Here is a 230686-nt window from a genome sequence, read left to right as displayed (position 1 = left end):
TGCGAAAAAGTTTTTATGAGTATTTGATGACAGAACGGAATCCAGCCAGTCATACGACGCTTGCTGAGTTTGCAAATAATGCTTTCTTTGACCAAAGTTTTCCAAAGCACACCGATAATTTTGATGAAATTTCAAAGTACCTAGAGGAAAATGCGGGGTATTTGCCAACCTTAACGATTTTTGATGATGCCTGGCAGCAGTATTTAGCTTACCTAGATTAAGGAGTCGGTCATGCAAAGTAACATTCAATGGTTTCCAGGACACATGGCCAAGGCCATTCGCCAGTTTGAAGCGAACATTAAACTAGTTGATGTGGTGTTTGAGTTGGTCGACGCCCGGATTCCGTTTACCTCCATTAACCCAGAAGTTAGTCGAATTAGTCAGGGGGAACCCCGCCTAATGATCTTAACCAAGGCAGATTTAGCTGACCCGAAGCTAACTCAACAGTGGTTACGTTTCTTTCGGACGCAGGGTCTGGTCGCGCTGGCAGTTGATGCCAAATTGACCGGCGTGCAGAAAAAAATTGAAAACGCCGCGCGGACCCTCCTGACGACTAAATTAGCGGCACAAAGTGAGCGTGGCATGGAACGACAAACCATCAAAGCGATTTGCGTGGGCGTTCCAAACGTCGGGAAATCAACGCTTCTCAATCAATTAGTTCAGAGACGATCTGCCCCAGTTGGGAATCGACCGGGGGTGACGAAGGGGCAACAGTGGTTGACCGGAAACGGGCACCTGGAGTTGTTAGACACCCCAGGAATTTTATGGCCGAAGTTTCAGAACCAAACGGTGGCTGAAGAATTGGCTCTTACGGGCGCCATTCGGGATAGTGCCTACCATAGCGATGACGTAGCCCTGTTTGCACTCCAGTTTTTTCGGACGACCAATCCAACGGTCCTGCAGGAACGTTATCGCCTGCAAGCGAGCGCTTTAGAATTACCCGCTCCGGAATTATTGTTGCTGATTACGGCTAATTTAGGCATGCGGGATGATTACGAACGAGCATCGGACCGCATAATTACCGATGTTCGGAAGGGTAAATTAGGTCGGTTTACCTTAGATGAGCCCCAGGACGTTGTGACTGATGAACATTAAAGAACTAACCGCTCAATTGGCGCAGGTAACTAGTCTGACTGATCCGCTACTAACGGCCTACCAAACGGACCCGCGTAAGGGGGTACAACGCCTGTTACAACAAACAACCAAGCGTCTGGAACGGGACCGCCAGCGCTTTGAAGCTTTTGAACGGCGCTTGCAACAAGAACGTGCGCTCTGGCATCAGGGAATTGCACACGTAGCTGGAGTCGATGAAGTGGGACGGGGCCCGCTTGCCGGACCGGTGGTGGTGGGGGCGGTGATTTTACCGCCGACCTTTAATCTGCCAACCGTGAATGATTCCAAGCAGCTATCAGATCACGAGCGCCGGCGTCTCGTGCCCCTCATTAAACAAGCCGCGGTTGCATATAGTCTCGTGACCGTCAGTCCCACCATCATTGACCGAATTAACATCTATGAGGCGAGTCGATTGGGGATGAAACAGGCGGTTGAACGCTTAACCTGTCAGCCAGACCATCTGCTAGTTGATGCGATGGTAATTGAGACGGAGATCCCCCAGACTAAGTTAATTAAGGGAGATGCCAAATCGGCTAGTATTGCCGCGGCCAGCATCTTGGCCAAGGTCTATCGGGATGATTTAATGATTCAATATGACCAGCAATATCCAGAATATGGCTTTGCTCATAATGATGGGTATGGGACTAAGGAACATCTCCAAGCTTTACGCCAGTATGGAGCAACGCCCCTTCACCGGCAAAGTTTTGCGCCCGTCCGTGATTTAGGCCATTAATTTCGTATCTCTTAAAAAAGGGAGAATACGATGGATAAACGAGAATTTTTACTGCGGATCAAACTGTGTCCCGGGATTGGGCTTAAAGGTGAAAGTGTAATCTACACGTGGCTACAGCAAGAACCCCATTTTGAACGCTATTCTTTAGCTGGTTTATTACAAACACTGGCTGCTTTGTTGCGCGAGCACCGGTTGAAGGTGACGCCGTTCGTTCAAAACTTTTTAACGGCAGCATTAACCAAACAAGTGCAGCGGAATCAGGCGGGTGGTTGGATTACCATTTTAGACGCCGCCTATCCCCAGCAGTTACGAGAGATTTTTCTACCACCCCTGGTGCTTTTTTATGCGGGGAACCTTGATCTACTCCGACAAACCCCAGTATTAGGGATTGTCGGGTCCAGAAATTGTTCTGTCTATGCGATTAAGTCGTTAAAACGGACGGTAACGGCTCCGGTAGTGCAGCGCTATGTGATTGTTTCCGGACTAGCAACCGGGGTTGATACGTTAGGCCATCAGTTGGCCCTGGCTCATCGTGGCCGAACCATCGCAGTATTAGGCACGGGGCTAGATCATTTTTATCCAGCGCCCAACCGTGAGCTACAGCACACCCTGGCGCACACCCAGTTAGTGGTTACCGAGTATCCATTAGGCGTGGGACCGCGCCGGTACCAATTTGTTGAACGCAATCGCATTATTGCCGGACTTTGCCAGAAGTTACTGGTGGTCGAAGCCCGGCAGAAATCGGGTAGTTTGATTACAGCCAGCCTCGCCTTGCAGGCCAATCGGGATGTTCTGGCCATCCCCGGCAACATCAACAGTCAGCTTTCGTTATGAGCGAATGAATTGATTGCAGCGGGAGCCCAACCATGTCTTGATACACAGGATTTACTGGGACGGGTCGTTATTTAACTGAAGTAATTAAAAAATCGGATTTCTGCCGTAGGTGGTCGGAATCCGATTTTTATGTGCGTGATGACGTGGTTAGTCGTACGACTTCCAGCTGCCCGGTTTTAAAGTTTTTGATGTAGGGACGCAAAAAGTGGATGCGAATTTGGAAGTAGAGAACCCGGGTTGCGGTGACTTGAAGGCGATCTAATTGTTTTGGTGTAATGAATTAGGCGCACATCTGCAACCAAATCTTGCAACGAAATTAGAAAAGACGTGTATAATAAAAGGTAGTATGGACTAATAGATAAAGGAGCAGTGAGTATGTTTAACTTTCTTAGTAGCGTTAACTCATTAGAGTTCTTCGCAGTTGCCAACGTCATTTTATGGATTATTACCGCCCTCTTGTGGGGGATCGATCGGTTAATGAAAAAACCAGCCTATAAAATTGCTTGGGCCGATTGTGGTCAGATTGTTTGTTTTATTGACGCTGTGATTTTAGTTTTCAGTATCTTATTCTATGGAATCGTGGTAACCCTTGGGATGTACATTCCAGATGTAATGTTACTATTGATTTTCATCTTCGTGCTGGTCGCCGCCTTCCTTGGAGGCGTGATTTGGAAATTTTTGGATAAATAAGCCCAGTCGGGTTTAGACTTTGGTTACAGTGAGGCTCTTCCACTACTGGAAGAGCCTTTTTAGTGGGTTTAATTTGACACCTAGAAAAAATTGCAATATGCTTTGTTAGAAATTCATCGCGCTGTACCTGCGATGATTACGTACATAATATATGTAGAAAAGTGACGAGGGATAGAATTTAATGGCCACCAAAACAACAACGAAAAAGCAACCAACTAAGCGCAAACGTAGTACACCAAAAAAGAAGTTAGTGATTGTCGAATCACCAGCCAAGGCGAAAACGATTGGGAAGTATCTCGGGCGGACCTATAACGTAATTGCCAGCAAGGGTCATATTCGTGATTTACCGAAAAGTCGAATGGGAATTGAGATTGAAAATGAATTTACCCCGGAATACATTTCGATTCGAGGCAAGGGCGAGACAATCAAAAGCCTCAAGTCCGAAGCGAAAAAAGCAAAGGAAGTTTTTCTGGCTTCTGACCCGGACCGGGAAGGAGAAGCGATTGCCTGGCACGTTGCTCACATTCTAAATTTAGATGTGAATGACTATAACCGGGTGACCTTTAACGAAATTACTAAAGAAACGGTCAAGGATGCTTTTAAGCACCCGCGGACCATTGATATGAACCTCATTAACGCCCAACAAGCCCGGCGAATCATCGACCGGTTGGTGGGTTATTCAATCTCACCAATTTTGTGGAAAAAAGTGAAGAAGGGTTTGAGTGCCGGTCGAGTTCAATCAGTGGCACTCTGGATTATCATTCAGCGCGAACGCGCCATCCAAAAATTCCAACCAGAAGAATACTGGACGATTGATTCGGTCTTTAAGAAGGGGCGTTCTAAGTTTAAGGCTAGTTTTTACGGATTAGACGGCAAGAAAACGAACTTAAAGGATAACGCAGCTGTCCAGTCCGTTGTAAAGCGACTGGATCCAAAGGCTGATTTTACCATTGCGGACGTTAAAAAGCGGGAAAAGAAACGGCAACCTCCACGGCCGTTTACGACGAGTACGCTGCAACAAGATGCAAATAAAAAACTCCGGTTTCGAACGGGGCGTACGATGATGGCTGCCCAGCAACTTTATGAAGGGATTAACATTGGTAAGGAAGGAAGCCAGGGGTTAATTACCTACATGCGAACCGATTCAACGCGAATTTCTTCTGGAGCTAAGCACGAAGCCGCAGCCTTTTTGCATGAACATTATGGCGCGAAATATGCTGCAAATCACCCGCAAAAGGGAAAATTACCTGAAGGAGCACAGGATGCCCATGAGGCGGTTCGACCGACTTCGGTCTTACGGACGCCGCAGAGCATTGAAAAGTATTTAACTAAAGATCAGTATAAGTTATATAATCTGATTTGGTGTCGCTTTGTAGCGAGTCAGATGACGCCGGCCGTTGTGGATACCCAAACGGTCACGATTGACCAAAATGGGGTTAGTTATCGGGCAAACGGCTCGAAGCTGAAGTTTGAAGGGTACTTAAAGGTTTACGCCGCGGGGAAGGAAAAGGATAACATCCTCCCAAGCTTAGAAACTGGTGATGCGGTTCAGATGGTTAGCAACCAACCGGATCAACACTTCACGCAACCACCCGCACGGTACACTGAAGCAGCGCTCATTAAAACGTTGGAAGAAAACGGAGTGGGCCGTCCATCTACGTACGCTCCAACGTTGATGACGATTCAAAAGCGGTACTACGTGAAGCTTGAAGCCCGTCGATTCGTGCCAACGGAACTGGGTGAGATTGTCAATAAACTGATTGAAGAGTACTTCCCAGACATCGTGAACGTTGACTTTACAGCGGACATTGAAGGGCAACTGGATGAGATTGAAGAAGCCAAACGGAAATGGGTAGCGGTCGTAAATGATTTCTACCAACCATTTTCTAAAGAGGTGACCCATGCCGAAAAAGAAATGGAAGCCGTTCAGATTAAAGAACCCTTAGCGGGCTTTAACTGTGATATTTGTGGCGCTCCGATGGTCGAAAAGATGGGTAAATACGGGAAGTTCTTTGCTTGCTCCCGGTTCCCGGACTGTCGCAATACGCAAACAATCGTTAAAGAGATTGGGGTTACCTGTCCGAAGTGTCACAAGGGCCAAGTGATTGAACGAAAAACCAAGAAAAAACGGACGTTTTATGGTTGTTCCCGCTATCCAGAGTGTGACTTTGTCTCCTGGGACAAGCCAATTGGTCGTGATTGTCCGAAATGTCACCACTTCTTGGTTAACAAGAAGGTGCGCGCGGGCTGGCAGGTGCTCTGTCCGCAGGGTGATTACGAAGAAACTATCATTAAGTAACCAAAAGACCGTTCGCAAGCGAACGGTCTTTTTCGAAAATGAGGAGAATGACGATGGCAACGAAACAAACCGATCAACAATTGCTAACCCTATTTGAACGGTATTTAGTAAATGAACGACAGTATTCACCGTTAACGGTCCGTGCCTACCACGATGATTTATTGCAATTTCAGCACTTTTTACAGGCAACGGGGCCGCAAGTGACGCTGACCAAGGTCGAACCGTTTGACGTGGAGGTCTTTTTAAGTGAACTCCATGACCATGGGGACGCTACGAATACGATTGCTCGCAAGGTTTCGGCCCTGAGTTCGTTTTATAATTTTCTCGTCAACAACCAACTTGCCAGTGAAAATCCGTTTCGGTACGTGCAAATCAAGCATCAGTACCAACATTTACCACGCTTTTTTTACGATCGGGAACTGGAACAGCTATTTAAAACGGCCCAAGCTAATCCGAAGCCGGAACTAGCTGAACGGGACCTCGTGATTTTGGAAGTGCTGTATGGAACCGGAATTCGGGTGAGTGAGTGTGCTAATTTACAGTTACAGCAACTGGACTTAGAAAATCAGATGATGCTAGTTCACGGAAAGGGCGACAAGGATCGGTACCTCCCGTTTGGCCGGTACGCACATGACGCCATTAGTACGTATCTGGACCAGGGGCGCCGCACGTTAATGGAAAAGCATCACCAGCACCATGAAACCCTGTTAGTGGACTACCAGGGGCGGCCGTTAACGGCGCGGGGAATTGAATATGCACTGACCCAAATCATGCAAAGAAGTGGCCTAAATAGTAGCATTCACCCCCACATGTTGCGCCATTCTTTTGCAACCCAACTTTTAAATAACGGGGCAGATTTACGGACGGTCCAGGAATTGCTCGGCCACAGTAACCTGGCAACCACCCAAATTTATACCCACGTAACGAAGGAAAAGCTCCTGCAGAATTACCAGCAGTTTTTTAAGCGCGATTAATTCATGAAAGATAATCCTTTTTAATTCGCCCCAGTTATTATAAAATTGAACTAACTATCTCCAAAATGGGAACGACTTGGTCACAAGTGAACCAATTAATGACACGGGAGCGATAATCATGACTGTTGTATTACAAAATGACCAATTGACGATCAAGATTAATGAGCTCGGTGCCGAGCTCGTGTCGGTTACTCGCGCTGGACATGAATACATGTGGAACGCCGATCCGAAGCACTGGAAGCGCCACGCTCCCATTTTATTTCCAATCGTTGGGAAGTTAAACCAGGACCAGTACCGCTATCAAGGACAAACTCACCATATGCCCCAGCATGGTTTTGCCCGCGACCAACCCTTTCAAGTGGTTAGTCAGGTTCCAGACCAAGCGGTTTTCTTGCTGGAAGCAAATGATGAAACGTTACAAATGTACCCGTTTAACTTCTCCTTGTTTGTGAGTTACACCTTACGACACGAGCGAGTTGAAGTGCAGCTGACGGTAATGAATACAAGTGCAGCTGACGAGCAACTGCGCTTTGCAATTGGCGCTCATCCGGGCTTTCAAGTTCCATTAACCACTGCTAAGCAGCCCGCAACTTTAACCGTTACTCCGGCGGAACCATATCGCGAAATTCAATTAGGGACAGACGGATTAACCACGGCGGAACACGAAACCACGGAATTTGAAAAGCCGGTGGCGGTGACTCATGCCCTGTTTCAGGGAGACGCTAAAATCATTGACGTTCGACTAAACCCTAAAACGGAGCTAACGCTCCAAGCCGCGGATCAAACATGGGGGGTATCCGTGACCGGGGAATTAAACGATTATTTTGGGATTTGGTCGACATATCCCACTGTTTCTAACTTTGTTTGTTTAGAACCGTGGTGGGGGATTGCCGATTCTGAAACGGTCACCGGGGACTTAGAAACCAAGCCCGGGATGCGGACGTTAGCCGCGGGGGCAAAAAAAACGTTTGAATACCAACTGAAATTTTTCTAACTAAAAAAGGACCTTTGTAATCACGTTCGTTGTCTAAAAGCAACGTTGATTAGAAAAGTCCTTTTTAGTCTGTAATTAATGCGGATGGTGGGTACTCCGATATTTGCGGTACCAGTAGTAAAGCCCAAAGGGGAGAATGTTTTCGGTTCCATTCCAAATTTTTTTGATATTATTGCGATGCCGGTATAAAGTAAAGATGGTCAACACACCCGCAACGACTTGCAGTGCGATATCGTTCGTCGTAAAGGAAACCAAGAAGATGATGATAAAGCCTAGGATACTGCCCAGGCTCATCATGCTGGTGATAAAGACACAGGTGAAGGCGGTGGCAGCGGCCAAGAGAAAGAAACTGAAGTTGTAGGCCATCAACATTCCCGCACTGGTGGCAACCGCTTTGCCTCCCCGAAAGTGATCGAAAATGGAAAAGGTATGACCAAGGACGGCCATAATTCCAAAGATGAGTGGGTACCAGGAGTGGATGCCTAGTTGCATTGGTAACCAGGTGGCAAGCCAGCCCTTGCCAATGTCTAAAAGCATGACAATTGTGCCGGCCACTGGACCTAAGACGCGTAAGGTATTCGTGGCCCCGATATTTTTGGAGCCATGCCGTCGAATGTCAACGTGAAAAAAGAGTTTTCCAATCCAAATGCCGTTGGGAATGGACCCAAGCAGATAGGCAAATATTAAAAGAAGTACAATCTTAACCATTTTTCCTCCTACTTTGTAAAAACTAACATTCGTTATTTTAGCATTTATTTTCAAAATAAAACAGGTCGGCAGCGCTTCTGCTAAAGCACCTAGTTGCAATTGGTATTAAATCGGTTATGATTAATATGGAAAAAAGGAGTAATTGACGATGACGAATAAGAAGGACAACCAAACTTATGATGCGGATTCCATCCAAGTTTTACATGGATTGGAAGCCGTCCGCAAGCGCCCGGGGATGTACATCGGCTCCACTGATAGTCGGGGTCTTCATCACTTGGTTTATGAAATTGTTGACAACGCGGTTGATGAGGCCATTGCCGGTTACGGAGATGCGATTAATGTCACAATTAACGCGGATAATAGTATTACCGTACAAGACTATGGACGGGGAATGCCAGTTGACATGCATGCTTCTGGTAAACCAACTCCAGAAGTAATCTTAACGGTCCTACACGCCGGGGGGAAATTTGGTCAGGGTGGTTATAAAACCTCCGGTGGACTACACGGGGTGGGGTCTAGCGTTGTTAACGCCCTTTCAACCAGTTTGACGGTCCGCATTGTCCGTGATCACACGTTGTACCAGGAAGAGTTTGCAGATGGTGGTAATCCGGTCGGGACGCTAACCAAGCTGGGCAAAACCAAGGAACCCAACGGTACCACGATTACCTTTCAGCCTGATCCGACCATTTTTACGACGGTAGTCTATAACTTTGATACCTTAGCTACGCGCCTGCGAGAAGCAGCCTTTTTACTGAAAGGCGTGAAAATTACCCTAACCGATCAGCGGGATGGCCAGGAACGGCAAGAAATTTACCAATTTGACGAAGGCATTAAAGAGTTTGTGACGTATTTAAATGAAAGTAAGAGTACGCTTGGTCCGGTTATGGACTTTGATGCCAGCAAGGATGGCATCGAAGTAGAGGTCGCCGTTCAGTATAACGATGGGTATACGGAAACCATGATTTCCTTTGTTAATAACGTCCGCACGAACGATGGGGGAACCCATGAAGCTGGATTTCGGAGTGGTTGGACCAAGGCTATGAACGAATACGCGCGCAAGGTTTCGTTGTTAAAGGATAAGGATAAAAACCTAGACGGGAGCGACGTTCGGGAGGGACTAACCGCCGTCATTTCTCTCCGCGTTCCCGAAGCAGAACTGCAGTTTGAAGGCCAAACTAAGGGTAAATTAGGGACCCCGGCTGCCCGCTCAATCGTTGATAGTGTAATTGCGGAACAGTTACTGTACTTCCTAATGGAAAACGGCGATTTTGCCAATACGTTAATTCAAAAAGCACTCCGGGCCCGTAAAGCCCGTGAGGCTGCTAAAAAAGCCCGGGATGAAAGTCGCAAGGGGAAGAAAAAGAAGAAGAGTGAACGGCTTCTCTCAGGAAAGTTAACGCCGGCGCAGTCGAAAGATGCCAGTAAAAACGAACTCTTCCTGGTCGAAGGGGATTCCGCTGGGGGTTCAGCTAAACAAGGCCGCGATCGCAAACACCAGGCCATTCTCCCGTTACGGGGGAAGGTCTTAAATACCGAAAAAGCCAGTGTAACTGATATTTTGAAAAACGAAGAAATTAGTACGATTATGTATACTGTTGGTGCCGGAATGGGACCGGATTTTTCCCTCGCCGATGCCAACTACGATAAGATTATCATCATGACGGATGCCGATGATGATGGCGCCCACATTCAAATTCTCCTGCTCACGTTCTTCTATAAGTATATGCGGCCAATGATTGAAGCCGGTCGGGTTTACGTGGCCTTACCACCCCTGTATAAATTGCAGTCTGGCAAGGGGGAGCACCAAAAGGTAGAATACGCCTGGACAAATGAGGAGTTGGAACGGCAGCGACCGGATTTTCCCCAGGGAATGACGTTGCAACGGTTTAAAGGACTAGGGGAAATGAATGCTGACCAACTTTGGGAAACCACGATGGATCCTGAGCACCGCACCTTGATTCGGGTTGAGATTGACGATGCGGCGCTTGCCGAAAAACAGGTTTCGACGCTCATGGGAACCAAGGTGGAACCCCGGCGCAATTGGATTGAAAATAACGTACAGTTTACCCTTGAAGACGAGGGTAGTATCTTAGATAAGACGCTAGAGTAGGAGGAAAGCCAGTGGCAAAACACGCAGAAATTAAGAACCTGTCCTTAGCTGCCGTGATGGACGAACGCTTCAGCCGGTACTCCAAAGCCATCATCCAAGAACGAGCCCTGCCCGATGTTCGTGATGGGTTAAAGCCCGTGCAACGTCGGATTTTGTATTCGATGAATAAGGACGGGAATACATACGATAAGGGGTTTCGAAAGTCGGCCAAATCAGTTGGGAACGTCATGGGGAACTTTCATCCCCACGGGGATAGTTCGATCTACGATGCAATGGTCCGGATGAGTCAAGCTTGGAAACTCCGGGCCCCGTTGATTGACATGCATGGGAATAACGGATCAATGGACGGAGATCCACCGGCAGCCATGCGGTATACGGAGGCGCGGTTGAGTAAAATTGCGGGTGAAATGCTTCGCGATATCGATAAAGAGACCGTGGACTGGGTGTTGAACTTTGATGACACTGAATCAGAACCGACCGTCTTACCGGCCCGGATTCCAAACTTATTGGTAAACGGAGCAACCGGGATTTCCGCGGGATACGCAACGGAGATTCCCCCGCACAATTTAAGTGAAGTAATTGACGCTTTAATTTATTTGCAAGCTCATCCGACCGCGACCCTGGACCAACTGATGCAGTTTATCCAAGGACCAGATTTCCCAACCGGCGGAATTATTCAAGGCTTGGACGGAATTAAGCAGGCCTATGCAACGGGCCATGGTCGCATTGTCATCCGGTCACGGAGTACGGTCATTGAAATGCGTGGGGGTAAGCAGTTAGTCCAAATTACGGAGATTCCGTATGAGGTTAATAAGGCCCAACTGGTTAAACAAATTGATGAGATTCGCTTGAATAAAAAAATCGAGGGAATTGCTGAGGTGCGGGATGATTCGGACCGTTCCGGACTCCTAATTTCACTGGAATTAAAGCGGAACGCGGACCAGCGGGGGATCTTGAATTATTTGTATAAAAATACAGATTTACAGATTTCCTATAACTTTAACATGGTGGCCATTAAGGACATGCGGCCGGAACGGTTGTCGCTAAAGACGATTTTAACGACCTACTTGGCTTATCAGCGAGAAGTGTTGACTAACCGAACCCAGTTTGACCTGCAAAAGGCTCAAGCGCGCCAACACATTGTTTTAGGTTTAATTAAGGCCCTGTCGATTTTAGACCAGGTCATTAAAACGATTCGCGCCAGTGAGAACCGCAAGGCAGCGCGGGATAACTTAGTGGCAACTTATGCTTTTACAATCAAACAGGCGGATGCGATTGTCGCGTTACAACTTTACCGGTTGACGAATACCGACGTGACCAAGTTGAAATGCGAAAATGCTGATTTGGCAGCCAAAATTGCAGAATTTCAAACTATTCTGGCGAATCCGCAGGAATTGGATCGGGTGCTAAAGCAGGAGTTATTGGCAATTGCTCAGGAATATCAAACGCCACGCCGCTCGACAATCCAATCAGAAATTGAAAGTTTGAACATCAGCAAGCAGGTAACCGTTCCGGACGAACAGGTGATGGTCATGGTTTCCAAGGATGGCTACCTGAAGCGCACGAGTTTGCGTTCCTATAATGCCACGGAATTAACTGACAACGGTCTCAAAGAAGCAGATCATCCCGTCTTTATTCAACAGTTAAGCACGCGGGCTTCCATCTACATTTTTACCGACGGGGGAAACTGGATCTACCGCCCGGTTCATGAAATCATGGAGGCCAAGTGGAAAGATACTGGAGAACACATTTCTCAGTTAACGGGGTTAACTTCCACGGAAAAAGTAATTCAGGTCCAGGCTTTTAATTCATTAGAACAGCCCGGTCACTTTGTGATTGCAACCCGGGCGGGACACATTAAGCAGGTGGAAGTTAGGAAGTTACAGCCCAGTCGGACGTACCGGAGTCGGGCGATGACGTACGTTAACCTTAAGGATGAGCTGGACGAAGTTGTAAACGTAACCTACCGAAAAGCTGATGATTACCGACACGTCTTGATTATGACCGAACAGGGCCTTGGGGTGCGCTACGCCATTACGGAAGTAGCAGTTAACGGTCCCCGGACGGTGGGAGTCCAGGCGATTAAGCTCGCAGAGCTCGATCGGGTTATCAACATGCAACTAGTGGATGAAACTGATCAAGTGGCGATGGTGTTTCAAAACGGAAACTTCAAAAAAATGGCCGTTGCAGAAATTCCATTAACTGCTCGGTCCCGCAAGGGCATCAAAGTTTTACGGGATTTAAAGACGAAGCCCAACAAATTAGCTAGTTTCCTTCGGATCAATCCAGAAGAAACGGTCCTGCGGGTTTATACGAACACCCGTCAGGCAGAGGAGATTCTCTTGGCTGATTATCATAGTGCACCTCGGACTTCGAATGGTTCCAACCAGGTTAACGTTAAAACAACGGGAACACCCGTGCAGTTGGAACATCTGTTGTTGAATCCTCCGGCAGCAGAGTAACTTCAGCTTGAAACTACAAAATATGGTAAAGTAAAGGTATTAAATGAAGTAAAGGAGATTTTTTCATGACAAAGGAATTAGTTTTTGGTCACCAAAATCCAGATACAGATGCAATTGCAGCTGCAATTGCGTTGGCGTACCTCGAAAAACAAGATGGCTATGAAACAGAAGCTGTGGCACTTGGACCGGTGAACCCGGAAACCCAATTTGTCTTAGACTACTTTGGCGTTCAAGCTCCACGGGTGGTTAATCATGCCCAACCCGAAACTGATCAGGTAATGTTGGTTGACCACAATGAGCCCCAACAAAGTATTGCTGACATTGCCGAGTTAAAGGTCACGCACGTGGTTGATCATCACCGGATTAGTGGCTTTAATACCGCGCAACCCCTCTATTACCGGGCTGCTCCTTATGGTTGTTGTTCCACCATCATCACCCAAATGTACTCTGAAGAAGGGGTTACGATTCCAAAGGAAATTGCCGGCTTGATGATGTCAGCCATTATTTCGGATACCTTATTGTTAAAATCACCGACGACGACGGATGTTGATCGGGATGCCTTACAAGCTCTGGCAGAGATTGCCGACGTCGATAACTACGAAGACTACGGGATCCAAATGCTCAAAGCGGGAACAAACGTCGCAGCCAAATCAGCCCAGGAACTGATTGATAGCGACGCTAAATCCTTTGTTTTGGGTGGCAAGAATGTCCGGATTGACCAAATCAATGTGGTTGATCTAGCAGATGTCAATGCTCGCCTTACGGAAATCAAAACGGCGATGAAAACGGAAGCTGACGCAGAAAACTATGATTTGTTCTTAGTGTTAGTAACGAACGTGTTAACTAGCAATTCAGAATTAATCGGCGTAGGAGAACCTCAGGACGTGGTTGCAGCGGCGTTTGGCAATCAGTTTGATGAAAACGATGTTATGCAACTTCCGGGCGTAGTTTCGCGGAAGAAGCAAGTTGTCCCACCACTTACGGAACAATTACAACCAACTAAATAAACCTAAAAATTAGTCAGTCCCACTCATCAGGACTGACTAATTTTTAGTTGTGAGCAATATATTTGCATTTAAATTTCATATCATTAGAATAAAGAACAGTAATAAACAAGGAGGAATTTGTAATGAATAAAGATGAATTGAAACAGAAGTTAACCCCAGAAGAATATGCGGTTACCCAAGAAGCAGCTACAGAACCCGCCTTTACTGGTAAGTATGACCAGTTCTTCAAAAAAGGGATCTACGTGGACATCGTCAGTGGTGAACCATTGTTTAGTTCCGCAGATAAGTATGACTCTGGTTGTGGGTGGCCAGCCTTCACTAAGCCCATCAAAAAGGAAAACATCAAGAGTAAAACGGATACTTCCTTTGGGATGATTCGTGAAGAAGTTAAAAGTTCTGATGCTGGTTCACACCTCGGACACGTGTTCCCAGATGGGCCAGCGGACAAGGGGGGACTCCGGTACTGCATTAACTCAGCTTCCCTCAAGTTCATTCCTTATGACGAAATGGATGCTGCTGGATACGGAGAATACAAGCAACAAGTTGACGAAAATGGAGGTCCAAACGCATGAAAAAAGAAGATACGGCAATTTTTGCCGGTGGGTGTTTCTGGTGCATGGTACGTCCGTTTGAAGAAACTCCCGGGATTATTTCAGTAGTATCAGGATACACAGGCGGACACGTTCCGAACCCAACCTATGAACAGGTTTGCAGTCACACAACGGGACACACGGAAGCCGTTAAAATCACCTTTGATCCAAGTGTGATTTCATACAAAGAGCTGGTTGAGATTTACTGGCGGCAAACGGATCCTACCGATGCCATGGGCCAATTTCAAGATCGTGGTGACAGTTACCGGCCGGTGATTTTCGTGAATAGTCCGGAACAACGGAAGGTTGCGGAAGCTTCGAAAAAAGCATTGGAAGAGTCTGGCCAATTTGATGCTCCAATTGTGACTAAAATTGAACCAGCTCAACCATTTTATCCTGCCGAAGATTACCACCAGGATTTCTACAAAAAGAATCCACTGCGGGCTCAAATTGAAGAAATGGGTGGCCGAGAACAATTTATTAAAGAACACTGGTCTAAATAGTTAGGTTACAAAGGATTGCTCTAGGAGCAATCCTTTTTTGTTACTTTGGTTTTTAGATTTGAATCGTTGGTAACCAAGAACTATACTGAAAGCGGACTTAGAATTTAAAAATGAGGCGATGATAATGTTAAGTACCAAAGGGTTAAATTTAACGATGTTGAGCATTCCGTGTGTCAAAAGTCAGCAGTTGCATGATCCACAGTCCACAAAGTTGATTGCAAAGTTTGAAAATCCCACGCAATTTCAAGAAGATTGTGACGCCGGTTACGATCAATTTTTGAGTCGCAATGTAGTCGTAAGGCACCGGTACTTTAGCCATTTTTTGGAGCAAAAGCAGGATCTCTATGAGCAGCTTTTAATTCTGGGAGTCGGACTCGATACCAAACCCGACACGCTCCCATGCTTAAAAAATAAGGCGGTGTATGGCTGTGATCTAGCGGTTGCTGACATTCAAAACATTTATCAGGCAACGGGGGTCCACACCCAGACGAAGTTGGTGGCGTGTGATCTCGAAAACGGAATGGACCAGCAGTTTTTAACTAGGTTACAAGCGCAGGGATTCTCGCTCACGAAACCAACCCTAGTGCTGTGGGAAGGAGGGACCTTTTACCTGTCACCAGAGGCAGTGGTTCATGACCTCAGTTTTTTAAACCAGCAGCTTAACCTAGTTGGCTTATTAGTTGATTACATGAGTAGCGCGGTCTTTAATCCACCCCGTCACGAAAAAGCCCGTCGGCAACTAGACCTGGTTGCTAAAATCGGGTGTCCCTGGAAGTCATTTTTCACGCCGGTGGAGATTAAACAATTGGATCACAAGCTGGGATTCACCGAGATTAACGTGACCGCGCATGGTAAAATTGAGCAACGGGTCTTTGGCAAGGTTCAACTTGATGAAGACATCATGTACTTAAGTGCGGCCTTCAAATCCGTGGCTGGCACTAAATAATTAACATTAAGTTCAATCAAACGTCCCAAATCGATAAAAATCCGAATTAAAATCCCAAAAAGGGTTGCATTATTTTTAATCCATGCTATCATAAATAAAAATTATAAAAACAAAGCGTTAGTTAGGAAGTAGTAAGCTAAGTTGAACCACCTCAGTGAGATGTTGGTTGGTGCAAAACATCACGGAACCGCTTAGCTGAACGTCACCTAATTGCTGTATGCGATTACAAACCATACTGGGTGCTCCCATTATCGAGCCAACGATTCGAAGCTGGATTGGGAGAGATGTTGACGGGTTAGTCAGCATAATAAAGGTGGTACCGCGTACAAGGCGTCCTTTAGTCAAGTTAATTGACTAAGGGGCGCCTTTTTTGTTGGCGTAATGTAAAGTTTAGAAATTGGAGGAATGGTGATGCAGAAACAGTGGCGTAGATGGTTCTTAGTGGGAATGCTGGTGCTTGTCGGGGCTAGCATCTGGGTCCGCTCCGTGTACGCGGACGACTCGCTACAACGAGTGAAGGAGAAGGGAGGCTTCATCAATATTACTGCGTTACCCGCTGGGATCATTGCCGTGACCCTGAACAGTGCGGCCTACGTTAGTGAAATCATCCGGGGTGGAATTAATTCGGTGGCAAAGGGGCAAAGAGAGACCACCCGAAGTTTAGGACTAACGAAAGCCGAGGCCCTTCGCTTTGTTAGCTTACTCAGGCCTTTAAAAACAGTTGGCCAGCGCTTGGTAACGAATTTATCTCGGTCATCAAGGAAAGTTCAATCGTGTCAATTATCGGGGTTCCTGATCTAGTTTAGGAACTAAACGTGGTCCGGGCCGATACCTACCGGAAAGTGGCTCCGATTGTGGTCGTAATGGTGATTTACTTCATCCAGACCGTTACCCTCACACGGGTACTAAATTATTGGGAAAAGAAAATGAAGCATACTTAAATCAACCAGCAGGGAGGAACAAATGATGCAGAAACAGTGGCTTAAATGGAGCTTAGTCGTCGTCACCTTTTTTCTCGGAAGTACGTTCATCCAGAAAAATGTGCACGCCGATGACTCACTACAAAAGGTAAAACAGCAGGGCGTCTTAAAGGTGGCGGTGGCCCCAGATTATCCGCCGTTTGCGTTTCAGGTCAATGAACACGGTCGTTCCAAAGACGTGGGGATGGATATCGAAGTCGCCAAGCAAATTGCGAAAGATTTGCACGTTAAGCTCGAATTAAAAAACATGGACTTTTCGTCGGTCTTAGTGGCGGTTCAAACGGGAAAGGTTGACCTGGCCTTAGGAGGTATTAATCCAACGCCAGAGCGGGCGCAAAATGCCGACTTTTCCAAAATTTATTACTACGGGGGCCAGAGTTTCCTGATTAATAAGACGGACGAGCATAAACTTAAGCATCAACATAGTTTAGCCGGGCAAAAGGTGGGAACCCAAACTGGTTCCATGCAACAAACCCTCGCCAAAAAGGATTTAACTAAAAGTAAACTGGTCAGCATGGATAAGACCACGGACCTGGTGTTAGCCGTGAAGACCCATAAGGTTGATGCGGTTGGAGTAGAAAAGCCGGTGGCCCAAGCATACGTTGAAAATGATCCGGACTTAAAAATGATTCCCGCTAATTACAAATTGAATAAAAAGGAAACAGGCTTTGCGGTTGCCATGCCGAAGGGGGCAACCTCCTTACAGACAGCCGTGAACCAGTCGATGGATCGGATTCAACACCACCACTTGATGCCACAGTATTTAAAAACCTCGGCAAAGTACATGCAGGTTAACACCGCAAACACCTCGATGTGGCACTACTGGAAATACTTCTTTGATGGCTTAAAGTACACCCTCTTAATTTCCGTGTGTGCGGTCGCCGGAGGTATCATGCTTGGGGTCTTACTCGCACTCATGCGGTTGAGTAACCTTAAATGGTTAAGCTGGCCGGCGCTTAGTTACGTCGAAGTGGTACGGGGAACGCCCATGATGGTGCAAGTTCTACTGGTTTACTTTGGGTTAGGGATGCTCATCAACATTCCCGCTTTACCCGCCGGAATAATTGCTGTCACGCTGAATAGCGCTGCCTACGTTAGTGAAATCATTAGAGGAGGAATTAACTCGGTTGCTCTCGGGCAGAAAGAAGCTGCGAAGAGCCTTGGACTATCTAAATCAGATGCCCTGCGGTTCGTGGTGTTACCGCAAGCATTTAAAAACATTTGGCCGGCCCTTGGTAATGAATTTATTTCCGTCATTAAGGAAAGCTCGATTGTTTCCATCATTGGGGTTACCGATCTCGTTTATGAATTAAACGTAGTCCGGGCGGATACGTATCGGGGGGTTGCCCCAATCGTTGTGGTAATGGCGATTTACTTCTTAATTACCTTTACACTTACAAGACTCTTAAACCACTGGGAAGGGAAGATGAAGCATGACTAACGCATTAATTACAATTGACCATGTCCAAAAGCAATTTGGTAAAAATGAGGTCTTAAAGGACATTAACGGTACGGTACAAAAGGGAGAGGTGATTTGCATCATCGGTCCCTCTGGTTCAGGAAAAAGTACCTTGTTGCGGTGCATTAATCAACTGGAGCAACCAACGGCTGGCGCGGTGTGGTTTGCAGGTTCAGATTTAACCAAGGCCAATCAACAAGCACTGGCCAAGCTCGGCGAGTCAATTGGAATGGTCTTTCAAAATTTCAACCTGTTTCCCAATTTGACCGTGCTCGACAATTTAACCCTCGCTCCCATGCGGGTGAAGCATCTCAGTGCAGCAGATGCCAAGCAAGTTGGGATGAAGTATCTAACTAGAGTCGGGCTCGCCGAAAAGGCTAACGCTTATCCGGCTAGTTTATCCGGGGGGCAGCAACAACGGGTCGCAATTGCCCGGGCGTTATCCATGAATCCGGAAGTGATGCTGTTCGATGAACCGACGAGTGCGTTAGATCCAGAAATGGTTGGAGAAGTTTTGCAAGTGATGCAGGAATTAGCTGACGAAGACATGACGATGATTGTGGTAACCCATGAGATGGGCTTTGCCAAGCGCGTCGCCGATGAAGTCTGGTTTATGGATGGCGGTTATCTTTTGGAAAAGAACCCGCCCCAAGCATTGTTTGAACATCCGCAAGCGGAACGAACCCAAGCGTTTATTAATAAAATTATCGTAGACTAAGGAGGACTTAAAAATGACAAAACCAAAAGTAGTATTAGCATATTCTGGCGGATTAGATACCTCGGTGGCCATTGCCTGGTTGACTGACCAGGGCTATGACGTGGTTGCTACCTGTGTAAACGTGGGTGAGGAAAAAGATGCCACCGCTTTAAAGGCCAAGGCACTCCAAACCGGGGCCGTTTCCGCGTACGTTATTGATGCTAAGCAGGAGTTTGCCGACCGCTATTTAGCGGTTGCTTTACAGGGAAACACCCTATACGAAGGCGTTTATCCCCTAGTATCGGCCCTATCACGGCCCCTGATTGTGCAAAAATTGGTCGAAATTGCGCACCAAACTGGAGCCAGTGCGATTGCACACGGGTGCACCGGGAAGGGGAATGATCAGGTTCGGTTTGAGGTTGCCATTCACGCCCTAGCTCCGGAGCTGGAAGTGCTCAGTCCGGTGCGGGACTGGCACTGGTCTCGTGAAGAAGAAATTGCATACGCAAAGGACCACGGCATTGCGATTCCAATCGACCTGGATTCACCATACTCGATCGATGCCAACATCTGGGGCCGGGCCAACGAAGCGGGGGTGCTGGAGGATCCCTGGGTGAGTGCCCCTGCAGACGCCTTTGCGCTAACCAATTCAATTGCTGAAGCCCCGGACGAACCGACCGAGTTAGTAATCAGTTTTCAGCAGGGAAAACCAGTAGCCATTAATGGGGAAGCGCTCGCATTTGCTCCGTTAATCGAGCAGTTAAATCAGATTTCCGGAACGAATGGGGTTGGTCGGATTGACCACATTGAAAACCGGCTGGTGGGGATTAAGTCGCGTGAAATTTATGAAGCCCCGGCTGCAATGGTGTTAATTAAAGCTCACCAAGCCTTAGAAAATCTGACCTTGGAACGGGACTTAGCCCACTATAAGCTCACCGTTGAACAACAATTAAGCGAATTAATTTATAACGGATTATGGTTCTCTCCACTGATGCAGGCGCTTCGAGCCTTTTTGACCAGCAGTCAACAAGTTGTAACTGGTGAAGTACGGTTGAGCTTGTGGAAGGGGAATATCACAATTTTGGGGCGGCAATCACAATGGAGTTTGTACGATCAGGACCTCGCAACTTACACAGCTGCCGATTCCTTTGATCAAGAAGCAGCCAAGGGCTTTATTAAACTCTGGGGCTTACCAACCGAAGTTGCTGCCCAAGTAGCTCACCGGGAGGAACATCATGAGTAAAAAGTTATGGGGTGGTCGGTTTCAAGCAGAACTGGATCAACTCGGCTCCGACTTTGGAGCTTCCATTCATTTTGATCAACTGATGGCTGAAGAGGATCTCATCGGGTCGTTAGCGCACGTCAAGATGCTCGGGCACACGGGGATTTTAACTGCAGATGAAGTCCACGCCATTACGACGGGACTAGAAGCGCTACAAACGGATTTAGCCGCGGGCAAGCTCCAATTTTCAACCGCTAACGAAGACATTCATATGAACCTGGAAGCGTTATTAACTAAGAAAATTGGACCAGTCGCCGGCAAGCTCCACACGGCTCGATCCCGAAATGATCAAGTTGCAACGGACTTTCATTTATACGTAAAGCGCCGGTTACCCAAGGTTTTAGCGCAAATTCGACACTTCCAGGCTGTTTTAGTGAAGCTGGCGGAGGAAAACGTGACGACCGTCATGCCCGGTTATACCCACTTACAACATGCACAACCAATTTCGTTAGCCCAGTCATTTTTAGCGTACTTCAACATGCTACAAAGGGACTACGAACGGTTTGAATTTAACCAACAACACACGGATTTATTACCCTTGGGTGCCGCTGCTTTGGCAGGCACGACCTTTCCAATTGACCGAGAATTTACGGCGGACGAACTTGGCTTTCAGAAACTGTACACGAATTCTCTTGATGCTGTTTCAGACCGGGACTTTGCCCTCGAATTTTTAAGTAATAGTGCAATCTTAATGATGCACCTCTCCCGGTTAAGTGAAGAATTAAGTCTCTGGGTCAGCCAGGAATTTAAGTTTGTGGAATTAAGTGATTCATATACCACAGGAAGTTCCATCATGCCCCAAAAGAAAAACCCGGATATGGTCGAATTAATTCGGGGAAAAACGGGGCGAATTTATGGGCACCTCATGGGCCTGCTGACCACCATGAAGGGGTTACCGTTAGCCTATAATAAGGATCTCCAAGAAGATAAGGAAGGCGTCTTTGACACCGTTAAAACAATTTTGCCGACCCTGAAAATTTATACTGGAATGCTGCAGACCATGAAAATTAATCAAGCGCAAATGGAAGCCAGTACCAAAAATGATTATTCGAATGCAACGGAATTAGCTGATTACCTTGCCAATCAGGGGGTTCCGTTTCGAGAAGCACATGCAATTGTGGGGCAGCTCGTCTTTAAGGGCCTCCAGGAACACCGCAACTTACAGGACATGGATCTTACTGAATTGCAAGCCGCGTCGCCATTAATCACGGCGGATGTGTACCACGTTTTGCAACCAGAAGTTGCCATAGAACGGAGAAATTCGCTTGGAGGAACCGGGTTTAAAGCGATTAAAACTCAAATTAAGCAGGCCCAGGCGACGTTAGCGAACGAGGATTAGCGTAGATTAATGTGGAAAAACTTCTAACTGATTAATCAGTTAGAAGTTTTTTGTTGTTGAAACTGTCCAACCGCCGATATATTCCGAAAGGCTTCATTGAGGATGAAAGTGAGGGGGCTTTCTAAAATTGCTTAACTGGATTCTAGTGACGGTTAGAAAATGAACTCGCAAACCGGCTCCAACTTTAGACTGCTAGGAACCGGTTTATAAGTACGAATGCTTTGAACGGTCATTTTTAATTCCAGCGTTGACACAAAGACCAATTCTAACTTAACATGAAGTTTAGTTTTATCTTTAAATATATAATGAAATGGAGTTTAACCATGGCATTAGATGCACATAAAAAGGCCCTTGTTTGGAACACCCTAAATAAAACCAGGGGAAAAATTGAACCGGCAGAATATAAAAATTATGTATTCGGGATCATGTTTTATAAGTATTTATCCAGTAAAGCGCAAACTTGGTGGCAAACTCATTTTCATGACAGCGACGATCAGACTGAGCAACTGGCCCGCATGCAAACCGAGTTGGGCTACGTGATTCAACCCGGAGATTTATTTACAGATTGGCAGGATGCAATTAAACGACGAGAATTTACCCTAACCCAGCTCGCGGATGCTTTGGAAAGATTTGACCAACACATTGCTCCGCAAGCACAGACGGCGCTCGCGGGCATCTTTGCAGACATTGATTTAAATTCCAGCCGGCTTGGGAATAACCAACAAGCGCGCACCCAAACTACCATTAATATGATCGATTTAATGGGGCAGATTGAGTTGGACGAAGAATCGGACGTCTTAGGTGATTTGTATGAATATCTAATCGGGATGTTTTCCATTAATTCAGGAACTAAATCCGGTGAATTTTACACCCCCCACCAGGTTTCGGAAATTACGGCCCAAATTCTTACCGCTGGCAGAGAAGAATTAAGTAACTATAGCCTGTATGATCCTGCAATTGGATCGGGATCACTGTTGTTAACGACTGCTTCTCACATGAATAATGCGGAGAAAAAAAGTTCCATTAAATATTATGGTCAAGAATTAATTACCACTACATATAATTTGGCAAGAATGAACTTATTGATGCACGGTATTGCATATCAAAACATTGTCATACGGAATGCAGATACCTTAACTGATGATTGGCCAGATGGGATGGTTGACGGGATTGATTCCCCCCGGCTTTTTGATGCGGTCACCGCTAATCCACCGTATTCGTTACGATGGGATAATACCAATCGGGAACACGACCCCCGCTTCAAACAAGGCATTGCGCCTAAATCAAAGGCCGACTACGCCTTTTTATTGCATTGCCTGTATCATTTGAAACCAGACGGACGGATGGTAATTGTCTTGTCACACGGGGTTTTGTTTCGGGGTGGGGCCGAATACCAAATTCGCAAAAACCTTTTAAAAGATCATAACATCAGTGCGGTAATTGGGTTACCCAAAAAGATTTTTACCAACACCAGCATTCCAACGGTGATTTTAGTTTTAGAAAAGCAACGGCAAGCAGACGACGTGCTTTTCATTGATGCCTCTCAGGGATTTGAAAAGGTTAAGAACAACAATAAGCTCCGGCAACAAGACATCGAAAAAATTGTCAGCACCTATCTGAACCGGATGGATGTGGCTAAGTATGCCCACGTGGCCTCAATGGAAGAAATCATTAACAATGACTACAACTTAAACATCCCACGGTACGTCGATTCGTTGGAAGAGACCCCGCCAATTGATGTCAAACAACTATCCCGTGACATTCACCAGTTGGATGAAGAACAGCGGCAACTAACCAAGCGCATGAACCACCTTCTGGGAGAATTAGTTGGAACGGATGCAGAAGCTCAAGAAACGCTTGATTTATTGAAAGATGTATTTAAATAATGATAGAAAAGCAAGATAAACCTAGAATTCGGTTTAAGAATTTTACTGATGCATGGCAGGAACAAAAATTAGCCGACATGACCGTTAATTTGGATAGCAATCGCGTCCCGGTCACTAAAAATAAACGAATTGCTGGTTCAACTCCGTACTATGGGGCGAATGGAATCCAAGATTATGTCGCGGGTGCGACGCATACCGGCAACCTAATTTTAATTGCTGAGGATGGCGCAAACAGTGTGCGTGACTATCCCGTTAACACCATCACTGGCAAAGCCTGGGTGAACAATCATTCTCACGTTTTAACGGCTAAACCAGGCCTTTCCAATTATTTATTTCTCGGCAAACGCTTAAAAACCATTAACATTAATCCGTATCTAACTGGTTCTGATCGGCTAAAACTAACCAATCACGAACTAAACAAAATTATGCTAAAGGTACCTCAATTTGCCGAACAGGAGAAACTGGGGGACCTCTTTGAAACGCTTGATTCACTGATTGTTAATCGTCAACGTAAATACCAAAAGATTCAAACGTTGAAACGCCAATTATTGCAACGCCTGTTTCCCGAAACTCCAACGACGCCGTCGCTGCGTTTTACCGCTTTTTCGCATAACTGGGTAACGAAAAAATTAAGTGAAGTTGCCACAATTAAAAGTGGGGGAACGCCCCGGATAACCGAAGCACAATTTTGGAATGGTAAAATTGATTGGTTTACCCCAACGGAGGTCCAAAATCAGGGTTATCTCCACCATAGTTTAAAAACCATCACGCGGGCTGGCTTGGAGAATAGCCGGGCGGTTTTGCTTCCGAAGGACACGATTTTAATGACGTCGCGGGCTGGGATTGGGAAAATGGGAATTCTAAGTTATCCAGCGACCACAAATCAAGGATTTCAATCATTAATTCCCAGTAACCAGATTAATCCTTATTTTTTGTATTCAATGCACGATTACATTGCGAGAATGGCCAATAAACTTGCCTCTGGGATTACCTTTACAGAAATTTCAGCTCGAGAGACTGCCAACATTAAGCTGGTTATCCCTGAAACCACTGCAGAACAAGCTAAAATCGGGGACATGTTAGAGCAATACGACCAGTTTTTAAGTGAATTTGAAAGAGAATTAACTCAGCTTAAGCAGGTCCGCACTGCTTTTATGCAATTGTTATTTAGTTAATCTTTAACAGTCCAAGTTACCCCAATCACGGGAACTTGGATTTTTTTGTGGTAGAAACTTATTTGCAGACGGGACTAATTCGCTAGTAGGCCTAATTTAACCCTCGCTGAGCATCCTAGCAGCGGGGCGCAGAACCTGTACTAGCGGCGATGCAACCATCGGTTGCGAGCTTGTCAGTCAACGAGAGCACGAAAACCACTATTATTTGTCCGTGTCTTCGCTATACTGAGAACCGTTAGAAATTAATCATCGGGAGAAAGGAACGTGAGCATGCAAAATAATTCATTGGGAACACAGATCGTACGGTTACGGCAACGACAACAATTATCTCAAGTGCAGTTAGCGGAGCGGTTGTTTGTCTCACGCCAAGCAATTTCAAAGTGGGAAAAGGGAGCAGCGACTGGTGGGCAAGCCTGGGACTGTTAGTAGTGGTTAGTTTTGGAAGTGGACTACCGGCGTTATACTGGATCCAGCGCTTGTTAAGCAAAGACCTTGCGTAAATAATCGAGAAGCCCATTTTGATTAGTCCGGAATTATTTTAGATTAAAACAGGTAGCCAGTACTTTTTTTAAGTAGTGGTTATTTATTTTAAAGTTTTTGAAAAGCAACCAAAAAGTAGCCATGGTTAATAGACTAACCATGGCTACTGCTCTAATTAAAGCTCCTACAGTGATAAAACTACAATAAATGAATGCATAAGGGAAATGAATGCATAAGGGTACTACAGACGGGTAATTATTTAGTTATATACGTAATACTAGAGAAAAGGTAATAAACAAAACTGAAATTAGTTAACATAAAAAATGAAATAAGCTAAATCTGATTCAATCAGAGTTAGTCGTGAGCTGAATATTCACGAATTTCAGAAGCATGATTGAGATAAAATTGAATTACTAGCAATGATGTCCATAGCCAAAAAGTTACGGACCTCATGAAAGTAGCCATCGGACTATTTCAAGACATTAAAAATAGGCCGACGATTTGAAAGTTAATCGTAGCAACAAGCCAGCATGAATTTACAACTAAAAACAAAGGGCTATTGATTCAGTACAGAGCGCATAAAAGTGGTTTAACTAGGCCGACAAAATTAAGAATGGATGCCTGCGGTAATTAAAACGAAAAAAAGGGCCGTTTCACGTACTGGTGAAATGAATTCATTGCTTACAACTTAAAACAGCTGAGAGCGGCTTAAAATTAGTTGGATTGCTTATTTAAATGCTTACTTCGTATAATATATATTATGTAAACTAAAATAGCAATTAAGGCCCAGTGAGCTGGTTACGATACTATCCCCCAAACTAATTCCTAAAATGACCGAATAAAAAGGACGAATTTTAAATTCGTCCTCCAAACGGTTTAAAGTTTAGTAATGTCACGTTCCCAACCTAAAGCCAACGTTCCAGCCCCTAAGTGGGTGCCAATCACCGGACCAATCTCAGCCATTACAAAGTGCACCGTTGGAAATTTACGTTCCAGCTGCTCTAACCACTGCTGACTAGCTTGCGTGGCATTTGCATCAAAAACAAAGGCTTTTAACGGATAATTCAAAGTTGGTTGGCGTTCACTAAATAATTTTTCCACTCGTTTTAACGCCCGTTTCGTCGTCCGGGTTTTATCAAAAGCCACGATTTCGTCGGTCTGGTTGTCAAACGTTAAAATTGGCTTAATGTTTAATAAACCGCCAATAAATGAAGACGCGTTTGACAAACGACCACCTTTAACGAGATTTTGTAAGTCGTCGACTACGAATAATTCATCAATGGTAGCCCGTTGCTCCTTTAATCTAGCGACAATCTCATCGGGATCAGTGTCGGCAGCAGCCAGTTTGGCGGCGTAAATTGCTAAATCGCCCATTAGGCCCAATGTAATTTGGGAGTCAAAGGGAATAATTCGAAGGCGGGTGATTTGCTGCGCTAAGTTACAAATTTGGTTATAGAAGCCCGAAATGGTACCTGCTAGCGTGATGGTAATCACATTTTCATAACCAGCGTCCGCCAACCGATTGTATAGGTCAATTAGTTGACCGGTAGCTGGCTGCGACGTGGTTGGTAACTCAGCCATGGCGGCTAATTTCGGATAGAATTCCTGACTGGTAATCGTTACGTTTTCTAAGTATTCATCAGTTCCAAAAATAATTTCTAACGGAATAATCTGAATGTTATATTTTTGAATGTCTGTTTGAGACAAATAGCACGTACTATCCGTCACAATTGCGGTTTTCAATCTATGCACCCCGTTTATCTAATCTTTTCATACTAGTTTCTAATCGATTCAAGAGAATTTTGAGTAGCTGGGATTCGTCTGCGGTCCACTGCGCAAAAATTCGTTGTTGGAACTGGTCATAATCCTGATTAACTTGCGTTAAAGCTGTTTGCCCAGCGTCTGTGAGACTGTAAACCAGTTGACGCCGATCCTGACCGACTGCCCGCTTAGCCAGCATTTCCTTGGTTAGTAACCGTTTTAATTGGCGCGAAAGCGTTGATGTATCAAGCTTTAGGGCTTGCGCTAACTTTTCTTGAGTATCAACGGTCTGCTGAATGGCCATTAACAGTTGCCATTCAGAAATAGTTACATTATAAGCTTTTGTAATTACTTGTAAATTATGTTGGTGAAGCTTACTAACGTCACGTAATGCGCTTAAACTATTTTTCATCATCAGATCCTCCGCTAACCATTATAGCATTAATTGCCTGATACAAGATTGCGATTTTTCTTCCTGCTGTTTGCTGTTCGTTCCCTAAGTTATCAGTTATACTTAAAATAACGTTAAATTGCAAAGGAGACAAGTTATGTCATTTGATGGTTCCTTTACCCATGCCATGGTTAACGAATTACAAACTAAACTAACGGGCGGCCGGATTACTAAGATTAGTGAACCATACCCACATGAAATCATCATGACGGTCCGCGCCCAGCAACAGAATCAACAAGTTCTGTTCTCGGCCAATCCTACGTACGCGCGAATTCAAATCACGGAAGTTCCCTTTCAGAATCCGAAAGTTCCGAACAATTTTACCATGACGTTACGCAAACACTTACAAGGTAGTTTCATCAAGGAGATTCATCAGGTTGATAATGACCGAGTGGTCCACCTGCACATCAATACGCGTAATGAAATTGGTGACTTGGAAGAATTAGTGGTCGTTGTCGAAATTATGGCCCGCCACAGTAACATCATTTTGGTGGAAGCTCACGATCGTAACATCATTGATGCCATCAAGCGCGTCGGTCCCGATAAAAATCGATATCGGACCCTGCTCCCTGGTTCTAAATACGTAAATCCACCCCACCAGGACCTGCTCAATCCGTTTCAACTTCACGATTTTAGCATCATTGAACAATTAGAGCATGATTTTCCGAACGTGGAAAGTCTAGCAACAGAACTGCGCAAAACCCTACAAGGACTGGGTTCGGATACTTCATTAGCACTAGCTGAAGCACTCCACCAAGCAGGTAACTCGTTGGCCACTAACTACACTGGTTTTTGGAAGCGGTTTGCAACCCCGGATCCGGTCACCACCCTCTCGGACCAGGGAACATTAGGGTTTGCCCCCTTCCCCTACCCACCCCTAGAAACAGACCAGCATTTCCCTTCTTTAAGCGTGCTGTTGGATCATTTTTTTCAAACGAAGGTCCAGCGTGAACGAGTTCGCGAACAAGGAGCCCAATTAATTCAAGTCACCCGAACGGAGTTAAAAAAGAATCGGAAAAAACTTAAACGGCTAGCGCAGGATGCTATGGAAGCAACCAATGCCGATCAGTATCGGATTAAGGGTGAGGTCCTTATGACCTATCTGCAACAAGTTCACCCGGGGATGACCAGCATCGAACTGCCGAATTTCTATGATAATAACCGGCCCCTCCAAATTAACCTGAAACCAGAGCTTTCCCCCGTTGCAAATGCCCAGTGGTACTTTAAACAGTTTCAGAAGAAAAAGAATGCTGGCCAATACATTACTGAACAAATGCACCGGACCCAAGCAGAACTCGATTATTTTGAAGCAATTGAAAGTCAAATTGAGTTGGCCAGTCCCGAAAATCTGGCAGACATTAAAACGGAACTTCAACAGGCCGGTTACTTAAAACGTCAGACCAACAAGCGACCCAAAAAGGTGCCTGTGAGCCAACCGGAACGCTTCGTTGCTTCCGATGGAACCGTCATTTTGGTGGGAAAAAATAACTTACAAAATGATCAACTTACGTTAAAAACTGCAGATAAACGGGAAACCTGGTTGCATACCCAAAAGATCCACGGTTCCCATGTGATTATTCGCAGTTTTAACCCTAGCGACCAAACCATTTTAGAAGCAGCCAACCTAGCCGCCTACTTTTCCAAAGCACGTGATTCCGCGAACGTTCCGGTTGACTATGCGCCTGTCAAACGGGTTAAAAAGCCCAACGGGGGCAAACCGGGACTCGTTCATTATACGGGGCAAAAAACGGTCTACGTTACTCCCGATCCCCAGTTAGTTGAACAATTGCGTCGCAACGCGCTCCACCAGTAACAGTGCTTAATAATAAAAAAAACGGATTTGTGTCATACAAATCCGTTTTTTTTATTATTTTAAGAGGTGATCAGTAGAATCAGTCAGACTATTTCCAAACGAAATTTTAGCGCCAATCTCATACCGCCGGCGTTTCAAAACGTTGTTAATCCCTAAGTGCTTGAACGGAAATGTAATCTGCATGATGGCAAAGCGCCCCGCTGCATTGATTTGGGGAAGCCGTTTTTGTAACGGTTCCGGGTCAAAATGACCAGTGTACATTTGCATTAACACCCGAATCCAATTAATTTCTGTCACTTGATTTAGGAAAATTGTCTCCGTAATTCGTAACGGGGTTATCCCAGTAACCACGTAGTTACCGTCGGAGTCAATTGCAAAAAGAACTTGAATTAGTCCGGTTAACGGATGCCGTTTAATTTCAGCAGTTGCCAACTGTTCCAACCGCGGCACGTCAAGTTGCTGCTCTGCATCCGGCACGTAATAGCTCGTTTGTTCCTCCAGGTGGTTCCCGGCCCCCTCCATTTGGGCACGAAACCCAACCGTCGAGATGGGAATGATGGCCTGGGGACTTACTAAAACGTCCAGCGCAAAATCAGCTCGGTCTTGGTAAATCGTCCCGGTTTCTTGATCCGGTGGTAATACGATTAACTTAAAGGTCCCCTGCAACTTTTGTAGTTCACGAATTAAAAAATGACGATTCCCAGGTAAAAATACGTACTTGGGTTTTTCAAGGTCAATCACGTTTAAAATCTCACCGAGTTGAACCGGTTCAATGTACTGCTTATCACTAATTGCAGGAATCAGGGAGACCGAGTTCGGATTATTATTGAGAATAATCGTTTTGTACCCTAATTTATGCAGTTGAATCAACATTTCAGCCGTATACGTGTCAGCAGCCGTATTCGGACCGAGGTGATTCCGCCCCTTCCCGATTACCAGCGCACTTTGGTTACTTAACTGATTCGTATCACTTTCAAACTCATAACTGCCATAAAACGAATTAATGGCTTCAGGGAATTCACCGGCCGTGGGATCAATCATTTTATAGGTTTTGGATTGAGACAATTCCTGTTGCATGGCCACAATTGTGGCATTATCAACGTTCCAAAAATGACAAAACATCCCATTACCAAAGCCATACCGATTTCCCATTAATAACGCTTGCGAATCACAGGGATGCGATTGTACCTGGTTAATCACCGCTAACAGGTTACTCATGATGACGAAAAAGAATTCGTCAATCTTGGTGAGCTCACTCAAATCGCTGGCAGAATAACCCCGCCGCACGGCTTCAAACAAAATCAAAATTTGTTGATCGGTCGGATGAATTAGTTGCTCAACCAGGTCATCTTCGCTAAGGTCGGAATACTCTGGTAAAACATCTTGCGGACTGGGTTGCGAGCTTCGTAAGCCAATCATTAAGGCCGCCTCGGCACTCCGACCCACTCCAATAGCCGCGCCGGTCGCCTTCGCGTGCGGGCCAAGGTGATTATCAGCCATATCAAGGTAGTCAAACGACCAAATTGGCATTTTGACGACGATGTGATCACTTAACGGTTGTAAGATCGTGGTTAACGGATTAAAGCGCGGTGGGAGTTCCACCGCGGTTAGCGGGATATCAAGCAATAATGAGGCCACGACCTTTGCTAACGGGTACCCGGTTGCTTTGGCAGCTAAGGCTGTTTCGGAGTTAAAAACCGGGTTCACCTTCAAAACATAGACCTCATCATTTGCAGCATTCACCGCAAATTGGAGATGACAAATTCCCTTAATTCCTAAACAATCGAGTACTTCGAAGGTAAGCGAACGGAGCCATTTTAGATAGTAATCATTGAGAGTTTGGGCCGGGGCAAAAATCACGGAATCGGTTGCGTTAATCTTCACCGGATTCATATCCTCTAATGAAGAAATCAACATCTTATTCCCTTCCACGTCCCGAATCGCGACAATGCCGATTTCTTGATAATTTCCAACTTCACGTTCTAAGGACAGTTTCTGGTCCGGGGACTCCTGAAACAGGTCATCAATCTCATTATTAAGGCTCTCCATGTTTTGAAAGATTCGGCGTTGCCGCTTTTTGTTGGTACTTAGGGGTTTGACTGAAATTGGAAACTGAATTTTTTCCAGGTTGTTCCGCAATTCCGAAAAATCGCTAATAATCCGCGACGCTACGATTGGAATGTTATTTTCAGCTAGTCGATTAGCCAGCGCGGTATTTTGTTCGGACGCTTCGGCTTCTGTTCCAAATAAATTGAGATTCGTCGCATTCAATCCGAGTAATTGGACCTGTAACGTCTGGAGAACCTGGTTTTTCATCAACCGTTGGACGACTGTTAGGGCCGCCTTGGTTCCAAAGATCGGTGTAATGCCATCGATGTGGTGCGCTTTTAAAATCTGAGCGACGTTTTTGGCCGTTAGACTCTGTACAAAGGTATGGTCATTATTTATCTCCTGCAACAATAAGGAATACGGGTTATTGTCAATTACAAATGTTTCAATTCCCAACCGTTGCCAGGCTGAAATTGCCTGAAAAGCAGCCGAATCTTGTTCACTTTCATGATCAATATCAGATGGTCCACCACCGATAATCAAGATTTTCTTAATGTGCTTCATGTGCCATCCTCCTGTGTGCGAGAATGCTTTCAACAAATTCTTCAAATAGGTCAAACCCATCAACCATGCCACCCGATCCGTCCGGGGAAAACTGGACGGAGAACGTCGGATAATCACGACTTCTAATCCCCTGAATCGTCCCGTTAATTAAATCCTTGTAGGTAACAATTAACTTATCGGAAGCGATAGAGTCGGTCACAATGGCATAGTCCTGGGACTGGTTGGGATAAATCAATTCGTTGGTAATGATTTTGCGAACGGGATGATTGCTCCCGTAGTTCCCAATGGACATCCGGGCCACTTTAGCTCCATTGGCAATGGCAATTAATTCGTGACCCAGGCCAATCCCAAACAACGGTAAATTCCGTTGGATGGTTTGAATGTTTTCAATCACTTCAGCATCAATTTCTGCTGGCGAGCCCGGACCAGACGATAATACGACGCCCTCGGGATCTAAGTTTTTCATTTCCGCAAAGCTCGTGTTCCACGGCACGACAATCATATTACAGTTAAGTTTGGCCAACTGCCGGATGATTGATTCACGAAGCCCGAAATCAATTACGACAATCGTGACCCCGCTTCCGGGAACTAAGTACGGTTTGGGAGTAGCAACCGCTTGGATTTGTTGGTTACTAAGCACGGCCGCCTGCAACTGGTCAAACGCGTGGTCATCGTTCGTATTCACGATGCTAGCTTTTTTAATATCGTGCTCGCGGACGTGTTTTTGTAACTGGCGGGTATCAATTTGACAAATTCCCGGAATGTGGCGTTCTTTTAAAAATGAATCTAACGATAAGTCCTTTAGTTGGGAAAAAGAAATGTTTTCACTTTGATGAACCACGATTCCTTTGGCAGAAGTTAAAATGGATTCATAGTTTTTGGGGTTAATCCCAATGTTGCCAATCGAAGGCTGTAAAAAGGTCACAATCTGGTTGTGATAAGTTGGATCAGTTAGTGCTTCTTGATAATAGTTCAAGTTCGTATTGACGGCTAATTCACCCGTGGTACTGGTTAAGTCTCCGAATGCCTCACCGGCAAAGGACGTCCCATCGTCGAGCAATAAATAGCGTTTTACCATGGAAGTACCTCCTCACCTGGAGTAATCACTACTTTTGTTTGATTTCCACTCCGTCGCGATCATCAATTTCAGAAACTAATACTTTAATGGTTTCGTGCTTAGAACTCGGAATGTTTTTGCCCACAAAATCAGCTCGAATTGGAAGTTCCCGGTGCCCCCGATCCACTAAGACCGCCAGATTAATTCGTTTTGGTCGACCAATTTCGTTAATGGCCCCGAGCGCTGCCCGCACGGTCCGGCCGGTAAAGAGGACGTCATCAATGAGCACTACGTTTTGATTGTCAATTGGTACCACGTTTTCGGCCACCGTCTGATCGGTCAGTTTTGTAGTTTGATCGTCCCGATACTTGGTAATGTCTAGAGAAATCACCGGAACATCGGTATTTTCGAGTTTCTTAAGCCGATTAGCAATTCGGTTCGCGAGATAGACCCCTCTCGTTTTAATGCCGATCAACACCAGGTTCTGAACCCCCTTGTTTTTTTCGATAATTTCATACGTGATCCGGGTCAAAGCGCGTTGCATTGACATACTATCTAAGACAACTTTTTCATTGTTCATGCGAAATGTCCTCCTCTGAATGCGAAGTACCATACTTCTTTTTTAATGTGATTAGGGTCGCTTGAAAAATCGGCGGAACGGGACTGGTAAAATCTAGTTCCATCCCCGTCGTCGGATGCTGAAAGCCTAATTCGGCAGCGTGCAAAAACTGACCGTGCCCCTTGATGGTTTTCTTGGGTCCGTACAACGGATCCCCGACAAGTGGATGGTTGATGTATTGCATGTGAACCCGAATTTGATGGGTTCGTCCCGTTTCTAATTGACACTCAACGAGAGTGTAGTCATTTCCAAAGCGTTCAAGCACTTTAAAGTGGGTCACCGCGGACCGACCATTTGCAATGACCGCTTGTTTCTTGCGGTCCTTAGGGGAACGACCAACTGGAGCAGAGATTGTCCCCGCTGGCTCCTTAATCTGCCCGTGCACCAGGGCGAGGTACTTACGCCGACTGCTCTTTTCCTTTAGTTGCTGGGTCAATGACTGTTGGGCGACGTCCGTTTTGGCTACCATCAAAAGCCCCGAAGTGTCTTTATCAATTCGATGCACAATTCCTGGACGAATGGTGCCATTAATGGTGGCCAAGTTAGTATGGGCCAAAAGTGCATTCACCAGCGTATGGTTCGGATGCCCCGGAGCAGGATGGACCACCATGCCCTGCGGTTTGTTGACAACCAGCACCTGGTCATCTTCATAAACGACATCTAGGGGAAGCGCTTCTGGTTCCAAGTTCAACTTCTGCGGTGTCGGGATCGTAACGGTAATCTCATCGTGCATGTGGGGCTGATACTTTGGTTTTTCCACCCGATGGTTCACTACAACAGCTCCGTTTTTAATGAGCTTGGCCACTCGTGATCGACTTAAATCCGGAAAGTGAGCTGCAATTAGTTTATCCAAACGCTCCGTAGGCTGTTCGACGGTAAACTGCCGTGTTTCCATTAGTTCTCCTTTACGAGTAAATGTAGTAACAGTAAAATAACGCCAACGGTTAAATAACAATCTGCTAGGTTAAAAATGGGAAATTGCATAAAATCTAACTGAATAAAATCAGTGACTGCGCCCCACTGTAACCGGTCGAGTAAATTGCCAGCCGTTCCAGCGAACATTAACCCCACTGCCACTAACAAGCCGGGTTCCGACCGACTTTGAAAGAGCAACCATCCAAACCCGCCAATTGCTCCGACCGCAATGATTACAAATATCCAGGAATTCCCCGCTAAAAAACTCCAGGCTGCTCCAGAATTAGTTAGATTGGTGAGGGAAAGTAGACCGGAAATTACGGTTCGGTGTCCGCCCACGGCAATGTGACCACGGACCCAGTGCTTAACCAACTGATCAAGTAAAATGAGTCCCAAAATGCCCGCAAGCATTACGAGCAGGTTGCGCCCCCTCGGTTTAGTTCGCATGGTCGTCCTCCTGCTTTTCGGATTGAACTAATAATTCTTGGAGTTCAATTACTGAGTTCGCCGGCAAGAGGAATTTATACCGCCGACCTCCGGCATTAAAGGCAATGCTATTGCGATGAGCTTGGACCCGTGAAATCGATTGTAAACTCAGTTGCTTACCAAAGGGATTTAAAACCTGACGGATCTCAATTGTATCTGACCAAACCAACAACTTACGAAAGTAAATTTGAATCCAAGTTAAACCCGCAAAAGCAAGGAAAAACGCCAACGTAATGTTTTGAAATTGGGTAATTTCTAGCCAGATAATGACTCCCACCAACAAAACAATGACGGTCCAACTCCAACAAATGACACTGGTTGTCGGTTGCGGTTGATATAAAAATTTTCTTTTCTGCGTTATCATAAAGCACACCCCTTACGAATGGAGATTGTCATGTACATAAAACTATATTCTGATGCCGCGGAACGGCCCCAAACACAGACCAGTAGTGCCGGCATTTTAATGATTGTAAATCACAAACAATATCAGATAAAAAGCTTGCTAGCTGCAACTGATAATCATGAAGCCGAATTTCAAGCTTGTCTCCTCGCGTTTACCACTTTAACCGCTAAACTAACGCGGGCTGAATTAGCCACAACGGTCGTTAATTACTATACGGACAGTAAAATCGTTTCCGACAGTCTGCACAAAAATTATGCAAAACACTATCAACGCTATGTTGATCAGATTCACCAGTTACAAGCACCATTTTCCCTAGTGTTTGTGAATTGGATCCCAGAACAGCAAAACAAAGGAGCCCACCAATTAGCCTTGCAAGCCCTGCATCACTCGGAACGTAAATAATTAGTGACTGGTTTGCTGTAATAAGCAAGGTTGACTGGTTGATTTAGTGCCAGCTTTGCAATCAGCTTCCCGACCAACGGCCCGGTCGTTAACCCCGATGAACCCAAGCCTGTGCCCACTAAGACATCGGGGTGTGCAGGAACGGGACCCACAAACGGGCCATAATCTGGTGTGTACGCCCGGGTTCCAACCCGTTCTAGCATAACATTTTTCCGACTAATGCCACTCATGAACCGTTGCGCCGTGGCAAGTAGCTCGGTGGTCGCTTGCGTGGTGGTCGTTAGGTCAAACCCGGCCTCATCATCATGAGTTGCGCCTACGATTAACCGATCTGGTGCAACTGGAATCAAATCCGCTTCTGCTTCCGGCATTAAAACGGGCCGCTTTGGTGAAGTTGGTTGTGCTAGTTTTATTTCAATTAATTGGCCCTTTTGAGGCCGAACGTCGGCTTGCACGTGCAAAGTAGCTAAGACTGGTTTCGTCCACGCTCCCGTTGCCACAATGATTTTATCAAAAGCTTGCGTGGTCGTGCCACGCTTTAAGTGGTGTTCATCTAGTAACTGGACCGCTTGGAAATTAAGTAGCTGCAATTGTGAATTACAACTGGCCAACAGGTGCTGGCAAAAGCGTTGCCCATCCATCCAACTGCCGCCTCCCACGAATAAACCAGGAGTAGTAAGCTTCGTTAACATGGGGAGCGCTTGCCGGACTTGGGCGGGACTAAGCGGCACTAGTTCACCCATTTGCGGAGCATCAACCTTACGGGCTTGCGCAAGTTCCACTAATTCTGCTAGTTGGTCAGGATTTTTTCTAGTAATGATGGTGCCATTGTGAGCGTAAGTTAACTGATCCATTTTTGTGGTCCTTGCCAACTCAGCAACCACTTCAGCGCCCGCCCGCGCAAGGTGGTACCACTTCTGATTGCGCCGTTTGGATAGCCAGGGTGAAATGATCCCAGCTGCAGCCCGGGTAGCCTGCCCGGTCCCTGCATCAAAAACAGTTACTTGAACCTCGGATTGATTAGTCCAGTGGTTTAAAAAATACGCCGCACTGGTTCCAACGATGCCACTCCCAATAATTGCAATTCGTTTCGTAGGTGATCCCTCCTTAACGGTGATTACTCCAATACTGGAAGTAGTCCGTTCTGATCTGGCCGTTATACAACTTGCGCCGTTTGGTTGCGATTTCTCCGTAGGCAACTTCAAAGTTCAAATCACTGGTAAGGAAATACTTTGACCAACTGGTTAAGGGCCGAAAAACAGCCCCCAACGCTTGATAAAGTTTCGTAGCAGCCGCTTGATCCCCTAATCGTTGTCCGTAGGGCGGGTTTGTAACGACCACGCCATCACGTTCGTCCGTATGAAAATCCTGAACGGCGAGTTGTTTAAATTGAATGTCGTGTAACAGCCCCATGGCTTCGGCATTAACCTTGGCATGATTAATCATTTCACCATTCACATCGGAAGCTTGAATCTGGAGCGCCCCCGGCTCCGTAACGGCAGCTTGGGCTTCGACACGGGCTGTGGCTACGAGGTCTGGACTAATCCAATCCCAGGCCTCAAATGCAAAGGACCGTTTGCTACCGGGAGCGATGTTACGGGCAATCATCGCGGCTTCGATCGGAATTGTTCCGGAACCACACATCGGATCCAGAAACGGCATCGTCTCCGGATGCCAGTTTGTCAACAACACTAACGCTGCCGCCATGTTTTCCTTTAACGGGGCTTCCCCCTTTGCAACCCGGTACCCCCGCTTAAACAAACTTGGTCCCGTGGTATCTAAGAGTTCAACGACGTGGTTTTTCACAATCCGCACTTCTAGTGGATATAGTCCACCGGTTTCTGGTAAGCGCGTGCGCCGGTGATAAAAAGTAGCCAGTTTAGTGGCAATCGCTTTCTTCGTAATGGCTTGCACGTCGGGAACGCTATGCAGCAACGATTTTTTCGATCGACCGGCCACCGGAAATTGGCCATCCATCGGAATTAACCGCTCCCAGGATAATGCTTTCGTTCCTTCGAATAAATCATCAAACGTTTGCGCCTCAAATTCACCGACGATGATTTTAATCCGATCGGCGGTGCGTAACCATAGGTTTGTTTTAATGATGTCTGCAACCGTACCGGTAAATAGGACCATCCCATTGCGCACCTCGACTTGATACCCTAATTGCTTTAATTCTGTGGCAGTTACGGCCTCAATTCCTGCCGCACAGGTGGCCATCAGTTTAAATGTTTGCATGCGCTGTCCTTTCTAATTCTATAAAAAAAGAGTGGGAAAAAACCCACTCATCCTGATTGGTGTAGGCTCCTGTAAGCCATGTTTTGTGCTCAATTGAAAGATCAGGACTAACAATCGAGTAGTAATCATCTATCTCAAGAATCAAATGATTCTTGCCCTACACTTAGTTCAGTTTCCGTGTGTAAAGCTCCCCTACCAAAGTTTGGGTTTCCCGCTCGCGGGGTTTACTGCGTTCCAGTAATTCAATTTCTTGAATTAATCGTCTCTATAGCACCTTAGGAAGTACTAAGGCATAGCCAAAGCCGTAGCCAATTCCTTCGCCGTAATTGCATCTGCAATCCCTCGGCTTATTTTTTCACCGGGCACGAACACTACAAGCATCTCAGCTTGTGCGAGAGTGGACTTTCCTCAGCCAGCGATTGCTGACCGCGATTACTCAGAACCTACACCAATTAACACCTATCCGTGATATCCGTCACCAAACACCCGTTGTTCCAAGTTCGATAACCGGCGTAAAATATCTAGCGTTGTACTGTCGGTTGCTTGACGCTCAGAAGTAGTTGGTTGCGACTGAACGTTCGAGCGCGGTTGGGGCTGTGCTGGAGTAGCCTGGGGCGTTGGCGCTACTTGTTGCGCTTTCAATTGGTTGTTTTCAGCAACCAACTGAGCAATGCGTTGGTCCTTGTCGTCGAGTTCCTTTTGAAAGGTCTCATAGTCCTTGATAATCTCATCTAGGAATGAATCAACGTCAGTTGGGTCATAACCCCGCATCTTTTGCCGAAATTCTTTTTGCAAAATGTCTTTAGGAGTAAAGTTAATGCTATCCATAATCTGCACCTCTTATCGTTTGGTAACTATCACATTATAACACAATCATTCCGAAAATTCAGCATTTCTTTCGGCTTCGTACTGATCGGCGACCTCCTGTAAATCGTCAAACTCAATCAATTGACACACATAGGGATGGTTAGCCTGAAACTGATGAATTGCGTCTAAGTCATAGTGCGGCTTCCCTTCATTTTCAGAATCATAGAGTAAGAGTGCCCCATCAGTGTGGGTTAACATGAACCGCTGGTAATTCTTTAGTTGTTGGGGATGATGGTACTCTGCCCGACTCACCGTGGTGGAAAAGTCAGCTAATGCCAGGACGTGTTGCAGTCGTATTTGGTTATTCTCATTCCACTGGGAACCAAACTCCGCAAACGGTAGCATGACAGCAATCTGAAACTGGGCTGGAAATGTGGTTTTTAAGTCGGCGGCAATTTCTACCGCCCACTGTTCCGTACCAAGTTGGGCCCCAGTTATGATCCAGTCGCAGCCATTCTCAATTAAATTGACCATTTGCTCGCGGAGTGCTTGTTTAATGATTTGCACCTTGGGACTTTGCTCGTCAAAGGCCCCTAATTCATAACTACGATATCCTGTTATCCATTGTCTACTCATAAAGTCACCTGAATTAGTATAATTTTATTCATCGGTTGAAATTGCTATAATGGAATCATCATCTGTAATATACCACGCTTCAAATTAATTGCTCAATATTATAAGGAGGTTAATTTGACAATCAATTATCCGAATGGACGTCCTTTCCAAACTTTCACGACCAAGCATAGAGCACAATCCCACTCCACCGCGGGCCATGGGGATCGGGGAATGTCGCTTGAAGCCGAGATTAATCAAAGCAATCAATTTTATCAAGCGCAACAAATCGCAGTAGTCCATAAAAAGCCGACCCCGATTCAGATTGTGAACGTTGATTATCCCAAACGGAGTGCAGCGGTCATCAAAGAAGCCTACTTTAAGCAAGCATCAACCACCGATTATAATGGGATTTATGCCGGTTACTACCTTGATTTTGATGCCAAGGAAACGACCAACCTTCAGTCCTTTCCGTTAGCCAACTTCCACCCCCACCAAATTCACCACATGCAAAGTTGCGCTGATTTGGGGGGCATTTGTTTTGCTTTAATTCGCTTTGTGCGGAAAAATGAAATATACTTGTTAAACGGCCCAGACTTATTCCGATTTTGGGAACGGCAATTTAACGGGGGAAGAAAATCGATTACAAGAACAGAATTAGCCACTTCGGCGTACCTGATTAAACCTAAAATTAACCCGTTAATTCCCTATCTCGATGCGGTCCAAGCAATTATTGATAAGAATAAAGGAGAATAAGCATGAGTTCCGATGAAGTTTATAGTCGTTTAAAGAAAAATCGCAAGAAGAAACGGGGCCCCGTTTTTCAAATCACCATGTGGGTGCTGTTTTTCCTCGTTGTGCTTTTTCTAGTGGGATGTGGGGTTTTTACTTATTATGCCTCAACTGCCCCCAACATTTCGTATAAAACCCTCTCTAGTGATAACTCTACGACGATCTATGATCGCAATGGAAAGGTCATCTCACGGTTAGGAATGCAAAATCGCGATTATGTTAAACAAAAGGATATTCCTGAAAACATGAAGAACGCGATCATCTCGGTTGAAGATCGGCATTTTTACACCGATAAGGGGGTTGACCCCGTCCGAATCGTCGGGGCGGCTGTTAATAACCTCTTTGGTGGGGGCGGGTTACAGGGAGGAAGTACCCTAACCCAGCAACTGGTTAAACTATCCGTCTTTTCTACCAAAGCGTCTGATCAAACCCTAAAACGGAAGGCGCAAGAAGCCTGGTTAGCCACTAAGGTAAACCGTGAATACAGCAAGCAACAAATTTTAGAGTTCTACATTAATAAGGTTTATATGGGTAACAATGCGTACGGGATGCAAACGGCTTCCGAAGTAATGTACCACAAACCCTTGAGTGAACTGGATTTGGCCCAAACGGCCCTGTTAGCTGGTCTCCCCCAAGCTCCTGTAGCTTACAACCCGGTGCATAATCCGAAATACGCTACGGCCCGGAGAAACCAAGTCCTAGAAGCAATGGTCAAAAACAAAGCCATTACCAGAAAGCAAGCTAATCAGGCCGAACAAGAAGACGTCCAGGCAGGAATTGATAAACAAAATGTTGATAAAACGCCAACGCAAAAGGATGAGAAGTACGCAGATGCTTACATCGGTCAAGTCCTGCAAGAAATGAATCAAAAAGGTTACAAACTAAACGCCGGCAACAAAGTTTATACAAACATTGATATGGATACCCAGAAACAGATGTATCAACTAGCAAACGATGATAATTCAGACTTAAACTTTCCTAATAATGACTTTCAAATCGGGGCCACGATGACAAACCCGAATAACGGGAAAATCGTTGCAATGCTTGGTAGTCGGAAGCAAAACATTCAGTTCGGGTTAAATCGAGCCGTTCAAACTGACCATTCCAGTGGTTCTACCATGAAACCGCTCATGGATTATGGTCCCGCCATTGAGTACCTAAATTATCCAACCTACCAACCCATTAAAGATACGCCATATACCTACCCTGGCACTAATCGGCAACTGCATGATTTCGATAATAAATACGAAGGAACCATGACGATGCGGCAGGCGCTCGTTGAATCGCGGAACATTCCCGCCATTCGCACCCTTGAAGCAGTTGGGGTTCCTCGGGCAACCGAATTCTTGAACGGCTTAGGGATGAGCTTTAAAGAACCGCTGAACCTGCAAAACGGGATTGGAGCTTACATTTCAACGAAGCAAGAGGCCGCTGCTTACGCCGCTTTTGCGAACGGCGGAACTTATTACAAACCCTATGCCATTTCAAAAGTCGAAACTCCGACGGGTGAAACAAAGACCTACTCGCCAAGCGGAAAAGAAGCGATGTCTGAATCCACTGCCTTTATGATCACAGACATGCTGAAAGGCGTGATGACTGATCCGAAGGGTTCTGGAACGGCAGCTAACATCCCGGGCTTAAACCAGGCTGGAAAGACCGGGACCACGCAGTATCCTGATGATTGGCTCAGTTCGGTGCCAGAAAACTCTAGCATGGATTCCTGGTTTACTGGTTACACCAAGAACCTCTCGCTCTCAGTCTGGACTGGGTACGATAAACCGTTAGAACCGGGCCACTACATTTCGCAATCACAGTCCAAAATTGCGCAGTTGTTCTATAAGGAAGTCATGCAAAATGCCTCCCAGGACTTACCAAACGACAACTGGACGAAACCAGCCAACGTAGTTAAAACTAGGGTTGATAACCAAACTCAGTACTACATTGCTGGTCATGCGGGCGATCTGAAGGAAAACGTAATTAAGAACAATACGCAAGCGGGTCAAACTGCGGATAATAAAGCCGTCGTTAACCTGCCGAATAATCAACCAAATAAACAGGAAGAACAAACTACGGATAAAAACACCAATAGTGGTACCACGGCTAATAACGAGCAAAAACCAGCCACCACCACGCAAACGACCAACAATGATAACCAAACCAATCCAGAACCAGTTCCTAATAACGGTGGGAACAATCAGCAACAAAATAATTCCCAACCAACGACTGGGACTAATAACCAAACCGCCCCAGCGAATAACCAAAGTGGGAATAATCAAGCTGTAAACCAGCCTCAACCTGCGGCTGGGACTAAATAAGCGGTAAGTAAAAGCGTCGACAAAGGAAAGCTTTGTCGACGCTTTTTTAGTTAATTGGAGTTATTGATCCTTCTTAATTTTAAAGAGTGGCACCTGAGGTAGTGGTTGTTTCGTCCCCGTTGCTTGTTTTTCCTGGCGTTGGGTTCGATGGGCTTCTACCTGCGCAGCGGTTTGTAAGTGCTGCTTGTCCCAGTTTAGCAGAATGCGGTCCATGTACTTGAGATTATAAACCTGATTTAAGACGGCTTCGCGCAGGGCTAGCTGAATCAACTCCGCGGAATAATGATCCTGGTCAAACCAGGCCGTGACGGTTTCTAACTCAATTGGCGATAACATTCGGCCAAATTCATGATTAATCATTTTAAAGGTCTGCTCACGGTCACTAATACTCGTTTTCGGTGTGCCCGTATCACTAGTTGTTGGTGTTGACCCCGGTTGCTGATCATCCGGAACTTGTTGCAGTAATTCGTTTAGCTTGGCCACTAACGGCGCAAAACTATACTCATCCTTTTCGTCGGCGCTGGTGGTAATACTAATCAATTTCTTGCTCACCAACTGGTGCAATAAATCGTACACCGCCGGTTCGGTGAGCCCCATGGCGCTTGCTAATGCCTCGGCTGCCGGAAACCGGTCCCCCTGACTGCGAAAGTACTGTAGTTCTAACAACATCGTTAGTTCTGTGCCACTAATGTTGAGGTTAGCTAAATTCGTTAATAAAAAACCGGATACGTTAATTGATCCGGAATTTAAGTATTTAGCTAGTGCAGATGTGGTGCTCATGTTGAATCGCTCCCCTATAAATTAAGCGTTTTAATGACCTTGCCGGTCTTAAAGTTCACTAGCACGTAGTGAACTTGGTGTTTGCTTTGCAAGGTTACTACCCACGTCGGTTGCTTCCGGTAGATCAATAACCCAGCGTTGGTAACGTCCCCAGCGACCCGCCGTTGCGCAATTGCACTGGCATTTTCAGCCGTAATCCCATCGGTTTGTTTCATAACGCGAATGTGTTTGAAATCACTACTAACGATGGCATAGGCAGGTTGGTTCGCTTGGTTCTTCCCAACCACCGTATAGTAAGGTCGTTTGAGGTTGGCTTTGTAAGTCTTTTGGACGTCGTGAAAATGGGCGTGTTGTTCAGCCAGACTCGTAGCGCTCCTTAACGTTTGTTTTTGCGGTAATTTAGCGATCAACATAATAATTAATAGCGCGAGGACCACCACGACGAGGAACGCCCCCACCCAGCTTAATAGGCGTTGTAGTTTAAATTTTCGTTGTCTTCGTTCTCGCATGTCTAAATCCCTTTCGTAACCATTCTGCGTTTATTATAGCAAATCAATGCTCCTGCTGGTGCTTTGCTAAAAATTCTTTTTGCTGCTGTTGAATTGCTTTAATTGCTCCCGTGTGGACTTGGAGATTTTCCTCAATAGCCGTTAAAATTTGGGTTCCATACCGCTTGGTTAAAATCCGATTATCCAAGATGGTAATAATTCCACTGTCATTACTGCGGCGAAGTAACCGTCCCATCCCCTGTTTCATGGTGATGATGGCGTGCGGGAGCGAATAACTGGTAAACGGATTCTTTTGTTGTTGTTTAAGATAAGCAGACCGCGCTTGCATCACCGGACTATCCGGAGCGGCGAACGGAATTCGCGGAATTATGATTGATTTTAGGTAGTGTGGCGGAAAGTCAACGCCCTCCCAGAAGCCAGCTGCACCTAAGATAATCGGAGCGTGGTGCAGAACAGCGCGCCGCATGATTTTACTCTGACTCCCAGAAATCCCTGAGGCTAAGAGCATCCCCAGTCCGGGTTGTCCCTTTAATTTAGCGTGGACCGCTTGAATTAACTCTAAGGAATTAAACAGGACTAAGGTCGGGACGGGCGCGGCTCGATAAATCTTTTGAATGGAATTGGCCAGAAACGCCACGTATTCCTCATTTTCTGTTGCGGGTGGCAGTGGCATTTGGTCCGCAATCATCAGTTGAACCTGCTTTTGGTAATCAAAGTCCGTGGGTAACCGCTTCATCCGTGTTGTGCCCCGCCGTAAATCGAGCTGATCATAAATGTACTGCGACTTTTTGGAGGTAAATAAGACGGCCCCCGTGAAAATTGCTGGTTGAAAGTATTGATAAATTTGTTTTTGTAACCGGGTACTGGTATCAAACTGGGCCCATTCTAACCGCATGTTATTCGGGTCATGATCGGCTCCATACCGCAACCAAAACCCATCGGCAACTGACTGGGTTTTTACCTCATGCACGAGCTGCTGGAGCTCACTAACCCCCTGCAAGACGGCATGCACGTGTTCGTTAAACCGTAAAAACGTTTCGTATTCAGAGGCCACCCACTGCGCCTCCCTCTGTCCCAAAGCTTGGTTGAGGGACGTTAAGCGCTGGGTCAGTTGTGTTGCTAATTGGTCCTGTTTTTGCAACCGCAGTTGTGCCTGAGTGGTAAATTTAACCAGCCAATCGACTGGAATTCGAACAACATCCGCCTGTGGTTGTAAGCGCACGTGTAAATTTGTCAGCAGTATTTGAATTAGTTCCTGATTAACCGTTTCTAATTGCGTCAGCTGATGCATCAGCCGTTTCAGGAGTCCGCGCAGGTCCGGATGGGTGCTAATGATATCTTCCAGGTTGCGTTCGTGGGTCTGAAAAACATCATTTTTAACCCGACCAACGTTGGTTTTAACTCCACCCAGCCACCAGTGCTTCCGTTGCGCTGCAAAGGCCACCTCTGGTAAATGCTGAGCTTCATCCACGATTAAGTACGGTTGCCCACCTAAAGTGGCAGCCACTTCCGCCGCATTTTGATTCAGGTAGTGATGATTCACAATCACAACGTCAGCCGTGGCGACTTGCTGCATTTTCCAGTGCCAAAAGTCGTACTCGCCAAATTCACTCTCCGCTAACTGCGGCTCTCGTTGGTAGTTCACCTGCTGTAAAATGGCCGCATTTTGTGGGATATGCAATTCATCTAAATCCCCAGTTGTCGTTTGCGTCAACCAGACTAGAATTTGCGCCTTACTAAACTGGGAGAGCTGGTTCGAATCATCGGCGACGAGGGCCGTGGCAAACCGGGACAAGTCTAGATAGTGTCGGCGACTTTTTAACACGACGGCCTGGACGTGAAACCCAAAGCCCGCGTTCAAATCCCGCTCTACTACATTTTGCAACTGTTCTTGCAGGTTAATCGTTGCAGTACTAATCACCGCTGCCTGCCCAGACTGCAACAGAAACGCGAGTGGAAATAAGTACCCTAGGGTTTTCCCGCTCCCAGTGGGCGCCTCAATTAACAAATTCCGCGCCGGTTGTTTGGTAGTGGCAAAATTACGATACACTAAATTCATCATTTTACTTTGCGACGGACGGCATTCAAAGTGGCCCTGAAAAATCCGTTCTTTCTGCTTCTTGGCTAACGGAAACTTGGTTAACCGGTCGTGATTTTCAACTGGGTTTCGGTGATGCCGTTTTAACACTAAGCCCTCTAGTTCCACCTGATCAGCCGGTAACTGCTGTCTCGGTTGGTCCATGGCTTCAAAATTGACCCGAATGAACTGGGTCGTCTGCTGGGGCAGATTAAGCTCTAAATCGAGCACGGCCTGAACCGTTTGCACGGGGAGCTTGGAGATTTGCTGGCTAATTTTTAACAGGAGCTGCGCCGTCGCCGCCGCATCACTCGCCGATGAGTGCGGATGGTGATGATGGATTTGAAAATGCCGACTAAGGTCACTGAGCCGGTAGCTACCCAAGGTCGGGAAAAAGAGTTGACTTAACGTCACCGTATCCACTGCTTCAAGCTCTAACGCTGGATACCCCACTCGTTCTAAGTGATGATTTAAAAAGGGAAAATCAAAGTTGACATTATGCGCCACAAAGACCGTGCCTTGTAACATTTGATAAACCTTAGGGGCCAATTGATCAAAACTCGGGGCGGTTTCAATGGTTGCCTGGTCAATCCCAGTCAAGGCCGTGATTTCACTAGGAATGGAAACGCCATCGTTGACGTAGGTGGAAAAAGCGCCCGTTTGTCGGCCGTTTTGCACAAAACTGACACTAAACTGGATGATGCGGTCGCCACGCTGTAAATCAGTTCCCGTGGTTTCCATATCAACCACAGCATATTTTGAATTTGCTTTCATGTCAGTATCGGCCTACTTTCGTTTCTAACTATGCATATTTTACTACAAATCAGGCGATAACGGGGCATTGACTCCCAAGTTCAAGGACGAAGTTTAGAAACGACTATGGTAAAATAACATTGATAAGAAAGTGAGCGATTGAAATGAAAACAACAGCAACTGGTCAGAGTCATGCTAAGGTCATCTTTTTAGGCGAACATAGTGCCGTTTACCAGCAACCGGCCATTGTCTTCCCGGTTCCCCAAGCGACCGTTACTGCAACAATCAGAATGACTGCCGCTCCAGTTTCTTCAATTACCAGTGAGTACTATACCGGGACATTCACCGAGTTACCCCCACGCATGGCAGGTGTGGCAACCCTGCTCCAACACCTCCAGCACCGGCTAAATCCGCAAGCCATCCCGGTCCACTTGACACTGCACAGCACCATTCCATTGGGACGAGGGATGGGGTCTTCAGCCGCCATTGCCAGCGCAATTACACAGGCTTACTTCGCGTTGTTTGAAACACCCCTCCCGAGGGAAACACTGACCGCCTATACTGATATTGAAGAACACATTACCCATGGCAATCCGAGTGGCATCGACGCCCAAACGGTGAACGTTGCCCACCCCATTTTGTTTGAAAAGCAACAATTTATTGACTTTCAGCCCCCGTTAACGGGGTTTTTGGTCATTGCAGATACCGGTTTAGCTAGTAATACCAAAACGGCAGTTCAGCAGGTGCACCAGTTTTTAACCGCAGATCAGCAACGCCAGGATCTGATTTTACAGTTGGGAACCCTAACCGAACGCGTCAAACAGGCACTGCAGCACCAAGATTTACCGGCCACTGGTCAAAGTTTAACCGCGGCGCAGACCATTTTACGTGCGTTAGGCGTAAGCACCCCCCAGATTGATCAACTGGTCACAACTGCCCACGCAGCTGGAGCGCTGGGAGCTAAACTAACCGGGAGTGGTCTAGGCGGCTGTATCATTGCCCTTACGCAGACTCGGACCGCAGCGCAGACCGTCGCAAAGGCCCTCACGGACCACGGTGCCACCCAAACTTGGATTCAAAGTCTATACGAGTTAAACCCACAGGAGGATTTATCATGAAGAACCATGCTAAGGCCCGGGCACATACCAACATTGCCCTTGTCAAATACTGGGGAAAAGCCAACGAAGCGTTAAAATTACCGACTACCAACAGTCTCTCGCTCACCTTAGATCGCTTTTATACAGACACTAGCGTTACCTTTGATGAGCAACTATCTGCAGACCAGATTAGTTTAAACGGGACTGCCCTGGAAGGCCCGGCCGCCCGCCGGATTGCAACTTTTTTAGACCTCGTTCGCTCCCAGGCTGGAATTAGTAGCAAAGCTCAGGTCACCACGGTTAACAACGTTCCCACCGCCGCCGGACTAGCTTCCTCGGCCTCTGGCTTTGCCGCTCTCGCTGCCGCTGCCAGTCGGGCCAGTGGCTTACAGTTAGATCACAAACAACTCTCCCGATTAGCGCGCCGGGGCTCTGGCTCTGCCACGCGGTCCATCGATGGCGGGTTTGTCGAATGGCACAAGGGCTTTGGCGACCGAACGTCCTTTGCTACCCAGGTTGCTCCTGCCGACTACTGGAACCTCAACGTGATTGCGATTTTGGTAAACCAACAGCAAAAACAAATCAGTAGTTCCGTGGGGATGCAGCGTTCGCAAACGACCTCGCCCTACTACCGTGAATGGGAAAAGCTTTGCAAACACGACTTAAAAAAGCTTAAAATGGCAATTAGTAACCGAGATTTCAGTTGCTTAGGCACGATTGCCGAGGAAAATGCGATGCGGATGCACGCATTAACCCTGAGTGCAGCGCCTGATTTTTCTTACTTTGACGCCGATTCTTTAAAGGCTATGCAGTTGATTCACCAACTGCGAGCTACTGGAATTCCCTGCTACTTTACAATGGATGCCGGACCGAACGTTAAGGTCTTAGTGGAACCGGAACACCTCAACGCGGTCTTAGCAGCGCTAACCCCCGCTTTTGGAGCCAATCAACTGGTCGTCGCTGCTCCCGGACCTGGCATCCAATACCTTACTTAGAAAGAAGACTAACATTGATTACAACAAGCACCCCGGGAAAACTTTATTTAGCAGGTGAATACGCCGTCGTCGAGAACGGGAACCCGGCCATCATTGCCGCCGTTAATCGGTTTGTAACGGTCACGATTGCAAAAAATCAAGAGCGGTGCTCAATTACTTCTAAACAATACGAAAACCATCGCGTGCACTGGGAACGGGTTAATTCACGCATGATTGTAGATGATCGTGATAACCCCTTTCAATACATTATTGCAGCCATCCAGGTAACCGAAGATTACGTCCAGGCGTTGGGAAAACCAATTCAAAAGTACCACCTCAGCGTCAACAGTGAGCTAGACAGTGGAACCGGAAAAAAGTATGGACTGGGTTCATCCGCAGCCGTGACGGTGGCGACCATTAAGGCGCTCTGCGAGCTCTACCAGCTCAAGTTGAGCAAAGTCCAACTCTTTAAATTGGCCGCGATTGCCCACTTTAACGTTCAGGGGAACGGTTCGCTCGGTGACGTTGCATCGAGTGTCTTTGGGGGCTTAATTACATACAGTTCCTTTGACCGCCAGTGGTTAGCTGAATTCCGGGATAAGATTGCCCTCCCGGAGCTGTTGAAATTGGAGTGGCCCCGTTTAGAGATCACTCCCTTACAGATCCCGAGCGTGCTCCGCTTTTTAGTGGGATGGACTGGTTCTCCGGCTTCCACGTCCCGCTTAATCGATAAAGTAGAACTAAAAAAGGGGAAACATGGCTCTCAGTACGAACGCTTTTTGCACGAAAGTAATAAATGCGTCCGCGAGATTACCAACGGGTTTCGGCAGAATAACAGCAAGTTGATCATGCAAAATATCAACCGGAATCGCGAGCTCCTCCAATCATTGAGTACCCTAGCGGGCGTCACAATTGAAACGCCCCAACTAACGAAGTTGATTGAGATTGCCGACCACTTTGGCGGTGCTGCCAAAACTTCCGGTGCTGGTGGTGGAGACTGTGGGATTGTGTTAATCGAAGCCAACTGCGATATTACTGGTCTGCAAGCTGCTTGGCAACGGGCGGGAATCGAACCATTAAACCTCGCGATTTACAACTACGAAGGAGAATCCAGTGACTAATCGTCAATCACACCGAAAAGATGAACACGTATCGCTAGCCAAGAAGTTCCATCAGGCTTCGACAGCCGGCTTTGCGGACCTCCATTTCGTTCCCAACGGCTTGCCAGAGGTGGCGGTTTCAGAGGTTGAGCTCAGCACGACCTTCGTTGGACATCAGTTTGCCCTCCCCTTTTACATTGAAGCCATGACGGGGGGCAGTAAGTACACGCAGAAGCTCAACCACCAACTGGCCGAAGTGGCTAAAGCAACTGGGGTTGCCTTGGCGTTAGGCAGCGCTAGTGTGGCGCTGCGCGATAAAACCACCCTTCCCAGCTTTACGGTCGCGCGGGAAGTTAATCCCACGGGATTTTTACTTGCCAATGTCGGGGCTGGGGCTACCCCTACCCAGGCGCAGACCGTGGTCGACTTACTGCAGGCGGATGCCTTAGAAGTCCACCTTAACGTGGTCCAGGAACTGGTCATGCCAGAGGGCGATCGTGATTTTCACTGGCTCACTAATTTGCAACAAATTGTGGGCCAGGTCAAGGTGCCCGTGATTGTTAAAGAAGTCGGTTTTGGCTTGGACCAAGCCACGCTCCACCGGCTTGAGGCCATCGGCGTGCAAACCGTCAACGTAGGTGGACACGGGGGAACTAATTTTGCACAAATTGAAAACTTCCGGCGCCCCCATAAGGATTTAGCTGACTTCAATGATTGGGGCTTAACGACCGTGCAATCATTATATGAGGCCCAGGCGGTGCCTGATTTGCAAATTGTCGCAGCCGGCGGCATTACTAGTCCCCTAGAAATTGCTAAGGCGCTTTATCTCGGCGCTGACGCCGTGGGGATTGCGGGAGCAATCTTAACCACGTTAATCGACGATGGCGTGGGGGCCACGATTACCAAGTTGCAGGAGTGGAGCTTTGGCCTACGCGCCATTTTCACCGCGCTCGGGGTCAAAAACATTGCCGAACTGCGAGAGCGCCCGGTGGTCCTGAGTTCAGAACTAGAAAATTACTTACAACAACGACATTTACGACCATAGAAAAAGGATGAGCTAAACTGCTCATCCTTTTTCTACTTGAAAGCGTAATCCTTTCGGAAAGAAGTTCTTGACGGTTCCGTTGACCACCTTCCCAAAGCCAACTGGCATCTGCTGATACAGCAATAAATACCAACCCTTGGGTAGCTCAGCATCCGTGTTAAAGATATCCCCGTGCACATACCGCTGCCACTGCTCATAACTAATCGGTAGCGTCCGTTGCACCTGCTCAGGCCGCAGAACCATGGCCAACCCATAGCTGGGTTCAATTCGGTGTTTTTTCAAGGTTCCCAAAGGCGTTCCCGGCAGCATAACCCGCAATCCCTGTAAATCCGGAATCTCGGGGTTAAAAGAATATAATTGTTCGCCAAATTGCAATAACGAGCCCGCCTTAAAGTCTGTCAGGTTTTGGGCCACAAATTGCTGCCATTCTTTACGATCAGCTCCGCCAACGTTACTGCGCTGGCCCCGGATTTTAACTGGTTTCCCCGTCGCGGTGCTCTGCAGTTTAGCGATGAAATGCCCGTCGCCCGCAAAGGACTGCGGAAATAACCGGAGCGTGCGTTGAAGCTCTGGATTCCCATCGGCCCACTCGGGACGACCATCGCTCATTCCCGCACTTTTATCCAAAGCAACGAGTTCTAGCGGATACTGGTCTAGCAGCCACGCAATGATTTGTTCGTCTTCTTCAGGTGCAAACGTACAGGTTGAATACACGAGTTGTCCGCCGGGCTTTAACATTTTAACGGCTGCTTGCAGGATTTCGCGCTGGCGAACCGCACAAGCTGCCGGATAATCAGCATCCCAGTACGTTGTCGCACTCGGATTTTTTCGAAACATTCCCTCCCCAGAACAGGGCGCATCCACTAAAATTTTGTCAAAGTAGGCGGGAAATGCTGGGCTTAACCGGTCGGGGCGTTCATTTAAAATCAACGGATTCCAGACCCCGAAGCGTTCAAGGTTTTCCACTAAAACCTTGGCCCGGCCCCGATCAATTTCATTGGCTACCAGTAAGCCTTGATTCTGCATTAACGCGGCCAGTTGGGTGGATTTCCCTCCGGGTGCAGCACACAAGTCTAGCACCCGCTCCCCCGGTGCCGGGGCAACCGCCTCCGCAACCAACATGGCAGATGGTTCTTGACTATAGACATACCCACTTTGGTGGGCCGGTGATTTCCCATCCACCTTGCCATAATAACCGTTAGGCACGTTAGAAATGGGCCGACTTTGATCAATCGCCGGGTGAGCTGGTGGTTTCAAAGGATTCAGGCGAAAGCCGTGCTGGGGTGCTTCTGCAAAACTTTGTAAAAAGGCCGGAAATTGGGCTCCTAATAACCGTTGGTATTTAGCTTTAAATTGGGTTGGTAGTTCCATCATGAGGTTCCTCCGCAAATAATCGGGTCGCTACGACTGCTTGTTGCCAGTTCGCATACCGCCACTCCCGCATGGAGGCGGCTAACCGGGGTTGATAACTAGTCGTGGTCCGTGGTAAGGCCTTTAACGTCGCAAGATTTGGCCAGTATTTGACCTGCAAACCGGCCAGATACGCCACTCCTAAAGCGGTCGTTTCTGCTAAGGGCGCGCGCGTAATGGGGCTGCCCAAAATGTCAGCCTGAAACTGCAACAAATATTCGTTTTTAGACACGCCCCCATCGACCATCAGCGATTTGAGGGGCAATCCCGTTTCGTGGGTCATGGTCTGTAAGACATCCCGCGTTTGAAATGCCAAAGACTCTAAAGTGGCGCGAATGAGCTGCTTGTCATCAGTTTGTGGGGTCAGACCTAGAATTGCCCCCCGAGCGTTTTGATCCCAGTACGGAGCGCCTAGCCCACTAAACGCAGGAACAACGTATAACTGGTCAGTTGCGGTGGCTTGCTCCGCTTGGGTTGCCGTTGTGGTGACATCCTGGACGAGAGCAACCTGGTCTTTTAACCATTCAACCGCGGCCCCTGCCGTAAACACACTTCCTTCAAAGGCGTACGTAACTTGACCGTTTAACCCATAGGCAATCGTGGTCAGTAACCCGTGCTCGGAAAGTTGCGGCTCATGTCCCAGATTCATCATGATAAAGGCCCCTGTTCCATAGGTATTTTTCGTCTGACCGGGATCTAAAGCTAACTCGCCAAATAGCGAGGCCTGCTGGTCTCCAGCAATCCCCGTAATGGGAATTTGGACGCCCATGAGGGTGAATTCCTGCGTATACCCATAAAAATGACTGGAATCATGAACCGCTGGTAACATGGTCCGCGGAATCTTAAACAAATCCAGCAATTTTTGATCCCAATCCAGCGTGTGAATATTATACAGCATGGTCCGGCTGGCGTTGGTTACGTCGGTTGCGTGCACGTGGCCATTGGTCAGCTTCCAGAGCAACCAGGTATCAATCGTACCAAACAGTAAATCCCCGGCCTCAGCCTGCTCCCGGGCGTGTGGCACCTCGTCTAATAACCACTGTAACTTGGTCGCGGAAAAATAAGAATCAATCAGTAATCCGGTCTTTTGCTGAATGAAAGTTTGATAGCCAGCTTGTTGGAGGTGTTTTGCAATTTCGGTAGTTTGCTTTGATTGCCACACAATCGCATGGTGAATCGGTTGCCCGGTTTTCCGATTCCAGACCACCGTTGTTTCACGTTGATTGCTAATCCCAATCGCACGAACCTTGTACGGCGGGGTTTCCGTTTGAAAGAGCACTTCTGAAATAACCGTTTCCGTTCCGTTCCAAATCTCTAACGGATCCTGCTCCACCCACCCTGGTTGGGGGAAAAACTGGTGAATGGGACGTTGCGCCTGGCCCACAATGCTTCCTTGTTGGTCAAAAAGAATGGCGCGCACGGAGGTCGTTCCTTCATCAATTGCTAAAATGTATTGTTCGTTTTTCATCGTCTACTCCATCTTTAAAATTCAGTCCTTATTATAACCTTTTCCCCTAGTTCTGCCTAACGACGACCGTCTCTGATTTCGTGTTGTCGCTGAGAAGTGTAGAATGGATACGAAACTAAAATTATGAAGGAGCATCCGCACATGACAGAACCGAATTATTCCGCCTGCACTAGTATGTTAGTCGGTAAAAAGGCAACCGTCGATGGAAGTACGTTAATTGGTCGTAATGAGGACGCGAAGGCCGCGTGGCCCAAACGGTTTGTCGTTCATGATCACCAAGTTGCTAAACACCCGGTTGTCTTTCAATCCACTGCCAATGGATTTCAATTAGACCTACCCAATGAGGCCGCAAAGTACACTGCAACTCCCGAGTGGACCACCAGCGAGGGGCTCTTTGAAGAGGATGGGATTAACGAACATGGCGTGGCAATGAGTGCCACCGAGAGTACCTATGCCAACGATGCCGTTTTAGGTTGTGATCCGCTGGTCTCCGATGGAATCGGCGAAGAAGCCATGGTCACCGTTGTCCTTCCCTACGTGCAGTCCGCGCGGGAAGGCGTTCAACGCTTGGGTGAAATTGTTAGTACCAAGGGGGCCAGCGAAACCAATGGAGTCCTCTTTTCAGATGCCCAAGAAGTTTGGTACTTTGAGATTGGTTCCGGACACCAGTGGGTTGCACAACGCATCCCGGATGATTGTTATGCTGTCGTTGCCAACCAAATGGCCATCGAAAAGGTGGACTTTAACGATCAAGTCAACTTTCAGTGGTCGTCGCAGTTACCAGAATTTGTGACTACCAACCACCTCAATCCGGATCGCCACGGCTTTAACTTTCGCCACATCTTTGGGACGCGTAATCAAATGGATACCTATTACAACACTCCTCGCGTGTGGTACGGGCAAAAAATGTTTACTCCCGATGTAGACCAGGAACCAACTTCGCAGAACCTGCCCTTTTTACGCAAGAGTGACCGCTTGTTATCCGCCACTGACGTGCAAAACCTCCTGAATTCTCACTACCAGGGAACCGAGTTTGATCCAGTGGGAACGGGCAGTGAATTTGACAAGCATCGGTTCCGTCCGATGAGTTTTGCCAAAACGCAGGAAGCCCATGTCTTACAACTCCAAGCAGACTTGCCCGTTGAAATTGGGGGCATCCACTGGCTGTCAATGGGCGTGGGGGCCGAAAGTACCTTTGCCCCCTTTTTCGCGGGGATTAGTGAAACGCCAGCTGCCTATCAATACCCAGTTGGCCACGACTATGATCCTCAGTCCGCTTACTGGAACTTCAAACTAGTTGGAATTCTGGTTGATGCCCACTACCATCGCTTTATCGGTCAAGTTAACGACGTGCAAGCTGAACTACGTCAGCGTTATCGGCAAATTATTAATCAAACGCAAGCCCAAGTTGCCACCAGCAATGATTTAGTTGCATTAGCCAATCAAGCTAGTCAACAGGCAGCTGAGCTGGCTTTAACCCGGTTCCAAACGTTAGCAACCCAGTTAATTACAGAGTCTGCTGATCTATCGCCACTAAACTACCACCAAGATTTGAATTTATAGGGAGGATCAACACGACCTGTCGAAACAAAAAATTAAGACTAGGGGACCTGGTCTTAATGATCTTCTCCGCCATTTTTGGGCTTGTGGTTCCGTGTCAATTTGGTCTATTTTCATAATTTCATCTTTAGAGCTATTATTCATTGCTATGTGATTCTCTGTTTCTTTTACAAAAAAACGACTGGAAAAATTTCCAGCCGTTTTTCTTTTAGCGTTTTTTGAATGATTGCTTGATCCGAGCAGCCTTTCCTTGACGATCGCGCAAGTAGTAAAGTTTTGAACGACGAACCTTACCACGACGAACTACTTCAAGTTTAGCAACCCGTGGTGAATTGAGTGGGAAAATTCTTTCCACACCAATTCCGTTACTGATTTTACGAACAGTGTAAGTAGCTTGAATCCCAGCACCGCGGCGCTTGATAACTACCCCCGTAAAATCTTGGACACGTTCTGTGTCACCTTCAACAACCTTAACTGATACCGTTACAGTATCACCAGCCCGAAAATCGGGAATATCAGAACGTAATTGTTCCTGATTGATCTTTTCGATCAGCTTGTTTTGACGCATGTCACTTCTCCTAACTAGCACTCATATCTTTCCGACAGCGGAATACTGTTGTATTTTAGTCTCACGACTAACTAATAATATACCACATTCGCTTAGCTAAAGAAAGCCTAATTTTGCTCCAATTCGATCTTAATTTCGGCCAGTAATTCCTTGGCACGTGGCGAAAGTCGGTGATAATCAATTAGATCGGAACGATGCACGTAGGTTTTGCGTAATGATTCCTTTAAGCGCCAGTCCGCAATCTTTTGGTGGTCGCCGTTCATTAAGACCGCCGGTACCTGAACACCCCGAAAATCAGCTGGACGCGTGTACTGGGGCGCCTCTAATAAGCCGGTGGAAAAGGAATCGTCCACCGCTGATTCATCGTTTCCAAGCACGCCGGGAATTAACCGCGACAACGCATCAATCATAACCAGGGTGGGCAATTCACCCCCGGTTAACACATAATCACCGATGGAGTATTCATCGGTGACCACTTGTTTGACCCGTTCGTCAAACCCTTCATAGTGGCCACAAATAAAAGTTAGATGATCGGATTGAGCTAACTCGGCTGCGACCTGCTCATCGAACCGCTTTCCCGCTGGATCAGTTAAAATCACCCGGCCAGCTGACAACCCTTCTGCTTGCGCTTGTTTTTGGGTGGCTGCCACCGCATCAACAATTGGTTGTGCCTGTAACAGCATTCCCGCCCCACCGCCATACGGAGTGTCATCGACGTTATGGTGTTTGTTGGTCGAAAAATCCCGGAAATTAGTCACGTTAACCGATAGGAGCTGTTTTTCGACCGCTTTTCCTAAAATAGAGTCATGTAAGGGTCCGTTAATCGTATCTGGGAATAAACTCAAGACATCAATTTTCATCTACTCTAGCCCCGCTAATAATTCGACCGTAACCTGTCCCTGTTCCAGATCAACCTGTTTAATCACCTCATCGATTTTGGGTAGAAGTAAATCTGGTTGTCCGGTGCGTTCAACCACCCACACGTCATTTGGACCAAGGTCCATGATGTCCTTAATCGTGCCGAGAGCCCGGCCTTGTTCGTCAACTACGGCTAAGCCAATGATTTGGCTGTAATAGTATTCGCCGGGCTGCAGGGGTGCCTCTGACTGCTCAGCCGCATCAATCTTTAAGGTGGCGGGCTTGAGATGTTCTACGTCATTAATCGTGGGATGATCCTTAAAGTGCAACAAAATAAAGTTTTTGTGCTTGCGGACCTGATCAATTTCTAAGCGTTCCATGTCTCCCATTTTGGGAAAGGCGTACAGAATGGCTCCCGGGCGAAACCGGACCTCTGGAAAATCCGTCTCAGAAACCACGCGGACTTCTCCCTTAATCCCCTGGGTATTAACTAACTTTCCGACTTCTAAGTAGTCCATAATTACATCGTTCCTTTAACTTTAAATTATGCTAAAAAAACTCCTAAATAAAACAACGTTTTATCTAAGAGTTTTCTGCTATTTACCGTCATCAATAATTAACTTAACCCGTTTGTTGTCAGGCACGTGAATACTGTAAACAATGGCGCGAATGGTTTGCGCCACTCGTCCCCGTTTCCCAATCACCCGTCCCACGTCTTGGGGATTAGGGGTTAAAATATACTCGTGAAACTCATTCGTTTCCTGGTGACGAATCTGAACGTCATCGGGAAACTTTACTAACGGTTTAATGATGGTTGTAATTAAGTTGTCAAAATTCACCATAACTAATCAGCCTTATTTTTGCTTGTTAGCTAATTTAGCTTCATGAAGTTTCTTCATGATCCCGGCTCTTGACAAAATGTTACGAACTGTATCAGAAGGTTTGGCACCCTTTTCTAACCAGTCTAAAATAGTTTCTTCTTCTAAAGTTACTTGGTTTTCTTGAATCAATGGGTTGTAAGTCCCCACGTTTTCAATGTAACGACCATCACGAGGACTTCGTGAATCAGCAACTACGATTCGATAAAATGGATTTTTCTTAGAACCCATTCGTTTCAAACGAATTTTAACAGACATAATGACACCTCCTCATGTTTTCTTAACGGTTTCTATCTTACCAAGAATAAAAAGTAATGTAAAGTGTTTTTTCTTTACACTCCTTATTTTTTCCTTTTTTTCAACCGCTTCCGTTTATTTTTCTTCATTTTCCGACTCATTCGCTTCATGGCAAGGTTGGAGAGTTTTCCCCCCATGCCACCGCCGCCCATACCGGCGGCTTGCATCATGTTTTCCATCCCGGCCATGTTCCCGTTGGAAACCTGATTCATCATCTTTTTCATCTGATCAAATTGTTTAATCATCCGGTTCACGCTTTGAATGGGTTGCGCCGAACCCCGGGCAATTCGCCGCCGGCGGGAAGGATTTAACACATCGGGATTTTCACGTTCTTCATTGGTCATCGAATAGATCATCGCTTTGATCCGCTCTAAGTCCTTAGGATCCATCTCAACGTTCTTGAGCGCTGGATTATTGGCCATTCCTGGAATCATCGCCATGATGTCTTTTAACGGTCCCATGTTTTGAATTTGCTGGAGTTGGTCCAAGAAATCGTCAAAGTTAAAGGAATTTTCCCGCATCTTTTCGGCTAGTTCTTGTGCCTTTTGCTCGTCCACGTTTTTCTGAGTCTTTTCAACCAGGGACAGCACGTCTCCCATGCCCAGAATTCGGGAAGCCATTCGATCTGGATGAAAAACATCCAGATCCGTCATTTTTTCCCCTTGCCCGGTAAACAGAATTGGTTTGCCAGTCACTGCCTTGATCGATAAGGCGGCTCCACCCCGGGTATCCCCATCTAACTTAGTCAGAATAACTCCGGTAAGATTGAGGTCCTCATTAAAGCCCTGCGCCGTTTCAACCGCGTTTTGCCCGGTCATCGCATCCACAACTAAGAGAATATCGTTGGGGTGGGAAACGGTTTTGATTTCTTCCAACTCGTGCATGAGTTTTTCATCAATTTGTAACCGTCCGGCCGTATCAATAAAGACATAATCATTGTGATTTTCACGGGCCTGGGCCAGTCCATCCTGAACAATCTGAACTGGATCCACATCCGTCCCCTCGGAAAAGACGGGCACGTCAATTTGCTTTCCAACCTGCTCTAACTGATCAATGGCGGCTGGTCGGTAAACGTCGGCTGCGATTAACAGCGGCCGCGCGTGCTCATCCTGTTTGAGCCGCTTAGCTAACTTTCCAACCGTCGTCGTCTTACCAGCCCCTTGCAGCCCGACCATCATGATCACCGTTGGAATTTTAGGTGCCTTAGTAAGCTCCGTTGCTGAACCACCCATCATGGCGGTTAGTTCATCGTCCACAATTTTAACGATTTGCTGACCAGGGTTGAGCCCCTCCAGCACCTTTTCACCCTTGGCCTGGTTCTGGACCTTTTTAACAAAGTCCCGAACCACGGTAAAGTTTACGTCGGCATCTAGTAAAGCCAGCCGGATTTCGCGCATGGTAATCCGTAAATCCGCTTCACTAATTTGCCCTTTCCCACGTAAATTTTTAAACGCATTTTGTAACTTTTCTGATAACCCTTCGAATGCCATCGTTACTCCTTTTAGTTTTCCTCTAGTTTTTCTAGGCGCTCAATTAACCCATTCAAGGTTTGATCATGGGGATGTTTTGTTTGAATCGTCTGCGCCAGTTCATCAATCAGGTGATTTCTGGTGACAAACTTCTGGTACAAGCCCATCCGTTCTTCATACTTTTCTAAGGTCATTTCCGTCCGTCGGAGGTTATCATAGACCGCCTGGCGACTGACCTGAAAATTTTCAGAAATCTCACCCAAGGACAGATCATCGGCGTAATACTGCCGAATGTAATCAGCCTGTTTGGGGGTTAGTAAACTTCCATAAAAATCAAATAACGCATTAATGCGATTATCTTTTTCTAGTTTAGCATTAAAATTCGTTTCCATGGTCATTCCTTAATTAAGCCCTTAAACAGGCCATAGACAAAGTCCTCTGGATTAAAGGTTTGCAGGTCATCGACCCCTTCACCGAGGCCCACGTACTTAACGGGAATGCCCAACTCTTGCTTAATCGCCAGCACTATGCCCCCTTTGGCAGTCCCATCTAACTTAGTCAAAACGATCCCAGTGATCTCAGCGACATCGCGGAACAGCTTCGCTTGAACGAGCGCATTCTGCCCAACGGTCGCATCAATTACCAGTAAAACCTCTTGCGGGGCACCCGGAATTTCACGCTGAATGATCTTGTTCATCTTTTCGAGCTCTTTCATGAGGTTAACTTTGTTTTGCAACCGCCCCGCTGTATCAACCAGCAAAAGATCGTAATGGTCGTCCTTAGCTTGCTTAACCGCATCAAAAACCACGGAAGCAGGATCGCTGCCCTCAGGTTTCTTCACGATTGCAACCTGATCACGGCTGGCCCACTCGGCGAGCTGTTCAATGGCTCCGGCCCGGAACGTATCCGCAGCAGCCACTAGGACCTGCTTACCAGCCTGACGGTACTGATTAGCGAGTTTTCCAATCGTGGTGGTTTTTCCGGCTCCGTTCACGCCAATCATCAAAATGACGGTCGGTCCATCGGGATTTTCATGCAGTTCGGTGTCCAGTGGTTCGGACCCATCATAAATTTCCACTAACTTTTGAACAATGAAGTTCTGCACTTCATCACGGCCCTTGATGTTATTGAGCCGGACCGCTTCTCGTAGTTGGTCACTAATGGAAGTGGCGGTGTTGACCCCCACATCGGCCTGAATCAACGTGTCTTCTAGGTCGTCAAAAAACTCCTCATCAACCGACCGGAAGTTTGCAAATAACCGGTTCAAACTTTGTCCAAAGGAAAACCGGGACTTCGATAGTCCATGTTCATATTTTTGCTCTGGCTTTGGTACTGCATCACTGGTGGACGTTGCGGCCGAAGCTGACTCCGTGGTCGATTGGACGTCCGATTCCTCCCGTGTAGTCGATGCAATCGACTCTGAAGCGACCGTCGAAGTTTCCGAACGGTTAGGTTCAGTGGTTGCTGTCGATGCCATTGCTTCTACCACCGAAGTAGCAGTACTAGTGGACGCCGCTGAAACCGATTCTGCCGTACTTGCGCTACTCTCTGAGGCGCTGATTGACCCTGACTCGGACTGGGATTCGTCTGGCGCTTGCTGATTTTTCCGTTTAAAAATATCAAATAAACCCATTCTTATTTCTCCTTTTTCTGCGTTGCTTCGAGGTTAACGGAGACGAGCTTGGAGACTCCGGAATCCTGCATGGTAATTCCCACTAACTGGTCAGCATATATCATCGTTTCCTTACGGTGCGTAATCACAATAAACTGGGTGTGCTGTTTAAGTTTTTGCATGTAACGCGCAAATCGATCAACGTTGGCTGGATCAAGCGCGGATTCTGCCTCATCCAAAATCACGAAGGGAACCGGCTTAACCTGTAAAATCGCAAACAAGAGGGCCAAGGCGGTGAGCGCCTTCTCGCCCCCGGATAACAAGCTCAGATCCCGGTACCGTTTCCCCGGCGGCTTCACCAGAATGTCAATTCCAGTTGTCAATAAATGGTGCGGATCCGCCAGTTTGAGCTTCGCTTCCCCACCCCCAAAGATATGCCGAAAAACGGCAGTAAAAGCCGTGGCCACTTGGTCAAAGGTTTGTTGAAAGCGTTGTTTAACCGTTTGATCCATTTGATTCATGATTTCTAACAGTTGTTGTTTGGCCGCCAATAAATCATCGAGTTGCCCGTTCACAAAATCAGCTCGGTTTTTTAATTCTTCGTAGGCTGTGATTGCTCCCACGTTAACGGGGCCTAATTCCGTGATTGTGGCCTGAACCGTTTGTAATTCTTGTTCTAATGCCTCGGGATCTAGGTCAACCACCTGGAGCGATTGCTGTGACTGTGTTTGTAGGTCGCCTAGCTCCCGTTGTAGCTTCGCAGTCTCTTGCGCCTGCAGTGACGCCTGTAATTGCGCTTGTTGCAGGTCCTGTTGCACCGTGGTCAGCGCTTGTTGGGTCGCAGTTAAATCCCGTTCATTAGCTTCATCGGCTGCTTGTAACTCAAGCGCCTGCTGTTTACTCTCGGCGAGGGCGCGTTGTTGTCGTTTAATGCGAGCTTGTAATTGCTCTGGATCGACCTCAGTCACCGTTTGGAGTTGCTTCAGTTCCTGCTGAAGCTGGGTTACCTGTTTTGCAAGCTGGGTGCCCGCGGTGGTAGCTTTGTCTCGTTGCGCAGTCTCAGTTTGAACCTGTTGGCGCGCCTGCTTTAGCCGTTCTCGAATCTGGCTGAGTCGCTGTTGTTGTGCCATCAAAGTAGCTTGACTACGTTGCTGATCGGCTTTATGTTGTTGAATTGCTTGTTTTAACTCGCGAACGCGGGCTTGGTTCTCCGCAATCTCAGCCTCCGTTGCTTGAATCTGCTGAGGAGTCGTGGCTGCTGGATGGTCCGCCTCGTCATCAGCGTGTTTCAACTGGAGTTCGAGGGCAGCGACTTCGCGTTTTTGCTTTGTCAGAGCCGCTGATAAACTGGAGACCCGTTCTGCCTGTGCCTTCAGTTCAGCGGTGTGACTAGATTCCTGTTGATAGGCTTCGTCCCGCTTCGCTTGGGCTGCTTGCCCGGTTTCTTTAACCACAGCAAGTTGTGCTTCTTGCTGCTTTAATTTAGTTTGTAACGTTTGGGCCTGGCTCGTTAACGTGGCAAGTTGATGCTTTTGGCGGAGAATCCCGTTTGGTTCGTGTTGATTCTTACCCCCGGTGATTGAGCCCCCCGCGTTCACCACTTCACCATTAAGGGTCACAATTTTCACCCGCCGCCGGAGTTTCTGGCTCAGTTGCGTAGCTTGTTGCAGATTAGTGGTAACTAACACGTTTCCCAGCAAGTAGTTTTTTACCCGCGTTAGGTTTTGAGGCATCGTCACTAAGTCCGCGGCCACCCCGACTAATCCTGGTTGTTCGCGGGCTACTTGTAACAAACTGGGGCTAACAAACCGCTCGTTAATGGCATCAAGGGGCAGGAAGGTCACCCGGCCTAACTGATGTTGGCTTAAATAGTGAATTGCCTGGCGGGTAGCGGCAACGGTCTGCATCACTACCTGCTGAAGGGCCCCGCCTAACGTCGTTTCAATCGCAACCAGATATTGATCATCGACCTGCATTAAGTCTGCAACTGGGCCTAAAACTCCGGTTAAATCCTGCTGGTGCTTGAGGAGGTTTCTCGTGCCTCGGTACAGGTTATTGTGCCCGGCGACCATGTTTTGTAAACTATCTCGTTCGGTTTTAACCGTCTGAAAATCACGAAGTTGCTGATACCAAGCTTGTTGAAGCTGGTCTTGCTGATTCGCTAACTCATCAACTTGGGCTTGCAACCGTTGTTGACGAGCCTGAGCCGCGTTTGCTTGGTGCTTCAGCGCAGTAAGCTGCTCCTGCGCTGCTTGTAATGCTTGTTCCAGGCGCTGCTGTTCGGTCGCTAACTGCCGTTGTTGGCGCAGCTTTTCCTGATAGGCCTGACGCTGCTGTTCTGACATCCGGGAGGCCATCCGGACCTCATTCTTTTGGTTCGTCAGTTGTTGCATTAACGTTACATATTGACTGCGAGCCGCTTCTAACGCTGCTTCTTCACTTTCCACCTGCTTTAGTTTGGCGGTGGCATCGCTGTCAGCAATTTCTTGTTCCAGCTGGTTCAGCTGATCGGTCGTGGTCTGCACGGTCGCCTGGGCCGTTTGTACCCGCTGTTCGAGCTGTTGCAGCTGAGTTTGGTTGTCCGTACGCTGGCGTTCTAATTCCTGGAGTTGGGTTCGTTTAAAATCCAGCTGTTGCTGGCGTAACTTGGCTTCTCCCGTGGCACTTTCGAGCGTTTTGGTATCGGTTAGTAGTTGTTGCTGTTGTTGTTCGCGAGCTTGTTGGGTCGTCGTTAGTTGCCGGTGGAGCGTCTGCTTTTGCTCCCGCAACTGCGCCAGTTGCTCCGTGAGTTGTCGATGCTTGGTCGTTTGTTCAGTTACCTGGGTTTGAGTCGCTTGGTGTGTCTGTTGCAGGTGAGCGGCCCGGCGGGTTAACTGGGTGAAGCGCAACTGCTCTAACCGTTGCTGCTGACGCAAATAGCGCGAAGCGGTCTCGCTTTGCGCTTGTAAGGGGGCTAACTGTTTCCCTAGTTCATGGGCAATGTCTGATACCCGATCCACGTTCGCCTGGGTTTCCGTGAGCTTTTTTTCGGACTCCGCCTTCTGCTTTTTATACCGGTAGACGCCGGCGGCCGTTTCGATGACGGCCCGACGCTTCTCTACATCTCCTGCTAAAATATCATCCACGTTTCCCTGGGAAATAATGGAGAGTGAACCTTCCCCCAACCCAGTATCTAGAAACAGTTGTTGAATTTCGCGTAATAAACATTCCTGATCATTAAGCAGATACGTACTATCGCCGTTGCGGTAGTATCGCCTGGTGATTTTGACCTCACTATAATCGGTGGGTAAATAATGATCAGCGTTATCAAAAACCAAGCTTACCTCAGCCCGGTTTAGGGGGCGCCGGTCATTAGAACCAGAAAAGATGACATCCTTCATCTTGTGCCCCCGCAGCTGCTTCGCGGACTGTTCTCCAAGCGCCCACCGAATCGCCTCGATGACGTTACTTTTTCCGCTCCCGTTAGGACCGACGATTCCCGTTAATCCATCCTGGCATTCGATAACCGTCCGGTCGGCAAATGACTTAAAGCCGGAAATCTGAATCGACTGTAACTTCACGAATGCTCCCTCACTTTACTGCAATTTCTGGTCTTTAATCCCTAACTTGTTTAGGGCTGCCTTGGCGGCTGCTTGTTCGGCACTCTTTTTCGAGTGGCCTTCCCCGATGCCTAGTTCCTTTTGATCGATGAATACGGCAACTTTAAACTGACGGTCGTTATCCGGACCGTTTTCATCAAGCAGTTGGTAGTCAATGGCAACGGGCCCGTTGACTTGAATTGCCTCTTGTAATTCCGTTTTGTGATCAAAAAATTCGTCAAACCAACCCTCGTCGAGCTTCGGGAAAATCACGAGGCGACAAAAATTCTTCACGGTTTCAATTCCTTGATCTAGGTAAACGGCCCCGATAAACGATTCAAAAATATCACACAATAAGGAATCTCGTTTTCGGGCGCCCGCCTTTTCTTCCCCTTTTCCCAGCCGAATGTACTTATCAAAGTGACACTCCCGGGCAAAACGACTAAAGCTGTGCCGATTAACCATGGCGGCCCGGAGCCGGGTTAAGCGTCCCTGTGGCATCTCTGGATGCCGTTTAAAGATGTAGTCAGAAACCACTAACTGGTAAACGGCGTCCCCGAGAAATTCCAAGCGTTCGTAAAACTTTAAATGTTGATCTGGATGTTCGTTAACGTAGGAAGCTTGCGTAAAGGCTTCATCAAGCAAGGCTTCGTTGTTAAATTTAATGTTATAATCATGTGCTAATTTATGATCAAATTCTTTCTGCAAGTGAATTTCCTCCCGAGTATTTAATGGTCTTATTATAGCATTAAACGAAAAACCCCATCAGGACGTGATGGGGTTACTTTCATTTCTTGTTAGGCGTATTTTGAATGATGACTTTCACCAAATCCTGGACCGTTTCGATTTGCTCGGCAGCGTCATCTGGAATCACATCACCAAATTCATCCTCAATTTCAACGATAAAGTGGGCTAAATCTACAAAGTCCGCCCCCAAATCGCGTTGAAAGTTAGTTGCCTCGGTTACGTCCGCCGCTTGGACTTGAAATTGTGCTCCAATTGTGTGTGCCACCGTGTTAAATACCGTTTTTTTATCCATTAGTCAGTACCTCCACCACTAATCTTGTTGTTGCTTGGCATGAAACTGCGTTGCAATGCCCGCAACTAAATCGGAAGTTGCCACTTCTTTGGCATTCTGTAACGCATACAAAATCGTTTTGGCGTCGCTATTGCCGTGCGTTTTGATTACTGGTGCCTTCAAGCCCAATAGCACTGAACCTCCATACCGGGTGTAGTCCATTTTTTTCGCGATCCGTTTTAAGGCGGGTTTTAACAGCAGTCCTCCGAGTTTTTCGCGTAGGCCACCCTGCTTAATACTGGCCTTAATCATGTTAACCACGGCGAGGGCACTGCCTTCGATTCCCTTTAAAGCAGCATTGCCGGTGAAGCCATCGGTGACGGCGACATCCGTCACGTTGGTTAAAAGGTCTCTGGCTTCAACGTTGCCAATGAAGTTCAGTTCCCCCGCTTCCCCTAGGGCAGATAATGCTTCGTACATCTTCCGGTGGGCAACGTCCCCCTTGTCCGCCTCAGTTCCGTTATTAATTAACCCAATCCGCGGATTAGCCTGATTGCGAACCTGCTGACTATAAATTTTACCCAGGCGCGCATACTGAATGACGTTTTCGACCTTAGCATCCGCATTCGCGCCCGCGTCAATCATGGTGAAGCCCTGATCGTTCTGAATCACCGGTAGGGTAACAACCAGACCGGGGCGTTCAATCCCCTTCATCCGGCCGATAATCAACAGTCCGGCTACCATTAAGGCCCCAGTATTGCCTGCGGAAAGCAATAAATCAGCTTCACCAGCTTGGACAGCTCGTGCTGCTAACACTAAGCTAGCCTGTTTTTTCTTTTTAACTGCCCGGACTGGTTCATCATCCATTGCAATCACTTCAGGCGCATGGACAATCCGCAGGTTTTGCATACTTTTTACTAAAGGTTCGATTTTGCGTTGATCCCCAAATAAGATGTACTCCACATCGTTATGACTGGCATCGCGAGCTAACTCTACTCCTTCTACAATTGCTTGTGGGGCGTAGTCGCCCCCCATGGCATCAATTGCAATCTTAATCATGAAGCAACTCCTTAATCGAATGAGGTTTGATTATTTAGTGCGTGTAACTGACGCACTAGGTTCTGGTTTTCTGGTTTTTGCATCCATTCGGCGTCATCAGTTACCATTTTAGCGACTTCTTGGGCGGCACTCAAGACATTCACGTCCGCAACCGGGTCCCCCACGTTAAAGCTCGGAATCCCCGATTGTTGCTTCCCTAAGATATCGCCAGGTCCCCTTAATTCTAAATCTTTTTGGGAAATAAAGAAACCATCGGTTGAACTACTCATGACATTCATCCGTTTAATGCCCACCTTGTTTTTAGGATCGGCAATTAAAATACAGTAGGACTGCTGCGTACCGCGCCCCACCCGTCCGCGTAACTGGTGCAGCTGGGCCAGGCCGAAGTGATCCGCATCAAAAATAACCATGATGCTGGCGTTGGAAACATCAACCCCCACCTCAATGACGGTGGTTGACACCAAGACTTGCGTCCGATTGGCTTTAAAATCATCCATGACCTGATTTTTATCGGCTTCATTCATTTGCCCGTGTAGTAAGCCGACGTGAAACGACGAACCCAAGTGTTCTTGAAGGTCCGTATAGGTCATCATGACGTTTCGCATCTCGACAGCATCGGATTCATCAATCAATGGCACCACCACGTAGGCTTGTTCTCCCTGTTGAAGGTGCTTTTTCACAAACTTCAGCATCGTTGCTTCTTGACTACTTTTAATCCAGGTCGTTTTAATCGGCTTTCGACCGCCAGGGAGTTCATCAATCACCGAAACGTCCATTTCACCGTAGGCCGTAATCGAGAGGGTCCGCGGAATCGGGGTGGCCGTCATTGATAAAACGTTGGTGGCGGTTCCCTTTTCACGCATCTGTTTGCGTTGGTTCACCCCAAACCGGTGTTGTTCGTCAATCACCGCTAATCCCAGGTGGTGGTAGCGGACGTTCTTTTGAAAGAGGGCATGAGTCCCTACCACTAGATCAATCTGCCCGGCTTTAATCCGGGGCAGTAACTGCCGACGGGCTTTCGCCGGCGTATCCCCAGTTAATAACGCGATGCTAACGTTCGTTTTCGTAAATAACTGGGCCAAGCTGTTGGCGTGTTGCTCCGCTAAAATTTCGGTCGGAGCTAAGAGCACGGCCTGCTGCCCGGCTAACACGGTGGCTAAAATTGCGAGGGCTGCTACCACCGTTTTCCCACTCCCCACGTCTCCTTGGAGCAGACGATTCATTGGAACTGGTCGTTGTAAGTCCGTCAAAATTTCTCCAACCACCCGGTGCTGGGCGTCGGTAAGCTGATACGGCAGGTCGTTAAGAAACGGTTGCAAGGTTAATTTATCGGTCTTAATGCTCGCGGCTTGGTCCTCTCGTTGATGCCGGTGTTTCAGAGTCTGCAAACGCATTTGAAACAAGAAGAATTCGTTAAACTTAGCAGTCCGACGTGCCGCTCGAACCGCCTGAGGAGTGCTCGGAAAGTGCATTTCACGAATCACCGTTTTAAGTGGTTCTAAGCGGAATTTCGTGCGAATCCATGTGGGCACGAAGTCTTCTAAAGTAGCCTGATATTCAGCGTAAGCAGTTTTAATCAGGTCGTGCATGGTTTTCTGGGTAATTTGATGGTTAACCGAATAAATGGATTGCACCGTTTGTTCTGAGGATTGCAAGAGCTTAATCCCCGTCAAACTCTGTTTTTGAGCGTTAAATTTTCCGTGCACCAAAATCGTTTGTCCAACTTCAACCTGTTTTTTTAACCAGGGTTGATTAAAAAACGTCACGCCCACAACGTCATGACCAACCATCAACCGTACCAGTAACCGGTTTTTACGACGCCCAAAATAATTAACGACGGGTTCCGCGGCAACGGTGCCCTTTAATGTGACGGTTTGTTGATCATGTAAGTCTGTGAGGGCTTGGCTTCGAAAGTCCTCATAGCGAAACGGGAAATAGGTTAGGAGATCAAATACCGTCTGGATGTTTAAATCGGCCAGCGCCGCCTGCTTTTTCGGACCGACCCCCTGCAGGGTTCCCACTGGATCTAAGCTGCTTTTCACGAACTTCACCCCCTACCTGTTGCAAAAGGCTGCCAATTCTCCTGTGAATTAACAGCCTTCCGTGCTCGTGTTATTCAACTGAGATGAGCAACGGATAAACCGGTTGATCACCTTCATGAACTTCAATCTCTAACTCATCATCGCGGTCTGCGGCAGCCGTGGCAACCGCTTGCGCATCAGCTTGCGTTGCCCCTTCTCCGTAAATAATCGTCACGTTTTCACTGTCGGCATCTAACATCGTTGCCATCATTTTCACAGCGGCTTCATCGAGGCTGTCAGCAGTGACTTGGATGTGACCATCCACGATTCCCATGAAACTACCCTTTTTAATGGTCAAACCGTCTAGTTCCGTGTCCCGGATGGCAGTCGTTACCTGCCCACTCTTAACCGTTGCTAAGGAGGCTTCCATGGCTGCTTGGTTATCAGTTAAACTAGCTTCCGGATTGTAAGCAAACAGCGCTGTTAATCCTTGCGGAATGGTTTGGGTGTGGACGACTTTCATCGGCACGGCCGTTAGATCAGTGGCCTGTTCCGCTGCCAAAAAGATGTTTTTATTGTTTGGCAGTACGAGTACGTGCTTAGCATTGGTGGCATCAACGGCCTTCACAATGTCTTCCGTACTAGGATTCATGGTTTGACCACCACTGATAATGGAGGTTACCCCAAGACTCTTAAACAGTTTTTCCAAACCAGCCCCTGCCACCACGGCAATTACAGCCATTTCGGTCGGTTCAGCTGGTGTTTCCGCTACTGGAGCAGGAGCCTCAGTTTCATCATTTTCCATGATTGCTTCTTGTTGTTCTCGCATGTTATCAATCTTAACGTTGATTAAATCCCCAAACTTTTGGCCCCAGGCTAAGACCTTTCCTGGTTGTTCGGTATGGACATGAACCTTTGCTACTTCATCATCGTTAATTACCAATAAGGAGTCGCCGAGAGGCGCCAAATAATTGTAGAAGCGGTCGTAGTCAAACGGCTGATCTACTTCCTTACCCTTACCAAACCGAACGGTCATTTGGGTACAATAACCGTACACAATATCATCCGGATTAAGTTGCCCCTGAGCACTAGCATGATCGGACTTTTTCACCATCTCATCCATTTTATTAGCTTCGACGTTAAACTTCGCGTGAACGTCATCAGACGGTTCCCGATTGTTCAAAATGTCAGCAAACGCCTCTAACACAAAGGTTAGCCCTTGGCCTCCTGAATCAACAACGCCAACTTGTTTTAGGACCGGCAGTAACTCTGGGGTTTTTGCTAACGCCGTTTGGGCTCCCTGTTTAATGGCATCACTGACGATGCCAAGATCATCAGTTTGTTCGGCGGCTTTACGGCCGGCGTTTGCGGCAAACCGAATGACGGTTAAGATCGTCCCTTCCGTTGGTTTCATCACGGAACTGTACGCTGTTTTGGCACCGGCCGTCATAGCAGCAGCAAATTCAGTCGCTGACAAGCTTTCCTTGCCTTCCACGTCCTTTGCAAAGCCCCGAAAAATTTGGGACAAAATAACCCCCGAGTTACCCCGGGCGCCCATTAATAAGCCCTTTGCTAACGCGGCTGCTTGCGCACCAACGCTCGCCGCTGATTCCTCCGCAACGTACTTTGCTCCACTCGCAAAGGATAAACTCATGTTCATCCCCGTATCCCCATCCGGAACGGGAAAAACATTTAAAGAATTAATAAATTCTGCATTATTTTGAAGGACGACCGCTGCAGCTTGAACCATTTGGTCGAACTCTTTAGTAGTAATCTTCGTTACTGACACTATTATCCAATCTCCCTCTTAATTCAAACTTGTTAGTCGTTAATGACCTTAACTCCCTGTACAAATACATTAACGGAGTCAGCGGTTACCCCTAACATCGTTTCTAAGTTGTACTTAACTTTGGCCTGAACCGTTCGGGAAACTTCCGAAATCTTGGTTCCATAACTGACGATGATATTAACATCAACCTGAATTTCATCATCGACCTGGCGGACAATGATTCCGCGGGAGTAAGCATCCCGACGTAAAATTTCATTCATTCCGTCTTTAATTTGGTTACGGCTTGCCATGCCGACGACCCCGTAGTTATCAGTGGCGGCTCCACCAACCACCGTAGCAATTACATCATTGTCAATGTCGATAGATCCATACTTCGTGTTCATTTTTACAGCCATCGGATGCATCTCCCTTTTTAACGAGTTTCTCACGGTACTATATATTACCATACTGGTTTTAAAAACCCAAAACATTCCCTTTTTTACTGTCAAGTAAGATTACTTGAAAGAAAGATTGCAATTTGGGCCTCGTTATGCTAGATTAATCATATAGCTAATTACGCTTTATTTTATGATAAAGGAGGGATTTTCATGGCTAAAGATGCTTTAACGGGAAAAAGAACCCACTTTGGTAACCGTCGTTCACACGCCTTGAACGCTTCTAGACGTAGTTGGAAGCCAAATTTACAAAAAGTCCGGATTTTAGTTGATGGTAAACCAAAGAAAGTTTGGTTAAGTGCCAGAACCTTAAGATCAGGTAAGTTCAAACGAGTATAGGTTTTAGTCTAAATTTTAATTAATTAAAACAAAAGCGCAACCACTAAAAGTGGTTGCGCTTTTGTTTTAGTCGTGGCTTTGAATGACCATCAACAAACCATGGTCAAAGTTGAAGTGAGCAATCTGCCCCATAAATTCATTACTGGAAAAGGACGTCGGCCGGGTAACCGCAAAGCGGTCTAGTTGGTACTTCTCATCTGGTAACGTTAACGTGGTTGGTTCTAACGCGACAAAATCCAGATACTTCATCCCAACTTGACGGGTTACCTGATGCGTTCCGGGGCGGAAAAACCGAACCCAATTTTGGGCGTCCTGTAGGGTCAAGCGTTCGACCACTCCCTGTAAAAATGGTCGATACACCATCATGAGATTGGTAAGCAATTGATCCAACCGGCCGCCGGAAAAACCATACAGGTATAATTGTGCGGCTGGGAAATGTTCCCCAGCAAACTGCAGTGCAAGTTCCGTGTCCGTTTGATCCTTAATCGGACTCGATTGGTGCACCACGGCAACCCGTGCTCGCACGGTCGCCAGCTCAGTGGCTGTGATGGAGTCAAAATCACCAATCGCTGCGACTGGGGTAATGCCTAAATCTAATAAATGTAATGTGCCCCGGTCAATCCCCACACAGGGTGCCTGACTGAGTTCCGCCTGCAAAGCTGTTGGCCACTCAGTTGCGGGCCCCCCCGCCAACAGATTAACCCGGGGAATTGGTTGTGTCGTCATCGTTAAAAGTCAGTAGCGTGCTTTAACGCTTGCACCCGGTCGGCTGGATTGGGAGCTGCGAACACGTACGAACCCGCCACGGCAACGTCTGCACCTGCTTCATACGGTTTAACTACCGTTTGGTCGTTCACGCCACCATCAATTTCAATGGTGAAATCATAATCATCGTGTTCGTTGCGTAGCCGGTTTAAGGCTTTAATCTTGTTAATTGTTTCGGGAAGGAACTGTTGGCCTCCAAATCCGGGGTTAACTGTCATTACTAAGACTTGGTCGACCATGTATAAGACTGGTTCAATGGCACTAACCGGCGTTCCTGGGTTTATAACCACTTCCGCCTTCACGCCCTGGTGCTTAATCATTTGTAGCGCCCGGTGAATGTGGGGTGTTGCTTCGACATGCACTCCGATTAAATCAGCACCGTTCTTGGCAAAGGTGTCAACGTACCGCTCAGGATTTTCAATCATCAAATGACAATCTAACTCCATGTTCGTGATGGGCCGAATGGCTTTGACCCAGCCCGGACCATAAGAAATGGCAGGCACAAAGAGTCCGTCCATTACGTCAATGTGGAGCACCTCGGCGCCAGCCTGATCAACTTTCTCAATACTACTTTGTAAGTTCACGTAATCTGCGCTTAGAATTGATGGTGCCACTTTAATCATGTTAATTTCCCCTTTTTCGTCGGTAGACCGGTTTTTGGGCCTTGATGGTCTGGTATTGGTCTACGTAATCTTCATATCGGCTCGTTAAAATTGTACCATTTTTTACCGCCTGCTTCACAGCGCAACCGGGTTCATTAATGTGTAAGCATTCCCGAAATTTACAATCAACGGCCACCCGCACCAAATCAGGATAATAATTTTTTAAGGTGGTCGCCGTAATGTTCATCGGATCAAAAGACGAGAAGCCCGGTGTATCGGCCACTAACCCGTGATTAATGGTAACCAAGGAAACCTTTCTCGTAGTATGTTTCCCCCGGCTAAGGGCTTGTGAGATTGCTCCGGTCGCTAGGTTTAACGTAGGGTCCAAATGATTTAACAACGTGGACTTTCCGGCCCCCGTTTGACCGAGGACCACCGTTTGGCGCTCTGGCAGTACCGCTCGGAGTTGATTGTCCGCGTTTGCAGCCGTTGCAATGATTGTGGGATAACCAACCTGCTCATGATAGCGCTGCACCACCTCCGTTAAAAAGTGGTCCCGAGCGTCTCCTTTGAGTAGATCAACTTTCGTAAACACCAAAATGGGCCGAATGTGTTCTCGTTCTAAGGCAACCAGTTCTTTGTCCAATAGACTGGCGGAAAAGTCCGGTTCGATGGCAGAAGTAACCACAAATGCCTGGTCAGTATTGGCAATCGGGGGCCGCACCAATTCGTTTTCGCGGGGTTGAATCTTTAAGATGTACCCCTCCTGCTGATTGGGAGCGCTAAATTCGACCCAGTCACCGACCAGTGGTTTAATTTGCTGTTTGCGAAAATTACCCCGGGCGCGGGTCCGATAGGTTTTTCCGTCGACCTCAATGTCATAAAAGCCGCTTAAGGATTGATAAATCTTTCCGGTTTGCAGATCTGTCATGCGCTTCCCTTTCTAAATCCAGCAATGAAAAAGCCATCAGAGGCGTAGTCGTCTGGATAAATCGCTAGTTCTGGTGTTGCACGGTCAGGTTTTAACTGGTGTGCCGTCGGCACTACCACTGGTTCAAAATTGGGATGGGTAGCAAGAAAGGCACTAACGTTCTCCTGATTTTCCTGATTCAAGATGGTACAGGTACTATACATCAGGGTGCCACCGACCTTCACCTTAGGTGCCACCGCCGTCAAAATTGCCTGTTGGATGGTTGCTAGGTGCCTAACATCCGCCATTGATTTTTCGTACCGAATCTCTGGTTTGCGACGGACTAAGCCTAGTCCCGAGCACGGTGCATCAACTAAGATGTGATCAAAGGTCCGATCGGCAAAGACCTCATCAACCCGGCGAGCATCCAAGGCCTGGGTTTCAATCCGGTCAGAAACGCCTAAGCGCTCCGCGTTTTCGTGAATCTTGCGTAATTTCTTGGCATGTAAGTCCAATGCAATTACCCGCCCGGTCGGTAGTTGTTCCGCAAGTTGCGTTGTTTTCCCACCGGGGGCCGCACAGGCATCAAGGACCAACTCACTGCCCGTCAGTGGGAGCGCTTGTACTGGTAACATCGCACTTTCATCCTGAATGGTATAGAACCCCGCTTGAAATAAATCTGACTGCGCAGCAACGCCATGACTGACCACCAAGGCATCCGCTGCAACCGTACTGGGACGGACCGTAAAGCCAGCCGCTACCAGTTTTTCCTGTAGTTCACTTGGCGTTGTTTTATGCCGGTTAACCCGAATTGACCGGTGCGCTGGTTGGTTAATGGTGGCTAATAAATGGTTCGTCCGAACGTTCCCCAGTTGGGCTTGTAATGCTTCCACTAACCACTTGGGGGTGCTGGTTTCAATCACTAAGCGTTGCTCGGGATCCTGAATCTGGTTTAAGTCTGGGAGACCCCGGCGGCCAACCGTATGTAGCACCCCAGTTATTAACCGTCGAATCCCATCGTGTCCCCAGTGCTTCGCAATTTTGATTGATTCATCAAAAATCGCGCGGTTGGGAACCTTATCGAGGTAAATCATCTGGTACAGAGCACTATCTAGCAGGGCGAGCACCCACGGCTGTAACTTGTCCGCATGGCGGACGAGCTGATCCACATAATAGTTTAGCGTCAACTTATGCTGAATTACGCCGTACACAATATTTGTAAACAAGCGCACGTCCTTTTCCGACATGTTACTAGTGGTAATCACGTTGTTAATTTGCAGGTTGGAATACGCTCCGTTTTGAACGCGCTCTAGCGTTTCGACTGCTAAGGCCCGGGGGTTACTTTTATTCGTGGTCATCAATAAATTGGTCTCCTGTTTGTAATTGTTGGTTCCCGTTTAAAAACGCTTGAATGGTCGTTCGGGGTTTGCCCGCCGGTTGAATTTCATTGACCTGTAAAACGGTCCCTGCGCCCGCAGCCAACTGCAGCTCTCGCTTAGTACGCTTAACGACCTGTCCGGGCGCAAGGTCCGTGGTTTGATCTAGGACCATAACATCCCACAACTTATAGCGTTGCCCGTGAACCATTGCATACGCGCCGGGATTGGGACGTAACGCCCGCACCTTACAATCCACGAGCCGCGCGGGCTGGTGAAAATCCAGTTGTTCCTCGCCCCGTTTAATCGTGGGCGAAAAAACCACCTGCGCTTCGTCCTGTTTTCGGGGGGTAATTTGTTGGTTGGCGAGTTTTGGTAACGTTGCTAACAGTAAATCACGACCCGCCAGGCTTAACTTGGCAAACATCGAAGCGGTGTCATCTTGATCCGTAATCGGAACGGTCTCCTGCGCCAAAATATCTCCGGCATCCATCGCCTTCACCATGTACATAATCGTAACTCCAGTTGCTTGATCTCCATTCATAATCGCGTACTGAACGGGCGCCCCTCCCCGGTACTTCGGTAATAATGATCCGTGGACGTTGACCGCTGCAATTTGGGCCGCGTTCAACAACTTGGTGGGTAAAAACTGGCCGTAAGCCGCGGTAATAATAAAGTCGGGGTGTTGGTCAACAATTTGGTCTAGTTCAGTACTGCCCGCGAGTTTTTCTGGCTGCAAAACGGGTAAGCCTAATTCCAACGCCGTTTGCTTGACTGGCGAAGCCGTTAACGTGCGTTTCCGACCGACGGGGCGATCTGGTTGGGTTACAACCGCAATCACATCATAATGATCATGTAATGCCTTTAAAATGGGAACACTAAACTCAGGGGTTCCCATAAATACTACTCGTTCCATGTGGTCCTCCTACATAAAATTAACGGGGTCAGAATCAATGGCAATCCGTAGCCCCTTGCGCACTTCTTTTTGCGAGATTGCTTGGACCCGCGTCAAAGTCGGCGCTAACTGCTCATCGTGCTTGTACTTAATGATAATTTGATAGTAATACCGGTTCTTAATTCTTGCAATTGGGTTTGGGGTCGGTCCGAGCACTTCCGTCGTTTGGGCGAGATTCTGTTGCAGTAACTGCAAAATTCGGTAAGATTCCTGAGCCGCGTCCTTCTCCACCAGCGCACTAACCGTAATCTGAGCTGTGAAGTAGTACGGACTGTAACCCGCTAAATGGCGTATTTGCATTTCCTTGCGGAAAAACGCCTCATAGTCCTGCTGTTGGGCTAGCTGAATCGCATAATGCTGCGGATTAAAGGTTTGAATGATGACTTGCCCCGCCTTCTCGGCGCGACCAGCCCGTCCAGCTACCTGGGTCAAGAGGTCAAAAGTCCGTTCGCTGGCGCGAAAATCCGGTAGATCTAAGCCCGTATCGGCATTCAACACCCCCACAAGGGTGACGTTGGGAAAATCAAGTCCCTTGGCAATCATCTGGGTTCCCAGCAAAATATCCGCCTGTTGGTCACCAAATTGGCTCAGAATTCGTTGGTGGGCACCCTTCTTGCGGGTGGTATCTACATCCATGCGTAGGATGCGGGCTTTCGGAATTAAGCGCTGTAACTGCTGTTCTGCTTTCTCCGTCCCCGTCCCAAAGTACCGAATGTGCCGACTATGACACTGGGGGCATTCGTTCGGAATCGCCGTTTCAAAGCCACAGTAATGGCACTTCATCGTCTGCGAATCTAAATGCATCGTTAACGAAATATCACAGTGTGGGCACTTTAAAACGTACCCACAATCCCGACACAGCATAAACGACGAGAAGCCCCGCCGGTTCAATAGCAACACCACCTGTTCCTTTCGCGTCAGCGTGCTTTGAATCGCCGTCACCAACTCCTGGGAAACCAAATCCCCATAGCGTTCAGAAGAAGCGGTCATATCAACAATCTGAATCGCTGGAAGCTGTTGCTGGTTAATCCGGTGCGGCAACCGCAACAGTTGGTACCGGCCCTTTTCCGCCCGAGCTCGAGATTCTAACGAGGGGGTAGCACTTCCCAAAACAACCGGACAGTGATGATACTGGGCTCGCCAAATGGCCACGTCACGGGTGTGATAACGGGGGTTGTCGCTTTGCTTGTAACTTGGATCATGCTCCTCATCTAAAATGATGAGTCCTACCTTGGGTAAGGGAGCGAAGACAGCGGACCGCGCCCCCACCACTACCTGCGCAGCGCCAGCGTTAATTCTGCGCCACTCATCATATTTTTCTCCATTTGACAGTCCACTGTGTAAAATTGCGACTTGATCGCCAAACCGATTTTTAACGCGGGTCACCATTTGCGGAGTCAGCGCAATTTCTGGCACTAACATTAACGCCTGCTCATCCTGATCTAACGCCTGTTGGATTGTTTGTAAATAAACTTCCGTTTTTCCTGATCCAGTAACCCCTTCCAGTAAGAAAACCGTGCTCTGTTGGTCACGAATGGCCTTGTTAATGGGTGTCACGGCGCGTTGCTGATCGGGAGTTAATGGTTGCGGCTGATCTGGGTGGCGCGGTTGGTCGTAAGGGTTACGATACTGCTCCACGGTCACCTTTCGGACCCAGCCCCGGTCCGCAAACGTTTTAATGACGGCTGCAGAAATCCCGGGAACTTTGGTTAGTTCTCGCTGGCGGAGCGGGGTCTTTGGCTGTTGCTCTAATTGGCGGAGCAGAGCTTGTTGGCCCGTCGCATTTTTCCGAATTTCTGCAGCGCAGCGTGAAAAATCCGTAATCTGGTTCACCACTGCTACTTCCGTTTTCCGTTTAGCCTGGTTTTTAACGTGATAATGAACCTGAACCTGCCCCTGGTTTCGGAGTTCGGTTAACCGCGCTACCTCACGGTTCGTAAAGTGGGCTTGATCAAGCGGGAGTTCCTGCTGGTCGGCAAACACCTTGGCCAGCCACTGGTTCTGCACCGGCGGAACCGGGGCAACGGTGGTTTGATACTTAGCCTTCATGACGTTTGGTAGCATTGTCAAAAGGCAACTAATACGGAAGGAGTAAGTTCGTTGGGATAACCAATCAGATAGCGCAAGGAGCTCCTGGTTCACCACTGGGGTTAGGTCCATGAGCCGTGTAATCGGTTTGAGGTCGTCTGCCTGATGCTTTGAATCATCATCCTGTAAACCCACGACAAAGCCTTCCACCTGCCGATTTCCCGATCCAAAGGGAACTACCACCCGCATGCCAGGTTGCAACTGCGCTTGGAGTTCTGGTGGAATTGCATACGAATACGGAAAATTGGTTTGCATGGTTGGAACATCTACAATTACGGCTGCGCTCGGCATTACCACTTCCTCCTTTCTTAAAGGTGTTCAGTCACTAACGATCTTTCGGGTTAATCACCGTTAAAATGTGGTCGGCGATGGCAGCCTTAGTTTCAATGGGAGTCTGTTCTTGAAAGCCATCGGCTCCAAAGATGGTCACCTGATTATCGTCACTATTAAACCCAATGGCGGGATTACTGACGTCGTTCAAAACGATGTAATCCGCCTGCTTGGCCGCTAACTTGTGCAAGGCATTTTGGCGCCAATCGTGGGTCTCCGCTGCAAATCCGACCACCACTTGATCGGGGCGTTTGTGCGCCGCAACTAATTTGAGGAGGTCCGGATTTTGCTGGAACCGGAGGGTCATTTCCTCCCCAGCTGCCGTTTTTTTAAGCTTGTGCTCGGCAACTTGAACCGGGCGAAAATCACTTACAGCGGCAGCCATCAACAGTCCATCCATCGTCGGAAATAACTGCTGGAGTTGGTCCTTCAGGTCAGCCGCGGTTCGAACTGGAATCACCTTCACGCCGGTGGGAATTGGTAAATTCACGTTGGCACTTAGCAACGTAACTTGCGCGCCCCGCTGGCTAGCGGCGTTGGCCAAGGCGTACCCCATTTTTCCCGACGAGCGATTCGACAAATAGCGAACCGGGTCCAAATCTTCTTGGGTGCCCCCGGCCGTTACCAACAAATGTTTACCAGCCCAGTCCTGCGGTTTACCCTGTAACTGCTGGAGGGCCGTCATAATCACTTCTGGATCAGCCATCCGCCCCTTGGCCGCGTAACCTTCCGCCAATAACCCGATCACGGGCTCTAGCACCTGTTGCCCGTCTTGGCGTAACTGGGTAATGTTTCTGCGGGTGGCCGGATTATCCCACATCCCATCGTTCATGGCTGGCACCACGAGTTTGGGGCCTCGGGCGGCCAGATAGGTCGTTAACGCCACCGAATCCGCAATTCCAACGGCGGCCTTCGCGATAAAATCAGCCGACGCAGGCGCCACGACGTGACACGTGCCCCACTGCGCTAATTCAACGTGCGCAATTGTCTCTTGGTGAGTCGCTGCATCCGTTAGGACAGAATGACCGGACAGGGCCGCAAACGTTTGGGGAGTAACAAAGCGGGTCGCCGCTGCGGTCATGACCACGCGCACGTCTGCCCCCGCTTTTTGACATAACCGTAGCAAAGAAACCGCCTTATAGGCGGCAATACTTCCGGTAACGTATAACGTGATTTTTTCCCCGTTCATCGCTCATTCTCCTTCATAAACTACCCTAATTATACCGTATCGAATTCTTTAAGAATAAAAAAGACCACTACGTTGCTCGGGGTCCCCCGCACGCATGGTCTGCTTTAGTTCAAATTAGCCTTCTGTTTCAATCTTTAAAACGCCAGCGGCAATTTCTTCGAGGGCTTTGCCAACGGACTTGGAATTTTTATAGTGATCCAAAAGCGGTGCTGCCCCCTGGTCTAATTCTTCGGCCCGTTTACTGGCAAGCATTACCAATGAATAACGGGAGTCCACAATTTCTAATAATTCGTCAATTGATGGATATAACATTAGATTTCATCTCCTAAACTAGCCAAATAATCTGGCATCACTCGTTTAACTTTTAAGCGTTCACTGCGAACAATATCTTTAATCTGATTAACCGCGTTGTCAATTTTATCATTTACCACCGCATAATCATAGTTTTGCATCATATGAATTTCCTTCGTCGCCGTTTGAATCCGCTTGTTAATGACTTCCAGCGCATCGGTTCCACGGCCAACTAACCGACTACGGAGCTCCTTAATGTCTGGTGGGGTTAGGAAAATAAAGATGCCATCGGGACAGTTCGCCCGAACTTGCAACGCTCCGTTTACTTCGATTTCCAAGAAGACGTCGTGCCCAGCATCTAATTGTTCGTTCACATAGTTTAACGGCGTTCCATAGTAGTTATCAACGTACTTCGCGTACTCTAACATTTCCCCGTTTTTAATGTGATCCTCAAATTCCGCTTTGGAAACAAAATAGTAGTCTACCCCATTTTGTTCTCCGTCCCGGGGACTTCTCGTTGTCATTGAAATCGAATAGTTGAAATCAACGTTTGAATCTTCAAACAAGGCCTTGCGAACCGTTCCCTTTCCAACCCCGGATGGGCCAGAAAGAACAATTAACATCCCTCTTTTTGTCAATTAAACCGCTCCTTCATCAAAATACTTATTATTGGTATTATGGCGGTTTTGGGGGAAATAATCAATAGGCTAAGTTTGGGCCGCTTGTTTAGCTTTATCCGCCAACTTCAAAAGCTCCTGGGCGTGCTCCAGCGTTAGTTTAGTTACGGTTGTCCCGGCAAGCATACGTGCTAGTTCATTAACCCGTTTTTGCCCCGTAATTGGTTCAATGCTGGTTTCCGTCCGACCGTGCTGATCAACGTGCTTGGCGATGTAATCTTGATGGTCCGCCATGGCAGCCACTTGAGGTAGATGGGTAATACAAAGCGCTTGGGATTTCAAACTAATGCCATGAATCTTATTGGCAATGGCCTGCGCCACGCGTCCCGAAACCCCCGTGTCCACCTCATCAAAGATAATGGAAGTGACTCCCTGAACCTTTGAGAAAATGGTTTTTAACGCCAACATAATCCGGGAAAGTTCTCCCCCGGAAGCAATTTTATTGAGTGGCAGCATTGCCTCGCCAGGATTAGTCCGCAGGTAAAATTCAGCCGTTTCAATTCCACGGGAGTTAAACTGGCCCGCTGGTAAACTGTTAAATCGAACTTCAAACTCGGTTTTATCCATGTACAGGTCGGCTAACTGGTCGTGAATTGCTTGGGTTAGCTCTTTGGCACCCTGATGGCGCATCGTCCGTAACTTTTCCCCTAAATCGTTTAACGTGGCCTGCGTGGTTTTTAACCGGGTCGCTAAAGCGTTACCACTCTGATCTTCAGCCTGCATATCCGCCAGTTCTGCCGAAATTTGATTGTAGTACGCTAAAATTTGCTCAATGGAATCCCCGTATTTTCGTTTCAGTTCAAAAATCGTGTTTAACCGGGCCTCGACCTCATCTAAGCGACCCTGATCAAACTCCAACGAATCCAGTTGATTGGTGATTTCGCCCGCGGCATCCTGCAGCATGTAGTAGGCCCCTTTTACGTTCTCAGCAATTTGCTTAAACTCGTCTCCCAGGCGTTCAACTGCTTCAATCGCACTCATCGACTCTCCAATCATATCTAGGGGGCTAATGGTTTCATCCCCCTCAATGTCAGCGAGACTCTGGTTCAAACTGTTACTAATCGTCTGAAAATTGGTCAACCGATCCCGTTCCCGCAGTAGTTCTTCCTCTTCTCCAGTAGTTAAACCCGCTTTTTCAATTTCGTTAACTTGGTACTGTAGCATGTCAAAGCGTTGGGCGCGGGCCTTTTCATTTTGACTCTGATTGCGTAACTGTTGCTGCAGTTGCTGATAGGTCCGAAAGTTCGTTTGATAGTCGGTCAGGGTCGGTTGCAACCGCTTGCCGATAAATTCATCTAACAGGTGCAGGTGTTGGTCACTCTGCATGAGGGCCTGGTGTTCATTTTGCCCGTAAATATCAACGAGGGTTTCCCCAATCTGTTTCAACGTAGTTGTATTAACGAGCATTCCGTTTACCCGACAAAGATTGCGTCCATTTCGGTATAACTCGCGCTGCAAAATCACGTTATCATCACTATGATCAATGCCAAATTCATCTAATTTTTGTTCCGCAATTCCATTCCGCGGGACCTGAAACAATCCCTGTAAGACAGCTTTGTTGGCACCCGTTCGAATGAAATGTTGTGACCCTCGGCCTCCCGCTAACAGGCCAACGGCATCAATAATAATTGATTTCCCAGCTCCGGTTTCTCCGGTCAGCACCGTCATTCCCGTGGCAAAGTTAACTGCCAACTGGTCGATAATGGCGAAATCCTTAATGGAAATTTCCTTTAGCACACGCTCACCTTCTCTTACTATTCTAACTAAGTTTAATTTTGGAGGATTTGGTACGCCCGGTCCTGCACCGCACTGATTGAAATTTGGGGGTTAATCGTCGGGTGCGCCGTGGATTGTAACTGCACCAGAAATTCAACGTTACCTTCGCCACCCGTAATGGGCGAAAAATCCAGGTTGAGCACCGAAAAACCAGCCGTCGTAGCATACGAAAAGACCTTTTCGATTACCGCCCGGTGCACCGCCGGATCCCGGACAATTCCATGTTTCCCAACGTGTTCCCGGCCGGCTTCAAACTGGGGTTTGATGAGCGCCACCACTTCTCCGTGGGGCTGTAAAATTTGTTTCAGAGGGGTTAAGATTAGCCGCAACGAGATAAAGGAGACGTCAATGGAGGCAAAGGTTGGCAACCCAGCGGTGAAATCCGCTGGTTGGCTATACCGAAAGTTGGTATTTTCCATCACAATTACCCGGGGATCGGTCCGTAATTTCCACACCAACTGGTTGGTTCCCACGTCAAGCGCGTAACTTAAGCGGGCTCCCTGTTGTAACATCACGTCGGTAAAGCCACCGGTGGAAGACCCGATGTCTAAGACAATTTGGTCACTCACGTCAATTTTAAACTGATCCAATGCCTTGGCTAACTTTAAGCCGCCCCGACTGACGTAGGGCATCACGTTTCCTTTGAGGTGCAATTCGGTTTCAACCGGAATCTTCACCCCTGGTTTATCGAGGCGCTGCTCATTTTTACCGAGTACTTCCCCTGCCATCACCGCCCGCTTGGCCTGTTCGCGGCTTGCAAATAACCCCTGTTGTACCAAGAGCACGTCAATTCGTTCTTTTTCTTTTGCCATTCCTTGTTCCTTATCCTTTAAAATACGTTAAAAACGCACGTAATAACTCTGGATGCTCCAACTCCGCCACGGCGGCTGCACCCGCAGCTACCGTTTCTGCCAAAACCTGAGTTGCGGCCGGCCGCCCTAGCAACTGCACGTAACTATTTTTGCCAGCATCTTCATTAGTTCCGGATTGTTCATCCTGTAAATCATCATAAATTTGAAAGGCCACGCCAAAATTCCACGCAAATTGAGCTAATGAGCGTTGCTGTGGTGCCGTTGCTTGGCCCATGATGGCTCCGGCCGTGACACTGTAATAAAAGAGCGCCCCCGTCTTTTGCCGGTCTAGTTTGCGAAGGTCAGCGAGCGCTAACGACGTGCCCGTAGCTTCAATGTCCAGCATTTGCCCGGCCACCATTCCGGTCGAGCCCGCTGCCGTCGCCAGCTGTCCAACTAGGGCCGTCGTCTGGTCCGCTGGTAATCCACACTTACTTAACACGGCAAAGGCATCCGTCAGGAGTCCATCTCCAGCCAAAATGGCCTGGGCTTCCCCAAACCGTTTGTGACTCGCAGCCTTGCCGCGACGCAGATCACTATCATCCATGGCCGGTAAATCGTCATGGATCAGTGAGTACGTGTGTACCAATTCCACAGCGGTACTGGCCACAAGTTGGGCATGCATAATCGGTTGACCTAAACTCCGGAGCGTCGCTAACGTTAACAACGGACGTAACCGCTTCCCTCCGGCTAATAACGAATAAGCTTCCGCCTGCTGCAACGTCGGTTGACTAGCTTCTTGTTGCACGATTGTCGCCAGGGTCTGTTCAATTTGTGGCCGATACTGTTCCGTAAAGTTTGTTAGGGTGTTCGCGTCAGCATTCATTAGAAGGGCAGATCCTGATCTGCTTGTTGATCTGGTTGCTCTGCTTGGGCTTCATAGCCCTTATCCCGTTTAAACGGAACTTCTTCTCCGTCCGGAGTCATCATCTTGGTCAACGTATCTTCTGCGTTTTGGAGCGTTTTTTGCATCGTTTGACTTAATTTAACGCCCGTTTGAAATTCGCTCAGGGCCTTTTCGAGCGGGACGTTCCCGGCCTGTAATTCTTGGACAATTTGTTCTAAATGTTGCATGTTCTCTTCAAAAGTAGGTTTAGTGTTTGCCATCGTGAACTCCTTTGTTCTTAGTAACTTCAGTTACGTCTGCCGTCGCCGTCCCATCGTTGAAATCAATGATGACCTGCTCACCGGGGTGGACCTGGTCAATCGTCGTTACCAACTGATCTTGGTGGTTGTGCACCAGACTGTAACCCCGACTCATAATCTTTAGAGGACTTAAATGATCGAGAGCGGCCGCCTGGTTGGCTAACCGGTCTCGGCACTCTGTGACCAGTTGGGTAATCGCCTGGTGTAAATTTTGGGTTTGGTAATCTAATTCCCGCTGGTTACTTTGAATCACATTTTGCGGTGAATGGGACCGGAGATTACTCGTGGCTAAGTTTAGCCGGTTCTGTTCCTGCGTCAAGCGTTGCTGCATGGTCGCTTGCAAGCGTTCCGTCAGTTGATCACACTGCTGAACGTACGTCTCGTATAAGCGCTGTGGCTGTTGGAAGACGTACGTTTGTTGCAACTGGTCTAAACGCTGCTGTTGCAGGCGGAGAATGTGATTCATGTTGCTTGCTAACGCCGCCTGTTCCGTGCGCAGCTGTGCAATTACCTCACTCAACACGGGCGAGGCTAACACCCCTGCTTGAGTTGGGGTCGACGCACGAATATCCGCCACAAAATCAGCAATGGTATTGTCAGTTTGATGGCCGACCGAAGAAATAATTGGGACCTGACTCGCATAGATGGCTCGCGCCACTGATTCCTCGTTAAAGGGCCACAAATCTTCGATTGAACCCCCACCCCGACCAATAATCAGCGTATCAAAGCCCCCAATCTGATTAACCCGCTCAATTTGTTGCACAATTTCTGCGGCCGCTTTGTCTCCCTGCACGGCCGCTGGGAAGAGGACAATTTGAATTTTCGGATCGCGTTTGCGGACGGCGTCAATAATGTCACGAATTACCGCCCCACTCTGCGAGGTAATGACCGCAATGCGTTGCGGATACCGGGGAATGACCTGCTTATGTTCTGGATCAAACAAGCCGGCTTGATATAATTTTTGCTTTAATTGTTCGTAGGCAATGTAAAGATTCCCAACTCCATCCGGCTCCATGCCCTCCACGTAGATTTGATACTGTCCACTCCGGGGAAAGGTTGAAATCCGCCCGGTAATCAAGACTTTCATCCCCTCTTTTGGGGTAAATTTAATCTTGGCAAACTGCCCCTTCCACATCACGGCACTAATTACGGACTGCTCATCTTTCACGCTAAAATATTGATGGCCCGGTCGCTTGCGCCAGTTCGAGATTTCCCCCGTCAGGTAGACCCGCTTTAAATAAGGATCGCGTTCAAATTTTTGGTTAATGTATTGGTTTAATGCCGTTACCGTTAAATATTCATGTTGCATTTACTTGCTCCATTCACTCATCTCAACCGTTTGTTGCATTAACGTGGCAATCGTCATGGGTCCCACCCCCCCGGGAACCGGGGTGATCTGCTCAATGTTAACGGCCGCCTCGGAATAGTCCACGTCTCCAACTAGCCGCCCATTTTCATCTAAATTTTGACCGACGTCAATCACAATTGTGTGGGGTTGAAAATCAGCATCAGTTAACAGATGGGCCTGTCCCACCGCTGAAATCACCACGTCGGCAGCGCTTAAAAAGGACCGGCGTTCCTTGGTCTGACTGTGTAAGACTGCTACCGTTGCCCCCGCATTCAGTAATAGGGCTGCCAGCGGTTTTCCCACGATGGCGCTTTTCCCCAGCACAACGACGTTTGCCCCCTGCAAGGGAACCTGATTAGCTGCTAACAACGTCATAATGCCACGGGGCGTGCAGGCCACCGGATAGTGCCCAGGCAGGTTCAAGTACAACTTTCCCACGTTTTCTGGATGAAAACCGTCGACATCTTTAGCTGGATCAATCGCGCCAAACACCTGGGTTGCATCAAGCTGGGGTGGGAGCGGCGCTTGCACCAAAATAGCGGTGATGCGAGGATCTTGATTCAATGCTGTAACGGTTTGGAGCACGTCTTCCTGCGTACTATCGGCTGGTAATTGCTTTAACACCGAATAAATTCCCAGTGATTGCGCCTTTTTTTCTTTCATGCGGACGTATCGTTCGCTAGCCTGGTCGTGACCCACTAGGACCACCGCTAAGCCGGGCACAATTGCCTGCTTCCGTAACCTGGCCACCCGGACCTGGGTTTGCGCATTCAGTGTTCGTGCCACTTGCCATCCGTCAATTAGTTTTACCATTCGTGGGCCCTCCCTTTTCAAGTTAGTTTAAGTTTAGCATAAACTAACGCAAAAAAAATAGAACCACAGGGGGTTCTATTCGGTAATTTGATCTAGCACAGCGTTCACAAAGTTAGTTGCTTGATCATCACTAAACTGTTTCGTTAGTTCTAAGGCTTCATTAATGGCAACGTTCCGGGGAACTTGGTCGCTAAATTTAATCTCATATACCGCTAATTGTAAAATGATTAAATCAGCTTTATTCAACCGATCCACCGTCCATTTAGCCGCTAAATGGGTCTGAATTAGTTCATTTAGCTCCGCAACGTGCTGCTGCACGCCAGTTACTAGGGTGGTAAAGTACGGTGGAAGCTCGTCCCCTGGCCTAGCCGTTAGTTGGTCAAACAACGCCTGAGGCTGAGTTTCCGGATTACTTTTCAAAGCAAACAGCGTTTGAAACGCTAACTCCCGCGTTTGGTGTCGATTAATTTTCACGGTCTTCTCCATCACTATTGAACAAAAGGTCAGTATCAACCTTGGGGGTGCGCTCTGGCACAACACCTTCAACGTGAACATTGACAGCGAGTACGTGTAAGTCAGTCATCACAAGGAGTTGTTGCCGGACCTGTTCTTGAATCTGCAAGGCGACTTGGGGAACAGAAACGCCATAATCAAAGTAGACATACACATCAATGTTAAGTTGACCCTGATCATCAAGGAGCAACTTCACACCCTGCGTTCGTTCTTTTCTACCAAACAGGCCTTTCACACTCGTCGAGAAGTTACCCTGCATCCGGTTAACTCCATCCACTTGAATGGCCGCGATTCCGGCAACCACTTCAATTACTTGGGGTGCAATTTTGATCTGACCTAAATCATCTTTTCGTGTTGCTAACGTAATAAACTGTTCCTCAGCTGCCATGATTGGTACCCCCAATTTAATTAATTATTTACCACGTGAGATGTAAGTGCCATCGGTAGTATTGATTACCAGTTTATCTCCCTGGTTCACAAAGAATGGAACTTGGAGCGTTAAGCCCGTCGTCATCGTAGCCGGTTTGGAACCACCAGAAGCGGTGTCCCCTTTAATGCCTGGTTCCGTTTCAGCGACCTCAAGGGTCACCGTTTTAGGAACTTCAATTCCGATTGTTTCTCCCTGGTACTGCACAATTTGAACTTCCATGTTCGGTTGTAAGTACGGCATTGCCGATTCGGCTGCTTCCCGAGGAATCGTAATTTGGTCGTAGGTGTCAACGTCCATGAAAACGAGTCCCGTCCCATCATCGTACAGGTACTGCATTTTCTTGGTTTCAATTTCAGCCTTTTCCACCTTTGCTCCAGAACGGAACGTTTTTTCTTGGACAGCTCCCGTCCGTAAGTTCTTTAGCTTCGTCCGAACAAAGGCGCCCCCTTTTCCTGGTTTAACGTGTTGGAAATCAATGATCTTCCAAATTGCGTTATCGACTTCAATTGTTAATCCCGTTTTAAACTTTGCTGTTGAAATAGCCATAAGCACCCTCCATTTAATTCATCATTATCATATCAATACTAACCAGTGTGGTGCAAGTAAAACAGCCAACTGGTAATAAAAAAGACCCGCCGTAAGCGGGCCTCGAATCTTTATTTACTTATTAACAGCTTCGGCTGCTGGGTAAACAGAAACTTGACGTTTGCTTCTGCCCAACCGTTCAAACCGAACGATTCCATCAACTAATGCGAATAAAGTATCATCTGAACCACGTTTGACGTTTTTACCTGGGTAAATCCGAGTTCCACGTTGTCTGTAAATGATTGATCCGGTAGTAACCGTTGCGCCATCGGCAGCTTTAGTTCCTAACCGACGACCAGCAGAATCCCGACCATTAGATGAAGAACCACCAGTTTTATGGTGAGAGAAGAATTGTAGATCCATTTTAAGCATGTGTCATCCACCTCCAAATTAAGAGATTATTTAATTGTCACGAAGTCACGATATTGCATCGCAATCTCAGTCATTCCATTTTTAAAGCTTTGCAGTAATGCTTGTCCACGCTGATCAGTAGCTGCCGCACCCACTTGAACCTGAAGATAACCACCGTTCGTAGCGTCTTGATCCACGACTGGCTGCAACTGCGCCACAGTTTCTAACCCATTCACGGTCGTAATCGCCAGCGCTGAGACCGCTGCGCAAACAAGATCATGCCCATATGCACCTGAATCAGCGTGACCAGCTAAGGTAAAACCGGTAATCACACCCTGTTCAGTTGTAAAATGCGCTTTAATCATAATTAAGCGTTAATCTTTTCAATCTTAACTTTCGTGTAAGGTTGACGGTGACCCTTCTTGGATTGGGCCCCCTTCTTTGGTTTGTAACGGAAAATCGTGATCTTTTTGTTTTTGCCTTGCTTTTCAACTGATCCTTCAACTGAAGCACCGTCAACAAGGGGTGTTCCCACCTTCGGGTTATCTCCGCCAACAAAAACAACTTGGTCAAAGGTCACTTGGTCACCTTGTTGAGCATCTAACTTTTCAATAAAGATGGTTTCCCCTTCGGCAACCTTATATTGTTTCCCGCCAGTAACGATAATTGCGTACATATCAATGCACCTCCTCTATAATTGCTTAGACTCGCCAGAGATAAGCGTCGAAATCGAACTTAAAACTTACACTGTGCGGTTGTAGCTGTGGAAGTCCACAAGTACAACAAACTGAGTATAGCTAACTTTGGCTAATCTGTCAAACTAAAAAATCACCTCACCAAGTGAAGTGATTAGCATGTCGCAGGAGCGACTCGAACGCTCGACCTACGGTTTAGAAGACCGTTGCTCTATCCAACTGGGCTACTGCGACGTCATTACCAGTAACCATTATATTGATTAATAGCGAGTAAGTCAACGCCCATTTTCCGGAGCTCGTGGGGTCTGTAACGCAGCTACCTGTTGTTGCAAGGTCGTCGTAAGCTGGGAGATGGAAAAACCACTATCAACCAGTCCCCACTTTAAAAACAAACTCCATGCGTGCTGAAACGCGGTGGCCTGCTTTTCATAGTAGGCCGTCAAGACCAGGCGATTGACCATTAGGTACAACGTTGCCCGCGTGTTGGGTTCATCTGGAGTTAAGTTAGATAACCGGGTTAACTGCTCATCCGTTGGCCGGCATAATTCATTCCAGTTCAAGAGATTGGCGAACAAAAAGAACGTCCGGAGGCACTTAGTAAACTGCTCTAACTGGGTGGCTCGCGGTGCCAACTGTGGATTGTCCACAACCCCCGTTTCTAAACCCGTCGCTTGGGCAAAGTTTGCCAGTTGAACCTCTAGACTAACTAAAGCAGCGGTTTGATGTCGCGGCTGTTGCCACAGCGTATGGTTTTTAACATCAAGTTGTTGGTAATAATTTAAGCTGAGCATTTGTAAATCCTTAAACGTCATGTGCCTGCCTCCATTTGGTAACTGCCACTTCGAGCGGTGCCTGCTGCTCAGGATGTTCCACTAAGTTATACCACTGAACGTCCATCTGATTTCGAAACCACGTTAACTGCCGCTTGGCATAATGACGCGAATCGGTTTGAATCTTCGTAACGGTCGTGGCTAGCTCCTGAGTCCCCGCGAAGTACGGGATAAACTCACGGTACCCAATTCCCTTTAACGCTGGCACATCCGGTCCTTGATCTCGGAGCCACTCATTTTCGGCCACCAAACCGTTAGCAACCATCGCATCAACCCGCTGATTGATCCGCTGATATAATAACTGGCGCTCACAATTAAGCCCAATTACCAAGGAATCAAAGGGTGCTGGTGCTTTTGGCTGCTGCGACGGCTTGTGACCCGTCACTCGGTAGATTTCTAAAGCGCGAAGCACCCGGCGCTCGTTGTGCGGATCGATGTTTGCAGCCGCAGTCGGATCCACGCGCTGTAACTGGGACCACATTGCCTGGGCCCCGAAGCGTTCCCGCTCCGCTGCGAGCTCCGCCTGAACCGCAGGGTCGGAACTCGCTTGACCGCCAAGTTGTAATCCCTGGAATAATGCTTGCAGATAATATCCGGTTCCCCCAACAATTATCGGGAGCTTTTTGCGGGTTCGAATCTCTGTAATGGCCCGGTTACAGTCAACCACAAAGCGCTGCACTCCATACTGCTCCTGAACATCTAAAATATCAATTAAATGGTGCGGAACGACCGCTTGTTCCGCAGCCGTCACCTTGGCTGTCCCCACGTCTAAGTGGCGGTAAACCTGCATGGAGTCCCCCGAAATAATTTCACCGTTAAATCGTTGGGCTAACGTAATTGCCAGCGCACTTTTCCCCACAGCCGTGGGACCAACGACGGCTAAAACTTTTGGTTTCATAATCTTCTCACTTTATTAGGTTTTGATACTGGATATCTTACCGCAATTCGAGCATAATAAACAAGGAAAGAACAGTGATTAAAAAGGAGGGCATTCCTAATGAATAAATTTGGTAAAGGATTTGCAGCTGGAGTTGCGACCGTGCTTGGTTTGGCAGCGGGGGCATTATTCTCATTCAAAAAGACCGTCGTTGAACCCATCGAAAACCAAGAAGAAAAGGCCGATGAAAACCGGAAAAAAGTGATGCGGAAAGCCGGATCTTCCCACTTGGGCTAGTTTTCACCAGGTTAATTTTTTGACCACAATCACGAAAGCAGCACCAAGGTGCATTAATTGCGGTCTCCAGTATAAAAACCCGGAGTTAGAGATTATTATCTAACTCCGGTTTTTTTTTCACTTACTTGACGCTAGGCCGTGTCTTCACCTAGTAGCCAAATCGGGCGCCCCCTTCCGGTTCAGTACCAGAAGAGAGGCTGTTCACATCCATTGATGCTACGGCGTAAACCGCACACTCACATCTATGTCTATCCTTTTTTAACCTTCCCGTCCCACTTCTGGTACCCCTCATCCAAAAGGGCTAATTTTTGAAACCCCTTTTGGTGCAAGAACTTAGCGGCTTGGACACTTAAAACTTTGGTTTGGTCATACAGATACACGGGTAAATCGGGGCGTAAATCCTGATACATCAACTTTAGCGACGCATACGGAAGGTTCCGAGCTCCCAAAATATGACCATTGGTAAAACTCTGCGCTTCGCGTAGGTCAACCACCTGTGCCGTCCGAATTCCCTGCTGAAACTCAGCTTCCGAAAGAAACTGGGTGTACTTTTTCACCTGCCACATTCGCCAGTAACGAAGACCGGCGATAATTACGATTAACAGTAAGAACGCAATTAACACCATTAGCAGTGAGCTGGTGAAACCACTTGCAGCGATCATTAACATTCACTCCAGTTTATCTAAATTGTAATGCCATTGAAGCAGCTCCAATGACTCCCGCATCGTTTCCTAGTTCAGCTAACTTGAGCTTCGTTGTATCCCGAATGGATGGAAAAGCATTTTCCTGGAAGTACTTAGTCGTTGGTTGTAACAAAGTGTTTCCCGCGTTGGAAACTCCCCCACCAATTACGATACTAGCAGGATTCAACGTGTTCCCGATGGCTGACAGCGCCAAGCCAAGGTAGAAACAAATCCGATCAACCACTTGGTTAGCCAAGATATCACCGTTATCGGCCAAGTAGAAAATTAACTTCGAGGTAATTTTTTCATCAGTTTGTTCTAATTCTGCTAACCGTGAAGTTCCGTTGAAGGTCTTAGCCATATCAGCAGCGACGCGTACAATTCCAGTAGCAGACGCATAGGTTTCTAAGCACCCGCGTTTACCGCAGGTACACAGGTAGCCATCAGGTTGGACCGCAATGTGACCGATTTCACCGGCCCCACCGTTCACCCCATGGAGGAGCTTGCCGTTGGCGATTACACCGCCCCCAACTCCAGTCCCAAGGGTCACAAAGACCACGTCTTCTTCGAGGCTTCCGGCCCCCTTCCAGTATTCACCGAGGGAGGCAACGTTCGCATCGTTATCTAAATCAAAGGGTAGCCCGAGACCCTCTTGAATTTGTTTTCGAACCGGCTGGCTCGCCGCCCAGTTCAAGTTATAGGCTTCCGAAACCGTTCCGTTTTCCCGATCAACCGTTCCGGGAGTTCCCATGCCAATTCCAATGAAATCAGCGGGAGTTTTGCCGGAATCTTCGATGTGTTGCCGAATTGATTTAACGATATTTGCAACAATGTGACTTCCGTTATCGCTCACATCCGTTAAAATGCGCCATTTTTCTAGGACTTCACCTTGTTGGTTTAAGAACGCCATTTTCGTGGTAGTTCCACCTAAATCAATTCCAATTAAGTTTTTTGCCATCTTCTAATCCTCCAGTTATTTGCTGTGCTTTGGTAGCTTCAAGGTGATGTTCGTGCTTTAAAACCAACTTCGCAGCGGTAAACTCCGTTTGGGAAATCACGTGTGCCTCATACAAATGATCTAACTCGAGGGCCATCACTTCAATGTCCCAAATCCGCTTCCCCACGTAGACATAAATTCCAAACCGTTTTAATAGCTGTTGAACATCATACAAATTCTTCATCACTGGTCACCTCGTGGGTTTGTAGCTCGAATCATTACCGCTTAAATCCAATGATCCACAAAGCTATTATAACAATAATTAAAACGTTTGCATAAAAAAATTGTACTTTTTTCGGTAATAAATGTGGGTGTGGTAAGCCCAGGCCAAATGCCAAGCAAAAGCCACCCACTAGCCCACCTAAGTGCCCCCAAATGTTGACAAAGGGCAAGAAGACATCTGAGACCAAATTCAGGACCACTAACACCAAAAAGGAACGCGCTGTTTGGCGAATCCATTCGTTATGTGGTCTTGCCAGGGCCAGCATCAAAAAGGCTCCAAACAAACCAAAGAGCGAGGTACTACACCCAGCGGAAACGCTGGTATTGCTACCAAAGGCAAAACTAAATAAGTTTCCAATGATCCCCGCTCCCAAAAACAGAAGCAAAAAGCGAACGTGCCCAAACACGTTCTCTAAAATGCGACCCACAAAGTAGAGCGTCAACAAATTAAGGGTGAGGTGCTGCCAGCCAATGTGAATAAAAATTGGGGTGATGAGCCGCCACCACTGCCCCGCTTGTACTAGCTGATTTACCTCGGCCCCAAATTGAACCAGGACCGTGAGGTCGTTAGTTCCGCCAGCCAGCGTCATCAAGCCAAACACGACCACCATGATCCCAATTAAACTCCACGTCACGACCGGTTGTTTTTCCAGTTTATCCATGTTCATCCTCCACCAGTAATTGTTGGACGGGGACATCAAATGGATCCGGCGTCCACGACTGCTCTACCACCTGATCTTGTTGCGCCAAGGCAATAGTCTGCCCCGGAAATGACGCTAAAAATCGGTCGTAAAAGCCCCCACCATAACCAATGCGGTGGTGATTGCATCTACAAAAAGCTACCCCCGGCACCAGCACGAGGTCAATCTGGTCATTGGTAAGTGCGGTTCCGTTTCGAGGTTCCCACACCCCAAACTTCGTCTTGGCTAAGCGGGTCTTCGGGGTGAACGGATAAAAGCGCAGTTCGCGGTGCGGAAACGTACGGGGAATTACCACCAGTTTCCCCTGTCGTTGGGCCTGGCTAATCATTGGCTGCGTCGGTAATTCATGCGGGAGACTAATGGTCACTGCCACCACCTGCGCCTCCTGCCAAACTGACGTTGCAAACAACCGCTGATAGAGCTCTGTAAACCGGCTAGCCGGTTGTGCTTGTTGCGCTAACTTGTGTAAAACCGTGGTCCGAATTGCTGTCTTCATCTTATTAGTCCCATTAATAAAAAAGATTTTGGGCAACTGCCCAAAATCTTATTTTGTTTCACGATGTAAAGTAACTTTTCTCTCACGAGGGCAATACTTTTCTAATTCTAACCGATCGGGATTATTACGACGATTTTTAGAAGTTAAGTAATTGCGTTCGTGGCATTCAGTACATTCTAAAGTAATGTGTACACGCATGTTAAATACCTCCAACCAATGCTTTTTTGCTTTATCAAATATAACAAATATTAGTCTACCATTTTTGAACCATAATTTCTACTAATTAACCAAATAAATGTTAAGTATTTCTACTTGACGCTACTTATCGGTATGCTGGACGTCTTTCCAGTAAGCCCGGTAAATGTTTTTAGCCAGGTCTGTATTATTACTTTCGGCATTATCAGGGAGGTTCGTCATTGCTAAGGCAACCACAACCTGCGGATGATCAGACGGTGCATACGAAGCTAAACTCAACGTAGTCGTCGCCTGTCCATTATAGAAGGTTTGCGCTGTTCCCGTTTTAGCAGATACTTCTGGGTTTAATTCAGCCAACGCGCCCCCCGTCTTGTACTTGCTGTGCCCGTGGACCACTTGGTAGAATCCTTGCTTTAAGACCCGCAATTCGTCCGTACTCATCGGCACCGTGTTAAGGGCTTGTGGCATGATTGTTTCCCGGATTGCTCCCAGCTTACCGGTTTTCGCATTCGTACTCCGGACGTTTTGAACTACGTGCGGACGTAAGCGGTAGCCACCGTTTGCAATGGTCGACATGTATTGGGCAACTTGTAAGGTAGTATAGCCATCGTAGTTCCCAAAGGATTCATCGAGCGACTTCCCAATGTTGGCATAGCCCCCTGGTCCCTTAATCCCGGTCGTTTCGTTTGGTAAGTCAACTCCAGTCTTCACCCCTAACCCGAACTGATTAAAGTAGCCACGTTCGATGTTAAAGATGTTCGGACTCAAGTTTAACGGAGCCCCTGGAACGTAGTGGAAGCCGCCTTCTTTCATGGCCAACTGCATCATGTAGGAGTTTGAAGATACTTCTAGCGCGTCAGCCGCCGTTAACGGAAGGTTCGCCGAGCCGTTTTTATTAAACCACGAACTCTTAATACTGCCCCCATTTTTAATCGGCATATCAGTTAACGTACTACTTTCAGGGGTAATTACCTTGCTCTTGAAGGCCCCATAAATGGTTGCGCCCTTCACCACGGATCCCATTGTGATCGAGTTATTCATAACCCCAAGATCATTTTGACTTACTTTTCCGGTCTTTGGATCCCGGTTTACTCCGGCCATCCCAATGATGGCCCCGTTGTTCGGATTCATGACAACGGCATAGGTTCCCGTTGCATTTCCTCCGGGTTGGGCGTTTTTAACCATCTCCTGCAGTTCCTTTTGGAACTTCGCGTTAATCGAAAGTTGAAGATTGTCTCCCCGCCGGCCCGGATATTGCTTCACAGCTTTAATGATTTGGTTATCACTGTTAAGCTTAATCGCTGTTTGGGATTTTGAGCCCCGTAAAACCGGTTCGTACTGTTCTTCCAAGCTGTTATTTCCAGCCGCTTCATTTTGTGAGTAGCCCTGCGACAGAAGCTGGTTCATCCGGCTTTCTGGTAAGCCAGCCTGATTAGACGTCACCGTCCCGGTAATCGGCTGAATTTCTTTTCCATCCGGATATTCCCGAGTCCAGTTTGTCCCTACTTGGACGCCGGGCAGTTGCTTAGCATGCTCACCCACCTTGGCAATTTCCTGGTTAGTGACGTGATCATACTTAACGTACGTCGTGGTCAAGCGGTAGGCCCCACTCATCGACGTATAAATGGCAGCGGCGTTCTTAAATTGATCCGTTGCTTGGTATGGTGGTTTCTTTTGTGCGAGTTTTAATTCCGCTTCAACCAGTTGATCGGGATTTAAAGCTTGATGGTTGGAAACCTTCGTAGCCATTTGCTTTTGGTGCTCGCTACTTGCCAAATAGAACTGTGCCATTTGCTTTTTCGTCAACTTCTTCGTTGGCACCTGAATAATTTTACTTAACCGGTTCGCCACCTGATACATATCGTTCACCGTTACTTTCGGTCCCCGCGTATAGGTAATCGCCCGTTCGGTTTTATTGCCCGCCAAAAGCTTTCCGGTCGAGTCATAAATCATTCCCCGTTGCACGTTTCCATAAACCGTTGAACTGTTGTTTTTATTCACGATCGACTTAAAGTAGTTTCCCTGAATTAGTTGGAGGTCCGCTAGTTTCCAGATTAACACCGCAAACAAAATACCTACTAAAGCAAAGATTAAGTTTAAGCGAAAGGGAATTCGCTTATTTCCATTTTCATGTCGACTAGTTCGTGTTTTTTTCTTAAAAAATCGACTAAAGAAATTACCCACGATGTTGCTCCTCTTCATTTAATTATTTAACATCCCATGCCAATCAAGGCAGCTTTTTCCATTATTACATTATCCGCGAGCAACCGCAATCAGGGCCCCTCCCAAAAGTAGCGCAGTGGTAATTTGATAAGAAAAAACTCGCGAAAGGTAATCCTTTGCGAGTCTCTTACTCAATCACTATTTAACCGAAATGATTTGCACGTGCATCACACCGTCGGGAATCTCAATGTCAACTTCTTCGCCCACTTTGTGACCTAATAAGCCCTTGGCAATTGGGGAGTCGTTGGAAACCTTACCTGACAACGGATCAGCTTCTGCTGCCCCGACGATTTGGTACGTTTCCGGATCCTCATCCGGTAGTTCCTTAAACTCAACCGTTTTTCCAACGCTTACTTCGTCGCTAGCAGTTTGTTCTTCGTCCACGACCTCAGCAAACTGGAGCATGTGTTCCACGGTATTAATCCGACTTTCTAGTAGTGCTTGTTCGTTTTTTGCTGATTTGTATTCTGAATTTTCGGATAAATCACCATAACTTCTGGCAATCTTAATTTGTTCAATCACGTGGGGGCGCTGATTAGTCTTTAAATCTTCTAATTCGGCTTCAAGCTTAACTTTCCCCTCTTTGGTCATTGGATATACTTTATCTTCAGCCATGATTCCACCTCAATTATTTTAGTCAACTTAGAATTTATCACGAACCGCGGCGATTATCAAATAAAAAGTTAGTCGGCAATTACCGGGTCTTCATCATTCGTCCCCAAAATTGCCTTAATTTTGGTGGCCAACAAATCAATGGCAACGTTATTTTTACCACCCCGTGGAATGATAATGTCGGCATAGCGTTTCGATGGCTCTACGAACTGCTGGTACATGGGTCGGACGGTCCCTAAATACTGTTGAATCACCGAATCAAGCGAGCGCCCGCGTTCCTTGGTATCTCGTTGGATTCTTCGAATTAACCGGATGTCATCGGCCGTATCCACAAAGACCTTGATATCCATCAGATCCCGGAGACGGGGATCATTCAGGGTTAAAATGCCCTCCAAAATAATCACATCCGTCGGCACTTGCCGTTCCGTTTTCGTGCTGCGCGTAAACTCGGTGTAATCATAAACTGGTTTTTCAATCGTCTCGTAGTTTAACAACCGGCGTAACTGATCAACCAACAAATCATTATCAAAGGCATCGGGATGGTCATAATTAACCTTTTTGCGTTCCGCCATGCTTAAATCAGTTTGATCTTTGTAATATGAATCCTGTTGAATAATTGAAATCGAGTGTCCCAATAACCGTTGTAAGATTGCGCGACTAACCGTTGTCTTGCCACTACTAGATCCGCCCGTTACACCAATAATGACCGGACGCGTTTGTTTTGTTTCCATGCGTGCTCTGTCCCTCTCTTTTTCTATCGGATTTCTGCTTGTAACTCGGATTTCAAGTATTGTTCCACCTTTGCCAGGGCCTGGTTAACCACGTCATCTTGAAGGGTGGCCGCTGGATTTTCAAAGCTCAGGGTATATGCTAGTGACTTTTGCCCCGCTGGTACGTGTTCACCAACGTAAACATCAAAGAGGTTAACATCGTGGAGATAGGCCCCCCCACGTTGCCAAATTAGCTGAGTTACTTCCGCGTTAGTCACGCTTTCAGCCACTAACATGGCCACGTCCCGTTTAATTCCGGGTAACGAACTAACCACTTGATATTGGGCTTCGCGTTTCGGTGCCTGAATTAACTGATCCAAATCTAAATCAAAGACGTAGGTTGGTTTAATTTTAAATTGTTTTGCGACCTGCGGATGAACCTGCCCGATAAAGCCTAGCACGGCTCCATCCAATTTCACGAGCGCCGTCCGCCCGGGATGCATCTCTGCCATTTGGTCAGTTGCTTCGTACGTAATGGTTCCTTGGAGCGACAAGGTTTGCAGGTACTGAGCCAGAATTCCCTTCAACGCAAAGAAGTCCACCGGTTGTGGGTGCTGGTTCCACGTAGGGGTAGGTAAGGTCCCCGAAATAGCGGCCGCAACGTGCTCAATTTCTAATGGGCGGACCTGGTCAACGGACTGTTTGGCAAAGACCCGTCCCTGTTCGTACAACGGCACGTTTTCCACGCCCCGGGCCTGGTTGTAAGCAATGTCATCTAATAACCCACTGACCAAGTTCATCCGTAAGACCGAGTGATCCTTAGTCATGGGCCACTGCAGTGTCGTAGCAAAGTTCGGCTGCAGCAGAAACATTGCCGCCTTTTCGGGAGTTGTCAGTGAGTAAGAAATTGCGTGGTTTAATCCTGACCCTTGTAGGGTTTGTCGCGAGTGGCGCATTAAGCGTTGCGCCGGGGTTAACCCGCCCGCCGTTGTTTGGGTGACTGGGAGGGTTTGTGGGAGCTGGTCATACCCATAAATCCGGGCCACTTCTTCAATCAAATCGGCATCAATGTGAATATCCCAACACCGGGTCGGAACGGTGACCTCCATGGTCTGATCCGTTTCTGTGACCGCAAATCCGAGGCGGGTGAAGATGGACTGAATGGTGTTGGCACTCAAATCGGTCCCTAGCACGTGATTAATTCGGGCGGGCGTAATCTTAATTACCTGCGGAGTAACGGTGGCTTGACTCCCAGTTACCGCTCCCTGGCTGGCAGTGCCCCCAGCAATGGTTTGCAGTAATCCTGCTGCATAGTGTAAGGCATTGACTACGTTTCCCTGATCAACGCCCCGTTCAAAGCGCTGGGAAGCGTCTGTATGCAGGTTTTCCGCTTGCGCCATTTTTCTCGTCCGCACGGGATCAAAGACCGCTGCTTCCAACACAACATCCGTAGTGTCCGTGGTTACCCGAGTGGCAATACCACCCATCAGGCCGGCCAAGGCCACCGGTTGGTTGCCACTGGCAATGACAACGTCTTGATCCGTCAGCTCCCGAGCTTGTTCATCCAACGTCGTAATGGTTTCGCCCGGTTGGGCCGCCCGAACGCTTAAAGCTGTACTTGGCAGTTGGTTTAAATCATACGCATGTAACGGTTGTCCCAGCATTAACATCACGTAGTTCGTAACATCAACTACGTTGTTAATGGGTTTAATGCCTGCGTTCCAGAGGCGAATTTGTAACCACAACGGGCTCGGATGAACCTGCACGTTTTTAACCACTTGCACATGGTATTGGGATGCCAGTTGCGCATCAGCTGTGGCAGCAATCGCGGTGGAACTCGGTTCGGCACCAGTAGCCGTCGCTGGAGTCACCTCAAACTGGGCGGGCTCGTTTAAAACGGCCGCTAAGTCATACACTACCCCCCGCATACTGAGCATGTCCCCGCGGTTAGGGGTCACGTCCAAATCTAACATGGCGTCATCCATCCCTAAGTAAGGATACACCGGTGCTCCTAACTCGGCATCATCCGGGAGAAAGTAGATGCCATCCTTCCATTCGTCTGGAACGACGTCCTTGGGAAAGCCAATTTCATCTAACGCACATAACATCCCATCCGATTTCACGCCCCGCATTTTGGCCTTTTTGATTTTTACGTTACCAGCCACACGGGCGCCAGGCATCGCAACAATCACCTTTTTGCCAACGGCCACGTTAGGAGCCCCACACACAATTTGTTGAATTGCATCCGGACCAACCTGGACTTGACAAATGTTCAAATGGCCAGCATCAGGATGCTTTTCAATGCTGACAATTTCTCCAACAATTAACTTTTTTAAGCCGTCCTGGCGCCGTTTAACTGAGTTAACCTCCACTGAGGTTCGTTCAATTTTTTCGCCGAGGGCAACGGGATCCAGCTCAAGGTTTAGATACTTACTGAGCCAATCATACGAAAGTAACATGGACAATCCTCCTGTTAATCAAACTGCGTTAAGAATTTCAGGTTATTCAAATAGAAATCACGAATGTCGTTAACCCCATACTTCAACATAGCAAAGCGATCCGGGCCAACGCCAAAGGCAAAACCGCCGTAAGTTTCAGGGTCAACTCCGGCCATCTGCAAAACGTTTGGGTGCACCATGCCGGCTCCTAAGACTTCGATCCAGCCGGAACCCTTACAAACTGAACAGCCCTTGCCACCACAATTCATGCAGGTAATGTCGGCTTCGACCGATGGTTCTGTAAATGGGAAATAACTCGGGCGAAGCCGGACCGCAAACTTGGATCCAAATAACGCGTGCGTCATGGCTGCCAAGGTCCCCTTGAGATCGGCCATCGTAATGTGTTTGTCAATGACAATTCCTTCAACTTGATGGAACTGGTGCGAATGAGTCGGATCATCAGTATCCCGCCGAAAAACCACTCCTGGAGAAATCATTTTCAAAGGTCCCGTAGAAAAATCGTGGGTTTCTAACGCCCGAGCTTGCATGGGCGAAGTATGCGTCCGCATTAAAATTTCCTTCGTGATGTAGAACGTGTCCTGCATATCACGAGCGGGATGATCCTTTGGCAGGTTCATCATCTCAAAGTTATAGTATTCTTCTTCCACCTCTGGACCGCTTAAAACCTGGTAGCCCATTCCAATGAAAATATCCTCAATTTCATCGATAATTTTTTGAATGACGTGGGGGTGTCCAAACGGAATCTGGTCCCCGGGTAAAGTAACGTCAATTTTTTCAGCCGCTAGTTGCTGGTTCATGGCCACCGTTTCTAAGTCGGTTAACTTAGTTTGTAGCGCTTGCGTGAGCTGATCTCGCACCTGGTTAGCTAAACTACCCACGACGGGCCGTTCAGCTACCGGTAAGTCGGCAATACCGCGAAGGGTGGTTGTAATCGACCCCTTTTTCCCGAGTAACTTCACTTTAATTTGATTAAGGGTTTGCTGATCCGGCGCAGCTGCAATTTGTTGCAACCCCGTCTCCTTAATTGTTTCTAATTCTGTTTGCAAACTCATAGAAATCCTCCTTCAATTTGGTCCAGAAAAAAAGCTCCGCCCCCATTGACCGGGACGAAGCTTCGCGTTACCACCCACATTCGTAAGTTTCCTTACGCACTCATGTAATGTGGTAACGACCATCAGCCGGGCATTGTTTGCACATGCCTACAGTTTAAAGCGAATTCAGTTTCAATGACTACTTTCAGCCTGCATAGCCTCTCTGTTCGAATGTGAAACCTACTACCTCTTTAACTATCGTAGTTACTAAAAATATAAAACATTCCCGCTGGTTGGTCAAGCCTCATCATGCTGATTACACCACTTATCCGCCCAGGCGTGGGTGGCTTCCATCACCGGACGTAAATCCTGCCCCTTGGGGGTTAAATCGTACAAAATCAGAGCCGAGTCAGCACTGGTCTTGCGGGTTACGATCCCACACGCTTGCAGTTCTTTCAACCGTGCCGTCAAGACCCGGTCGCTACAATCAGCAACCTTTAAGGCTAGTTCTCCAAACCGCAGTGGACCACTTACCAATAGTGACTGAATGATCATTCCGTTCCACTTTCGTCCCAAAATTCGAAACGCTTCCTGAAAACTAGCACATAAACAAGCTTCAGCCCGCATTCGTTTCTTTCCCATTTTAAAGGGACTCCTCTGCTTTATTTTTTAAATACTTGTTTCATCTTTGTTTCAATTGGATGTATAAATTCATGAACGGCTGCATAGTCGTCCACCAAGGAAACAATTACACTCTCCTTATACTTCGGCCGGGCCAACGTTAATCCCCACATGTGCTTCAAGATAATATCCTCTTCCTTCGGGGTTAGTTCGGTAAGCTGATGGGCATTACGAAGGGCCACCCGGGGGTGAATAAAGGCATGACTCCCGACCGCAAACTTGGTGGTGCGCCAGTCATAGTAAAATAAATCGTGCAACAAGCCCCCCCGGGCGGCTGCCCGGTAATCTAAATGGCACTTCTTCGCAATTCGATAACTTTCGTAGGAAACATATAAACAATGTTTGAGCCGCGTCGAATGGTGATGTTGTGTATAGTTGGCCAGTTTCTGGACCGCCGGCGTTTGTAACAGGTCCTGCACACAGGCCACGTACTCCGGATCCGTCTGCCAAGCTGGTTTTGTCATATGATCACCTCGTTTTAATGTGCCGTAATACGAAACATAATCACCGCCGCTGCAATCGCAACGTTCAATGATTCTGCGTGGCCTTGAATGGGAATATACAAGTTGTTCGTGGTCTGTTGCAATAACGCCTGGTCCATCCCATTCCCCTCGTTCCCCATGATCAGAGCAAAATCAGTTTGGGGCGAAATCGTGCGGTAGTTAACCGCCGCCGGATTTAGCTCCGTTCCATAGATGGGAACCTGGTGCTCTTGAAACTGCTTGATGACGGTGGGTAATGCCTGTTGAACGACCTGTAAATGAAACTGACTCCCCTGCATGGCCCGCAAAACTTTACTATGGTAAGGATTGGCAGTCCCAGTTCCAAACACCACTCCGCGAAAGCCGGCTGCATCAGCGGTCCGCACCATCGTCCCAATGTTACCGGGATCCTGGACGTGGTCTAACAGTAACCACGCTCCTTTGGGGACAATGGTGCTCACCGCACCCGGTAGCTTGCACACGAGAAAGATTCCCTGGGGGGTTTGCGTGTCACCGAGTTCCTGGGCAACGGCTTCAGAAATCAACGTCACCGGTTGGTCGGTGAGCGCCGCTCCGTGCTCCAAATACTGGTCATCGGTCGCATATATCATCACGATGTCTGTGGCTGGTAATGCCACCAAGGCCGCCTGCACTAAATGCCAGCTTTCCAATAAATATTGGTGTTGCTGCTTGCGCCCCTTAGCCGTGGTTAATTTTTTTACAATTTTAATTCGTTGGTTTTGTTTCGAATTAATTCGTTCCATCTTAATCCCCACTTGTTTCCTAATTAAGCTAATTTTATCACATCCCCACCAAAAGGTGGCATTTAACTTCGAAGCCCCGACTAAGCAGGCATAAAATTGCAGTTCGGTGGGGTTTAGGTTAAGATTAGAGCTATGATTGAAAGTTAAAGGAGTAAATAATATGAAAATCGGCAAAAAACTGGCCTTATTAGGTCTGACTGGGCTCGCTGGGTTGACGCTGTCTGGCTGTGTGCAAACGGACGCCCACGGCAAACCCTATGGATTAGTTTATGACTACCTAGCCGTTCCCGGTCAACACGTAATGGATTGGCTCGCAAAGTTCGTTGGAGGCTACGGCTGGTCTCTCATCGTGATTACCGTCGTCGTTCGCTTACTGTTACTTCCGATGATGGTCAACCAGGTGAAAAAATCCACCGTCCAGCAGGAAAAAATGGCCCTCGTCAAACCACAGTTAACGAAGCTGCAACAGTTGATGAAAAATGCCAAAACCCAACAGGAACAGATGGCCCTTAATCAACAAATGATGCGGCTCTATAAAGACAATAATATCAGTATGACCGGAGGGATTGGTTGCTTACCCCTCCTCATTCAATTGCCCGTCTTTGCCGCCCTCTACGCGGCCATTCGGTATTCACCAGAACTTTCCCACACGGTATTCATGGGCATTCAACTGGGGCAACGAAGCCTCTTGTTAGCCGTCCTCTCTCTAATTGTATATGGAATCCAGGGTTATCTGTCTGTAATTGGCATGCCAAAGGAGCAACGGAAACAAATGGGCTTTATGATGTTAATTAGTCCGATTATGATTTTCTTTGTAACCTTGTCTTCTCCGGCTGGCCTAGGGATCTACTTCTTCATTGGCGGCCTCTTTGCAATCTTGCAACAACTAATTGTTAACGCCTACCGGCCTAAAATTGTGGCCCAGGTTAATGCAGAAGCCAAGCGGAATCCGCCCAAGGTAGTGGTCTCAGAAGAAGTGGTCCAGACCGAAGATCAAATTGCCAAAGAAGAACAGAACCAATCTACGACTAAGCAACCCCAACACCACCGCAATCAAAATAAACAACGCCATCATCACGATGACTAACTAGTAAAAAGGCATTGTTCCCTGCGAACAATGCTTTTTTTGTGCAATTACCTAAGTAACCTTAGTTTAACTTACCGGGGCTGACTTGCAATTTCAACACGGTGTAAACAAAAAACACCTCCCAAACGAAAGGTGTTTTTTGGAATCTAATTATTATTACTTTGACCAGCTCCGAAGAGTTCGACCAAAATTTCAAACAGGTTCAAGACATCAATGTAGATGTTTAAGGCGCCAATGGTACTATACTTTTCTAACTGACTTTCTGACGTTACTTGGTTAGCGTATTGCTTAACGCTCTGCGTATCAACGATAATGTAGAACGAAAAGATTACCAACAAGACCACATCTAGGAGCAGGTAGAAGCCTGGGATGCGAATGAAAATTGCCACAATCGATAACACTACTGCTGCTAATAAGGCCCAGAATAAATAGATTCCCATTGGAATATAATTCTTCTTGGTGTGGTTAGCATAGTAAGTTAGGCCTCCAAACATGAGCGCCGTGGCTAACATTGCTAACCCAACAGTATTCATGTTGTAGTAAACCAACAGCGGACTCGTCGAAACCCCAAACAAAACTGTCAAGGCGTAATAAATTCCATTGGCCGTCGATGGACTGGAGTTTTCATTGCTAACCGAGCGGGATAGCATGAACATGAGTCCAATCATAATTACCAAAAAGATTAATGAAGTTCCTAATCCCATTGACATGATAAAGCCACGCATAAACGTCGCCATAAAGGCCATCACAAGCCCCGTAATGATTAACCCAATCGTCACCTTTTGGTACGTTTTGGCAATTAACCGTTGGGCGAGATCCTGCGTGTTTCCTAAAATTTCACCATTCATAATGTAACCCCCTTTATTAAGTTATCAAATATCATTATACCATGTTTCTGGCGCTAATCGTTAGCCGCAACTACTGAAAATACGCTTGCCACAGTGCTTGAAGCTCCGCTAGTTGCGCGGGATTGGTCACCGTGATAGGGGCGTGATCAGCAATGGTTACCACCAGTTTAGTTGGGGTCGCCACTCTAAATGGAATGCCAGTCTGCGCAAGGTAGCGATACACCGGGACCAACGCTGGAACAACGTCCGGAAATTGTGCGGTCAGCGTCGCTCCTTGGCGAGCCCGTTTGGTTGCAAGCCCCCGTTGAAAGCCAAACTCACTTAGAGAATCCTGGCGGACATAGGAAACTAACCGTCCTGCGGTGGTCTGCTGTGGATTCTGGAGTCGGTCGTGCACCATTGCTAAGCTGGCCTGCCAATCTGCGGGATTTGGTAATTGCTTCACAACGAGTTGTAACTGCTCCACCAACTGCTTAGCACTAGCCTGCAAATCGGCCGGTAATGGAGCCGTCGGAGCGGCAAGGGCAACCTGATCATTGGCAGTGGCAGCATCCGCCAGGCGCTTAGCATCCCAAGGTTCGGGAAACAGGATCCCTGCTAGAATTAGTAAGCGAACCACCCGGAGGGTCGTTGGAGCAATACCATCCGCAGCAAAGGGATCGTTATCGAGCGTCCGTAATTCCAAATAATCAATTCCCTGCTGCGGAATCGAGGCTAACCCCTTTTTTGCCTTTAAGCGCACTGGTCCGTAAAACTCACTAGGGGCAAATAATTTGTTCATACGAATCGCGTCAAGTTGTTGGTTAACAAAATCCGCCAGCCGCTGATAGCTAACGTGAACATCCGCCCGGTTTCCAAAGCCCCGATGACTGGCACGCAGCGAGCGGACTAAGGGGCGCGGCGCTGGTTGATTTTCATCCAGCGGACTAGCTCCAAATAAATACGTTAATAACCACCGAAATCCCACTAATTCCTGGGTGATCTGAAACATTAACTGGTTTTTGGCTGTTACCTGGTCTGCAATTTGATGTCGTGCTTGATACCAGTTCACGATTGCGGGCGTTGGCGAGTAACTAACGTGCACCCCACACATAATGTGCTGCAACGGGCCGTACTTCGCCAGCAATAAATCCCGATAGCCCTGATACCAATCCCGTTTGAAGGTCTTTTCTAAAAAGGTCACGTCAGTTGGTTGCAACTTTGGGGGCATTGACAGGGGCCAAATCACTTCATCTGGGTGTAATTGTTCCATTAATAACTGTTGCAAACTGTGCAACTGGCTACTGACCGCTCGGACGGCTTGGTGTGGAGCCGTAATTAACTCCTCCATGCTTTCCGAAAAATCAGTTTGAAAGTAGGGCTGGTAGTGCCGGTCCCCCAGTTGGGCCGGATGATCAAACCGCGAGAGCCGGCGGGGATGTTGTTCCACCCGGTGCTCTTCAATTTCGACCCCAGTCCAACCGGATAGTAACGTTTCAACTGTTACAGCTGCGTTCTGCTTTTTTTGCCCCATCGTGGTCCCTCTTTCTCATTTGCGCTAATCACTCATCAACTGCTAAGTAACGTCCGGACGGGTTGGCGATCTCCCTGCTTTTTACCATCATGCACGCCGGCAAAGCAAAAATCACGAACATGTTCCCATCGAGTGCCGTAACCGCTCGTTAAATCAGCATTTTGAACCGTTACTTACTTTTAGTTATGCGTATTTTACCAGAGCGCAGCCTAATGTCAATTGGGGATAAAAAAAGAACGGCGAAAACCCATGGTGTTTTCGCCGTTCTTTATAAATATTAGTTGTTCTTTTGAGCAACAACTTCCTTGCCGTTGTAGTAACCACAACTTGGGCAAACATAGTGAGACTTCCGCAGTTCACCACAGTTAGGGCATGGACTCATGCCCGGTACCGTCAACTTAATGTGACCACGACGCATATCTCTTCTTGCTTTCGAAGTTTTTCGCTTTGGTACAGCCATTAATAACAACCTCCCCTTAATTAATTTCCACTAGTGAATTTTTAAGTCTTGTCGGTATCATCCGCATAAAACTGCTTCAGACTAGCAAGACGTGGATCAACTTGTTTAGCTCCCGCGTGCTGCTCGTTAAAGTCAGCCTCGGAAATCACTTCCCAGTCCTCACCGACCGGCATTTTAGCTCCGTCCCGTTCGGCTGGAGAAAGGACTTGCATTGGAATCTGCACAATCACATTATCTGCCACTGCTTTGTCAAAATCAACCTTTCCAGCGTCATCAACCTTGATAACGACAACCTCATTCTCATAGCGATTAAAGGCGGCCTTGGTGTTGACATACACTTCGGAAAAATGAAATTTCAGTGGCAATGAAAACGGTGTTAACGAACGCGACGATGGCACTGTCACCGCTCCTTCGACGTCGGCATCAATGATTACATCCCCGTTATCAGCTACCGCAGAAACTTGGACCGTAAATGGCGTTGCATCTAAAATCTCCTGCGGATACCGCTCCAGAAGGTCTGCCTTCAAATCAAGCGTGCCCTGTTCTGTGAACGGCTCCGTTTGATAACCTTGTAACTTTTCAAAGGACCACTTCATATAAATACCTCCAATGCAACAATTGTAATTATACTGACAATAAAAATCGATGTCAAGGTCTACTCCTTGATAGCTGGTTTCCGGATTACCGATCGGCCCCGATCTTGAACCCGACCATTCACCAGCTCCGTTACTAAGCCCGCTCGCGCCTCTAAGGCAAGCCCCTGGTTCAGCGCAGTTTTACTAGCCGTCGTAATCAACGGTAGCTCCAGGTGTTTTTTGACTGTATGCAGGTACTGCTGTCCCCGGGTTGTCATCCCTAAGACTCGCAGCACCGGTTGATAAGCACGAACAGCCGGATCCTGAAAGTTAAGTAAAATATACGTACACAATCGTTGTAACCGCGGATAGGTATACCGTTTGGTTTTTACAGCCGCTAAAAAATTCGCAAACGAAGGTGCCGATGGTGCCAACCGTTGTAACCGGTACTCTAAGCCCTCTGTCATCTGGTAAATCTGCCGTAATTCAGCCGGCGTCTGTTGGGTAATCGCATACTTCAAATACGGCCAAAATTGTTCCCAATCTAAGGGGGTTAAGCCGGCCCACGCCTGTTTAGTGGCATCGGGAACACTGGTGCGGTAATCCAAATCTCCGGCCAGTAATGCCCGGCGAATCGCGGTTCCACTCGAAATCGTTTGTCCAAGGTGCTGGTCACGATGACCGCTGCCCTGGCGTTTTACGGGAACCAGGTGCACAGGATGCGGGAACTGCCCCGCCGCCTGGGCGTACCAAAATCCCAGTGTATCGTTGGGTTCCTGCAATGCCAGTCCATACTCCCGTAGCAACGCCTGGCGAAAAGCCGTGGGAAAATTCAAGTGGTGATCCTGGAATTCTTGTCCGGTAGCCTGGACGTCGAGCTGCGCCAGCTGGTTAAAATCCCAGTCTGGGTGTTCACTGCCAAACGATAAATCGTCACATTGTAAAGCTTGCACCAGCTCCACGGCTCGCTGTGCAAACAAATGGGCCGGCTGAACCGCAGAAACCGCTGGCAATTCAATTACTAAATCGACCCCATTGGCTAATGCCATCTTCGTTCTGGTCCACTTATCAAAGACGGCCGGTTCCCCCCGCTGGGTCCAATTGCCACTCATGATGGCCACCGTCACGTTGGCCTGGGTTAGTCGCTGGGCCTGACGTAATTGCCACAGGTGACCGTTATGAAACGGAACATACTCAGCAATCACCGCGACGGCCCGGAGCGCTGTCATTGCTTCACACCCCGCAAAAACCACCGGGTAGTGGTATCGGTGACCGGTGCGTTTCCAAAGTCACTGGTCACGCTAATCGCTCCAAACCCCGCACTGTGAAGTGCTTGTTCGTAATCACCTAGTGGGTAGGTCCGCTCACGGTGCGTTTCCGCATAGGCTGCATACGCACCTAAATCCGGCTGGTAGTGAAAAAAGGTTAAATCATGCTCAACTGCATGGGAAACACGGCCCGCATAGGTCGTCCACATGAAAGCCTGGTCGTCGTCTTGATAGTTATACATGTAACCAGGATACTTTACATCAGTTTGGTAGGGCGTGATCACATCAAATAAAAATTGCCCGCCAACGGGCAACCGGTCAGCCACCGTTTGCAAAACTTGCGTGACTTCGGTTAGATCCTGTAAGTAACACAAAGAGTCATCAAAACACGTGACCACGTCAAACTCACCTAGCTCCTGTAAATCCAGCATGTTTAGTTGTAATAAGGGGACGGTGGTCTCCGCCTCTGCCAGGTGTTGGTTGGCAAGCGCCAGCATCTCGGCAGACAAATCCACCCCGGTTACCTGGTAACCAGCTTGAGCTAACAACACCAGTAGCCGGCCAGTGCCACAGGCGAGGTCTAACACCCGGGCTGGGGGTTGAACCCACCGCCTCACGTAATCGGCCCATTTTGGATACAACTCATTATCAAACAGTTGATCGTAAAACGTGGCAAACTGACTATAAATCATGCCTAATCCTCGTCAATCCAAGCCGAAATGTCTTCTACTTGTGCATCGGCCCACAGTTTTTCTAGGTTATAAAATTCCCGGGTTTCCTGTTTAAAGACGTGGATAATCACTTCGCCCGCCTCAATTAAAATCCAATTAGCCTGATCTTTTCCCTCAACATGATCAACCTTGACGTGCTGTTCTTCTAACTTATCAATGATGTTATTGGCAATCGCCTTAACCTGACGATCAGAATCAGCATCCATGATGACAAAGTACCGCCCCATCACACTCAGGCGTTCAATGTTTAAAACAACAATGTCGTGAGCGCGGCGTTCGTCAGCCGCTTTTACGACCGTCTCTAAAATTGCTTGGTTATCCATACATCCTCCTATTGTTGTCCAGCCACAATCACGTTATAGGCCGCAATTGCTGCTGGATAGACTGCTTGTTCATGCGTAACTAACCGCTTCATCGTTTGGGCATTTTGATAAACAACCCCATCCCATAACCGGGCGTGGGTGAGCTTGCGTGCATCCGTGACACCAGCAAAATCGCGCCCCGGCTCAATGTAATCGGCCATGTACACAATCTGGGCGTAAACATCCATGACCGGAGCGCCAATCGTGTGGTACTTCACGGCCCGTAAAATCCGATTATCATTAATCCCGAGTTCGCGTTGCACCAACAGATAGCCCACGTAGCCGTGCCAAATGGCGCTGCCGTAGTTTAAAAGCTCAGGATCTAGGTGGTCTGTTTGAATCACCGCCTCAAAATCAGCTTTGGGCCGTTGCTTGGCATAATCATGCACGAGGCCAGCTAAGCCAGCGACCGTGGGATCCGCCTGCTGTTCCGTTGCCAATTCAATGGCGGTTTGTTCGACCCGCAGACAGTGGTCCAGCCGGTTGGGCTTTAACATGGTTCGCATTTTCGCAATGATTTGGTCACGATCAAAATCGGCATATCGGTGATAATCTAATTTACTCTGTTTCATAAAGTCCGTGCTCCTTAATGTATTTTAAAACGGGATCGGGCAACAGGTAGCGGACGTCTTCGTGCCGTTGCAATTTGGTTCGAATCAATGACGAAGAAACCGCAAAGGTTGGCACGTTAATCCAATGCACGGGATACGGCGCCTCGGTCGTAGTTCCCACGCGCTTAACCCCGACAAAGGTTACCAACTTTACCAAATCGGCAATCCGATACCAGGTGGGCAAATCGGCCACCATGTCCCCACCAATAATGAAATAGTACTCGATATCAGGATGAGTGGTCCGTAAGGTTTGCAGTGTCGTATAGGTATAGCTCTTGCCCTGGCGTTGAATTTCCGTTAGATCAATCCCGAAGTGGGCATTATCCGCAAGGGCGAGCCGTAACATTTCCACCCGGTGCTGCGCCGCAATCGCTTCCTTATGGTCCACGTGGGGCGGCTCAAAATCGGGCAAAAAATCGACTCGATCAAGTTGCAGTTGTGCATATGCCTGCTCCGCAATTAACAAGTGGCCCTGGTGGACCGGATTAAAGGTTCCCCCAAGTAGTCCAATTCGTTGTCTACGCATGACTAAAACCTATAACTGGAACACGCCGTGGGAAATATCACGGTGGTTCGGTTGACTGGCTTCTTGAAACAGTAAGACCGTTTTCCCAATCGTCTGCACAACTTGAATTTCACTGTTAGCTTCAATAAACTGTTTGACTTCCGCGGGACTGACATCCGCACTTTGTTGGATGCTTACCTTTACAAGTTCCCGTTTTGCGACGGCCCGGGCAACCTCTTGTAACCACATTGCATTCAGTCCGTTTTTCCCCACGGAAAAAATCGGCCGGAGTTGGTTCGCATTGGCCCGTAAAAACCGTTTTTGTTTCCCAGTTAATTTCATTGTTACTCCTTTATTAAAACATTGATTTTCTGATCAGAACGGCCACCCCTTTGGGAGCCCAACCGGCAACGACACTCCCCGTTGGCACCGTTACCCAGCCTAAGCCTTCAATCACTAAATCAGAGGTGTCCGTAACCTTAAATTCGTGGCGTTGTAGCGGGATCACATTTTCAGGTCCCTCCGGTGGCGTCAACAGCTCGCCGGCGTGGTTAGCAAAGAATTCATCGGCGTTTTCCAGTTTAGTTCGGTGTACCATTAAATTATTATCAACGTAAACCGTAAAGCCCGCCTTCGGTCCCTGGAGGTAATCAAACCGTCCCACAGCACCCCAAAATAAGGTTTGTCCTGAATTTAACTGATGAACCCGGGGTTTAATTCGTTTTTGGGGTGAAACGTACTTAAGATCCTGACTACTTAAGTAGTGCGCCATTTGACTGGAATGAATAATTCCCGGAGTGTCAATTAATAAGTGACCATTATCCAACGGAATTTTAATCAAATCAAGCGTGGTCCCCGGGAATTTCGAGGTGGTAATCACCTGCCGTTCTCCCGAACTTTGATGAATGATCTGATTAATCAACGTTGATTTTCCAACGTTTGTCACTCCAACCACGTAGACGTCGCGCTCATGGGCATACCGGTCAATCACCGTTAGCAGGTCATCAACCGCTTGATTGGTCTTCGCCGATACCAATTCCACCCCGATGGGGCGCAAGCCGGCCCGGTTAACCGTCTGGCGTAACCAGTCCTTAACCTTGGTCGGTTTAAACGACGATGGCAATAAATCCACCTTATTGCCAACCACCAGAACCGGATTCTTCCCGACGAAGCGTTGTAACCCTGGAATCAAGCTCCCATTCACGTCAAAAATATCGACCACGTACACAACCAACGAATCGGTGGTGCCAATCTGACTCAACAGGTTTAAAAACTCATCGTCAGAAACGCTGACCGGTTGAATCTCGTTGTAATGCCGGAGTCGAAAACAGCGTTGACAGTAAAGTTCCCCCGTCTTCAGGCCCTTTTCCAGTGCTCCACTTGGAGTATAGCCCGCGGCCATTTTATCCGTCGTTTGAATTTGGGCGCCACAACCGATACAAAATAGCGGTTCCGTCGCTGCGACCTCTTCATCCAATCGTTTTTCGTCCATTAATCAATATCTTCCTTCCACTGTAGCTTATATTTTTTTTGCAGTAACCGGTACACTAGTTTTTCTAACTGGCGGTTCAGTTTAGTGGGTAATAAGTCGGTTTGCACGAGGGGCTTCACCCAGATGCTTTTAATTTTACAGCTATTGGCTGCCAGCACATCAGTTAATAACTGATCGCCGACCATCACCACTTCTTGTTTGTGCAAGTGGCCCTGCTTTAAGGCCCGTTTAATCCCGACCGGAAGCGGTTTTAAGGCATGCGCCACAAATGGTAACTGCAAATCACCTACGGCTCGTTTAACCCGTTTGGGATTATTGTTCGAAACGACCACCAGTTTGATTCCGGACCCTTGTAAGCTCTCCATCCAGTGCTTTAACTTCGTGGTACTGTTTTTATTATTCCAAGGAATGAGGGTGTTGTCTAAATCAGCCAAAACGGTTGTAATTCCGTGTTGTCGCAATTTTTGGGGCGAAATTTGAAAGACGTTCTCCACCATCCAGGTTGGTTTAAATGCTTTTAACATTGGCACGCTCTTTTCTTGATTGTTTATCCTTTATTTTAAAGCATCTGCAACGGAAATAGTAGCGGTTTAAAAGCAAAAAAACTTCTACCAGGTGTTCCTAGTAGAAGTTTTAACGCTCTGCTTATAAAGCTTTTTTGGCTTCAGCAACTAAAGCTGCAAATGCATCTGCATCATTCACTGCTAAGTCCGCTAACATCTTACGGTTAACGTCAATGTTAGCCACCTTAAGCCCATGCATTAATTTACTGTAACTAATGTCATTAATCCGGGCTGCCGCGTTAATCCGCGTAATCCACAGTTTTCTAAAGTTCCCTTTGTTGTTACGACGATCACGAAAGGCATATTCCCGTGACTTCATTACTTGATCTTTAGCAGTTTTAAAGAGCCGGTGCTTTCCACCGCGGTATCCCTTAGCTAATTTCAGTACGCGTTTCCGCCGGTTCCGTGTAGCAGTTCCACCTTTTACTCGTGGCATATTAAAATCCCCCTAGATTAAAAATTTAACTTAGTTTATTTTTTTAATAATTCAGTATATGACTTAACCCAAATGCTGTTTAACATGTGAGTCCCACGTAAGTGACGACGTTGCTTCTTCGTCTTCCCGTGGAAACGGTGACTAGTAAAGGCATGGGCACTCTTTAACCCACCCTTAGCAGTCTTTTTAAACCGTTTTGCAACGGCCCGGTTTGATTTCATTTTTGGCATAACAATTTCCTCCTCTTTGGTTTACTCTCGTAACCTACTTTTTTGTTTTATTACTTGGTGCAAGCATTAAGAACATACTCCGGCCATCCATCTTTGCTCGTTGCGTAACGGTTGCAATGTCAGCCGTGGCATCAGCCATCCGGTTCAACACGTCCCGACCGATCTCTTTATGCGTGATGGCCCGTCCCTTAAAACGAATGGAAACCCGCACTTTTTCGCCCTTTGTGAGGAACTTTTGTGCGTTTTTCAACTTCGTATTGAAGTCATTCGTATCAATCGTTGGACTTAACCGAATTTCCTTAACGCTAACCGTTTTTTGCTTCTTGCGGGATTCCCGTTCCTTCTTTTGTTGGTTAAAACGGTACTTCCCGTAATCAAGAATTTTAGCAACTGCCGGTTTAGCGTTTGGTGCAACCAGCACTAAATCCAAGTTCGCGTCCTCGGCAATTTGCATTGCTTCAGCCTTTGATTTCAAACCAAGTTTGTTACCTTGATCATCAATAACCATCATTTCACGAGCTCTGATTCCATCGTTGACCATTTGATCTCTTTTTGCTATGGTGATTCACCTCCAAGTAAATTTCAAAGCAGAAAAAGGCGGAAACTCAATCGAGTTCCCGCCTTGGCTACTGGGAAAACCCAGTAACTTGCATCCGAATAGCCCAGCAACAAAACGTCACTCAGGCGAGAAGCGGGAAGCCTCTGCTTTTAACTATTTTAGCATATCAAGGTTCCGCTTATTTGTCAACCTTGGGTTGGGCATCGTTGCGAGAATAAGTCGAAATATCGTGCATAATTTCCACTTGGAAGTCATCCATTGGTAACTCGCGACTATCCTCTTCCCCATACTTACGCACTGAAACCGTGTGGTTCTGGACTTCGTCATCACCAACAACGATGGTGTAAGGAATTTTGTGCGTTTGGGCGTCCCGAATCAGGTAGCCCATCTTTTCTGAGCGTTCGTCAACGGCTGAACGAACGTGCAGCGCCCGCAACTGTTCGTTAATCTGGTGGGCGTACGGACCGTGCTTAGCTTCACTAACCGGAATGATTTGCACTTGTTTAGGCGCTAACCAGGTTGGGAAAGCTCCCTTGTAAATTTCAATGAGGTAGGCCGTAAACCGTTCCATCGTTGAAACCAAGCCCCGGTGAATCATTACGGGCCGGTGTTCCTGACCGTCTTCACCAACGTAGTGCAGATCAAAGCGAGCTGGTAACATGAAGTCCAGTTGAATCGTAGAGAGGGTTTCCTCGTTTCCAAGGGCCGTCTTCGTTTGCACGTCCAACTTTGGACCATAAAAGGCTGCTTCGCCTTCGGCTTCAACGTAGTCCAAGCCTAATTCATCCATGGCACCCTTCAACATGCTCTGGGCCTTGTTCCACATCTCATCATCATCAAAGTACTTTTCCGTATTCTTCGGATCCCGATAACTTAACCGGAACGTGTAATTATCAATGTCAAAGTCATGATAAACGTCCATCATGAGGTTCAAAATCCGCTTGAATTCTTCCTGGATTTGTTCCGGAGCAACGAACGTGTGCCCATCATTGAGAGTCATTTCCCGGACCCGTTGTAATCCACTTAAGGCCCCCGATTTTTCGTACCGGTGCATCATTCCCAATTCAGCAATCCGTAATGGTAGTTCTCGGTAGGACCGAATGTGATGGTTATAAATTTGGATGTGGGAAGGACAGTTCATGGGTCGTAATTCCAGCATCTCATCATCATCCATTTCCATTGGCGGGAACATGTCTTCTCGGTAGTGTTCCCAGTGTCCGGATTGCTTGTAAAGGTCAAGGTTTGCTAAGACTGGTGTGTAAACATGTTCATACCCGTTCGCTAATTCCTTGTCAACGATGTAGCGTTCAATCGTCCGCCGAATCGTTGCTCCGTTTGGCATCCAGTATGGTAACCCAGCGCCAACTTTAGGATCAACGAAGAACAGGTCGAGGTTGTTCCCAATCACCCGGTGATCGCGTTCCCGAGCTTCCTGTCGCTTTTGTAAATCGGCTTCTAAATCGGTAGCTTTGTAAAAGGACGTTCCATATAACCGTTGGAGCATGGGATTAGAGGACTTGCCTTCCCAGTATGCCCCGGCAACCGATAAGAGTTTAAAGTGCTTGAGAGCTTTCAAACTAGGCGCAGCAACCACTTGAGCAAGAACCAATTGCCCCCCAATTTCGTAAAAGGGAATTTCATCAGCCGCTTCAGCTTCGACTAGTTCCGTTTGGTAGCGATCCCCGCTAACTTCGGTTAAGGCGTCTGCTTTATTCAACATTACGCGGTTTACAACCGCATTATCCCTAATCACCCGTTGCATTTGTGCTGCGAGTCCATCTAATTCGTCCGCACTAATCTGGCGTTCGTCTTTTTCCGTATCAACGTAAAAGCCATCTTCATCAGCTGCTAATCGACCTAAGCGCACCCCAGCAAATTCCCGTTTAACGACCGCAGCTAGTAACTGTGCGGCACTCTGCCGGAGCACCATCAACCCATCGTTTGAATCAGCCGTTACAATTTCTAGCTTTCCGTCCGTCAGCAATGGTTCCCGAACATCTACTAACTTTTCGTCCAGTTTTCCAGCCACTGCTTTTTTAGCTAGACTAACTGAGATTGATTTGGCTACCTCAGCCACTGTAATGCCACTATTAAATGCTTGCGTGCGACCATCTGGAAATTCGAGCGTAATTTGTGCCATTTCCTCTTCCTCCTATCAAAAAAGCCCCTTGGTAATCAATCCCAAGGGGCGTCATTAGACGCGGTTCCACCCAATTTATCCGTTCTCCGGATATCTCTGTCAACCACTTTAATTTACATTAAGAAACAGGTGGTAGGTGCAACTCGCCAACAAGTAGTTTCCAGAATCATGCTACTCTCTCTGTGAATTAAAGTTGTACCCGTGTCCTTATTTAGTAGTCTAATCACATCGCCTATGGGTGTCAAGCGCGAACCCTTTAATTTCTTAAATTGTTTCCATTTAAAAATACCGGGCGTGCGAGAAACTTAATCCGTTCCATTAACCGTTGGGCTTTTAACGGATCAACGACATCCTTCCCCGTCACAGCGAGGTGTTCTGTCGCCAACTTATCCATTGAGAAGTTAGAAGTAAAGAACGTGGCCAACTGATGCTGCATTCGATACTCTAAAATCACGCCCAACACGTCATCCCGAATCCACGCTGACATTGAATCTGCCCCCAGATCATCAATGATCAGTACGGGGGTCTGTTTCACCTGGTCAACTTTATCCTGAAGGGTGTGATCTCCGATGGCATTCTTCAAAGCAACCGCAAAGGATGGGAAGTGAACTAACGTGGTTTGAATTCCGTGATCGGATAACCGATGGGCCATGGCGGCCATCAAAAAGGTCTTTCCCACCCCAAAGGGCCCGTACAGATATAAGGCTTGGTAGTTTGCTTTCGAATCCGCTTCATACTGCTCAATAAAGTCTAGGATTTTAATGATGACTTCTTCTTGGTCCGGGGTCGGCTCATAGTCTTCAAAGTTAACCTGCTTAATGGCGGTCGTCATCCCCACCGTTCTAAAGTTACTTTGCAAGCGGTGTTGCCGTTCCTGTTCCAAAAACTCCGGGGTCGGCTGGTATGCCACTTCAATCAAGTGATCACTAACCACTAACTGGGGAGCATACCCCTTCGCAAAGTTCCCGTTGCCGGCCTGTAACTTCTGTTTTTCGGTGACAAACTCGTATAATTTCGAAGTCGATTTTTCCTTTGCCTGCGGATCAAGTTCAGCCTGGTGCTCCTGCAAAAATTGTTGCACGTCTGGGTCAGCGTAGACCCGTTGCAACAACTCCTGGTAGTGTGCTTCTAAGTGATGCTGTTGTAGGGATGTTTTCAGTCCCGCACCAACGTTTTTCATTGCTTATCCCTCCCTTCCGACTGGTTTTTGTTTAACTTAGCTAACCGTTCCTTGATTAGCTTCCGATTGGCAGCGGAAGCTTGTTTTTGCGAACGCTGATTGCCAGCCTGGTGCGCCCAGTCTGGAAGCGTTTCGCGAACGGTCTGGCGGCGTTGTTTAGTTTTGCTAGCTTTTTTAGTGGCCAAGCGCTGGTCTCGTTGCTTAATTTCCAGTAACGCTTGGGTCGCCGTTTGAAGCTTTCGTTGGGCCCAGTCATTGGCAATCGTATCTAATAAATTTTTGTTCAACGTGGGGGCTTCTCGCTCAACCAGCAATAGGTAGGTCAACATGTTTACCACCGACCGTGGCAAGACGTTGCGTTCAACTAACTGGCGTAACGAGCGTTCCTCCGCGCTCGTCGCGTAGCCTCCCTTTTCTCGTTTAATCGCCCCTAAAAAGGGAATCGGCGCCGCGGTTTCTGCGACCTGCACTAATTGCTGTTCTTGTTGACTCAACTGGGCGTTCGTAGTGTCCATTTCCAAGTGCTCTGCTGGCGCTGACGGCTGGGGAGCGGCTGGCGTATGGCGCCGCGCCATTAATAACTGAAATTTCTGCTTATCAAACCGGTTAGTGGTTAGATTGGTCGCCTGCTCAATGACTCGGCACATCTCGGGCTCATCCACCCCATACAGTTGCTTGGTTACGGCAAACAGCGCTTGATTTTTTTTGATTTCTGCAAGGTTCACAAAGGAACTCTGCAAAATCTGCAACATCAGTTGCAAATCAACCTCCGGTAACTCCGGATCCGGAGCCTGCGGTGGCGTTTGTTGGGCAGCTTGTTTGGTTTGCCTAACTAGCAGTGGTACTGAACCAGCTGGTTGGGCAAACACCTGCCAAAAGCTATGGGTCTGATCGTCTAAATTCGAGACATCCAACGGGCGGGGTAGCAACTGCTGGGCGAGGGTCATAAATTGATGCTCCCCAATCATTTCCAGTAGAAACTGACTGAGAAGTTCCTGTTGAAAAAATTGCGCTGGTAGCAGGGGATCAAGCAACTGATAGAGCGTCTGTTCCCCCTGCCGGTAAACCCGCATTAACCCACTACCTTCGAGCTTTAACCGGGCTTGATAGAGCTGCTCGGCATCAATTTGGAGCGTACTCATTAAATAAAAGTGTCCCTGAGCTTGTTCTGACTGGTGCCACAAAAGATTCTCCAAGGCATAAGCATCATTCCCAATCATTGGCAAATACAGCTGGTCAAGGCTAAGCCGCTGTTCCGTAGTTAAATTGTGACCCCGACGGACTTGAAATTTCGTCTGGGGGTTAATTAATTGATTATCATTTTCCATCATGTTTACTTTCAGTTTTAACGGTGGGGTTGTTACCCATTAACTCCTGCATTTTCGCGTAAAACTCATTCATATCCTTGAACTGGCGGTAGACACTCGCAAAGCGAATGTAAGCAATCTCATCAACATCCTTGAGGCCGTTCATGACGTACTCCCCAATGGCCTTACTCGAAACTTCATGGCTACCGGCATCCCGGTTTTCAATGCTTTGCTTGGTTTGATCCACGATTTGATTCATTTGCGCCCGCGAAACGGGGCGTTTTTCACAAGAGCGAATAATCCCCCGGAGTAACTTATCCGAACTAAACTCTTCACGATCACCATTCTTCTTTACTACTAGTAACGGCGACGCTTCCAGAGTTTCAAACGTTGTAAACCGAAAACCACAGTGTTCACACTCACGGCGGCGACGAATCTCACTGCCACCAGATAAGGGACGACTATCAACGACCCGTGACGCCGCTTGTTGACATTTTGGGCATTTCATAACTTTACCTCATCTTCTCTAACCAGGTTTGTAATTGATGCGTTAACTGGGTTGCTCCCGCGGTGCTATCGACCACCCAATCGGCTAACGCTGCCTTCGTCGCTTGTGACCACTGGGCTCCCATCAACTGACTCGCCCGACTGATGCTGACTTGATTACGAGCGATTAACCGTTGCATCTGTACAAGCGGTTCGCACGTCACCATGAGAATCTGATCCACATAGCTGGTAAAGCCGTTTTCAAACAATGTCGGTGCATCCAAAACCAGCAGATCCAATTCGGCCATCGCGGCCGTCACCCGCTGCAACAAGGCCGGATTAATGATGCGGACTAAGCGCTTCAACTGCGTGGGATCTGCAAAGACCAGTTGCCCTAACCGGTGGCGATCAATTTGCCCGTCCACTTGAACCTCTGGACCAAACGTCGCGGTAATCTGCTGAATGATTGCTGAATCATGCGCTTCCAATTCATGCGTTTCCGCATCTAAATCTAACACCGCGACTCCTTGACTTACCAAATACCGAGCAGCAGTCGATTTTCCGGTGGCAATTCCTCCCGTTAATCCAATTACCTTAGTCACTTAAATCACCATGAACCACTTGGCACTTAGGACAGAAAGTCGTTCCCCGTTGGGCAACCTTAATCTTCTCCATCAACGTTTTACACCGACGACAAGGCTCGCCCTTGCGCCCATAAGCTTGCAGTTGGTTTTGAAACTGACCAGCTTCCCCAAAGGCGTTCGAATACGAATGCACCGTGGTTCCATGACCTTTGATTGCCGCTGCAATCTCCGTGATGATGTTGTCGCGGAGCTTTTCAATTTCTGCATCGCTAACGTAGTTCGTGGGTTGTTCGGGATGAAGCTTGGACATCCACAGCACTTCATCACAGTAAATGTTACCCAAGCCAGCCACCTGTGATTGGTCGAGTAAAAAGGCCTTAAGTTTGCGATGGGACTTGTGCAACCGTTCTTTAAGGTACGTAAAACTGAGATCATCAGCCGTTGGTTCCGGACCAATTTTATTGAGACCCGACAGCTCCATTACTGCGTCGTTGGCAACCAGCGCCATTTTCCCAAACATCCGGGTATCTTTGTACCAGAGTTCCCGGCCGTCATCTAAATGAAAGACCACGTTCGTATGCTTCGGCCGGGTGGAACCAGCTGGTTCGACCTCGTACTTTCCTTCCATCCGCAAATGCGATACAAGGGTTAAATCATTGGTTAAGCGAAACAACAGGTACTTGCCCCGCCGGTCAATGCGCTCAATGGTTTGTCCTGCCAGTTGGCTCGCAAACTCATCTGCGGGCATGTTTATCATCTTGGGATAGAGCACTTCTACGGAATCAATCTTCGCGCCACCCACTAATTTAGTGAGACCCTGGCGGACGGTTTCTACTTCTGGTAATTCTGGCATCATTCCACCTACTTATTTTTTATTTTTTGATATTATACCAATTATTGCCATAGCGGCTTTCAACTTTTAACGGCACATCGAAGTTAACGGCGGCCGCTTGTAACAAAGAATCCGTTTGGACAATCGAATCCATGACCTTGGGCACCACCGTCTCTAAGGTTTCTAGTTCAAAAACGGGAGCTTCAAAAATTAGTTCATCATGGATCTGTAACAGCATGCGGGCTTGCAGGCCCCGGTCAGCCAGCACCTGGTTCATCTTAATCATGGCCGCCTTAATAATATCCGCTGCACTCCCTTGAATGGGAGAATTCATCGCAATCCGTTCGGCAAATTGGCGCCGTTGGAAACTCCGGGATTTGATTTCTGGAATATACCGGCGCCGTTTCGCAATCGTTTCCACGTACCCGTGGTCCTTCGCAAAGGCGACGCTTTCATCCATATACTGCTTTACCCCAGGGTATTCATGAAAGTACTTCTCAATGAAGCGCTTGGCTTCTTGATTAGAAATACCCGTATTTTGCGATAAACCGTAGGAACTAATCCCATAGACAATCCCAAAGTTAACTGCTTTGGCCTGACGTCGTAAATTGGCGTCAACATCCGCATCCGGATCTAATTCAAAAATCCGCCGGGCAGTAACCGCATGAATATCCTCGTCGTTGGCAAAGGCCGCTTTCATGTTCGGATCACCCGAAATGGCCGCTAACACCCGCAGTTCAATCTGGGAGTAATCCGAGGAGAATAAAACCCAATCTGGCTCGGATGGAACAAAGGCTTCACGAATCTTGCGCCCCTCCTCCGTTCGCACCGGAATGTTTTGCAGATTCGGGTCAACCGACGATAACCGTCCGGTCTGAGTCAGAGTCTGTAAGTACCGGGTATGCACCTTTTGATCAGGTTGGATGTCACTTTCGATTCCATCGATGTAGGTTGAAATTAGCTTGGTCAACTGGCGGTACGCTAAAATTTTAGCAATAATCGGATGGTCTGGAGCTAATTTCTCCAAGACATCAACGGAAGTTGAATAACCAGTTTTGGTCTTTTTAATCACCGGAAGCTGTAACTTTTCAAACAGCACCTCTCCGAGTTGTTTTGGAGAACCCACGTTAAACTCGGTCCCGGCATCCTGATAAATCCCCTGTTCTAGTTCAGCTACTCGTTCAATAAACTTACTTTTTAAAGCTTCTAACCGGTCGCGGTCAACCTTAATGCCAGTAATCTCCATTTGACCGAGGACCTGCGACAAGGGCAATTCCATTTCCCGGTAAAGTGCAGCTTGCTGGTGCGCATCTAAATCGGCTAACATTTGCTGCTTCAGTCGACTAATGGCGAGGGCCTTGCGGGTGAGATGCCGATAAAATTCATCATCAGCGGGCAACTTAATGCTTTTCCCTTTCCCGTAGACATCCTGATCGGGCAGCACCCCGTTATAGTGGTGTTGCCGCGCAACTTCGCCAACATCATCGGCGTTGTTAAGCGTGTTTAGTAAATATGAAACTAGCAACATGTCAAAATCAACGGCTTGCAAGGCAATCCCATCCCGGTGCAAGGCCACTCGTTGGGCTTTATTATCGAAAACATCTTTTTTGATTGCTGGATTTTCTAACAACCCTTGCACGTGTGGATTCTGCAGGAGAGCAACATCTTTGGTAACGTACCAGTGCTTTGGCGTGCCAATTACCAAACCAACCTGGTCGGCCACGTGATAATTAGGGGTCAACATTTCCACGTTGACGACCACTTCCGTAGTTAGTTGATCTAACTCCGCAGCGTTCTCAGCGGTTAACACCGTGTACTGCACCTCTGGTAGTTCCGAAGCGGCGGTTGCTTCTGAATCCGAATCCGTAAGAAAGGAACGGAAATTAAGCTTTTGATACAGTTCCTGTAAGTCCGGCTCTTGGTCCCCACGGTACTTCATGTCCCCCAAGCCAACCGTAAGCGGGGCATCTCGTTTGATAGTGGCTAGTTGCTTGGATAAAAACGCTTGCTCCCGGTCATTTACCAGATGTTCCTTGAGTTTTTTCCCGGACACCTCATCAATGTGTTGATAAAGATTTTCAATGGTTCCAAACTGATGCACGAGCTTCAACGCCGTCTTCGGTCCCACTTTTTCTACTCCGGGATAGTTATCGGAAGTGTCCCCTTGCAACCCCTTCACGTCCACGATTTGCTCCGGGGTAATCCCCATAGTTTCTTCCACGTAGGTCGGGGTAAAGGCCTCAATGTCACTGACCCCTTTTTTAGAAACCTTCACCGTGGTTTGTGGCGAACATAGTTGGGTTAAATCACGATCGCCGGTAACAACTGTAACTTTGTACCCGGCCTGTTCTGCTTGCCGCGCCGTAGTGCCAATGATGTCATCAGCTTCATAGTCCGCCAGTTCATAGGTTTTAATCCCCCGCTTTTGCAAGAGCTCCATCACATACGGAAACTGTTCACGCAACTCCTCGGGCATCCTATCCCGACCACTTTTATAACCGTGGTACATGTTCGTTCGAAAGGTCGTTTCTCCCGCATCAAACGCTGCCAGGACCGCATCCGGTTGCCCCTGGGCTAACATATCATTCAGCATTCGATTAAACCCGTACAGGGCATTCGTGTGTAAGCCGGCCTCATTGGTAAAACGATCTAAAGACTGGTACAAAGCGAAAAATGCCTTGTAAAATAATGAATTACCGTCAATTAATAATATTTTTTGTGCCGCCATTCCAACTGCCTCCGTTACTTTAGTTTCATTTTACCTGATTAATTATGTGAAAAAAAGCATGACTACCCGTCATGCTTTTTGTTAATTAACTTTTTTGCTCAAATGACTCAGCAAATCTTCATAGGTCCGTTCGTATTTTTGAATATCACCCGCTCCCATAAAAATAACTACGTCATCATGGAAGTTTAACAACGGTGACATGTTATCTTCGGTAATAAGCTCACTATTCGGAATCTTATCCACTAAATCTTGGCTAGACACGTCTCCCGATTTTTCCCGGGGGGATCCGTAGATTTTAGTTACATAGACCTTATCGGCTTTGCCGAGCGTTTCTGCAAAATCATCTAAATAGGCAATCGTGCGACTAAAGGTGTGCGGTTGAAAAACCACCACAATCTGCTTGTTGGGATATTCCTGACGGGCGGCATCTAAGGTGGCCTTAATCTCTGACGGGTGGTGCGCGTAGTCATCAATGATGATCATATCGTTCACCTTAACTTGGGCAAACCGACGTTTTACTCCCTTGAAGGTTAACAACTCCCGACGAATTTCCGCTAAGTCAACCTCTTCAAAGTAGGAAACGGCAATCACTGCTAACGCATTCAAAACGTTGTGTTCTCCAAATAACGGCACTTCAAACCGACCAAGATCCTTGCCCCGGAAAACCACGTTGAAAGTTGATCCCGTCGTGGTACGCTTCACATCAACCGCTTGAAAGTCATCATCTGTCCCGGTTCCGTAGTAATAAATCGGAACATTCACCTTTAACTTGCGCAGGTAAGGATCATCCCCCCACGCAAAAATCCCCTTTTGCACATGAGTCGCAAAGGTTTGAAAGGCATCAAACACGTCATCAATCCCCGTATAGTAATCGGGATGATCAAAGTCGATGTTCGTCATAATCGCATAGTCAGGATAGGTTGGCATAAAGTGGCGCCGGTATTCATCAGCTTCATATACGAAGAACCGGGCATCTGGAACTGCATTCCCAGTTCCATCTCCCACCAGGTAATCCGTCGGGGCAATTCCACTCAAAACGTGAGCTAGGAGTCCGGTGGTACTGGTTTTTCCGTGCGCCCCACAGACCGCAATACTCGTATATCCCTTGATTAATTCCCCTAAGAATTCCGGATAGCGATAAATTGGCAGGCCGAGTTTTCGTGCTTTCACTACCTCCGGCTGATCGTCTTTAAACGCATTCCCGACAATCAAGGTCATGCCCGGTTGGATGTTGTCCGGATCAAACGAATGTACCGGGATGCCAGCATCTTCTAACCCTTTCTGCGTAAAGGTATATTTATCAATGTCTGAACCTTCCACCCGATAGCCCATGTCCTTCACGACCAGTGCCATGGCACTCATTCCGGTTCCTTTAATCCCAACAAAGTAATAGGTAGTTGCTTTCGTTAACTTTGGCTCTGTCATAATTTTTAATTTGATTCCCTTCTCTGTGGTCTGCTTATACATTTAGTTGGGCATACTGGTCCTTCGTCAAATAAACTTCCCGTGGCTTAGAACCATGTTGCCCAGCGATGAAATGATTGCGCTCTAAGTCATCAATGATGCTGGCGGCCCGATTATAACCAACCGAAAAGACCCGTTGCAGTTTCGAAGTTGACACACTTTCTTCTCCCGCAATGTAAGCAAGAACTTGGGTCCAAAGTTCATCGTGAGTGGCAACTTGATCAGCACTTTTTAACAGGCTGGCCGGCTGGAATTCATAGTTCGCAGCGCCCTGGGTGCGGACGAAATTGGTAACTTTTTCAACTTCCTCGTTCGTAACGAACGCACCTTGCAATCGTTCGGGCTTATTGGCACCATTACCAAGATACAACATATCACCCTTCCCTAACAAGCGCTCGGCGCCAGCTTGATCAATAATGGTTCGAGAATCAACTTGACTAGAGACCATGAAGGCCACCCGGGTGGGAATGTTATTTTTAATGGTTCCGGTCACAATGTCAACACTTGGTCGTTGGGTCGCGACCACTAAATGAATTCCCGCTGCCCGCGCTTTTTGCGTAATCCGGACGATGTAATCTTGAACTTCGTTAGCAGCAACCATCATCAGATCCGCTAATTCGTCAATTACCACTAAAATGTACGGCAACTGATCGGCACCGTGTCCCGTCGCTTGGGCGCGTTGATTATACTGTTCAATGTTACGGACCCCGGCCGCCGTGAGGCGCTCATACCGTTGATCCATTGTTTCCGTAACCCATTTTAAGGCGGCGGCGGCTTCCTGCGGTTTAGAAATCACCGGTGCTAATAGATGCGGAATTTCATTGTACGGTGCCAATTCCACGGCCTTCGGATCAATTAAAATCATTCGTAGATCTTTCGGGGTGGCGTGGTAAAGCAACGATAACAATAAGCTATTGATAAACACACTTTTCCCCGATCCGGTTGCCCCGGCGATGAGCGCATGGGGCATCCGTTTCAGATCGGCCGTAACCGCCTGACCTTCGATGTCCATGCCCATCGCAATCGAAGTGTGAGCAGGATCAGCTTGAAAGGCCTGACCTTGCAAAATTTCTTGCAGCACCACTGGATGCGGCTTAGGGTTTGGAATTTCGATTCCAACCGTCGATCGTCCTGGAATCGGCGCTTCAATCCGAATGTCCTTCGCAGCTAACGCCAATTTCAAATCATCATTAAGGTTCGTCACCTTACTAACCTTAACCCCCAGGGCCAGCTTCACCTGAAACTGAGTCACAGTTGGTCCATTGGTCCAGTCCACCACGTGACCATCCACATGAAAGGCTTGCAATGTATCATCAAGCTTCTCCGCCTGATCGGCAATCCACGTATCTAAATCAGCTTCATCAAACTGAACCGGTGGGTTTAAAAGATTAAGGGCTGGAAAATGATAGCCAGCCGTTGTCGCAACCGTCTCCTGAGCAACCTGCTCTACTTGGTCACTATTGGCGCCTGATAAAGCGGCCTTCGTTGATGCTGAGAGCGACGATGCTTTTGCTTCAATCTGCTCAGCATTCCCATCCTGGTGATCACCCGGTTCAGTTGCTGACGCTTCTGGAGCTTGGGACTGCGCCTCAAGGGGCGAAGCCGACGTCGTAACTTCAGTCGTATCCGGGGGTTCAGGTTGCGATTCCGCGACCTTTGCTGGGGGCTGGTCGAAAAAACTCAGGTGGGCAGCTTGACCTTGTTCCGCCTGCATAATGTCAGTCAGAGAATGGCCTAAACCGTGTTGCTGACTAGGTTCAGTGGCCTTTGTTTCCGAGTTATCCACACTGTTTTCATTTTCGTTTTCATTTTGTGGGACGGCAGCTTCTATTGGTTCATCACCCGGAGCTAGCGCAGTGTCAGTTGCCTCTGATTCCGAAGCTGTCCCTGCCTCATCTGCCGCAACCGTTGTGATCAGCTCACTGGAAGTTGTGGCCTCGCCCGGTTCGGCTTCAGGGTCATCTGAAGCCATGACAATTAAAGCAGCTGCCGGAAGCGTCAAGGCCGCTAGTGCCCGATCATAAGCAGGGCTAAATTCCGGAGCCCGCCGTTGATAAAACGGCGTCCGGTCCGCGGTGACCTGGGGTTGAAACGCCCGGGTTTTTTGAACCAAACTCGCGGCTGGCACTTCCGGCTGGGTCACCTTCGGGGAGAAATTTTGTCGTTGTTCCTGCAAGGAAGCCATTTTCTCATCCTTAGAGCGCTCAGAATTAGAGTTTGAAGCAGCCGTTGCTTGAAATGAAGTTGTTGGTTGGCCAGCAAAGTACTTGCGAAAAAAAGCTGGACCATCGTAATGGTTCATTTACATTCACCTTAATCTTTAATTTAAACCACAAAAAAACGAATATTGCTATTCGCTAAAAAGGGTCTGCGCTTTTTTAAAATCAAACGGAGTTCCCACTTGGTAGTCATCCGGTAAAATCAACGCACCCGGTTTGTCAGGTGCATTGGGAATCTGAAGCTCCCGGCCGGAACAAATCATTCCGTCACTTTCAACTTCTTTGAGGGTACTAGGCCAAATTATCAAGCCATTCGGCATCATGGCTCCCACTTTTGCAACTACCACTTTAATGCCCGCCTCCATGTTAGGCGAGCCACTGACAATTTGTAACGTCCGACCATTCTCAACTTCCGTTGTGGTGATCTGTAAATGGGATGATTTAGGATGTTCCCGGGTTTCCTTCACATAACCCACTACAAACTTGGCCGGTTCACTGGTCGGCAGTTTTTGGTCAAAGCCAGCTGCCTCTAATTGAACGTTTAACTGTTCAATCTGACTCGCCGTTAGATGCACTTGCCCCACCTGTTGGTCTAGTTCTGGCAACCGGTCGTGGGCAGCAAAGAAATTGTATCCAATGACCGCTCCCGTTTGATCTTTAATTTCAACGATTTGATCCCGTTGGGTAACCTGTTGCGATCCCTGGTCTGGTCCCAAGACAACCACCAACACATCCCCAATTTGGCACGGATTATAACTTACAATCATCTCTTCATTACTCCTGTTTAGTCTGTTGGTAAACCCTTAATGAAATCTTCCACTTCAGTTTGGGTTTTGCGAGCTTTATTCACTAACCGACCGGTTTCTTTACCGTGATCGTAAGCAATAAAACTCGGGATGCCAAATACATCAAGTTCTTTGCAAAGGTCAATGTTGTCATCGCGATCAACCTTAATGAACGTGTATTCTGGAAATTCACTCTCGATGGCTGGCATTGCTGGCTTGATGAAATTACAGTCGGGACACCAATCCGCGGTGAAAAACAAAATGTACTTTCCATCACTCACTTGTGCTTGTAATTGTGCTTGATTCATAACTGGTAATTCTTCCATTTATAACCACTCCTATTTAATTTATTATAACCCACGTGCATTTAAAATGTTATATAATTGGGGGGATAAAAGCAAAAGAAAGGATTTTTAACCATGGCTAAGCATAAATACCTTGTTCCCACCACCCTGCTTTCACTAGCAGGAACCATTGCGTACGTTTTCACTAAAAAACGCAAGCAAGCCCAGCACATGGCCATTCAGGATGGTTTAACCGAAGCCATTGCCGAAGAATTCGGCAATCAAGACTTCAGTGGTTACTGGATTGACTTTGAAAACCACGCGGGCTTGGAATATGAATGTGGGGTTAGCTTTACTAATCCAGACACGGGACTAAAGGAATCATATTCCTTTCTTTACAACCCTGACGAACAAGAACTGTACCGGATCAAACCACTATCAGATCAACTAGATTAAGCACCGAATCGGGCCACCAGCTTATAGATGGGGCCTTTTTCTTTGAACTTTTGTTCATACTCCGTCTCCACGTTCTCCTGCACAATCGCTGGACCACTGTGATGCAAATCTAAATTAACCGTTTCAAATTGCATCCCAAAGTTATTTAAACTAACCAAGGAATATTCAAATAGACCACGATTATCGGTCTTGAATTCCAATTCTGCCTGGTCCGGAAGCACCTGTTGGTAACTAGCTAAAAAGCGCGGCGAGGTTAACCGGCGTTTGGTATGCCGTTTCTTTGGCCATGGATCGGAAAAATTGAGATAGAGTTTATCCACTTCACCCTTCGTAAAGAAATCATCGACATCACCCCCATCAGTTAAGACGAGTTGTACATTCGGTAACTGAGCGGCCACGGCTTTTTGGACGGCCATGGCCAGGACGGCATCTTGCAAGTCGATTCCGATAAAGTTCAACTCCGGATGCTTTTGAGCCATCCCAATGATAAATTGGCCCTTTCCAGAGCCAATTTCAACGTGAATCGGTGCTGAATGGGAAAAGCGGGTCGCCCACTTTCCCCGGTACTGGTCCGGCTTTAAAATTGCATATTCGGGATGATCCTCTAAATAAGGCATCGCCCACTTCTTTTTTCGAATTCGCATTTATTTCTCCCGTTTTACTTGTTGTTGTAAGAATCGATGGCTTAACCACCAAATGATGAAGCTCCCCCCTACTAAGGTAATTCCTAAGGTAGTTCGGGTTGCCTGCCCAACTACCTGTGCAATTAGGGCTACGACTAATTCAATAATTAATAACCAGTTAAATAGCTGCCGGAAGTTGTGTACCCGCTTTGAAAACCGCACGGGGTATAAATAGGTAAAGACGTTGTTATCAAAACAATCAAAAAATGGCCGTAATTGTGTCCCGGTTAAATACAGCGTGGTTAGTGCCACCACGATGGAAAGGGCTTGATTCGTAATTAACCCAAGGATAACTGCGGCCACCACGAGCAACCGGAAGTACATCGAACTGGTCTCCCCGTCTCTTGCAAAGGTTTTGACATATAGATTCGTATAGAGATGCGCTTGGTCGTGAGGAAGGCGCTGGAATAATCCATCTAGGTATGCACGCCGTTTCGGTTGGGGACCAACCATTGGCACCTCCGTAAAGAGGGCAAAGAACCGGTAAATCCGCCGCATTCGGCGTTGTTCAGTGGCCACAATTGGTTCCCAGTTAAGCGGAGGCTCCTGCTTTGTAAGCCGCCAGCTTAAAACTCCAATCGCAACCATCGTAAGGACGTAGGCAATGACCGTCCGTCCCACTAGGGCTAGCAGAATGATCACTGCTGGAAGCAGTACTAACCACCCCAAGCGATGCCACCACGGATTGGTGGCATGATTGCGCAGTTGCAAAAACTGATAACTAAGCCAGTCCCATTTTAGACCCACCATGAGGACTAGTCCCACCAGTAATTGGCGGACATCCCAGCCTAAACTCACGCTAATAAAGGGCATCAAAATTATCCAAACGAGCATTTGCATCCCAGCTGCCAAACTAAAACTATACAAAAAGGCCTGCTTAAAGTAACCCGTTAACTGCTGCTCCTGGGGAGCTAAAAAAACCCGATCTGGATCAACAATGAGGGTGGCTAACCGCCCAACTTGAAGGCCGAACGTCAACAGCACGAGAAGCACCAGCACTTCCCATTCCGCGTGCGGAGGCACGGTTTTTAAAAAGTTGGCATAGCCAAGCCCAACGGCTCCAATAAAAAACATCAGCGCAATGACAAAGAAATCATTAAATACATACCGCAAGTACCTAGTCAACTGGTTCCAATGGTTAATGAGCCGCTCTTTAAATAAATTATGCATGTTGATCACCCGTGGTCTGAGTGGGGTCTGCTTGCTGGTTTCGAGCCAGGCCCAGATAAATATCAGTTAACGTGTCCCCAAAGGTTTGGTAATGCGCCTTAATCTCTGCCATGGTCCCCTCGTAGTTGACCCGACCATCGTTAATTAAAACAAACCGATCGCAGTGCTTTTCGGCGGTATCAAGGACGTGGGTAGACATTAAGACACTGACGCCAGCTGCTTTTTTAGCATCAATTAACGTGAGGAGATCATCAACGGCCAACGGATCCAAACCAAGGAACGGTTCATCAATAACCAGTAACTTGGCATCCGTCATGAAGGCACATACAATCATGACCTTCTGGCGCATCCCTTTAGAAAAGTTAGCAGGGAACCAATCAAGCTTGTTGGCCAGCCGAAACGTCTGCAATAATTGTTCTGCCCGGTGCCAAGCTTCGGTTTGATCCAAGTTGTAAGCCATCATGGTGGTCTCGATGTGATCTCTGAGGGTCAGTTCGGGATATAATATCGGCATTTCTGGAACATAGGCAATTTGTTGCTTGTATTGCTCAACGTTATCTTGAATTTGTAACCCGTTCAGTTGAATGGTTCCTGAAAACGGCGTCATCAATCCGATAATGTGGTTAATCGTGGTCGACTTCCCCGCCCCATTCAGGCCAATTAGAGAAACTAGTTCGCCATCTTGGACGTCAAAGGTTTCATCTTTTAACACCGGGATTCCGGAATAGCCTCCGGTCAGGTGACTAACTGCTAAAGTCATGCGTATCACTCTCTCATTTTTCATTTTTATTGCTAATTATACCATAGCACCTCCAAGCATTCGGTCAATCTAGTGTATAATTAATTCTATAAAGGAGTGAATAAAATGACAGAACTTAATGATCAATGTGTTTTTTGTAAGATTATCCAAGGCCAGATTCCGAGTTATCCCGTTTACGAAGATGAAGCAGTCCTCGCCTTTCTTGACATTTCGCAAGCAACCCCTGGTCACACGTTAGTAATCCCGAAAAAACACATTCAGGATATCTTCGCGTTTGATGCCGACACTGCCGGTCAAGTCTTTGCGCGAATTCCCCGGATTGCCCGGGCAATTAAAGCCTCTAATCCTAATATTGCAGGGATGAACATTGTAAATGATAACGGGAAGCTGGCTTATCAATCTGTTTTTCACGCCCACTTCCATCTGATTCCCCGGTATTCACAAGCTGACGACTTCTCAATTAACTTTGGTGACCACACGAATGACTACGATGCCGCTCAGTACGAAGCCCTCCAAACTGCCATCAAAAGCCAATTCTAAATCCAGATTAAATTATGTTTAAGTTTCTGGGTAAATGCCGGCAGAAATTAGGAAGTATGTTATATTTATATTAGGATTGGGTAAGACAAATCTGTAAATTTAAAGAAATGGATGTGGATTTTTTGTTTATGAATAAGAAAAAATGGGCCATCGGGGCCGCCGGTCTCCTGCTAAGTTTATCCTTAGCAGCCTGTGGTCAAGGTAAAACTGTTGCCACGACTGACGGGGGTAAGATTACCCAAGAAGAATTTTACGATAAAATGAAGTCAACCCAACAAGGGAAGGCCCAACTTCAACAGATGATTCTAAACAAGTGTTTGGAACATGAATACGGAAGTAAGGTTAAACAATCCGAAGTTGACAAGCAATTTGATAAATACAAGAGTCAGTATGGACCTCAATTCGACACCATTCTGCAACAACAAGGAATGACGGAAAGCCAGCTGAAAGAATCGATTAAGAACAATCTCTTGTTAAAAGAAGCTGTGCTTGATAAGACCGACTTCTCTAACAAACAACTAGAAAAGCAATTCAAGAAGTATCAACCAAAGGTAACGGTTAAGGAACTGGCTACTAAGGATGAAGCTTCGGCTCAAAGCGCTATTTCTGATTTGAACAACGGAACCAGCTGGAAAGATGTTGCTAAGCAATATGGTGCTGATGACAATGCCAAGAAAAATGGTGGTCAAGAAATCAGCTTTGACAATGCAACCTCTGGCGTTGACAACTCCGTTAAAAAAGCTGCTTACAAGTTAAATAATGGTGAATACTCCAAGACCCCCATTAAAACCGAAGGTGGATACGTTGTAATCGAAATGGTTAAACACCCGAAGAAGGGAACTTTGAAGGAGCATAAAGCCGAAATCAAAGACCAATTAGCTAACGAACGCTTGAACGATCGAAACACGGTCCACAAAGTGGTTTCTGAAGTCCTAAAAGACAACCACGTTCAAATTGAAGATTCCAGCATGAAAAACATTCTTTCTGGCTACCTTGATACTTCCAAAAAATAATTAGTTTCCAACAAAAACACCCAGACACTTACTGTGTCTGGGTGTTTTTGTTTCTATTCTAATTTAAGCAGCTTGGCAGTAGTTAACTCGGAGGCAATCCGATCATCGGCCGTCAGGTAAATAATCTGAGTCGTGGCTGCTAATTCCTGTAACAACGCTAACGCGTGCTCGGTCCGAGTTTTATCAAATTCGGTAAAACCATCGTCAATGATAATTGGCAACGGAAACTCATCACTGAAGGACACCGTCAGGGCCAGAATTAGAGCTAAGTAAAGTTGCTGCATCGTACCACGCGACAGCTCTTCCAGGTTAAAGCGTTGCCCATCATTGGTAACTACCTCTAACTTTTTCTGGTACCGAATCTGGCGGTAGTGCTGATCGGTAAGCAGCGCAAAATACTGCTGTGCCAGTTTCTGGACCTTCGGAAACCGGCCATGACTAGCTTCGTTCAACACCCGTTCAATCCACTGGTACGATAACTGAAGGACCAGCCACTGACCGGTCAAATCGTTAATTTCCGTTTCCAGGTTAGCTTGCTCCTGCCGCAACTCGGCCAGCGTTCCATCTCGACTCACCTGCTTTAGCTGGGTTTGTTTCTTAGTTCGGGTTTCAACTAAATCACTAAGTTGCTGTTTAAACTCCTGATCGTTGGTGGTCAGTTGCGTTTCCTGTGCTTGTAATTCCGCTTCTGAACCAAAGGCTTGCAAGTGCTCCTTTAATTCCGGGGTTAGCTTCTGTTGTAACTGCTCTCGCTGACTTCTAGCCTGTTCACGCTTTCGTTCTGCTTCCAACTCCTCCCGAAATTGGTCCATGTTGCTAACCTGACGCTGCTTAAAGGCTGCTTGCAATTGGTGTTGGGCCTGATGCAATTCCGTCGTGCGGCTGCCTAACTGGTGCTCATCATCCTGAAGTCGTTGGCTAACCTGTGACTGCTGTTGCCGTTCATCCTTGAGGGTTGCTAACCACTTTTGCAGCGTTTGTAAAGCTTCGCCAGGCGTTTGGTTCATAACCTGGTCCACAAAGGGACAAAATGCCCACGCTTGAACGTATGCGGTGACCTGCTGCTGTAACTGATCTACTTGCGTCTGTAAGGCTTGCACCCGGGCTCGTTGCTGCTCTCGCTGCTTGAGCCCCGTTTGGAGCGTCGTCAACCACTGTTGTGGTGGAACAGCAGTAATGTGGTACTGGTTTCCGAATTGCGCTAATTCCTGGTCAATTTGTTGCAATTGGTCGTGAACCGGTTCCTTGGCTGGCCGTTGCGATTCCGGCTGTTGTTCCTTAGTCTGGTGGTACTTTTGGTACCCACCGGTCACCAATAATCCAATTCCTAACAACGCTAACACAACTTGCACTAGTCCCGCACTCAGGAGTCCGAGCCCCAGCAAGAGCACTCCCATTACCATTAATCCATAGGCAACTTTGTCCGAGGTGGCTGGAATCGTGCGCGTAGATTGCGCCGACTCCGGCTGTTGCTGCGTTTGCAAGGTGGCACGCTGTTGCATTAAATCTTGCACCCGGGCGTAATCCGAGGCCGAAAATGGTTGCGCATTGGCTCCACCCGTTTCAGCCTCATCATCCCGCAGACGACCCGTTTCAGTCGCAAGCTGGGTCTGTAAGCTTTGCACCTGACGCCATTGCTCCTGATAATTCGGCAACTGCTCCCCGAGCTCATCAATTTGATGTTGATGTTGCAAATAAAACTGATAATCAGCAGGAACTGGTTGGTGCTGATCTGCTTTTAACTGCTCCTGCGCTGCTTTTACATCTTTATTCAAATAATTAACTTTGGTTTCGATGCTTTGGAGTTGTTCCAAATCAGCCGAGGTGAACCCCGCTTTGGTCGTTAAATCCAACTGTTGCAATTGCTGGAATTTCTGATAGTCCGACCAACTTTGCTTGTCCCGGTAAAGTTCTTGGAGCTGTTTTTGGGTTGTTTGTTCCTGCTGTTGCAGTTGCTGAATCTGGGTTTGTAACTCCCCTAATTCCTGCGTTAGCTTTAAATATTCAGGGTACTGTTGTTGGGCATCCGCCACCTTTGTTTGTAAGCGGTCGTACTCCTTCAACTTTTGATTTAATTCAGGCTTTTTCCCAGTTGGTTTATACAAATCCCCCGCCTGGGTTTTAATTTCTTTTTCTAAGTTTAGCCACTGATTAATGCCGACTACGCCAACGCGACGAATCCGATCTTCCAGCTCTTCACTGGTTAGTTTGGTAATTTCACTTAGTGACGGGGCCCCAAAGTAAAATAATTTGTAATATACATCACGATTAATTGGCCCTAGCAATTGTTGTAACCGGGTCGGGGGCAATGGATTGCCCGCCACATCAAACAGTGAAAGTTCACCCCCATTTTTACCTTCGACCCGTTCAATGACCAACTGGTTCGGACCGGTGGAAACCGTTAATTTCCCGCCCATTTTACTGTTGTCCTTTGGTGCATAGGGGTGGGTTTGACTCCGATGTTCAAACCCAAATAGGATATCCAGGATGAAGTTAATGAGCGTTGTTTTCCCCGCCTCATTATTTCCATAAATTAACTGTAATTCATCAAATTGCAAATGGAGCTGGTGGAGCTTTCCATAGTGATAAACTTCAACTGCTTCAATTTTCATCGGTAAACTCCTCCTGGTCCGTTTTTCCCTGTAGGAACGTTTCACTTTGTTGCAATAAATCGACTACCGCACCGGGGTGGCTAAATTCTTGATAAATGAAATCCTGTTTGAACAATTTTTTGGCCAATTGATTCACGTTTGTCTGGTTAAAAACGGCGGCTTTGGTCGTCTGCCAAAAGGCTTCATCTAGATCAGCAAAGTGCATTTGTTCGGATTCAACCACCTTGACTTCATAAACCCAGGCATTGATCTGCTGATAGCGATGTTGCAATTCCTGTTGGACCTGTCCTAATAAAATGCCAGTTTGGGCATTAAGCGCCACTTCCGGATGCACTCCAGCTGCGCCAGCCTTTAAAATTACGTTTACCAACTGTAATTGGGGAAAATTGGCATTGGTTAGCGTGCCCACTAGTTCTGAAACAATCTGGTTCATTCCCATGGAACTAGAAATTTCTAGTTCAATCGGAGTGTAGACCACGGGCGCCGTCGCCACAAAGTCAGTTGTTATCCCCTGGTTATTGGTCGTTACCAATAAATAACCCTTTTCCCCGGGTTCATTCTTATGCCGACCTTGGATGTCGCCTGGATAGTTAATTGGCGGGTTAGCGTTTAACTGCTGGCGTTTGTGGATATGGCCAAGCGCCCAATAATCGTAGCCCTGATTAATCAGCTCTGGAACGGTAAAGGGGGCGTAATGCGAATCCGTGCCCGTTTTAACTGCTCCGTGAACCATTCCAATGGTAAAATCAGCTTGATGACCAGCAGGAAAATCAGCCACTACGTCATCCGTGACGGCCTGTTGATCATAACTAAATCCACTGATAGCAACCGTAGTTCCATCCCGTAAAGTTAAATGTTTGGTACTTACCTCGCGTCCGAAAACCTGGACGTTTTCGGGAAACTGGAACTTCGCCCCCCCATCGGCCTGAAAATCATGGTTCCCAAATGAGAGCAATACCGGAATGTGATGCGCATGCAGCCGTTCCAGTTGTTCCAGTAAAAAATTAAGGGCATATGCACTCTGAGTTTTACTGTCAAATAAGTCCCCTACAATTAACATAAAGTCGACTTGTTGTTCAATTGCATCGGTCACAATCTGTGTAAAAGACGCATAGGGGGCATCATGTAACGTTTTCCATAGTTCGGTTGGCGTCGCCTCATCATCTTTGATACCAGCAAACGGGGTATCGAGGTGCAAGTCCGCTGTATGGATAAATTTCATCCCATTCTCCTTTTTGGTATAAAAAAAGAAGTACCGTCACCAGTACTTCTCTTTCGGCTTAACCTTCGTAAAGTTGACGCAGTGGTTCAGTAATTACCATGTTTGCATCATCAATTAACTTGCCCATGGCCTTTTCACGTTCCATTAAAACCTTGATGGCTGGCATCGTGTTCATCTTGTCGGCTAATGCTTGAGCCGCCTTCATATCATCCTGGGTAATTTCTTGCCCAGCCATTTGTTTTTGCCGTAAGTCATTTTGGTTTTGTTGAAATTCTGTGAAAGCCTTGTAGGATTCCTTTTCGTTTTTCAATGCATCAAAGGCATTCTTTAGGTTCGTAAATTCTTCTGATTTAACGACTGTTTCTTGCATTTTCTTAGCTTGTTCCATAATTTTATGATCTGACATAATAACTCTCCTCTTAGTTTAAGCTACCTTTATTCTAACATACTAAGCGTTAAAAGCCTAACAAACTCCGCGCTTTCTGCACGGCCTTGGCCGTTAATGAACCTCCCTTATCCCAAACCTTACTGTTCAACGTTTCTGCTCGTTGCACCCAGCTGGAGTCACTGGTAGGATCAGTTGCGCGACGTGCTCGCTGTTGCTTAGCAGCTACTAAGGACGCTGAATCCCGCACCTTAAACTGCCGCTGGTCGGTCGTTGGCAAGATTTGTTCCATTTGGTGTTTAAAGAGCGAATTAACTCCAGTTCCACTCAAATTTTCTAGATGGTGATCGGCATTGGTGCTATCGAACCCTTCCCAGGTCGCAACGACCACGTCGGGCGTATATCCCACGATCCATTTATCCCGAGTAGCATCTGCATCGGTACTGCTATCGGCTTCCGTACTTCCCGTCTTCCCGGCCACCTGATATCCAGCTGGTTTTGCCGTGGTTCCCGTTCCATAGTTAAAGACTCCCAGCATCATACTGGTCATCTGACGGGCCGTGTCAGGTGACATAATCTGACTGGGCGTTGCCCCCTCGTTATTAACAACCGTTTTCCCGGTTGAATCCACAATTTTAGTAATGTAGAACGGCTTCGTTAATTTCCCCTGGTTCGCAAAGGCCGTGTAAGCCCCCGCCAACTGTTGCGGAGAAACTCCCGTCGATAAACCTCCTAACGCAAGCGCTAGGTTATCGTCCTTTTTAGTAACTGGAAGGTTGAACTTCTGGACGGATTCGTACCCCTTGTTTACGCCAATTTGATCCAACGTCCACACAGCCGGTGCATTCAAACTTTGAGCCAGTGCCTTATACATTGGCACCTTGCCAGTGTAAACATCGTTAATGTTTTTAGGTGTATACCGATTTTTTCCATAAGACAACTTTTTATTTACGAGTTCGGAATCATATTTAAACCCATTTTCCAAGGCGGGAGTGTACACCGCAAGTGGTTTCATTGTAGAGCCCGGTTGCCGCTTGATGTCCGTCGCCCGGTTAAAGCCCCGAAAGACGTCTTGATTCCGTCCACCAACAACCGCTTGCACCCCACCTGTTTTAGGATCAACGGCCACGGAGGCCGCTTGAACCTCGGTGCCATCCGCCGCATTCTGGGGGAAGAGGTTCGGATTTTTAAAGTTCGTTTGAAAACTCTGCTGTTGCTGTTGGTTCAAATTGGTATAAATTTTATACCCGTTGTTCATAATCGCTTTTTCCGATAGTCCGTACTTATTGATAGCCTCGTTAATGACGGCATCAAAATAGTACGGATACCGGTAATTATTCCCAACGTTAAAGGTATCCTTGGTGCCTAATGGCATCGCCTGGTAGGTCTTGACCTTACTCTGTGGAATTTTATGGTTATCCGCCATGAGCTGTAATACCACGTTCCGCCGCTGCTTGGCGGCCGCCGGACGATCAATCGGATTATTACTAGGATTTTGCAACATGCCGGCTAACACGGCCGCGTCCTGAACGGGTAATTCATCGGCATCCATCCCAAAGTACTTGCGCGAAGCGTCTTGAACCCCATAGACCCCATTTCCAAAGTAGGCATTGTTCATATACATCGTCAGAATCTGGCGCTTGGAATAAATGTTTTCAATCTCAATCGCAATGAAGAGTTCTTTAAACTTTCGTGAAATGGTTTGTTGCTGTGACAAAAAGGTATTCTTGGCTAGCTGTTGGGAAATGGTACTTCCCCCACCACTAATCTGATTGCACCCCATTAACCGGTTCGTAATGGCCAGCATTACGGCCCGTCCGTAACCTTTAACCGAAAAACCGTGTTCTCGATAGAAATTCCGGTCTTCCGTTGACAAAATCGCATCCGCTAGATGGGGCGAGATTTTATCCGCTTTTACATAGGTTCCCTTTTGGGCGTACAGTTTACCAGCGGGGGCCCCTTCCTGATCATAAATTTCAGTTGAGCGGGAAAGGTTCGCCTGTAAATCTCGGACGTGAGCCGTCTTAGCCACAATCGTTAAGTAAGTTACCGAGATGAGCGTCATTACGAGTACCACGATAATTAACCACCGCGTCAAATGAAACCGGCGCCAAAACCGCCACCAATAATGCCAAATGGTGCTCAGCATGCGCTTAAACCACGGGGTTTGTTTGTCTGCTGTCATTAATCCTTCTCCTCTATAAACTTATCAACAATTGTAACCTATCTAGCGCCAAAAAACAGGCGCAAGCTTCACGAACCCACCAACTCCTAATCAAAAAATAAAGCTCCACGGAAACGTGGAACTTTATCATCAACTCGTTATTTGTCATTAAATTGCTGTTACAAGCGCTGGTTTCGAATCGCCTCAATCATGCCGGGTTCCGGAGCTCGGTCAATTACCGTTTCATCATTAACCCCTCGGAACCGCTTGACAATGATATCTGAAAATTCTGAAACCACCTGTTTCGGATAGGTTGGATAGTGATCACGAGCTTCCTCGACCTGCTGTAAATGCTCGTTTTGGAAGCAAACCGTGACCTCTGGATGTTCATCCACCCACTTCGGGAAAAAAATCACCCCGTGGGTTCGATTTTGGTTCGGCATCAAATCAAGGGAGACATCGGTCCCCGTCGGTTCCGTCCACGCCATTTTGAAAACACCGGGTACTAACTCGACGAGCTCGACTGGTTGGTCTTTGACCCACCGGCCACCGACCATGCCACTGTGAATCCGATAGTCAATCGTCGTTGCATTTTTAACGTACAGTTCATAATCCCAACCATTGGCGTAGGTGTAAATTAGTTGCATCCCTACCAAGTCATCTAAATGATTAATCGTTTCTAGCATCTGCAAACTCCTCTAAACTACTAACATCATTAACGCTTTCATTATAACGCTTTTGGCTTGCGCTGCCAGATAAGTTAAGAAAAATCATTAGCTAGTTTCAGGATAAAGCAAATTCCTTACATTTCATCCGGTGCTTGAACCCCTAAGAGCCGCAGCGATTCCTTTAGAATCAGCGACACACTTTTAACCAGGGCTAACCGGGCATCCAGTTGGTCATCCGGAGTCAAAATTTTGGTGTGAGCATAGTACTTATTAAAGGCCTTGGCAAGGCGCAGGGAGTATTTAGCAATGACCGATGGTTCAAACTCAGCGTTCGCCTTTTTGACAACCGCTGGAAAGGCCTGCAGTAGTTTAATGATTTCCCACGCTTCGGCGCCACTAAGCCGGTGTTGTCCCGCTGCATAATCTCGATCCTGAGCCTTAGCGAGCACACTTTCAGCTCGCGCATGTGCATATTGAACGTAGGGACCAGTTTCTCCTTCAAACTTCAGCTGTTCGTTTAGATTAAAGTCGATGCTGTCAATTCGCGCGTTCTTGAGGTCACCAAAAATAACGGCTCCTACCCCAACTTCTTCAGCAACTTGTTCTTGATTAGCAAGGTTCGGATTCTTTTCACTAATTTGTTGTTGGGCCATCTGCACGGATTCATCCAAAACTTCGTTCAACAGCACAATGTTTCCGTGTCGCGTCGATAGTTTCTTCCCGTTGACCGTAATCAAACCAAACGGAACATGGTGCAAGCCGGCTGCGGACTGTAAGCCCATCTTTTGGAGCACCGCCTTCAGCTGTTTGAAGTAATAAGTTTGTTCTGAACCGACCACGTATAAATTCATAACCGGATGATACGTTTCGTCCCGATAAATGGCCGTCGCAATATCTCGAGTTACGTACAGAGAGGCCCCATCTGATTTCAGAATTAAAGCTGGATTCAAGTCTTGATCACTCAAGTCAACCACGGAGGCACCCTGCGACTTTTCTAACAATCCATCCTGCTTTAGGGTGTCAACTACGGATTGGAGTTTATCGTTATAGAACGATTCCCCGTTGTAAGTATCAAAATCAACGCCGAGTTTGCGGTACGTCTGGTTAAAGGCTTCCAGTGAAACCTCCCGGAACCATTGCCACAACTTAACCGCTTTTGGATCGCCATCCTCTAACTTCTTAAACCATTCACGGGCCTCATCATCTAACTCCGGTTCTTGTTCGTCACGTTCGTGGAATTCCACGTAGTACTTCACAAGGTAGTGAATTGGATCGCGCTTAACGTCCTCCTCATTCCCCCACTTTAAGTAGGCCGTGATTAACTTTCCAAACTGTGTTCCCCAATCACCAAGGTGATTATCTTTGATGGGCCGGTAGCCATTTTTAGTTAGAATCTTTGCGATTGAATTGCCAATCACCGTCGACCGCAAGTGCCCCATGGACATCGGTTTCGCAATGTTTGGAGAGGACATGTCAATGGTAACCACCCCGTTGTTTCCATCGTGATTATCTCCGTAGTGATCTCGCTCGGTTAACACCGTCTCTAGGACTTTGGCACTCACTTGTTCCTGATTCAGGAAAAAGTTTACGTACGGTCCAGTGGCCACTATCTTGGCAAAGACATCCGTCTTAATGCTAGCCGCAATGTGCTTAGCAATTTCCTTCGGGTTTTGGTGTAAATGCTGGGCTAACATGAACGCTGGAAAGGCTAAATCACCGTTTTGGGCGGTTTTGGGAACTTCAACCTTAGCATAAATTTCAGCTGAACTAACTTGGTTATCGATTGCTTCTGCAACTGTATCTGCAACTAATTGTTTATAATCCATTTTTTCACTCCTTAAAATAAAAAAACTCCTACATTAAAACGTAATGTAAGAGACGAGAAGCCCGCGGTACCACTCTAATTGGTTAGAACCCACTTGATTAATTAATGTTAATCCCTCAAAAGCACGCCTTCACATCTCTAACTTGCTTAGCTTACACCATCCTAAGCTCGCTTGTAAGTTTCAAAGTTACTACTCTTTTATCAACGGGACAAAAGCGGGTGACGGGAATCGAACCCGCGACGCAAGCTTGGGAAGCTTGAATTTTACCACTAAACTACACCCGCAATACAAATAAGATTATAACACGTTCTGGAACTAATGTCATCACCGTTTTCTAGGTATGATAAAATTAAAGGATTGAGGAGGTTAATTGATGTTAATTTTATTGCTTTTAATCAGTTGGGGACTCTTACTGATAGCTACAGTTTGGGGCATCCTAATTCACCAGGACAAACAGGTTGTCAAAGCCCTCATTATTTGTCGCTGCTTGTACCTCGTGATTCTTGTGTTAGAAGTCCTGTTGGGCTTCCAACAATTCGCTCACCATCCCGGACTAGTCAGCGCGAGCTTTATCCTGACAGTGGTTGCGGTTTCTCTAATCGACATTACCTTTCAACGCAAATTTATGGGGTTGCTTTCCATCGCGGTGGCTGGAGCCACGCTGATTAGTATTGTCATCGCCATCGGCCTGCTAATCCCGTTCTCGTAATCAGCCGAGTGGCAACCTTCATCGTACCTAAAAAAACTCCATAAATTAGGAAAAACTAATTTACGGAGTTTTTTTAGTTGAGATTATCCTGATTGGTTTCGGTTGCGGGCAGCCAAAGCCAGACGAATTGATTCATCAACAAGTTCTCCCTGAGCATCGATCACCGGAAAGCCAGCGTTACCAGCACGTTGTTCGGCAACCGAAATCTCGGTGCACCCTAAAATCACGACGTCACACCCTAACCCATCCACCATCTGCTGCAAGATATGGTGATACCGGTCTGGATTCACGTGATTCTGCGCCTTCACGTCATCATAAATTAACGTCATCGTTTCCGCCGCAATGGCGGGCGTTGGCATTACAAACTCGTATCCGGCTGCTTTGATGGGGAGTTCATAAACTTGGTCCTTCAAAGTTCCATCCGTAGCGATTAATCCCACCCGGCGTGCCGTCGGAAATTTCGCCGCCACCGCCGCAATGGCTAGGTGCGGCATGTGAAGAATTGGAATGTCGGTTAAGGCCTGCAGTTGCTTGTAAAAATAGTGAGCCGTGTTACATGGCAACGCAAAGAATTCTGGTCCCAGTTGACTTTGCTGGCGGACGTCCTCTGCCAATGGAATTAACGGATTCGGGGCCGTTTCAGGCTCAACAATAAAAGCCGTCCGATCGGGAATTGTGGCGTGATTGACCAAAAGATAGTTTAAATACTCCTGGTCAGAATGCGCCGGGGTTCTTTCATTCAATAAGTGAATGTAGGCTTCCGTTGCCTCGGTCCCCATTCCCCCTAAAATCGTAAAAAAATCTTGCATTGGTCATCATCCTTTTTCTAAGTGAAAGTATTTGGCAAAACTCTGCGCGTACTTATGATCCATCCACTTCCACAGTAACCAGCGGAGGAAGTTCGCATCCTTTCGATACCAAAAGGTTGTCCCGTAGTCTCCGCGTCGAATCAAATCCATGGCGGTCGCTTGATCCTGGTTCTTGCGCGCATACTGTTTAAAGGTCCGTTTAGAAACGCCCAACCAAAGTTGCCACTGAGCGGGGTCTTGATTGCCAAGCACCAGCGGTTGATCACTTAAGGTATCTAGTACATAGTCCTCAACGAGGTACTGGGCTAAATTACAACCATTTAAAGTAACGTAAAAACTACTCCGACCCTGGCGGAGGTTGATTTCAAACACCTTATAGGTGTGGTCGCGTTCGTCCCACTTTAAGTCAAAATCCGCGTAGCCGACGTACTCAATTTGTTCTAAAAATTGTTGCAGTTGTTGGTAAATGGCTTCATTATACTCAGGCAAAATGGCCACGTAGTTCCCAATTGCCCCGGGCGCCGGATCCTCTAACAGCGGGTGTCCCAGATTCATCATTTTAACCTGATGGTGGCGATCAACGTAGGCATTGACGACCCGCATGTTGCTATCATCACCCGGGATAAAGTCTTGAACAATCACATCTGACTGGTAGCCGTTATCAAAAATTTTGCCAATCACCGTCCGGTATTCGGCTTCATTATGAATGATAAACGCCTTCTTGCGCCCTTCAAACCGAATGTCTAACCACTCAACACTATTGGCCGGCTTAACCGCCACTGGGTAGCCAAAGGGTTGGGCAATCTGATGCTTATGATAATCCGCTTTGGAAATGATTTTAGTTCCCGGATAAGGTAACCCATATTGCTCACATAATTGATAAAAGCTTTCTTTATTATTCAGCTGTTTTAAAAGCTGGTAATTAACGTAAGGACAAATGAAAACGTCCGCTAGTTCATCCTTATGTTTCGCAATTAGTTCCGCATACCCATCACTACAACCGATCAAAATAACTGGTTCGCTGTGGCTCGCGTACTCCTGCTTCAATTTTTTCATTTCCGTGATCCACGCGGGATCCTCACTAAACCCAGGGACCAGGGTTAAATCGACGATCTTAGAAAAGCGGGTGGGCGCGAGTTGCTGTTCAGCAATTGCCCGCACCGGCTGCCCATATAACGCATAAAAAGAACGTGCCATTCCATAAACGTTAAAGTCACTCCCTAATAGGATTGGAGTAAAATTTGGTACTGTAGCTTTCATCTCTTTTTCCTTCCCCCCTTGAACGCGGTGCTTTCGGACCACTTAGTCCTGCCCAGCGTCCGCGTCAAGCAATTGTTGCACGATCGTTGAATCAGTTGGATAAGGAAGATCAACGCCGTTAACTTTTTGGTAAGGATCTTGTCCCTTACCTAGAACCACAATTATATCATTTGGGGTCCCCATCTGGATTGCTTTTTGAATCGCCTTTTTACGATCGAGTTCATAATAAACTTGAACCCGGTCGTGCTTAATGTGCTGATCAATGGCTTTAGCAATCATTAGGGGGTCTTCAAAACCCGGATCATCGGTCGTTAAAATTGCCACGTCCGCCTCTTCACTCAAAGCTTTACCAAATCCTTCGCGGCGATCAATCCCCTTATTACCAGGGCTTCCAACTACTGCAATCGTTTTCCCGGTGGGTGCCTGGCTCTTTAAGAATTGCAACAGGGCTTTGGTACTTGCATAGTTATGGGCATAGTCGACGTAAATGGTCCCATGGTCGGCACTAACGTAGCGTTCCATCCGCCCTGGAATCTGAGTGGTTGCCAGTCCCGCTAATAGTTGTTTTCGGGTAAAGCCCGCCAACCCCGCATTAATAATCGCATCGACGGCGTTCGTTTCGTTATAATCACCCGGAATTCCAATTTGATACTTACCATCTAAGTGAAGCGCCTGGGCGTGGTTGGTCAAACTTCGCAGGTAAATTTCGTTGTCCGTTAAGGTGTCCGCTTCACTGTCAAAGGTGAAGTCCAACTGAACCGGTAACTCGGTCTGCGTCCCGTTTCTGGCGTATAAATACAAATTCTCAGGGGCAGTCGTCGCTTTCGCCGCAAAGTAAACGTCCTGGAAATGGTTAGTTGCTGCATTAATCACCACGTGGCGCGAGTTGATCACGAGTTGTTCCTTGCAGTGTAGGTAGTTTGCAAACGTCGGATGTTCGTTTTCACCGACGTGGTCCGGGGAAATATTTAAAAATGACCCGTAGTTAAAGGCTAAATTATAAACCCGATTTTTTAAGTACGCCTGGGAGGACACTTCCATCACTAAAAAGCGCATTCCCCGGTCTACGGCTGTGCGCATGTTCTTAAATAAATCTAAGGATTCCGGGGTCGTTAATGCTGATTTAAACGTATCTTCTGGCTCTGGTCCTAGGATCGTGTTGACCGTTGAAAACAAAGCCGTTTTGCCGTTGGTCGCAGCGTTAATTGCTTCACGCAGAAAGTAGGCCGTGGTGGTTTTCCCCTTGGTCCCCGTAATTGCAAAGAGCTCTAACTCGTTTTGCGGGAAAGCAAAGAAGGCCGCTGCTAACAGGGCCATCGCCTTTTGTACGTCCGTCACCACGAATTCTGTGAGCTCCGGATCCGCGATTTGGGGTTGCTCCGTGACAAGCCCAGTTGCCCCCGCAGCAATTGCCGTGGTTAGGTAAGCGGGTTTGAAGTTTCCCTTACAAAAAAAAAGCGTGTTCGCTTGGACGTCCCGAGAATCATAGCTAACGTATCTAAACGTAGCCTGGTTGTCGGTCCCCCGCACTTCCTGCAATAATTGGTGTTCTTGTAATAAGTTAATAATTTCCACCGTGCTCAACATCAATCTACTTACCCCATTTTACTTTCCGTTTGATCCACCACGAAATTTCGTGGTTCGTTGATTAAGCTGGTCATGAACCCTTTCAATTCTAGCAAAAAAAGCCCCAACTGACAAAAAAGGGAAAGCAGTAACTAACGCTGCTTTCCCTTTCGGAACAAATTTAATTTAACTGGGTAGAGTCTAGCTCATCGAGTTTCTTCGAAATGCTGTAGAGCCCTTCCATTGCTTCGTTCACATCGTCTTTATCCAAACCTAAAACCTTAAAGACGTCGGCAACGTGGTCACGAATCTTATCTCGCATTTCTTCCGCGTATGGAGTTAAAGAAACGTTCACCACTCGTTCGTCTTCTGTAGAACGGTGTTTAGTAATCCAACCTTTTTTGCCCAAGCGTTTCAACAAGGGCGTCAACGTTCCACTATCCAAGTCAATGCTTTGACCCAGTTGATGCACCGTGATTGGTGAGTATTCCCACAACACGATCATTACTAGGTATTGTGGATACGTCAACCCAAAGTTTTTCAAAACTTCTTGGTAAAAATGATTAAACTTTTTATTGGTACTATAAATTGCAAAGCATAGTTGACTCTTGATGTCATCTAATTCTTCGTTAGACAAATAAACGTTATTTTCTTGTTGTTTTTCGTTTTCTGTTTTCATCTTGATCCCTTTTCTTTCCATTTTATTTTGATTTCAATGACTAAACTATGCTGCAGTCATACTTCCGTTAAACCCGAATAGTGTCGCTCATCACTCCCATTGCGTTTAACAACTTGTGATTAATTGGTTTTATGTTACTACACATTCGTATAAAAAAGAAGTATAAATTTCTATTTATTTTATTTTTCCATGTGGTATAATAAAGGTATGCCCTGGTGGCGGAACTGGCAGACGCGCAGCGTTCAGGTCGCTGTTTGATTTTATCAAGTGCGAGTTCGAATCTCGCCCAGGGCACTCATGAAGAAGTAATGCTTAGCATTGCTTCTTTTTTTATGCAAAAAATCCTGCCAGTTTCACGCTATTAAGGGACATCATCACTTTGATTCGTCATCTTGTCACCCTCTAGTTAAATTATAAAATTCAATTACATCCATTCCGATGCAGATTAATTTCCGATTCCCCTAGATTCGTACCCTTTCATAATTAACCACACTCACTGTTTAAATAACCAAACTCACATTATCTCTTATATTATAATAATAAAAAATAGCAACTCAAACTTTTTGTTTTGCCACTAGCTTTTACACCAGTAATTTTTTGCAACAAGCACTGCTTGTTTAATGTTAATGCAAATTGTGTAAAATCATTCAGTTAACTAATGACTTATGTAATAATACCACTAGTTGCTAATCAATGTTTTACTTCTTACTAATCTACAAGTATGCGGGATTAAATTGATTAATTCTAAAAGGAGGTTCCTCATGAAAAATCCTACGTCTAAAAACACCCCACTCTTAGTTGAATCATTGGTGGTTGGTGGTTTGGGGCTTTGCTTGCAAGCCGTGGCCCTCACCGGCTTAACGTATTGGTCCCTTACCCATGCCACTAACAAGCAACCTTCTAAAAAAGTGACAGAAAGGAAGAATTTGTAATGGAAAGTTTACTGGTCTTTATTGGAGGAATCATTGGCGGTGGTCTGCGCATTGGGTTCACCGATCTCCTGCCTGCCATTGGTTTTCCCTATGTAACGCTGCTAATTAACCTCGTCGGGGCCTTTATACTACCAATTTGGAACAATTACTGGGCCATTAAATGGCATTGTCAGCCGACCCTACGCAAGGGAATTGGCGTGGGCGTCATTGGTTCCTTTACGACCTTTTCTGGAATCATGTTGGACAGTAGTCATCTCATCATGAACCACCAGTTTCAGTCATTACTGATTTATCTGGCAATCACCATCGTTGGCGGCTTCTTGTTAGCCGTCCTTGGTTACCAGTGGTCAAATCGATTACGCGAACAGGAGGGAATTTAAATGTTTTTCACACTCATCTTTGGTAGCGGCCTCGGCGCCCTTAGTCGTTCGACAATCACTAACCATCTGAAAACTCACCGGTTAGGTCAATTTGCTACCCTGTGCGTTAATCTCCTTGGTTGTCTTATTGGTGGAATGTTATTGGGTGTTAACCCCACTTCTCTATTCGCAATCCTCTTCCTGGGCTTTATCGGCGGTTTTACGACCTACTCCACCTTTAACGGTGAATTAGCCGGCCTTTACTTTCAACGGCGATACGGGCGTTGTTTGGGCTATTTATTAGTAAGTTATGGTGGAGGCCTGTTAGCTTGCTACCTGGGATACTTGCTGATTTAACTACCAACAACTAGGAACCACACGCTTATTGGCAGGCTCGTTCTTAATTTTATTTGCATTAAGCAAAAATCCTCTAAGTAACTAGATTGCTACTTAGAGGATTTTTTTAGACCATCATTGTCAAAAAAATAAATGGAAATCCTTCTAATTGTTATAATGGTATCAGTAAAAATTTAATGCTTTTACATAAATTTGAGGAATAAAATGAAAAGTTTACCCTGGGAAAAAATAAAAATTATTTATAATGTAGCCATCATTAGCTTAGCCATTATTTCGTTAGTGCTAACGTTATTAAATTTCGCTGATGTAATTAGTTTAGTAAACGAACCATACCAAACGATTGACTTTATCATTTGGATTGCATTTATTTTTGACTACGTTAGTGGTTTATTAATTTCCAAAAATAAATGGACCTTTTTCAAAACTCATTTATTTGATTTGTTAGCAATCATTCCAGTCAATCTATTTTCCACATTCAAGCTCTTCAAAGCTGCTAAATTAACAAAATTTATTAGACTATTTAAATTTATTGGTGTATTTGGCAAATTAAAAACCAGATTAACCAAATTTCTAACGACCAATGGCTTTATTTATTTGCTAGGGACTTGTTTAATTATTCTGGTGATTTCGGCTGTTATCTATTCTTTCTCTGAAAAAATTTCATTCGACAACGCCTTATGGTGGTCGATTACAACCTCAACCACCGTTGGCTATGGAGATATTAGTCCCCACACTAAAATTGGAAAAATTATCGCCATCATCTTAATGTTAGTCGGAGTCGGCTTTGTGGGAATGCTAACTAGCACCCTCACCACTTTCTTTTCAGGAGAACACCACCGCTCTAATGCTGATGAAATCAGAAAATACAAATCCCTCTTAGACGATGGCATCATTACCAAAGCGGAATTTGCAGCAAAGAAAAAACAGTTACTAAAGCTTTAGTGCTCCCTTTGGAAGTTAAGGCTTATCGTACATCATACAAAAAAGACGTTAGTTCATTCTAACGTCTTTTTACTTGCATAATGCTAAGAATGCCGAGAGCGGGCATTTAAAATGCCTTAATTTAGACAATTTTTCCACATTCGTGCAAAATTAGTGCAAATAAATTTAACTTTTTGCAGTGATACATTAGTTAATAATTTATTAACAAAAATGTTACTTATTAAATGGTAGAACACTTTTAAATACAAAGAAAAAAGCCACCAATTTCTTGGTGACTTTTCAATGTAATAAAGGCCTCCGAATCAGGAGACCTTTACATTGTATCATAAATTACCAGCTAGCTTTAAAATTTCTAGTGATTGGCTCATCTGATTGACCCATGATAATCTCCTCGCGTGCATGTTGGATGAGGTATTTAAATTGTTCCTCGGTAAGGTCCGTATCGGCAATCTGGATCCCTTATTCGCGTGAGTGGTATTGGATTCCACGTACAACACCGTTTTTGATATCCACATCACATCCTTGCTTCATCCAATGAGTGATTTCGTCTTCCAATAGTTGCTTTTCCAATTACATCACCTTCTTGCTTTAACCATTAGTTACCTTTTTGATAGCACCATCAGCAAAAAAATATCATCTGTTTTAACCCGATTCCAGTTGCAATTTTGCGTGCCAGATTAGGTCCTGGATTGACTTTGCCATGAATGATTTTACCTAGATAATCCGGGCTAGAATTAATATTTTTTGCAAAGGTACTTAACGTAAAGCCGTTAAGAGCAATTTGCTCTCTCAGTCTTTCTGGATTTTTTAATTTTAATCTGATCATCACTTGACATCCTTTAAATAACTAAATTATAATTCATTTGTTATCTTTTTGAAAGCATTTTATTAAAAAAGTTTACTCATTTGCTAAATATGTACTAATTCATTGATAAAATAGAATTAAAAAAGGTGCAAAAAAGATGGTAAATAGTTGTAATGATAAGTCTTTCGGGCAAAAGCTAAGAGATATACGTAAATCAAAGGGTTTTTCTATTCGACAAGTTGCTATGCAAGCTGGTACTTCCAACCCGTACTTATCACAGGTTGAAAATGGGAAAAGAAGCATTCCGAAACCTTCAACATTGCGTAAAATAGCTAAAGGATTGAGAATTCCTGAAAGTGAAATATTTAAAATGGCTGGCTTAGATACACAAAACAATCCTACTAATCTAACGAGGATTGCTACTTCTGATATGGTTAGCATTCCAATAATTGGAGAAATCGCTTGCGGCAAACCAATTACAGCCGTTGAAAATGTCAGCGGTCACATGTTGCTACCTAAGAATCTAGTTAAAGGTGGTGACTACTTCATCCTCAAGTGCGTTGGAAAAAGCATGCAGCCAACGATTATGAATGGTTCGGAGGTTCTTATCCGAGAGCAACCTGATGTTGAAAGCGGCGAAATAGCTGCTGTTCTTCTTGATGATGACACAACCGCAACTCTCAAACGTGTAAAAAAGACTAAAAATAGTGTCATCCTCATGCCAGATAACCCGGACTTTGAGCCTATTATCCTCAATGAGGATAAACAGGGTCGAATTATTGGATTAGTAAAAATGGAAATGAAAATGTTTTAATTTATAGTCGAACCACGCAAAAAGGATTGAACGATACACCTATGTTTATAAACTTAGAAAACAAAAATAATGGGAAAATAAAACAAGTTAAAATCGGGTATTCGTGGACTACTTTATTTTTTGGACCAATACCTGCTTTAATTCAAAGTTTTTGGACTTGGTTTTGGATAGTTCTTGTTACTGACATTGTTTTATTTTACCCAACAATTATATTGGGAACTATAATCGCTAACGCAATCTTTGCTGCATATATAAATAAAAAGCATGTGATTTATCTGCTTAATAAAGGTTGGCAACCATCTGACAAAAACTCAGAGAATATTATAAAAAATTCCTATTCCCTTCCAATTAGGAAAAATATAAAGACTAAAGAACAAAAAAATAAGCAACATGATGACTTCAATCCTAACAAAGAAAATCCACCAGAAAAAATAGATAGCAATATTAACCGAAATAAAGAAGGAATAGTAAAACCCAGCGAAAATGAAATAAAAGACATTAAGCTAAACTCTAGTTCGCAAAAATCAATTCAACAAGAAGAAACCAAACCTAACAACCATAGTTCTGATCAATCAGAAAAAAATATTAATGAAATTAAAAGAAGCCCCAGCAATGTTAAGATTCATCGCAGATGGAAACCATATTATAATTATATGGTTTTAGATATTGAAACAACCGGGTTAAATCCAGTAGATAATGACATTATTCAAATTAGTGCAATTAGATACATAGATGATAAACCCGTAAAAACGTTTAATCACTACGTTCAACCACAAAATGATGAAATATCACCTAAAATATATTCTTTAACAGGAATATCAAATGATGATGTAAAAAGTGGTCTATCACTTAATGATGCATTAACAGAATTAGAGGTGTTTTATAACAGCAATATGAAACCAGCTATCATTGGTCACAATATAGACTTTGATATAACCTTTTTAACTCAAAAAGGTGTAAATATTTCAGAAATTACAATAGAAGATACTCTTTTAATGGCAAAACAAGCACAAAAGGATTTGAGCTTACCTAACAACAAGCTAGAAACACTTAAAGATTATTTTGGTATAAAAAATGGATCTCATAATTCATTAAACGATGTAAAAACAACAGCAATTGTTTATCAAAAACTAAGAGACAAGGGATATAAACCAAAGAAAATTACAACTAAAAAAAGTAGTGAGAATAAATCTAATCCCTATGGTTACTATATGCGATCTAAAGTGACAAAATCTTCAGCTATAGGCCAGGCCATTTTAGAAAAATCAAATAAAAGTGCAAAAAAATTAAATGATTTAAATTTTGCTATAACTGGTAATTTATTTGAACTAAGTCGTGATGATGCTAAAAAAGCAATTGAAAATAAAGGTGGAATATTTAAATCCGGTATGTCATCAAAAGTAAATTATTTAGTAGTTGGTGTTGAAGATAAAAATGTTGTTGGAGAAGATGGAAAGTCCACAAAAATGAGAAAAGCTGAAGAGTTAATTGCAAAAGGATATCCAATTAAAATGATTAATGAAGATCAATTTTTAGAATTGCTAAAATAAATAACTTACCATAAAACTTTTAGACAATCAGAACAGACATTTAGACGGAGAAGTCTCCATTGATGCTACAAACGATCAGGAATAATCACCCCACTAGGAAGCAAGAAGCCGGTTCGAGTCCGGCTTTGGGGTTTTGGGTATTTTTACCCAAATAAAAAATCATCCGCTGCAACGGATGATTTAAAAGGGGAATGATTATGGGATATAGTATTTTTGTTTCATATAAATATAAAGATTCAAACGTTAGAACTTTAAGTGGTTATGAAAAGGAATTTGATCAAACAACTGCCAGAAGTTATGTTGATTAGGCTCTACAATTTTTGGTACTGATGACATTCACTAAGTGAATGTGGTCAGTACCTTTTTTGTATAATTAGTGAAAATAAAAAAGAACATATCGGTCGACCCCCGATATGTTCCCAACCCCAAAAGGAGTTAATTGTTATGAATGAAATAACAATCAAAGAGATATTAGGCCTCACAGATCCTAATATCATTGTTGATGATACCACGAAATCCAGAACAATTGTTAAAGAAGATGGCATCACTAAAAATTATTGGCGCTTTATTCTAACATATAAATTAAGGTGCAAAAATTGTGAACATTACTTGAATAAGAATGGCTTTAAAACGGTTCAACACTTGGCACCCGCAGGGCTTTGGGGCTTAAATTTTCTTATCATCAAGAAGCAAAAATACATTTGTAAATACTGTCATCATACGGAATTAGCTAAATTGAAAGACATTAATCCTAACGATCATATTCTCAGAAATTTAAAGATTAAAGCAGCACTCCAGTTAAGCTCTAATATCACTATCAAACAAATCGCTGAAAATTTTGGTATCTCGACGAATACCGTGATGAGACAAGCCGAAGGCTTAGCTAAATATCATAAAACTGGTTATCGCTATTTACCCCAACACATTGCCTTTGATGATTTTAAATCAGGGAAAATGTCGCCAAGTGGAATGAGCATCGCACTGATGAACTCAGACACACACCAACTAATGGATATCATTCAAAGCAGAAATGGTAGATTATTGGAGGATTATTTTCTAAGATATTCAGCTTTAGCTAGAGCCGCGGTTAAAACGGTAACCGTAGATTTATTCTCTCCCTATCGAGGTATAATCGAACGAGTATTTCCTCAAGCTCAAATCATAGCGGACCGCTTTCATGTTGTTAACCAAGCCTACACAGCTTTAAATAAAGAACGAATTAAGGTCATGAAAGCATATGGCAGTAATACTCCTGAATAACACCAATTAAAAGGTTTATACAAGTTGCTTTTCAAAAAAGTTGAAGAATTAGATTACACGGTCTTCAAACGGAGAAGAAACTATCAATATGCCTGTTTAACTGATACAGAAGTTGTTGAAAGATTACTCTCCTTATCACCATCACTTCGTGATGCTTATGACTTCTATCAAGATATGACTCAGATCGTAACCAAAACGCATAATCAGCAGGAGTTAGCCGATCTGCTTAATTCAGCTAAGCATAAAGATCAATATCAAAATCTTCCTGAAGCAATGAAAAAGGCCAGACGTACATTAAAACGCCATCAAGAAGAAATTGAAAATAGCTTTACTTATTCCTTCAGTAATGGTCCTTTAGAAGGAATTAATAACAAAATCAAAGTCATCAATAGAACCGCTTATGGTCATCGTAGTTTCAAGAATTTCAGACTTAGAATTCTCATCTCATTTTCAAACAACTATTTCTCAAAAAATTATAAACAAAAGGCGACAGAATCCTTTAAGGATTCCATCGCCTAGGGTCAGACTCATTGATTAAATTATTTACTCATCAGTACCATTTGACAAAGAGCCAGTATCTAGATAGCTACTTAGAGGATTTTTATTAATTATTTTCGCTGGAATCTTCATTAGCATGGGCGTCCTGTACATAAGCTAAGCCGTTATCCGCATTTGGATAATTTGTATTATTATCAGCAGCTTTTGCCCGCTGTTGCCAAAGAACTGGATTAATCAGATTCCCAGATGAATCAACAGCACTGATTGGGGAACTACTATTTTGTTCTCTTTTTAATTCTGCCTGATATTCTGGTGAATTTTCTGGATAATTGTTAGCAATCTCTCTGGGACTTAAATTTGAAGTTCCGGCATTATTTTGCATGGTTTGTTGTTGATTGCTATTTGATTTAGGCTGAGTCTTTGGATTTGCTCTTCCATCTTGCGTCTTAAGATTAAAGCGGTCACTTGAATCTTTTGAGAATTGTTCAGTACCACCTTGATGTTCAAGTAAAATTGAATCACCATAAGTTTTTAAATCATAATTAGATTTTTTGAATGGTGTTTTTTTAGTTAAAGATTTTAAACTATATGTATTTTTATCTTTCTGCTTCAATTTAAATTTATATGTCCCATTATCTTTGCTATCAGCAGTAACTTTCCATACAACTTTATCTTTGTTTACATATAAGCTACCGTTTAATCTCGCTACATTACTGTTATTATCTGATTTTCCACTATAATGCCAGTTTCCTTGCACTTTCTTTGGGAAACACTTAGCAGATTTTGAAGCGATTGCTGGTTGAGCAACGGTTAAATTAGTAATTCCTGAAATAGCAATTATTGATATCCCAATCAAGCTCTTTTTATCCATAATTTTAACTCTCCCTAAGTATTTATAAGTAACTCCTTAATTATACACTTAAACCAATTTATTTAAAACTTAATCAAGTAAAATATTTACAATGTTATTAGTGTGAGTTGATCACTACTCATAATTTAAAAATAGTAAATTTGTTACTAGATAAAAAATAAAAAAGACATTAGAATGAACTAACGTCTTTTTACTTGCATGATGCTAAGAATGCCGAGAGCGGGGGTCGAACCCGCACGATCGCAATGATCACTGGATTTTGAGTCCAGCGCGTCTGCCAATTCCGCCATCTCGGCAAAAGATTGATTGAGCCAAAGGCGGTAGTCGGATTTGAACCGACGATGAAGGTTTTGCAGACCTCTGCCTTACCACTTGGCTATACCGCCAGAAAAACATTTAAGTTTAAATGCCCTCTTCTTGCAGATGCAAGACAATCAAAAGGGCGGTAGGTGGGAATCGAACCCACGCGTGTCGGTACCACAAACCGATGTGTTAACCACTTCACCACTACCGCCATAACATCATAAACAGGGATAGCAGGAATCGAACCCGCATCAGCGGTTTTGGAGACCGACATACTACCGTTGTACTATATCCCTATGGTGGAGGGGAGTGGATTCGAACCACCGAACCCGAAGGAGCGGATTTACAGTCCGCCGCGTTTAGCCAGACTTCGCTACCCCTCCATAAATGGCGCGGGACAGAATCGAACTGCCGACACACGGAGCTTCAATCCGTTGCTCTACCAACTGAGCTACCGAGCCAAACCATTTATGACATTGATAATGCTATTCAATTAACGTTGCATCACTGCAACTACGGTTCGTACGAGACTCGAACTCGTGATCTCCTGCGTGACAGGCAGGCGTCTTAAACCGGACTGGACCAACGAACCAAAAATGGAAGATACAGGGATCGAACCTGTGACCTCCTGCTTGTAAGGCAGATGCTCTCCCAGCTGAGCTAATCTTCCAAAATGAGTGACCCGCACGGGATTCGAACCCATGTTACTGCCGTGAAAGGGCAGTGTCTTAACCACTTGACCAGCGGGTCATTACCGTTTACGGAGAGTGAGGGATTCGAACCCTCGAAACAGGTTGTTACCCGTTTACATCATTTCCAATGATGCTCCTTCGGCCTCTCGGACAACTCTCCATAATACTCCGACAGGCGGGCTCGAACCGTCGACAACCTGATTAACAGTCAGGTGCTCTACCAACTGAGCTATGTCGGAATAATTAAGTTTGAACTCTCAAGGCAACTTCAACAGTATACCATCAAATGAGTTAGGCTGTCAACCACTTCTTTGTTTAGAGCTTTAAACTCAGTGGCGCTTAACAACATAAATTATGTTACCAAGAAAGCCCCACCCCGTCAACACTTTTTTTATATTAAAATATCCTTAATTCGACACTTTTCAGATTTTTATTTGCTAGAATTAAAGTAGTTAAATTTTAAGAACGGAGTTTATCATGCATTTTCTTATTGATTTCATTTTACACATCGACAAACATTTGATTTATCTCGTTAACGTTTTCGGAGACTGGACCTATTTAATCCTGTTCTTGATTATCTTCGTTGAAACGGGAGCTGTCATTCTTCCCTTTCTTCCGGGTGATTCCCTCCTCTTTGCCGCAGCGGCCCTTTCCGCTAACGCCCAATATGGCCTCAACATCTGGATCTTTGTAATCCTTTTTCTGATTGCTTCCATTCTAGGGGATTCGCTCAACTTCATGATTGGGCGCAAGGTGGGGATGAACATCACCAAAAACCATTTTTTCGGCAGATTCATTAAAGAAAAAGACCTCGCCAAAGCCCGATCTTTCTTTGATAAGTATGGTGCCGTAGCGATTTTTATTGCCCGCTTTATCCCAATTGTCAGAACCTTTGCCCCCTTCGTCGCTGCTAGTAGTGACTACAGTTACCGCAAGTTCATTAAATATAACTTAGCAGCCTGCTTTGCCTGGGTAATCCTCTGCTGTGGAGGTGGTTACTTCTTCGGTAACATTCCCTTTGTTCAGGAACACTTTTCGGTGGTAGTCCTTTCCATCATCGGAATTTCCTTAATCCCAGCTGTGCTCGGTCTGTTAAAGGAGCGCTTCTCCGCTAAAAAATAACGTCAAAACTAAAAAAGGCATGTCCTTCTACGGACGTGCCTTTTTTAGTTGATAATGTCCGATTAACAACAACCCCAGTAGTGCCAGGACGAGCGTTCCAAGCATTAAGCCACAGGCTGCAGCAAAATACTGCTCGGGCAAGACATTGATAATTGGATCAACGCGTGGATTGAAAATCCAATCCTGATTACGAAACACCAACCGGTGAAAGTAGATAAACCAGGCTTGAAAATCAATGAGAAGGAGGACCACTAAGATCCCAATGATGATTAAGGTTTTTGTAATGAACGCCTCCAAGCGCCAAATTTGCCGAGATAACCGCTGATAGAGCGTGGCCCAGAGAAGCCACCCGCTAGTTGCTAAGAACACCATTTCCACGCTTAGCACTAACCGTTTCACATCTTGAAAGTGCGTGCGAGCAGCCGGTGACAAACGGTAGCCGGCTAATTGGAGCGTGGACTGCCGCGGAAACTGGAGGTACTGAATCATCTGGTGAAAATTGTGCTGTAACAGCGGCAACGCCACATGGTAGTGCTGTGGCAAGCGGAGTGCCACGACACAAATTCGATACAACCAGCCAGAGTTAATCCCCACTAACCCTGCTCCACTAAGCAACCATAGCAACAACAGCCCGTAGCTAAGGACGAGACGGACCTCAAACTTCCCAATCATCTAGACTCTCGATTTCATGGGTCGGGGCAACCGGCTCCTGCTTGACTTCTGTAGGCGTGGAAACCCCCGTGTACACCAGTAACGTATCAATGCCGGCCTTCATCCCGGCTTTCATGTCCGTTTGGTAGTTATCCCCCACCATCACCACCTGATCGGCCGGGAGGTGCAATAACTCAATGGCGTTTTTGATAATTAGATCATTTGGTTTCCCAATTAAAACCGGTTCCACGTGGGTGGCATAGCACAGCAAGTCAATAATCGAACCGGCTCCCGGAAGCAGCCCCCGTTCGGTTGGAATTAAGGCATCCGCATTTGTCCCAATAAACTGGGCTCCCTGCTGAATTGCAAGCACAGCTTGCGCCAGTTTTTCGTACGTTACATCGTAATCAAGTGCAGCTACCACATAAGCTGGATCAGCTTGAAATAAATCAAACCCGGCCCGACTAATGACGGATTTTAATCCCTTTTCGCCGATTACTAGCGCGGTTTGCTCGCGGTGCTGCCGTTTGGCATCTTGGGCTAAATAGGCAGCCGTTGCCATCCCAGCCGTGTAGACGTGCTGCTCTTGAATGTAAATTTCATGGTTATCAGATAAGTTGGCAACTACGTCTGCAGGCTCCTTCGTTGTGTTATTGGTGACAAATAAAAAGGGAATGTGGTTAGCCTGTAAGCGCCGAATGAAACGTTGGGCGGCTGGAAACCGTTTTTTCCCCTGATAAATGGTTCCATCTAAATCAATTAGATAGCCACGATACTTTTTCATTGGTTAGTCCTCACTTTTTTGCCGAATTGTAAATTGACGCTTGCGTTTCGTCGGACCGGACTTAGCCGCCTTGCCCGGGCGAGGTTGATGCTGGTGTCTACCAGTCCGCTTTCGTTTAGCATGATTTTTCTTTTTGTCAGCGTGCGGCGCTGGAACCGCAAAACTGGCTTTAGTGCCGACCGGTCGAGCAACGGGATCTAAATTCTTCACAATAAAGTAACTAGCACCCAAATTGGCAGTCTCTAATAAATAGTCCTGAATGGACCGGTAGCGTAAATCTTCGGTAACGTTGCGATCATCACGATAAAAGCCCTTGAGGCGGAGCTGACCGTACCCCCAATCTCCCACAATGTAGTCATAATGCGTAAACACTGGATTGAATTGGTTACTAAATTCCCCGAGGTCAAAAGCATCCTGAACGTTGGTATCAATTACGTAGATGTGTCCATTGATGTTTAACGTGTCTGCATCCACCCGTTGAATTTCTGCATACGCCGAGCGTTCCGCCTTGCGTTCGGCAATTAATGCCTCAATCTGACTATGATCCATGTGTTCCTCCTTGAATCGGATAGTGACGAGCTAGATAGTTCGCCAACACCGTTTTTAATGTAAGTTCAAAGTAAATGTGATTTTTCCCCACAATGTCAATTGTTGGAAAAAACGGGATAAATTGATAGTGGTCCAAAAGCCCAATCGTATACTCTTGGTCGGGATTAACGAGGTGATCGTGCCACATTAACTGGTGGTGCTCATTAAAATGAACCCCGGCGGCGACTAACAAACCGAACTGCGAACCCCGAAACCCCATTCCCTTTTGGGGAAATGGAATCAAGAAATTCCGGTTTTTCTGCATTTCTTTCATTAGTCGCCACAAATCATATCCCGAAAATGTGGTCTTCATTACATGAATGTTGTGAGGCAAAATGCTTTGAATTTGTTCCATGTTCACGATTCCCGCCGGCAAAGCATGTAAAAATAATCCGGTATTTAACACTGCCGCGTCAACTCCCATGCTTTCCTGAACCGCCTTTAAGCCCAGTTGAATCAGGGGATTATCATCTGTAAAGGAAGTGGGCACCGGAGCCGGCAACTCCGCAACTTTCTGCTTCGCTAGCAACTCGCGCCCCTGACGTCGCCATTTTCTCACCGTTTGGGTGGCCGGACTATCTGGTTGCAAAGCAGGAATCGGCAGGACCCGCGCCGTCTGGTGTACGACGTGATGGTCGCTGATTTCCAGCTTAATTTCTCCCACATAGTGACCCCACTTCTCTGCCGCGGTTAGTAACGTGTGATTGCGCAGTTCTCCGTGTGGTAGTAAGTGATGGGTGTGCCCACCCACCAAAACATCAATTTCTGGGAACTGATCGGCAACGTGGCGATCCTGATTGATCCCCAAATGCGACAGGAGCACTAACACATCGTATTGACCCTGCCAGTCGTGTAAACACCGTTGAATGCTTGGGACCACCGGTTCAGCTTGCCATCCCATAAAGCGAAAGGTCGGGTATGGAAACGTCAACCCCATGAACCGCACGCGGGTGTGATCCTTGAGTTGGTAGTCTGCATAGGGCTGCGTCCAGTCCGGAGCCCGTCCAGTAGTTTGATCTAAAACGTTGTCTAAAACAATTGGGAAATTAGCTTGTTGATATAACTGACTCAGTTCTTGATGCGACGTGGTTAACGCTTCGTTATTGCCAATCGTAGCGGCATGATAATGAATTTGATTTAATAATTCAATGTTAGCCTGCCCACTCGTAGCATCCGTCAGCGGTTCAAACCGATCAATAGCGTCCCCATCGTCAACCCGAAACACCGTGTATCCATCCTGTTCCAATTCCTGGGTGCGGTCGTGCATCAATTGGATAATTTGAGGAAAATTTTCAAAGTGGGAATGTAAATCATTCGTGTGTAAAATGGCAACTTTTGGTTTCACTTGTTTACCTCTAATCGTTAGTTTTAATCCTAATTTCATTTTACCATTGATGTTGTTCTCATTTGCAGCTAAAAACCCGTCCGTTTCCTCAGAAACAGACGGGTTCAGCATTATTAAGCAGTTTTAGTTCGGTAAAAATCAAATAAATAGAGACCGACTAACCAGACTACTGATCCAACGAGGGCAATCAGCGTTTGCATTTGAAATACTAAGATAATGGCCACAAAGATCATGAAGAAAATGGTAAAGAAGTCCGCGTATGGGAAAAACGGTAGCTTAAACGTCAGCTCACTGGTTTCAACCTGCGTTAGTTGGTTCCGATACCGATAGTGAGCCAGGACAATTAACGACCAGATGAACAGGAAGCAGGTCGTGGCAACACTTGAGATAAAATCAAAAATCCCGCTTGGGACAATGATATCCAAAATTACGGATAAGCCAATCATGACCGTGGAAAAGAAAATCGCGTTTGTCGGTAAGCCGCGTGGGGATAACTTCCCGAGTTGCTTTCCGAGCTTATTTTCAGATTCCTGGGTTAAAGAGTACAGCATCCGTCCGGTTGTAAAAATGGCACTGTTACACGATGACGCAGCCGCGGTTAATACCACAAAGTTAATGATGGCTGCAGCTGGTTTGATACCGAGGCCCTGAAAGACCTGTACAAAGGGACTTGACGATGGTGAAACGTATTGCCATGGGAAGATACACATTAAGGCAATTAACGAACCAACGTAGAAAAGAATGATTCGCACCGGTACATCATTAATACACTTGGGAATGATTGTTTTCGGATCTTTGGTCTCAGAGGCCGTCATCCCAATCATTTCCACCCCGACGAAACTAAAGACCACCATTTGAAAGGATAGGAAGAAGCCCTTTAATCCGTTCGGAAAGAAGCTTCCATTGGTCAGGTTAGAGACAGACGCATAGCCGACTGGTGTTTTGTAGTGAATTGCCACCAGCACAACCCCAGTTAAGATTAAGAGCAGAATTGCCACCACCTTAATGATGGCAAACCAGAACTCGGTCTCCCCAAAGGCAGAAACATTGATGGAATTCATTAAAAATAAAATCACCAGCAGGAACAAACCGGTTACCCAAATCGGTAACTTGGGATACCAGAACTGCATGTATAGCCCCGCCGCGGTAACTTCTGCCATCGCAATCGTAATCCAACAAACCAGGTAGGTCCAGCCGGCCACAAATCCCGTTTTCGGGCCTAAGTACTGTTGAATAAAATCAATAAAGGAAACGCTGTTCGTGTTGGATAATAATAACTCCCCCAACGCCCGCATTAAGAAGAAACAGGCAATTCCGGCAATTAAGTAAGCCAGAATTAACGAGGGGCCAGCGGAATGAATTGATTTTCCAGCCCCAAGGAATAGTCCAGTTCCAATGGTTCCCCCCAGCGCAATTAACTGCACATGTCGACTTTTTAAGCCCCGGTTCATTGCTGGAGCTGCTTGCGAATCTTTACTCACGACTGACACCCCTTCGTCTAGTGAAACTCATCATTAACTCGATTATACACGATTCATGAACATCTGTCTAAATCAAAAAGGAGCAATTCCACATGGAATTGTTCCTTTTTAACAGTCCTCTATTTGTCACTAACCTCTGCTTGCTCGTTAGCTAGTTTCACTACGTCGCGGACAATCATAAGTTCTTCGTTAGTTGGTACTAATAACGTTTTAATCTTAGAATCTGGCGCACTAAGATCTCGTTCTACCCCACGAACGTTATTCTTTTCCGGATCAACCCCAATTCCGAAGTAGTGGAGTTGGTCGGCAACCTCTTGACGAACCGTAATACTGTTTTCTCCGACTCCAGCAGTGAAGACAATCGCGTCTGCACCACCCAGTTCAGCAAGGTAAGCACCGATGTAGCGAACAATCCGATTAATGTAGATTTCACGTGCTACCTTAGCCCGGTGGTTATCGGTTTGCGCCACTTCAACGTCCCGCATATCAGCTGAGACCCCGGAAATCCCTAATAATCCAGACTGCTTGTTTAGAACGTCAATCATCTCTTCAATGTCAGACATCCCTTCTTTTTGCATTACGTAAGCCAGTAAGGATGGATCAACATCCCCAGATCGAGTTGCCATCGTTACCCCAGTAAGCGGCGTGAAGCCCATTGACGTATCGTATGATTGACCACCCTTAATGGCACAAATGGAAGCTCCGGCCCCAAGGTGCATCACGATTAACTTCAAATTTTCGACCGGCTTGCCCAGGATTTCAGCAGCTCGCCGCGAAACATAGCGGTAACTAATGCCGTGGGCCCCGTATTTCCGGGCTCTATACTTTTCATAGTATTCATAGGGCAAGCTGTACAAGTAGTTCTGTTCTGGAAGCGTGGCATGAAAAGCCGTATCAAAGACCGCAACACTAATCACGTTCGGAAGGACCTTCTGAAAGGCTTTAATTCCTAACACGTTAGCAGGTTCATGTAACGGCGCTAATTCACTTAAGCTCTCCATTTTTTTCAAGACATCTGGCGTGATTACCACGGAGTGATCAAAGTATTCACCCCCGGCCACTACTCGATGACCAACTCCGTTAATTTCGTTGTAATCATTGATAATATTGAGGTCGAGAAGTTGCTCTAACAAGATTTGGATGGCCGCCTCGTGATCAGCAACCGTTGTCACTTGCTCGTACTTTTGTCCATCTCCGTACTTAATTTCAACGTGCGCATCTGGTAAGGCAATTCTTTCAATGACCCCTTCTGCTAACATTTGTTCGGCAGGCATCTCAAATAGTTTAAACTTTAACGTAGAACTTCCAGCGTTAACGGCAATAATTTTACTCATCATAATCTCCTTATTTATGCTCAGGTAAGAACTCGTGCTCTTCCCACTCAACCACTTCTGCTAAAAACTTCTGGAATGCATCGGGATCCTTAAAGGATGGGAATTCTCCCAGCATTACTTGACTTGCTTGGTGCGATTCAGCTCCCTGCTTTTGTACAATCATAATCGCCTTTTGCGCAGCTTCATTTTGAAAGAGTTCGCCTGGCAGATTTAAAATTCCCTGCAGGTAAACGTGTTCTTGCATCCACTTTAACAGACCCTTAGTTTCTGGACTTTGAAACAAGCCACTCGGCACTAAAAAGATCCCAAAGCCCCCCGGGTTTAAGTGATTAACCGCCTGTTCCATCAATAAGTGATGAACATATGAATGTCCGGAAGCTGACCTAGTTAAATACTGAGACGCCTGGTCATCAACGGGATAATAACCAATTGGGAGATCGGAAACGACCAAATTAACCGGGGCAATCGGGAGTTCGGAAAGTGCATCCTGATGCACTAACTCAACATCTAACCCCTGCATCTGCGTACTAATACTAGCAACTGAAATCAGCGAGTCATCATTATCAATTCCCACACCGGCTACCTGCTCATGTGCCTCTTCTTGTAGCTGATTCATTACGGCCGTCAATAAATTAGCGGAACCCACTGCTGGATCTAGCAGGCGAACCTGTTGAAGTGGTTTCACCAAACGAATCGCTAGATATCCCATTGTATAGGCAATTGTATCCGGGGTGATTTGGTGAATTGCTTGGATTTGATCAACTTTAGTCGCTTTAATCATCACCATTTGAATCGCTTTTCTAATGGAAGTAGCCTCCATTTGGTGATAATCAACCTGCTGATATAAATTCGTCAGTTTAGTAACAACCAGCGGGGTCGGCACTCCATCCTCAACCCGCACTCGATTACCATCAATCATATTATCAGCCGTTTCAATGAAAGCATCTAGATACGAAGTATCCAAAGCCTGTTGCAACCATTCCGCTGACTGATCAAAGACTTGAAATAACTTTGTAATTTGTTCTTCCGTCACGTAATCAGCTCCTTTAGTGGCTTATACCTATGAACATAGTACCGAATCCCCCTGTTCTTTTCAAGATTAACCCTGGGTAATCTTGATTTGGTGCTGGTAATAAGCGATCCGACTCTGATTACTCTCAATGTACATATTCGTCATTTGCAGTTGGTATAAAACAATCGTTACCACAAACACTAAAAAACAAATGGCAATCAACGTTAAATTACCATGACGCCAACTGGGCATGGGCTTCATACCATTTTCCTCCTAATAAGACCTTCATTACTAACCACTGTTTTTGCAGTGCAAAATCAGTTTGCTGCACGTTCATTAATAACGGCATGTAACCCCCCTGACTAGTTCGTAACTTCACAGTTCCCTGGGCATTGATGAGGTAATAATCCTGGTGTTCGGCCTGGCTCACTAGCTTAATTTCGTTCGGACTACAATGCACTACTTTAAATTTAAAATGATGGGATTCGATCACATCAACAAACCGGTAAAACTGTAACTGCTGATTTTGGATGTTAACCGTGTGGCGCATTCCGTTCGTAGTTAGTAACATTAAACTCAGGCCAAGGGCGATTAAACCGAGTGCCACGACGGTTTCTACCAGCGTAAATCCTGCTCGTCTAGGCATTAATTTTACTTGCCATCTGCTGTTCATAGTCCCTCCGAACTTGCTGTAACTGCATATCGCACTGATGCGTTCGGGTCTGTAGCAACTGGTCAGTTTCAAAGTAAAACAGACTCCCACTACAAATGATAATAAGCCCCACCAGTGCATCAGCGATGGTGAACGCTTTGCGGTTCCATTTTCCGAATTTCATTCACATAACTCCCCCATCCCAGTTGAAATTTCTGCCAAATTTCAGTTTGGCTCGTCGTGGATAGCCACCGTAATGTCTGGGGCTTCACGTAACCTTGATCCGTAATTTTAACTTCATACCAACGGACAGGACTCAGACCCGGTGGTAACTTAATCGTTTTGCGGTACTGACTCCCGTGATTGAAACTGGTAAACACCACTTGATCATGCGGCACAAAAAAGACCGTAGCAGGAACCTGTCGTTGGCGCGCTAGGACAAGCGTTCGATTCCACGTATTAGCAAAATCATGCCAAAAGGCCGTTTCCGTAGTCCGATTTTCGTTAAACCACCGAACCCCAACCGTCAACGTCACCATGGTGAGCGTAGTGAGCATTAAGACAATTAGACTTTCGAACAGGGTAAATCCTGGCCGGCTAGTTTTGATAGGCATGATTTCCCTCGATATAAATGTTTTCGGCGCGTGCTTGTTGCACCTGTTTATTGGTTAAGTAACGGTGCTCGACTAACTTAGCAAACGTCACGTTGTCATCATGTTCCTCGTCGCCATATGAATCAATTTGCGTCTGTACCATGGTCGTCATGGCCGAACCGTGTACCGAACGAGCATGATTTTTTTGGCTCCCCAGGTTCGGAATGATGATTAAAATCAACAGTGAAATAATGAATAACACGATTGTCATTTCGATCAAGGTAAAGCCTTTTCTACGGTTTCTCATCAATAAATTCCCTTCATTGCTCGATACATTGGTAATAACATTTGCAGGTAGGTTAAAAAGATTAACAATCCAATTAATAAAAACGCGCCCGGTTGGACTAACTTGATTAGCATTTCCGAACTCCGCATTAACCGCTGAAAATAGAGTTCACTAAGGGCCAGTAAATTTTGTCCAGCCGTACGCTGTTCACTTCCGTTTTCTAAAAAAGTAATCATTTCAGGTGCCACAAAGTGGTAATGGCGTAAGCTGGCCAGTAAGCCCGTGCCGGTTTGAATGGAGCGTTCGGTTAGAGTTCCCACTTCCTGGAGTAAACTGTGGGGCGCAAACTGGCGAAATACGGTGATAATTTGTTGTAAATCCAGGCCATTTTTTAGCATTAATGCTAAATTACTGGCTAAGTAATACTGATAATAATGCCGAAATAATTTCCCCACCAGTGGCAAGCGAATTAAAAATTCTGCACGCTGAATCCCCCGTTTCGTTTTAATCAGCACACCTAAACCTAGACTGAGGCTAATCACTAATCCAGCACCTAGCAACAGGTACCTGCCCAAATGGGATTGTTGTGGCGGGTCCGGCAGTAAACTCGCCGTTTGAGGCATAATCACGAGTTTAATGACCAGCATCATGGTCCCTAATAACCCCAACAAACACAGTGGATAAACCGCCAGCGCTTTTAATTTTTGCCGTTGTTGAACCGTTAATTGAATGAAACGGCTAATGTCCAGCATCCCCGTGATAACATCGCCATGTTCCTCAGCAATCCGTAATTGCTGGTATAAATCAGCCGCCAGAAAAAACTGCATGGCCTGCGAAAGTGGCCTTCCTGCCTCTAGATTTCGTTGAATCTGGGTCACGACTAATACATTTTCGGGAGCTGTCGTAGCAATAAATTCTAAACTAGTAGCCAAGTAAAACCCGTTGTGAATCAACTCCGATAACGAACCAAAGAACTCTGCCTGCTGGCGAAGTGGCATTGCATCCGTTTTAACCCTGCTTAAACGCTTCATAACATTCATTGGTAATCATCCCCTGTTTGCGGATCCGGTTCAGTTCTAGTTCCCAGCTACTCCCGCTTTTGAGCGCTGGTTGGGTCTGCCAGGCTAATAAGGCCCGGGTTTCTTGGCTACAAGTTGGCAAGAGACGTTGGTAGACCACGGCGGTGAGCGCGGCTTGGTACTGGGCCTCACTCACCTTTAAATCCAACAGGCGCGCTTTAATCCCAGCTAGGTTCTGTGCGTGAATAGTACTTAATACTAAGTGTCCGGATAAGGCCGCACGAACCGCAATCTGGGCGGTTTTTCGATCCCGAATTTCACCGATTATGAAAACATCGGGTCGTTGCCGTAACCCCACCTTCAGAAGCTGACCATAACTCATTCCCGTTGCGTCGTTTACTTCCAACTGCAGAAAACGTTCTTCAAAAATTTCAACTGGATCTTCAATCGCCATCACCATTTTGGTTTCCGGCAGGGAGCGGGCTAACTCGTAGATGGTCGTCGTTTTCCCCGAGCCCGTTGGTCCGGAAAATAAGAATAAGCCCCGGTGGCTGGTCAACTGCTTTAACTGGGGCAGCACTCTCTGGTTAAAGAACTGACAATGGTGTGCTTGACCATCGTAAATAATCCGAAGAACGAGCGCTTCTTGTTGGTTAAAACTCCCGACCGTTGCTAAGCGGAGCCGAATGAGCTGCTTTTCCACCGAAAGGTCTAGTGAACCCAACTGCGGACGCCGACGTTCTGCAATCGACAGCCCACCCCGATATTTACAGTAGGTTAAGAGCCGGCGAGCGGTCTCATTGTCTAAATTTGAAAGTTGCAACGCTCCTTGTAACGTGTGCATCTTAACCTCATAATTATCGCGTTTGGGCAAAAAATAGACATCGGAGGCCTGTTTGGCCAGAGCCAAGGTCATAATTTCGTGAAATAACTGTTTGATTTCCATTCCGGTTCACATCCTTTGCCCCTAAATACGCAAAAAAGTCGCAATCTGCACGCAGATTGCGACTTTTTCTTAAATAATTACTTATTTAACGTCTTCTGGTAAAACGGCTGCTTCATACACGTCTTGAACATCATCGTTGTCAGACAGTTCATCAATTAAACCAGTGTATTGAGAAACCTTATCTTCTGGCACTTCCGTCGTTGTTTGCGGGAACAGCCGAACTTCAGAGTTATCTAGTTGATAACCAGCATCCTGTAAGGCATCCCGAACCACTGCCATGTTACTGGGTTCAGTAAAGATTTGGTACTCATCATCAGTAGCCTTCATGTCATCGGCTCCGGCATCAAGAGCCGCCAATAACATGGTATCTTCATCGTCATCGGTTTGATCCCGCAGAATTACAATGTAACCTTTCCGGTCAAACATGTAGGAAACGGAGCCATTCGTTCCGAGTGACCCACCGTGGTGTGAAAAGGCGGAACGCACTGCGGAAGCCGTCCGGTTTTTGTTATCAGTCAGGGTCGAAACCATGACAGCCGTCCCCCCTGGTCCGTAACCTTCGTACGTAACTTCCTCAAACTTAGCGCCTCCGACTCCAGAAGCTTTATCGAGAGCTCGTTGGACGTTATCCTTTGGCATGTTAGCTGCCCGGGCTTTTTCCAGCTCTAAACGTAACTGGGGATTGCCATCAGGGTCAACACCACCCGCCTTAGCGGCTTGATACAAATTTCTAGAAATTTTTTGGAAAATCTTTCCTCTTTTAGCATCTTGAGCGTTTTTCCGCCCTTGAATGTTATGCCATTTTGAATGTCCTGACATCCTACAGCACTCCTTTCCTGATTCGAAATTAACACTTTTAATTATAGCAACAACTACCGTTACAAGCAAACTAGGAGGCTTTAGTAGAGCCCCGTTGCTTCAATCCAAATGGTAATAAGACTTGTTTTTGCTCAACGACCTGATTGTCCATGAGCTTCGTCAACAAACGCATTGCCACCGCTCCCACGTCATACAATGGCTGGGTAATCGTCGACAACGTAGGCCGGGTCATTTCGGTTAACTTCGTGTTATCACTTGTAGCCACCTCAAACTGCCCCGGTACCGTTATTCCCCGGTCATTCATTCCATTCATAATTCCGGCTGCCGCCTCATCGTTGCTCACCATGGCCGCCGTAACCCGATTTTTAACTAAATCATCACAGAGGGCATAGCCTTCGTCATAATTCCCCGCTTCGAATAACAACTCGGTGGCAACCGGTTGCTGCTGTGCGGACAAAGCCGCTTGGTAGCCAGGAATCCGAAAGTCCCGATTAATCGATCGGTTCAGTTCTCCGGCCACAAAGGCAATCCGCTGGTTTCCACTGGCCAATAAATTATTAACCTGGTTATGAACGGCTGCCTGGTAATCAATGTTAACGTTTGGGAATTCATTGTCAGGATCAACCGATCCCGCTAGCACGACTGGAATGCGTTCGGCTTCCAATTCCACCCGAACCGCTGGACACAATTCATGACCCATGAATATGATTCCATCAACTTGTTTAGAATACAGGGTATTTAATGCTTTGACTTCCTTTTGTTCGTCACCATCGGAATTGGTTAGAATGATGTTGTACTGATACATTTCGGCAATATCATCAATGCCACGCGCGAGCGCCGCAAAGTACGAATTGGTAACGTTCGGAATAATTACTCCCACCGTGGTGGTTTTCTTACTAGCCAACCCCCGTGCCACGTCGTTCGGGCGGTAATTAAGCCGTTTCACGACTTCCATGACCTTTTGCTCGGTGGCCGGCTTAACGTTGTGATTGTGGTTAACCACTCGTGACACCGTGGCCATCGAAACATGGGCTTCACGGGCCACATCATAAATGGTCACCGTTTGTTTCTTTTTCACAGCACTCCCTCATTTCTAAATTGGTTCACGATACCTTAACGATAACAAAGAAACCGGTTTCATTCAAGATTTTAGTCACAAAAAAAGCTCCCTGTCGGAGCTTTCGTAATCTGTTTATTTGCGGTGGTCAGCGTGAGGTGGGACCACGGGATCATCACCATCATTTTGCGGACTAAAAGCATCATCCATATCAACGGTAATATCGTCTGCTTCGTCGTCTTTTCCTTCATCAGCCAACTGTTGTTTGGTTAATGGTAGCACATTTAAGTATTCTTGTAATTGACTCAAATCATCCTTTAAGTCATTCAACTTGTCACTAACTTTGGCAGAGGTATCGTTCAAAGAATCACGATAATCATCCATTTTATCACTTACCATGTCCTTCGCATCGGCTAAAGTATCGGCGGCGTAGTAAGCATAATCAACGGCGCGATCCTTGGCGTCTTCAGCTGATTCTAAGACCCGGTTTCGAAGCGCTTGTTGTTGTTCAGCATCTAAAGTCCGAAAGGCCAGGTAAGCAGCTGCACCACCTAATAAGCCTCCGAGCAATAATCCTTTTTTCATATCCATAACTTTTCTCCTATTTAAGCCTTCGTTTTTGCTGGTTGGATGGTTTGGGTTTGTTTTTTCTGCTTTGCTTTTGAAAAATGTTTGGAAATTTGGTTGGCCGCAATGCTAAACACAGATGTTTTGGTAACTAATTCCACCCGCTTTTTCAAGTTTTCCACGGCTTTTCGCGTCCCGTTGTTCACGTCTGAAACGGTCGTGCCAATGTCAGCAGCCGCCTGAAAAACCGGATCAACTTGGTTGATCTTGGCATTGACAGTGCCTAACAATTCATCCGTTTGGTGGCTAAGGGCGTTAATGTCACCCGTTACTTTTTCTAAGTTCTGTGAAACGCCATCCAATACCTTCACAACATGGACCAAGGTAACGCATAAAAAGATTACTAACAGCAAAAATGCTAAAGCAGCGATTAAAGCTGCAATTCCTCCAATTGTCATAATTTACCTCCTAGATGGTTTCTAACAGGTTAAGAATAGCATTAATCATAATTTAAAACAATCTTAAACCGATTTTAACCATCGCTGGTCTTTAATTTCGGTCCGGCTTTTTGCTAAAATAGAACAATAACCTAAATAGAAATGAGGATCGCTATGCCAATCCCAGTTGTAATGCAACAAAATAACAGTCAGTTGGTACACTACACTAACAATAATTTTATCAACAACTATCTTAATAGTTTTAATTGGAATCAAATTTTAGCAACGTTAACTTCCAAAGTAATCACCATTGTGCTCCTCTCGATCCTCTTTTTGCTCATTGCCAGAGTAGGTCGAAGCATTATTTACCATATCTTTCACCATGCCGACGTCAAAAAAGCCCAGCAACCGGATCCTACCAAGTCAGCCGGACGCAACCGCGGTAAAACTATTTATAGTCTGCTCCAAAATGCCTACAACTACGTGATTATTTTCTTCTGGCTCTACTCGATCTTATCAGTAATGGGAATTCCGGTGGGAACGTTAATTGCCGGCGCGGGGATTTTCAGTTTAGCAATTGGACTCGGGGCCCAGGGATTTGTGAGTGATATCGTCAGTGGCTTCTTTATTTTAGCTGAACGCCAAATTGAGGTTGGTGAACACGTGACCATCAATGCCATTGACGGGATTGTGAGTGCCGTCGGGCTCCGCACTACCCAGATTCGGAGTTCCGATGGAACCCTCAATTTCATTCCTAACCGTAACATTACTAGCATCGCCAACCTCTCCCGGGGGAACCTAACCACCCTGGTTGACATCCGAATCACGCCCGATGCCCCAATTAAAAAGATTGAAACAATCATGGACCAGGTTAACGAAGACCAGGCTGGTAAAGATCACAATGTGATTGGCGATCCCTTAGTCTTTGGAACCGTCTACCTTGCGGATGGTTCCCTCGCTGTCCAAGCTTGCATTGCTTGTAAAAGTGGTAGTGAGGATAACGTCCAAGCTAATTACCTCCAAGCTTACCTCACTGCCCTGCAACAAGCGGGAATCGAACTGCCTTTATCACCGCAAACGGTGCAACCACCGAAGAAACCAACTCCGCCGGCTAGTTCGCAAGCCACTGCCTCGCCTTTCAAAATGAAATAAAAAAGAAGCACAGCCAAAATTCATGGTTGTGCTTCTTTTTTTACCACCAATCCATCAGTACCTGTTGCAACTTTTCCAAGGCCCGACCCCGATGACTAATCTGATTCTTTTCGGCATCCGTTAGTTCTGCAAGCGTCTTGTTTAACGCGGGGACGTAAAATAACGGATCATACCCAAAGCCATTTTGACCCCGCGGCGCGGTTAAGATTTCACCGGATACAATCCCCGTGACGTGCAACTTCTCTCCGGTTGGCTTCATTACCACCAGGGAGGTGTGAAAATACGCATTGCGATCATCTGAGTGCTGTAATCGCTGAAGTAACTTCCGATTATTGGCGTCATCATCATGATCGCCGGCATAACGTGCGGAATAAATCCCCGGTTCGCCGTTAATGGCAGGAACCACCAGACCAGAATCATCGGCCAGCACCGGTACCTGTAACGCTTGGGCAACCGTTTGGGCTTTAATGGTCGCGTTTTCTTCAAAACTGGTTCCGGTTTCGGCAATGGCAGGTAGCTCCGTAAAATCAGCCGTGGACTTGACCTGAAAGCCCAACGGCGCCAACATTTCTGTAAATTCCCGAATCTTATTTTGATTGCCAGAGGCAATTACAATTTCTTTGTCATTAGTCATCTTGAGTTAGTTGGTTTGGCGTTACCAACTGAGCTTCCACCTTTCGTTTTAGCCATTCTGATCCAACCCGTTGAAAGTGGGCGGGATCACGAGAAGTATAGTAATCATGGGACGGGGTTCGGTCTTCAGCCAGCTGATCATGTTCAGTTAACCACTGGGTGGCTTGCTCAATGGTTGCTGCTCCAGGATCAACTAGGGTTACCCCTGGACCAAGTTCCGCTTGGATTAGGTCCCGAATGATTGGAAAGTGCGTACATCCTAACACGAGTGTATCAATCCCGCTTCCCTGGAGCGGTTGCAACCCGGCTGCAATCAGATCCCGAACTGCTTGCCCGCTGTACTGACCTTTTTCTACTAACGGAATAAAGGTCGGACAAGCTACTTCAACTACTTCCGCTGTTGGGTTCAATCGGTGGATAGCATCGCGGTAAGCATGACTGGTCACGGTTGCCCGCGTCGCAATTACCCCAATCTTGTGATTGGAACTTGCTTGCACGGCCGTTTGGCTTCCTGGTTCCACCACCCCAAGCACTGGAAATGGTAACTGAGTTTGTAACGTTGGTAGCGCTAAAGCCGAGGCGGTATTACAGGCGATAATCATCATTTTAGCGTGGCGGGTAGCAAAAAAACGGCCGATGGCTAGTGCATAATCAATCACCTGCTGCGGTTGTTTCTCACCATACGGAAGATGCGCTTCGTCCCCAAAAAATACCGTACTTTCACTTGGTAACCGCAACATCGCTGGTTTTAAAATGGTCAACCCCCCGACGCCGGAATCCATAAAAGCAAGTGGCGCTGAGTTCATTTTAATTTCCCCTTTCGTTAAACCTATTATACTATATCTAAATAATTCTTTTTCACTTGGCCCATGTGATAGAATGAAAGCCGAAGTAATTTTGGATTGGAGCACCTAACTTTATGAGTAAACAGAACCAGAGTGATTTTAATAAGTACCAAGCGCTCGTCCCCAATTTAAGTGGCTGGAATAGCTTTATTTTGCGTGACGAGCTCCTCCCTGATCTCTTGCAGGATGATCTTGGAGATATTTTATACTGGGCCGGGAAAAATCTGGCCCTTAAGTTTCCGGTAACCCCGGCCGATTTGCCCGCCTTTTTTACTGCTAACCAGTGGGGCACTTTAATCCAGCAGACGGCTACGGAGCAAAAAAAGGTCTGGAATCTCAGTGGTCCCGTGGTAACCACGCGCTTAAAAATGAATAAGGATTGCGATTTTATGTTGGAAACCGGGTTCCTCGCCCAAACTCAGGAACAAAGTAGCGGGTGGATTTCTGAGGCCGAGGCCAAAAAGAAACTAAACGGTTCCATCACCATTACCGTGGTGTCTGATCCGAACCAACCTGCCCCTGACCGGTCTTTTCAACCACCAGTTACCTTAAAGCAACCCGAACAAGCGTAACTAAAAAGCGCTTTCTCACCTGTACTGCCCCATAATTTAAAGTAAATATTTATCGCAATTAGGCGACTTGTTCCTGATATTTTATCGGTGACAAGCCGCCTAATTTTTTCTTTCGTGCTGTGCTTAATCATAAAAAATAACCCTATAAAAATTAGCTTTTTGTCTAATTTTTACTTTGTAAGCCATCAATTAAGCTTTGGAAATCTTTTGGCATTTTTATTTTTCTCATTTCCATTTAAATTAATATAAATTATAATTAAAAACAAACTATGTCAATCAGAAAGGACCAAAAAATGCCAAAAATAGACATTAATTGCCCAAAAATCGGTTATCGTTCCGAAACCAAGCCCGTCTTGTCTGACGTACAGCTTAATCTTAGGGGCGGAAACATTTATGCCCTAGTAGGAGCTAATGGAGCAGGAAAATCTACGTTAATTAATACCATGATTGGGGTATTACAACCAATTAGTGGAGCGATTTCACTCGATCTCGATCATTTACAAACGCCGGTCTTTTCTAAAATTGGTTTTTGTCATCAATTCCCTTTAGTGGATTGGTTTACTAGAGTATCTGATAACGTAATTTTAGGTCCCCTCTTATCTGGTAAAGGTTTGAAGGAAAGCAAAGAAAAAACTAACTTCTTCTTAAAATTATTAGGTATCTATGATTTAAGGAATCGAGCAATGGATCATATTTCTGGCGGACAACAACAAAGAGTCCAACTTGCTAGGGAATTATCCAAAGCACCAGACATCTATTTATTGGATGAGCCAACAACGGGCTTAGATGTTGAAACTTCTGAAAAATTATTTCAATTTTTAAAAACAAGAGCAGCTGAGGGCAAATTGGTCTTAATCTCTAGTCATGATTTAACACTCATTGAAGAATATTCCAATAAAATCATCTTTATTGATGAAGGAAAAATAAAATTCAAAGGTGAAATGGATAAATTTGTAAATTCTAACGGTCCACAAAATGATATTAAAATCACTACTAGTGGAAATGGATTTAAAGCAAAAACATTAACAGAACTTGAACATGCTCATCAGCTAAGCAATCATATAATTACAATTCAAAAAAGTGCTTTACTGAATACAATTAACGTATTAGCCAAAAATAATGAAGTCATTGCAAAAATTGAGACGATCCAACCTAGTCTAAGAGAACAATATTTAACAATTATGAAGAAAAATGGGAGAAAAAATGAATCCAAACAACTTTAGAAATCAATCAATTGGATTAAGGGGAATGTTAATCGTCATTTTAAATGAATTTAAGGCATTTAAAAGTAATTTAGGGTCCTTGGTCTATATGACCATCCAACCGTTTTTATATTACGCTTTTCTAGTTATGGGAATATCATATTCAATTGGACCAGTAAAATATAGAGGTTTAGAGCTGCCTTACTCAGCCTATGCAGTTGTTGGTGTAATTGGATTAATTATGACAATGCAAATGTCTAATGCCATTTATCGAAGTACTGTTGATAAACAATTTGGGTTAATGGCAATTAAATTCCTTAGTGGCGTTAAACCAGTTTATTATGTCTTAGGCATGAGTAACTTCCCAATTATGGGGTATTTATATCAGTCCTTAATTTTATATTTTATTTTAATCCTAACCGGGATTAATTCATACGTGCCTAACTTTATAGTCGCTGTACTAGTAGGAACCTTAATGTTAATTTTTTGGAGTTCATTAGGCATTTTTTGTAGCGCCATGTTTAAAAACTATCAGCAAAGAGATATCGTGATTCAATTAGTATTTGCTCCAATTGCATTTACTGCTCCCTCGTTTTATTTAGATGGATTTGGTCCTAAATATTTAATCTTGTTGTCGGACATTAATCCCTTAACATATCAACTAAGAGCTCTTCGCTCAATTGCATATGGAAAATGGGATATAAGTTTAATTATTATTTCTTTAATTCCAACAATTATCATGTTTATAGTTACCTGCGCTACTTTAAAAAGAATCCATTTGACCTTACAGGAAAGATAAATCATGAAATCAATTGAGATGGCAAATTACAAATTTATTTCGAACGATCTTTGAAAACCACAATAGCAGTACGATAATCATGAATTTTTAACGGCTGCTGATGGTCATCGTAGTGGCCAGAATTTTAGAATTAGAATGCTCATCTCATTTTTAAACAACTATTTCTCCCAGAATTATAAACAAAAGGCAACAGAATCTATTAAGGATTTCTGCACCTAGGGTCAGACACATTGATTAAACGATTTCTCCATCAGTACCAGTTGACAAAGAGTCATAAAAATTAGCTTTTTGTCTAACTTTTATGGGGCAGTACAACCTAGAAACCCCTTTTTAATTACGCCGAAATAGCCAGTACTTCGTGGGATTCCCCTGGGATAGCTGGCTATGGGTCGCAACCAAGTGATAGTTCTGGTGCACCGCGCTGATTCCAGCACGTCCACCCCTAGTTTGTAGATTTGGGGCCTGCTCCCAGTGGGCCGTTGGTGGCGTAGCCAGCACCACCCACTCAACTTGTTTCCGGCGCAGCGCCCGAACCCCCGTTGCTAACATGGCGGGTAACTTTTGCTCAGGAATGTTATTTTTCTCAAAAAAATAAACGGTCGGATACGCCCCAGAGGTTAGATAAAAACCGTTTTCTAAAAAATCAAACGTGAGTAGCGTAGGCCGCCCATGACTCTCGTTGCGCATGATTCGGCCAAATTGAATTTGGGCTGGAACCTGTCGCTGGGACGTGGGATGCAACGTTACCGAAGGGTTATTCGGGACCAGCCGCGACATCCACGGATTCTGATTTACCAGCAATAACCCGACAAAGATTCCCCCTAAAGCTACTACCATGGTTCGTTTAAACGGAATCTTACACAATTGCAGGTTGGCAAGGACCTTCCAGTTTCTAATCGCTACTAGGGTCCAAATGGCACAGACGAGGATGCTCGGAAAGTACGCCAAGTCATAATATGGTCCAAACTGGCCCCCGTATAAAGCTAAGACAGCCCCACTCAGCATCATTGTAACTAACAACCACTTTGTGGGGGTTGCAAAGGTGGAAAAACGCGCCAACCAAATTAGACCAACGACGACCAACAGTAGTAATCCAGGTTGCTCAACCACCAAAAAGTGGCCGAGCGCTGCTCCGGAATGCAGGATTTTCACCAGCGGCGTGCCCTGGTTCTTACTATAGAGGGTCAAATTATCCACAAAGTAAACCCGAACAAACGCGGACAAGCCATGCCGGGCCGTAAAATACCACAGCCAGGGCACAACACTGAGCAAAAATCCTGTTCCCGCTCCCTGTACCATCCGCCAGATTCCCAGCCAGTTCCGTTGCCACATCAGCCACACCGTTAGAAAACCAAAGAACGCTACCCAGGTTCCCAACAGGCTGTACTTAGATAAAAACACCACTCCAACTAATACCCCCTGCCCCAACCACATGGAGCGCGATAAATCAGGAAGCTGCTGGGCTGTGACCACCACTAAAAACGCACTCAAAACTGCTGGATAGACCCAAAATTCGACAGTCCCGCCGTAACTATAGTAAGGTTCCATCAGCACTAACAGGGGCGCCGCACTGGCAATTATTAGTGCTCCACGGGATGTAAACCACCGACGGGCTAAGGATTGGGTTCCCAGTAAAATTAGCCAGAGGCCGAGCACCTCCAAAACCGCCGCCCCCCAAAAGGTGGTAAACGAAATCCGACTCGCAATTCCATACAACAAGTAAACGTAGGGACCCTTTTGTTCAAACACGTCCCGGTAGGTCACTAGTCCGTGCATCAAGGCTTTACCCACCGTTAGGTAATTATTGTTATCGCCCGTGTAGTTAAAATCGTATAGTGGCGAACTATACGAAAAAATTCCAATCAAAAGGGCACTCCAGCCTAACAGGAAGAGTGCTCGCCACCTTGCTAAGTGGTGCGGTTTCGTTGTCATAATTATTTCGCCTCATTCATTCTTGGGCTGTTGACCTCAGGGATTTTTTGCTAAGCTAGACAAATGGTTGCCTTTTAGTTAAAGGAGTTTTATTTATGAAATCATTTCGCGCCCAAACCCTCATTCTGATTGCCATCGCCTTCACCTTGGGGATGAGCGAATTTATCATCATCGGGGTCTTAGGTGACATTGCCCATACTTTTCACATTAGTTTTGCGCAGGTCGGATTTTTAACCACCGTTTTTGCGCTCATCTATGCCATCTCAACTCCCATTTTATCGCTTTTAATTGGAAAACGCCCCCTCAAACAGGTTATGAACGTCGTGCTCGGAATTTTCATTTGTGGCAACGGTCTTTCTGCTCTCGCACCGAACTTTATGGTGCTGACCATTAGTCGGATCATAACCGCCCTCGTGTCCGGGGTCACGATCTCGATTACGATTACCTTTGCCCCCCACATTGCCCCGCTAACAAAGCGGGCTTGGATTGTAGCCTGGGTCTTTTCCGGCTTCAGCATTGCGTCGGTCTTTGGCGTTCCCGCGGGGACCTGGTTAAGTGGGCTGTTAGGCTGGCGGCTGATTTTCCTTCTCATTGCCGGACTGGCACTACTAGTCTTGGGTAGCTTTGATCTGGCCTTGCCAGGCACGCTTCACCAACAACCGGGACAACATTTTAGCGAACAGTTTCACATTCTCACGGATCGCCGGATTCTACTGGGCGTGTTAATTCCCGTTTTTAATTTGGGAGGCGTATACGTCGTTTATACCTACGTAACCCCCATCTTAACGAACCACTTTGGCTACAGTCTGAGCTTTGTGACCATCTTCTTAGTTCTGTATGGAATTGCCTCGTTATTCAGTAACCAGTATAGTGGAAATTTAGCAGCTAACCACGGCTTACAACGGAGCCTCAAATTTTATGGTCTGCAGTTAGTGGCCATGCTACTAACGTCGCTCTGCTTTAACGTTGCCTGGGTAGTGATGGGCGCCATCCTAATCATGGGCTTTACCATTTATCTGGCTGGGTCTACGTTACAACTTTTTTACATGTCCATTGCGGAGGCTGATTATCCCCAATCACTGGTGCTGGCTTCGTCTTTCAATCCCATCTTTAGCAACCTAGGCATTGCCGTTGGGTCAGCCTGTGGGAGCTTGATTGTCGGCCATTTGGGCATGGATGCGCTCGGATTCGGTGGGGCCGCTTTAACTGCCAGTGGCTTGTTCACGACCTGGTATTTAACGTTCCACCTCTTAAAAAATCATAATTATGGTTGACAGCTTTTTTAAAACAGCCTATACTTTTAAAAAATCTTAAACAAAGGAGCCTTTCCAATGATGTCCACGGCCACCAGCTTAATTGCCTTATTCATTTTAGTCGTAATTCGCAGCCGACGTGTGGATAATGCAACGCAAGCCTAGTCATTGGAAACTTGTTTAGGTCCACACAGCTTCACCAAAGAAACTGGCGTGGGACTTGGAGAACTCCTTTTAACCACCCAGTTTCTTCTCGATTCTGGGTGGTTTTTTGTTATAAAGGAGGGAGAAAGCGGTTTAAGCAATCATTACCGAATCAGTTTGGCTTTGAATCAATCTAGGGGAGCCACACCAAACTAGTTGAATTCCCGATTTAAAATTCAACAAGCTTCAAAGGAGGAGCACATGAAAAACATTTTCAAAAAAATGAACGAAAAGGTTGATTTTCGGTTTTATGCCAACAAGGATCAAAAACTGGAAAAAACCTTAACCGTGAAAGACTTTTTAGCACTGGGGTTAGGAACGATTCTATCCACGTCAATCTTCACCTTACCAGGACTAGTGGCCGCCAACTATACCGGTCCAGCAGTGGTTGTTTCATTCTTACTGGCAGCCGTCGTCGCTGGGTTAGTGGCCATGAACTACGCCGAAATGGCCTCAGTTCTACCCTTTGCTGGTTCGGCCTACTCCTGGATTTCCGTGTTATTCGGTAAATTTTGGGGCTGGGTCGTGGGCTGGGCCCTACTCGCCGAATACTTGATTGCCGTGGCCTTCGTGGCGGCTGGTTTATCGGCCAACGTCCAGGGGTTAATTTCTCCCTTGGGTTGGAAATTACCCAACGCCTTAGCCTTTCCCCTCGGAACTAACGGTGGGGTCTTTGACCTAATTGCCGTCCTCGTAGTGGCCATCGTTACCTTCATTTTGCTACGGGGAGACTCAGAAACGACTAAGGTGGCCAACATCCTTGTAGTCCTAAAGCTACTTGCAATTGTAGTTTTTGTTGTAGTCGGAGCCACTGCCATTAAAGCCCAAAACTACGTTCCTTTCTTCCCAAAGCCACATCCAAACGCCGATGGCACCATGTTTGGTGGCTGGCAGGGAATCTACGCTGGAATCTCAACCATCTTCTTGTCCTACATCGGGTTTGATTCGATTGCGTCTAACTCGGCAGAAGCTAAGAATCCCCAGAAAACGATGCCCCGTGGAATCATTGGTTCCCTCATCATTGGAACTCTCTTTTTCGTAGCGGTATCTCTCGTCTTAGTGGGGATGTTTAAGTACACGATGTACGCTAACAACGCCGAACCAGTTGGATGGGCGCTCCGGCAACAAGGCCACGTTATCATTGCATCAGTCGTGCAAGCAATTGCCGTCGTCGGAATGCTCGTTGCTTTGATTGGAATGATGATGGCCGGTTCCCGGTTAATTTACTCCTTTGGGCGTGATAAAATGCTCCCCCAAAAGCTGGGTCGCTTAAATCACAAGAACATCCCGTCCAATGCCCTCTGGATTATTACTGCGGTGGGTGTGATCATGGGAGCCGTTTTCCCCTTCACCTTCCTCGCCCAATTAATTTCTGCTGGAACCTTGATTGCCTTCATGGCCGTTTCATTAGCAATGTACCCTTTGCGCAAACGCGAAGGTAAATCCTTACCAACTGCCGCTTATCGGCAACCATTCTTCCCCATCTTGCCCATTCTTGGCTTCCTGGGTTCGCTCATGGTCTTCTTGGGCTTAGATATTCAAGCTAAAATTTATTCCATCATTTGGTTCTTAATCGGCGTCATCGTTTACTTTGCGTATGGTTACAAGAATGCTGATTCCAAACTTCCTCCTGACCGTGATGATGAAATCGAAGAAAACCTGTAAATTATCAAATTAAGCAAAAAAGAGTCGTTATGTGGCTCTTTTTTTTGATTTCATAATATAATGAGATTGAAAAGTTATCGTGAAAGAAGTGATGAAATGAGTAAAAAAGAAATTGTTGCAGCCGCTTTAGTACTGGTCATGTTAGTCTGCCTCCTGCTCCAAGGCTTGTTAGCGCTCTTTCACGCTGAAACTAAACTTGCCCGCTTTAATCACTTGCTAGAAGCAGTGTACTGTTTGTGCCTAGGCGGAATTGGCATGCTGGTCGTGTTGATTGCCGTAATGCACACCAATGCTCCCTAGTTACTCTCGTTACTAAAAAAGGAAATCCACAATGTGGACTTCCTTTTTTACTTAGGCCGTGTAGTTAGCCAACGTCTTTTGTAATTGTGCCTTGGGGTGGTAACCAACCACTTGGTCAACCACTTGTCCGTCTTGCATGATTAACAAGGTCGGGATACTCATGATTCCAAAGTGACCAGCAGTTTGTTGGTTGTCGTCAACGTTCATCTTGCAGAACTTGATTCCCGTTTCTTCGTTTGCCAGTTCTTCAATCACTGGACTTTGCATTTTACATGGACCACACCATGGTGCCCAAAAATCAATTACGACCGTTCCAGTTGCCGTTTCTTCTGCAAAAGTTGCATCTGTAATTTCATGTACCATTTTTAATTCCTCCTTAATTCACTTACTATCTGTAAGTATAACAAGTTTGGGCAAAATTACAATCATTTAAACTTATTTGAATTTTACCACCGTTGACCCGTCTCCACCAGCATTCGCTGGTGAAAAGCCAAAGGAGGCGACCTGCCGGTTCCGTTTCAGGTAATTCGTGACTCCGGTTCGCAAAGCGCCGGTTCCCTTGCCGTGAATAATCGTAACCGAAGGATACCCCGCCAGGAGCGCCGCGTCAATGTAGCGATCTAAACGCTGCATCGCATCTTCATACCGCACGCCCCGCAGGTCCAAAGTGGTGGATAAGCCCGTTGAACTGGTCCGACGCACGGTGGCCTTTGGTTTAGCCTTTGGTTTTTCTGGTTCCATCTTTTCTAAGTCGGCTTCGGCCACCTTCATCTTTAAAATTCCAAGTTCCACTTCCCAGTCATGGTTTCCAACTTTTTTCAGCAGCACGCCTCGTTGCCCGTAGGTTTTCACTAAGACGTCGTCACCCACGTGGAACTGTTTGCGGGCTTTTTGGCGTTTCAGCACCCGATTGTGCTTTAGTTCTGGATGCTGCTCTAACGCATTAAGTTTTCCCTGGTCGGCAATGATTTCGTGCTCTTTAATGGCCGCACCCTGCTTTTGCTTGTGGTGCAAATCAGCAATCACGGCATTGGCTTCCCGTTTGGTACGCGCAACTAGCTGGTTAGCATCCCGCTTGGCGGTGTTTAACAACTGATCTCGTTGCTCCGTAAACTGGGTAAACTTAGTTTGTAACTCCGCATGTAAGGCGGTGGCTTCCGTGAGCTCGTGGTCAAGCGTCCGGGCCCGTTCATCTGCCAATTTGGTCTGCTTGGTTAGTTGCTGAATCATCCGATTAATTTCTTGGCTGTCCTGACTGGTAAGCGAACGAGCTTCAGCGACAATGTTGGCTGGCAACCCAAGGCGCGCGGCAATGCTCAACGCGTTACTTTGACCGGGAATTCCCATTAACAGCCGGTAGGTTGGTTGTAAGGTGGCTTCGTCAAATTCCATTGAAGCGTTGGTTGTTTCCGGTCGGTTATACCCGTACACCTTTAGTTCCGGGTAGTGAGTCGTGGCTAACACCTCACTTTGCTTGGCACCAATTGCATCCAGGATGGCAATCGCCAGGGCCGCTCCTTCATGCGGATCGGTCCCCGCCCCCAGTTCATCGATTAATACCAAACTTTGCTTAGTGGTCTGGTTTAAAATTTGAATGATGTTATCCAGATGTGACGAAAAGGTACTCAGGTTTTGTTCGATCGACTGTTCATCACCAATGTCCGCAAACACTTCGTCAAACAAGCCCGCCTGGCTCCCTTCGTTGGCAGTTACAAATAAACCCGATTGTGCCATTAATTGTAACAAGCCCAGGGTTTTCATTGTGATCGTTTTCCCCCCGGTATTGGGACCCGTAATGATGATTTGGCGGTATGTAAACCCGAGGGTCAAATCATTTCCAACCACCTGATCCTGATTAATTAGCGGGTGCCGCGCCTGCTTTAACTCCACCTGGTTGGTAACAGAAAGGCGGGGCTTGGTGGCCTGCGTCTGGGCGGCGTAACGTGCCTTCGCGTTAATAAAATCAAAGTGACCTAATTTTTGGGCATTTCCTTGTAACGCCGATCGTTTGGGACGCAACAAATCCGATAGTTCCCGCAGAATTCGTTTACTTTCTTCTCGTTCGTTGCTCTGCTCGCTCCGCAAGTCATTGTTTAAACCAACAACACTGGCAGGTTCAACGTACAACGTCTGCCCCGTCGCACTCTGGTCGTGGACAATCCCGCCCACTTTTTGCTTGGCTTCAGACTTCACTGGAAGGACGTACCGATCATCCCGAATCGTAATGACCGTTTCACTCAAATCCTTGGCCTTCTTGCCGTGCAGATAACTTTCCATCCGCCCCTTAATGGTTCCCTGGAGTTGTAAAATGCGCCGACGAATGGATCGAAGCGTTGCAGATGCATCGTCCTTTAAAAACCCATTTTCATCAATCGACTGCCGCAGACGCGTTGCAAGGTCTGGTAAACTGGCAAAGGTCTCTGCCTCTTGATTCAATAAGTTCAGGTGAACGTGGTCCGCTTCTAATTCAGCAAAGAAACGTTGCACCCGGGCACTGGCTCGTAACACTGCACTGATCCGAGCAAGTTCCTTTCCGTTCAAACTCGCTCCAACCCCAAGCCGTTTGACCGCCGGTGTAATGGATTTGAGCTTTGGCAGTGGTAAGAGCCGATTCAACCGGTGTAACTGAGCCCCATCGTCAGTTTCATCCAACCACCGTTGCACCGTGGCCTGATCGGAACTGGGAAGGAGTTGCTGCAACTCTGCCTGTCCCGCCTCCGTCACTAGCAAGGGGGCGAGCTGATCCTTAATTCGTTGGTACTCTAATGTCTGTAAAATTTTTTCGTTCATGATCTCATCCTACCCAACTTACTCGGTTGGCTCTGAATCATCACTAGCACGGTGCGACCGTAACTGATCCAGTTCCAACTGTTTATCCAGTTGCTCTGAAATGGCATTAAACGCCAGTAAAATCGCTGCATCTTCATCACTCAGCGTTTGGGATTGGTTTTTTAACTTGGTCAAATCATCGTTTAACAGCTTGGCCACGGCTCGCATGTGCTGATCGGAGGCCGTCCCAATCAGAGTGTATTCCTTCTTACCAATGCGAGTTTTAAATCTTCGTTTGCTATTCACGTCAATCCCTCCAATATGGTCTATTTTATCATGGATAACAAAAAAAGGGGCGTCCCACTAACGGGCCGACCCTCCTTTCATACTCACTTACATTTTACCGTTGGGATCTAAAAACGTGTTCAGCGTTTCTTGAACCATTTCCCACTCGGCGTCGCTTTCAATTGGTTCTAAATCTGCATCGTCGGGCGCGGTCGGATCCGATCCCTTGGGTAAGGCATACGCCTCAATGTTAATACTGTCGTTGCCCGCTTCAGCAGCCGGGTACATCAAAATGTACGAGCGCCCGTAATCATCTGATGAAAAGGTAAACAACTCGTTGTATAAAATTTCGTTGCCATCTTCATCAATTAAGGTAATTTGTTCTGTTTGTGCTTCATCTGCCATCTGTCTTCTCCTTTGGCTTAGCCATGGTTCCGATCTAAATATCCCTGCAAAATTAATTCTGCGGCCACTTTATCAATAACCTTTTTCCGTTTGGCCCGGGAAACGTCTGCTTTTTCAATCAGCATCCGTTCTGCTTCGACCGTGGTGAGCCGTTCATCTTCAAACTCAACGGGAACGTGAAACTGAGCCCGAACCATCTTGCCATACCGTTTGGACGCCTTTACTCGGGGGCCAGCCGTATTATTCATGTTCTTCGGTAATCCGATCACCACTAACTGGACATCGTTGGCCGTAATGAGTTCGCCAATCCGCGCTAAGCCAAATTCCTTTTCGTCCTCGTTAATTGGTACAATTTCAATGCCCTGCGCGGTCCAGCCCAGCGCATCACTGATTGCCACACCGACCGTTTTAGAGCCGACGTCTAATCCCATAATTTTCATTCCAACATCCTATCATTTAATAACGGCAGTGACCGCCTATTTAGCGGCCGTTTCCGTGGCTAACCATTCCGAAGCAGCCGTGAGCGCTGCCGGAATTCCAGTGGGGTTTTTCCCGCCGGCCTGAGCGAGGTTCGGTCGGCCGCCCCCGCCCCCTTGAATGTGACCCGCAATCGCCTGAATTAAATCGCCGGCCTTAATGCCCTGTTGGACGTGAGCTTCATCAACTGCCACCAACAGGTTGGCCTTGCCATCGGTTTCAGTCCCTAACACCAACACGTTTGACCGGGATTCATTCCGCCACGTATCCGCTAGTTCCCGGAGCTGGTTCATGTTGGCATTTTCCAACTGACCAGTTAGTAACGTAACGCCGTTAATCGTCTCTGGGTTCGTAAAGAGGTCCTGGGCTTCTTGGTTAGCCAGTTTAGCTTCCAACGATTCCTGCGTGCTTTCTAAGGTCTTAATCTGGGCTTGCAGTTCTTTGACCCGACCCGGTGCTTGTTCATTAGTCGGCACCTTCACCGTTTGCGCAATTTCTGTGAGCATCTTTTCTTCATCGTTCAGGTAGTCAAAGGCCGCTTTGCCAGTAACGGCTTTAATGCGTCGAATCCCAGCACCCACTCCACTTTCAGAGATGATCTTAAACAACCCAATTTGACTCGTGTTGTGGACGTGATCCCCGCCACAAAATTCGACGGAAAAGTCCCCAGCCTTTACAACCCGAACTTGATCGCCATACTTATCATCAAAAAGCGCAATGGCGCCCATTTCTTTCCCAGTTTTTTGGTCCGTCACCACCGTTTCCACTGGTAATCCAGCAAAAATTTGGTCGTTGACCATGCGTTCTACCTTTGCCAGGTCAGTTTGGGTAACCGAACCAAAATGGTTAAAGTCAAAGGTCAGATAATCCGGTTTAACGAGCGAGCCGGCTTGTTCGGTGTGCCCACCAAGCACCGTTCGTAGTGATTGATCTAACAAGTGGGTCGCAGTGTGATTGCGTTCAACTCCCGCGTGAAAGTTGCGGTCAACCTCTAAGCGATAAGGTTGCCCTTGAGTTAAGGGGCCGGTTACCTGAATGGTATGCAAGTTTTGCCCGTTGGGTGCATGTTGGACATCTATAACTTCGGCAACCTCAGTCCCATCCTCAGCATAAATTTTCCCAATGTCGGCGACCTGACCACCCATTTCAGCATAGAACGGGGTTTTATCAAAAAGCACCTCGGCCGTTCCACTGGTAACCTGATCAACCAACTGCTCGTCCACGATAATATCCGTTACCGTCGCAGCTGGAACCGTTAACTGGTCATAACCCACGTACTCACTTGGCGTTTTTAAATCTAAAAGTAGATCCCGTTGCACCTTCATTGAACCTTTGTCACCCCGAGCTTCCCGTGCTCGCTGGCGTTGCTGTTCCATTTCCTGATCAAAGCCGGGTTCGTCAACTTTAATCCCCCGATCACCAGCGTATTCCTCCGTCAGTTCTAAGGGAAAACCGTAAGTATCGTACAGTTGAAACGCATCGGCCCCAGCAATTTCATCGGCCCCAGCGGCTTTGGTCTTTGCAATCAAGTCATCGAGGAGTTTAATCCCGTCGTTAAGGGTTGCATTAAACCGGTCTTCTTCGCTCTTTACAATTTTTTGAATGTAAGTTTGTTGTTCTAACACCTGCGGATAGTGTGATTGCATAATCTCGCCCACCACGGGAACTAATTGGTACAAGAAAGCCCCGGTAATCCCGAGCTGATGCCCATTCACAGTTGCCCGCCGGAGGAGCCGACGAATCACGTACCCGCGACCCTCGTTTGACGGAAGAGCGCCGTCGCTAATCGCAAAGGTAATGGCCCGGATGTGATCGGCAATCACCTTAAACGCGATGTCATCGTCAGCGGTTTGACCGTATTGGCGGTGGTCACTCATTTGTTCAGTGCGCTTAATCAAGGGTAGAAACAAGTCCGTTTCAAAGTTAGTGGGAGCAGCTTGAAAGACTGACACCACCCGTTCTAACCCCATCCCCGTATCGATATTCTTTCGCGGTAACGGTTCGTAGGTTCCGGCAGCCGTGTGGTTAAACTGGGAAAACACAATGTTCCAAACTTCTAAGTACCGTTCGTTTTCACCCCCAGGATAGTTTTCCGGGTCATCTGGCGCTAAGTCATCGTACTTAGCACCACGATCGTAAAAGATTTCAGAATCTGGTCCAGACGGTCCCTGACCAATGTCCCAGAAGTTATCGTCAGCTGGAATTAAATGATCGGGAGCAATCCCAACTTGCTCCCACAATTTCTTGGTTTCGGTATCTTCAGGATAATAGGTGACGTACAGCCGGTCTGAATCCCAGCCAAACCATTTGTCACTGGTGAGCAATTCAAAGGCCCACGGGATGACCTCTTGTTTAAAGTAGTCTCCGACCGAAAAGTTGCCTAGCATCTCAAACAGAGTTTGGTGCCGGGCGGTCCGCCCCACGTTTTCAATGTCATTGGTCCGAATGCTCTTTTGTGAACTCGTCATCCGCGGATTAGCGGGTGCTACCGTTCCGTCAAAATATTTCTTCATGGTGGCAACTCCCGAGTTAATCCACAGTAAGGTGGGATCATCCTTCGGAATCAGCGATGCACTTGGCACGATCTCGTGCCCCTTTTCATGAAAGAAATCAAGAAACATCTGCCGAATCTGTCCACTGCTAAGTTGTTTCATGTTGGCCTCCTTTAATAAAAAACACCGTTGCGACCAGAGACGCCGAAACGCGGTACCACTCTGTTTGCAACGATGTTGTCGTTAACCTCTTTAACCCTGATAACGCGGGGAGCGGTGTGTTATGCACACTCGTGTGGGAGCCCAACGGTTACTGGTGCTTTAGACGGTCTCAGCTATGCGTCCTTTCTGTTAAACCAACCAGTAACCCGGATATCCACAAGCAAATTATAGTCAGAAACACCCATCATTGTCAATTATTGATAGCGTTGTGAACTGCGCTTTTTCTGCTTTTTTTTCGCGCGAATTTGCTGCCGAAGTTCGACCTTTCGGTTCTGATCATCCTTCAGTTTAATGGCACGCTTAATTTTCTTTTTATAGCCCGGCTTGACCTGTTGCTTTTTTTTCTTAATCATTCCGAGGGTAGACCCGTCTAACCGATTGTGGTGCCCGCGGTACTGTTGCCGACGGCGCCGGTCATACGTATCAACCACTTCACCGTGTTTGATTTCCTTTGGTTGAAACTGGACTCCTTTGGCCTCTAATTCAGCAATTTTTGCTTCCTCATCTGGAGTATACAGGGTGATGGCCGTCCCAGGCATTCCGTTGCGTCCAGTCCGGCCAACCCGGTGCACAAAGTACTCTGGATCGGTCGGCACATCATCGTTAAGCACCAACGAAACGCCGGGGATGTTAATCCCCCGTGCCGCGAGGTCGGTCGCAACTACGAACTGAAAATCTAGGTTTTGAATCTGTTTCATGACCCGCTTTCGTACCCGGGGTTGCATACCGCCATGGAGGGTCGCCACCTTTAAGCCCTGCGCTTGCAGGTTCGCGGCCAGCTCATCCGCGCGGGTTCGCGTATTCGTGAATACCAGCGCAAGATAGGGATTCCCCATCGTAAGTAACTGGGCAATTAGCTGGTTTTTATCTTTCCCCTTCGTGGAGATTAACCAGTTGGAAACATCGCCATTGATCACGTGCTCGGTAGGAATGTCAGTAATCACCGGATTCTTCAGGTACTTGCACAAGAACGGCTGTAACTTAGGTGGAATCGTGGCCGAAAAAACCATGATCTGTAACTCCTTTGCCATCCGGGCGGCGATTTGGTCAACGTCCGCTAAAAAACCTAAGTCGAGCGTCATATCAGCTTCATCAATTACCAACCGTTGGGCCGCGTTGATTGCTAATTTTCCACTCTTAACGATGTCTAAAATCCGTCCCGGCGTCCCGACAATCACCTGGGGTTGTTCGCGGTCTAATTTTTCTAGTTGCCGCTCCTTATCGGTTCCACCCACGTAGTTTTCCACGTGAAGCGTGGCCGGACTAAAACGAACGAGTTGTTTGATGTTTTCGTAAATTTGATAAGCCAGTTCCCGGCTGGGGGTGGTAATTACCAACTGCGGTTGCTGGTCAGTCGGATCCAGTTGGTCAAATAACGGTAACAGGAAGGCGTGGGTCTTCCCACTCCCAGTTGCCGATTTACCTACGAGACTTTTGCCGTGCTGAATCGTGGGAATGACCTGCGCCTGAATGGGCGTGGGGCGTTGAAAGCCCAGGTCCGTTAGCGCGTCCATAATAAAGGGTTGAAAATGATAATCTTTAAAAGCAGCACTCATTAAGCGTTCCTTTCTGGTTTGTAAGCAGTCGTAAGTTGGTCTAGTTCGGTAATTACCGCTTTAATTTCAGTGGCATCAGCAGCTGTCGCACCACTCGCCAACGGATGGCCACCCCCATGATGTTGTTTGGCCAGTTCGTTAATGGCGGGTCCCTTGGACCGGAGCCGAATGCGGTAACTTTCGTCCTTTTGTTGCACAAAAATGGCCCAGGCGACCACTTGGTCAATGTTGCCGGGGAGTGGTACCACAGCTGACGTACTGTCATCGCCCAAATTCATTTGCGCAATCACGTTATTGGTCAGGCACACGTAAGCCGCTCCAGAGGGCGTAATGTGGAGTTGCTGGTAAACGTACGCGGAAAGGTGCGCTAAGGGAACATCAATTTCGTCCTCTTTCTGCGCCACCGCCGTCGTCGAAAAATCATGCTGGGCTAGTTGACTTGCCACCCAAAAGGTGTGACTCGTCGTCGCCGGGTACTTAAACCGCCCGGTATCCCCAACAATCCCCGTGTACAACAACTCCGCTGCATGATCGGGTAGCTTTAACGCAGGATTTTCCGCGTACCAGTCGTAAATCATTTCAGAAACACTGGAAGCTTCATCGTTAACCCACATTAAGTCCCCAAATTGGTCATCATTGGGATGGTGATCAATTTTAATCAAGCCCTGCCCCGTGGAAAAACGCTGATCGTCAACCCGGGGTTGGTTCGCAGTATCCACCACGATCACCAAGGCTTGCTGATAGGTATCGTCACTAATCTCAGTGGTCGTCCCGAGCTCCTGAAAGCCCGCGTACTGCTTCCCAACGCAGTAAACCTGTTTGTCAGGAAAACTAGCGCGAATAATGGCCGCTAGTCCCATTTGGGAGCCAATCGCATCCGGATCCGGACGCTGGTGCCGATGAATAATAATTGGATTGGCCGCCGCAATGCGGTCATAAATTTCAGTTTGAATGCTCATGGTGCAAGACTCCTGTCATCAAAGGTTTTAACAGTTAAGTATAACCTTTCTCCGGTCATTAGCAAACCCCTATCTAATCGTGAGCGGTAAATCAATCGTCTGAAAGTTCAACTCGGCCAGGTTGGTCACGGTGATCCCCACCAAGCGAATGTCCAGCTTAGTAGGCGGTAAATCATCAAAGATGGTGAGGGCCCGTTCGTAGAGTTTCTGGGCATCAAGTGGCAAAAAATCAGGTTCGGTCACCCGCTTTGTCAGCGTGCTAAAGTCCTGATACCGCAGTTTTAATACCACCGTCTTCCCGTGTTTTTGGTGCCGTTGTAAGGCTGCCACCACTAATTCTGCTAGGCGGCGCAGTTGGGTTTGGACCTCCCCGCGACTATGTAATAACGGATTGTACGTCCGTTCCTTGCCAATTGATTTTCGTTCTCGTTGATACTCGACCGGGCGCGCATCAATTCCGCGGACCCGCCGATATAAAAAGTATCCAAACTTCCCAAACTGGTTCATCAGTTCTAATTCTGAAAATTGATACAAATCAGCCCCCGTTTTAATCCCCAGTGCTTCCATTTTCGGCAGGGTTTTCTTTCCCACTCCCCGGTATTTTCCAATTGGAAGGGCCCACAAAAAGGCCTGCGCCTCATCGGGATTAATAACCGTCATCCCAGCCGGCTTACGGTAGTCTGATGCTTCTTTGGCTAAAAACTTACTGTAAGACAGCCCCGTGGAACTGGTTAAGTGAGTTTGCTCCCAAATCTCACTTTGTAACCAGTGCGCCAAAAGCACCGCATCGTCTAGGTGCAGTTTGTTCGTAGTGATCTCCAGGTAAGCTTCATCTAAGGCCACCGTTTCAATCCGGTCGGTATATTCATGAAATAACTCGTGAATTTGGTCAGACACGGTCCGAAACAGCTCAAAGTCCGGCGCCTTAAAGACCGCGTGCGGACATAATTCGAGCGCTTGACTCGCTGGCATCGCCGAGTGCACGCCATACTGGCGGGCGCGGTAGTTCGCGGTGGTTACGACTCCATGGCCGCCTGTTTTACGCGGATCCTTCGCAATCACGAGTGGTACTTGAGCCAACTCGGGATGCTCGCGTTCTTCAATTGATGCAAAAAAAGCATCCATATCAACATGCAAAATGCGGTGCTGCACAATTCGCTGTAACTCTGCTTGGACGTCCATGCCAACCTCCTCCCCGCTTGCGAACATATGTTCTAATCACTCTAGAAAAAAAGTCTGTTGCCAGACTAATTTCCTACTTGTGAGCTTGTTCGTCGTTTGTTTGACCTGCTTCTGGTGCTGCGCTGGCTGTGTCAGCCTTTGGTTGCGCTGGTGCTGATTGTGTTGTAGTGGGTTGTTCCACATTGGCAATCGCGTTTAGGTCAAAATCAAGATAAATCCCATCGCAATCAATCGTTACCAAGCCCCGGTCACGATTAATCTGATCAATCACCCCGTGTAAGCGGCCAATCGTAACTACGTGATCCCCCTTTTTCAAGGTTTTTAAGGTTTCTTGGTGCTTTTGTTGTTGCTGCTTTTGTGGTCTAATCATAAAGAAGTACATCAAAGCAAACAAAACGATAATTACAATAATTCCAGCATATTGTCCCATTATTCTCACCTCGGTTTCAGTTTTAAGTTAATTCTAGCAAAAAAACGTGGGAACGACTAGGGCTTCGCCTTAATCGGCCGAAAATGGTTTCCCCAGGTGCTCATACGCCGCCTGCGTTACCATTCGCCCCCGCGCGGTCCGTTTTAAATAACCACTCTGGAGCAGGTAGGGCTCACACATTTCTGCGATTGTTTCGGTTTCTTCACCCACGTTCGCCGCGAGCGTGTTTAAGCCCACGGGACCCCCGTTATAAAAATCAATCATCGTAGCTAGTAACTTACGATCCGTTCGATCGAGTCCCTTACTGTCCACCCCGAGCGCAGTTAGGGCCTGGTCCACACTGGCAACGTCAATCTGCTCCTTACCAAGCACCTGTGCGAAGTCGCGGACCCGTTTTAGTAACCGGTTCGCAATTCGGGGGGTCCCCCGGGAACGGAGGGCAATTTCATGCGCCCCCTCTGGTTGAATTTCCGTTTGAAAAATCTGCGCTGACCGGCGCACGATTTGTTCTAATTCAGCCGGCTGGTAGTAATTCATGTGTTCCACAATTCCAAACCGGTTCCGAAACGGAGCATCCAGTAATCCTGCTCGCGTCGTAGCCCCAATCAGCGTAAACGGTGGCAGGGCAAAGTGGACGGGATGGGCCGTTGGTCCCTGCCCCACTACAATGTCGATGTAAAAATCTTCCATGGCAGAATATAACATTTCCTCGACCGACTTTGGCAGACGATGAATCTCATCAATGAACAAAATATCACCGGGCTCGAGCTCGTTTAACAGCGCCGCCAAATCCCCACTTTTTTCAATTGCTGGGCCACTGGTGGTTTTTAAATGTACGTCCATTTCGTTGGCAATTACCGTTGCTAAGGTGGTCTTCCCAAGCCCGGGGGGGCCAAACAATAACACGTGATCGAGTGATTCCTCGCGTTGCTTAGCTGCCTCAATGTAGACCCGTAATGAACGCTTGATTTCAGTTTGCCCAATGTACTGAGCAAAGGTTTGGGGCCGTAAGGTTTGTTCAAAGGATCGTTCTTCGTCATCCGATGTTTGCGTAATGATTCGCTTCTCCACGACTATCCCCCCTTTTCACCTATTTCGTTAAGAGTTTTAAGCCCCGACTCAAATATTGATCGGTCGTCAATTCGGTGTCCGTGGCCAACTGTGCCTTAATCTGTGCCACGTCCTTTTCCTTAAATCCCAGCGCGGTCAGCGCCTTTAGGGCGTCCGCTAGTTGACCGTTCTCCGGGGGCTTCGGACTCGCAACGGTTGTTGCTACCGGATTGGTAGTTTCCAGCTTATCTTGTAAGTCCAAAATAATCTGGCGGGCAGTTTTCTTCCCGATCCCCGGAAACTTGGTCAAAAATTGGACATCTTCAGTCCGAATCGCAGTGATCAAGCCCTGGTTATCGTTACCAGCCATAATGGCGAGCGCACTTTTAGCTCCAATGCCAGAAACGTTTAGTAGCTGTTCAAACAGCTGCTTGTCAGCCGCCGTGGCAAATCCATACAGTGTTTGACTGGTGTCCGTCACCGCTTGGTGCACATAAATTTTTTGGGGCGTGGCAGCTGCTTGCTCAAAGTGATACGGATTAGCGACGTGCACTAAGTACCCAACGCCCCCCACCTCAACCACAATGGCCTGGGGGGTAATGCTCGTTACAATTCCAGTTAAGTATTCAAACACCAGTTAGCCTCATTTCCGTTAAAATTCCCACCGTTCTGCTTCGTGGGCATCCTGAATCCGTTTAAACATTGCTTCCAAATCCGTGGGCGAGAAGTTGACGAGGACCGGCCGACCGTGGGGACAATTATAGGGATTTTCACACTGCCGCAGGTGCTCCAACAGGGCCTGCGCCTGCTGCCGGTCCAAGTGATGGTTCGCCTTAATGGCTTGCTTACAACTCATCATAATCGCTGCTTGTTCGCGATAATCGGCTACCGACAGCTTTTGATGCTGCAAGCCCCACTCAATTAGCTCTCGAATCGTCTGTTCCTCTTCACCTGCTCCGATCCAGGTCGGATGTTGCCGGACCAAGAAACTGTTGCTCCCAAATGGCTCTAAAGTCAGTCCAATCGCCGCAAAGTCAGGTAAGTGTTGCTTAATGACCAGGGCTTCACTAGCGGAGTAGTCCAGCACGAGGGGCACTAACAGGTTTTGTTGGTCGGAACTCACGTTTCCCGCTGCTGTTCGGAACTGTTCGTAGTTAATGCGTTCTTGCGCGGCGTGTTGATCGATGATGTACATGCCCAACTCGCTCTCCGCAATCAGATAGGTACCGTGGACCTGTCCCACATACCGCAAGACTGGAAATGACTCCGAAGCATTAGGTTTGGCCGTCTTTTTCGTGGTGGTGGGGTTAGGAATCGCAGCTTCTGAAACCGTGGGGTTTGAGGATGCTAACCGCTCTTGTTGATAGTGCTTAAAAAACGCCTGCACCGCTGGTTTTTCCAAGTCCGCCTTAGTTTTCACAATGACCGGTTTAACTGCGGTCTTCGTGCGGGGTGCTACTGTTGGTTTCGCCGGCGCGGCCGTGGTCGTAGCGGGCGATTCCTCATCCGTCAAATTCAACGCCACCTCCACCGAATTATGCCGTGCCACCCCACTTTTGAAGTGGTGATTATCCAAGGCAGCCGGAATCAAGTTCCGGTCTGCGAGGGTCTGGGCAATGGCGTGAGTAATAAACTGGCTTAGTTCGGTTTGATTTAACAACCGCACGGCCTGCTTGGTAGGATGCACGTTCACATCTAGCTGGGTCGGATCCATCGTAATCCGTAATACCGTAACTGGATACCGTCCCACCATCAGCTTTGAACCATACCCGGCGATAATCGCCCGGTTTAACTCGGCATCCTGGACAAACCGCCCGTTGACAATCACCGAGAGGTACTTGCGACTCGCCCGGGTTAACTCCGGCAAACTAGTGTAGCCCTCCAGTTCAAAGTCTTCGTTATGCGCCGTGACCGGAATCATCTTTTTGATACTTTGATTATTATAAATACCCGCAATCACCTGCTGCAGGTTCGCCCGGCCCGACGTGCGGAGTAACTCTTTGTCGTCATGAACGAGCGAAAAGGCGATTTCTGGATGACTCAGGGCCAGATGATTAACCGTCTCAGTGATTTTACTCAATTCGGTACTGCTGGTCTTTAAATAGTCGCGTCGTTTGGGGGTATTAAAGAAGAGGTCGGTCACTTCGATGGTCGTCCCCCGGCGGGTAGCAGCCGGGAGCTCTGCTTCCACTTTTCCCCCCTTCATTTGCAGTTCTGTGCCCGGGTGAACCCCATCCGAGGTTTTCATGTCTACCGTAGCCACCGCCGCAATACTCGGGAGGGCTTCGCCCCGAAACCCGAGGGAATTAACCCGAAATAAATCCGCCTGATTCCGAATCTTACTGGTGGCAAACCGTTGAAAGGCCAACCGCACTTGTTCTGGAGCAATCCCATCCCCATTATCCGTCACCTGCATGCTTGCTAGTCCGCCATGGTGGACCGTGATATCAATCCGCGTGCTGTGGGCATCAATGGCATTTTCCACGAGCTCCTTCACGACGGAGGAGGGGCGTTCAATAACTTCCCCCGCTGCAATTTGATCCGCTAAAATGGTCGGTAATTCATGGATGATTGGCATGCTCCGGTCACTCCTTTCGTAGTTGTTGTTGCCAATGATAAACCAAATTCATTAAATCGAGGGGCGTCTGCCCCATCAAATCAGTCCGCCTGATTTCCTTTAACAACTGTTTTTCTGTGGGATTAAACGCCTGCTCTGCGTTCGGTTGCGCCGCCGGTTCCGGTGTAAATAGTTCCATTTGCTGGTCGGTGGCGGTCGGTTGGTCGGCTGGTTTGGATGCTTTCGCCGGGTCCGGTTGCGTTTGCAGCTGTTTGGAAACCTGCTGCCCGTTTTCAGCTTCCAAATGATCCAAGACCGTTTGCGCCCGCTCTAGTAAGCTGTCTGGCAGTCCGGCCAATTTGGCCACGTTAATTCCGTATGATTTGTCAGCTGGTCCCGGCATGATTTTATGCAAGAAAACCAACTGGCCGTCCTGCTCCACGGCCCCAACATGAATGTTCTTTAAGTGGGGTAACTGCTGGTCTAAATCAGTGAGTTCATGGTAGTGGGTGGAAAATAACGTCTTGGCATGAATCCGATTATGAATGTATTCAATAATGGCCTGTGCCAACGCCACTCCGTCATACGTTGACGTGCCCCGCCCTAGTTCATCTAATAAGATCAAACTGTTAGCAGTGGCCGTTTGGAGGGCCTGGTTGGCCTCTTTCATTTCGACCATAAAGGTACTTTTCCCCGAAATGAGGTCGTCGGCGGCTCCAATCCGGGTGAAAATTTGGTCAAAAATGGGTAGTTCGGCAGCCTCAGCTGGAACAAAACACCCCATTTGCGCCAAAATCACAATTAAAGCCAGTTGCCGCATGTACGTACTTTTCCCAGACATATTGGGACCAGTAATCAACAAGACCTCCGTCTCTGGATCCATGGTGATACTGTTTGGAACGTATTCTTGGGGACCCAGCACGGTTTCGACCACCGGATGCCGCCCGTTAGTAATCTGCAAGCGGTGGTCCTGGTTAAACTGGGGTTGAACGAATTGTTGGCGTTCACTCACCTGGGCAAAACTTTGTAAGACATCTAAACTAGCAATTCCACTTGCCAACGTTTGAATCCGCGGAATTTCTTGTTTAATTTGGTCTCGCAGTTGCGTAAATAACTCATACTCCAAGGTTTGGGACTTATCCTGCGCCTCCAAAATCAAACTTTCCTTCGCCTTTAGTTCGGGCGTGGTAAAGCGTTCGGCGTTCGTTAGAGTTTGCACCCGTTCGTACCGATCGGCGGGCAGTTTCGGCAGGTTAACTTTCGAAACTTCAATAAAGTAGCCAAAGACCCGGTTGTACTTCACCTTTAGGTTACTAATACCAGTTAGATTACGCTCCTGGGCTTCCAGATCCGCGAGCCAGTGCTTCCCATTTTTCATGGCATCCCGATATTGATCGAGCTGTTGATGATAACCAGACTTAATCACGCCGCCGTCCGTAACGGAAATGGGCGGTTCTGCCACAATCGCTGCTTCGATTTGAGCGCGCACGTCTGCTAAGTCATCTAGCCGGTTGTACAACTCGGTAAAGTCGGGCGTATCTAATTCATCTAGAACGTGCTTAAGCTTAGGAATTTGCGCGAGGGACGTTGCTAACTGCATTAAATCGCGCCCGTTCACGCCCCCAAAGGCAATTCGACCGGCCAACCGTTCGAGGTCATAGACTTGGACCAACGCCTCTCTAAGCTCGTTTCGTTCGTAATAATGCTCTAGAAAGGTAGCTACTAACCGTTGCCGGGTCTCAATCGCTGCTTGTTGGAGCAGGGGCCGTTCCAGCCACTGTTTCAATTTGCGCCCCCCCATGGCCGTTTTAGTTTCATCGAGAATGCCTAAGAGGGTCCCAGCCTTTTTGCCCGTCCGGATGTTTTTAGTTAGTTCCAAATTATACTGGGAATTATGATCCAACTTTAAAAAGGAACTGGGCTGATACTCGCGGGCGGGTTGCAGGTGGGCTAAACTCCGCTTTTGGGTCTCAGTCACGTACGTTAGCAATAATTCGCCAGCGTGTTTGAGCACAGGGGGACGCAGGTGCGCAAGGAGTTGGTCGTTTGCCACTGAAGCGGGAGTGCCCTCAGATACTAAAATCCCCAGTTGCTTAATCTGCTGGGCTAACTCCGGCATCTCAGTACTGTTTAGGACCACTTCTTTTGAATTTAAATTAATAATTTCATTTAAAACGGCCCCCTTGTTATCTAGCTGGCAAGCCATCATTTCTCCGGTTGAGAGTTCGAGGTAGGCTAAGCCAAAGCAGTTGGCTTCCGCATCAAAAACCACCCCCGTTAAGTAATTATTCACCTTGGCAGTGTCCGCGTGGTTATCAGTCTGGGTTCCAGGTGTCACGAGTTGAACGACCTCCCGTTTCACCATCCCCTTCGCTAGCTTTGGATCCTCAACCTGCTCACAAATCGCTACTTTATAACCCTGATCCACCAACGTATCAATGTAATTTTGCGCCGAATGGTGGGGCACGCCACACATGGGAATCGGATCGTCAGCATTATGATTGCGCGCGGTCAACGTGAGCTCCAGTAGTTGGGCGCCCTTTACCGCATCATCGTTAAAGAGTTCATAAAAATCCCCAATCCGATAAAACAAAAAGGCATCCGGATACTGATCCTTAATTTTTTGATACTGTTCCATCATCGCAGTTGTTTTGGGTTTGTTTGCCATTCTTTCACTCTTTCCCTTAAACGTTTTGGTACGGGTGCTCCGCATCAATCAAAATGGTCCGAATCTTTTTGGCCCGTCCGGTTTGCGCGTCAACGTTAAGCACACATCCAGAGAGGATTCCCGCTCCCGTCGTTTGAACGGTAAACCGGTGCGGTCGGGCCGTTAGGAATTTTTGAATGACTGGCTGGGATTCCATCCCGATTACCCCAGCGGCGGGGCCGGTCATTCCGGCATCGGTTAAAAAGGCGGTCTGATGGTCTAAGATCTGCGAATCGTTCGTTTGCACGTGGGTATGCGTCCCCACAACGGCCGAAACCCGTCCGGTCAAAAATAGCGCCATCGCCTTTTTTTCGCTAGTCGTTTCCGCATGAAAATCAACGAAAATCACCCGAACTCCGGCGGCGTGCAGTTCCGTTACTAAGTGGTCGACGGCCGCAAACGGGTCATCGGTGCCCTCCATGAACACGCGACCTTGGAGATTAATGATGGCCACGGGGGTGCCGTTAACGTTTAACCGACAAACCCCATGCCCGGGCACGCGCGCCCCCGGGTAGTTCAGGGGGCGGAGCAAGTTAGTTGTTTGATCAATGAAAGTAAAAATTTCTTGGTTATTCCAGGCGTGGTTTCCCAACGTAACCACGTCCGCCCCGGCCTTCATAAGACCTTTAAAACGAGCTTGCGTAATGCCGCGCCCCTGGTTGGTCGCATTTTCACCGTTTATAATCGTCACCTGGGGCTTAAAGTCCTTTTTTAACTGGGGCAGATATTGGGTCACCATCTGCATTCCCATGTCGCCCACTACGTCACCTAAAAATAAAAACTGCATGCTCCGCCGCCCATCTAAAATTATTCTGTCTCTCTCTATTTTACCATGGAAATTTGGAAATAAAAAAAGACTGGTACTAACCAGCCTTTATTTTGCATATTCGACGGAACGAACCTCTCGGATTACTTTGACCTTCACGTGACCAGGATGGTTCATCTCGTTTTCAATTTGATCCTTAATCTCTCGAACCAGGACAATTGCTTGGGAATCCGAAATTTTTTCTGGTTTCGCAATCACCCGAATTTCGCGTCCGGCCTGGACGGCGTAGCTCTTTTCGACTTCAGGGAAGCGATTGGTAATCGTCTCAAGCTTTTCTAAGCGGTGGACAAAACTTTCCAGTGACTCACTCTTCGCTCCGGGACGAGCCATCGAAATCCGATCAGCCACATCAACTAGTTCAGAAATCAGGCTGTGGGGTTCATTTTCCTGATTTCCTAAGCGAATCGCATCAATCACCACTGGATCTTCACCGTACTTCTTGGCAATATCAACGCCCGCCTCAACGTACGATTCGTCACTGCCACTGGCCGAGGCTCTTCCAATCTCGTGCAATAATCCTGCGCGCTTTGCTAATGTTACATCTTCACCTAACTCAGCTGCAAAAACTCCAGCTAACTTCGCCACTTGAATTGAGCGGGACAAGACGTTTTGACCATATGAAATTTTATATTTCAACTGGCCCACGAGTTTGACTAACTCAGGATTCATCGCATGAATCCCTAGGTCAAAGATGACGGTTTCCCCTTCTTCTTGAATCTGTTGGTCGAGTTCTTTTTTACTTTTTTCAACCATTTCTTCAATCCGAGCGGGATGAATCCGACCATCCTTGATCAATTTTTCAAGGGCTAACTTGGCAACTTCTCTTCTGATTGGATTAAATCCACTCAAAACCACCGCGTTCGGGGTGTCGTCGATGATGAGATCGATCCCCGTTACGGTTTCAAAAGTCCGAATGTTGCGACCCTCGCGACCGATGATTCTTCCCTTCATATCATCATTCGGGAGGGTAACAACGGAAACGGTTGTTTCTGAAACGATATCCGCTGAACTCTGTTGCAACGCTTCAACAATCAGGTTCTTCGCGTCCCACGCCGCCGTTTCCTTGGCAGATTCATAGTTTTGCTTAATCATCTGCGCCCGGACGTCTGCTAGGGAGCGTTTCGTTTCATCAATCACCAAATCACGTGCTTCTGCTTCCGTTAAAGCAGCCACTCGTGTTACTTCGGCCTGCCGTTTTGCGATAAGTGCTTCTGCATCTTGTTGCTTTTTCTCAAGTGCTTTTTTCTCGTTACTAATTTTTTTTTCTAACCGATTAAGATTATCATCCCGTTTTTCAAACGCCTGATCCTTGCGATCCAACGCTTCTTCCCGCTTCAAAAGATAATCTTCTTGACGTTGAATGTCCGCCCGCCGTTTTTTGAGGTTCTTTTCGACCTTTGCTCGGTAAGCATTCCCATCCTGTTTAGCCTTTGCAGTTGCCGCTTGCAACTGTTTTTCAGCCTGTCTTTGTGCATCCGTTAAAATATCATTAGCATTCTGGTGAGCGGCATCTAACTTTGCTTCAACCGTTCGTTTGTGAGTAAATTGCCCAATTAAAAAACCAACAATCATAGCGATAGCGGCGCATCCAACAATAGCAATTACCATTATTTTCCCCCCGTATCACTTGAATTTTTCTGTCACAGTCAGTACTTACGTGCTAACCACTTATCCAGTTTAATGTTAAAAAAAAAGACTGTCAACTAAGACTGTGAAAAAGCACGCAATCTCAGCTGTAATTAACGTGCTAACTGATCATAAATCATTTTTAACCCCGTTTTTACGGCATAGTCCCGGACCAGGTTCCGGTCCCGCGCAAACCGAACCTGTTTCGTCTGGACTGTCCCATTTGGTAAGGCTAACGCCACCCAAAAGTCGCCGGCAGGATGTCCATCGGCGCCACCTGGTCCAGCAACCCCCGTAAATGCGACCGCCAAATCGGTGTGCAACTGGCGCTGGGCCCCCTGTGCCATTGCCGTGGCGGTTTCCTTGGACACAACGCCATTTGCAGCAATCGTGGTGGCCGGCACCTGCACCAGTTGTTCTTTTGTGGTGGCCGAGTAAGTTACAAAACCACCGGCAAAGACCGCTGAAACGCCTGGCACGTTCGCAAGCGTACTCTGAAATAACCCCCCGGTGAGGGATTCAGCCGCAGTGATTGTGAGCTGGCGCTGCCGTAATAACCCAACCACAACCTGTTCAAGCGAGTTATCATCACCGTAGCCATAGAAATAAGTCCCGACGCGCGCGAGAACCGCGTCAATCGCGGTCTGCAACTGCTTAGCAACCTCGGCAGCATCATTTCCACTCGCCGTAATTCGTAGGGTCACCTCATTGCGTTTAGCGTAGGTAGCGAGCGTCGGATTGGTTTGGTTGGTAATCAACGTACGCAACCGATCCTCTAACGCGGGTTCCCCAATTCCAAAGAAGCGGAGGACTCGAGATGAGATTACCGGTTTTCCCGTCACGAGCTGGACCAGGCGCGGTTCCGCCTCCTGTTCAAACATGGGCTGTAACTCTGCTGGTGGTCCTGGCAGTACCAAGTAGTTACAGTTCTCAGTGGTCAAAAACATCCCCACGGCAAAGCCCACCTGGTTGGGTAACACATCGGCACCGGCAATGAACTGGCTCATTAGGTCCGCGTGGGTGGGTTTCGGCTTCCCGGTCGCAGTGTAAAACTCATCCAGTTTGGCTTGGGCCGGCCCGTCTGTTACCAGCTGACGGTCTAATAACTCGGCGAGGAGCGTTTTGGTAAGATCGTCTTCCGTTGGGCCCAGCCCCCCAGTCAATACGACCAAGTCACTGCGTTGTTCAGCTTGCCGGATTGCTTCCGTTAACCGTTTGCGGTTATCCCCAACCGTCGCTTCGTAGTAAACATCAATCCCTAAATCGGCTAAATGTTGCGCGATAAACGGAGTACTGGTGTCTACAATCTCCCCTAAGAGGAGTTCGGTACCGACACTAATAATTTCTGCTTTCATGGTTAAACTTCTTTCTAATTCAGTTGACTCCCTAGTTCCTTAAAAGGAATCGGCAAACACCTGCCGGTTTTTCACGAAGTATTCAATTCCAGAGTAAACGGCCGCAATGAGGGCAATGTACAAACAGAATTGGCCGGCGGGCAGGTTCAGGTTATTAAACCCGGCGTTGTTTAACAGTAAGATGATCACACTAATCATCTCGAAGAACGTCTTAACTTTCCCCGACCAGTCCGCTGCAACCACGGTCCCGTTATTCTGCACGATGATGAGCCGTAAGCCCGTCACCGCTAGTTCCCGACAAACAATGATTGCTGCAATCCAAGCAGCCACGTTATTGTCCCCTACTCCCACGAGCATGATGAACGCTGACATCACAATCATTTTGTCGGCTAGGGGATCCGCAAACTTGCCAAAGTTCGTTACGAGGTGTTCTCGCCGCGCAATTTGCCCGTCTAAGAAATCCGTCAGAGCGGCAATGATAAATACCAGTGCTGCTAACAGTTGATTTAGGGGAATCATGGTTCCCACTAGAACCACGGTCCCCATGCTAACGGGAAGTGCCAATAACAGGATGAAAATGGGAATCAAAACAATCCGAAACATGGTTAGTTTATTTGGTAAATTCATGGTGCTCCTCCTCAAAGCGAAAATAACGCCCTGCTTTTACACAGGCCGCCATTTTAGTTGATTATGCTTCAAATTTAAAGTTCATATCACGTTTCGCTGCGTCTTGACCAGCGGCTGGTTGTGGTAACACGACCTGCTGACCATTTAACTTCACGTTCGAAACGGGAGCATTCTCTAAATGAATGTTAACCTCTTTCGTATCCTTCGGGAGGTCAACTTGATGACCGGCGGTTTGGTTCAAAGTTCCCGTCCATACTTGGTTGCCGTTCACCTTCACCGTCGCATTGGCTGCTTGTGAAGCCCCTAGCTCCAGCTTGGAAGTTGCATTCCCAGTTTTTACAGTAAAATCACTCGTACTGTTTGGAACCACCTTGATTTCCGTTTGGCCGGCTTTTAGATTTGCTTGTTTCTGATTTTTGGTCTTGTGCTTAGACTTCGCATCATTATTTGTAACCGTCACCTTGGAATTGGCCGGCGCCGCAGTACTACTTTCCTGTTTCGTCTTTGCAACCGCAAATATGACCACGGCTACCACAATCATCACCACAACGACCAAGGCAATGATGGGCGTTAACTTGCGTTTGTCAACTTGGGTTGCGGGCTCTTTTACCCCGGAATTGCTAGTGCGACTTTCCGTTGGGTGTTCTGCGTCCGCTGGGGTCGCCGTTGTTTGTAATGGGGCCTTTTCGGGATTAGCCTGGGCCGAAGTTAAGTTCGCAGCCTGTAAAAATTGTTCCCCGTTTAACCCAACGGCATTGGCATACTGCTTTACAAAGGCGCGCACGTAAAACTGACCTGGTAATTCCTGAAAATCACCGTTTTCAATGGCAATCAGGTACCGCTTTTGAATCTTAGTTCGTTTCTGTAATTCATCAATTGAAATCCCGGCTTGCTCCCGGGCGGATTTTAATTGCGCGCCAACGGACGTGGTGTTGGGTTGCTTGTTTTCTTCACTCATGGTTTCCACTCCAATTCCTTAATTTACTGCCAGTATATCACACCAAGAATCGGGAAAACATGCTAACTACCTAATCAAATTAATGGTTCGTTGACTTGGTTTGAAGAATTGAGTCGCGGTGTGCACTACGGTAGCTAAATCGAGGTGGGTAATGATTGCGATTTCATCATAAAGATTGGTATACCCGTTCACCGGATCGCCCAGTTGGTTGGCCGTGGCTGGGACCGAATTCATCTGCGCAATCCGCTCACCCACCTCCTCATTCTTAACCAACTCAAACTGCGTTGCTAACTGGTCTGGGTACTGCAACGCGCTCTCAATCACAGCGGTGATGCGCTCACAAAATTGGTCCGGATTGGTTGTATCCTCGGCTAGAATCAAAAAGTGATAAGCAGCTTCTAGGTCAAAATCAAAGCCAAAGGAATCATTCAAGATTCCCTCTGCATAGAGTTGTTGGTAAAAATCAGAATCCTCGGAAAATAAGAGCTGCAAAAAAATGCCAAACGCCAACTCCTGTTGCGCAAGGGCCCGGCCGGTCACTATAGGCGCCGGTCCCCGGTATCCCACGGCGACTTTTGGAGTTTGTACATCCAAAGTCGTGGTGGTTTGCGGCACTACGGAACTGGTTTGAATTGCCAGCTTGGTTTGTTGCTGTAACCGGTGTAACTCGTCTGGTTGCGACTGTCCCTTTGGTAAGTCGTGAAACAGGGGCAGGAGCTTGGTCAGCGTCACCGGTCCACAAATGGTCAGAGTCAGGTTGGCCGGTTGGTAGTACTGACGGTAGGTCGCGTACAGATCCGCTTCCGTAATCTGAGCAATGGATTGAACGTCTCCAGCAATATCTGCACTAAGGGGGGAATGCGAATACAGGTTAGCAATCGTATCAAAGTAGAGCCGGGAATTCGGATCATCTTGATACATCAAGATTTCTTGTCCAATAATCCCCTGCTCCTTAGCAATTTTTGCGGAACTAAAGTAGGGACGATACACCAAATCCAACAGGACCTGTAAATTGGCCAGCACGTTACTCGTCGCCGTGAACAAATAACTGGTTTGACTAAAACTCGTAAAGGCGTTGTCGTTCGCTCCCAGGGCAGCATACCGATCACTTTCGTCATAGGTCTGCTTTTCAAAGAGCTTATGTTCCATAAAATGGGCAATCCCGGCTGGTAGCTGGCGGTTAGAAAGCCGGACATCAATCGATCCAAATCCCACCGTCAACATAGCATAGGTTGAATTAAACTGCGGTTTGGGGTTGACGATCACCTGCATCCCGTTGGCTAACCTAGTTGAATAAACTGTTTCTTGGTACTTAGGGTAACTTTGTTTCTGCATCAGAATCCCCTTTCAAAAAGAAGCTCGCCCGCAGCTGGAGCTTTTGAGCAACTGCACTAATCTCTGCTTTCGAAACCTGGTTGAGCTTTGCCTCCCAGTCCGCGTTCGGTTGGGTCCCAAACATGGCGGTTAGCACCTGTTGGTTAAGCAAGCGCCGGGGACTATCGTCCTTACTCCTGAAGTTTGACACGAGCACCTGTTTAACGCGGGCTAAATCTTCGTCTGAGTAAGTTTGGTCGATCAATCGTGCTATCTCCTGTTGAATTAATTCCTGCACGCGGGCCTGGTGGTGCCCGTCAATCCCACTTTGGATGGTCACTTCACCCAGGAGCGCGTTATAGTTACTATTGATATAGTACACAAGGCTTTCACGTTCCCGAATGTCATGAAACATTAACGACACCGCCGTCCCGCCTAGCAACCCATTCATAACAACTGCGGCGGGGTACGCGGAATCCGTCCGTAAAATGGGAAGCGCGTACGCTTGTTGGTATAACGATTGTTGTTGTGCCACCCGTTTTGAACCAACCTGGAGCTGAGCTGGTTTGTAAGGCACCAAGCGGAGAGGCACGGGCGCTGGGCCAGTTAAAGAAGCTAAGTCCGGTTGCAAAGCAGTTACGACCGCCTGAGCTGAACTTCCAAGTGCCGATACAAACACCGAATTAGTGGTTAACATCTCCTGATAATAATCAGCCACCGCGGCGTTAGAGAGCGCTGCTAACCGGGACACCCTGCCAAAGATACTCTGCCCCAGCGCCGGATCATCCGTAAAGTACAACCGTTGGAGCTCGCGCCCAACATAATACTTCTTGTCGTCATCAAGATTACGTACGTAATTAACTACGTTCTGCTGGTGCAAACGAAAGACCCGTTCTGGAAACTGTCCCTGCACGAACCACGGGTGCCAAATCATTTCCCGCAAAAACGCGGCAATTTGCTGACTTAAGTCAACGCTGGTCGGCAAGTACTGTTCGTCAGCAAAACTAATCAAAAAACGCACAACCGCCTGCTGCCCCATTCGAAAAACGGAGGTGCCAAACTGGGCGCCATATAGTTCGGCCAACCGGCGTGCGACCGCCAGCTTACTGGGATAGTGTTCACTATAGTTTTCCATTAATTCCGCGAGCAACAGGCGCTGTTCCAGCTTCTGCTGGGCGAAGGGCGCCACAAAGTCAATGGCAACGGTCGTCGTTTTAAATTTTGCGCCTGGTTGCTGCGTTACATGTAACCGTTCGGTCTGTGTGGTTTCCATATTTCCTCCAATTAAAAAACCCTTAGAAAACTCTAAGGGTTTTTTCCTACTTGAACAGATGTTTTAGACGATTCCAAAAACTTGGGCGCGCCGTTTTAATCGGCATCAACGGCACCGTTTCACCGGTTACCCGTCGGGCGATATTTTGGTAACTTTTGGCTGCCAAGTGATCCGAACTTAAGACGATTGGTTCGCCATGGTTAGATGTTTTGATCACTTCATCATCATCGATCACGATTCCAAGTAGCTTTACCCCTAAATGGTGGGTAATTTCGTCAACGTCCATCACGTCTCCATTATCCATCATGTTAGGCCGAATCCGATTAATAATTAGCCGTGGAGGCTCTTTTAAAGGGTGCTTCTCTAAGAGACCAACCACCCGATCAGCATCCCGAACCGCCGAAATCTCGGGCGTGGTGACAATGATGGCGCTATCCGCACCGGCCACGGCATTTAAAAAGCCCTGTTCAATTCCGGCTGGACAATCAATCAAAACGTAATCGAACTGTGGCTTTAATTCCGCCACCATATTTTTAACCTGATCCTCGTTTAAAGCGTTCTTATCGGTGTTTTGGGCGGCTGGTAATAAATACAGGTTCCCGTCAAACCGCTTGTCTTTTACCAGAGCCTTGAACAAGGGAACCCGCTCGTCCGCGACGTCAACAATGTCGTACATAATCCGGTTATCCAACCCGAGGACCACATCGAGGTTCCGTAAACCAATGTCTAAATCCATTAGACAGACCTTTTTCCCCATGAGGGCAAGGGCGGTTCCTAAGTTGGCGGAAGTTGTGGTTTTCCCGACCCCACCTTTTCCAGATGTGATCACAATTGCTTCACCCATCGTTAGATTCCTCCAATTCTACTAAAGAATTTTGGACTAATTGCTTTAATGTTATCCAAATTACTGTAATCAATACTATGCAAATTATTAACGTGCACAACCGTTCGCACATCAGCTGCTAACGGTTCCTTTTGGTCAGCGATGATTTCAATTTGTTCGCCGATCCGGACCTGTTGGGCTTCGTGAAAATCTCCAATGGCCAGTTTACTCTCATCAACCGGAAACCCCACCTGGACGATGCCTTCCACCTTGCCCATACTAAAGAGGTTCCCATTGGTAATGAGCCGACCGCCCCGGTGAATCGTTCCTAGAAACAGGACGTCTCCCTTAACCCGGAGGTCCTGACCGTTGCGAATCGTCTGATCAATAATCGTCACCCGATTTTCATCACGCAGATGGTAGGCCTCGTCGTTTGACATTACGTTGGCCTGAAAGGCAGTAATCACTAAGTTGCCATACTTGCCCGTGATATCGCGGAGCTCCTGCTTTTGATCCGCAGACAGGGCCCGATTCCCTGACAAAATTGTAAAGCCGATTTGAGTGGCAGCCGATTCGCGATTCTTGGTTGCCAACTGGTTCATCAATTCATGAAATTCGTGGATTGCCTGGTGAAAATCAGCTTCATCATCAATAATAACTTGAAAGCCCGTTTGGCTTCCCTTTAACGTTACACTTTTCATACGTCGAGAACTCCTATGATCGATATTGGTCAAACAACAAACTCACTGGATAATACAACAATAAAAAGATGATTAGATTCAGCAGAATCGTTGGACCAAACGCAAAGGCCATGAAATGCACCCCCGAGAAGTAAACCAGGTGCGCAATTCGTCCGGCCCCGTAACCTAATATTAACACAATAATCACATCAATCAGATAGATTAAGGTTCCACTAACAACGTTCTCTTCAATGTACATCGTCATTAACTTAGTCACGTACACAATGAGTGGAAAAATAAAGGTATAAATCCCGAGGACGCCAATGTAATACAAATCGTATCCAATCCCAATTCCAAAGGCCCACCAGTATAAATGTAACTGGTGCAAATCTCGGACAAACAGGATGGCATACACAAACCACAGCATGGTCAAATAGGGAACCATTGGAAAGGTCCCGGCTAAGAGCGTCGAAAAAAAGTGCATGATCGAACCCTCAAAGACAAAGGCAATCACTAAGCCGATTGGAAACAGGAAATGCTGTTTTCGTCGCTTCATCATGAGCTCCTCCTATTTCTTTCCGAGGACAGAAACTACGTCAATGCTCCGGGTATCCGCGGCTGGTTTAATGTTAATCCGTTCCGAGATTCCGTTTGCAGCCCCCGAAACTCCGGTCACTTTTCCAACGTACAGACCCTTTGGCGTCGTGCCACCCAGTCCATTGGTCATAACCTTGGCACCCTTTTTAATCTTGTCTTTGGAAGTTAAACTCCCCATTTCGAGTTCGTTACGACCATTATCGTAGCCAGAAATCAACCCATCAATCGGGCCCTTTTCCCCAGCAACTTCCACCGCAAACCGGTTCGCTCCGTCACCACTATCCGTGATCAACTCGACCTTACTATTGGTGTCATTAACTTCACTAATCCGACCAATCAGTCCTTGGTTAACTACCACCGGCATGTTCTTTTGGATGCCAGAGACCCGCCCCTTGTTAATAATTAGCTGTTGTTGCCAGTTAGAGGGCGTCCGAGCAATTACACTGGCATTCACCGTCGCGTAATCCGTAAGGGTTTTATCCAATTTCAGTTGCCGTTTTAGCTGTTGATTTTCAGTGCTAAGCGCCTTATTTTGGGTTTGCGTGGCTTCAATTTGATCCACTTTCCCCTGCAAAATCCGATTTTCGTGGTAGGTGTTAATTAAATCATTGGTATTTGCCAAAAAACCATTGACCACGCCGACCGGAAATCCCAGAGTTTGATTTCCAATGCCAGCCACATCATTGCCAATTCTTTGTAAGAACGGTGGAGTGGCACGGTGGTTACGAATTGCAACCGTTCCGCTAATTAAACCGACACTTAGGACTAAACAAATCACTACAATCACTAAACTGCGGCTTGAAAAAAGCTTATGCATATCAATCTCCCATTCACTGCTGTAAAACAAATAAGCGGGGGAGCCCGCTTATTTGTTTTATTTTTTCTTCATGACTTCCATGCTCTTTAATGATTCACCGGTTCCGATCGCCACACAATCCAATGGATCCTGAGCCACACTAACGGGAACCTTGGTAGCTTCAGCAATGACCTCATCGAGGTTCTTGATTAAAGCGCCCCCACCAGTTAACACAATGCCGTGGTCCACCACGTCCGCAGAAATTTCTGGAGACGTTGCTTCTAGTGTTTCTTTAATTGCATTAATAATCTCTAAAATGCCTTCGTGAATGGCCGTGGCCACGTCTTCCGCCGTCACTTCGGTTGACTTTGGTAAGCCCGTCAACAAGTCCCGACCGCGAATCGTTTCGCCTTCCATTTGTCGTGCTTTTTCAATCGAAGCCGAACCAATTTTAATTTTAACTTGTTCTGCAGTTGGGATTCCAATTAATAAGTTGTAGTTTTTCCGAACGTACGACACAATGGCTTCGTCCAGTTTGTCACCCGCCATCCGAATCGAACGCGATGAAACAATGCCCCCAAGGGAAAGGGTAGCAACATCTGTGGTTCCCCCACCAATGTCAACCACCATACTTCCCGTCGGATCCATTACGGGTAGCCCTGCTCCTACCGCAGCTACAAATGGTTCTTCCATTACGAACGCGTCCCGAGCACCGGCCACGCGGGTGGCATCAATCACGGCCCGTTTTTCCACGGTTGTAATGCCGCTTGGGACACAAACCATCACGTACGGTTTCACATTCCGATTTCCCAAGGCCTTGCCGATGTAGTACTTCAGCATCGTAACGGTTGTGTCATAGTTCGCAATCACACCGTCGCGCATGGGGCGAATAACTTCAATACTAGCTGGAGCCCGCCCAATCATTTCTTCGGCTTCGTTTCCAACTGCGACAATTTCCCCCGTTTTCGCATTTTTGGCCACAACGGAAGGTTCGCGGAGGACGATTCCCTTTCCCTCGACGTATACAAGTGTATTGGCAGTCCCTAAATCGATGCCAATGTTCTTAGTTCCTAATCCAAACAAAACGTTCATCCCTTTATGATAAGATTTAATTTCTTTTTAATAATCACAGTATATCATAATGCGTGCCGTTACGGTTCCCGTTTAAAATTATTAGCAATTCTTTAAGGTTTATCTCCTTGCAAGAACCAGTTCCGCACGGTCGAAATAAACAATAGGGACCCGGTCACGATGGTCATCCCGTCGGTCGGAGTAGCTTGCATGGCGGTCTGCACGGCCGTTTTCCACTCCGGAATTAGCGTCCCCGTAACCGCATCCGCTGGTTGAAGCGGCGCGCTCTTCCGCGTTCCGCTGCCTTGAAACGTCGTTAGGTACAGGTGCACCCGCGGTTCTTGCGCTAACCGGGTGCGCATTTGGTGAAATTGTTTGTCAGCAAACGCTGCAAACACCACGTTCAGGGTGCGCTCGGGAAACGCGGCCAGGGTTTCACACAACTGGTTGATGGCCAAGACATTATGGGCCCCATCCAGTAACACTTTCGGATTGGCATGGACCACTTCCATCCGTCCCGGCCAGCGCGTCTGTCTGATTGCTTGGCGCACTATGCGGGCACTTTGCCCCGGAGCAAGTTGCAAGGTCGTCTGACTTAACGTCCGAAACGCAGCAATCGCAAGCGCAGCGTCTTCCATTTCAAAATCACCCAGCATGTGTGTAGGCACATTCGGAATTATGCCCTGCGAATCCCGGAAGGAAAAACTGGTGCGCGTTTGGGGCTGGTACCTAAACTGCCGGTCAAGTTGAAACAAAGGACTTTGGCGCTGCTGTGCAATTGTCTGCACGATGTGATTGGCCTCCGCAGGGAGGCGGCCGACCACCGTGGGAACCTGCTTCCGAATCATCCCAGCTTTGTCACGCGCAATCGCTGCAACCGTGTTCCCTAAAATCTGCATGTGATCCAGTCCAATCGTGGTGATCACGGTTAACAACGCTCGATCGGCCACGTTCGTCGAATCCGATTGGCCGCCGATTCCGGCCTCGACAATTGCTAGGTCAACCCCCTGCTCGTTAAAGTATTGATACATCAGGGCGGTAATCACTTCAAATTCCGAGGGTCCCAGGGTCGAATCCTGGGCTTCCATCGCGGCTATCAGTGGTTTCACGTGGGCAACTAGCCGGGTTAACTCGGCATCTGGAATGGGGGTCCGATTAATCATCATCCGTTCGTTGAAACGGACGATAAACGGAGAGGTAAACGTGCCCACCCGGCGGCCGCTGACCTGTAATAATTGTTGTAAGTAAGCCACGACGGACCCCTTGCCATTGGTCCCCACCACGTGAATCGTCGAAAGCTGCCGTTCGGGATGGCCTAGGCGGCGCAAGAGCTCGTTAATCCGACGCTGGGAAGCTTCCTTTTGAATCCGCGGACGGCTGTGGATGTATTGCAGGGCCGCCTGGTAATCTGTCATCATTTTTACTCCTTACCAAAACAAGCCCAGACTCATCTGGACTTGTTTTGCGTTATTCTGCTAAAGCAGCTTGCACTTCGGCTAAGCGTTGTTGTGTTGCTGCCAATTTTTGCTCGTTATCAGCTTGCTTCGTCTGTTCTTCGGCTACTACTTCTGCCGGAGCGTTTGCCACAAACTTCTCGTTAGCGAGCTTCTTGGTGGCGCGGTTTACTTCTGCTTGGAACTTCTCGACTTCCTTGGTCAAGCGTTGCACTTCATCGTGCAAATCAATTAGTTCTGCCAGTGGAATGCTAATCTCAGCATCCGTAACGACCGCCGTCATTGCCAGGTTCGGAGCAACCACGTCTGGTCCAATTTCAAGTTGGCGCGGGTGCCCAAAGCGTTCTAAGGATTCGCGGTTGGTTTCTAAGACCCGTTTCAAATCGGCATTGTTCGTCTTAATCAAAATGTCCACGGGCCGACCCAACGGTGCATTCGCTTCGGCCCGAATGTTACGGATGGCTTTAATAATCTCGATCAGGTGCGCCATGTCACTTTCAGCCGTTGCATTCTCAAAGTCCGCGTGCACTTCTGGATATGCGGCCGTCACTAATGATTTTCCGACGTGCGGCATTGAAAGCCAGATTTTTTCCGTCACAAACGGCATCACTGGATGTAAGAGCCGTAAGAACTGATCCAACACGTACGCAAGCACGTTGCGAGTGTTCGCTTTGGCCTGCTCGTCATCTCCCGTGAGCGTTTCCTTACTCATCTCGATGTACCAATCACAAAAATCATTCCAAATAAAATCGTACAGGGCGCGGTTCGCCTCTCCAAAGTTATACTTATCGTAGTTTTCTCGCACGTGTGCCACCGTACGGTTCAGCCGTGCCAAGATCCACCGGTCCGCCAGATTCCATTCGGAAGCGGATGGGAGGGTCGGCTTGGTCATCTCACCTAGGTTCATAATCACGTATCGACTGGCGTTCCAAATTTTATTCACAAATTTCCACGAGCCGTCCATCTTATCGTAACTGAACCGTTCGTCCTGTCCGGGAGTCGTTCCCGTTGATAGAGACCACCGGAGGGCATCCGCCCCGTACTGGTCAATCACATCCATGGGATCAATTCCGTTTCCGAGGGACTTACTCATTTTCCGACCCTGTTCATCCCGAATAAGGCCGTGCAACAGCACGTCCTTGAACGGCCGCCGGGCCGTAAAGTGGAGACTCAAGAAAATCATCCGGGAAATCCAGAAGAACACCAAGTCATACCCCGTGACCATCGTTGATGTCGGGAAGTACCGTTTAAAATCGGGAGCATCAGTATCCGGCCAGCCCATCGTCGTAAAGGGCCATAATCCAGACGAGAACCAGGTATCCAACACATCCGGATCCTGAACCCAGTTTTCCGGATCCTTCGGGGCTGTTTCACCAACATACATTTCCCCGGTTTCTTTGTGATACCAAGCAGGAATCCGATGTCCCCACCACAACTGCCGCGAAATTACCCAATCGTGGACGTCTTCCATCCACCGACTAAAGGTCTTTTCAAAGCGTTCAGGTACGAAGTTAACGGCATCATCAGTCTGTTGGTTTTTCAACGCGGCTTCTGCCAGGGGCTTCATTTTAACAAACCACTGGGTTGAAAGCCGGGATTCCACCTGCACTCCAGTCCGTTCGGAGTGGCCAACCGAGTGCACGATTGGTTCTACCCGCAACATTGCTCCTTCAGCTTCCAAGTCCTTGGCAATCGCTTCACGCGCAACAAACCGGTCCATTCCCTCGTATTTGCCAGCGTTTTCGTTGAGCGAGGCATCCTCATTCATCGTGTTAATTTCGGCTAAATCGTGGCGCTTTCCAACTTTAAAGTCATTGGGATCGTGAGCCGGCGTGATTTTAACCATTCCCGTCCCAAACTCCGGATCAACGTAATGATCAGCAATAATGTGAATTTCTCGGTTAACTAATGGGACGATTACCGTTTTACCTACGAGCTCCTGGTACCGCTCATCACTTGGATTAACGGCGACCGCTACGTCCCCAAACATGGTTTCTGGCCGCGTGGTGGCGATTTCAATGTAGTCCTTGCCATTAAAGGTCGTGTCCCCAGTAAATTGGTACTTAACGTGGTAAAACGCGCCCTGATCATCTTGGTGTTCAACCTCAATGTCTGACAAAGCCGTTCGCGCTTGGGGATCCCAGTTAATGATGTATTTAGCCCGATAAATCAGTCCTTGATTGTAGAGGTCTACGAACACCTTGCGTACGGCCTTTGAAACCCCGTCATCGAGGGTAAAAGTTTCGCGATCGTAATCAAGTGAGAGGCCGAGCTTCGCCCATTGTTCGTGAATCGTAGCAGCAAACTTATCCTTCCACTCCCAAACCTGTTGGATGAACCGTTCACGACCAAGGTCATAGCGAGAAATCCCTTTCTCCCGTAACATGGCCTCCACTTTAGCTTGAGTGGCAATCCCCGCATGATCCATGCCCGGCAGCCACAGGGTATCGTAGCCTTCCATCCGCTTTTGCCGGATTAACATATCCTGCAAGGTCGTATTCCACGCGTGCCCTAAATGGAGCTTACCCGTCACGTTTGGTGGGGGCAACACGATTGAATAGGGTTGGGCCTGTTGGTCACCACTGGGTTTAAAAACGCCCTCGTCAACCCATTTTTGGTACATCCCATGCTCTACGGCATGGGGATCAAATTTCGTTGACATCTCAGTTGTTGCTTCTGCTGTTTGCTTGTCCATGCAATCACCTCATTTATTGATCTTTCCGAGTTACAAAAAAAGCACCCGTCCCTACAATAGGACGAATGCTCGCGGTACCACCTAAATTGGATTATGATCTAATCCCAACTTAAACCAATAACGGTGGCACCCGTTGATACCAACCAAAGTTGCTATCCCTGCTCCCAAGCTACACAGTCTCCAGTCATTAAGAACTTCTCACTAGCGTTCTCTCCCTACAAATGACGACGCAGACTGCCTCTTGCTCACTGCATTTAGTATTCGTTCCATAATATACTTAACTTTCCCAAATTCGTCAACTACTTTTAAACGCAGCCTAGTACAGTTGTTGTAACGCGTTTACGGCAGCGGCATAATCCGGCTCGGAGGCAACCTGTGCTAACACTTCTTCGTAGGTAATCTGCCCTTCGGCATTTACCACAAACACCGCCCGCGCCAGGCGTTTAAAGCTGGGAATGTATAACCCGGTTGCCTTACCGAACGAGCCCGGTTCATCTGACAAAATCTCCAGGTTTTGCACGCCCTCAGCCGCACACCAATCGGTTTGTTCCGCGAGCCGATTGTTGGAGATCGTTACAAACCGGGCCTTTGGAAATTGATCTGCCTGCTGGTTAAATTTTTTGGTTTCTAGACTACAAACGTCCGTATTCAAATCTGGAACTGCACACAGCACCATAAGCTTGCCTAGTAAATCTGGTGCAGTAACTGGTTGGCCCTGATCATTAATCACCGTAAAATCGGGCAATAAATCCCCCACAGCGGGTGGGGTTCCTAATAACGATACCGTTTGCGCCATTAACTTCACTTGCATGGTTATTCCTCCTGGTTGTGTTCTCACTGACTTTTATAGTAGTTCAGCAAACACGTCTTCTTGGGCGTTGAGGTAGTCATCTCCAACGTTAATCTTGGTAACCTCAATCCCGGCCAGTGCCTCATTCATCAACCCATCGACGTCAATTAATTGCTCAAAGTTTCGGGTTTTTTCTAGATCGGGTTTGGTCTTTGGGGTGGGCGGCGTGAAAATCGTACAGCAATCTTCAAAGGGCATGATGGATAAATCATAAGTATCAATGTCTCTAGCAATTTTAATAATTTCCGTTTTATCCAGCGATAATAACGGGCGTAAAACTGGTAACGAAGTGACGTCGTTAATTACGCGCATGCTTTCCAACGTCTGTGAAGCTACTTGTCCCAGCGATTCTCCCGTAAAGACCCCGTTGCAGTGCCGGTCCAGCGTAATGGCAGCCGCCAACCGCAACATCATCCGACGCTGAATCGTCATCAGATACCCCTCGGGCACCTGTTCCTTCACGGTTTCTTGAACTTTGGTAAAGGGGACTTGGATAAAATCAATCGTGCCTCCAAAGGCGGCTAGTTTTGCTGCCAGATCCTTGGCCTTTGCAAGCGCTTGTTGGCTCGTGTATGGGGGACTGAAAAAGTGAATCATATCCACTTTAACACCCCGTTTCATCGCCATGTAGGCTGCTACTGGAGAATCGATCCCGCCAGACAACATCATCGTGGCCCGACCGCCGGTTCCGACCGGTAACCCAATTGCCCCCGGAATGGTGACGCTCGAAAGGTAAATCCCGCTCAGTCGCACGTCAATCTGCAGTTTAAAATCAGGGTGTTTCATTTCAACCTGCATCTTGGGAAACTGCTTTAAAATGTAGCTTCCCACTCCGTCGTCGATCCCATAAGTGTTAAGGGGATAATTTTTATTTTGGCGCCGGGTGGCAATCTTAAAGGTTTGCCCCGGTTGGTAGTGCTCCTGGATCATCGTAGCTGCCGTCGTTTGAATGGTTTCCAAACTGGCATCCTTAGGTAACTTAACTACCGGCGAGAAGGTTTCAATCCCAAACACCTTCTGCAGTGCCGTCAGCACCGGTGTCGCTGCTTGCCCGTGTAACAGCACGTGTAACCGATCCCGTTGGGCTTTGACAACCACCGCTGGAAACGGCTTTAAAACGTTCCGAATGTTTTGGCCTAACTGCCGGATGAACTCCTTGCGATTTTTTCCCTTCGTAGAGAGTTCTCCGTAGCGAACCATAATTTCACTGTATTCCATTACCTTGTGTCACTTCCTTTAATCGTAAGGTGGTTTTAACTGAGGGCTTTAAATTGCTCATAGAGCCGGGCAAAGACCGTTTTAAACTGTTCCACCTCAGCCATCGTATTTTGATCACTGAGTGAAATCCGAACGGCGCCTTTCGCAATTTCTGGATTAACTCCCATTGCTCTTAGTGTACTAGAAGTTTCCCCTTTTTTCGACGAACATGCACTGGTCGTCGAGAGGTAGATTTCAGCTTCCTCAAACGTGTGCACGATTGTTTCCCCCTTTACACCCTCAATTGCAAAGCACAGGATGTGGGGGGCAAAGTGCGAACCGGTTCCTGAAAAGAGGTGGACCTTTGCAAACTGCTGGAGATAATCACGTAACGCCCGGCGGAGGCCCTGCTCGTGTGCAACCGTTTGTTCCTCATGGTCCTTGACTAGCCGGACCGCTTTCGCCATGGCCGCAATTGCGGGCAGGTTTTCCGTCCCGCTCCGTTGTCCCCGTTCTTGTCCCCCACCATCGAAAAGGGGCATGAGGTATTTACCGGTCCGCGCGTAAATAAACCCAACGCCGCGGGGAGCATGAAATTTATGGCCGGAAAAGGTTATAAAATCAACCCGGTCGTTAAAAATCAGTTGGTGCAAGCCCTTCCCAATTCCCTGGACGGCATCAACGTGAAAGTGAATTTTAGGGTGATCCGCTAACACTGCTGCCAGTTCGTCCAACGGTTGCACCGCCCCCATCTCATTATTAACTGCCATCACCGACACGAGGGTTGTCTCCGGACGAATAGCAGTAGCCAGGTCGGCGGGGTTAACCCGGCCTTCCCCATCCACCGGCAAGTAAGTGATTTCAAATCCAAGTTCAGCTAACCGCTGCATTGACTGCTTCACGGCATCATGTTCGACTTCGGTCGTGATCAGGTGCCGACCAAACTGGCGTTTAGCAAAGGCGGTTCCCTTTAAGACCCAGTTATCGCCCTCCGTTCCACCACTCGTGAAGTAAATTTCTGTCGGTTGTACCCCTAATTGTGTGGCAATCTGACGGCGTGATTGGCGTAGCAACTGCTCGGCTTTTTCACCAAAGTTATGCAAACTAGACGGATTCCCCCAGTAATTTTCACTGACCTGTTGATAGGTAGCTAGAACGGATGGATCCACCTTCGTAGTCGCACTGTTATCAAAATAAATCATGCTCTCTGAGCTCCTCCTCAAAAACGAAACCAGGTCGCGCATAGTTGCGACCTGGCTCTCATTGGTTTAATTTGCTTGGGCTTTGTTCTTATAATAGTTCTCTTCGATGCGATTAAAGGCCCCCGGTTCTGCCTGGTCAAGGGCATTCGCAATGGTCGCTAAACTCGCTTCGTATTGATAATCATCATCAAACTGATGTTGTGCTGTTTGAATGGCACTGGAGACTGCGGGGTTTGTTGCAGCATAGCGATTCGCATACTGAATCACTTGTTCAGCTAACGCTGCTTGATCAATCAAATCATTCGTTTTCGTCTGTAACGTGTCCCGGTCGTGTTGAATCTGCGTCAACTGCTTCTGTACGTCATCCATACTAATCTTAACTTTATTCATCGTGGCTTTCAAATGTTGGACTTCGTTCGCAACAACGTCAAAATACTCAGTGTAATCAGCTGGAATACCCGGAAGATTCAAATTATCAATCCGCCGGCGAATTGCATGTAACTCGGACGTCAAATCGTCTAAAACTTGATGCGCCCGTTGCTCTTCGGCACTAAAGTCCGCAATTGAAGCGTTCAAAGCTCGTTGCTTCTCTTCAATTTTAGTTAAGTCCTGGTGAAACTGCTTGAGGTCGGTAGCGATTTGAGAATAGACGGCACGCTGGTCGGTGATCTGCTGTTGATCGTCCTGGTATTTTTGATTAATCAGGTCAATCTGCTCTCCCAGTCCCGTCGCAGTTGCTTGTTCATCGTGTTCCAAAGAGTAGTTATGACTAAGCCTCTCTAGTTCGGCTCTCAACGTCTGGTTCTGCCGGTGGGCATGTTGGATAAACTGAGCAATCACCGGGGCGTGTTTATCGACGTATAAGCGGGCCTTCATCTCGGCTTCCAGTTGATCATACAAACCATTAATTTGCTCACTAATCACTTGGTCCTGATCTTTGACAACGTCCAAATCAAGGTGCTTGATATTTTCTAAATTAGCCTGAACCGCCTCGTGCAACTCTTGCAAGGTCGCTGGAAACACGTCATTCGCAAAGCAAAAGCCCTCTGCCTTTGCCTTAGCATAGGATGACTTGATTTCCATCAGTTGGTTCACAAACTGAACGTGATTCAACTGGTATAATTCTGGAATCGTGCGCATCTGCTGCTCAAGTCTCGTCGTTGCTTCTTTTAAATTCACCAGTAATTTTTCGGCCGTTTGATGGTCCCCTTGCTGCGTCAAAGTGGTAAACTCGGCAAACTGGGCTTCAATGTCTGATAATTGCTGTTCTAGCGCATCAAGCGCCGGACCGTACGCGCTGTTATCATTTAATAACGTCGTCCGCAGCTTTTGATAGTTTGTTTGTAACTCGACCACGGCCTGCTGGTGTTTCTGTTCCATTTTTTGCAGATTGCCCAGCGTTGCTTGCACCTGGTCGAGGGTCTTCGCGGCAGATTCGAGTTCTGCGTGCGCATTGTCAATGTCATCCCGCGTTTTTAAGAAGTTGAGCCCCTTGCCGGCTTGCTCTGCTGCCGTTAGGTCCTGGGCAATTTGGGGAAACTGAGACTGGCGCACCTGTTCGTAATCCCGTTCGGCCGTTTCTAACCGAGTTAACGAGTCCCCTGTTAGCACGAGCTGCTTCACCTTGGTTAACTGCTCGGGTAAATCCAGCTGCTGGAGCCGGTTTAATTCCGCCTCCATGGTTTTGCCCTGCTTTAACAAAGTCTTTTGGTACAGCACGATTGCAATGTAAATAATTACCACGATCACGATAATCCCAATAATAACGTTTAACATGATTTCCGACCTTTGCCTAATTAGATTTGTGAACTGATTTTCGCTCTCAGGTTGCTGATTGAATTATACCATAGAAAGGCCCCGTAAAGCAGCTCGCCTCCGAGAAAAACCACCCCTTTCATTGACAGCGGGATCAAATTACCCTAAAATGGTTTATGTGTAAAATAATGCAGCGGTACATGGTAAGCTCGTCAACATGTCTTTGCTATCATTAGAATAGTTTAATTAGTAACCCACCGGCTGCTAAGGTGAAAGTTCTGAGAGATATGCACGAATACTAAATGTACATTTGGTTATTTTACTCCAAATTATTTTATTGGAGGATTTATTTATGTCTAGATATACTGGACCAAGCTGGAGAATTTCTCGGCGCCTTGGCATTTCTTTATCAGGAACTGGTAAGGAATTACAACGTCGTCCTTACGCTCCTGGTATGCACGGTCAAGGTCGGCGTCAAAAGCTTTCTGAATATGGGATTCAACTCCGTGAAAAGCAAAAGATGCGTTACATGTACGGCTTAACGGAACGTCAATTTTACTCCCTTTTCTTAAAGGCTGGTAAAATTCGGGAAGGTAAGCACGGTGATAACTTCGAAATTAAGTTGGAACAACGGCTTGATAACGTTGTCTACCGATTAGGGTTAGCTACTACTCGTCGGCAAGCACGGCAATTAGTTAACCACGGTCACATTACGGTTGACGGCAAGCGCGTTGACATTCCCTCTTACGAAGTTGAACCTGGTCAAGTAATTGGGGTTCGCGAAAAGTCCAAGAATTTAGCCATCATCAAAGAAGCTGTTGAAGCGGTAGTTAGTCGCCCAACTTATGTTTCTTTCGACGCTGATAAGTTGGAAGGTTCCTTAACGCGCCTACCACAACCAGATGAATTGAATGCTAACATTGACACTTCTCTCGTGGTTGAATTTTACAACCGTTAAAAAAGTGCCGCTCAAAGCGATCTCGTGCGAGGTCGCTTTTTTGTTATCCTGCGTTTGATGTTACAATGAAACCTAACCAACCATGTTAAAGGAGGACAATGATGCCAACCGAAAATAATGTTCAAGCCCGACTGGATCAGGCCATTAATGGTGGAACCCCCCAAATTAATCCGGATGAACAACGGCGCTACCTTGGAACCTTTCGTGAACGAGTCGCCCTAGTGATTCCCGTAGCCGCTGTAACTAATCCAGAAGCCCCGACTCAGGTCGAAGCGCTCCTAAAGGACCACTCTGATTACGGATTACTAATTAATGGTAATTTACCCCAAGCGGACCAGAGTCCCTACCTCAAAATTGCAGCACGTCTGCACGCAAAGTATACTTTAAAAAACAGTGCCGAATATGGAACGGAACCGGAACAAGCCGGGATTGTGGTGGCAGCTGCAACGGCGCTTAACGTTGCCGACGTCCAATTTAAAACAACCCCCGAACCCACCGCTAAACCTGACAAGACCCCTTCATTTTGGCACCGTCTTTTTCATCACTAATCATTTCTAATGAGGCTTGAATATGCAAAAACCACTTGCCTATCGCATGCGACCAACTAAAATTGAAGAAATCGTCGGGCAAGCTGACTTGGTGGGACCCGGCAAAATCATCAACCGCATGGTTAAGGCTCACCTCCTCTCCTCGATGATTCTCTACGGACCGCCCGGAACGGGGAAAACGAGCATCGCCAGTGCCATTGCCGGATCATCTCAGTATGCGTTTCGCTCGCTAAATGCAGCAACGGACACCAAAAAAGACCTGCAAATTGTCGCAGAGGAAGCCAAAATGAGTGGGACGGTTGTCCTCCTGTTAGACGAAATTCACCGCTTGGATAAAACCAAGCAGGATTTTCTCCTCCCCCTGTTAGAGAGTGGCCAAATTATTTTAATCGGGGCGACTACCGAGAACCCGTACATTAACATTAGTCCCGCCATTCGGTCCCGGACCCAGATTTTTCCGGTCCATCCATTGGCTAGTGCTGACATCAACACGGCGATTGACCGGGCATTACAAGATCGCGAGCGCGGGCTTGGTAAGGAACCCGTCGACCTGGCTGACGATGCCCGTAACTTCCTCAGCCACCGCACCAACGGTGATTTGCGGAGCGCGCTCAACGCCCTTGAACTCGCCGTCCGCTCAACGCCCAAAACCGACGGGCAGATTCGGGTCACCCTTAGTGATGTCGAGGCCTGTTTACAACAACAGGCTCTCACCCAGGATAAAGACGGTGACGCCCACTATAACGTCCTGTCGGCCCTGCAAAAGTCAGTCCGGGGCTCTGATCCCAATGCTGCTCTGCACTACGCGGCGCGTTTAATTGAAGCGGGCGATTTAACCTCGCTCATCCGACGACTCTTGGTCATCGCGTACGAAGATGTCGGCCTAGCTAATCCCCCAGCTGCGGCGCGGGCCGTCACTGCCCTCCAAGCTGCCGAACGCGTGGGCCTTCCGGAGGCCCAAATTCCGGTCGCCAACGTCCTCATTGAACTGGCGCTTTCTCCCAAATCCAATTCCGCCATGGATGCCATGCAGGGTGCCCTGGCGGACGTCCGGTCTGGTAATTACGGTGCCATTCCACCGTATCTGCGTGATGCCCATTTTAAAGGCGCCACAGAACTGGGGCACACTGGTTACCAATACCCACACAACTTTCAAAACGGGTGGGTCAACCAGCAGTATTTGCCCGACCAGTTAAAAGACGCGCAGTACTACCAACCTAAGGAAACGGGGAAAATGGAGCGGGCGTATGCCAAACAGTACCAGAAGTTATGGCAGGCTCAGCACCATCCAACTTCTCACAACCAGGATCAGGAGGATCAACATCATGATTAATGGCTTAGCCCTTGTCTTTGCAGCTCTCCTAGTCGTGAATGGCAGTTATTTTTTGCGCCACCAAAAGCGGCCCTTTCTGCTGTTTCATCCCGAACGCTACCCAGCTTTGCAACGCCTCCTCCGCATTAGTGGCAGTGGCCTACTCCTGATTGCCCTGGTGACGGTGATTGCCGTCTGCTTGGACAATCAAATTCTGTTGGTAATTGCCTTGATTGCGGGTTGTGGTGGGTGCTTAATTCCCGAATTCTGCTTAATCCCCTTTATGAATCGTTAGGCACTGCTATTTCCGCCAAAGAGCGTTAAAATAAAGGTGGTTAAATCAGGTGCTACTCTAAATGAGGTGATTATTTATGTTACAAGAATACAATGAAATCTTAGTTCCCGTTGACGGTTCTTACGGTGCTGAACTCGCGTTTGAAAAAGCCATCGCCATTGCGAACCGCAATCACGCCCACCTCCACTTGGTGCATGCCATTGATACCCGGGCTTACCAGGATATCTCTAGCTTTGATACCAGTATTGTGGATGAAATTACCACAAAGAGCAAAACCCGCCTAGAAAAGGCCCTCCAAACGGCCCACGCTGCCGGGTTAACTGACGTTGATTATTCGATTGAATACGGGGCTCCCAAAACCATCATTGCCAAGGAGTTACCCCAAACCTTAAAAGTTGATTTAATCATCATGGGCGCGACCGGCTTAAATGCCGTGGCACGTCTTCTGATTGGATCCGTTACTGAATATGTGACCCGCAACGCTCCTTGTGATGTTTTGGTAGTTAAAACCAACCTCCAAAATCAGCTGCTTTCGGAACACGACCTTGGCAAACAAAGTCACTAAAAAAGGCCTGAACTATTCCAGTTCAGGCCTTTTTTGTTGGTAAATTTGCATGAGCCGTTCAAACTTACTGCTATTTTTTAGATGTACCAATTGATCTGCCCGAGTTAACAATCGGTTGGCCGCCTGTGCCTGGCCCGTGGCTTGTAAACTAAGTCCCTCCAAGTAGTACAAGTCGGCTAAACAATAGTACGAATAATGGGCTTGCAACCGGTGGCGTAAGCGCTGGCACCCGGCCTGTGTTTCGGCATCCAGGCGTAACAGTAATCCTAAGGTGACCACCGCTAGGCCAAATTTCACCACCGTGGTTAGGGGAAGCGTTACAACTTGGGTGAGGGCCTGTAATTCACCAAAGGCCTTTTGTAACGAGCGTTGGGCCCGCTTCGTCAGGTGCATTCGTTGGTAGGTCAGCGCTTCGCCCAGGTAAACCCAGCCCCAGGTTAACGAATGTTGCCGGGGGGGGTTCCGACTTAACGCCAAATCAAAGGCGACAATTGCGTCATCCAGTTCAGAGTCTACGACCACCTTCAATAGGCCTTGATAACAATAGTAACGACTTAGTTGGGCCTTCGTATCTAGATTTTCACGGCGAATGGCGTTGAGTTGTGCAGTGGCCTGGTGGAAATCAAACTGAAACAGGGCCGTTTCAATCTGCTGAAGCTGTCGTTCGCCATCAGCTGCTTGGGATCGCATGGCATGTTCTAATTCCTGTGGTTCGATGTGCAGGCGCTCTAATAGCTTGGGCACCAATTCCCACTTCGAAAAATGCGTCCCGTTCTCCAGGGTACTAATGGTGGTTTGGGTGCAAATCCCCCTTGCTAATTCTGCTTGGGATAAATGCAGTTGCTGACGCCGCGTTCTAATCAACTGGCTAAGCTCGACTAATAATTTATCGGTGGGGAAAACCAACATTCCTCTATTCCTCCAAAATTGAGTTTATCTCAAAAAATAAATGTTATTATCCTTGATTTTGGCTCCCTTGTCAACCAAAAAAAGGCACCGTGGTGATGAACCACGGTGCCTTTTTCAGCGCTAGTCAGCGTCATAAACTTTATCTTGATCAGTTAACGTTAGTGGCTTAAAATCATGTAAAATTTTGCCTTGGCGCACAAATTCAGCCTTTGCCAGTTCAATCAAGCGATCAATCAGCTCCGAATAACTAATTCCGGAAGCTTCCCACAGCTGGGGATATAACGAAATGTTAGTGAAACCAGGCAAGGTGTTGACTTCTCCTAGGTAGGGAGTTAAATCTTTTGATACTAAGAAGTCGATCCGCGCCATGCCCTTTAGCTCCAGCGCCCGAAAGGCACCTAGGGCCATTTCCGTAATTTCATCCCGCACTGGTGCTGGTAATTCAACGGGAATCGTAAATTCAACCGCGCTGGCATCTACGAACTTATTATCATAGGTATAAAACGCGTCTTCTGCTGGTACCTTAATCGCACCAATTTTAGAAGCCTGCGGGTCTTTGTTTCCGAGGATAGAAATTTCTACCTCTTCTGGACCATTAATGGCTTCTTCCACCAACACTTTATCGTCGTACCGCAGCGCATCCTGTAAACCAGCCGCATATTCGGCATCATTCTTAACCTTGTGGATCCCAATTGAGGAACCCTGCCGGGCTGGTTTAATGAATAACAACTGGGAATCAAGCTGCTCACTAACCTTGGGGTAACTCCACTCGGCCGCAGTATCAGGTGTAACTAACACATACTTGGTATTTCGAATGCCGGTAGCCGTCAAGATCTTCTTGGTTAAATCCTTATCGTACGCAAGGGCTGAGGCTTGCACCCCACTTCCAACGTAGGGTTTTTGCAATAACCGTAACAATCCTTGGATGGTCCCATCTTCCCCTAAATTCCCGTGAATAATGGGGAAAAAGACATCGATGTGCTTCGTACTATCCAGATTAAGAATTGGTGCCAACGGATTAGCGGCGTCTAACTGGGGCAGTACTTCCGCAGCAACGGCATCTTCATCTTCACCAGCAAACACCCGGTGCGATGCGGCATCATCTAAAACCATGCCACTTTTAGTTACCAAAAAGAGGCTTACGTCGTATCGCTCCCGGTCCATCGCATCATAGATGTTATGAGCGGACCGTTTGGATACGTCATGTTCAGAAGAATCTCCACCGAATAATAGCGCAATGTGTTGCTTGTTCTCTGTCATTTCTGTTCTCCCATTCGTCTGTTTTTGAACCTTAAGTATACCACTTTTAAAGCGCAAAGCAAAAACAAAAAAAGCCTGCCGGAGCAGACTTTTTACGAAAATTGTTTAACGTTACTAAACATCGAATTTTGATTGTGATACTGCATCGACATGATCAAACCAATCCCAATCATATTCCCGATGAGGGCTGATCCTCCTTGACTGATAAACGGCAATGGAATCCCCGTCATCGGAATCAAATCAATGCTCATCCCCACGTTTTCAAAGACGTGGAAGAGGATCATCATAATTACTCCCGTTGAAATGTAGGCATAAAAGACGTTACGAGTTTCAAACGTCACTTTAATCATTTCATAAATCAAGAGAAAGTATAACAGAATCAGTAAAGTCCCGCCGATAAACCCAAAGTTTTCACCAACGACGGAGAAAATCATATCAGATTCTCGCACGGGCACATACACATGGGATACATTAAAACCGGTTCCAGTTAGGCCCCCGGACCCAATTGCTTTCATACTTTGCCACAGTTGAAAGCCTTGGTTACTGGAATCAGAAGCTGGATGCAACCAGCTATCAATTCGTTCAAATTGATACTGTTGAAAGCCGAGGTGCCCTAAAATGGCTCGTCCACCACTGGTTACCACCAGCAAGACCGCGGTCGTGACGAGGGTCACAAACCCGATGATGCCCGGCGCCAAAATTTTCCAGGTAATTCCCGAAACAATTAGCAGGCCCCCTAAGATGGCTAAGAACACCACGGTCGTCCCAAAGTCGTTTTGCAGTTTTAACAACACCACGACGGGTAACGTCCATAGAAACATCCGACCAATCAGTTTCCAGTCACTCCGAACCGTATGAATCGGATATTCGCTATTGTGATCCGCAATGACCCGGGCTTCCATCAAAATGTACGCCGGCTTCATAATTTCAGAGGGTTGAAAGGTAAACGGCCCAAGGGCAAACCAACTTTTGGCTCCCGTTTGCGCGAAGTACGCCCGACTGTATAGAAACAGGACGACAAATAGGAGAAAAATTCCAAACCAATAAGCGTAGGGCGCAATTTTCCACAATTGCTGGGCATCAAACTGCATGATGACAACTACCGCCACCGCTCCAATTACATACCACACTAACTGAGAAACCACGGTTCGAACCACCGATACGCCTCCGGTATCATGCGAAACGGCCACGTAAATCGAGCCAAGCCCGACCAAGGCTAACATCAGCACGCAAAAGATGATGCTCCAATCAATTCGATCACCATCTTGCACTTGTCTTCTTTGAAACACGATTAACTCTCCTTAATCTCAGTTATCGGTTATCTCTGATGTAAATTATATTCACGAATCACCTGTTGTAAGGCGTCCGCTTCGTTTTTTTCGTGAAACACTTGCTCGCCTATGTAACAATCAAACTTATCCGCATTCGGCACAATCTTTCCGACGGTGCGCCCCTTAATCTGGACTAAGTTTTCGTGATCAGGCGTAGCAACCACTTCTAATTCAATTTGTTTTTCCTTGCGACTCATTCTAGCCTCCATTCCGGGTTGTCTGGTTGCGCCGTAGTTGAAAGCGCGTCGGCACTGGGTCAAAGCCCCCGTGTACCAGGGGATTACACCGTAAAATACGGGCTCCCCCCATCAATAACCCCCGCCAACTTCCAAAGCGTTCAATAGCCGTTTCAGTATAGTGCGAGCACGTTGGTTGGTAGCGACAGGTGGGGGGCGTATGCGCTGAAACGCCGACTTGATAAGCTTTAATTAACTTCACTAACAGATTTTGCATGATCGTTAGTTACTTCGACCGAACAAACTAAAACCCTTTTTCGGCTTCTTTTCCGTATCAATGTGTTCCAGTAAGGCACTAGCTCCCTTAGCAACGTTTTCAAGTGGATCTTCAGATACCATCACCGGTACCGTCAGGGCATCAGAAATTACCACGTCAATGTTGTTTAACATGGAGCCCCCTCCGGTTAGCATGACACCCCGATCAATGATATCGGCCGCTAATTCCGGTGGAATCGTTTCTAAGACGCTCTTCGCAGCGTTAATAATCATCTGAACGGACGTATGGATGGCATCGGCTATCTCCGTACTGTTGATGGTAACGGAAATCGGCATCCCACTGACGGCATCCCGGCCCCGAACTTCAATTTCTTTGATATCGTTTGGATCGGCCTTGGCGGTTCCAATCGTTTTCTTGATTTTTTCGGCCGTGTGCTCCCCAATGATGATGTTATGGGTTCGTTTCATGTAATCCACGATGTCTTGGTTCATCACGTCGCCGGCTAACTTCAGTGACTTACTAGCCACGATGTCGCCGAGCGAAACGACGGCGATATCAGAGGTTCCTCCACCAATATCAATCACCATGCTCCCAGTGGGTTCGAAGATGTCCATCCCCGCCCCAATGGCAGCCACTTTGGGTTCTTCTTCTAAAAAGACTTCGCCGCCCACTGATTTTTGGGCGGCCTCGATGATCGCCTTTCGCTCAATGTTCGTAATGTTGGTGGGGGCACAAATCATTACCTTCGGTTTGGAAACCATGCCCTTAACGCTTAATTTTTTAATGAAGTAGTTCAACATTGCTTCCGTCACGTCAAAGTCAGAAATCACCCCATCCTTTAACGGCCGAATGGCTTTAATGTTGCCAGGCGTCCGGCCGACCATTTCGTAGGCTTCTTTTCCGACTGCCAGCACCTTGTTCGTTTTCGTATCAATCGCAACGACGGAAGGTTCGTTTAACACAACTCCCTTTCCCGTTACCGATACCAGCACGTTAGCTGTTCCTAGGTCAATTCCAATATCTTGGGCCATCTTTTGTTCTTCCTTTCCCACTTTCGCTAATTGTGTAAATTATACCATAATTATCGTTTCAGACCGCTAGCTCCCAGTGGAAACCCTTTCAATGTTTGCCCCGAGGTGGCGGAGTTTCTTTTCAATTTCATAGTACCCTCGATCTAGGTACTGCAAGTTAGTAATGTGCGTAACGCCCGTAGCAATTAGGCCGGCCATAATCAACGCTGCCGCTGCCCGTAAATCAGTGGCGGCCACTTCAGCCCCTTCAAAACGAGTTGGCCCGTGCATTACTACGGTATTCCCCTTGATTTCAAATTTGGCGTTCATTCGCCGTAATTCATCCAAGTGCATAAATCGGTTTTCAAACACAGTTTCGGTTAACGTGCTGACCCCGTCAGCCGCCAGTTGTAAGACCGTCATCTGCGGTTGCATGTCGGTTGGAAACCCTGGATACGGTGCCGTTTCTACGTCAACTGGTTGTAAGGTATCAGGGCCAATGATGCGTACCCCTTGTTCCTCCTGGGTGACGGTTACGCCCATCTCCCGCAGTTTGGCAATAAAGGGAAGGTTATGTTCGACAATCGCATTTTCAACCAGAACGTCCCCCTTTGTCACCGCGGCGGCAGCCATAAAGGTCCCAGCCTCAATCCGGTCCTGCACCACTTCATGGTGAACACCATGCAGCTTTTGTACTCCTTCAATGGTGACCGTATCGGTCCCGGCCCCCGTGATGTGGGCCCCCATGTCATTTAACATGTGCGCCAAATCGACGATTTCTGGTTCCCGGGCCACGTTTTTAATTACCGTGGTTCCCTGAGCAAGCGTTGCGGCCATCATAACGTTCTGGGTCGCTCCCACGCTTGGAAAATCAAAGTAAATTTCGGCTCCTTGTAAGCCATTGGGTGCACTTGCTTCTACGTAACCTTCATGTTGCTCAATCGTGGCTCCCATGGCTTCAAAGCCCTTTAAGTGGATGTCAATCGGGCGTGAACCAATTGCACACCCACCAGGCAGCGCCACCCGGGCCTGACCCAGACGTGCTAACAGTGGTCCCAAGACCACAATGGAAGCCCGCATTTTCGATACGTACTCGAAGGGCGCTTCACTATTAATTGATCCGGTCGCATCCACCGTAATTTGATTGTGATTTTCGTCAAAATCCACCTGTAAATTCAAACTCCGCAACACTTCGTTCATCACGTGCACATCCGAAAGAATTGGACTGTTTGTAATCACACTCTGTGCTTCACTACCTAAAATCGTGGCGGCTAAAATGGGGAGCACGGCATTCTTTGCTCCCTCGATGTGAACACTTCCGGATAAGCGGTTGCCACCGCGTACAATAATTTTATCCATTTTTTCTTCTCCCAGTTGGTTTAAAATAAAAATTGTAAGTTTTTTAAGTTATCAATAAAAGAGAGAAAGAAATTACTGCTCAACGAGCCTAGTCCCAACGCCAAAAGCACCAGTAACACTTTTCCCTGTTGCTCTTTGATGGGCACCAACCGTTCAAAATGAATTCCTTGGATGGCCCAAAAAGCCAAAATGACAAAAAATAACTGACTAATAATGCTAATCAAAGCCTGTAACCCAAATCCATTCATGCTAATCTTCCTCCAATTATTGCTACCCTCAATCTTATCATAAAACGCTGGCCGTGTCCGGGCGAACCACGCCGTTTACTTACTTTTCCACCAAATACAAAAAGGGAAACCACCAGTCGGTGATTTCCCTTTTACTAACTTTTTAACGTCGGTTCGCAACGTTAATCCGATTTAAGGCTCGTCGTAATTCGACTTCAGCCCGTTTCATGGTATCGGCGTCATGATTACTGTTGGCTTCCTCAATTTCTTTTTGAGCCCGTTCCTTGGCACTAGTAGCCCGGTTCACGTCAATTTGATCTTTTCGTTCCGCACTATCAGCCACAATCGTCAACTCATTATTCGAAAATTCCACAAAGCCACCGTTGACCGCGATAATTTCCGATTGCCCGTCTTGGTTTTTAAACTCGGCCGGCGCAATCTGCAACGCGGCAATCACCGGAATGTGGTTTGCCATAATGCCAAGATCCCCAGTCTGTGTTTGGACCACTGCCAACGAACACTGATCATTAGTATAAACCGAGCCATCGGGAGTTACGATACTAACGGTTAAAACGTTCTTTGCTTCAGCCAATTAGATCCCTCCTTATTTGTCGGTATCCTTTTGGGCCGCTTCATACTTTGCAACTACGTCGTCAATCGGACCACAGTTTCTAAA

At 46.9% G+C, this 230686-nt stretch carries 230 protein-coding genes, 14 tRNA genes, 1 other RNA gene, 2 pseudogenes and 3 other annotated features (3 of these 250 only partly in view); of the genes and pseudogenes, 60 read left to right on the top strand and 187 right to left on the bottom strand.

Going from position 1 to position 230686, the window contains the following annotated elements:
* On the top strand, nt 1-19 hold the 3' portion of the coding sequence (locus tag M8332_RS03665; protein ID WP_252779488.1) for a dihydrofolate reductase. The gene continues 494 nt to the left of window position 1, outside the view; only the last 19 of its 513 coding nucleotides appear in the window; the start codon falls outside the window, past its left edge; it ends in the stop codon at nt 17-19.
* On the top strand, nt 1-221 hold the 3' portion of the coding sequence (locus M8332_RS03660) for a YozE family protein (protein WP_252779487.1). It extends 1 nt beyond the left edge of the window; only the last 221 of its 222 coding nucleotides appear in the window; the start codon is cut by the window's left edge — 2 of its three bases fall inside, at nt 1-2; its stop codon occupies nt 219-221. The genes M8332_RS03665 and M8332_RS03660 overlap by 20 nt, the downstream gene beginning before the upstream one ends.
* A gap of 10 nt (nt 222-231) precedes the next feature.
* The gene (gene ylqF / locus M8332_RS03655) at nt 232-1095 is read left to right on the top strand and encodes a ribosome biogenesis GTPase YlqF (protein WP_252779486.1); all 864 of its coding nucleotides are present in this window, start codon (nt 232-234) and stop codon (nt 1093-1095) included.
* The gene (rnhB, locus tag M8332_RS03650) at nt 1085-1846 is read left to right on the top strand and encodes a ribonuclease HII (RefSeq protein WP_252779485.1); all 762 of its coding nucleotides are present in this window, start codon (nt 1085-1087) and stop codon (nt 1844-1846) included. Before ylqF ends, rnhB begins: the two co-directional genes overlap by 11 nt.
* Before the next feature lie 30 nt (nt 1847-1876).
* Nucleotides 1877-2680 (top strand): DNA-processing protein DprA, encoded by an 804-nt coding sequence (gene dprA, locus M8332_RS03645; RefSeq protein WP_353937844.1) that lies wholly within the window; start codon nt 1877-1879, stop codon nt 2678-2680.
* 375 nt (nt 2681-3055) lie between these two features.
* Nucleotides 3056-3370 (top strand): hypothetical protein, encoded by a 315-nt coding sequence (locus M8332_RS03640; RefSeq protein WP_252779484.1) that lies wholly within the window; start codon nt 3056-3058, stop codon nt 3368-3370.
* A gap of 181 nt (nt 3371-3551) precedes the next feature.
* Nucleotides 3552-5669 (top strand): type I DNA topoisomerase, encoded by a 2118-nt coding sequence (topA, locus tag M8332_RS03635; RefSeq protein ID WP_252779483.1) that lies wholly within the window; start codon nt 3552-3554, stop codon nt 5667-5669.
* A gap of 53 nt (nt 5670-5722) precedes the next feature.
* Nucleotides 5723-6643, top strand: coding sequence for a tyrosine recombinase XerC (locus tag M8332_RS03630; protein ID WP_252779482.1), 921 nt, complete (start codon nt 5723-5725; stop codon nt 6641-6643).
* A gap of 118 nt (nt 6644-6761) precedes the next feature.
* The gene (locus M8332_RS03625) at nt 6762-7637 is read left to right on the top strand and encodes an aldose 1-epimerase family protein (protein WP_252779481.1); all 876 of its coding nucleotides are present in this window, start codon (nt 6762-6764) and stop codon (nt 7635-7637) included.
* Nucleotides 7638-7712: 75 nt separating this feature from the next.
* Here the strand turns inward: M8332_RS03625 and plsY are convergent, their stop codons facing one another.
* Nucleotides 7713-8345: a glycerol-3-phosphate 1-O-acyltransferase PlsY gene (gene plsY / locus M8332_RS03620; RefSeq protein ID WP_252779480.1), complete on the bottom strand. Its 633-nt coding sequence runs from the start codon at nt 8343-8345 to the stop codon at nt 7713-7715.
* Between the two features lie 148 nt (nt 8346-8493).
* Here plsY and parE point away from each other — a divergent pair, with 148 nt between their 5' ends.
* From parE to M8332_RS03550, 14 genes and pseudogenes are all read left to right on the top strand, one after another.
* On the top strand, nt 8494-10455 hold the full coding sequence (parE, locus tag M8332_RS03615) for a DNA topoisomerase IV subunit B (RefSeq protein ID WP_252779478.1): 1962 nt from the start codon (nt 8494-8496) through the stop codon (nt 10453-10455).
* 11 nt (nt 10456-10466) lie between these two features.
* Nucleotides 10467-12917, top strand: a complete 2451-nt coding sequence (gene parC / locus M8332_RS03610) for a DNA topoisomerase IV subunit A (RefSeq protein ID WP_252779477.1) — start codon at nt 10467-10469, stop codon at nt 12915-12917.
* Between the two features lie 65 nt (nt 12918-12982).
* Nucleotides 12983-13924 carry a manganese-dependent inorganic pyrophosphatase gene (locus M8332_RS03605; RefSeq protein ID WP_252779475.1) on the top strand — a complete coding sequence of 314 codons (942 nt, stop codon included), beginning with the start codon at nt 12983-12985 and terminating at the stop codon, nt 13922-13924.
* A gap of 122 nt (nt 13925-14046) precedes the next feature.
* Nucleotides 14047-14496 carry a peptide-methionine (R)-S-oxide reductase MsrB gene (gene msrB, locus M8332_RS03600; RefSeq protein ID WP_252779474.1) on the top strand — a complete coding sequence of 150 codons (450 nt, stop codon included), beginning with the start codon at nt 14047-14049 and terminating at the stop codon, nt 14494-14496.
* On the top strand, nt 14493-15017 hold the full coding sequence (gene msrA / locus M8332_RS03595) for a peptide-methionine (S)-S-oxide reductase MsrA (RefSeq protein WP_252779472.1): 525 nt from the start codon (nt 14493-14495) through the stop codon (nt 15015-15017). The genes msrB and msrA overlap by 4 nt, the downstream gene beginning before the upstream one ends.
* Before the next feature lie 124 nt (nt 15018-15141).
* The gene (locus M8332_RS03590; RefSeq protein WP_252779471.1) at nt 15142-15963 is read left to right on the top strand and encodes a class I SAM-dependent methyltransferase; all 822 of its coding nucleotides are present in this window, start codon (nt 15142-15144) and stop codon (nt 15961-15963) included.
* Nucleotides 15964-16071: 108 nt separating this feature from the next.
* Nucleotides 16072-16304: a binding site (T-box leader), on the top strand.
* Between the two features lie 184 nt (nt 16305-16488).
* Nucleotides 16489-16904, top strand: a pseudogene (locus tag M8332_RS03585) (amino acid ABC transporter permease); the annotation flags it as partial.
* 22 nt (nt 16905-16926) lie between these two features.
* Entirely contained in the window at nt 16927-18384 is a 1458-nt protein-coding gene (locus M8332_RS03580; protein ID WP_252779470.1) for an ABC transporter substrate-binding protein/permease, read from the top strand.
* Complete coding sequence (locus M8332_RS03575) at nt 18377-19120, top strand: amino acid ABC transporter ATP-binding protein (RefSeq protein ID WP_252779469.1); 744 nt, start codon at nt 18377-18379, stop codon at nt 19118-19120. Before M8332_RS03580 ends, M8332_RS03575 begins: the two co-directional genes overlap by 8 nt.
* 13 nt (nt 19121-19133) lie before the next feature.
* Nucleotides 19134-20342: an argininosuccinate synthase gene (locus M8332_RS03570; protein WP_252779468.1), complete on the top strand. Its 1209-nt coding sequence runs from the start codon at nt 19134-19136 to the stop codon at nt 20340-20342.
* A complete protein-coding gene (argH, locus tag M8332_RS03565; protein ID WP_252780798.1) occupies nt 20332-21720 on the top strand; it encodes an argininosuccinate lyase in 1389 nt (462 codons plus the stop codon). The genes M8332_RS03570 and argH overlap by 11 nt, the downstream gene beginning before the upstream one ends.
* A 323-nt stretch (nt 21721-22043) precedes the next feature.
* The gene (locus M8332_RS03560; RefSeq protein WP_252779467.1) at nt 22044-23606 is read left to right on the top strand and encodes a type I restriction-modification system subunit M; all 1563 of its coding nucleotides are present in this window, start codon (nt 22044-22046) and stop codon (nt 23604-23606) included.
* A complete protein-coding gene (locus tag M8332_RS03555; protein WP_252779466.1) occupies nt 23606-24781 on the top strand; it encodes a restriction endonuclease subunit S in 1176 nt (391 codons plus the stop codon). Before M8332_RS03560 ends, M8332_RS03555 begins: the two co-directional genes overlap by 1 nt.
* 270 nt (nt 24782-25051) lie before the next feature.
* Nucleotides 25052-25207 (top strand): helix-turn-helix transcriptional regulator, encoded by a 156-nt coding sequence (locus M8332_RS03550; RefSeq protein ID WP_252779465.1) that lies wholly within the window; start codon nt 25052-25054, stop codon nt 25205-25207.
* Nucleotides 25208-26137: 930 nt separating this feature from the next.
* On the opposite strand, the gene M8332_RS03545 is transcribed toward M8332_RS03550, so the two are convergent.
* Entirely contained in the window at nt 26138-27004 is an 867-nt protein-coding gene (locus tag M8332_RS03545) for a DegV family protein (protein ID WP_252779464.1), read from the bottom strand.
* 1 nt (nt 27005) lies between these two features.
* Entirely contained in the window at nt 27006-27434 is a 429-nt protein-coding gene (locus M8332_RS03540; protein WP_252780797.1) for a MarR family winged helix-turn-helix transcriptional regulator, read from the bottom strand.
* A gap of 136 nt (nt 27435-27570) precedes the next feature.
* On the opposite strand from M8332_RS03540, the gene M8332_RS03535 reads away from it, so the two are divergent.
* Nucleotides 27571-29286, top strand: coding sequence for an Rqc2 family fibronectin-binding protein (locus tag M8332_RS03535; RefSeq protein WP_252779462.1), 1716 nt, complete (start codon nt 27571-27573; stop codon nt 29284-29286).
* Nucleotides 29287-29340: 54 nt separating this feature from the next.
* On the opposite strand, the gene M8332_RS03530 is transcribed toward M8332_RS03535, so the two are convergent.
* Genes M8332_RS03530 through M8332_RS03505 form a run of 6 tightly spaced genes read right to left on the bottom strand, consistent with a single transcriptional unit; the run spans nt 29341 to nt 35340 of the window.
* Nucleotides 29341-31899, bottom strand: a complete 2559-nt coding sequence (locus M8332_RS03530; RefSeq protein WP_252779461.1) for a carbamoyl phosphate synthase preATP-grasp domain-containing protein — start codon at nt 31897-31899, stop codon at nt 29341-29343.
* A complete protein-coding gene (locus tag M8332_RS03525; RefSeq protein ID WP_252779459.1) occupies nt 31886-32977 on the bottom strand; it encodes a carbamoyl phosphate synthase small subunit in 1092 nt (363 codons plus the stop codon). The genes M8332_RS03530 and M8332_RS03525 overlap by 14 nt, the downstream gene beginning before the upstream one ends.
* A gap of 28 nt (nt 32978-33005) precedes the next feature.
* Nucleotides 33006-33536, bottom strand: coding sequence for a bifunctional pyr operon transcriptional regulator/uracil phosphoribosyltransferase PyrR (pyrR, locus tag M8332_RS03520; RefSeq protein ID WP_252779458.1), 531 nt, complete (start codon nt 33534-33536; stop codon nt 33006-33008).
* The gene (locus tag M8332_RS03515) at nt 33526-34470 is read right to left on the bottom strand and encodes an RluA family pseudouridine synthase (protein WP_252779457.1); all 945 of its coding nucleotides are present in this window, start codon (nt 34468-34470) and stop codon (nt 33526-33528) included. Before M8332_RS03515 ends, pyrR begins: the two co-directional genes overlap by 11 nt.
* Nucleotides 34470-34937 (bottom strand): signal peptidase II, encoded by a 468-nt coding sequence (gene lspA, locus M8332_RS03510; protein WP_252779456.1) that lies wholly within the window; start codon nt 34935-34937, stop codon nt 34470-34472. The genes M8332_RS03515 and lspA overlap by 1 nt, the downstream gene beginning before the upstream one ends.
* The gene (locus M8332_RS03505; protein ID WP_252779455.1) at nt 34927-35340 is read right to left on the bottom strand and encodes an EbsA family protein; all 414 of its coding nucleotides are present in this window, start codon (nt 35338-35340) and stop codon (nt 34927-34929) included. Before M8332_RS03505 ends, lspA begins: the two co-directional genes overlap by 11 nt.
* A 30-nt stretch (nt 35341-35370) precedes the next feature.
* Between M8332_RS03505 and M8332_RS03500 the strand changes: the two genes are divergently transcribed.
* Entirely contained in the window at nt 35371-35781 is a 411-nt protein-coding gene (locus M8332_RS03500) for a ribonuclease HI family protein (RefSeq protein ID WP_252779454.1), read from the top strand.
* Here the strand turns inward: M8332_RS03500 and M8332_RS03495 are convergent.
* From M8332_RS03495 to M8332_RS03475, 5 genes are all read right to left on the bottom strand, one after another.
* A complete protein-coding gene (locus M8332_RS03495) occupies nt 35763-36980 on the bottom strand; it encodes an NAD(P)/FAD-dependent oxidoreductase (protein ID WP_252779453.1) in 1218 nt (405 codons plus the stop codon). The genes M8332_RS03500 and M8332_RS03495 overlap by 19 nt on opposite strands.
* Nucleotides 36889-38019 carry a THUMP domain-containing class I SAM-dependent RNA methyltransferase gene (locus M8332_RS03490; RefSeq protein WP_252779452.1) on the bottom strand — a complete coding sequence of 377 codons (1131 nt, stop codon included), beginning with the start codon at nt 38017-38019 and terminating at the stop codon, nt 36889-36891. The genes M8332_RS03495 and M8332_RS03490 overlap by 92 nt, the downstream gene beginning before the upstream one ends.
* A 67-nt stretch (nt 38020-38086) precedes the next feature.
* Nucleotides 38087-38463, bottom strand: an RNA gene (rnpB, locus tag M8332_RS03485) — RNase P RNA component class B.
* Between the two features lie 15 nt (nt 38464-38478).
* Nucleotides 38479-38847, bottom strand: coding sequence for a cell division regulator GpsB (gpsB, locus tag M8332_RS03480; protein WP_252779451.1), 369 nt, complete (start codon nt 38845-38847; stop codon nt 38479-38481).
* A 45-nt stretch (nt 38848-38892) separates the two neighbouring features.
* Nucleotides 38893-39462, bottom strand: a complete 570-nt coding sequence (locus M8332_RS03475; RefSeq protein WP_252779450.1) for an SLOG family protein — start codon at nt 39460-39462, stop codon at nt 38893-38895.
* A gap of 114 nt (nt 39463-39576) precedes the next feature.
* On the opposite strand from M8332_RS03475, the gene recU reads away from it, so the two are divergent.
* On the top strand, nt 39577-40194 hold the full coding sequence (recU, locus tag M8332_RS03470; protein WP_252779448.1) for a Holliday junction resolvase RecU: 618 nt from the start codon (nt 39577-39579) through the stop codon (nt 40192-40194).
* A 2-nt stretch (nt 40195-40196) separates the two neighbouring features.
* Nucleotides 40197-42545: a PBP1A family penicillin-binding protein gene (locus M8332_RS03465; RefSeq protein ID WP_252779446.1), complete on the top strand. Its 2349-nt coding sequence runs from the start codon at nt 40197-40199 to the stop codon at nt 42543-42545.
* Nucleotides 42546-42605: 60 nt separating this feature from the next.
* Here M8332_RS03465 and M8332_RS03460 read toward each other — a convergent pair whose 3' ends face one another.
* From M8332_RS03460 to M8332_RS03450, 3 genes are read right to left on the bottom strand one after another with little or no spacing between them, the layout of a single operon-like run.
* Nucleotides 42606-43325 (bottom strand): DnaD domain-containing protein, encoded by a 720-nt coding sequence (locus M8332_RS03460; protein ID WP_252779444.1) that lies wholly within the window; start codon nt 43323-43325, stop codon nt 42606-42608.
* A gap of 14 nt (nt 43326-43339) precedes the next feature.
* Entirely contained in the window at nt 43340-43834 is a 495-nt protein-coding gene (locus tag M8332_RS03455; protein WP_252779443.1) for a cell wall elongation regulator TseB-like domain-containing protein, read from the bottom strand.
* A gap of 43 nt (nt 43835-43877) precedes the next feature.
* Nucleotides 43878-46685 carry a helicase C-terminal domain-containing protein gene (locus M8332_RS03450; protein ID WP_252779442.1) on the bottom strand — a complete coding sequence of 936 codons (2808 nt, stop codon included), beginning with the start codon at nt 46683-46685 and terminating at the stop codon, nt 43878-43880.
* Between the two features lie 143 nt (nt 46686-46828).
* Between M8332_RS03450 and mvk the strand changes: the two genes are divergently transcribed.
* Genes mvk through fni form a run of 4 tightly spaced genes read left to right on the top strand, consistent with a single transcriptional unit; the run spans nt 46829 to nt 50880 of the window.
* Nucleotides 46829-47782 carry a mevalonate kinase gene (gene mvk / locus M8332_RS03445; RefSeq protein ID WP_252779441.1) on the top strand — a complete coding sequence of 318 codons (954 nt, stop codon included), beginning with the start codon at nt 46829-46831 and terminating at the stop codon, nt 47780-47782.
* Nucleotides 47779-48756: a diphosphomevalonate decarboxylase gene (mvaD, locus tag M8332_RS03440; RefSeq protein WP_252779440.1), complete on the top strand. Its 978-nt coding sequence runs from the start codon at nt 47779-47781 to the stop codon at nt 48754-48756. The genes mvk and mvaD overlap by 4 nt, the downstream gene beginning before the upstream one ends.
* A gap of 14 nt (nt 48757-48770) precedes the next feature.
* Nucleotides 48771-49856: a phosphomevalonate kinase gene (locus M8332_RS03435; protein WP_252779439.1), complete on the top strand. Its 1086-nt coding sequence runs from the start codon at nt 48771-48773 to the stop codon at nt 49854-49856.
* On the top strand, nt 49849-50880 hold the full coding sequence (gene fni / locus M8332_RS03430) for a type 2 isopentenyl-diphosphate Delta-isomerase (RefSeq protein ID WP_252779438.1): 1032 nt from the start codon (nt 49849-49851) through the stop codon (nt 50878-50880). The genes M8332_RS03435 and fni overlap by 8 nt, the downstream gene beginning before the upstream one ends.
* 21 nt (nt 50881-50901) lie before the next feature.
* On the opposite strand, the gene M8332_RS03425 is transcribed toward fni, so the two are convergent.
* Nucleotides 50902-52251 (bottom strand): RsmB/NOP family class I SAM-dependent RNA methyltransferase, encoded by a 1350-nt coding sequence (locus M8332_RS03425; protein WP_252780796.1) that lies wholly within the window; start codon nt 52249-52251, stop codon nt 50902-50904.
* A complete protein-coding gene (glpK, locus tag M8332_RS03420) occupies nt 52229-53758 on the bottom strand; it encodes a glycerol kinase GlpK (RefSeq protein WP_252779437.1) in 1530 nt (509 codons plus the stop codon). Before glpK ends, M8332_RS03425 begins: the two co-directional genes overlap by 23 nt.
* 141 nt (nt 53759-53899) lie before the next feature.
* Between glpK and M8332_RS03415 the strand changes: the two genes are divergently transcribed.
* Nucleotides 53900-55321 carry a C69 family dipeptidase gene (locus tag M8332_RS03415; RefSeq protein ID WP_252779436.1) on the top strand — a complete coding sequence of 474 codons (1422 nt, stop codon included), beginning with the start codon at nt 53900-53902 and terminating at the stop codon, nt 55319-55321.
* A gap of 205 nt (nt 55322-55526) precedes the next feature.
* Here M8332_RS03415 and rplS read toward each other — a convergent pair whose 3' ends face one another.
* From rplS to M8332_RS03340, 15 genes are all read right to left on the bottom strand, one after another.
* A complete protein-coding gene (gene rplS / locus M8332_RS03410) occupies nt 55527-55886 on the bottom strand; it encodes a 50S ribosomal protein L19 (RefSeq protein WP_252750206.1) in 360 nt (119 codons plus the stop codon).
* A gap of 107 nt (nt 55887-55993) precedes the next feature.
* Nucleotides 55994-56746: a tRNA (guanosine(37)-N1)-methyltransferase TrmD gene (gene trmD, locus M8332_RS03405; protein WP_252779435.1), complete on the bottom strand. Its 753-nt coding sequence runs from the start codon at nt 56744-56746 to the stop codon at nt 55994-55996.
* The gene (rimM, locus tag M8332_RS03400; protein ID WP_252779434.1) at nt 56747-57262 is read right to left on the bottom strand and encodes a ribosome maturation factor RimM; all 516 of its coding nucleotides are present in this window, start codon (nt 57260-57262) and stop codon (nt 56747-56749) included.
* 78 nt (nt 57263-57340) lie between these two features.
* Complete coding sequence (locus M8332_RS03395; RefSeq protein ID WP_252750203.1) at nt 57341-57586, bottom strand: KH domain-containing protein; 246 nt, start codon at nt 57584-57586, stop codon at nt 57341-57343.
* Between the two features lie 12 nt (nt 57587-57598).
* Nucleotides 57599-57880: a 30S ribosomal protein S16 gene (gene rpsP / locus M8332_RS03390; RefSeq protein WP_252750202.1), complete on the bottom strand. Its 282-nt coding sequence runs from the start codon at nt 57878-57880 to the stop codon at nt 57599-57601.
* Nucleotides 57881-57963: 83 nt separating this feature from the next.
* The gene (gene ffh / locus M8332_RS03385; protein ID WP_252779432.1) at nt 57964-59409 is read right to left on the bottom strand and encodes a signal recognition particle protein; all 1446 of its coding nucleotides are present in this window, start codon (nt 59407-59409) and stop codon (nt 57964-57966) included.
* Nucleotides 59410-59420: 11 nt separating this feature from the next.
* Nucleotides 59421-59780 carry a putative DNA-binding protein gene (locus M8332_RS03380; protein WP_252779430.1) on the bottom strand — a complete coding sequence of 120 codons (360 nt, stop codon included), beginning with the start codon at nt 59778-59780 and terminating at the stop codon, nt 59421-59423.
* A gap of 2 nt (nt 59781-59782) precedes the next feature.
* A complete protein-coding gene (gene ftsY, locus M8332_RS03375) occupies nt 59783-61021 on the bottom strand; it encodes a signal recognition particle-docking protein FtsY (RefSeq protein WP_252779429.1) in 1239 nt (412 codons plus the stop codon).
* Between the two features lie 2 nt (nt 61022-61023).
* A complete protein-coding gene (gene smc, locus M8332_RS03370; RefSeq protein WP_252780758.1) occupies nt 61024-64560 on the bottom strand; it encodes a chromosome segregation protein SMC in 3537 nt (1178 codons plus the stop codon).
* 15 nt (nt 64561-64575) lie between these two features.
* A complete protein-coding gene (rnc, locus tag M8332_RS03365) occupies nt 64576-65286 on the bottom strand; it encodes a ribonuclease III (protein ID WP_252780757.1) in 711 nt (236 codons plus the stop codon).
* Between the two features lie 79 nt (nt 65287-65365).
* Nucleotides 65366-65617 carry an acyl carrier protein gene (locus tag M8332_RS03360; RefSeq protein WP_252780756.1) on the bottom strand — a complete coding sequence of 84 codons (252 nt, stop codon included), beginning with the start codon at nt 65615-65617 and terminating at the stop codon, nt 65366-65368.
* A gap of 18 nt (nt 65618-65635) precedes the next feature.
* Nucleotides 65636-66655: a phosphate acyltransferase PlsX gene (plsX, locus tag M8332_RS03355; RefSeq protein WP_252780755.1), complete on the bottom strand. Its 1020-nt coding sequence runs from the start codon at nt 66653-66655 to the stop codon at nt 65636-65638.
* A gap of 11 nt (nt 66656-66666) precedes the next feature.
* Nucleotides 66667-68697, bottom strand: a complete 2031-nt coding sequence (gene recG, locus M8332_RS03350) for an ATP-dependent DNA helicase RecG (protein WP_252780754.1) — start codon at nt 68695-68697, stop codon at nt 66667-66669.
* 70 nt (nt 68698-68767) lie between these two features.
* Nucleotides 68768-70465 (bottom strand): DAK2 domain-containing protein, encoded by a 1698-nt coding sequence (locus M8332_RS03345; protein ID WP_252780753.1) that lies wholly within the window; start codon nt 70463-70465, stop codon nt 68768-68770.
* A gap of 32 nt (nt 70466-70497) precedes the next feature.
* A complete protein-coding gene (locus M8332_RS03340; RefSeq protein ID WP_252750192.1) occupies nt 70498-70860 on the bottom strand; it encodes an Asp23/Gls24 family envelope stress response protein in 363 nt (120 codons plus the stop codon).
* Between the two features lie 192 nt (nt 70861-71052).
* Here M8332_RS03340 and rpmB point away from each other — a divergent pair, with 192 nt between their 5' ends.
* Entirely contained in the window at nt 71053-71238 is a 186-nt protein-coding gene (gene rpmB / locus M8332_RS03335; protein ID WP_252750191.1) for a 50S ribosomal protein L28, read from the top strand.
* A gap of 66 nt (nt 71239-71304) precedes the next feature.
* On the opposite strand, the gene M8332_RS03330 is transcribed toward rpmB, so the two are convergent.
* From M8332_RS03330 to miaA, 24 genes are all read right to left on the bottom strand, one after another.
* Nucleotides 71305-71964 carry a thiamine diphosphokinase gene (locus M8332_RS03330; protein ID WP_252780752.1) on the bottom strand — a complete coding sequence of 220 codons (660 nt, stop codon included), beginning with the start codon at nt 71962-71964 and terminating at the stop codon, nt 71305-71307.
* A gap of 2 nt (nt 71965-71966) precedes the next feature.
* Nucleotides 71967-72626: a ribulose-phosphate 3-epimerase gene (rpe, locus tag M8332_RS03325; protein ID WP_252780751.1), complete on the bottom strand. Its 660-nt coding sequence runs from the start codon at nt 72624-72626 to the stop codon at nt 71967-71969.
* A 1-nt stretch (nt 72627) separates the two neighbouring features.
* Nucleotides 72628-73527, bottom strand: a complete 900-nt coding sequence (rsgA, locus tag M8332_RS03320; protein ID WP_252780795.1) for a ribosome small subunit-dependent GTPase A — start codon at nt 73525-73527, stop codon at nt 72628-72630.
* Nucleotides 73528-73532: 5 nt separating this feature from the next.
* A complete protein-coding gene (gene rsmB, locus M8332_RS03315; RefSeq protein WP_252780750.1) occupies nt 73533-74873 on the bottom strand; it encodes a 16S rRNA (cytosine(967)-C(5))-methyltransferase RsmB in 1341 nt (446 codons plus the stop codon).
* Nucleotides 74860-75807: a methionyl-tRNA formyltransferase gene (fmt, locus tag M8332_RS03310; protein ID WP_252780749.1), complete on the bottom strand. Its 948-nt coding sequence runs from the start codon at nt 75805-75807 to the stop codon at nt 74860-74862. Before fmt ends, rsmB begins: the two co-directional genes overlap by 14 nt.
* Before the next feature lie 9 nt (nt 75808-75816).
* On the bottom strand, nt 75817-78225 hold the full coding sequence (gene priA, locus M8332_RS03305; RefSeq protein ID WP_252780748.1) for a primosomal protein N': 2409 nt from the start codon (nt 78223-78225) through the stop codon (nt 75817-75819).
* A 34-nt stretch (nt 78226-78259) separates the two neighbouring features.
* Nucleotides 78260-79453 carry a bifunctional phosphopantothenoylcysteine decarboxylase/phosphopantothenate--cysteine ligase CoaBC gene (gene coaBC / locus M8332_RS03300; protein ID WP_252780747.1) on the bottom strand — a complete coding sequence of 398 codons (1194 nt, stop codon included), beginning with the start codon at nt 79451-79453 and terminating at the stop codon, nt 78260-78262.
* 114 nt (nt 79454-79567) lie between these two features.
* Nucleotides 79568-79765: a DNA-directed RNA polymerase subunit omega gene (gene rpoZ, locus M8332_RS03295; RefSeq protein WP_252750184.1), complete on the bottom strand. Its 198-nt coding sequence runs from the start codon at nt 79763-79765 to the stop codon at nt 79568-79570.
* Nucleotides 79765-80382 (bottom strand): guanylate kinase, encoded by a 618-nt coding sequence (gene gmk, locus M8332_RS03290; protein ID WP_252780746.1) that lies wholly within the window; start codon nt 80380-80382, stop codon nt 79765-79767. The genes rpoZ and gmk overlap by 1 nt, the downstream gene beginning before the upstream one ends.
* Before the next feature lie 69 nt (nt 80383-80451).
* Entirely contained in the window at nt 80452-82158 is a 1707-nt protein-coding gene (recN, locus tag M8332_RS03285) for a DNA repair protein RecN (protein ID WP_252780744.1), read from the bottom strand.
* Nucleotides 82159-82190: 32 nt separating this feature from the next.
* A complete protein-coding gene (locus M8332_RS03280; protein WP_252780743.1) occupies nt 82191-83009 on the bottom strand; it encodes a TlyA family RNA methyltransferase in 819 nt (272 codons plus the stop codon).
* A 10-nt stretch (nt 83010-83019) separates the two neighbouring features.
* A complete protein-coding gene (locus M8332_RS03275; RefSeq protein WP_252780742.1) occupies nt 83020-83874 on the bottom strand; it encodes a polyprenyl synthetase family protein in 855 nt (284 codons plus the stop codon).
* Nucleotides 83874-84155: an exodeoxyribonuclease VII small subunit gene (locus M8332_RS03270; protein ID WP_252780741.1), complete on the bottom strand. Its 282-nt coding sequence runs from the start codon at nt 84153-84155 to the stop codon at nt 83874-83876. The genes M8332_RS03275 and M8332_RS03270 overlap by 1 nt, the downstream gene beginning before the upstream one ends.
* The gene (xseA, locus tag M8332_RS03265) at nt 84142-85503 is read right to left on the bottom strand and encodes an exodeoxyribonuclease VII large subunit (RefSeq protein ID WP_252780740.1); all 1362 of its coding nucleotides are present in this window, start codon (nt 85501-85503) and stop codon (nt 84142-84144) included. Before xseA ends, M8332_RS03270 begins: the two co-directional genes overlap by 14 nt.
* On the bottom strand, nt 85504-86355 hold the full coding sequence (locus M8332_RS03260; protein WP_252780739.1) for a bifunctional 5,10-methylenetetrahydrofolate dehydrogenase/5,10-methenyltetrahydrofolate cyclohydrolase: 852 nt from the start codon (nt 86353-86355) through the stop codon (nt 85504-85506).
* Between the two features lie 75 nt (nt 86356-86430).
* On the bottom strand, nt 86431-86829 hold the full coding sequence (gene nusB / locus M8332_RS03255) for a transcription antitermination factor NusB (RefSeq protein ID WP_252780738.1): 399 nt from the start codon (nt 86827-86829) through the stop codon (nt 86431-86433).
* Entirely contained in the window at nt 86819-87256 is a 438-nt protein-coding gene (locus M8332_RS03250) for an Asp23/Gls24 family envelope stress response protein (RefSeq protein WP_252750175.1), read from the bottom strand. The genes nusB and M8332_RS03250 overlap by 11 nt, the downstream gene beginning before the upstream one ends.
* A gap of 24 nt (nt 87257-87280) precedes the next feature.
* Nucleotides 87281-87844, bottom strand: coding sequence for an elongation factor P (gene efp / locus M8332_RS03245; RefSeq protein WP_252750174.1), 564 nt, complete (start codon nt 87842-87844; stop codon nt 87281-87283).
* Between the two features lie 114 nt (nt 87845-87958).
* Entirely contained in the window at nt 87959-88255 is a 297-nt protein-coding gene (gene rpmA / locus M8332_RS03240; RefSeq protein WP_252750173.1) for a 50S ribosomal protein L27, read from the bottom strand.
* 26 nt (nt 88256-88281) lie between these two features.
* A complete protein-coding gene (locus M8332_RS03235) occupies nt 88282-88599 on the bottom strand; it encodes a ribosomal-processing cysteine protease Prp (RefSeq protein WP_252780737.1) in 318 nt (105 codons plus the stop codon).
* A 2-nt stretch (nt 88600-88601) separates the two neighbouring features.
* Nucleotides 88602-88910: a 50S ribosomal protein L21 gene (gene rplU / locus M8332_RS03230; protein ID WP_252780736.1), complete on the bottom strand. Its 309-nt coding sequence runs from the start codon at nt 88908-88910 to the stop codon at nt 88602-88604.
* Between the two features lie 17 nt (nt 88911-88927).
* Nucleotides 88928-89001 (bottom strand) — a sequence feature (ribosomal protein L21 leader region).
* An 88-nt stretch (nt 89002-89089) separates the two neighbouring features.
* Nucleotides 89090-89163, bottom strand: a tRNA-Arg gene (locus M8332_RS03225).
* A 41-nt stretch (nt 89164-89204) separates the two neighbouring features.
* Nucleotides 89205-89741 (bottom strand): hypothetical protein, encoded by a 537-nt coding sequence (locus M8332_RS03220; protein WP_252780735.1) that lies wholly within the window; start codon nt 89739-89741, stop codon nt 89205-89207.
* On the bottom strand, nt 89731-90657 hold the full coding sequence (gene miaA, locus M8332_RS03215; RefSeq protein ID WP_252780734.1) for a tRNA (adenosine(37)-N6)-dimethylallyltransferase MiaA: 927 nt from the start codon (nt 90655-90657) through the stop codon (nt 89731-89733). The genes M8332_RS03220 and miaA overlap by 11 nt, the downstream gene beginning before the upstream one ends.
* 99 nt (nt 90658-90756) lie before the next feature.
* Between miaA and M8332_RS03210 the strand changes: the two genes are divergently transcribed.
* Nucleotides 90757-90933 carry a DUF3042 family protein gene (locus M8332_RS03210; protein WP_252780733.1) on the top strand — a complete coding sequence of 59 codons (177 nt, stop codon included), beginning with the start codon at nt 90757-90759 and terminating at the stop codon, nt 90931-90933.
* Nucleotides 90934-91181: 248 nt separating this feature from the next.
* Here the strand turns inward: M8332_RS03210 and M8332_RS03205 are convergent, their stop codons facing one another.
* The 14 genes from M8332_RS03205 to M8332_RS03140 form a co-directional block, all read right to left on the bottom strand.
* Nucleotides 91182-91595, bottom strand: coding sequence for a rhodanese-like domain-containing protein (locus tag M8332_RS03205; RefSeq protein WP_252780732.1), 414 nt, complete (start codon nt 91593-91595; stop codon nt 91182-91184).
* Nucleotides 91596-91611: 16 nt separating this feature from the next.
* A complete protein-coding gene (locus tag M8332_RS03200; RefSeq protein ID WP_252780731.1) occupies nt 91612-92574 on the bottom strand; it encodes an ROK family glucokinase in 963 nt (320 codons plus the stop codon).
* Nucleotides 92549-92797 carry a YqgQ family protein gene (locus tag M8332_RS03195; protein WP_252780729.1) on the bottom strand — a complete coding sequence of 83 codons (249 nt, stop codon included), beginning with the start codon at nt 92795-92797 and terminating at the stop codon, nt 92549-92551. Before M8332_RS03195 ends, M8332_RS03200 begins: the two co-directional genes overlap by 26 nt.
* 34 nt (nt 92798-92831) lie before the next feature.
* Nucleotides 92832-93497 carry a rhomboid family intramembrane serine protease gene (locus M8332_RS03190; protein ID WP_252780728.1) on the bottom strand — a complete coding sequence of 222 codons (666 nt, stop codon included), beginning with the start codon at nt 93495-93497 and terminating at the stop codon, nt 92832-92834.
* Entirely contained in the window at nt 93490-94032 is a 543-nt protein-coding gene (locus tag M8332_RS03185) for a 5-formyltetrahydrofolate cyclo-ligase (protein WP_252780727.1), read from the bottom strand. Before M8332_RS03185 ends, M8332_RS03190 begins: the two co-directional genes overlap by 8 nt.
* A 48-nt stretch (nt 94033-94080) precedes the next feature.
* Nucleotides 94081-94230: a 50S ribosomal protein L33 gene (gene rpmG / locus M8332_RS03180; RefSeq protein WP_252750162.1), complete on the bottom strand. Its 150-nt coding sequence runs from the start codon at nt 94228-94230 to the stop codon at nt 94081-94083.
* Nucleotides 94231-94350: 120 nt separating this feature from the next.
* Nucleotides 94351-96429 (bottom strand): peptidoglycan D,D-transpeptidase FtsI family protein, encoded by a 2079-nt coding sequence (locus M8332_RS03175; RefSeq protein WP_435370799.1) that lies wholly within the window; start codon nt 96427-96429, stop codon nt 94351-94353.
* A gap of 159 nt (nt 96430-96588) precedes the next feature.
* Nucleotides 96589-97065 carry a transcription elongation factor GreA gene (gene greA / locus M8332_RS03170; RefSeq protein WP_252750160.1) on the bottom strand — a complete coding sequence of 159 codons (477 nt, stop codon included), beginning with the start codon at nt 97063-97065 and terminating at the stop codon, nt 96589-96591.
* A 68-nt stretch (nt 97066-97133) separates the two neighbouring features.
* The gene (gene udk / locus M8332_RS03165) at nt 97134-97793 is read right to left on the bottom strand and encodes a uridine kinase (RefSeq protein WP_252780725.1); all 660 of its coding nucleotides are present in this window, start codon (nt 97791-97793) and stop codon (nt 97134-97136) included.
* A 23-nt stretch (nt 97794-97816) separates the two neighbouring features.
* Nucleotides 97817-100231 (bottom strand): phenylalanine--tRNA ligase subunit beta, encoded by a 2415-nt coding sequence (gene pheT / locus M8332_RS03160; protein ID WP_252780724.1) that lies wholly within the window; start codon nt 100229-100231, stop codon nt 97817-97819.
* Between the two features lie 14 nt (nt 100232-100245).
* Nucleotides 100246-101283 carry a phenylalanine--tRNA ligase subunit alpha gene (pheS, locus tag M8332_RS03155; protein ID WP_289847029.1) on the bottom strand — a complete coding sequence of 346 codons (1038 nt, stop codon included), beginning with the start codon at nt 101281-101283 and terminating at the stop codon, nt 100246-100248.
* Nucleotides 101284-101559: 276 nt separating this feature from the next.
* A complete protein-coding gene (locus tag M8332_RS03150) occupies nt 101560-101904 on the bottom strand; it encodes a winged helix-turn-helix transcriptional regulator (RefSeq protein WP_252780723.1) in 345 nt (114 codons plus the stop codon).
* Nucleotides 101905-101924: 20 nt separating this feature from the next.
* On the bottom strand, nt 101925-102407 hold the full coding sequence (locus M8332_RS03145; RefSeq protein WP_252780722.1) for an HD domain-containing protein: 483 nt from the start codon (nt 102405-102407) through the stop codon (nt 101925-101927).
* Between the two features lie 14 nt (nt 102408-102421).
* Nucleotides 102422-103189, bottom strand: a complete 768-nt coding sequence (locus M8332_RS03140; RefSeq protein WP_252780721.1) for a TrmH family RNA methyltransferase — start codon at nt 103187-103189, stop codon at nt 102422-102424.
* Nucleotides 103190-103349: 160 nt separating this feature from the next.
* On the opposite strand from M8332_RS03140, the gene yidC reads away from it, so the two are divergent.
* Nucleotides 103350-104276: a membrane protein insertase YidC gene (gene yidC, locus M8332_RS03135; protein WP_252780720.1), complete on the top strand. Its 927-nt coding sequence runs from the start codon at nt 103350-103352 to the stop codon at nt 104274-104276.
* Nucleotides 104277-104422: 146 nt separating this feature from the next.
* Here the strand turns inward: yidC and M8332_RS03130 are convergent, their stop codons facing one another.
* From M8332_RS03130 to M8332_RS03005, 26 genes are all read right to left on the bottom strand, one after another.
* Nucleotides 104423-105124 (bottom strand): Bax inhibitor-1/YccA family protein, encoded by a 702-nt coding sequence (locus M8332_RS03130; RefSeq protein ID WP_252780719.1) that lies wholly within the window; start codon nt 105122-105124, stop codon nt 104423-104425.
* Nucleotides 105125-105194: 70 nt separating this feature from the next.
* Nucleotides 105195-106637: a glutamate--cysteine ligase gene (locus M8332_RS03125; RefSeq protein ID WP_252780718.1), complete on the bottom strand. Its 1443-nt coding sequence runs from the start codon at nt 106635-106637 to the stop codon at nt 105195-105197.
* A gap of 277 nt (nt 106638-106914) precedes the next feature.
* On the bottom strand, nt 106915-107097 hold the full coding sequence (gene rpmF / locus M8332_RS03120) for a 50S ribosomal protein L32 (protein ID WP_252750151.1): 183 nt from the start codon (nt 107095-107097) through the stop codon (nt 106915-106917).
* A gap of 41 nt (nt 107098-107138) precedes the next feature.
* Nucleotides 107139-107693, bottom strand: coding sequence for a DUF177 domain-containing protein (locus tag M8332_RS03115; RefSeq protein ID WP_252780717.1), 555 nt, complete (start codon nt 107691-107693; stop codon nt 107139-107141).
* 59 nt (nt 107694-107752) lie between these two features.
* Nucleotides 107753-108901: a nucleotidyltransferase gene (locus M8332_RS03110; RefSeq protein ID WP_252780716.1), complete on the bottom strand. Its 1149-nt coding sequence runs from the start codon at nt 108899-108901 to the stop codon at nt 107753-107755.
* Nucleotides 108898-109632: a class I SAM-dependent DNA methyltransferase gene (locus M8332_RS03105; protein ID WP_252780714.1), complete on the bottom strand. Its 735-nt coding sequence runs from the start codon at nt 109630-109632 to the stop codon at nt 108898-108900. The genes M8332_RS03110 and M8332_RS03105 overlap by 4 nt, the downstream gene beginning before the upstream one ends.
* Nucleotides 109633-109634: 2 nt before the next feature.
* A complete protein-coding gene (gene rsfS / locus M8332_RS03100; protein ID WP_252750147.1) occupies nt 109635-109994 on the bottom strand; it encodes a ribosome silencing factor in 360 nt (119 codons plus the stop codon).
* Between the two features lie 8 nt (nt 109995-110002).
* On the bottom strand, nt 110003-110605 hold the full coding sequence (gene yqeK, locus M8332_RS03095) for a bis(5'-nucleosyl)-tetraphosphatase (symmetrical) YqeK (protein ID WP_252780713.1): 603 nt from the start codon (nt 110603-110605) through the stop codon (nt 110003-110005).
* Nucleotides 110592-111170 carry a nicotinate-nucleotide adenylyltransferase gene (locus M8332_RS03090; RefSeq protein ID WP_252780712.1) on the bottom strand — a complete coding sequence of 193 codons (579 nt, stop codon included), beginning with the start codon at nt 111168-111170 and terminating at the stop codon, nt 110592-110594. Before M8332_RS03090 ends, yqeK begins: the two co-directional genes overlap by 14 nt.
* 9 nt (nt 111171-111179) lie before the next feature.
* Nucleotides 111180-111491, bottom strand: a complete 312-nt coding sequence (yhbY, locus tag M8332_RS03085; RefSeq protein ID WP_252780711.1) for a ribosome assembly RNA-binding protein YhbY — start codon at nt 111489-111491, stop codon at nt 111180-111182.
* 13 nt (nt 111492-111504) lie between these two features.
* Entirely contained in the window at nt 111505-112641 is a 1137-nt protein-coding gene (gene yqeH, locus M8332_RS03080; protein ID WP_252780710.1) for a ribosome biogenesis GTPase YqeH, read from the bottom strand.
* A complete protein-coding gene (locus M8332_RS03075; protein ID WP_252780709.1) occupies nt 112641-113165 on the bottom strand; it encodes a YqeG family HAD IIIA-type phosphatase in 525 nt (174 codons plus the stop codon). Before M8332_RS03075 ends, yqeH begins: the two co-directional genes overlap by 1 nt.
* Nucleotides 113166-113286: 121 nt before the next feature.
* On the bottom strand, nt 113287-113640 hold the full coding sequence (rplT, locus tag M8332_RS03070; protein WP_252780708.1) for a 50S ribosomal protein L20: 354 nt from the start codon (nt 113638-113640) through the stop codon (nt 113287-113289).
* A gap of 35 nt (nt 113641-113675) precedes the next feature.
* Nucleotides 113676-113870, bottom strand: coding sequence for a 50S ribosomal protein L35 (gene rpmI / locus M8332_RS03065; RefSeq protein WP_252780707.1), 195 nt, complete (start codon nt 113868-113870; stop codon nt 113676-113678).
* Nucleotides 113871-113904: 34 nt separating this feature from the next.
* Complete coding sequence (infC, locus tag M8332_RS03060) at nt 113905-114411, bottom strand: translation initiation factor IF-3 (RefSeq protein ID WP_252750139.1); 507 nt, start codon at nt 114409-114411, stop codon at nt 113905-113907.
* A gap of 196 nt (nt 114412-114607) precedes the next feature.
* Entirely contained in the window at nt 114608-116569 is a 1962-nt protein-coding gene (thrS, locus tag M8332_RS03055; protein ID WP_252780705.1) for a threonine--tRNA ligase, read from the bottom strand.
* Nucleotides 116570-116825: 256 nt separating this feature from the next.
* Nucleotides 116826-117749 carry a primosomal protein DnaI gene (gene dnaI / locus M8332_RS03050; protein WP_252780704.1) on the bottom strand — a complete coding sequence of 308 codons (924 nt, stop codon included), beginning with the start codon at nt 117747-117749 and terminating at the stop codon, nt 116826-116828.
* The gene (locus M8332_RS03045; protein WP_252780703.1) at nt 117746-119080 is read right to left on the bottom strand and encodes a DnaD domain protein; all 1335 of its coding nucleotides are present in this window, start codon (nt 119078-119080) and stop codon (nt 117746-117748) included. The genes dnaI and M8332_RS03045 overlap by 4 nt, the downstream gene beginning before the upstream one ends.
* Nucleotides 119067-119564 carry a transcriptional regulator NrdR gene (gene nrdR, locus M8332_RS03040; protein ID WP_252780702.1) on the bottom strand — a complete coding sequence of 166 codons (498 nt, stop codon included), beginning with the start codon at nt 119562-119564 and terminating at the stop codon, nt 119067-119069. The genes M8332_RS03045 and nrdR overlap by 14 nt, the downstream gene beginning before the upstream one ends.
* Nucleotides 119565-119568: 4 nt before the next feature.
* Nucleotides 119569-120144 carry a dephospho-CoA kinase gene (gene coaE / locus M8332_RS03035; RefSeq protein WP_252780701.1) on the bottom strand — a complete coding sequence of 192 codons (576 nt, stop codon included), beginning with the start codon at nt 120142-120144 and terminating at the stop codon, nt 119569-119571.
* A complete protein-coding gene (mutM, locus tag M8332_RS03030; RefSeq protein WP_252780792.1) occupies nt 120137-120979 on the bottom strand; it encodes a DNA-formamidopyrimidine glycosylase in 843 nt (280 codons plus the stop codon). The genes coaE and mutM overlap by 8 nt, the downstream gene beginning before the upstream one ends.
* A 19-nt stretch (nt 120980-120998) precedes the next feature.
* A complete protein-coding gene (polA, locus tag M8332_RS03025; protein WP_252780700.1) occupies nt 120999-123686 on the bottom strand; it encodes a DNA polymerase I in 2688 nt (895 codons plus the stop codon).
* Between the two features lie 81 nt (nt 123687-123767).
* Nucleotides 123768-125111 carry a UDP-N-acetylmuramate--L-alanine ligase gene (gene murC / locus M8332_RS03020; RefSeq protein WP_252780699.1) on the bottom strand — a complete coding sequence of 448 codons (1344 nt, stop codon included), beginning with the start codon at nt 125109-125111 and terminating at the stop codon, nt 123768-123770.
* 34 nt (nt 125112-125145) lie between these two features.
* A complete protein-coding gene (locus M8332_RS03015; protein ID WP_252780698.1) occupies nt 125146-127452 on the bottom strand; it encodes a DNA translocase FtsK in 2307 nt (768 codons plus the stop codon).
* 48 nt (nt 127453-127500) lie between these two features.
* On the bottom strand, nt 127501-128136 hold the full coding sequence (gene ytpR, locus M8332_RS03010) for a YtpR family tRNA-binding protein (protein ID WP_252780697.1): 636 nt from the start codon (nt 128134-128136) through the stop codon (nt 127501-127503).
* Nucleotides 128137-128153: 17 nt separating this feature from the next.
* Nucleotides 128154-128480: a thioredoxin family protein gene (locus M8332_RS03005; protein WP_252780696.1), complete on the bottom strand. Its 327-nt coding sequence runs from the start codon at nt 128478-128480 to the stop codon at nt 128154-128156.
* Between the two features lie 93 nt (nt 128481-128573).
* Here M8332_RS03005 and M8332_RS03000 point away from each other — a divergent pair, with 93 nt between their 5' ends.
* Entirely contained in the window at nt 128574-128894 is a 321-nt protein-coding gene (locus M8332_RS03000; RefSeq protein ID WP_252750127.1) for a hypothetical protein, read from the top strand.
* Here the strand turns inward: M8332_RS03000 and trmB are convergent.
* The 3 genes from trmB to M8332_RS02985 are packed head-to-tail and all read right to left on the bottom strand — an operon-like array spanning nt 128891 to nt 131507.
* Nucleotides 128891-129538 (bottom strand): tRNA (guanosine(46)-N7)-methyltransferase TrmB, encoded by a 648-nt coding sequence (gene trmB, locus M8332_RS02995; protein WP_252780695.1) that lies wholly within the window; start codon nt 129536-129538, stop codon nt 128891-128893. The two genes, M8332_RS03000 and trmB, sit on opposite strands and share 4 nt — an antisense overlap.
* Complete coding sequence (locus tag M8332_RS02990) at nt 129539-130747, bottom strand: ABC transporter permease (protein ID WP_252780694.1); 1209 nt, start codon at nt 130745-130747, stop codon at nt 129539-129541. It lies immediately after the preceding gene.
* The gene (locus M8332_RS02985; RefSeq protein WP_252780693.1) at nt 130740-131507 is read right to left on the bottom strand and encodes an ABC transporter ATP-binding protein; all 768 of its coding nucleotides are present in this window, start codon (nt 131505-131507) and stop codon (nt 130740-130742) included. Before M8332_RS02985 ends, M8332_RS02990 begins: the two co-directional genes overlap by 8 nt.
* 105 nt (nt 131508-131612) lie before the next feature.
* Here M8332_RS02985 and M8332_RS02980 point away from each other — a divergent pair, with 105 nt between their 5' ends.
* Nucleotides 131613-132047, top strand: a complete 435-nt coding sequence (locus M8332_RS02980; RefSeq protein WP_252780692.1) for an HIT family protein — start codon at nt 131613-131615, stop codon at nt 132045-132047.
* A 128-nt stretch (nt 132048-132175) separates the two neighbouring features.
* A complete protein-coding gene (locus M8332_RS02975) occupies nt 132176-133060 on the top strand; it encodes a peptidyl-prolyl cis-trans isomerase (RefSeq protein WP_252780691.1) in 885 nt (294 codons plus the stop codon).
* A gap of 53 nt (nt 133061-133113) precedes the next feature.
* Here M8332_RS02975 and M8332_RS02970 read toward each other — a convergent pair whose 3' ends face one another.
* From M8332_RS02970 to M8332_RS02940, 7 genes are all read right to left on the bottom strand, one after another.
* A complete protein-coding gene (locus tag M8332_RS02970; RefSeq protein WP_252780690.1) occupies nt 133114-135672 on the bottom strand; it encodes an ATP-binding protein in 2559 nt (852 codons plus the stop codon).
* Nucleotides 135662-136894: a metallophosphoesterase family protein gene (locus tag M8332_RS02965; RefSeq protein WP_252780689.1), complete on the bottom strand. Its 1233-nt coding sequence runs from the start codon at nt 136892-136894 to the stop codon at nt 135662-135664. Before M8332_RS02965 ends, M8332_RS02970 begins: the two co-directional genes overlap by 11 nt.
* Before the next feature lie 58 nt (nt 136895-136952).
* Nucleotides 136953-137300 (bottom strand): YlbF family regulator, encoded by a 348-nt coding sequence (locus M8332_RS02960; protein ID WP_252780688.1) that lies wholly within the window; start codon nt 137298-137300, stop codon nt 136953-136955.
* A 49-nt stretch (nt 137301-137349) separates the two neighbouring features.
* The gene (locus M8332_RS02955; protein ID WP_435370798.1) at nt 137350-139464 is read right to left on the bottom strand and encodes a transglycosylase domain-containing protein; all 2115 of its coding nucleotides are present in this window, start codon (nt 139462-139464) and stop codon (nt 137350-137352) included.
* A 158-nt stretch (nt 139465-139622) separates the two neighbouring features.
* Nucleotides 139623-140129 (bottom strand): phenolic acid decarboxylase, encoded by a 507-nt coding sequence (locus M8332_RS02950; RefSeq protein WP_252780687.1) that lies wholly within the window; start codon nt 140127-140129, stop codon nt 139623-139625.
* Nucleotides 140130-140245: 116 nt separating this feature from the next.
* Nucleotides 140246-141937, bottom strand: coding sequence for an arginine--tRNA ligase (gene argS / locus M8332_RS02945; protein WP_252780686.1), 1692 nt, complete (start codon nt 141935-141937; stop codon nt 140246-140248).
* 213 nt (nt 141938-142150) lie between these two features.
* Nucleotides 142151-142221: transfer RNA gene (locus tag M8332_RS02940), tRNA-Gly, on the bottom strand.
* Nucleotides 142222-142310: 89 nt separating this feature from the next.
* On the opposite strand from M8332_RS02940, the gene M8332_RS02935 reads away from it, so the two are divergent.
* Nucleotides 142311-142646 (top strand): DUF1516 family protein, encoded by a 336-nt coding sequence (locus tag M8332_RS02935; RefSeq protein WP_252780685.1) that lies wholly within the window; start codon nt 142311-142313, stop codon nt 142644-142646.
* An 83-nt stretch (nt 142647-142729) separates the two neighbouring features.
* Here M8332_RS02935 and M8332_RS02930 read toward each other — a convergent pair whose 3' ends face one another.
* The 4 genes from M8332_RS02930 to M8332_RS02915 all read right to left on the bottom strand — a co-directional run bounded on the left by M8332_RS02930 (nt 142730) and on the right by M8332_RS02915 (nt 146960).
* Nucleotides 142730-143455 (bottom strand): aspartate/glutamate racemase family protein, encoded by a 726-nt coding sequence (locus tag M8332_RS02930; protein WP_252780684.1) that lies wholly within the window; start codon nt 143453-143455, stop codon nt 142730-142732.
* Between the two features lie 6 nt (nt 143456-143461).
* Nucleotides 143462-144715, bottom strand: a complete 1254-nt coding sequence (locus M8332_RS02925; RefSeq protein WP_252780683.1) for a carboxylate--amine ligase — start codon at nt 144713-144715, stop codon at nt 143462-143464.
* A gap of 42 nt (nt 144716-144757) precedes the next feature.
* Nucleotides 144758-146305, bottom strand: a complete 1548-nt coding sequence (locus M8332_RS02920; protein WP_435370797.1) for a UDP-N-acetylmuramoyl-L-alanyl-D-glutamate--2,6-diaminopimelate ligase — start codon at nt 146303-146305, stop codon at nt 144758-144760.
* Between the two features lie 157 nt (nt 146306-146462).
* The gene (locus M8332_RS02915) at nt 146463-146960 is read right to left on the bottom strand and encodes a MarR family winged helix-turn-helix transcriptional regulator (protein WP_252780682.1); all 498 of its coding nucleotides are present in this window, start codon (nt 146958-146960) and stop codon (nt 146463-146465) included.
* Between the two features lie 209 nt (nt 146961-147169).
* Between M8332_RS02915 and M8332_RS02910 the strand changes: the two genes are divergently transcribed.
* The 5 genes from M8332_RS02910 (at nt 147170) to M8332_RS02890 (ending at nt 149550) form a co-directional block, all read left to right on the top strand.
* Nucleotides 147170-147254 (top strand) — tRNA-Leu (locus M8332_RS02910).
* A 467-nt stretch (nt 147255-147721) separates the two neighbouring features.
* Entirely contained in the window at nt 147722-147892 is a 171-nt protein-coding gene (locus tag M8332_RS02905) for a hypothetical protein (RefSeq protein ID WP_252780681.1), read from the top strand.
* Complete coding sequence (locus M8332_RS02900; protein WP_252780680.1) at nt 147892-148272, top strand: fluoride efflux transporter FluC; 381 nt, start codon at nt 147892-147894, stop codon at nt 148270-148272. Before M8332_RS02905 ends, M8332_RS02900 begins: the two co-directional genes overlap by 1 nt.
* Nucleotides 148273-148608, top strand: a complete 336-nt coding sequence (locus M8332_RS02895; RefSeq protein WP_252780679.1) for a fluoride efflux transporter FluC — start codon at nt 148273-148275, stop codon at nt 148606-148608.
* A gap of 204 nt (nt 148609-148812) precedes the next feature.
* Nucleotides 148813-149550 (top strand): ion channel, encoded by a 738-nt coding sequence (locus M8332_RS02890; protein ID WP_252780678.1) that lies wholly within the window; start codon nt 148813-148815, stop codon nt 149548-149550.
* A gap of 619 nt (nt 149551-150169) precedes the next feature.
* Here the strand turns inward: M8332_RS02890 and M8332_RS02885 are convergent.
* Nucleotides 150170-150376, bottom strand: coding sequence for a helix-turn-helix domain-containing protein (locus tag M8332_RS02885; protein ID WP_252780677.1), 207 nt, complete (start codon nt 150374-150376; stop codon nt 150170-150172).
* 136 nt (nt 150377-150512) lie between these two features.
* Between M8332_RS02885 and M8332_RS02880 the strand changes: the two genes are divergently transcribed.
* The 3 genes and pseudogenes from M8332_RS02880 (at nt 150513) to M8332_RS02870 (ending at nt 154498) form a co-directional block, all read left to right on the top strand.
* Nucleotides 150513-151169: a helix-turn-helix domain-containing protein gene (locus tag M8332_RS02880; protein WP_252780676.1), complete on the top strand. Its 657-nt coding sequence runs from the start codon at nt 150513-150515 to the stop codon at nt 151167-151169.
* Between the two features lie 26 nt (nt 151170-151195).
* Nucleotides 151196-152719 carry an exonuclease domain-containing protein gene (locus M8332_RS02875; RefSeq protein ID WP_252780675.1) on the top strand — a complete coding sequence of 508 codons (1524 nt, stop codon included), beginning with the start codon at nt 151196-151198 and terminating at the stop codon, nt 152717-152719.
* Between the two features lie 444 nt (nt 152720-153163).
* Nucleotides 153164-154498, top strand: a pseudogene (locus M8332_RS02870) (ISL3 family transposase).
* Nucleotides 154499-154583: 85 nt separating this feature from the next.
* On the opposite strand, the gene M8332_RS02865 reads toward M8332_RS02870, so the two are convergent.
* The 12 genes from M8332_RS02865 to M8332_RS02810 all read right to left on the bottom strand — a co-directional run bounded on the left by M8332_RS02865 (nt 154584) and on the right by M8332_RS02810 (nt 156582).
* Nucleotides 154584-155348: a hypothetical protein gene (locus M8332_RS02865; RefSeq protein WP_252780674.1), complete on the bottom strand. Its 765-nt coding sequence runs from the start codon at nt 155346-155348 to the stop codon at nt 154584-154586.
* Nucleotides 155349-155559: 211 nt separating this feature from the next.
* Nucleotides 155560-155644: transfer RNA gene (locus M8332_RS02860), tRNA-Leu, on the bottom strand.
* A 19-nt stretch (nt 155645-155663) separates the two neighbouring features.
* A tRNA-Cys gene (locus M8332_RS02855) sits at nt 155664-155734 on the bottom strand.
* A 55-nt stretch (nt 155735-155789) separates the two neighbouring features.
* Nucleotides 155790-155862: transfer RNA gene (locus tag M8332_RS02850), tRNA-His, on the bottom strand.
* Nucleotides 155863-155876: 14 nt separating this feature from the next.
* Nucleotides 155877-155947: transfer RNA gene (locus tag M8332_RS02845), tRNA-Trp, on the bottom strand.
* Between the two features lies 1 nt (nt 155948).
* Nucleotides 155949-156034 (bottom strand) — tRNA-Tyr (locus M8332_RS02840).
* Between the two features lie 5 nt (nt 156035-156039).
* A tRNA-Phe gene (locus M8332_RS02835) sits at nt 156040-156112 on the bottom strand.
* Between the two features lie 55 nt (nt 156113-156167).
* Nucleotides 156168-156243: transfer RNA gene (locus M8332_RS02830), tRNA-Asp, on the bottom strand.
* A 5-nt stretch (nt 156244-156248) separates the two neighbouring features.
* Nucleotides 156249-156321 (bottom strand) — tRNA-Val (locus M8332_RS02825).
* Nucleotides 156322-156329: 8 nt separating this feature from the next.
* Nucleotides 156330-156401 (bottom strand) — tRNA-Glu (locus M8332_RS02820).
* Between the two features lie 11 nt (nt 156402-156412).
* Nucleotides 156413-156503: transfer RNA gene (locus M8332_RS02815), tRNA-Ser, on the bottom strand.
* A 6-nt stretch (nt 156504-156509) separates the two neighbouring features.
* Nucleotides 156510-156582, bottom strand: a tRNA-Asn gene (locus M8332_RS02810).
* Between the two features lie 238 nt (nt 156583-156820).
* Here M8332_RS02810 and M8332_RS02805 point away from each other — a divergent pair.
* A complete protein-coding gene (locus M8332_RS02805; RefSeq protein WP_252780673.1) occupies nt 156821-157465 on the top strand; it encodes a VTT domain-containing protein in 645 nt (214 codons plus the stop codon).
* A gap of 27 nt (nt 157466-157492) precedes the next feature.
* On the opposite strand, the gene M8332_RS02800 is transcribed toward M8332_RS02805, so the two are convergent.
* From M8332_RS02800 to M8332_RS02720, 17 genes are all read right to left on the bottom strand, one after another.
* The gene (locus M8332_RS02800; RefSeq protein WP_252780672.1) at nt 157493-158137 is read right to left on the bottom strand and encodes a TIGR01906 family membrane protein; all 645 of its coding nucleotides are present in this window, start codon (nt 158135-158137) and stop codon (nt 157493-157495) included.
* Complete coding sequence (locus tag M8332_RS02795) at nt 158121-158900, bottom strand: TIGR01457 family HAD-type hydrolase (RefSeq protein WP_252780671.1); 780 nt, start codon at nt 158898-158900, stop codon at nt 158121-158123. Before M8332_RS02795 ends, M8332_RS02800 begins: the two co-directional genes overlap by 17 nt.
* A 3-nt stretch (nt 158901-158903) precedes the next feature.
* A complete protein-coding gene (locus tag M8332_RS02790) occupies nt 158904-159449 on the bottom strand; it encodes a YutD family protein (protein ID WP_252780670.1) in 546 nt (181 codons plus the stop codon).
* Nucleotides 159439-160944 (bottom strand): bifunctional metallophosphatase/5'-nucleotidase, encoded by a 1506-nt coding sequence (locus tag M8332_RS02785; protein WP_252780669.1) that lies wholly within the window; start codon nt 160942-160944, stop codon nt 159439-159441. Before M8332_RS02785 ends, M8332_RS02790 begins: the two co-directional genes overlap by 11 nt.
* 2 nt (nt 160945-160946) lie before the next feature.
* Nucleotides 160947-162284 (bottom strand): amino acid permease, encoded by a 1338-nt coding sequence (locus tag M8332_RS02780; RefSeq protein ID WP_252780789.1) that lies wholly within the window; start codon nt 162282-162284, stop codon nt 160947-160949.
* Nucleotides 162285-162433: 149 nt separating this feature from the next.
* Entirely contained in the window at nt 162434-163648 is a 1215-nt protein-coding gene (locus M8332_RS02775; RefSeq protein WP_252780788.1) for an acetate/propionate family kinase, read from the bottom strand.
* Nucleotides 163649-163658: 10 nt separating this feature from the next.
* Nucleotides 163659-164681 carry a class I SAM-dependent methyltransferase gene (locus tag M8332_RS02770; protein ID WP_252780668.1) on the bottom strand — a complete coding sequence of 341 codons (1023 nt, stop codon included), beginning with the start codon at nt 164679-164681 and terminating at the stop codon, nt 163659-163661.
* A 66-nt stretch (nt 164682-164747) separates the two neighbouring features.
* Complete coding sequence (locus tag M8332_RS02765; protein ID WP_252780667.1) at nt 164748-164921, bottom strand: hypothetical protein; 174 nt, start codon at nt 164919-164921, stop codon at nt 164748-164750.
* Nucleotides 164890-165306: a competence type IV pilus minor pilin ComGF gene (locus tag M8332_RS02760; protein ID WP_252780666.1), complete on the bottom strand. Its 417-nt coding sequence runs from the start codon at nt 165304-165306 to the stop codon at nt 164890-164892. Before M8332_RS02760 ends, M8332_RS02765 begins: the two co-directional genes overlap by 32 nt.
* 146 nt (nt 165307-165452) lie before the next feature.
* Complete coding sequence (locus M8332_RS02755) at nt 165453-165869, bottom strand: hypothetical protein (RefSeq protein WP_252780665.1); 417 nt, start codon at nt 165867-165869, stop codon at nt 165453-165455.
* 40 nt (nt 165870-165909) lie between these two features.
* Entirely contained in the window at nt 165910-166212 is a 303-nt protein-coding gene (comGC, locus tag M8332_RS02750; protein WP_252780664.1) for a competence type IV pilus major pilin ComGC, read from the bottom strand.
* Nucleotides 166212-167231: a type II secretion system F family protein gene (locus tag M8332_RS02745; protein ID WP_252780663.1), complete on the bottom strand. Its 1020-nt coding sequence runs from the start codon at nt 167229-167231 to the stop codon at nt 166212-166214. Before M8332_RS02745 ends, comGC begins: the two co-directional genes overlap by 1 nt.
* Nucleotides 167200-168156: a competence type IV pilus ATPase ComGA gene (gene comGA / locus M8332_RS02740; protein ID WP_252780662.1), complete on the bottom strand. Its 957-nt coding sequence runs from the start codon at nt 168154-168156 to the stop codon at nt 167200-167202. The genes M8332_RS02745 and comGA overlap by 32 nt, the downstream gene beginning before the upstream one ends.
* A gap of 81 nt (nt 168157-168237) precedes the next feature.
* On the bottom strand, nt 168238-168975 hold the full coding sequence (locus M8332_RS02735) for a YebC/PmpR family DNA-binding transcriptional regulator (protein ID WP_252780661.1): 738 nt from the start codon (nt 168973-168975) through the stop codon (nt 168238-168240).
* 70 nt (nt 168976-169045) lie between these two features.
* Nucleotides 169046-170053, bottom strand: coding sequence for a catabolite control protein A (ccpA, locus tag M8332_RS02730; protein ID WP_289847028.1), 1008 nt, complete (start codon nt 170051-170053; stop codon nt 169046-169048).
* Between the two features lie 114 nt (nt 170054-170167).
* Nucleotides 170168-170623, bottom strand: coding sequence for a hypothetical protein (locus M8332_RS02725; protein ID WP_252780660.1), 456 nt, complete (start codon nt 170621-170623; stop codon nt 170168-170170).
* Nucleotides 170624-170637: 14 nt separating this feature from the next.
* Nucleotides 170638-171057 carry a DUF948 domain-containing protein gene (locus M8332_RS02720; RefSeq protein WP_252780659.1) on the bottom strand — a complete coding sequence of 140 codons (420 nt, stop codon included), beginning with the start codon at nt 171055-171057 and terminating at the stop codon, nt 170638-170640.
* A 153-nt stretch (nt 171058-171210) separates the two neighbouring features.
* Between M8332_RS02720 and M8332_RS02715 the strand changes: the two genes are divergently transcribed.
* Nucleotides 171211-172188 carry a mechanosensitive ion channel family protein gene (locus M8332_RS02715; protein WP_252780658.1) on the top strand — a complete coding sequence of 326 codons (978 nt, stop codon included), beginning with the start codon at nt 171211-171213 and terminating at the stop codon, nt 172186-172188.
* Between the two features lie 40 nt (nt 172189-172228).
* Here M8332_RS02715 and M8332_RS02710 read toward each other — a convergent pair whose 3' ends face one another.
* Nucleotides 172229-172822, bottom strand: coding sequence for an XTP/dITP diphosphatase (locus tag M8332_RS02710; protein WP_252780657.1), 594 nt, complete (start codon nt 172820-172822; stop codon nt 172229-172231).
* The gene (murI, locus tag M8332_RS02705; RefSeq protein WP_252780656.1) at nt 172815-173627 is read right to left on the bottom strand and encodes a glutamate racemase; all 813 of its coding nucleotides are present in this window, start codon (nt 173625-173627) and stop codon (nt 172815-172817) included. Before murI ends, M8332_RS02710 begins: the two co-directional genes overlap by 8 nt.
* 113 nt (nt 173628-173740) lie before the next feature.
* Here murI and M8332_RS02700 point away from each other — a divergent pair, with 113 nt between their 5' ends.
* The 3 genes from M8332_RS02700 (at nt 173741) to M8332_RS02690 (ending at nt 176239) form a co-directional block, all read left to right on the top strand.
* Nucleotides 173741-174238 carry a DUF2507 domain-containing protein gene (locus M8332_RS02700; RefSeq protein WP_252780655.1) on the top strand — a complete coding sequence of 166 codons (498 nt, stop codon included), beginning with the start codon at nt 173741-173743 and terminating at the stop codon, nt 174236-174238.
* 293 nt (nt 174239-174531) lie between these two features.
* Nucleotides 174532-175461, top strand: coding sequence for a metal ABC transporter ATP-binding protein (locus M8332_RS02695; RefSeq protein ID WP_252780654.1), 930 nt, complete (start codon nt 174532-174534; stop codon nt 175459-175461).
* A complete protein-coding gene (locus M8332_RS02690) occupies nt 175430-176239 on the top strand; it encodes an ABC transporter permease (RefSeq protein WP_252780653.1) in 810 nt (269 codons plus the stop codon). Before M8332_RS02695 ends, M8332_RS02690 begins: the two co-directional genes overlap by 32 nt.
* Before the next feature lie 330 nt (nt 176240-176569).
* On the opposite strand, the gene M8332_RS02685 is transcribed toward M8332_RS02690, so the two are convergent.
* Nucleotides 176570-178171 carry an ArnT family glycosyltransferase gene (locus M8332_RS02685; RefSeq protein ID WP_252780652.1) on the bottom strand — a complete coding sequence of 534 codons (1602 nt, stop codon included), beginning with the start codon at nt 178169-178171 and terminating at the stop codon, nt 176570-176572.
* Between the two features lie 95 nt (nt 178172-178266).
* Here M8332_RS02685 and M8332_RS02680 point away from each other — a divergent pair, with 95 nt between their 5' ends.
* From M8332_RS02680 to M8332_RS02670, 3 genes are all read left to right on the top strand, one after another.
* Nucleotides 178267-179445 (top strand): MFS transporter, encoded by a 1179-nt coding sequence (locus M8332_RS02680; RefSeq protein ID WP_252780651.1) that lies wholly within the window; start codon nt 178267-178269, stop codon nt 179443-179445.
* A 384-nt stretch (nt 179446-179829) separates the two neighbouring features.
* A complete protein-coding gene (locus M8332_RS02675; protein WP_252780650.1) occupies nt 179830-181293 on the top strand; it encodes an APC family permease in 1464 nt (487 codons plus the stop codon).
* A 96-nt stretch (nt 181294-181389) separates the two neighbouring features.
* Nucleotides 181390-181593, top strand: coding sequence for a hypothetical protein (locus M8332_RS02670; RefSeq protein WP_252780649.1), 204 nt, complete (start codon nt 181390-181392; stop codon nt 181591-181593).
* Nucleotides 181594-181644: 51 nt separating this feature from the next.
* Here M8332_RS02670 and trxA read toward each other — a convergent pair whose 3' ends face one another.
* From trxA to ezrA, 32 genes are all read right to left on the bottom strand, one after another.
* Nucleotides 181645-181956: a thioredoxin gene (gene trxA, locus M8332_RS02665; protein ID WP_252750083.1), complete on the bottom strand. Its 312-nt coding sequence runs from the start codon at nt 181954-181956 to the stop codon at nt 181645-181647.
* A gap of 72 nt (nt 181957-182028) precedes the next feature.
* The gene (locus M8332_RS02660) at nt 182029-184383 is read right to left on the bottom strand and encodes an endonuclease MutS2 (protein WP_252780648.1); all 2355 of its coding nucleotides are present in this window, start codon (nt 184381-184383) and stop codon (nt 182029-182031) included.
* Nucleotides 184384-184401: 18 nt separating this feature from the next.
* Nucleotides 184402-184668 (bottom strand): cell division protein ZapA, encoded by a 267-nt coding sequence (locus M8332_RS02655; protein WP_252780647.1) that lies wholly within the window; start codon nt 184666-184668, stop codon nt 184402-184404.
* A gap of 87 nt (nt 184669-184755) precedes the next feature.
* Nucleotides 184756-185052: a DUF1292 domain-containing protein gene (locus M8332_RS02650; RefSeq protein WP_252780646.1), complete on the bottom strand. Its 297-nt coding sequence runs from the start codon at nt 185050-185052 to the stop codon at nt 184756-184758.
* A 17-nt stretch (nt 185053-185069) separates the two neighbouring features.
* The gene (ruvX, locus tag M8332_RS02645; protein WP_252780645.1) at nt 185070-185492 is read right to left on the bottom strand and encodes a Holliday junction resolvase RuvX; all 423 of its coding nucleotides are present in this window, start codon (nt 185490-185492) and stop codon (nt 185070-185072) included.
* Between the two features lie 36 nt (nt 185493-185528).
* Nucleotides 185529-188183, bottom strand: coding sequence for an alanine--tRNA ligase (gene alaS, locus M8332_RS02640; RefSeq protein WP_252780644.1), 2655 nt, complete (start codon nt 188181-188183; stop codon nt 185529-185531).
* 254 nt (nt 188184-188437) lie between these two features.
* Complete coding sequence (locus M8332_RS02635; RefSeq protein WP_252780643.1) at nt 188438-189799, bottom strand: DEAD/DEAH box helicase; 1362 nt, start codon at nt 189797-189799, stop codon at nt 188438-188440.
* Nucleotides 189799-190758 carry a DHH family phosphoesterase gene (locus M8332_RS02630; protein WP_252780642.1) on the bottom strand — a complete coding sequence of 320 codons (960 nt, stop codon included), beginning with the start codon at nt 190756-190758 and terminating at the stop codon, nt 189799-189801. The genes M8332_RS02635 and M8332_RS02630 overlap by 1 nt, the downstream gene beginning before the upstream one ends.
* Before the next feature lie 69 nt (nt 190759-190827).
* Nucleotides 190828-191940 carry a DNA polymerase IV gene (dinB, locus tag M8332_RS02625; RefSeq protein WP_252780641.1) on the bottom strand — a complete coding sequence of 371 codons (1113 nt, stop codon included), beginning with the start codon at nt 191938-191940 and terminating at the stop codon, nt 190828-190830.
* Nucleotides 191941-192013: 73 nt separating this feature from the next.
* The gene (gene yajC, locus M8332_RS02620) at nt 192014-192370 is read right to left on the bottom strand and encodes a preprotein translocase subunit YajC (RefSeq protein WP_252780640.1); all 357 of its coding nucleotides are present in this window, start codon (nt 192368-192370) and stop codon (nt 192014-192016) included.
* Between the two features lie 69 nt (nt 192371-192439).
* On the bottom strand, nt 192440-193447 hold the full coding sequence (ruvB, locus tag M8332_RS02615) for a Holliday junction branch migration DNA helicase RuvB (RefSeq protein ID WP_252780786.1): 1008 nt from the start codon (nt 193445-193447) through the stop codon (nt 192440-192442).
* Between the two features lie 13 nt (nt 193448-193460).
* Entirely contained in the window at nt 193461-194054 is a 594-nt protein-coding gene (ruvA, locus tag M8332_RS02610) for a Holliday junction branch migration protein RuvA (protein ID WP_252780639.1), read from the bottom strand.
* A gap of 18 nt (nt 194055-194072) precedes the next feature.
* Entirely contained in the window at nt 194073-195998 is a 1926-nt protein-coding gene (mutL, locus tag M8332_RS02605; protein ID WP_252780638.1) for a DNA mismatch repair endonuclease MutL, read from the bottom strand.
* A gap of 7 nt (nt 195999-196005) precedes the next feature.
* A complete protein-coding gene (gene mutS, locus M8332_RS02600) occupies nt 196006-198645 on the bottom strand; it encodes a DNA mismatch repair protein MutS (RefSeq protein WP_252780637.1) in 2640 nt (879 codons plus the stop codon).
* 16 nt (nt 198646-198661) lie between these two features.
* Nucleotides 198662-199471, bottom strand: coding sequence for a TIGR00282 family metallophosphoesterase (locus tag M8332_RS02595; protein ID WP_252780636.1), 810 nt, complete (start codon nt 199469-199471; stop codon nt 198662-198664).
* A gap of 87 nt (nt 199472-199558) precedes the next feature.
* Nucleotides 199559-201118 (bottom strand): ribonuclease Y, encoded by a 1560-nt coding sequence (gene rny, locus M8332_RS02590; protein WP_252780635.1) that lies wholly within the window; start codon nt 201116-201118, stop codon nt 199559-199561.
* A 131-nt stretch (nt 201119-201249) separates the two neighbouring features.
* Nucleotides 201250-202491 (bottom strand): competence/damage-inducible protein A, encoded by a 1242-nt coding sequence (locus M8332_RS02585; protein WP_252780634.1) that lies wholly within the window; start codon nt 202489-202491, stop codon nt 201250-201252.
* Between the two features lie 39 nt (nt 202492-202530).
* Nucleotides 202531-203118 (bottom strand): CDP-diacylglycerol--glycerol-3-phosphate 3-phosphatidyltransferase, encoded by a 588-nt coding sequence (gene pgsA / locus M8332_RS02580; protein WP_252780633.1) that lies wholly within the window; start codon nt 203116-203118, stop codon nt 202531-202533.
* Between the two features lie 61 nt (nt 203119-203179).
* The gene (locus M8332_RS02575; protein WP_252780632.1) at nt 203180-204076 is read right to left on the bottom strand and encodes a helix-turn-helix domain-containing protein; all 897 of its coding nucleotides are present in this window, start codon (nt 204074-204076) and stop codon (nt 203180-203182) included.
* A 66-nt stretch (nt 204077-204142) separates the two neighbouring features.
* A complete protein-coding gene (yfmH, locus tag M8332_RS02570; protein WP_252780631.1) occupies nt 204143-205411 on the bottom strand; it encodes an EF-P 5-aminopentanol modification-associated protein YfmH in 1269 nt (422 codons plus the stop codon).
* Nucleotides 205389-206663 carry an EF-P 5-aminopentanol modification-associated protein YfmF gene (yfmF, locus tag M8332_RS02565; protein WP_252780630.1) on the bottom strand — a complete coding sequence of 425 codons (1275 nt, stop codon included), beginning with the start codon at nt 206661-206663 and terminating at the stop codon, nt 205389-205391. Before yfmF ends, yfmH begins: the two co-directional genes overlap by 23 nt.
* Nucleotides 206664-206709: 46 nt before the next feature.
* Nucleotides 206710-207507 (bottom strand): septum site-determining protein MinD, encoded by a 798-nt coding sequence (gene minD / locus M8332_RS02560; RefSeq protein ID WP_252780629.1) that lies wholly within the window; start codon nt 207505-207507, stop codon nt 206710-206712.
* A gap of 2 nt (nt 207508-207509) precedes the next feature.
* A complete protein-coding gene (locus M8332_RS02555; RefSeq protein ID WP_252780628.1) occupies nt 207510-208187 on the bottom strand; it encodes a septum site-determining protein MinC in 678 nt (225 codons plus the stop codon).
* Between the two features lie 13 nt (nt 208188-208200).
* Nucleotides 208201-208725 carry a rod shape-determining protein MreD gene (gene mreD, locus M8332_RS02550; protein ID WP_252780627.1) on the bottom strand — a complete coding sequence of 175 codons (525 nt, stop codon included), beginning with the start codon at nt 208723-208725 and terminating at the stop codon, nt 208201-208203.
* A gap of 9 nt (nt 208726-208734) precedes the next feature.
* Nucleotides 208735-209580, bottom strand: coding sequence for a rod shape-determining protein MreC (mreC, locus tag M8332_RS02545; RefSeq protein ID WP_252780626.1), 846 nt, complete (start codon nt 209578-209580; stop codon nt 208735-208737).
* Between the two features lie 57 nt (nt 209581-209637).
* Entirely contained in the window at nt 209638-210651 is a 1014-nt protein-coding gene (locus M8332_RS02540) for a rod shape-determining protein (RefSeq protein WP_252780625.1), read from the bottom strand.
* Nucleotides 210652-210743: 92 nt separating this feature from the next.
* Nucleotides 210744-212048, bottom strand: coding sequence for a bifunctional folylpolyglutamate synthase/dihydrofolate synthase (locus M8332_RS02535; RefSeq protein WP_252780624.1), 1305 nt, complete (start codon nt 212046-212048; stop codon nt 210744-210746).
* Between the two features lie 49 nt (nt 212049-212097).
* Nucleotides 212098-214779, bottom strand: a complete 2682-nt coding sequence (locus tag M8332_RS02530) for a valine--tRNA ligase (protein WP_252780623.1) — start codon at nt 214777-214779, stop codon at nt 212098-212100.
* 54 nt (nt 214780-214833) lie between these two features.
* Nucleotides 214834-215037: a binding site (T-box leader), on the bottom strand.
* Nucleotides 215038-215095: 58 nt separating this feature from the next.
* Nucleotides 215096-215590: a thiol peroxidase gene (gene tpx / locus M8332_RS02525; protein ID WP_252780622.1), complete on the bottom strand. Its 495-nt coding sequence runs from the start codon at nt 215588-215590 to the stop codon at nt 215096-215098.
* A gap of 33 nt (nt 215591-215623) precedes the next feature.
* The gene (gene thiI, locus M8332_RS02520; protein WP_252780621.1) at nt 215624-216847 is read right to left on the bottom strand and encodes a tRNA uracil 4-sulfurtransferase ThiI; all 1224 of its coding nucleotides are present in this window, start codon (nt 216845-216847) and stop codon (nt 215624-215626) included.
* A 35-nt stretch (nt 216848-216882) separates the two neighbouring features.
* Nucleotides 216883-218028: a cysteine desulfurase family protein gene (locus M8332_RS02515; RefSeq protein ID WP_252780620.1), complete on the bottom strand. Its 1146-nt coding sequence runs from the start codon at nt 218026-218028 to the stop codon at nt 216883-216885.
* A 66-nt stretch (nt 218029-218094) separates the two neighbouring features.
* A complete protein-coding gene (ezrA, locus tag M8332_RS02510; RefSeq protein ID WP_252780619.1) occupies nt 218095-219804 on the bottom strand; it encodes a septation ring formation regulator EzrA in 1710 nt (569 codons plus the stop codon).
* Nucleotides 219805-220135: 331 nt separating this feature from the next.
* Here ezrA and rpsD point away from each other — a divergent pair, with 331 nt between their 5' ends.
* From rpsD to M8332_RS02485, 5 genes are all read left to right on the top strand, one after another.
* A complete protein-coding gene (gene rpsD / locus M8332_RS02505; protein WP_252750051.1) occupies nt 220136-220741 on the top strand; it encodes a 30S ribosomal protein S4 in 606 nt (201 codons plus the stop codon).
* 98 nt (nt 220742-220839) lie between these two features.
* Complete coding sequence (locus M8332_RS02500; protein ID WP_252780618.1) at nt 220840-221289, top strand: YueI family protein; 450 nt, start codon at nt 220840-220842, stop codon at nt 221287-221289.
* Between the two features lie 22 nt (nt 221290-221311).
* The gene (locus M8332_RS02495; protein WP_252780617.1) at nt 221312-222622 is read left to right on the top strand and encodes a replication-associated recombination protein A; all 1311 of its coding nucleotides are present in this window, start codon (nt 221312-221314) and stop codon (nt 222620-222622) included.
* On the top strand, nt 222615-222896 hold the full coding sequence (locus tag M8332_RS02490) for a hypothetical protein (RefSeq protein ID WP_252780616.1): 282 nt from the start codon (nt 222615-222617) through the stop codon (nt 222894-222896). Before M8332_RS02495 ends, M8332_RS02490 begins: the two co-directional genes overlap by 8 nt.
* Before the next feature lie 76 nt (nt 222897-222972).
* A complete protein-coding gene (locus tag M8332_RS02485; RefSeq protein ID WP_252780615.1) occupies nt 222973-223461 on the top strand; it encodes a universal stress protein in 489 nt (162 codons plus the stop codon).
* 12 nt (nt 223462-223473) lie between these two features.
* On the opposite strand, the gene M8332_RS02480 is transcribed toward M8332_RS02485, so the two are convergent.
* The 10 genes from M8332_RS02480 to atpD all read right to left on the bottom strand — a co-directional run.
* On the bottom strand, nt 223474-224370 hold the full coding sequence (locus tag M8332_RS02480; RefSeq protein WP_252780614.1) for a helix-turn-helix transcriptional regulator: 897 nt from the start codon (nt 224368-224370) through the stop codon (nt 223474-223476).
* 120 nt (nt 224371-224490) lie between these two features.
* The gene (locus M8332_RS02475) at nt 224491-225630 is read right to left on the bottom strand and encodes a D-alanine--D-alanine ligase family protein (RefSeq protein WP_252780613.1); all 1140 of its coding nucleotides are present in this window, start codon (nt 225628-225630) and stop codon (nt 224491-224493) included.
* 92 nt (nt 225631-225722) lie between these two features.
* Nucleotides 225723-226919 (bottom strand): FtsW/RodA/SpoVE family cell cycle protein, encoded by a 1197-nt coding sequence (locus tag M8332_RS02470; protein ID WP_252780612.1) that lies wholly within the window; start codon nt 226917-226919, stop codon nt 225723-225725.
* 29 nt (nt 226920-226948) lie between these two features.
* Nucleotides 226949-227158 carry a DUF2969 family protein gene (locus tag M8332_RS02465; RefSeq protein ID WP_252780611.1) on the bottom strand — a complete coding sequence of 70 codons (210 nt, stop codon included), beginning with the start codon at nt 227156-227158 and terminating at the stop codon, nt 226949-226951.
* A 1-nt stretch (nt 227159) separates the two neighbouring features.
* On the bottom strand, nt 227160-227414 hold the full coding sequence (gene yidD / locus M8332_RS02460; RefSeq protein WP_252780610.1) for a membrane protein insertion efficiency factor YidD: 255 nt from the start codon (nt 227412-227414) through the stop codon (nt 227160-227162).
* Between the two features lie 5 nt (nt 227415-227419).
* Nucleotides 227420-228445: a rod shape-determining protein gene (locus tag M8332_RS02455; protein WP_252780609.1), complete on the bottom strand. Its 1026-nt coding sequence runs from the start codon at nt 228443-228445 to the stop codon at nt 227420-227422.
* 66 nt (nt 228446-228511) lie between these two features.
* A complete protein-coding gene (murA, locus tag M8332_RS02450) occupies nt 228512-229783 on the bottom strand; it encodes a UDP-N-acetylglucosamine 1-carboxyvinyltransferase (protein ID WP_252780608.1) in 1272 nt (423 codons plus the stop codon).
* A gap of 20 nt (nt 229784-229803) precedes the next feature.
* Nucleotides 229804-230031 carry a DUF1146 family protein gene (locus tag M8332_RS02445; RefSeq protein ID WP_252780607.1) on the bottom strand — a complete coding sequence of 76 codons (228 nt, stop codon included), beginning with the start codon at nt 230029-230031 and terminating at the stop codon, nt 229804-229806.
* 142 nt (nt 230032-230173) lie between these two features.
* Nucleotides 230174-230602, bottom strand: coding sequence for a F0F1 ATP synthase subunit epsilon (locus tag M8332_RS02440; RefSeq protein WP_252780606.1), 429 nt, complete (start codon nt 230600-230602; stop codon nt 230174-230176).
* A 12-nt stretch (nt 230603-230614) separates the two neighbouring features.
* Nucleotides 230615-230686: the 3' portion of a F0F1 ATP synthase subunit beta gene (atpD, locus tag M8332_RS02435; protein ID WP_252780605.1), read on the bottom strand. Its footprint extends 1341 nt past the window's final position; only the last 72 of its 1413 coding nucleotides appear in the window; its start codon lies off the right edge, out of view; it ends in the stop codon at nt 230615-230617.

It is taken from the genome of Fructilactobacillus ixorae, assembly GCF_024029915.1.
Lineage (GTDB): Bacteria > Bacillota > Bacilli > Lactobacillales > Lactobacillaceae > Fructilactobacillus > Fructilactobacillus ixorae.
This window is presented reverse-complemented; position numbering and strand designations above follow the sequence as displayed.

Excerpts from the sequence above, each read along its gene's own strand:
- ylqF (WP_252779486.1), top strand. The coding sequence starts at position 232 with ATGCAAAGTAACATTCAATGGTTTCCAGGACACATGGCCAAGGCCATT.
- rnhB (WP_252779485.1), top strand. The coding sequence starts at position 1,085 with ATGAACATTAAAGAACTAACCGCTCAATTGGCGCAGGTAACTAGTCTG.
- dprA (WP_353937844.1), top strand. The coding sequence starts at position 1,877 with ATGGATAAACGAGAATTTTTACTGCGGATCAAACTGTGTCCCGGGATT.
- M8332_RS03640 (WP_252779484.1), top strand. The coding sequence starts at position 3,056 with ATGTTTAACTTTCTTAGTAGCGTTAACTCATTAGAGTTCTTCGCAGTT.
- topA (WP_252779483.1), top strand. The coding sequence starts at position 3,552 with ATGGCCACCAAAACAACAACGAAAAAGCAACCAACTAAGCGCAAACGT.
- M8332_RS03630 (WP_252779482.1), top strand. The coding sequence starts at position 5,723 with ATGGCAACGAAACAAACCGATCAACAATTGCTAACCCTATTTGAACGG.
- M8332_RS03625 (WP_252779481.1), top strand. The coding sequence starts at position 6,762 with ATGACTGTTGTATTACAAAATGACCAATTGACGATCAAGATTAATGAG.
- plsY (WP_252779480.1), bottom strand. The coding sequence starts at position 8,345 with ATGGTTAAGATTGTACTTCTTTTAATATTTGCCTATCTGCTTGGGTCC.
- parE (WP_252779478.1), top strand. The coding sequence starts at position 8,494 with ATGACGAATAAGAAGGACAACCAAACTTATGATGCGGATTCCATCCAA.
- M8332_RS03605 (WP_252779475.1), top strand. The coding sequence starts at position 12,983 with ATGACAAAGGAATTAGTTTTTGGTCACCAAAATCCAGATACAGATGCA.
- msrB (WP_252779474.1), top strand. The coding sequence starts at position 14,047 with ATGAATAAAGATGAATTGAAACAGAAGTTAACCCCAGAAGAATATGCG.
- msrA (WP_252779472.1), top strand. The coding sequence starts at position 14,493 with ATGAAAAAAGAAGATACGGCAATTTTTGCCGGTGGGTGTTTCTGGTGC.
- M8332_RS03590 (WP_252779471.1), top strand. The coding sequence starts at position 15,142 with ATGTTAAGTACCAAAGGGTTAAATTTAACGATGTTGAGCATTCCGTGT.
- M8332_RS03580 (WP_252779470.1), top strand. The coding sequence starts at position 16,927 with ATGATGCAGAAACAGTGGCTTAAATGGAGCTTAGTCGTCGTCACCTTT.
- M8332_RS03575 (WP_252779469.1), top strand. The coding sequence starts at position 18,377 with ATGACTAACGCATTAATTACAATTGACCATGTCCAAAAGCAATTTGGT.
- M8332_RS03570 (WP_252779468.1), top strand. The coding sequence starts at position 19,134 with ATGACAAAACCAAAAGTAGTATTAGCATATTCTGGCGGATTAGATACC.
- M8332_RS03560 (WP_252779467.1), top strand. The coding sequence starts at position 22,044 with ATGGCATTAGATGCACATAAAAAGGCCCTTGTTTGGAACACCCTAAAT.
- M8332_RS03555 (WP_252779466.1), top strand. The coding sequence starts at position 23,606 with ATGATAGAAAAGCAAGATAAACCTAGAATTCGGTTTAAGAATTTTACT.
- M8332_RS03550 (WP_252779465.1), top strand. The coding sequence starts at position 25,052 with ATGCAAAATAATTCATTGGGAACACAGATCGTACGGTTACGGCAACGA.
- M8332_RS03540 (WP_252780797.1), bottom strand. The coding sequence starts at position 27,434 with ATGAAAAATAGTTTAAGCGCATTACGTGACGTTAGTAAGCTTCACCAA.
- M8332_RS03535 (WP_252779462.1), top strand. The coding sequence starts at position 27,571 with ATGTCATTTGATGGTTCCTTTACCCATGCCATGGTTAACGAATTACAA.
- M8332_RS03530 (WP_252779461.1), bottom strand. The coding sequence starts at position 31,899 with ATGAAGCACATTAAGAAAATCTTGATTATCGGTGGTGGACCATCTGAT.
- M8332_RS03525 (WP_252779459.1), bottom strand. The coding sequence starts at position 32,977 with ATGGTAAAACGCTATTTATTGCTCGACGATGGGACGTCCTTTGCCGGT.
- pyrR (WP_252779458.1), bottom strand. The coding sequence starts at position 33,536 with ATGAACAATGAAAAAGTTGTCTTAGATAGTATGTCAATGCAACGCGCT.
- M8332_RS03515 (WP_252779457.1), bottom strand. The coding sequence starts at position 34,470 with ATGGAAACACGGCAGTTTACCGTCGAACAGCCTACGGAGCGTTTGGAT.
- lspA (WP_252779456.1), bottom strand. The coding sequence starts at position 34,937 with ATGCGAACTAAACCGAGGGGGCGCAACCTGCTCGTAATGCTTGCGGGC.
- M8332_RS03505 (WP_252779455.1), bottom strand. The coding sequence starts at position 35,340 with ATGATAACGCAGAAAAGAAAATTTTTATATCAACCGCAACCGACAACC.
- M8332_RS03500 (WP_252779454.1), top strand. The coding sequence starts at position 35,371 with ATGTACATAAAACTATATTCTGATGCCGCGGAACGGCCCCAAACACAG.
- M8332_RS03490 (WP_252779452.1), bottom strand. The coding sequence starts at position 38,019 with ATGCAAACATTTAAACTGATGGCCACCTGTGCGGCAGGAATTGAGGCC.
- gpsB (WP_252779451.1), bottom strand. The coding sequence starts at position 38,847 with ATGGATAGCATTAACTTTACTCCTAAAGACATTTTGCAAAAAGAATTT.
- M8332_RS03475 (WP_252779450.1), bottom strand. The coding sequence starts at position 39,462 with ATGAGTAGACAATGGATAACAGGATATCGTAGTTATGAATTAGGGGCC.
- M8332_RS03465 (WP_252779446.1), top strand. The coding sequence starts at position 40,197 with ATGAGTTCCGATGAAGTTTATAGTCGTTTAAAGAAAAATCGCAAGAAG.
- M8332_RS03460 (WP_252779444.1), bottom strand. The coding sequence starts at position 43,325 with ATGAGCACCACATCTGCACTAGCTAAATACTTAAATTCCGGATCAATT.
- M8332_RS03455 (WP_252779443.1), bottom strand. The coding sequence starts at position 43,834 with ATGCGAGAACGAAGACAACGAAAATTTAAACTACAACGCCTATTAAGC.
- M8332_RS03450 (WP_252779442.1), bottom strand. The coding sequence starts at position 46,685 with ATGAAAGCAAATTCAAAATATGCTGTGGTTGATATGGAAACCACGGGA.
- mvk (WP_252779441.1), top strand. The coding sequence starts at position 46,829 with ATGAAAACAACAGCAACTGGTCAGAGTCATGCTAAGGTCATCTTTTTA.
- mvaD (WP_252779440.1), top strand. The coding sequence starts at position 47,779 with ATGAAGAACCATGCTAAGGCCCGGGCACATACCAACATTGCCCTTGTC.
- M8332_RS03425 (WP_252780796.1), bottom strand. The coding sequence starts at position 52,251 with ATGGAACTACCAACCCAATTTAAAGCTAAATACCAACGGTTATTAGGA.
- glpK (WP_252779437.1), bottom strand. The coding sequence starts at position 53,758 with ATGAAAAACGAACAATACATTTTAGCAATTGATGAAGGAACGACCTCC.
- M8332_RS03415 (WP_252779436.1), top strand. The coding sequence starts at position 53,900 with ATGACAGAACCGAATTATTCCGCCTGCACTAGTATGTTAGTCGGTAAA.
- rplS (WP_252750206.1), bottom strand. The coding sequence starts at position 55,886 with ATGCGTCAAAACAAGCTGATCGAAAAGATCAATCAGGAACAATTACGT.
- trmD (WP_252779435.1), bottom strand. The coding sequence starts at position 56,746 with ATGAAAATTGATGTCTTGAGTTTATTCCCAGATACGATTAACGGACCC.
- rimM (WP_252779434.1), bottom strand. The coding sequence starts at position 57,262 with ATGGACTACTTAGAAGTCGGAAAGTTAGTTAATACCCAGGGGATTAAG.
- M8332_RS03395 (WP_252750203.1), bottom strand. The coding sequence starts at position 57,586 with ATGGTGAATTTTGACAACTTAATTACAACCATCATTAAACCGTTAGTA.
- rpsP (WP_252750202.1), bottom strand. The coding sequence starts at position 57,880 with ATGTCTGTTAAAATTCGTTTGAAACGAATGGGTTCTAAGAAAAATCCA.
- ffh (WP_252779432.1), bottom strand. The coding sequence starts at position 59,409 with ATGGCATTCGAAGGGTTATCAGAAAAGTTACAAAATGCGTTTAAAAAT.
- M8332_RS03380 (WP_252779430.1), bottom strand. The coding sequence starts at position 59,780 with ATGGAAACGAATTTTAATGCTAAACTAGAAAAAGATAATCGCATTAAT.
- ftsY (WP_252779429.1), bottom strand. The coding sequence starts at position 61,021 with ATGGGTTTATTTGATATTTTTAAACGGAAAAATCAGCAAGCGCCAGAC.
- M8332_RS03360 (WP_252780756.1), bottom strand. The coding sequence starts at position 65,617 with ATGGATAAAAAAACGGTATTTAACACGGTGGCACACACAATTGGAGCA.
- plsX (WP_252780755.1), bottom strand. The coding sequence starts at position 66,655 with ATGATTAAGATTGCAATTGATGCCATGGGGGGCGACTACGCCCCACAA.
- M8332_RS03340 (WP_252750192.1), bottom strand. The coding sequence starts at position 70,860 with ATGGCTGTAAAAATGAACACGAAGTATGGATCTATCGACATTGACAAT.
- rpmB (WP_252750191.1), top strand. The coding sequence starts at position 71,053 with ATGGCTAAAGATGCTTTAACGGGAAAAAGAACCCACTTTGGTAACCGT.
- M8332_RS03330 (WP_252780752.1), bottom strand. The coding sequence starts at position 71,964 with ATGACGACACAACCAATTCCCCGGGTTAATCTGTTGGCGGGGGGGCCC.
- rpe (WP_252780751.1), bottom strand. The coding sequence starts at position 72,626 with ATGATTAAAGTGGCACCATCAATTCTAAGCGCAGATTACGTGAACTTA.
- rsmB (WP_252780750.1), bottom strand. The coding sequence starts at position 74,873 with ATGACCACGAATAAAAGTAACCCCCGGGCCTTAGCAGTCGAAACGCTA.
- fmt (WP_252780749.1), bottom strand. The coding sequence starts at position 75,807 with ATGGAACGAGTAGTATTTATGGGAACCCCTGAGTTTAGTGTTCCCATT.
- priA (WP_252780748.1), bottom strand. The coding sequence starts at position 78,225 with ATGCCGAGCGCAGCCGTAATTGTAGATGTTCCAACCATGCAAACCAAT.
- coaBC (WP_252780747.1), bottom strand. The coding sequence starts at position 79,453 with ATGAACGGGGAAAAAATCACGTTATACGTTACCGGAAGTATTGCCGCC.
- rpoZ (WP_252750184.1), bottom strand. The coding sequence starts at position 79,765 with ATGTTATATCCATCAATTGACGAATTATTAGAAATTGTGGACTCCCGT.
- M8332_RS03280 (WP_252780743.1), bottom strand. The coding sequence starts at position 83,009 with ATGGCAAAAGAAAAAGAACGAATTGACGTGCTCTTGGTACAACAGGGG.
- M8332_RS03275 (WP_252780742.1), bottom strand. The coding sequence starts at position 83,874 with ATGAATGCTGACGCGAACACCCTAACAAACTTTACGGAACAGTATCGG.
- M8332_RS03270 (WP_252780741.1), bottom strand. The coding sequence starts at position 84,155 with ATGGCAAACACTAAACCTACTTTTGAAGAGAACATGCAACATTTAGAA.
- xseA (WP_252780740.1), bottom strand. The coding sequence starts at position 85,503 with ATGCAACATGAATATTTAACGGTAACGGCATTAAACCAATACATTAAC.
- M8332_RS03260 (WP_252780739.1), bottom strand. The coding sequence starts at position 86,355 with ATGGTAAAACTAATTGACGGATGGCAAGTGGCACGAACACTGAATGCG.
- M8332_RS03250 (WP_252750175.1), bottom strand. The coding sequence starts at position 87,256 with ATGGCAGCTGAGGAACAGTTTATTACGTTAGCAACACGAAAAGATGAT.
- efp (WP_252750174.1), bottom strand. The coding sequence starts at position 87,844 with ATGGCTATTTCAACAGCAAAGTTTAAAACGGGATTAACAATTGAAGTC.
- rpmA (WP_252750173.1), bottom strand. The coding sequence starts at position 88,255 with ATGCTTAAAATGGATCTACAATTCTTCTCTCACCATAAAACTGGTGGT.
- M8332_RS03235 (WP_252780737.1), bottom strand. The coding sequence starts at position 88,599 with ATGATTAAAGCGCATTTTACAACTGAACAGGGTGTGATTACCGGTTTT.
- rplU (WP_252780736.1), bottom strand. The coding sequence starts at position 88,910 with ATGTACGCAATTATCGTTACTGGCGGGAAACAATATAAGGTTGCCGAA.
- M8332_RS03220 (WP_252780735.1), bottom strand. The coding sequence starts at position 89,741 with ATGACGTTTAAGGATTTACAAATGCTCAGCTTAAATTATTACCAACAA.
- miaA (WP_252780734.1), bottom strand. The coding sequence starts at position 90,657 with ATGAAACCAAAAGTTTTAGCCGTCGTTGGTCCCACGGCTGTGGGGAAA.
- M8332_RS03210 (WP_252780733.1), top strand. The coding sequence starts at position 90,757 with ATGAATAAATTTGGTAAAGGATTTGCAGCTGGAGTTGCGACCGTGCTT.
- M8332_RS03205 (WP_252780732.1), bottom strand. The coding sequence starts at position 91,595 with ATGATCGCTGCAAGTGGTTTCACCAGCTCACTGCTAATGGTGTTAATT.
- M8332_RS03200 (WP_252780731.1), bottom strand. The coding sequence starts at position 92,574 with ATGGCAAAAAACTTAATTGGAATTGATTTAGGTGGAACTACCACGAAA.
- M8332_RS03195 (WP_252780729.1), bottom strand. The coding sequence starts at position 92,797 with ATGAAGAATTTGTATGATGTTCAACAGCTATTAAAACGGTTTGGAATT.
- M8332_RS03190 (WP_252780728.1), bottom strand. The coding sequence starts at position 93,497 with ATGGATAAACTGGAAAAACAACCGGTCGTGACGTGGAGTTTAATTGGG.
- M8332_RS03185 (WP_252780727.1), bottom strand. The coding sequence starts at position 94,032 with ATGAAGACAGCAATTCGGACCACGGTTTTACACAAGTTAGCGCAACAA.
- rpmG (WP_252750162.1), bottom strand. The coding sequence starts at position 94,230 with ATGCGTGTACACATTACTTTAGAATGTACTGAATGCCACGAACGCAAT.
- M8332_RS03175 (WP_435370799.1), bottom strand. The coding sequence starts at position 96,429 with ATGAAGAGGAGCAACATCGTGGGTAATTTCTTTAGTCGATTTTTTAAG.
- greA (WP_252750160.1), bottom strand. The coding sequence starts at position 97,065 with ATGGCTGAAGATAAAGTATATCCAATGACCAAAGAGGGGAAAGTTAAG.
- udk (WP_252780725.1), bottom strand. The coding sequence starts at position 97,793 with ATGGAAACAAAACAAACGCGTCCGGTCATTATTGGTGTAACGGGCGGA.
- pheT (WP_252780724.1), bottom strand. The coding sequence starts at position 100,231 with ATGTTACTTTCGTATGATTGGCTCAGTAAGTATCTAAACCTTGAGCTG.
- pheS (WP_289847029.1), bottom strand. The coding sequence starts at position 101,283 with ATGAGTTTGCAAACAGAATTAGAAACAATTAAGGAGACGGGGTTGCAA.
- M8332_RS03150 (WP_252780723.1), bottom strand. The coding sequence starts at position 101,904 with ATGGGAAAGAAACGAATGCGGGCTGAAGCTTGTTTATGTGCTAGTTTT.
- M8332_RS03145 (WP_252780722.1), bottom strand. The coding sequence starts at position 102,407 with ATGACAAAACCAGCTTGGCAGACGGATCCGGAGTACGTGGCCTGTGTG.
- M8332_RS03140 (WP_252780721.1), bottom strand. The coding sequence starts at position 103,189 with ATGGAACGAATTAATTCGAAACAAAACCAACGAATTAAAATTGTAAAA.
- yidC (WP_252780720.1), top strand. The coding sequence starts at position 103,350 with ATGAAAATCGGCAAAAAACTGGCCTTATTAGGTCTGACTGGGCTCGCT.
- M8332_RS03130 (WP_252780719.1), bottom strand. The coding sequence starts at position 105,124 with ATGAATGGTGAAATTTTAGGAAACACGCAGGATCTCGCCCAACGGTTA.
- M8332_RS03125 (WP_252780718.1), bottom strand. The coding sequence starts at position 106,637 with ATGGGGCAAAAAAAGCAGAACGCAGCTGTAACAGTTGAAACGTTACTA.
- rpmF (WP_252750151.1), bottom strand. The coding sequence starts at position 107,097 with ATGGCTGTACCAAAGCGAAAAACTTCGAAAGCAAGAAGAGATATGCGT.
- M8332_RS03115 (WP_252780717.1), bottom strand. The coding sequence starts at position 107,693 with ATGAAGTGGTCCTTTGAAAAGTTACAAGGTTATCAAACGGAGCCGTTC.
- M8332_RS03110 (WP_252780716.1), bottom strand. The coding sequence starts at position 108,901 with ATGACAGCGCTCCGGGCCGTCGCGGTGATTGCTGAGTATGTTCCGTTT.
- M8332_RS03105 (WP_252780714.1), bottom strand. The coding sequence starts at position 109,632 with ATGATTTATAGTCAGTTTGCCACGTTTTACGATCAACTGTTTGATAAT.
- rsfS (WP_252750147.1), bottom strand. The coding sequence starts at position 109,994 with ATGGATAACCAAGCAATTTTAGAGACGGTCGTAAAAGCGGCTGACGAA.
- yqeK (WP_252780713.1), bottom strand. The coding sequence starts at position 110,605 with ATGAAACAGAGTAAATTAGATTATCACCGATATGCCGATTTTGATCGT.
- M8332_RS03090 (WP_252780712.1), bottom strand. The coding sequence starts at position 111,170 with ATGCGTAGACAACGAATTGGACTACTTGGGGGAACCTTTAATCCGGTC.
- yhbY (WP_252780711.1), bottom strand. The coding sequence starts at position 111,491 with ATGAAATTAACTGGGAAACAAAAACGGTTTTTACGGGCCAATGCGAAC.
- yqeH (WP_252780710.1), bottom strand. The coding sequence starts at position 112,641 with ATGGACGAAAAACGATTGGATGAAGAGGTCGCAGCGACGGAACCGCTA.
- M8332_RS03075 (WP_252780709.1), bottom strand. The coding sequence starts at position 113,165 with ATGTTAAAAGCATTTAAACCAACCTGGATGGTGGAGAACGTCTTTCAA.
- rplT (WP_252780708.1), bottom strand. The coding sequence starts at position 113,640 with ATGCCACGAGTAAAAGGTGGAACTGCTACACGGAACCGGCGGAAACGC.
- rpmI (WP_252780707.1), bottom strand. The coding sequence starts at position 113,870 with ATGCCAAAAATGAAATCAAACCGGGCCGTTGCAAAACGGTTTAAAAAG.
- infC (WP_252750139.1), bottom strand. The coding sequence starts at position 114,411 with ATGGTCAACGATGGAATCAGAGCTCGTGAAATGATGGTTATTGATGAT.
- thrS (WP_252780705.1), bottom strand. The coding sequence starts at position 116,569 with ATGGCACAAATTACGCTCGAATTTCCAGATGGTCGCACGCAAGCATTT.
- dnaI (WP_252780704.1), bottom strand. The coding sequence starts at position 117,749 with ATGAAAAACGTTGGTGCGGGACTGAAAACATCCCTACAACAGCATCAC.
- M8332_RS03045 (WP_252780703.1), bottom strand. The coding sequence starts at position 119,080 with ATGATGGAAAATGATAATCAATTAATTAACCCCCAGACGAAATTTCAA.
- nrdR (WP_252780702.1), bottom strand. The coding sequence starts at position 119,564 with ATGAAATGCCCAAAATGTCAACAAGCGGCGTCACGGGTCGTTGATAGT.
- mutM (WP_252780792.1), bottom strand. The coding sequence starts at position 120,979 with ATGCCAGAATTACCAGAAGTAGAAACCGTCCGCCAGGGTCTCACTAAA.
- polA (WP_252780700.1), bottom strand. The coding sequence starts at position 123,686 with ATGGCGGCACAAAAAATATTATTAATTGACGGTAATTCATTATTTTAC.
- murC (WP_252780699.1), bottom strand. The coding sequence starts at position 125,111 with ATGACAGAGCCAAAGTTAACGAAAGCAACTACCTATTACTTTGTTGGG.
- M8332_RS03015 (WP_252780698.1), bottom strand. The coding sequence starts at position 127,452 with ATGAACCATTACGATGGTCCAGCTTTTTTTCGCAAGTACTTTGCTGGC.
- ytpR (WP_252780697.1), bottom strand. The coding sequence starts at position 128,136 with ATGATTGTAAGTTATAATCCGTGCCAAATTGGGGATGTGTTGGTGGTT.
- M8332_RS03005 (WP_252780696.1), bottom strand. The coding sequence starts at position 128,480 with ATGGAAGAATTACCAGTTATGAATCAAGCACAATTACAAGCACAAGTG.
- M8332_RS03000 (WP_252750127.1), top strand. The coding sequence starts at position 128,574 with ATGGCTAAGCATAAATACCTTGTTCCCACCACCCTGCTTTCACTAGCA.
- trmB (WP_252780695.1), bottom strand. The coding sequence starts at position 129,538 with ATGCGAATTCGAAAAAAGAAGTGGGCGATGCCTTATTTAGAGGATCAT.
- M8332_RS02990 (WP_252780694.1), bottom strand. The coding sequence starts at position 130,747 with ATGCATAATTTATTTAAAGAGCGGCTCATTAACCATTGGAACCAGTTG.
- M8332_RS02985 (WP_252780693.1), bottom strand. The coding sequence starts at position 131,507 with ATGACTTTAGCAGTTAGTCACCTGACCGGAGGCTATTCCGGAATCCCG.
- M8332_RS02980 (WP_252780692.1), top strand. The coding sequence starts at position 131,613 with ATGACAGAACTTAATGATCAATGTGTTTTTTGTAAGATTATCCAAGGC.
- M8332_RS02975 (WP_252780691.1), top strand. The coding sequence starts at position 132,176 with ATGAATAAGAAAAAATGGGCCATCGGGGCCGCCGGTCTCCTGCTAAGT.
- M8332_RS02970 (WP_252780690.1), bottom strand. The coding sequence starts at position 135,672 with ATGAAAATTGAAGCAGTTGAAGTTTATCACTATGGAAAGCTCCACCAG.
- M8332_RS02965 (WP_252780689.1), bottom strand. The coding sequence starts at position 136,894 with ATGAAATTTATCCATACAGCGGACTTGCACCTCGATACCCCGTTTGCT.
- M8332_RS02960 (WP_252780688.1), bottom strand. The coding sequence starts at position 137,300 with ATGTCAGATCATAAAATTATGGAACAAGCTAAGAAAATGCAAGAAACA.
- M8332_RS02955 (WP_435370798.1), bottom strand. The coding sequence starts at position 139,464 with ATGACAGCAGACAAACAAACCCCGTGGTTTAAGCGCATGCTGAGCACC.
- M8332_RS02950 (WP_252780687.1), bottom strand. The coding sequence starts at position 140,129 with ATGCTAGAAACGATTAATCATTTAGATGACTTGGTAGGGATGCAACTA.
- argS (WP_252780686.1), bottom strand. The coding sequence starts at position 141,937 with ATGGATTATAAACAATTAGTTGCAGATACAGTTGCAGAAGCAATCGAT.
- M8332_RS02935 (WP_252780685.1), top strand. The coding sequence starts at position 142,311 with ATGTTAATTTTATTGCTTTTAATCAGTTGGGGACTCTTACTGATAGCT.
- M8332_RS02930 (WP_252780684.1), bottom strand. The coding sequence starts at position 143,455 with ATGCAAGATTTTTTTACGATTTTAGGGGGAATGGGGACCGAGGCAACG.
- M8332_RS02925 (WP_252780683.1), bottom strand. The coding sequence starts at position 144,715 with ATGAAAGCTACAGTACCAAATTTTACTCCAATCCTATTAGGGAGTGAC.
- M8332_RS02915 (WP_252780682.1), bottom strand. The coding sequence starts at position 146,960 with ATGAAAACAGAAAACGAAAAACAACAAGAAAATAACGTTTATTTGTCT.
- M8332_RS02905 (WP_252780681.1), top strand. The coding sequence starts at position 147,722 with ATGAAAAATCCTACGTCTAAAAACACCCCACTCTTAGTTGAATCATTG.
- M8332_RS02900 (WP_252780680.1), top strand. The coding sequence starts at position 147,892 with ATGGAAAGTTTACTGGTCTTTATTGGAGGAATCATTGGCGGTGGTCTG.
- M8332_RS02895 (WP_252780679.1), top strand. The coding sequence starts at position 148,273 with ATGTTTTTCACACTCATCTTTGGTAGCGGCCTCGGCGCCCTTAGTCGT.
- M8332_RS02890 (WP_252780678.1), top strand. The coding sequence starts at position 148,813 with ATGAAAAGTTTACCCTGGGAAAAAATAAAAATTATTTATAATGTAGCC.
- M8332_RS02885 (WP_252780677.1), bottom strand. The coding sequence starts at position 150,376 with ATGATCAGATTAAAATTAAAAAATCCAGAAAGACTGAGAGAGCAAATT.
- M8332_RS02880 (WP_252780676.1), top strand. The coding sequence starts at position 150,513 with ATGGTAAATAGTTGTAATGATAAGTCTTTCGGGCAAAAGCTAAGAGAT.
- M8332_RS02865 (WP_252780674.1), bottom strand. The coding sequence starts at position 155,348 with ATGGATAAAAAGAGCTTGATTGGGATATCAATAATTGCTATTTCAGGA.
- M8332_RS02805 (WP_252780673.1), top strand. The coding sequence starts at position 156,821 with ATGCATTTTCTTATTGATTTCATTTTACACATCGACAAACATTTGATT.
- M8332_RS02800 (WP_252780672.1), bottom strand. The coding sequence starts at position 158,137 with ATGATTGGGAAGTTTGAGGTCCGTCTCGTCCTTAGCTACGGGCTGTTG.
- M8332_RS02795 (WP_252780671.1), bottom strand. The coding sequence starts at position 158,900 with ATGAAAAAGTATCGTGGCTATCTAATTGATTTAGATGGAACCATTTAT.
- M8332_RS02790 (WP_252780670.1), bottom strand. The coding sequence starts at position 159,449 with ATGGATCATAGTCAGATTGAGGCATTAATTGCCGAACGCAAGGCGGAA.
- M8332_RS02785 (WP_252780669.1), bottom strand. The coding sequence starts at position 160,944 with ATGCTGAACCCGTCTGTTTCTGAGGAAACGGACGGGTTTTTAGCTGCA.
- M8332_RS02780 (WP_252780789.1), bottom strand. The coding sequence starts at position 162,284 with ATGAACCGGGGCTTAAAAAGTCGACATGTGCAGTTAATTGCGCTGGGG.
- M8332_RS02775 (WP_252780788.1), bottom strand. The coding sequence starts at position 163,648 with ATGAGTAAAATTATTGCCGTTAACGCTGGAAGTTCTACGTTAAAGTTT.
- M8332_RS02765 (WP_252780667.1), bottom strand. The coding sequence starts at position 164,921 with ATGAAGCCCATGCCCAGTTGGCGTCATGGTAATTTAACGTTGATTGCC.
- M8332_RS02760 (WP_252780666.1), bottom strand. The coding sequence starts at position 165,306 with ATGCCTAGACGAGCAGGATTTACGCTGGTAGAAACCGTCGTGGCACTC.
- M8332_RS02755 (WP_252780665.1), bottom strand. The coding sequence starts at position 165,869 with ATGCTCACTACGCTCACCATGGTGACGTTGACGGTTGGGGTTCGGTGG.
- comGC (WP_252780664.1), bottom strand. The coding sequence starts at position 166,212 with ATGAGAAACCGTAGAAAAGGCTTTACCTTGATCGAAATGACAATCGTG.
- M8332_RS02745 (WP_252780663.1), bottom strand. The coding sequence starts at position 167,231 with ATGAATGTTATGAAGCGTTTAAGCAGGGTTAAAACGGATGCAATGCCA.
- comGA (WP_252780662.1), bottom strand. The coding sequence starts at position 168,156 with ATGGAAATCAAACAGTTATTTCACGAAATTATGACCTTGGCTCTGGCC.
- M8332_RS02735 (WP_252780661.1), bottom strand. The coding sequence starts at position 168,975 with ATGTCAGGACATTCAAAATGGCATAACATTCAAGGGCGGAAAAACGCT.
- M8332_RS02725 (WP_252780660.1), bottom strand. The coding sequence starts at position 170,623 with ATGGATATGAAAAAAGGATTATTGCTCGGAGGCTTATTAGGTGGTGCA.
- M8332_RS02720 (WP_252780659.1), bottom strand. The coding sequence starts at position 171,057 with ATGACAATTGGAGGAATTGCAGCTTTAATCGCTGCTTTAGCATTTTTG.
- M8332_RS02715 (WP_252780658.1), top strand. The coding sequence starts at position 171,211 with ATGCCAATCCCAGTTGTAATGCAACAAAATAACAGTCAGTTGGTACAC.
- M8332_RS02710 (WP_252780657.1), bottom strand. The coding sequence starts at position 172,822 with ATGACTAATGACAAAGAAATTGTAATTGCCTCTGGCAATCAAAATAAG.
- murI (WP_252780656.1), bottom strand. The coding sequence starts at position 173,627 with ATGAACTCAGCGCCACTTGCTTTTATGGATTCCGGCGTCGGGGGGTTG.
- M8332_RS02700 (WP_252780655.1), top strand. The coding sequence starts at position 173,741 with ATGAGTAAACAGAACCAGAGTGATTTTAATAAGTACCAAGCGCTCGTC.
- M8332_RS02695 (WP_252780654.1), top strand. The coding sequence starts at position 174,532 with ATGCCAAAAATAGACATTAATTGCCCAAAAATCGGTTATCGTTCCGAA.
- M8332_RS02690 (WP_252780653.1), top strand. The coding sequence starts at position 175,430 with ATGGGAGAAAAAATGAATCCAAACAACTTTAGAAATCAATCAATTGGA.
- M8332_RS02685 (WP_252780652.1), bottom strand. The coding sequence starts at position 178,171 with ATGACAACGAAACCGCACCACTTAGCAAGGTGGCGAGCACTCTTCCTG.
- M8332_RS02680 (WP_252780651.1), top strand. The coding sequence starts at position 178,267 with ATGAAATCATTTCGCGCCCAAACCCTCATTCTGATTGCCATCGCCTTC.
- M8332_RS02675 (WP_252780650.1), top strand. The coding sequence starts at position 179,830 with ATGAAAAACATTTTCAAAAAAATGAACGAAAAGGTTGATTTTCGGTTT.
- M8332_RS02670 (WP_252780649.1), top strand. The coding sequence starts at position 181,390 with ATGAGTAAAAAAGAAATTGTTGCAGCCGCTTTAGTACTGGTCATGTTA.
- trxA (WP_252750083.1), bottom strand. The coding sequence starts at position 181,956 with ATGGTACATGAAATTACAGATGCAACTTTTGCAGAAGAAACGGCAACT.
- M8332_RS02660 (WP_252780648.1), bottom strand. The coding sequence starts at position 184,383 with ATGAACGAAAAAATTTTACAGACATTAGAGTACCAACGAATTAAGGAT.
- M8332_RS02650 (WP_252780646.1), bottom strand. The coding sequence starts at position 185,052 with ATGGCAGATGAAGCACAAACAGAACAAATTACCTTAATTGATGAAGAT.
- ruvX (WP_252780645.1), bottom strand. The coding sequence starts at position 185,492 with ATGAAAATTATGGGATTAGACGTCGGCTCTAAAACGGTCGGTGTGGCA.
- alaS (WP_252780644.1), bottom strand. The coding sequence starts at position 188,183 with ATGAAACAACTTAGCAGTGGACAGATTCGGCAGATGTTTCTTGATTTC.
- M8332_RS02635 (WP_252780643.1), bottom strand. The coding sequence starts at position 189,799 with ATGAGTGCTGCTTTTAAAGATTATCATTTTCAACCCTTTATTATGGAC.
- M8332_RS02630 (WP_252780642.1), bottom strand. The coding sequence starts at position 190,758 with ATGAGCATTCAAACTGAAATTTATGACCGCATTGCGGCGGCCAATCCA.
- dinB (WP_252780641.1), bottom strand. The coding sequence starts at position 191,940 with ATGGACGTCCAAGCAGAGTTACAGCGAATTGTGCAGCACCGCATTTTG.
- yajC (WP_252780640.1), bottom strand. The coding sequence starts at position 192,370 with ATGGGACAATATGCTGGAATTATTGTAATTATCGTTTTGTTTGCTTTG.
- mutL (WP_252780638.1), bottom strand. The coding sequence starts at position 195,998 with ATGCCAATCATCCATGAATTACCGACCATTTTAGCGGATCAAATTGCA.
- mutS (WP_252780637.1), bottom strand. The coding sequence starts at position 198,645 with ATGGCAAACAAACCCAAAACAACTGCGATGATGGAACAGTATCAAAAA.
- M8332_RS02595 (WP_252780636.1), bottom strand. The coding sequence starts at position 199,471 with ATGCAGTTTTTATTTTTAGGTGACGTAGTGGGCGACATGGGAATGCAG.
- rny (WP_252780635.1), bottom strand. The coding sequence starts at position 201,118 with ATGGTAATTGCTATTGTTGGATGCGCCGCTATCGCTATGATTGTTGGT.
- M8332_RS02585 (WP_252780634.1), bottom strand. The coding sequence starts at position 202,491 with ATGAAAGCAGAAATTATTAGTGTCGGTACCGAACTCCTCTTAGGGGAG.
- pgsA (WP_252780633.1), bottom strand. The coding sequence starts at position 203,118 with ATGAATTTACCAAATAAACTAACCATGTTTCGGATTGTTTTGATTCCC.
- M8332_RS02575 (WP_252780632.1), bottom strand. The coding sequence starts at position 204,076 with ATGAGTGAAGAAAACAAGCAACCCAACACCACGTCCGTTGGCGCGCAA.
- yfmH (WP_252780631.1), bottom strand. The coding sequence starts at position 205,411 with ATGCAGAAACAAAGTTACCCTAAGTACCAAGAAACAGTTTATTCAACT.
- yfmF (WP_252780630.1), bottom strand. The coding sequence starts at position 206,663 with ATGGAAACCACACAGACCGAACGGTTACATGTAACGCAGCAACCAGGC.
- minD (WP_252780629.1), bottom strand. The coding sequence starts at position 207,507 with ATGGGTGAAGCAATTGTGATCACATCTGGAAAAGGTGGGGTCGGGAAA.
- M8332_RS02555 (WP_252780628.1), bottom strand. The coding sequence starts at position 208,187 with ATGAAAAGTGTAACGTTAAAGGGAAGCCAAACGGGCTTTCAAGTTATT.
- mreD (WP_252780627.1), bottom strand. The coding sequence starts at position 208,725 with ATGATGAAGCGACGAAAACAGCATTTCCTGTTTCCAATCGGCTTAGTG.
- mreC (WP_252780626.1), bottom strand. The coding sequence starts at position 209,580 with ATGCATAAGCTTTTTTCAAGCCGCAGTTTAGTGATTGTAGTGATTTGT.
- M8332_RS02540 (WP_252780625.1), bottom strand. The coding sequence starts at position 210,651 with ATGAACGTTTTGTTTGGATTAGGAACTAAGAACATTGGCATCGATTTA.
- M8332_RS02535 (WP_252780624.1), bottom strand. The coding sequence starts at position 212,048 with ATGATGACAGATTACCAGGCGGCCCTGCAATACATCCACAGCCGTCCG.
- M8332_RS02530 (WP_252780623.1), bottom strand. The coding sequence starts at position 214,779 with ATGGACAAGCAAACAGCAGAAGCAACAACTGAGATGTCAACGAAATTT.
- tpx (WP_252780622.1), bottom strand. The coding sequence starts at position 215,590 with ATGCAAGTGAAGTTAATGGCGCAAACGGTATCGTTATTAGGAACCCCA.
- thiI (WP_252780621.1), bottom strand. The coding sequence starts at position 216,847 with ATGGAATACAGTGAAATTATGGTTCGCTACGGAGAACTCTCTACGAAG.
- M8332_RS02515 (WP_252780620.1), bottom strand. The coding sequence starts at position 218,028 with ATGATTTATTTTGATAACAGTGCGACTACGAAGGTGGATCCATCCGTT.
- ezrA (WP_252780619.1), bottom strand. The coding sequence starts at position 219,804 with ATGTTAAACGTTATTATTGGGATTATCGTGATCGTGGTAATTATTTAC.
- rpsD (WP_252750051.1), top strand. The coding sequence starts at position 220,136 with ATGTCTAGATATACTGGACCAAGCTGGAGAATTTCTCGGCGCCTTGGC.
- M8332_RS02500 (WP_252780618.1), top strand. The coding sequence starts at position 220,840 with ATGATGCCAACCGAAAATAATGTTCAAGCCCGACTGGATCAGGCCATT.
- M8332_RS02495 (WP_252780617.1), top strand. The coding sequence starts at position 221,312 with ATGCAAAAACCACTTGCCTATCGCATGCGACCAACTAAAATTGAAGAA.
- M8332_RS02490 (WP_252780616.1), top strand. The coding sequence starts at position 222,615 with ATGATTAATGGCTTAGCCCTTGTCTTTGCAGCTCTCCTAGTCGTGAAT.
- M8332_RS02485 (WP_252780615.1), top strand. The coding sequence starts at position 222,973 with ATGTTACAAGAATACAATGAAATCTTAGTTCCCGTTGACGGTTCTTAC.
- M8332_RS02480 (WP_252780614.1), bottom strand. The coding sequence starts at position 224,370 with ATGTTGGTTTTCCCCACCGATAAATTATTAGTCGAGCTTAGCCAGTTG.
- M8332_RS02475 (WP_252780613.1), bottom strand. The coding sequence starts at position 225,630 with ATGACAGAGAACAAGCAACACATTGCGCTATTATTCGGTGGAGATTCT.
- M8332_RS02465 (WP_252780611.1), bottom strand. The coding sequence starts at position 227,158 with ATGAGTCGCAAGGAAAAACAAATTGAATTAGAAGTGGTTGCTACGCCT.
- yidD (WP_252780610.1), bottom strand. The coding sequence starts at position 227,414 with ATGCAAAATCTGTTAGTGAAGTTAATTAAAGCTTATCAAGTCGGCGTT.
- M8332_RS02455 (WP_252780609.1), bottom strand. The coding sequence starts at position 228,445 with ATGGCCCAAGATATTGGAATTGACCTAGGAACAGCTAACGTGCTGGTA.
- murA (WP_252780608.1), bottom strand. The coding sequence starts at position 229,783 with ATGGATAAAATTATTGTACGCGGTGGCAACCGCTTATCCGGAAGTGTT.
- M8332_RS02445 (WP_252780607.1), bottom strand. The coding sequence starts at position 230,031 with ATGAATGGATTTGGGTTACAGGCTTTGATTAGCATTATTAGTCAGTTA.